The following is a 230,686-nucleotide window of genomic DNA, read 5'->3' as shown; positions in this document are numbered from 1 at the left end:
CCCCCCGAAGCCGTTGGCAAAGGCCGGTGGGTCGGAATAACCATGGCCGCCCTGATCGAGCGCGAGGACGACATAGCCGCGGCGCGCGAATTCGATGGCGAAGCCGTCTTGCGTCTCGCGGCTGTTGAAATAGCCGTGCACGGCTAGAATGGCCGGCGCCTTGTTCTCGGTCGAAACACCGGGCGGTACGTATAGCAGGCCGCTCAGCACCTGACCGTTGGCGCCATTGAAGCGCAGATCGCGGATGCTGACGCCGCCGGATGTCTGGATGAAGTGCGCAAGCAGCGCACCGATCAGAATGATGATCCAGCCCGCATGGAACAGGCGATTGTTGATTTTCATTGAGTACTCCCCCTTTGCTTTCCAGCCTAGATTGCCCCTGTCATTCAGCGAGCCGCCGTGTGGGAAACAGCTGCCAGCCCGTGCGAGCGTGGATGAGGCCCCATATGCCACCCGGCATGATCAGCGGGACGGCGAATGCCGTGGCTCCCTGAAAAATCAGGAACAAGTCTCCGGCGTCGCGAAACAGCTCGCGGAGTCCGAAATAGATCACGATCCCGACGATCGGCCCTTCGACGGTTCCGAGGCCACCGACGATCACGATAAACAGCACGCGAATTTGCCAATCGATGTCGAAGGCGCCGGTTGGATCAACGTAGAGCACCGACAGATAGTAGATGGCGCCGGCTACAGCACAGACGGCAGCCGAAATCAGGAACGCGGCGAGCTGGTTGCGAGCGACGCTGATGCCCACGCTGGCGGCGCCGGCCTCATTGTCGCGTATCGCCATCAGGGCCAGACCGGTACGGCTGCGCAGCAAAGCGAAAACGCCAAGCTGTGTGGCAAAGGCGAGCCCCAGAGCTAAGACGAAGACGGTATCGGCAAAGGAGGTCGCATCAATGCTGGTGGCACTGAGCACCATACCGCGTGACGAGCCGACCCAGTCCCACTGCGCAAAGAGCAGGCGGAGGCTGTCTGCCAAAACCCAGATGCCGATCGAGAAGTAGGCACCGCGCAGCCTGCGCAGCAGCACCCACATGATCAGCGCAACGGCCAGTGCCACCAACGCCGCGGCGAGTATGCTCCACAGGGGCGAAACCCCGGTCGTATTGACGACCATGAACAGGACATAGGCACCCAGCCCGACGAATGCCTGGTGGCCGAAGGAGAGAAGCCCGGTATAGCCACAAAGCAGGTTCCAGCCCTGCGCCATGGCAAGCACCAGCAGAATTTCCATGGCCAGCCGGCGATCAATCGGCAGCAAGACCAGCGCTACAGTGATGGCCGCCGTGCCAAGCGCAGGCAGGCCAAGGCTTGCCTTCCAGGCGCCGTCCCTCATTTGCGCCCCCATGCGAAAAATGGTCCGAGGTTTGCATGGCGGAACAGCAGAACGGCGAAGAAGGCGAGGTGTCCGAAGAGTGGACCGGAATTGGGGTTCAGTTTGAGCCCGACCACCTGAACCACGCCCAGGAACAGGCCGCCCAGGAAACAGCCGCGAAGCGAACCGAGCCCGCCGATGATGACCACCTCGAAGGCAATAAGCAGCCGCTCGACTCCCGAAAACGGAGAAAATGAGCTGCGCATGGCCAGGAGCAGTCCGGCGATGGCCGATAGGGCAACCGCGAGCCCCATGGCGGCGCTGTAGATGCGCCGCCGATTGAAGCCCAGGGTCTCCAATATCTCATAGTCGTCCGCCGCAGCCCGAAAGGCCCGGCCGATCGTGGTGCGGGTCAGCAGGAGGTTCACGCCGACAAAGAGCAACGCGGACGCAGCAAAGATCATGACCGGAAGCAGCCCGATCGAGATGCCGAAAACGCCTATGCCCGCATCCTGCAACGGCCCGATGTCGATGGACTGAATGTCGGCGCCGTAGAGCTTTACCAGGGCGTTACGCAGGACGATCGAGAGGCCCATGGTAATCACCATGGCCGGCACGGGGTTGGGACCCAGCACGCGGTTGAGGACGGTGGCCTGGAGTGCCCAGCCCAGCACGAACGCAGCGGCCGCCACGCAGACGAAGACTGCGGGCAGCGGCAGCGGCGTGGCCGCCAGCAGGGTCACGCCCAGATAAGCAGCCAGCACGACAAATTCGCCGTGGGCGATGTTGACGATGCGCATGATGCCGAAGGCCAGCGCCAGGCCAAGACCGAAGAGGCCATAAAGACCGCCAACCATCAGGCCGTTGAGGATCGGTTCGATGTAGTTCATGAACGGCGATCCCCGAAATAGGCGTGGCTGATGTCATCGAGGGTCACCGAGCTGGACGCGCCTTCGAGCGTGACGCGTCCCTTGAGCAGACAGTAGAGCCGGCTCGACGCCGAACGCGCCCGAACGACGTCCTGTTCGACCAGGATGATGGACACCCCCTTGTCCCGGATGCCGGCGAAGCAGGCATAAATCTCGCCGACCACTTTCGGAGCGAGCCCCAACGACAGTTCGTCACAGAGAAGCACGCGCGGATTGGTCAGCAGCGCTCGGCCGATGGCGACCATTTGCTGTTGCCCACCGGAGAGTTCGGCGGCGTTGTGATGGCGAAACTCGCGCATGGCGGGAAAGAGGTCGAAGACCGTGTCGAGCGTCCATGGACCCGGCCGGGCGCGAGCCCCGCCCATCAAGAGGTTCTCCTCCACCGAAAGCGAGGAAAAGAGCCGACGCCCCTCAGGCACGATGGCAATACCGCGGCGGGCGATCAGGTCGCAGCGGAGCCGGGTAATATCCTGGCCATCGAACATGACCGCCCCGCGCCTCGCCGCCGTCATCCCCATGATGGCGCGAAGCAAGGTGGATTTGCCGGCGCCATTGGCTCCGATCAGGGCAATCGCCTCGCCAGCGTCGAGCCGCAGATCGACACCGAACGTCGCCTGCAGATCGCCGTAGAACACGTCGACTTTCTCAAGCGACAGCAGGGTCATCGATCGATATCCCGAGGTACACTTCCTTGACTATGGCGGCGGCCATGACGTCCTTTGGCGGTCCTTCGATCAGCTTGGCGCCAAAGTGCAGCACCAGGAGACGATCGGCCGCCGCCATCAGGGCGTGAGCGATGTGCTCGATCCACAGCACGGCGTGCTCGCGCTTGAGCTGCTTGACCATCTCCACCAGTTCGAGCACCTCACCTTCCGTGAGACCACCGGCCACTTCGTCGAGAAGCAGGACTTTGCTGCCCACGCTGACGGCCTTGGCCAGCTCGAGGCGCTTGCGATCGAGCAAGCGCAGGCCGGCGGCAATGGTGTTGCGCTTGTCGGCGAGGCCTACCCTTTCCAAAACATCGAGCGCGCGCTGCTCGGGCCGTTCGGTACCCATGGGTCCGTGAACGATGCCTGCCAGGACGTTTTCGTAGACCGTCAGGCCCGTAAACGGCCGCGGTACCTGATAGGCACGCCCGACACCCAGACGCGCCCGGCGGTATTGCGGCCAGCGCGAAATGTCCTGGCCATCAACCGACACGACGCCGGAATCGGCTTGCGCTGACCCGTCGAGCAGATTGAACAGCGTGGTCTTGCCTGCACCGTTTGGACCGATGATCCCAAGGCACTCCCCCGTCGCGACCGCAAGGCTCACCTTGTCGACCACGAGCTTGGCGCCATAGCGCTTGGAGACCTCGTTGACGTTGAGAACGGGACCCACCAGTTCCCTCCCTGGCATAAGATCGAGTAGTCGAGAGCGCCACGCTGCCGCGGCGCCCCTCTCGTGCACTACGGGGCTATCAGCCGAGCTGGGAAAGCAACTTGAACTCGTCCTCCAGGGCGAACGGCGCGGAGGAACCATTGTAGGTCACGACCAGGTCATACTTGTACGGACCCGATTTCGCCCGGCGCCACTGGCCCGCCACCAGCGGGGTCTTGGTGATGCCCGGCACCTGTGTGTTGGTGAAATCCACCAGACCAATCACAGTCTCCAGTTTGGCCGCAGCCAGGGCGCTGCGCACGGCCTCACGATCTTTGGGGTTGCCCGATGCAATCAGGGCGTGGATGGCGACTTCCCAGATGGCGTGGGTATAGCCAAGGACCGGGGTCCATTGTTTTCCCTGGCTCGCTTCCCAATCGGCCGCCAGGTTGGCGGCGGTCTGCCCGGTCAGACTCGACGCAAAGGGCGTCTTGGGCGACCACCAAATCTCAGTGGACACGCCGTCCCCCCGATCGCCCAGGGCCTCAACGCCGCCCGGGAACAGGAAGGCCCCGGCAACGGTGGCAATCTCGGGGTGGTAGTCGCCCTGAGCAGCCGCCCGCCAGAACGAGGCGAAGTGGTTGGCGAACATGAAGCCGGTGAGTATCTGCGCGTCGCCTGACTTGAAGGTGGAGACCTGGTTGGAGAAATCGTCCGTCTCGACCTTGAACATGCCACCTTCGACCGTCTTGTACCCGGCCCTCGACAAGAAGGCCGGCAGGCCGAACTCGGGATGGGCAAAGCCCTGTGCCGCCGGCTGGTCGACATAGAAGGTGCCGACGGTATCGTTGAGGCGGCCGCGCACCGGTTCCCACATGCCGATATAGGCTGCGCCGACATCAGCCGTGTCGAACAGGAAGTGGAAGGTCCAGGGCGTGCCGTTGTTGCCATAGGCCTCCGGCCCGCCGCGAACCCCGATCATGGCGTCGGATGGAAACAGCGTCGAAACGATGGGCGTGCGGTTGATCACCGCCATCTGTCCGCCCGTGATCGCGCCGAGCGCCTCCGAGGCCACGATCAGATCGACCTTGTCGCGGGTCATGAGTTCGGCGGTGACCTGGGCGGCCACGTTGACCGAGCTCTGGCTGTCGCGCACGAGGATTTCGACCGAATAGGTCTTGCTACCAATCTCGATGCCGCCACTGAAGTGCTTTTCGAGCTGCGCCTTGACGAAGTCAGTGGCCTCGCCAAACAAGGCCCCCGGGCCAGAAAGAGCCGCAACCCAGCCGATCTTCAGCGTGCTCGTTTCCTGGGCATGCACCGCCGGAAAGCGCAGCGTAAACGACGTTGCTATGCCGGCTGCGGCAATGCCCCTGAGCACCGTCCGGCGCGAGGGCGTCGATGCAGAAAACGGCAGCTTGGTCTCGTTCATGATGTCCCCTCCCAAGGATCGCGAACCACTCTCCTAAAGTGATCCAATCAATTGACCAAATCATATGATTGAGATATTGCCAGAGTCAATGACTTTGGTTCAGTCGCCGCGCGACGCCCGGATTTCGGGCCCCGGTGCGTAGAACGGAGCGGGGAGGACGTTCGCCATGGATGATGAAATCTGGACTTGGGATTCGGTGGCCACTGCCGCCGCGATCCGCGCCGGCAGCATCTCGAGCCGCGAAGCGACCGAAGCGGCGATAGACCGGATGCATGCCGTCAATCCAGCTCTCAACGCGGTTGTCGAAAGCCTCGAAGCCGAGGCGCTTGCCGCAGCCGACGCGGCGGACATATCCAGAGCGCGGGGCGGCGCACTGGGCACACTGCACGGCGTGCCCGTTACGGCCAAGGTCAATGTCGACGTCGCTGGCCACGCCACCACGCATGGCGTCGTCGCCTTCAAGGATGCAATGGCCGCGGACGATAGTGCATCCGTCGCCAACTTGCGGCATGCCGGCGCGGTCATTGTCGGTCGCACCAATGTGCCGACCTTTTCCTATCGGTGGTTCACGACCAACTCGCTTTACGGCAAGACGCATAACCCCTGGGATCCGGCCCTTTCACCAGGCGGCTCCAGCGGCGGTGCCGCCGCGGCCTCGGCCGCGGGCATCGGCAGCATCGCGCACGGCAATGATGTAGCCGGTTCCTTGCGGCTGCCCGCCAGCACCTGCGGGATCTATGGCATGCGTCCCACCGCAGGACGATTGCCCAGCTACAATCCCGCACAGGGCGCAGAGAAGTCGCTGTGCCTGCAGATAGCCGCCACGGAAGGTGTGTTGGCTCGGTCGGTTCGTGACATTGACGCGGGGCTCAGTGCACTGGAACGCCCCGATCATCGTGACCCCTGGCAGGCCCCTCCGCTCACGCCGCGCCTCGAACTGGGCATGCCATGCCGGGTCGCGCTTTTCGTTGGTGAGGCGGAATTCGGCACCCACGCTGAGGTCGCGGCCAACGTTCGGCAGGCCGCCATGTGGCTGGAGGACGCCGGCTACATCGTCGACGAGGTTGCCCCGCCACGTCTTGCCGAGATGGCTGAGCTTTGGATGGCCTTGCTCTATGCCGAGTGCAGCGGCCCCGTCCGGGATTTCATGCTGTCGGTCGGCGACGACGCCTTCCGCAAAGCCTTCCATGATACGGCCGGCAACCTGCCCGTACTCGATGCAATGGGCGTACAACAGGCTTGGGAGCGCAGGCTCTCGATCCAGCGCGAATGGCAGGTCTTTTTCGCGGAGTACCCGGTTGTGCTGACCCCGACCTCGTTCCAGCCCACCTTTCCCATCGACCACGACCAGGAGGGGGCCGAGATCATGGCAATGATCATGAAGGCATTCAGCCCCCTGTCCTCGACGGCGGGGCTGTCGCTGCCGGCCGTATCGGTCCCTGTGGGCCAGGCGCGAAACGTGCCTGCGGGGGTGCAGATCGTCGCGGGACGGTTTATGGATGAGCGGTGCCTGGCTGCGGCCAGGGTCATGGAGGAGAACATCGGACCGATCGCGCCGATCGATCCCGTTAGGGGCTGATCGAGCCATGGACGAGCATCAGTTGATGGACCAGAAAGTTCTCCGTAAGAGCCGTGCCCGCCCCAATAGCGACGGGCGACGCGAGCAGATCGTCAATGCCGCACTCCAGGTGATGATCTCCGAGGGTGTCTATCACGCCACCACGCGCAAGATCGCCGAGGCCGCCGGCGTGAACGTGGCCACCCTGCACTACCACTTCCACGACAAGGAGGAGATCATACTCAGCGTCATGGGGGTGTTGGCGTCAAGCTACCGCAGCACGCTCGAAGAGCGGTTCGCCCAGCCGCAACCCTTGCATGACCGCATTGAGGACCTGCTGAGCTTCATCTGGAGCGAGATCGAGCGCGCGCCGGGTGAACAGCTCGTGTTGCAGGAGATGACGCTCTACGTTCTGCGCATTCCACAGGCCGCACATCTGGCGGCCGAAAAAGAACACGAGATCAAGCAACTCTATACCGACAGCCTCGCTCGCTCGAGCGATGTGGGAGCCGAAGACGCTCCTCGGATAGCCGAACTCTCAAACTACATTTATGCGTGCTTCGTAGGCATCCTCAACCAGTGGCTGGCCACGCGCGATACGCCACTTCTGCTGAAAACCATCGCGCAGCTTGTACGCGCCGCCCAGAATATGGCTCAGGCGGACTGACACGGTCGACCCGCGCCCGCCCGCGGACGCAGGGGGCGATAGTCTCGCTTCCGGATCGAGTGCCGGCCTCGATTTGGCGCAGTATGCGGACTGCTCGTCGTCGCAGTAGACCGGGCGGCGGGGACATACCGTCGCCTCCATCTGCAACGGCTGCCTACGAAGAACTCGCAGCGAATTTGACCAGAAGCTTGCGCCCCTTCCCGGTCGGTGCCCAGCGCTGCTCGGGTCGCGGTACGTCGCCCAGTAGCGATGGAACGCTGACCGGCCAGTTGCAGTGTGAAGCAAAATGGACGTCGGGATGCGACCCAGTTTGGCCAAAGAAGGACGACGCCAATAACGCCAGCGCATTCCAATTGGTATCGAGCGACTCGGCCCTCGATACCCTGCTAACCGGGGGCGTCTACGCGCCCCCGGGTCACATGTTGCGGCGCGTCAGCTTGGATTTGGGATGAAGGCCGGCAGGCCGTCCAGCGCGGCCTTGTACTTTGTGGTCAAGCCGTTGGCGGTCACGAACCACTCGAGGCGTACCGCAGTGAGCTGGCCCTGTTCGAAGTTGTTGTTCAGGTCCTTGAACTCGAACGTCCAGTTGCCCTCGGCCGGGCCGCCCTTGAAGAACTGCCCCAGCTCCTCGTTGTCGCTGTTGAAGTCGGTAGGGGTGCCGCTGCACCGGTGCAGGCCTTTGTCCATCACCACTACCCTCGCACCGGTCGGCGAAGACAGCTGGCCCCAGAGGTCGCCCTCGCATTCGGTCTTGAACGCGAAGTAAAGGCGCACGTCGGAGACGCGCCCCTCCACGGGCAGCGAAAAGGTGGCGACGAGCCCCTTCTTGCCATCGACGGTATAGGATTGCTCGATGGTAACCGGGATCGGCTGAAGAGCCGCCGTTTCGGGGTGGTCCTTGGCAATCTGCCGGCACCACAGCTCGCCATTGAGTGCCGTCAGCGCAGGCTGCGACCAGCCTTCGCCGCCGGCGCCGCCGGTCATCCAGCGGCGGTATTCCTCAGCCGCAGACCGGGTCAGCGGTCCGATCGAGCCGTCGGCGCGGCCAGCATCGAACCCCAGCGCGTTCAGTTGCTTCTGCACGCAGCCGATGCCTGGTTCGGATGCGACCGAGATAACGGGCGAGGCGGCGATTGCGAGCAGTACGGACGCGGCCAGCAGGGTGTTGCTTCGTAGCGTGCCGGGCTTGGCGATGGCGAGCCGCGTGCTGAATGAATTGGTCATGGTTCAGTCCTCCTTCGGTTGCGATCGACATTTCGATCGGTGGACCAAGTAAGGCGGAGGCCACGCGGCTTCGCGAGTTCAGCCCGCTGGGACCTGTCCAATCCGATTGGAGGGCCTGCCAGGCTTAACCTCGCGGCCGTTTCGGGCCTTGCGGAAGCCGATGCGCCAGTGTTCAGTCGCCCATACCGGGGGGGTGGGATCGTGCCGGCGGACGACGCTAATCGTAACGAGCTCGCGCTCGACCTGACCTTCATCGAGACGCTGCGACGGATGAAGGCGCGATTCCAGTTGGGGCTGCTGGCGGCTTCGGCCTCCGCCGATCCAGGCGTCACGCTCAGCCTGCGGCAGGAATCATGCTTCCAACTCGCCGAGTTCCTGTTTGCGCTGAAGAGCTACGGCATCGGGGATGCCGAGACGCTCCGCCGCTTTGCCGAGTTGCACAACCAGCACCTGCTCGACATCCGCAACGACCGCGAGCGCATGCAGAGGTATGGGCTGACCCCCGAACGCCTGGACGCAGCCTTGTTCACCGGCGACAACATGAGCAAGCTGCTCGCCAATTTCTCGGCCCCGCAGCCGACGATCGACCAGTCCGACCTCGCGAGGTTTCTCGTAACCGTGATGTCGACCGAGACCTGCCGCAAACTATTGCTCGCGTCCGAGCAGGCGGGCTTTGTCGAGCGCATCCGGTCGCCCTTCGGCGCGGTGCTGATCACGTCGCGAGGGATCATGGAAGAGGTCTACGGAAAAACCATCAGGGAGACGCGGCTTGAAGCTGCTCAAGGCTAGCGCCGTTGCGCTGATCATCCTCATGAGCGGAGGCGGTCTGGTCGCCGCGCCGCCGACGCTCGCGGCCGAACTGACGAGCGAACAGACCACGATGCTCGAGCGGAATCCGGCGCTGGCAGCACTCGCTGCGAACGCGCCCATGCTGCAGCAGGCTTTCCAGCTCATCGCCCGCGCGGCGGCCGAACCATCGGGCAGCCAGCGGGGTGTGGAGGGGCTCGACGCGGTCGACGCCCAGCTGCTGAGCGAGAATCCGGCCCTGCTGCAGGTATGGCACAGTTCGCCGGAGGCATCGGCAGATCTCCTGGCGTTGATCAAGAGCGCCGCGGGCGGAGGCAAGCCGACGAAGTAGTCGTCGGCCCAAGTTGGGGGGACATATGCGAAGGTTGCTCGGTTTGCTGGTCCTGTTGTTGCTGTTGGCGCCGGCGCAGGCGATGGCAGCGCGCCTCGCACTCGTCATCGGCATCGACAGCTATGAGAGCCTGTCGCCCCTCGACCGGGCGGTCGGCGATGCGCGCGCCATGGCGCAGCGGCTGGGAGAACTGGGCTTCGGCGTCACCGAGGTGCTCAATCCCAACCGGCGCGACCTCAGCCTTGCGATCACCGCGTTCCGGCAGTCCCTCAAGCCGGGGGATATGGCGTTTGTTCACTACTCGGGCCACGGCGTCGAGATCAACGGCCGCAACCTCCTGCTGCCGCGCGACATGCCGCTGCCCACCATGGGGGCCGAGGACTTCCTTATTTCAGAATCGATCGATCTCAACGACCTGATGACGCGGATCGCCGAGAGCGGCGCCACCGTGCGGATCTTCGTGATCGATGCCTGCCGCAACAATCCTTTTCCTGAACGTGGGGTTCGCGGGGTGGGCGGAGTGGGTGGCCTTGCCATAACGACGCCGCCCAACGGCACGTTCGTCCTCTATTCGGCCGGTTTCCGGCAGACGGCGCTTGATCGCCTCAATGCCGACGACATGGCCAGCACCTCGGTCTACACCCGCGTGCTGCTCGAGCAGCTTGCCGTGCCGGGCGCATCGATCAGCGACGTCGCGCGAGGTGTCCGGGGGAAGGTCGCGGCGCTGGCCGAGAGTGTCGGGCACCAGCAGTCGCCCGCATATTACGACGAGTTGAACCAGGAAGTGGTGCTCTCGCCAGAACCGGCGGCAAAGTCCGTTGCCGGCGACACGGCGCCGGCCGTCGCGGAAGCGTTCGAGGTCGCCCGCCAGATCAACTCGGTTGATGGTTGGCAGGTCTTCCTGCAGGCTTACGGCAAGGGCTTCCATGCGGACATGGCCCGCGTAGCGCTGCGGGATCTCCTCGCGCGATCGGTCGAGCCCACCCGCGTCAGCGCGACGCCCGAGGGTGGACTGGTCGCAAGCTTCACGGTTCCGCTCAAGGGCAAGATCGTCGATTGGGCCCTGCAGTTCAGTTTCACCACCGAATGCGAAGCCGATCACCGGATCATCGTCACGTCGGCCTCGGGCAACGCGATCAACGTAATGGACCGGGGGCTAAAGCGCTGTTCGGGCACGCCGGTTACGTTTACCGGGGGCGCGGACGGGCCACGCGACTTTGCGGGCACCGAGGCAAGCGGCGAGTGGCGATTTACGATGTGGGACCTCGACAAGAACAATCACACCGGCACGCTGAACGCGGTCAGCCTGCGCCTCGTCGTCCGAAACGACGATATTACCACCGAACAGACCATTGCCCTGACCGGCCTGCCGGCGGCGGTCCCATCGCCGCTGTGACGCCTGACCCCTCCAAGTGTCTTGAACCGGGCTGTACTCGCGGGGCGCCTGACAATCGCCTAGCTCCAGCCATCGGACCCGGTGCGGAACCACACGGTCAACATGACGGGATCGTTGCGCACCGCCAACGGCTCTTGGCATAACGGTGGTGCATGCTAACATGCTAGTGGCGCTTGAGGAGGCGCTCGTCCCCATCGAGGGACAAAGGGAGGAACAACAATGACCAAGACACTCGTTCTGGGCGCGCTTGCGTTTGCGCTCCTGTCTGGAACCGCGTTCGCCGAAACCTCGGGAAAGAAGATCGCGCTTTCCAACAACTATGCCGGAAACTCCTGGCGGCAAGCCATGCTGCAGAGCTGGGACAAGGTGACCAAGCCGGCCGTCGAGTCAGGCGTCGTCGCCGCGGCGGACGCCTTCACTACCGCAGAGAACCAGGCCACCGAGCAGGCTGCGCAAATCCAGAATCTGATACTGCAGGGCTACGACGCGATCGTGATCAACGCCGCCTCGCCGACCGCCCTGAACGGCGCCGTTAAAGAAGCATGTGATGCCGGCATCACCGTCGTCTCATTCGACGGCATCGTCACCGAACCGTGCGCCTGGCGCATCGCGGTGGACTTCAAGGGGATGGGCAAGAGCGAAATCGACTACCTAAAGGACGCCCTGCCCGACGGCGGCAAGCTGCTGGAGATTCGCGGCCTCGCAGGCGTCTTCGTGGATGACGAGATTTCGGCGGGCATCCACGAGGGGGTGGTCGAGAACCCCAAGTTCGAGATCGTCGGATCGGTACACGGCGACTGGGCCCAGGACGTGGCGCAGAAGGCTGTCGCCGGCATCCTGCCCAGCCTGCCGCCGGATATCGTCGGCGTCGTGACCCAGGGGGGTGACGGTTACGGAGCGGCCCAGGCCTTTGCGGCTGCCGGCCGGCCCACCCCGCTCATCATCATGGGCAATCGTCAGGACGAGCTGGCCTGGTGGAAGGAGCAGAAGGACGCCAACGGCTACAAGACCATGTCGGTGTCGATCGCGCCGGGCGTCTCGACGCTTGCCTTCTGGGTCGCGCAGCAGATTCTCGACGGCAAAGAAGTGCCCAAGGACCTGATCGTGCCGTTCTTGCGCATCGACCAGGACACGCTCGAGGCAAACCTCGAGACGACCCCGGTCGGCGGCGTCGCCAACGTGGAGTACTCCCAGGAGGATGCCATCGCCGTGATCGAGGGCAAGTAGGCATAGCGGACCGGCCGATGAACCTAGACGAAGTCAAACGGCCGGTCATCGCGACGGGCGGCGCCAGCAAAAGCTTCGGCGCCGTCCGCGCAGTTTCGGAGGTGACCTTTGCGGTCGCACCCGGCGAGTGCGTGGGACTGGTGGGGCACAACGGCGCCGGCAAGTCGACACTGGTGAACATTCTCAACGGCAGCCTCGAGCCCGACGCCGGAAGCATCGAACTCGATGGGCAGCCAGCAGAACGCTACTCCGTCGCGGCGGCGCGCCGTCATGGCCTGCGCTGCGTCTTCCAGGAACTCTCGCTGTGCCCCAACCTGACGGTGGCCGAGAACACCCGCATCGCCCATTCCTCACTTCGCGGGGTGGGCTGGCGGCGACGCGCGGCATCGCTGATCCGCGACAAGCTCGACGAAATCTTCCCCGGCCACGGCATCGATAGCGGCCAGACCATTTCCGGCCTCTCCATCGCCCAGCGCCAGATGGTGGAGATCGCGACCGCCTTTTCCCGCTCGGACCATCCCGTCCGGCTGGTCATCCTAGACGAGCCAACCTCGTCGCTCGACGCCAGCATCGCAGCGCAGCTGCTCGCCTACATCCGCCGCTTCATCGAGGATGGCGGCTCGGTCGTGCTGATTTCGCACATTCTGGGCGAAGTACTCACCACGGCCGACCGCGTGGTGGTCATGAAGGACGGACAGGTGGTGGCCGACCGGCCCGCCGCCCAGTTCTCGGTCGACTCGCTCGTGCGGGCCATGGGCAGCGTGGTTCGTGCCCACGACGCCCGGCGCGACGCAACGCGGAATGCCGACGCCACGCCGATCCTGCGGCACCCGGCTACCGAGGCCGGCGCGAGCGATTTCATCGCGCATCGCGGTGAGATCGTCGGCCTTGCTGGCCTCGCCGGTCATGGCCAGACGCGGATGCTGGTCGACCTCTTCCTTTCCGCCGGCGGCGACTGGCTGCGCCGGCGCGACGCGCAGGTGGCCTTCGTTGCCGGCGACAGGCACGTCGACGGAAACCTGCCGCTGTGGAGCATCCTGCGGAATCTGACCCTGTCGCTTCTCCCCGACCTCACGCGCCTCGGCCTCGTCGACCGATCAGGCGAGGCGCGCGCGGCCGCCGACTGGCAGGAGCGCATCGGCATTCGCACGGCGGACCTGGGCAACGCCATCCTCTCGCTGTCCGGCGGCAACCAGCAGAAGGTTCTGTTCGCCAGGGCATTGGCGACGAGCGCACCGGTGGTCCTCATGGACGATCCGATGCGCGGCGTCGATATCGGCACCAAGCAGGAGGTCTACCACCTGCTGCGCGCCGAGGCAGACAAAGGCAGGACGTTCGTCTGGTACTCGACCGAAATGGACGAGGTCTGCCAGTGCGACCGGGTCTACGTGTTTCGCGAGGGGCGCATCGTCGCCGAACTTGGCGGCAACGACGTCAACGAGGAAAATGTGCTCGCGTCCTCCTTCGCCGGGGTGCCTGCATGACGGTTCTGACGGCCGAAAGACTGCGCGTCCTCGTTCCTGCTCTCTCGCTCGCTGTCCTGCTGGCGGCGGTGTTCTGGCTGCAACCGCGGGCGATGAGCTACACCGGGCTCAACCTGCTGTTCAACCTCGCCGTCCCCATCGCGCTGGCGACGATCGCCCAGATGCTCATCATGATGGTCAACGACCTCGACCTATCCATGGGCACCTTCGTCAGCTTCGTCGCCTGCGTCACCGCGACAATCTTGAACAGCGACCCTGTGGTCGGCACCCTGATCCTTGCCGGTTGCGTTGCCGTCTACGCGACGCTGGGCATCGTCATTCACCTGCGCGCGCTGCCCTCCATCGTGGTCACTCTGGGCATGAGCTTTGTGTGGGGCGGCCTCGCGGTGCTGCTGCTGCCCTCGCCCGGGGGCACCGCCCCGGACTGGATCCGGGCGGTGATGACGTCCAAGCCGCCCTTTGTGCCGATGGCGATTGTCGCCAGCCTTATCATCGCGGCGTCGGCACACTGGCTGGTGATGCGCTCTAGCTTCGGGGTGGTATTGCGCGGCGTGGGCGGCAACGAGCGCATGGTGGAACGGGCCGGGTGGTCGGTACTGCGCGCTAGGGCGGCCGCCTACGCCATGGCCGGCGTGTTCGCCGTGCTGTCTGGCATGTCGCTTGTCGGCCTGACGACCTCCGCGGATGCCAATATAGCGCTGCGCTACACGCTGCTGTCCATCGCCGGCGTGATCTTGGGCGGCGGTGAGTTCGTCGGCGGACGTGTGTCGCCCATCGGTGCGGTCATCGGAGCGCTTACCCTAACGCTTGCCGCCTCCTTCCTCTCGTTCCTCAAGATTTCGCCCGACTGGCAGATAGGCGCGCAGGGGGCGATCCTGATCATCGTCCTCGCCGTTCGCCTGTTGCTCAACCGCCGCGAAACGAGGGCCGCGCGCTCATGACCGCCATTCGCGCCCTGTTCGGCAAACCCTGGATCTGGTCGTTCGTCGCGACCGCCGCGGTGTGGCTCGCGACGATCCTGTTTACCGCCGGCGCCTCGACAGTGGGCCTCACGCAAGCGGCGCTGACCTTTGCTGCATTCTCGGTCGTGGTGGGGCTTGGCCAGATGTTCGTCATCACTCTGGGTCCGGGCAATGTCGACCTCTCCATTCCCGCGACCATGACGCTTGCGGGCACGGTGGCGCTCAAACTGATGGACGGTAACCCCTCACTGATTGTGCTCGGGCTCCTCTCCATCGTCGCCATCGGCCTCGCCGTCGGTCTCGCTAACTATGCCCTGATCAAGCTGCTCCGCATCCCGCCGATCATCGCGACATTGTCTTCGAGTTTCATTATCCAGTCGACGGCCATCTGGTACAACCGCGGCATCCGCATCAAGCCGCCGGCGATGCTCGCCGATTTCACCACCGCGAACACCTTGGGCATCCCCAACGTAGCCTGGATCGCAATGCTGATCTCGATCGCCGCGTGGATCCTGCTGGAGCGCGGCATATACGGGCGCTGGGTTTCGGCTATCGGCCAGAACATGAGGGCTGCCCGCCTTGCCGGCGTGCCAATAGACGGGGTGCGGCTGGTCACCTATGTGCTGTGTGCCATGCTCGCCGCGCTGACTGGCTTCCTGTTGAGCTGCTTTTCGGGCGGCGCCGCACTCAATATGGGCGCTGAGTACCTGCTCACCTCCATCGCGGTAGTCATTCTCGGCGGAACCGCAGTCGCCGGCGGCTTCGCAAACGTGCCGGGGATCTGGGGCTCCTCGCTGTTCCTGTTTCTCGTCGTCTCCATGCTGAACACATATGGCGCAAGTGCCGGGGTCCGCCTGCTCCTCACGGGCGTGGTGATTATCGCCGTGATCGTCGCAGCCAGTTCCAACCGCAACGCGAGCAGTTGATATTCCCTGCCGAAACAGCCCCCTGAGATACCATCGATCGCTGGCAGGAGCGAAGCACTCACTCGCCGCAGATGGGGAAGCCCGGCAACCTGAGTGCGCTGTGCAACACTTTCTCGGCCACGCACAGATCCAGACGACCGTTTGCTATCTCGGCGCGGAAGTAGACGCTTTGGCTCGCAGAGCAGATCTAGTCGTTGGCGCGGAAACCAAGTCGGTTTCGCACCAGACGCGGACGTTGGGCATCGGGTTTTTATGTGGTGGCCTCTCAAGCGTCCGCTTTGCGCCAATAGCGGCCTTGGTCGAATCTGAAGCGCCCCCCGGCGCACTCCGGCCAGGCTGCACGTCATGAGACCCGCTCTACGGTCCAGTCGCTGCTCAGTTTGCCGCGTGGACGTGTAAAGCCGGACTCGCCGTCCAGTGCCTGGCGCGGCCGGAGGTGTAGTGTTCGGCCGTCTGCGAGGCGCACAACGATGTGGCCCGGCTTCGTCGTGACGATGACACCGTCGACGCTCGCCTCTCGATAGGCGAGCGTGAATGCGTCACCCATCATGATCACAGTGGGGCGGCCGACAATGTGAAGCTCGGCAACGACCTGGAACACCGTGGCTTGTTCTATCTGCCCAGCGCTGCTCTGCGCTCGCCACCTGGTCATTTCGCGCATGTCTCCAAGGTCGGCTCAGGTTCGAATTGGCCGCGATGCGGATGCCGATCCTTCCGCACCGCGGGCCTGTGACCTAGAACGCTTCGGCCAGTTTCAACTGGCAAGCCTGCGCCAGCTCGGCGTTCGGCTTTTCCGCGCCAAGCGGCGTCGCCCAGCCCGCCTTCTCGACGATAGCCCTGCGCGCGTATGTCGACGCGGCCTTGAGTTCCGTCATCGCGGTCGTCGTCGTGGTGTCGCCGCCGCCGGCACGTTCGATGCAGTAGGGCATCAGCGCCGTAGCTACTGCCGCGTTTGAAGATTTGGCAGCCATGTCCTTGGCCGATCCACCCGTGACCCAGCCGCCCCAGCTGAACCCCACGATTGCGAGCGCAACGGCACCTGCGCCCGCGCCGATGAGGCCGGGTTTCAACCAAGCAGGGAATTTCATGAGTATGTCCGATCTTGTCAGACGAGCGCGCGGAATGCGCACAAGTGGGGGAAGCTAGCATGAATATGCAGCGACCGCCGACAAACATCGCGCGGCCGATATCTCACCTGGCCTGGTTGCGGCGAGGCGGCGGTCACACCTCCTGATCGAGCCGAAGGGCCTCCGTCAGGTCCTCGGTCCGAACATCCAGCGCCTCCAACATACCGCCGTCCGGCAGCATGATCGTCCGCGTCAGCACGTAGGCGGCCCAGGAGACGTCGAGGCGCTCACGCCGGATGTGCACCTCGAACGTGCCCGGATCGTGTGGCCTATCGAGGCCAGGGAGTGTGAACGGGTGGCGGAACGTCACCCGTTCGACTGTAGTGTCGGTATCGGCCATCATGGTGATCTCCATGGAACGGGCTCACGCCGGCTCCATCGCTTCCAGCAACGCGGCGATCTTGATCGTGGCGAAGTTGGAGAAGGTGTCCGACACGGCATAGGGCAGGACGATGCGGGCGCCGTGGCGGATGGCTCCACAGGTGTATACCACGTTCGGGACATAGCCCTCGCGCTGTGAAGGATCGGGATAGACCAGCGGCTCGCGGGAGCGGGCGAGTACCCTGGTGGGATCGTGCTTGTCCAGCAGGGCGGCACCGATGGCATACCTTCGGACCGGGCCAACGCCGTGGGTGAACAGGAGCCAGCCCTCGTCGAGTTCGATCGGCGAGCCGCAATTGCCGATCTGCACGAACTCCCACGGCCATTCCGGCTTCAGGATCGGCTCACCGCCCTCCCAGGTGAGCAGGTCATCGGAATAGATCAGGTAGAGGTTCTCGTTGTCCTGGCGGCCGATCATGGCGTAGCGGCCGCCGATCTTGCGCGGGAACAGCGCCATGCCCTTGTTGCGTGCTGCGCTGCCGCGCAGTGCGCGCATGCGGAAGCTGACAAAGTCGTCGGTTTCCAGCAGCTCGGAACGGATGCCGCGGCCGTCATAGGCGGTGTAGGTGGCGTAATAGGTATGTTTCCCCTCGTCCTCGAAACGGACGAAGCGCGCGTCCTCGATGCCGTTCGACTGAAACGAGGTCATCGGGAAGATCACCCGTTCGCTGATGTCTTCGCCCGCGTTGAAGGCGAACTCGACCGGCTCGTCGCTGAACGGCGGAATCGGGGCGTTGAGGCGTGGCATGCTTGCGAGCCGCGCCGTCGGATCGATGGCGACACTGCCATCCCTGGAGATGGTGCCGGCCCGGAAGGTAAGCGATGACACATGCCCCTCGCCCACAGCCCTGAGGCTGAGGATGAAGCGCAGCCCGCCGGCCGGCGCGAGACTCTGGTCGGGGTGCACGACGATGCTCGGATTGAACAGGGCCGAGGACTCGAACGAGTACTCATGGAGAAAATAGGCTCCGATCAGCTGGCGCTGCACCGGGGTGAAAGCCGCGTGATCGGTGAATGCCTCTTCCATTTCGGTGGCGCGCGCGTCGAAACCGGCCAGCAGGTTGCGGTGGCGTCCGTCGAAATTGTGCAGCACGTCCTTGAGCTGTTGCACGGCGCTCTCGGCATCGAGCGATAGGACCCGGTCGACGATGTGATTGGCGCGGGTCTTCTCGTTCGGCTTCAGGTCTTTCGGCTCGGTCGCGGGTCGGAACGGCCGGACGATCACCCGGGCCGGGTCAGGTCGCAGGTAGAGTGCCTGCCGGTTGAGGAAGGTGACTGGCGACAAGGCGACCTCTGAACTGGGGATGGTGTGATCTCGTTGGGCGATAGAGGGTTGGCAATGGCTGCAGCACGTCGAGGCCTTCCAGCCGGCGCATATCGGCAAGGCCGAGCAGGTAGGAGACGACGGATTCGCCGCCGCAATTCTCGTTGGGGCGATCCGGATGGAGACCATCCTTGCAGGTGCCCCTGTCGATATCGACGAGGGCCGCGCCCAGGTCGTTGCCGCCATGGAACCACGCGAAGGCGGATCGGGCTGCCGCACGCCAGCGCTCCTCGCCGGTGGTCTTCCGGGCCTCGAGGCACGCCGCTATCGTCGCGGCGGCCTCCACCGGTTGCTGGTCGAAGGCCCTGGGCGGCTGCCGGACGTCGCTGAAGCCTGCCGTGCCGACCGGCCTAAACAATCCGGCAGGGGAGGTCTGCTGTGCCAGGAGCCAATCGAGCGAGCGCAGTCCGGCCTCGGCGTATCCGGCGATGCCGGTCGCCCGGCCGCAGACGATCAGCGCTTCGCACAACCGGGCATTGTCGTAGGCGAGGCCTTCCTCGAACCAGACCCAGTCCCGCGTCTCCACCTGCCGCAACAACGCGACAAGCCGATAGGCGAGGCGCAGGCGGAACTGCAGGGCGAAGTCATCCTGCGGCCGCACCTCGCAATAGGCGTTGAGGCCGAGCAGGGTGAAGGCCCAGGCGCGTGGCGACGCGAAGCCCTCCACTGCCGGTAGGGCCTCGGCAAACAGGTCGGTGGCCCATTGGCGGCGCGTTGCGACGGCATCGTCGCGCGCGGCGACCCCTAGTGCCCACAGGGTCCGGCCATGGCTGTCCTCGGAGCCTTGCTCTTCGAGCCAGCGGCGATCGAAGGCCATGAAATTGCGGAAGCGCCCGGTGTCGCGGTTGAAGGCGTGCTGCACGAAGGCGGCGTAGGCTGAAGTCATGGCGTCGGGCAGTGCGTCGGCGCTAAAGCCGTGTAGCGAGCTGGCGAGCAGCAGTCCACGTGCGTTGTCGTCGACGCAATAGCCATGCGAGCGATCCGGCAGGGTATGGATGGCATGCTGGAACAGGCCGGTGTCGTCGGTCATCGTCTGCAGGTGGCCGATGGAGATGGCCGGCAGGCGGCGACCCTCAGCCGGTGTGGGCAGGACGTGGATCCGTGCCGGCTGCTTTGCCACCGCAACCGAGCTGAACAGCTCGAGATAGCGCTCGGCGGTTTCCGTCCAGGTCATCGACCGGCTGGCCGCATAGGCGCGGTGGCGCATGGCCCGATGCAGCGGCTCATTGCCCAGCAGAGCCGCAATCTCGGCACCCATCGCCGCGGCGTCGTCGAATGGCACGAGGATGCCGCGGTTGTCGGCCAGCAGTTCCAGCGCATGCCAATACGGCGTCGAGACCACGGCCTTGCCGAGCCCGAAGCTGTAGGCCAGCGTGCCGGATGTCATCTGAGCCTGATTGAGATAAGGCGTGACATAGACGTCGCACATCGAAATGTACTCGAGCAGTGTCGGGCGATCGACGAACTGGTCGAGGAAGACCACATGCGCCGCGATGCCCAGCGCCTCGGCGCGCGCCACGAGACTTTCGCGATAGGTCTCGCCCCGATCGCGGACGAGGTTGGGATGGGTAGCGCCCAGGACGACGTACACCGCATCCGGCCGGCTCCGCAGCACGGCGGGCATGGCGTCGATCATCACCTCGATGCCCTTGTTCGGCGATAGGAGGCCGAAGGTGAGGATGACCGTCTTGTCGGTAAAGCCCAGCCGTTCCTTGGCGCCGTCGGGCTCGACAAAGGCGAAATCGGGGATGCCATGCGGGATCACCTCGATCTTGCCGGCTGCCGCGCCATAGGTGCCGATCAGCAGCTCGCGGCCTTTTTCCGCCATCACCACGAGACGCGCCGAGACGGCGATGATGCGTTCCAGCACGCGGCGCTGCGCCGGGCTCGGGGTGGCCAGCACGGTGTGCAGCGTCGAGACCACGGGAACAGTCAGCTGATCGAGCAGCAGAAGTATATGCGCGCCCGCTTCGCCGCCAAAAATGCCGAACTCGTGCTGCAGCGATACCGCGTCGAAGTGGCCGGTGTTGATGACATTGGCGGCGCGCCGGTAGTCCTCCTCGCGCTCCTCCCGGATCTCGAAGGTCACGGCCGGCGGATAGATGTAGTCGCGGCCGCTGTCGGTCATGGCAACAATGGCGGTCTCGACGCCGAGTGCTGAGGCGGCGACCGCCTGCTGCAGGTCGGTGGTGAAAGTGGCTATGCCGCAGCGGCGCGGCAGCGAGTTGCCGATGAATGCGATGCGCTGGATAGACCTCATGACTGGCCCCTCCACGGCAGCTTCGGAGAACCCTTTGACGACCGGGCCAGCCCGAGGTCAGGAAACCGTTCCGCCATTACCTCCATGGGAATGCCGTTTCGGCTTTGCAGCAGGCCGGCGACCGGGCTGCTAGCAACATAGGCCATCAGCCCCTTGGCACCGTGATCACCGGTTCGGACGGTCGCCCGCTGCTCGTCGAGGAACATGGCTTCTCCCGAGGCAACCCGCGTCAGGTCGAGCGTGACATCGCCCTCAACAATCAGCATCCAGGTTTCACTTATGGCGTCGATGGCCCAGTGGGAGTTGGGGGCAAGGTCGATCCGCTCGAGAACGAAGTATCGGCTCACTGCCATGACCTCGCGGGCCTCGGACAGTCGGGACGGCGACATCCGCGGAATGGCGGGCCCGGGCTTCGAGGCGCCGACGCCGCCATCGAGATGCAGCTCACGCTGGCGGCCGTAGTCGAACAGCCGGAAAGTCGCATCGCTGCGTTGCTGGATCTCGGCGATCACAAGTCCTGCGCCGATGGCGTGGATGGTTCCCGCCGGCACGAGTATCGCCTCCCCGGCCTCTACCCCCTGCCAGTGGACTAGCTCCGAAATCGTGCCGTCGGCGACGACGGCGCGCAGTTGCGACGCCGTCAGCACGCGCTTCAGCCCAAGGGCCACCTGCGCTTCCGAGCTGGCCGAAAGCACGTACCAGGCCTCGGTCTTGCCGTGCGGCAGCCCAATGGACTGCGCGAATGTATCGTCCGGGTGAACCTGGATGGAGAGCGGCTCGTCGGTGAACAGCAGTTTCAGCAGCAGTTCCGGCTCCGGCGCCTGTCGGTCGGCGCGCTGGAACCACAGCTCCCCTACCGCGACGCCGTCGTGGCCGAGCTCACTCCACGGCCGCAGATCGGTCTTGCCCCAGGGTTTGCGCACCACCGTGGTCGATGCAAGTTCCATGGTCATGGCGTGTCTCCTGGGTGGGGCGCGACGGGTTGAGGCGTCAGGTTCGTTTCTTGTTCGACGGTGAGCTCGACAGGTTGGCCTTGGCCAGCAGCCCGTCGGTGGCGGCGGGCGTTGCCACCTTGATCTGCTTGGGCTTCTTGGCTTCGCGATTGCTGTGTTTCTGGCTCTTGGCCATGGCAGACTCCTTGCACCGATGGTGCGGTTGGAAACAGGACTGATGCGGACGTCAGGCCGATGCGAACGCCCGCTCGGCGAGCTGGCGCTGGTTAACGATCAGGGACGGACCGGAAGCCCGTGCCGCACCGCGATCCGCAGTGGCGTAAATTTTAGGATCATTTGAAAATCCTAAGTCTGCCCGGCGCCACATGAAATCATGCGGTACCCGTCACTAAATCTGATTGGGCAACTGGAAGCTCCTCACTCATGCACCCTTGTCGACGCCGTGTCCAACTTATTCGGACAGACATGCCGACAACGAGAATCTACTAGATAACATCGGCACCAGTTCGCCGCAGTAGCGCGATTCTATCTTCCTATATTTTGCGCGGTGGCCTTGTTTTGTGCGAGGCAGGCGACGATATAATCCAGACGTTACAGCCATCGTTGGCTTTGATCGTCCGGTTCACCGGCTGTTTGGCCCCCTGCTTTGCAACGTCTAGGCCCTTGCCGCATGTCGCGGCGAAGGAACGGACGCGCTTCGTCTCTGGGCGCGACCTCACAGCAGGAGCCTTTCCTTGACCACAATGTACTTCGTGCAGGGCTTCAGATCGAAGGGGCGAAACCTGGAGCCCGACCTGCCCCAGCCGGCAAGAAGTCCCGAGGCGGCCATTGCAGCAGCCGAGCGTATGGGACCGACCCGCACGGGCGTCTGGGCCTACTCGGCGAACATCGATCAAGAAACCGACACCTACGACGAACCACGTGTGCTGTTCCGAACGGGTACGCTGCCGCCTGGCCTGGGAGACTGACCTTCACGCTCTGCCCGGCCCCCGGGACTCACATCATCCGGAAGGATGGACATCAGGAGTCGCGTGCCGCCATCGGGTGACAAGCCGCCTTTTGACCAGGACACGGCACTTTCGCCGGCTCGCGCCGGGTTGCACCCACTGCCTCCCACGGTCCTTGCCCGCAGCGCAACTCAACCGAGCCGTATCGCCAACTGCAGGCTGTCCATCCACATGAGGAGCTCCCGTGCCGGAGAAAATTCGACAAGCCAATGCTAAGGCTGCTGCCTCGAAATACGCCCCCAAGCCCGATGGGTCGACCCTGACATATGGCCTCATCGCCGTGTCGGTTCTGGCGGTCACCCTGGCTGTCTATGGCCGCTTCTACGACGTCGACATGCTCTCGGAACCGGTTGCGCTTGTTGTTGCAAGCCTCGCCGCGTTTGCGTTCGGAGCGGGGATTCGGTTGCGGCTCCAGCAGCGCCACGCTGCAGCCTATCGCGCCGAGTATGCGTTACGACAACGAGCCTCAACCGCCGCAGGCCAGACCGAGGCGGCGCCGGCGACGCTACGGAACGAGACACCGCAATGATCATCCATGCCGGCTATTCGATCAGCTACGACTGTCCCAAGCCCACGCCGACACTTCTGGCGCTGCGAATTCATTCCTCCAGGCGCCCCGACTTGCTGACCCCCGAGGCGCTCACATTCTCGCCTCCCCTAGGGACACGCAACTACACCGATGGCTTCGGCAACATCTGCACGCGCCTGACGGCTCCAGCGGGTCGGCTGACGATTTCGACCGAGTTTGACGTCTTCGACTCGGGCTTGCCGGACGCAGTTCCGCTCGATGCCACCCAGCACGACATCGAGGACCTGCCCGACGATGTGCTGGTCTATCTCCTCGGTTCCCGTTACGTCGAAACGGACGTGCTCTCGAGCTTCGCCTGGCAACAATTCGAGGCAACGCAGCCGGGTTGGCCGCGCGTGCAGGCGATCCTGGACTTCGTTCACCGCCACATCCGCTTCGACTACATGCAGGCCGACAGCATGAGATCGGCCTATGGAGCGTACCTGCAACAGGTTGGCGTTTGCCGCGACTTTGCTCACCTCGCCATCGCGTTCTGCCGCTGCATGAACATCCCGGCTCGGTACTGCACCGGCTACCTCGGAGACATCGGGGTGCCCGCTAGCGAAGCCCCGATGGATTTTTCCGCCTGGTTTGAGGTCTATCTGGGCGGGAAGTGGCACACGGCCGATGCCCGCCACAACAAGCCGCGAATCGGCCGGATTCTGATCGCCCGCGGGCGAGACGCCACGGACGTGGCGCTTTCGACCCAGTTCGGACCTGCCGCACTGGCGGGCTTCTCGGTGGTCACTGAGGAAGTGGCTCGCCCAAGCATCAGGCGCGCAATGTAACGCTGCTGGGTGCAGAAGTGCGAACGTCCGCTTCGGGCAAGAAGTCGACACCGATTGAAAGAATGGCCGGCTTGCGCCGGCCATTCTTCACCCATCAGTAGATATCGTGATCGTGGTGCTCGTGGCCACGGCCGAGGCCGTTGCCGTGGCTGAAGTGACCCTGGCCGATGAGGTGGCCGGGGTGAACCTGCTCTGCATCGGTCTTGGGTGCAGCGAGGGTGTGCGTCGTAGCTGCCACACCGGCAGTTAGCCCGGCGGCAAGCGCCACGATGGCCATCAGTTCTTTCCGTTTCATGTGTCTCTCCTTTTTGACACGGTTGCTGGGAGAAGTGCCCAGTAGGGCGAGGCAAGCCGATAGCGCTGAGCGGCAATCGGCAAACTGGTTAGTCCCTATTTTCAAGAAGCTCGGAGCCGTTCGTTCGGCATGAACAGGAACGTCGGCGTGGCGTTGAACCGCTTCCAGCAGACGTAGCGGCCCCCAGCGAGGAAAGCCCTCACGTCCGGGAAGGTGCCGTCGCTCGCCTCGACATAGATCAGCGGCCTGTGGTGTTCGATTACGCGCGCCGCGCCACGCAGGACATCGAGCTCCCAGCCCTCTACATCGATCTTGATGACGTCGATTCGAGCGTCGTTCTCGAGCTCGTCGTCCAGGCAGAGCAGAGGCAGGTCTCCCGTCGCATCCGACGCGACTTTTGCCATACCGCTATTGCCCTCGGACGCGGGGATCGCACGCGCCCTGCCCGCAGACGCCCCAACCGCCGCGTGGCGTAGCCGGCAATTGGACTCGACCCCATTCTCGCGCACGTTCGCCGTGAGCAGCTCGAACGTCTCGGCGTTCGGCTCGAAGGCGATGGTCTTGAGCCCTAGCATCATCGAGAAATACAGGGTGTGGTTCCCCACGTGCGCACCGACATCGACGGCACATTCGGGGAAAAACAGGCGCGAGCGGACATCGGCCAGCAGCTCGGCTTCATAAAAGCCCCCTGTGGCTTTGATGGTGCGCGCGATGTGATCCTGCTCGTTGGCAAAGCGGAGTGTCACTCGCTTGCCTCCGGCCGGGAAGGTCACGCTTGGTGCCAGCTCATTCATGCGCTTTCCACCGCGAGCGCGAGCCGCACGTCAAGCTTGCCAAAACCGGCGAACTGAATGATTTCAGGCAGTTGTTCCCCGTGCCGCTCACGGGTGTAGGTTTCGAAGATCGACTCCTCGGGCTGCTGGTCGACGACCCAGCCTGCCGGGCGCGGGACGCAGACGAGGCCGATGCCGTTCTCATGGCAGTAGCGCGCGAACCTCACGTCGACGAAGCGCTGAGACGTGCGCATGAAGTCGAATGGCGGCATCAGTTCGCCTGGCAGCATCAGGCAGCCCGTGCCGAGCTGGTTGACGAGTATGGGTGTTGCCAGGGCCTTGTCGAACTTGGCGACGAAGCGCGAAGTAGGCGTTCCCTCAAACAGGTCGGAATAGATCACGCCATGCAACCCTATCGCCGTGCGTGACGAGGGCATGCGGCGATGAAAGGCGATCATGCTTTCCACGTAGTCGGGAGGGAAGGTCAGGTCGTCGTCGATCAGGAAGACGTACTCGCCGGTGCCGGGCCTTCGCCAGAACTTGCCGGTGTCCTTCAGGTCGTCTTGCGGAATCTCATAATGGACGTTTGCCAGCTTGGGCAGAGCGAGTTGCTGGCGCCTGGTGAACTGGTTGAGCACGACGTGGATTTCGTCGAACTGGGGCGCCACGCTCTCAAGCATGAGGGGAAGGTTCTCGAGGCGACCAGGATAGGTCGCAAGTTGACCGATGCGCTTCATCGGGCACCTCCCACCTCTTCCACGCGGGCTTGCGCCATCAGCATTCCATGCTCTGCCAGTGCGTCTTCGACCGTCGGCAGGCCAGGACGCTCACCCATGTGTCTCGATCGTGCCGCGGCAGCGGCATAGGAACGCCTGGCCGGTGCCCGATAGCCGTCTTCGGTGGCCTCGATTCCGGGTGATCGCGTCAGCGACGTCGTCGACGCGAGGCCGAGGATGACCGGCGACTGCATAAGCCGAACGGCATCGACGCCAAGGCTTGCACGCAGCTTCTCGTAGAACTCGGTGTCGGCACCGAAGCGCGCTTGCCGATAGGGTCCGAACCGCTCGAACACTTCGCGGGGGGCAAGCAAACTGACCACTGCTATTCGCGCGACGGCCTGATCGGAGGAAAACACGAACTCGCCACGAGGAGTTACACGGAACCACTGCGCCGCGACCGCCGCCGCTCCCTCTCGCTTGAGGAATGCCAGTTGCCTCTCGATCCGATCCGGAAAGGCGAAATCGTCGGAATCGTGGAACGTGATGTAGGCGCCGCGTGCCTCGGGAATGAGGCTGTTGCGTACGCCGTATGTCCCCTGGTTGCCGCAAGAGCGGAACAGCCGCACGCGGGGGTCGCTACGCAGCTTGTCGAGCTCGGAGCTGGTGCCATCGGAGCTCTCATCGTCACAGATCAGCAACTCGATGTTACGATAGCTCTGCGCCAGGATGGAGCGTGCAGCGTAGTGCACTGTCGCGGCCGAGTTGTGCGTCGACATGATGATCGAAACGAGATCGTGAGCATCGGCACCATGGGGCGGCCGCTCGAAACTGATGTGTTGAAGGAAGTTGTCCTCGCCGAACGCGACCTTCCTCAACAGGGTCGCGCCTTGCTTGCCCAGCACGCGGTTGACGAACATCTTGTAGAGCGAGGCGTCGCCGCGCGTCGCAAAATAGTTCGCCAGCAGCAGATTGGTGGCCGGCGTCGCTCGTTCGCCGGATGCGAGCAGGTTCGGCAGCGCCTGATCGCCGGCCACTGCCATGCGCTTACTGATGTAGTAGCTGTTGGGTTTGCCGCTGGGCAGCGTGGCAAACTCCGGCAGGAACTCGGTGTTGCCCGTGCAATAGGTCGAGAACCAGGTGAAAAGGCTGTCGTCCTTCTTCACCGCCGCAATGTTCTTGAACAGGAAATGGCGAAGCGCCTCGAGCTCGCCAAAGGCGATGAATTTCCGGCACAGCACCTTGGCCGCCGGAATGACGCTGTCCTTCCCGAGATGGTTGAAGAAGGCGAGGAGGTAATTTGCCATGCCCTCGGCCGTGTCGAAACGCTCCATCGAGATAGCTATCCGCAGCGTCTCGATGATCCAGGCGAAACGATCACGATGAACCGCCCGCGACATGCCGGCATTGTGGGCATGCAGTGCGGCGAGCGGTGGATGGTTACGGGTAACCCTGCGTGGGTCGTCGCGGTCGACGAAGCGCGAGATTCCCCACTTCGCGGCGATGCTGTCGCGCCGCGCAGCCTGAGTGATGCTGCCGGCCGGCTTCAGGTAGTCGCGGAAGTTCGAGACGTACTCGAAGGAATAGCCTCGCGACACGAACGAAGAGAAGTCAGGCGAATCTGTCAGGAACACGGGCTTGAAGTTCCTGTTCCTCGCCTGATCCGCGGCAACCTCGGCAACGACCTGCTCGAGATCGTGCCCCCGAAATCCGAGGACGGAGATACCTACCGTGTCCCTCATGGTGTGCGCCGAACTTGCGCACTCGTCGCCGGGATGCGCGTGAAGCGGTTGCTCGGGACGCAGCGGCCCTGCCGGCCATGATGCGTTGTCGATCCGCGGCGCCCGGCGCGGGTGCTGAGCGATCGAGGCGAGCGGCAGGTTTGGACCGATCTCGACGTAGCGGGTCTTGCCCTCGGGATCGACCGCCTTGCGGACCAGGGCTCCCAGTGCCCGGTGGGCACGAGAATAGCGTTCCACGAGTGCGCGCATGCGCTTGAGTTCGGCCAAGTGGTTGCCGTGGCCCGGCGCGGGAGCAGGTATTTCCGCAGGCTCTACCCGTTCCGGCACCGCGCTCGTTCGCAGTTTCACTCTCTTTGCTCTGGTCATTGGGCTGCCATGTGTAGCTGGGTCAACCAACGCGCAGCGTCGGCTCCCCCGTTGGACTGGTGCAGGGACCTGGTGTTGCCGGCGAGGAACTCGCGCGCCTTCCCGTCCATGAGGAGGTTCACCAGGTCGGGCAGATCGCCGAGTTCGGACTCATCGAGTTCGAAAGCCGCCTGCTGAGCCTGGGCGTGGCTGGACCGCCCGGCCTGATCGTCCATCGAAGGATGCCGGTTCGGGATGAAGATCGTCGGCAGATCGAAGTTCACGATCTCATGGAACGTGTTGTAGCCCGCGGCCGAGACGGAAAAGTCGAACGCCTTGAAATACTGGCTGAGGGGGTAACCCCGCAGGTAGGAGACGCCCTGCCAGTAGTTGAGCGGCTGTGTCCCGTTGATCCATTCGGCAACGCAAATCTGGAGCTGCTCGACGCGCCGCAGCACCGAGATCAGATTGTCGACGAGCGCGACGACGTCACGGTTGTAGCCGGCACCCAGCTGGATCAGGACGCTAGGGCGAGAGGGGTCGAGCCCCAGCCGGCGTGCGGCTTCCTCTCGAGTGAGCAACTCCCCTTCATCGAGAAGCCGGATCGGTGGGACAAGCACTGCTTCGTCCCGGCGCCGCGCGGTGATCCCGTCATCGTGCTGCCCCTTGAGTTCGCCCGGCTCGATGATGAGGTCGAACCAGCGCGAATTGTCGATGAAGGGACTGCTCAGCGGCCCCCACAGGCCACGCCGGATCCAAGCCAGCCTGCAGTCGCGGCGGGTTGCCACCGCCCCCACCAGGCCGTGGGATGGATTGTTTCCGTCGTAGACGACAAGGGCGGGGTCATAGGCGTCGACAAGCGTCTCGAGGTCGTGCCGGAACCAGCTGTCCCACAGCTCGAAATCGCCGCCGACGTAGCTGGCGGATGGCATGTACTCAGCAAGAAAGCCGAGCCGCTCGATGGCCGACACGGCTTGCGCCTGCGTTGCAAACAGGAGCGGCAGGCGCGGATCCATGCGACGCGCAATTGCCAGCAGCCGGCTGACGTGACCAACACCCACACCGTTGGAGGCAACGAACATGACCGGGCGCTGACGACTGCCGGCGGGTGGGTGGCTGACGGGTTGCACAGGGTCTGTTGGGCGCTTGCGCGAGGCCTTCGCGATCAGCCGGGACAGCGCCTCCTCAGGCGTGCAGTAGACCGCGACGCCCTTGTAGTGCGGCTTCAACCACGGCGCCGCTGCGACGGCCACACCCAGGTGTGCTGCCGCGAGGACGACCGTGTCGAGCAGTTGCACGCCTTCGGGCGCGGGGAAGTAGGCAAGGCCGTCAAGCAATGACAGCCGATCAAGGGACAGCTGCGACAGCTGCGCCTCATCGAGTGCCACAATCTCGGCCTTCTCGGTGTCTGGAGGCTGCGGAAGCCCCTCGCCTGCGATCCAGCCGATGCGCGCCCTGCTGCGACGCGTGGGCGAACTCCTGGGCGGCAGGGCCTCGAGCATCGGCCGGTGGTCGTCCGGCATAAGCTTCAGGTTGCGCGGCGCCGCGTCGCGGAGCCACGGGTTGGTCGGCGCCCATTGCACGCCAACTCCAAGTCGTTGCGAGATGCGCGTAACGCCGTAGTCCGCGATCTGGTGACAGATTAGCATCGCCTGTTCGGCGCGAATGCCGGCCAGCGGTTTGCGCGGCCAGTCCAGTTCGGAAGGGCCGTGGACCAGCAGCAGACCAGTTGTGCCCTTCTCCGAAGCCTCGACGACCGAAGCAAGGCCGCGCCGGACGCAGGTCTGTATCTCGGGCGCGATGCGAGAGTCGGGGCGGAGCGGTGCTGCATGAAGCAGCCCCACGCGTCGCCCGCTCGCTGCATGGCTCCGCACCTCCTGGGCGATGCGAAAGCTGCGCTCGCCCGAGGTGGTCATATCGCCTGCGACAACGACATCGAAGTCCGGCGACGCCTCCCTTGCGGACGGCTTCCTGCCCCTAGCTGTCAAGCGATACACTCCACATTGCGGCGCGATCCGGCGGACCGGCTGCCAATCGTCGATAAGGGCCGCAAAGTCCCGCGTCCCGTGGCGAGTCACCAGGTGGGAATCATCTGGCGACGTGGCAAGCATTTAGATGGAATACGGTATTAGCAAGGCGCCAATTCAAGCACCAATATTATTATGTTGAGCTTATATATTGAACGTAGATTTTGTTACGTCGAATTCCGAATTTAAGAAATATTGTATGTTGTTGCGCCAACGCCGCGACACGCCGAGAACAAATCTGTTGCGATCTCGATGCCGCGTTTGAGTTCGCGGGCGCGCACAACGCTAGCCGCGGCCGGAATTTCTGGAGAGTGCCGAAACGATCGGCCCGTTTGACATGGGCCTTGCTCGATCGTTCGCTGCGACCACGTTTTCACCGTGGCGAATCTTGATGAAGCGTGTTGCCGGCTTGGCTGATAGCTTGAGGCTAGTAGATGGTCGAATTCACGCTTTGGGTGATTGCCGGCCGTTAGCAGCCCTTTCCTAGTCAACAGCCGACGCTTACCCGGGCACTGTTGGCCTGCAGCGGCGCCAGTTCCAGCACACCTGCCCCTCGCAGCCCGCCACGTGACGACCAGTTCCAGTCCGCCGGGCAAAGACCGCAGCAGGTCGCAGGGAGGAGACCGTGAGTGGAGCGGCCGGCTGCGTGGAGACTGTCAAAAAGTCGCTCTGCCACGCAGCTGCTGTGGCGCCAAAGCGGACCGTCTCGGGTGCAACCTGGCGGCGCCGGATACTGACCGGAAGTCGTAGATCAGCAGTACGACCTCTGCCAGCCTGCCCGCCAGCGTGCCGGATCAGAGACGATGGAGTCGAGCAGTGCGCTAAGGGCGGGGACAGGCGGAGGAACATGGCCTTCGCCCCAATTGTCGAGAAAGAGCCAGACCCCGTCGGCGACCACGCCATTGACCTTCGCCCCCTTCTGCAGGGGGGCGATATCCGCTCCCAGGCCTGCAAGGAACGGCTGCATGTGGGTGACGACGTGGCCGTCGGAATTGTTCTGGAGGTACAGGATCTTGTTGTCGCGTTCGCCCGCATAGGTGGCGGTGAGGTCCGTGTCGACGTGCGAGCCCAGCTGTGCGACGGCTGCCTCATGGGTCTCAAGGCCAAAGGCAGCTCCACCATACTCGGTGACATGGGGTGGGTTATAGCGGGTGATGTCGGTCTGCGGATTCCATACCAGCGCGATCGAGTTCGGGATGCCGGCAGAGTAGTAGAGGGAGGCAAAGCCGCCGCCCGCGCCCCCGAAACAGATGACGTCGCTGGCTCCGCCTGCCGCGATGATCTTGTCGAGGAGCGTCGGCAACACCTTTTGCAGCTCGAGGCCATCGCAGCCGGCAAACCAAGCGAGCCTAAGGTCTGGATGCAGATGCAGGCTTGGATCGCTGACTGCGACGAAACTCGCATCGAGTTCCCTGGCGACATCGATGCCAGTGAATACCGGGAGTTTCATGTCCGGGTTGCGGGGTGCCTGGCCGTGGAAGCTCAGGATCAGCGGTCGGCCGGGCTTCAAGCGCACCAGGAAATCGATTGGCGCGACTGCGCCCCGGATCGTGTGGACGCCGTCCGACAACTCATTGGCGGCAAGGAACGCGTCCACATCGGGATATTCCCGCGGAACGCCTCCCCAGCGCGCCAGCGACCGTGCCGACTCGATCCGTTCCAGTTCTGCTTTCATGCGTCATCCTCTGCCTCCGCATCGCGCGACTTCGCGATGGAGGCACGACGCTCCGCGGCAGCCTGCAACTCAAGGTGTTCAATGTAAGGCGGGGCCGTCGGCGCCACGAGGGACGCCCTGGCGGATAGGCCTATGACGCCTCGGGGGCCGGCTGGGCGTACCGGTCTTCGACGAACCCGCGACGCGTGGCAACGGCCGAGCTTGATCATGCGCCCCATGAGACGCCGCAACGTGGCACATCGCGATGCCGGCGGAGGAGCCGTCCACTGCATTAGAACCGGTCGTTTCGATCCCGCCGGGAGCGTCGGGCGCTACTTCTGGCCGGCGGCCCAGCCGCCACCCAAAGCCTTCGCCAGCGTGACGTAGGCCGTGGCGAGATTGGCGTCGCTCTGGGCCAGCGAATCCTGCGCCGACTGCAACGAAGACTGGGCGCTCAGCACCTCGCTGTAGTCGGCGGAGCCAGCTGCGTAGAGCTGCTGCGACAGGTCCTGCGCCTTGCTGTAGGATGCGACCGCTTCGGCCAGCGCGGCGCGACGGGTCTTTTCCTTGGTGTAGGCGACGATCGCATCCTCGACGTCCTGCTCGGCAGCGAGCACCGCGGCACGATAGGCAAGATAGGCGCTCTTGGCCTGCGAGTTGGCGAGATCGACGTTACCGGTCAGCTTGTCGCGGTTGAAGATCGGAATGCTGAGGCTTGGACCGAGCGACCAGTTGCCGATCGTGCCCGTGGTCGAGAGCGAGCCCGAAAGCGTGAGGCTCGGATAGAGCGAGGCCTCTGAAATGCCGATCTTTTCCACGGCCGCGGCGAGTTCACGCTCGGCCTGGCGCAAGTCGGGGCGGTTGCGCAACAGGTCAGCCGGAATGCCGGCGCCAATCGCGGTCTTGACGCGCGGGATCGCGCCGCTGGTGCCGAGCTGGACTGCGAGAGCGCCCGGCTCCTTGCCGATGAGAACCGCGAGCGCGTTGATCGACTGCTGCAGGGAGACCTCGAGCGAGGGGAGCGAAGCGGCGGTGGTCTGCGACTGGCCCTGCGAGCGGGCGACGGCTAGCGCAGTCGAGGTGCCGGCCTCGAACTGCTTTTCGACGACGCCGGTGGTTTCATTCTGCGTCTTCAGCGAGGCCTTCGCGAGTGCGAGGCGGCGCTGGTACGAGCGAATATCGACATAGGTGCGCGAGATGTCGCCGATCAGCGTCAGGCGCGCCTCATTAGCGCCCTCGACGGCGGCGTCGACATTAGCCTTCTGCATCGCCTTGTTGCGCTTGGCGGTTCCGAAGAAGTCGACCTCCCAGCTGGCGTCGATGGCAGCGGAACGCGTGGTGACCGCGCTGCTGCCCGATGAGAAGGTGCCCGACGTGGTGGACGACGCGCTGGCATTGACGACAGGATCGTAGGACACGCCGTTGACCCGCGCCGTGGCGCGCGCGGCTTCCACCGCCTCGATGGCCTGCGCCACGGTGAGGTTCTGCGCCAGCCCCTGCTCGATCAAACCGTTGAGCGCCTTGTCACCGAGTGCCGTCCACCAGCGCGTGGCGGAGGTGACCGCCGACCCGGTCGCGCCGGGCTGGGCATAGTTCTGTGCCAGGTTGAGTTGCGGTTGCACATAGTCGACGCCGAGAGTGGTGCAGCCGGCGAGGAGAACAACGAGACTGGTGCCCAGGATCGGCTGGGCCAGGCGGAAACGCGGAGAAAGCATCGGGGGCCTCATCGGTGTGGGAGGAGCGGTACCGGCTGCGTGCGTGCAGCAGGACTCACCGGGCCCCGAGGGTCCGGTGTGAAAATGAGTGGATCGGCTAGGTTGCGCGCGGGGTGCGGGCCAACTTGCGCCACCCGCCGCTGATCAGGAAGAAGAACAGCGGCACGAAGAAGATGCCGATCAGAGTGCCGGTAATGGTGCCGCCGACGACGCCGATACCGATGGCGTTCTGCGCCCCCGATCCGGCGCCTGTAGCAACGGCAAGCGGCAACACGCCGAGCAGGAAGGCGATGGACGTCATGGCGATCGGACGCAGGCGCTGGCGCACAGCTTCGAGCACCGCCTGCATCAGCGGCCGGCCGGACGCCACGAGATCGCGGGCAAACTCGACGATCAGGATGGCGTTCTTGGCCGACAGGCCCATTGTCGTCAGCAGGCCAACCTTGAAGTAGACGTCGTTGGATTGTCCGAACAGCGAAGCCGCCGCCAGGGCACCGAAGATGCCGACGGGTACCGCCAGCAGCACCGAGAACGGGATGGTCCAGCTCTCGTAGAGTGCCGCCAGGCAGAGGAAGACTACGAGCAGCGAGACTGCATAGAGCAGCAGTGCCTGCGAACCCGACAGCCTCTCCTGGTAGGAGAGGCCCGACCACGCGGTGCCGTAGCCGCCGTCGAGGTTGGCGACCAGCTCCTCCATCTTGTCCATGGCCGCGCCTGAACTCACCCCGTCGGCGTTGGAGCCGCTGATCGACAGTGAGCGGGTGCCGTTGAAGCGCGACAGCGAGGCCGAGCTCTGCACCCATTCGGTGGTGGCGAAGGATGAAAACGGCACCATTTCGCCAGAGTTGTTCTTGGCGAACCACTGCTTGATGTCGTTCGGCTGCATGCGGAATGGCGCATCGCCCTGCACGATAACTGGCTTGATCTCGCCGTTGAGGATGAAGTCGTTCACGTTGCTGCCCGAGAGCGCTACCTGCAGCACCGCGTTGGCAGCCGACAGATCGACGCCGAGCGCGCCGGCCTTCTCCTGGTCGATAACGACCTTGAGCTGGCTATCTAGTTCGCCCGCGTTGCCGCGGACAGCGGTGACCTCGCTCGCCTGCCCGGCGACCTCGGCCAGTTCGTTGCTCGCGGTATTCAAGGCATCGACGCCCTGGTTGCCGTTGTCGAGCAGCACCATGGAGAAGCCGTTCGACTGCCCCAGACCCTGGATCGCCGGCGGCTGCAGCGCGAAGATCTGCGCGTCGCGGATCTTCGCGAAGTAGGCCGACGCGCGGCCAAGGAGGGCCGAGGCCGACTGGGCTTCTGTTGTACGCTCGTCGAAATCCTTGAGACGGACGAAGACCATGGCATTGTTCTCGCCAGAGCCGCTGAAGGAGAAGCCGACGGTCGAAAACACCGCCTCGACCGTGTCCTTCTCCTGCGTGAGGTAATAGTCCTCCACCAGGTCAAGGACCGCCTTGGTGCGGTCGGCATTGGCGCCGTCCGGCAGACCGATCATGGTCATCAGCACGCCCTGGTCTTCTTCGGGAAGGAAGGAGCTAGGGAGCTTGCTATAAAAGTAGTAGGCGCCGCCCAGAAGCGCGACGAAGACGACGAGGATGCGCAGAGGCCGGCGCAGCACATAGCCCACGGTCTTGACGTAACCGTTGGTGGTAGCGCTGAAGCCCTTGTTGAACCAGCCGAACAGGTTGAACCGCTTCTTGCCCGGCTCATGCTGCTTGAGCAGCAGGGTGCAGAGCGCGGGCGTCAGGATGATTGCGACAAGGGCCGACAGGATCATCGCGCTGGCAATGGTGACCGAGAACTGCCGGTAGATGACGCCAACCGAGCCGGAGAAGAACGCCATCGGCACGAACACGGCGGTCAGCACCGCCGCGATGCCGATGAGTGCGCCAGTGATTTCGCCCATGGACTTCTCGGTCGCCTCCCTGGGCGACAGATGCTCCTCGGCCATGATGCGCTCGACGTTTTCCACCACGACGATGGCGTCGTCGACCAACAGGCCGATTGCCAAGACCATGGCGAACATCGTGAGCGTGTTGATGGAATAGCCGAAGAGCGCGAGGATGCCGAACGTACCCAGCATAACCACCGGTACGGCGATCATCGGAATGAGCGTCGCCCGCCAGTTCTGCAGGAACACCAGCAGTACGATGAAGACGAGGATGATGGCTTCGATGAGGGTGTGGATCACCTTCTCGATCGAGAGTTCGACGAAGGGCGTCGTCTCGTACGAGTAGGCGATCTCCACCCCCTCCGGCAGCGCGTTGGCGAGGCTATCGAGCGCTGCGTGCACGCTGTTGGCGGTGTCGATGGCATTGGCGCCGCTCGCCAGCTGCACGCCGAAGCCCGCAGCCGGCATGCCATTGAAGGTCGAGGACGAGCCGTAGCTTTCGAGACCGAGCTCCACCCGGGCAACGTCCTTGAGACGAACGGTTGAACCGTCCTCGGCGGAGACGAGGATGATGTTCTCGAATTCGTCGACAGTCTTGAGCTGGGTCTGCGCGGTTACGGTGACACGCAGCTCCTGTCCCGCGACGCCTGGGGAGTCGCCGAGCGTGCCCACCGAAACCGTCTGATTCTGCTTCTCGATCGCGCCAGTGACGTCGGCTGCCGTCAGCTTGTACTGGGCGAGCGACAGCGGATCGAGCCAGATGCGCATGGCATAGCCGGAACCGAAGGAGCTGATGCCGCCAACGCCGGCGACCTGCTCGATGCGCGGCTCGATGGTGGTCGACATGATGTCGGACAGCTGGTCGGTGGTATGCGTGCCGTCGGTCGACACGATATTGCCGATCATCAGGATGCTGCTGGTCGAACGATTCACGTTCAGGCCCGCGTCCTGCACCGCCTCGGGGAGCCTCCGCTCGACGAGCGCCAGCTTGTTCTGCACCTGCACCTGCGCGATGTCGGGGTCGATGCCCGAGCCGAAGGTCAGGCTGATACTGGCCGAGCCGGTCGACGATGTGCTTTCCATATAGAGCAGGTCGGTAAAACCGGTCATGGCCGACTCGATTACCGTCGTCACCGAGTTCTCGACCGCCTCGGCATTGGCGCCCGAATAGGTGGCGCTGATGCGAATGGTGGTCGGCGCGATCTCCGGATATTGCGAGATCGGCAGGTTGAAGATGCCGACGACGCCGGCAAGGCAGGTGACGACAGCAAGCACGATCGCAAAGATCGGGCGGCCGATGAAGAAGCTGGCCGGCGAACGCCGGGCGGCCGGCGCGGTTACGCCGGCGGCGGTGATATCGGGCGTGCTCATTGTGCGGCCTCGGCACCGGAAGCGGGTGCACCTTCAGCTGGAGCAGCACCAGCAGGGGCAGCGCCGCTTGCTGGCGCACCTGCCGGCGGGGCGCCGGTCGGAGCCGAACCACTGGGGGCAGCAGTCGAGCTTTCGCTCAAGTCCTGGTAGATGACGCCGTTCTCGGAAATCGTCACTTCGACCGGGCTGACGGACGAGCCGTTCGAGATATTCTGTATGCCATCGACCACCAGTTTGTCGCCGGCCTCGACGCCTGATGTGACGACCCAGGAGTTGTTCATATCCTGCGTCGCCGTCAGCACGCGCTTTTCGACCTTGTTGTCTGCGGTGACGAAATAGGCAGTCGGATCGCCAGTCGAACTGAACGACACCGAGCGCTGCGGCACGAGGAACACGCCCTCCTGCCCGCCGATCTCAACATAGGCGCGTACGAACATGCCGGGCAGCAGCACGGACCTAGGGTTCTGGAAGGTTACGCGCAGCGTCACTGTGCCCGTGGTCTCGCTAACCACCAGGTCGGCGCTCGAGATGGTGCCGGTCTGTTCGAACACGGTTCCGTTGCTGAGGGTGAGGCTCACCTTGGGCGACGGCGGCGGTTCACTCGGCTCGGCGTCGCCGTCCCCGGGACGGCTCGCGAGAATGTTCGCGTAGCTCTCGACCAGCGTCACGTAGACGGGATCGGTGTTGCGGATGGTGGTCAGCGCTTCGGACTGCCCGGCGGTCACGAGCGAGCCGATCTCGGCCGCCACGCTGCCGAGACGACCCGAGATCGGGGCCGTGATCGAGGCCTGCGAGAGGGTAATCTGTGCGACCTGCAACTGCGCCTTGGCCGATGCCACGGCGGCTTCTGCCTGTGCCAGCTCGACCTTGGCGGTGTCGAGGTCGGCCTGCGACACGCCACCGGTATCGATCAGCGACTCGTAGCGCGTCACCTTGCTCTGGGCCGAGGGCAACTGGGCTTCCGCACTTGCCAGGCTAGCCTCGGCCGAGGCGAGCTCAGCCTCGAGGCTCTGCTTGTCGATGGTGAAGAGCACGTCGCCGGCCTTGACCATCTGGCCTTCGGTGGCGCTAACGGAGGTGATGATGCCACCCACCTGTGGGCGGACCTCCGCTGTGGCCGAAGCCACGACGCGCCCCGGCAGCGTCGTCGTGAGCGGAACCGTCTGCGGCTCCATGACGATGTAGCCGACTTCAGTGGCTGCGGCGGGCATGCCGGGCATGCCGCCCATCATGGGCTGCGCCAGGGCGATTGAACTGAAACTGACGATAGGGACGCAGAGGACTGCGCCCAAAAGCAGGGCGTACTTCATCGTTGCTCCTCGGTGGGGCGGTTCGAGTGGTCGCGGCAGCAGGCCGCGCTTGTGGATTGCCCGCGCCCCAGGCTCGCCGAGGCGGCCCGGGACGCGGGGCGTCAGCCCGAGGGCCCGGTGGCGGGGTCCCCTGGCGAAGCGATTTTCGGTTGGCGCACGAGGCTGGTCATCGCGTCGAGGCCGGCGCGAATGGCATCTGGCAGGTAAAGATCCGGGTCTTCCAGCCATCGGTCGACGGTAGAACGGTTGGCCCCCAGCACGGCACCGGCTAGTGCGGAACAGGACGGGTGATCAGCCGCAAATCCGAGTCGGACGGCAAGGACTTCCTTAATCTGGCGATCAAACTTGAAGAACTCGGCCATCTGCAACGGAATCAGGCGCGGATGAAGCCGTGCAACGTCACGAAGGACGAGCGTGGTCAGCCAGCGCTTTTTCTGCAGTTCCGCGGCGTGCGCCACCATCAGGTCGGTGACGTCGGCCATCAGGTCGCCAGGCGCCGACAAGAATTTCTCGACCGCGGCCGGCGGCAGAGGCTCGGGCGCGACGACGAACACTGCTTCCTTGAAGGGAAAGTAGTTGTGGAAGGTGCGCTGGCTGACGCCGGCCGCCTCGCAGATCGCCTCGATAGTTACGCCTTCGACCCCATGGTCGCGGGCGAGCTCAAGCGCAGCACGCTGAATCAGCGCGCTCGTTTCAAGTTTGCGGCGTTCCCTCAGACTTAGCACGGTTTGTTGCCCAACGTGCATAATTTGCACAATGTGCAAGTTATGCCTTGGCGGCAAATTGCGGTCAAATGAACAATTGGCAATGCTGCCCTGCGCATAGCCGCATGCCTGCGCGAGAGTCAGTTGGCGCGCTCGCGGGCCGGCATAGGGGTAGGCTCAGTGAGCGCAGCGCGGCGCGTGGATTCCGTGCCGCCACGCCCCGCATATCGCCCCAGCCGCACCGCCTCCCACAGGGCACCCTCCTGCAGGTACGCGTTGGCTCGTTCGACCAACCCCAGCATTTCCGGCTGCGCCGCTATGAGGCGCGAGGCCGCGGTGATGTACTCCAGCAGCAAGCTTTGCAGGTCGTTGCGCAGATAAATCTCCTGTAGCACGTAGCGGTAGCGCGACAGTGGATCGGTCGCCTCCGCCTCGTCGATACACTCGGCGGCCCGCATTACGGGCGCATTACCCTCGAGGATCACCGTGCACGGCCCCCGCGAGACCACGGTCAGGCGCGTGGTGCCGATCAGCACGGCCTCACCCGGTTTCAAAGTCAGTCTCAATGTCATGACAGGTAGTCCACGAGGGAGAGGCCCTGGAGCTTGGCGATTGCCGCGTAGGAGGCCTCGAGTTGGGTTTCGTAGCTGGTGAGCTTCACCGTGATCTCGGTGACGTCGGCGTCGCGCAGCTGGCTGATCATCGCCTCGTACATGCTGTCCTGGTCCGCCGCGCGTTCCACCGCCCGCTCGAGCGTCGCGCTTTTGACCGAGAGCCCGCTCTGCACCTCGATCGCCGCATCGAGCGCCGAGACGACGAGTGCGTAGGACTGCTCCAGGGTTTCCGAGTCGAGCGCCGGCCCATCCGCGATGATCGAGAGCGCGCGGAAGGCCTGCTCGAAGGCGGTGTTGTCAGCCGTTACCCCATAGCTGATGGTCTGGTTGCGCGAGATCTTCACTGCGGCGACATCGATGCTGCCGGCGTAGTAGCTGGTCGAAGCGGTATCGGCATCGGCCAGGTAACCGGTCAGGTCTACCGGCGCCGTCTGTGTCGCTTCGCCCGAGAACAGATATCGGCCCTCGTAGGTGGTGTTGAGCAGCGAGGCCAGTTCCTCGAAGTAGCCCTCCGCCGTGGTCGCAAGGCTCGCGAGCCCGGTTTCGCCGCCGTCGGTGCTCATCGCGGTGGTCAGCTGCGCGCGAAAGTCGGTGAGCACGTCGGTGATGCTCGAGAGCGTCGAATACATCACCTCGATGCGATTGACCGCCTCGCTCGCGGCGTCCGAATAGGACTGCGAGACCTTGCGGCTGGCTTCGAGGTCGAACAGCTGCTTCGACGACGCGCCAAGGCCGGAATAATCGGTCGAGATGCTGCCGCTCGCCTGCTGCAGCTGCAGTTCGGCCATGCGCGCCTGCGTCGTCATCGCGACCTTGAGCATGCGCTCGTGGCTGGCGAAGGTGGCAACGCGCATCGCCATCGCTACGACCTCGCCGCCGAGAGCAGCGCATCGAACATGGCGTTCAGCGTATCGAGAAGCTGCGCCGCGGCCGAGTAGTATTGCTCGAGCTCGCTGAGCCGGGCCGATTCCTCATCGACATTGACGCCGGTCGACGAGGTCAGCGCGTCGGAGGCGGTGTCGTAGGTCGATTGCTTCGTCTCGAGCGCGGTCGCGGCACTGCTGGCCTTGCTGGCGGCGTCCGAGACGATCAGCGCGGCGTAGCCAGCGAGATCGGTCGAGGACGCGCGAATCCCGCCGGTCGCCGCGTAGGAGCTGTCGGCGGCCATCGCCGTTTCGAGCGACTGCACGAACGTGCCCGAATGGTTCAGCACGGCGTCGCCGACATCTGGCGTGCCCGACGTGTCGAGCGTTGCAGTGGCGAAGGCCGTCGTGCCGGCGAGGATGTCCGAACGGACGCGGATCGAGCCTGCATCGCTGCCAACAAGCAGGTCGTTGAGCCCAAAATAGTCGGAAAAGCCGGCGCTATCGACGCTGCTGTCGATATCGGCAATGGCGATGCCGTTGCCATCGGTCGAGGTGATCACCAGTGTGCCCGAGGCGATGCTGGCGCTGATCCCGTCGATGCCGTTCAGCGCCGTGACGAGGTCGTCCATGGTGGCGATGCCTGAGAGGTCGAGATCGGCGTGGGAGACGATGTTGCCGTCGCTGTCGGTGGTCGCGACGCGCAACGTACCGGTGGCGTTCAATGGGTCGGCGCCGGCGACCGCCGTGGTGCCGGTCAGCGTCGTTGGCGGCGGCAGGCTCGAGCCGGTATTGTAGGCGGCGTTCAGCGTATCGATCAGTTGGCCGGCGAGCGCATCGAGCGCCGACTGGACGCCCGGCAGCACGTCATCGCGCTGTTCGAGCAGTGCGCCGATGGCGCCCGAGCCGATCTCGCTGCTGACGTCTTTGCCGCTCACCGTGATGCCGGCGAACACCGTGTCGTCGGTAACCACCGCAGCCGGCGTATAGCTTAGGTGATGCACTGCGCTGTCGACCAACGCGGTTCCCGAGGTGGTCGAGACCCGCATCTCGCCATTGGCCTTGACGATGTAGGAGACATCGAGCACGCCGCCCAACGTTTCGAGCGCGTTGTTGCGCGTATCCTCGAGATCGGCGGTCGATTGACCGAGCGCCTTGGCGGCAACGATCTGCTCGTTCAGCGCGGCGATGGTGTCGAGTGCGGTGTTGGCGACATCCACCGCATCGGCGATCTGGCTGTCGGCATCGGCGCGCAGGCCCTGGACGCCCGCACTCAACTCGCGCAGTTCGGACGCCACCGCGTCGAGGCTCGAAACGGCGAGACTGTTGAGCGTGCCGCTCTCAGCCGTGCCGGCAAGCGAGGTCAGCGCAGTCTGCAGCGAAGTAATGGTGTCGGCGATCGAAGTGCCGGTGCCGCTGCTGCTGGTGGTCGAGCCGAACAGCGCCTGCAGCGCATCCGCCTTCGCGTCAGTGACATCGGCCGCGCCGAGGGCCGAGGCGGCGCTGACGACGTCAGCCAGCAGGTACTTGTCGACCTCGCTGGTCACCGCCGTGACCACGGTGCCGGTACCCGCACCGGTGCTGGCCGTCGCGATCTGCACCGTGGTCTTCTTGGTGTAGCCGGCGACATCCGCGTTGGCGATGTTGGTCGAGGCGACCTGCATCCGCACCTGCGACGCCATCAAGGCGCTGGTGGCAATCGAGCGGATGGCGGCAAAGGACATCGGCCGGCCTCAGGCGAGCCGGCTCGGAGCCGCCTCGTTGGCCGGCCGCTTCATCAGGCTGTCGGCACCATAGCCGGTGGAGCGACTGTCGCTGCGCAGGGCGAGCATGATGCCGTCGATGCGGTGGCGGGTCGCTTCCATCGAGCGTTTGATGCGCACGGTGTTCTCGCCCATCAACGCCCGGAGGCTGTGGAGCTTGGAGATCAGCAGCGCCAGGTCCTCGGGGCCGGACACTTCGTCGACCAGTTCGCCGCGCCGCATGACGTCGAGCCAACCGTCGAGCTGGTTGGCCAGTTCGGTCTTCCGCGCCACGGTCTGCGCCAGTGAGGCCGGCAAGCCGGTCGCGAGCAGGCGGTTCTCGGCACCGACGACCTCGTGCAGCTCGTCGAGCAGGCTGATCATCTGGGCCAGTTTGGTCGCGGCGGCGGGCAGGCTGAATTTGGCGGTCCCCATGGACATCAGGGTCTCCTTGCGGTCTGCCCGTAGGCGTTGAAGGCGGCGATGCCGCGCTGGACGGTTTCTATCTCGGCGCCGACCCCGTCGCGTGCCGCGACGAGCCGGGCCCGCAGCTCCTGCACCTCGTGGATGAGAGCGATCGCATCGGCGCGACCGGCGACGGTCGCGCGCTCGAGGCGCTTCAGTTCGTTGAGGAGCGGGGCCAGCGTGTCACTCATCTGACGGCCGAGATCAGCGTATCGAACATGCTCTTGGCGGTAGTGACGATCTGCGCCGCACCGGAATAGGCCTGCTGGGCCGCCATCATCTTTGCGAACTCGGTATTGGTGTCGGCCGTGCTGAGCTCGAGCTGGCCGCCATAGATGGTGCCGGCGCCGTTGGTGCCCGAGAGGCGGAGCGTGCCCGCACCCGAGTCGGTGGTGGACTGGTAGATGCCGCCGCTCATGGCGTGCAGGCCGTTGTCGTTGGTGAAGGTGGTGACCGGGATCTTGTAGAGCGCCCGGGTCATGCCGTTGTCGTAGACCCCGCTCACCGTGCCGTCGTCGCCGATCTCGATGCCGGTGAGGCTGCCCATCGCGACGCCATCCTGCGTGGCGACGAGATCGACGGTCGGCGTCTCGCTGCCGGTCGAGTATTGGCTGAGGCCGGTGGCGCTTCCGGCATCACCCATGTCGATGGCTACGGCGCTGTCGGCTGCGCCCGTCGTCCAGTCGGTGATCGACAGCGTCGCCGGGCTGGGATCGGTGCTGCCGAGAGTGCCGTCGGTGTTGAAGGTGATGGTGATCGGGTCGCTGCTGACCGTGCCGATCGCAGTCGTGCCGTCCGAGGAGAGCACGGGGTCGGAGAAGGCGGCGGTCCACTCGTTCTCGCCGGTCTTGGTCCAGGTGACGGTGGAGTTCGCGGCTGTGCCGAGTGAGTCGAACACCTCGACCGACGAGGTGAAGGTGTCGCCCACGGCGGCATCGGCCGGCAGGTTCACCACCATCGACATTTCGGTCGTCGGCGCGGCAATAGTCGCCACCGAGTCCGTGTCGATCGCCGTCAGGTTGTTCGAGGTGGCGCTGCCGATGATGTTGCCATCGGCATCGGTGGCCCAGCCCTGGAGGTAATAGCCGTTGTTGACGAGGTACCCGTCCGAGTCGACGCTGAACTCACCGTTGCGGGTGTAGTAGACGCCGCCATCGTCGAGCGAGGAGGCAACGGTGAAGAAGCCGCTGCCCGAGATCGCCATGTTGGTGCTCACCGACGATGTCGTCAGCAGCCCCTGCTGCGAAACGTTGGACACGGCCGTCGCCAGCACCCCACCCGAGGCTGCGGAAGCCGTGTCGCCGACGCCGGCGAGGAGCGAAGTGAAGCTGGCGGATGTTGTCTTGTAGCCGATTGTCGAGGTGTTCGCGAGGTTGTTGGAGACAAGGGCCAGGGCAGTGCTCTGCGCGTTGAGTGCACTGATTGCCGAGTTGATGGCGCCGGACAGGGACATGGCGCGGGCCTCAGACGGAGATGTCGAGGGCCGACGCGATGGAATTCAGCGTCGAGGAGATCTCAGAGAGGGCGGTATTGCTTTCGGCCTGCTGCTGGTAGCTGGCGAAGGAGACCATCTGGCTCATGATCTCACTGGTGTCGGTGGGATTGAGCGGGTCCTGGTTCTGCAGCTGCTCGACGAGCAGCGAGAGGAAGTCATCGGCGCTGAAACTGCTCGTGCTCGAGCTGCTCGACGCACTGGTCGTTGCGTAGGTCGTCGCCGACGATACGGATGAGATGCTCATGGCAAGCCTCGGGCATGTCCGGAGCCGGCCGTGTCGGGCCTTCGAACCGGAGCGATTGTTTCAACGTCGTCACGTGCTGTGATGGAATTGAAACGGCCGGGGCCGGATTTTCAGGCGGTGATGCCGCGAAAAATCTCGGTCAGCGCTTGGGCCTGGACCGGGGCTTGGGCGGCGACTGGCGCAGTGCTTCCGAAACGATGCGATCGGCGAGGTCCCGGGGCGCCTTGGGCGGCTGGCGCAGGGTGCGTTCAATCGACTGGGCGCGCTCAACTATCCCGCGCGCCATCTCGCTGTTGGCGATGAGTTGGAGGGCTGCCACACGCAGGTCCGTAGGCCAGCGTTCGACATCGGCGCCATGCCGGTCGAGCGCCGCTTCCAGCTCGGTGATGGTGAACTCCGCCATAACCCCTCCGGACGATCCGTCGGGGGTAGCCGCGGTTCGCCTAGCGATCGAGCTGGGACATCCCGGCGACAGTAGCCCAGGCGTTGCGCAGCTCGAGCAGCCCGGACCGGATCTTGCGGTAGCGGGCCACGGCGTCCTTCTTACCGTAGGCGGTATGAAGCGCAATCATGTTGCTGACATATGTCTGCTTCAGCGTCTCGGCGACGTCCCGGCCGACCTCGAAGTTCAGGTTTCCGGCGAGCCCCCGCAGGATCAGCGAGGCCCGCGAGACATGGACATAAGCGTCCTCGTGACGCTTCTCCTCGATGCTGGAAATCGTCAGCGCGATCCGCCGCAGGGTTTCGTCGAAAAGCTTCACCACGGCGACGAGCGGGTGAACCTGCGTAGCGGCCACGCGATAGGCGCCGATGGCGTGCGCCAGGTTTTGCGTCATGAAGTGCTGTTCCAGGTATCGAGGAGGGTTTCGAGGTAGTCGAGCATGGAATTGGCCGTCTCGATGGCCGCCTGATAGTTCGCGTAGCGGTTGGTCAGGTTGGTCCGGTAGGTCTCGGCCCGTTCGCGGATGTCGTCGCTCTTGGCGTCGAGCGTCGTATTGGTGTCCTCGAGTTCGGAGACGAGGTTGGTAAGCGTTCCCTTGCTGTTGTTGGTCGCCTTCTCGGCGACATTGTAGAGCAGCTCGGCGATGCCAGTCGAAAACGAGACGTCGACCGATGTGCTTGAGGAGCCGGCATAGACAAAGGTGAAGCCCTCATGGGCCGTGCCCGTGGCGCCGATGATTCGGGTCCCGCTCACGGTGAAGAGGCTGCTGTCGCCGCCAACGGAAACCGAGGTGATGGCACCGGAGCTGTCGGTGACGATGTCCATGGAGAAATCGGCGGGCACGCTCGTGCCGCGCTGCAGCAGCATCAGGCTCGAGGACGAGCTCTCCATCTGAAAGCTCAGAAGCGCCTCTATGTCGTCGAGATCGGACAGCAAGGCCGCGTCGAGCACGTCTTCGTCGAGCTCGAGATTGTTGTAGGCGTCGAAGGTCAGGCCGAGCAGCGACAGCGCGTTGGAGTCGATCCGCGTGTTGAGCGCGTCGGCGACGGCGCTGTTGATGTTGCGCAGGGTCGAGTCGCCGAACAGCACGGTCGTGTCGGCATTGTCGTCGGTCGGCAGCTGCTGGTTGGCATAGGCGTAGTCGCGATAGGCGTTGTAGGCGTCGACCAGGGCGACGATCGCATCCTTCACCGCGCTCAGGTCGGTGCCGACCTCCAGCGTGATCGAGCTGCCGTCCGATGTCGTCTGGTAGAGGTGCAGCGTCACCCCGTCGATCACGTCCTCGATGTCGTTGGTGGTGCCGGTGATCTCGATGCCGTCGACCGAGAAGATGGCGCTCTGGGCGGCCTGCAACTCATCGGCGAACGCCCCCTCCTCGTCGATGACACCGAGCGTTTCGAGTACATCGCCGCTGGCGGTGACGGTCGTGCCGGTGGCGCTGCCCGAGAGCACCAGCTGATAGCCGGAGCTCGACACGTTGAGCACGCTGGCCTTCACCCCAGTGGTGCCGGACGTTGCATTGATCGCCTCGGCGATTTCGGCCAGCGACATATCGGTGGTGATCTCGATATCGGCGCTGCCGCCGGCACTAGTGCCGAGCGAGATCGTGCCCTCGTAGCCGAGGTCGGTGTAGTTGGTGCTGACCGCGGCGCTCGTCACCTTGTGCGCCTTGGCAAGCTGGGTGACGGCCAGCTCGTAGCTGCCGGTGGTGGTGCCGCTGTCGACGGTCGCGGCGAGGGTGGCCGAAGCATCGACGTCGCCGTTGGCGGTCAGGTACGCGGCGCGGCCGTTGAAGACGTCGTCGGACGATCCCTCGGTGCCGGAAGGTGAGCGCAGCGCGTTGGCTGCTTCGAGCATCGTAGTCAGGAGGTCTGCCGCGCTTTCGTAGGCTGCGGCCTTGGCCTCGTTGCTGGTGATCTTCAGATCGATCGAGTCGGCCTTGCTCAACTTGGCCGCGACGGCTTCCTCGATCAGCCCGTCCCAGTCGATTTCGGAGGTGTCAGTGGTAGACGACGTCGACGAGGTTGTGGACGTGCTCGTCGACGCGCTGATCAGCGAGGCGGTAGTACTGGTGCTGCTGACCGAAGCCATGCGTCTTTCCCCGGAAGAAACGGGCGGGCCGGTGGCGTCCGGCCCGCCTCTTAGCCGCTGCGGAGGTGCGGACTACTGAAGCAGCTTCAGCAGATCCTGCGGCATCTGGCTGGCCTGCGCCGCGGCGGCGACGGCGGCCTGGGTCTTGACCTTGGCGGAAGCGAGCTTGGAGGATTCCGCCGCAACGTCGGTGTCGATGATCGCCGAGTTCGCCGCCTGCAGGTTCTCGATGCTGGTGGCGATCTGCTCGGAGCGGAAGCCGAAGCGCGATTCCAGCGCACCGATATCGGCTCGGGCCTGCGAGACCTGGTCGATCGCGGTATCGAGCGCGGTCAGCGCGGCGTCGGCGCCGGTCTGTGTGGCAACCGACAGGCTGGTGCCGGTAGTGGCATCGGCGCCGTAGGTGGCGGTCGTCGTCAGCCCCAGGTCGGCAGCGGTGGTGCCCGAGAAGTTGTTGATCTCGATATAGGAGGTCGAACCGGTCGAGGTGCTGGAGAAGCTCAGCTTGCCATCATCAGCGGTCACCGTCAGGTCCGTCACGCCGCCGGCGGCGAGCGCCTGGGTGATGGCACCGGCGATCGCGTCCGCGCTCCAGATTCCATCGCCGGCGGCACCGCCGGTGGCAGCGAGCGTCACCGTCTCGCCATTGACGTCGAAGGTGATATCGCCACCCGAGGCGTCGATGCTGGTAATCTCCGAACCGACGATGGACTCGGCCGAGGTGGCCGCCGAACCGCTGGTGAGGCCGAGCGAGGCGGAGTCGAGCGAGGCGAGAGCCAGCGTGATCGTATCGGCAGCAGACGAGCCCACCATAACGGCGATACCGGTGGCGTTGTACTGGGTCGAGCTGCCGTCGAGCAGTGACTCGCCGTTGTAGCGGGTGCCGGTGGCGATGCCGTCGACTTCGTCGATGAGCTGCGAGAATTCCGCGTCGATATAGGCGCGCTCGGTATCGGTCACGGTACCGGACGAGGCCTGCGAGGCCAGCGACTTCATGCGCTGCAAGATGTCGGAGATGTTCGAGGCGCCGCCATCGGCGGTCTGCAGCACCGAGATACCGTGCGAGGCGTTGGTCGCGGCCTGGGTCAGCGCGGTCACGTCCGACGAGATGCGGGTCGAAATGGCAAGGCCGGCAGCATCGTCGGACGCCTGGGTGATGCGCGAGCCGCTGGCGAGCTTGCTCAGCGAAGAAGTCTGATCGGCCGAGTTGATGTTGAGGTAACGCACCGCCGAGTTTGCGGCGATGTTGGTCGAAATCACGGGCATGGGTCTCACTCCTTGAGATACCGGTGGCCACCCGAACTTCGCCGGATGGAGAACGCGGTAGTCCACCGCATCTGCCCGTTGAACGACCGACCCCTCCAAGGTCAGGCGAAATAAATGTTTGCCTCGATGGCCTTATGCTTAAGCCTTCGTAAACGTCTCGCGGATCTCGGCCTCGACACCCATCAGGATCGTCCGCAATTGCTGGCGCCCGCGCTTGAGGAGCGACTCCACCGCCATGACCGTGGTCTGCATGATCTCGGCGATCTCGGGGTTCGACAGATCGTCGTTGTAGGAGAGGATCAGCGCGATCCGCTGCTGATTGGGCAGCCGCCCCATCGCCCGCTCGAGCAACAGGTTGACCTCGCCGGCGTGGATGGCGCTCAGCGCATCGAGCGCCTCGTCCATCGGCTCGGGGGCGTCGTCGATATCGGTGGTGCGCGGCTTGCGGCAGATATCGAGGCAGCGGTTGGTCACCACCCGGTAGAGCCAGGTGGAAAAACGCGCCCTGCCCGGCTGCCAGTTGCCACGCTGGGTCCATACCTTGAGCATGGTGTCCTGCACCACGTCTTCGGCGTCGGTGGCGTTGCGGAGAATGCGTAGCGCCAGGCCATAGGCACGGTCGACATGGCGTTCGACCAAAGTGCGAAAGGCGCGTTCGTCATCGTGGGCAATGCGCCCGAGCAGCAGATCGTCCTGATCGGCCGGCGGCGTCGGCGCGGCTGCGAACTCGTTCGTCGATCGTTGAGCGCTTACTGCCATGTCCGTCCCCAAGGGCTTGATGTCCCTTACACGCGCGGGCAAACCGCTTCAGGCGCCGAGAAGCTGAAATAACGTTTCAATTTCAGCGTCTTAGCTCGGCACATTCTGCCGCCAGCCCGGCAATGCCTGCCGAGCTGGAACGCCCAACGAATCTCGCCTGGTTAAGCAATAGTGAATTGGAGGCAGCTGCCTGAGAAAGAGTTGCTGCCAGGTTTTTCCGCCCCGACGGCAGCAACGTCCAGCGACAAATTAGTATCCCGCGGGCAGCCTGCGACATCTTTTGTCACGAAGCGGAAACAAGTTCTGACCGTCGCACACGAGTGGGGCAGCGTTGCCCGCGGGGCGTCCGCTCGGCGCCAACGGGTCACTCGGCGAAGCGGTAGCCGACGCCCGGCTCAGTGCGGATCAGTTGCGGCTGCGTCGGGTCACGCTCGATCTTGGTGCGCAACTGACCGATGAACACCCGCAGATAGTGCACATCTTCAACGTGCGCCGGCCCCCACACCGTGCCCAGCAACTGCCGGTGGGTCAGGACTAGGCCCGAGTGGCGGGCCATGTGGGTGAGGAGGTCGTATTCTTTGGGCGTCAGATGCACCGGTTCGCCATCGCGAGACACCAAGCGGCGGGCGAAATCGATGCTGAGACCATCACCCTCGTAGCGGCTCGCCGCCAAGGCGCCGGGATCGCGGCGGCGGAGGGCGGTGCGGATGCGGGCGAGGAGTTCGCCGATGCCAAAGGGCTTCTCGACATAGTCGTCGGCGCCCAAGTCGAGCGCCGCGATCTTTTCGGCCTCGCGGTCTCGGGCAGAAAGCACGACGATAGGGAGCTTGGACCAGCCGCGCAGGGACCGGATCACGTCCTTGCCGTCCTTGTCCGGCAGGCCGAGGTCAAGGACCATCAGGTCCGGTGCAGCGGTGGCGGCAAGCCGCTCGGCCTGCGCAGCGGTGAGCGCCTCGATCGGGTCATAGCCGGCAGCGATCAGCGCCGGCTTGAGGAACCGGTGGATCTGCGGCTCGTCGTCGACGACGAGGATGCGGCCTTCACTCATGGGCGGGCCCCGCCGTCGGCCGGGAGCCTGATCGTAAAGCGCGTGCCGCGCTTTTTGACAGCCGGGCTCTCGGCCTCGAGCGTGCCGCCCATGGCCACGACGAAGCCGCGGGCGATCGAGAGGCCGAGGCCGGTACCAGGCGCGCGACCGTCGGTCTTAGTGCGGCGGTAGAATTTTTCGAAGATGCGCTCGAGATCGCCCTCCGGGATACCCTTGCCCTGGTCGGTCACCGAGATTACCACTTCGTTGCCTTCACGCCGCGCGAACAGCGCAACCGGTGCGCCTTCACCGCCATACTTGCAAGCATTGTCGATGAGGTTGAACAGCACCTGGCCGAGCAGGTTCCCATCTGCCTTCGCGGGCGGCAGATCGGCCGCGAGGCTGAGCTCGAACTGATGGGTTGGATATAGCCGGCGGGCCCGCTCGACCGCAACGTTGACGGCGTCGGCGATTTCGATGCTATCGCGCTTCGGCTTGAGCGTGCCGGCTTCGATGCGCGTCATGTCGAACAGGTTGGAGACGAAGCGGCCGAGGCGTGAACCCTCCTCCTCGATCGAACTCAGCAGGTCCTCGCGGGTCGCCGCATCCATGCGATCGCCCAGCTCGCGCAGGCTGCTCGCCGCGCCCGAAATGGTGGCCAGCGGCGTCTTCAAGTCATGCGAGAGCGATGAGAACAGCGCCGCGTTGAGCCTTTCGCTCTCCTCGAGCGCCGCGGTGCGGACATTTTCGCGGGCCAACCGCGCCCGGTCGATGGCAACTGCCGTCTGCTCGAGCACACCGCGCACCAGCTGCTCTTCGTGGGGCAGCAGCGGCCCTCCGGCGTCTGGCCGCAGCAGGCCGAGAACACCGATGGCGATCCGACCCTGCAGGATCGGGCGGAAATACCAGGGAACCTGCGGCAGCGTCCCTGTGGCCTTGCCGGATGGCTCCTGCTTCTCGAATGCCCAGCGGGCCGCGGTCCTGTCGGTGGCATCGAGTTGGAGGTCGGGCGGCCAGATGCTGCCGATGACGAGCTCGGCCCCCTCCGGGACCAGCAGGGCCGCACCCATGCCAGTGGTGGCATAGAGGTGGGCAGCGGTGGCCTCGAGCACCGTGTCGAGGCGGGCCGAGCCCGAGAGCTTACGGCTGAACTCGTTGAGCGCCTGGGTCGCCCGCTCCTGCCGGCGGGCCCGCTCCGTCTGCTCGCGCATGTGGCCGGCAAGTTCGCCGCCCAGAATGGCGGCGGCGAGGAACACCACCAGCCCGAACAGCTCGTGCGGCTGGGCAATGGTGAAGGTGTAGAGCGGCTCGATGAAGAAGAAATTGTAGGCGAGGAACGACAGCGCTGCGGCGACAATGGCCGACACGCGGCCGTTCAGCACGCCGCAGACGATGACCGCCACGAGATAGAGCAGCGAGACGTTTTGCAACGGCAGGAAGGTGGTGAGCGACTTGCCAACGAGCGTCGCGATCGTCACGGCGGCCGTGGCGAGCGCCAGGGTCTCGATCCAGCGGCGGGTTGAGCGGTTGTGGAAGGTGAAGCCGCCCTCGGCTCCCTCCTCCTCGTCCTCGCCGGCAACGATGTGGACATTGATCTCGCCCGAGCGCGCCAGCAACTCGTCGGGCAGAGCACGGTGCGTCAGCCGCGCGAACAGTGATCGCCGCGGCCGGCCGACGACGATCTGGGTGATGTTCTCGCGGCGGGCGATACGCAAGATCTCGGTGACGAAATCCTCGCCGGTGACGCGCATGGTGGTGGCGCCCAGCCGTTCGGCGAGCCGCATCGTCTCGTCGAGACGCTGGGACTCGGCCGGGCCCGTGGCAGCGTCCGGTCGCGCCAGCGACAGGGCTGTCCACGGCGCGTTGAGGCCGGAGGCCAGACGGCTTGCGGTGCGCACAACGCGCTCGGACAGGGGGTCGCTGCCCACCAGCACGAGCAGCCGCTCTGCCGTCGCCCATGGGCCTTCGATCGCCCCCTGGCGCAGAAAATCGACCATCTGGTCGTCGACCCGGTCGGCAGCGCGGCGCAGCGCCAGTTCGCGCAGGGCGGTGAGGTTGGCGGGCCGGAAGAAGCCCTCGATGGCGCGTTGGGCGTTTTCGGGCAGGTAGACCTTGCCCTCCTTCAACCGCTCGATCAGTTCGGCCGGCGGCAGGTCGACGAGGATTACCTCGTCCGCCTTCTTCAAGGCGATATCGGGAACGATCTCGCGCACCTCGACGCCGGAAATGCGGGTGACGAGGTCGGACAGGCTCTCGAGATGCTGGATGTTGAGGGCGGTCCAGACATCGATGCCGGCCTGTAGCAGCTCGGCGATATCCTGGTAGCGCTTGGGGTGGCGGCTGCCCTCGGCATTGGAATGCGCCATCTCGTCGACGACGAGAATCTGCGGCTTGCGGGCGAGACCGGCATCGATGTCGAACTCTTCGAGCACGTGCCCGCGATACTCGACCTTGCGGCGGGGCAGGACTTCGAGGCCCTCGATCAGCGCAGCCGTCTCGGCGCGGCCATGCGTCTCGACGAGGCCGATCACGATGTCGACCCCGGCGGTCCTGAGCCGCCGGGCACGATTGAGCATCGAGTAAGTCTTGCCGACTCCCGGCGCGGCACCGAGAAATACCGTCAGTTTGCCGCGTTCACTGCTGGCCGTGAGAGCCAGCAGTGCGTCGGGGTCCGCACGCCGCTCGGTGTCGGGGGTGGACATCAGCTGATCGGAGTGGCGGCCAATGCGTCGAGCGCCAGGTTGAGCTTCAGCACATTGACCCTTTCCTCGCCCATGAAGCCGAGCATCGGAGCTTCGATCTGCTGCTCGACCAATTGGGCCACCTTGTCCGCCGGGAGCGAACGCGCCGCGGCGACGCGCTCAACCTGCAGCCGAGCATAGGCGGGAGAGATATCGGGATCGAGTCCTGACCCCGAGGCAGTCGCCGCGTCGCCGGGGAGCGGTGTCGTGACACCGGTACCCTCAATCGCGGCGACAGTCTCGGTGATCCGGTCCTTCAGCTTCCGGCTGGTGGGGCCGAGGTTCGAGCCCGAGGAGCTCAGCCCGTCATAGCCGGCGCCTGCCGCGGATGGGCGTGGCCAGAAGTACTTCGGGTCGCTGAACCCCTGCCCGATCAGCGCCGAACCAACGACCACGCCGTCGCGGGTGATGAGGCTGCCATTGGCTGCGGCCGGGAAGGCGGCCTGGCCGATGCCGGTCATCGCCAGCGGATAGGCGACGCCGCAGAGGAGCGTGAACAACACGGTCATGACGATTGCGGGACGAATGAACTGCAGCATTTTCTGCCTCACACCAGATGGAGTGCCGACACGGCGAGGTCGACCAGCTTGATACCGACAAACGGCACGATCAGGCCGCCCAGGCCGTAGACGAGGAGGTTCCGGCGCAGCAGCGCCGCTGCCCCCACCGGCTTGTAGGAGACGCCGCGCAGCGCCAGCGGGATCAGCGCGACGATGATCAGGGCGTTGAAGATGATAGCGCTCAGGATCGCCGATCTGGGCGAGCTCAGGCCCATGATGTTGAGCGCGTTGAGCTGCGGGTAGGTCACTACGAACAGTGCCGGGATGATGGCGAAGTACTTCGCCATATCGTTGGCGATCGAGAACGTGGTGAGCGAGCCGCGGGTCATCAGGATCTGCTTGCCGATCTCGACGATTTCGATGAGCTTGGTCGGGCTGCTGTCGAGATCGACCATGTTGCCCGCTTCGCGCGCCGCCTGCGTGCCGGTCTGCATGGCGACGCCGACATCGGCCTGGGCGAGCGCCGGCGCGTCATTGGTACCGTCGCCGCACATGGCGATCAGCCGGCCGCCCCTCTGCTCGTTGCGAATGTAGTCGAGCTTCTGCTCGGGCGTCGCCTCGGCGAGGAAGGTATCGACACCTGCCTCCGAGGCGATAGCCGCCGCCGTGGTCGGATTGTCGCCGGTGACCATCACCGTCTTGATGCCCATGGCGCGCAGCGCCGCGAAGCGCTCCTTGATACCGGGCTTCACCACGTCCTTCAGATGCACAACGCCGAGCAGTTGATGACCGTTGGCGACCGCCAGGGGGGTGCCGCCGGTGCGAGCGATCGCCTCGACCGCTGCGTTGAAAGCCGGCGGTGCCGAGGCGGCGGTGAGGTTGGCGAAGCGCAGGATCGCGTCCACCGCGCCCTTGCGGATGGCGCGGTCGCCGAGATCGACGCCGGAGATGCGTGTCTCGGCGGTGAACCGGATCGGCATACCGCCCAGGGCCACGACGTCCTTGTCGGCGAGACCGAAATCGGATTTGGCGAGCGCCACGATAGAGCGGCCCTCGGGCGTCTCGTCGGCTAGGCTGGCAAGCTGAGCGGCCTCGGCCAGCGCGTGCTCGGTGACGCCGGGCACCGGCATGAACTCGGTCGCCATGCGGTTGCCGAAGGTGATGGTGCCGGTCTTGTCGAGCAGCAGCGTGTCGACGTCGCCCGCCGCCTCCACCGCACGGCCCGACGTGGCGATGACGTTGAAGCGGATCAGTCGATCCATCCCAGCGATGCCGATGGCAGAGAGCAGGCCGCCAATGGTGGTGGGGATCAGCGTCACCAGCAGCGCCGCGAGCACCGTGATGCCGACGATGGTGCCGGAATAGGCGGCAAGGCCCGAGAGCGTCGCCACGGCGATGAGGAAGATCAGCGTCAGGCCGGAGAGCAAGATCGACAGCGCGATCTCGTTGGGCGTCTTCTGGCGCTTGGCGCCCTCGATCAGCGCGATCATCCGGTCGACGAAGGTCTCGCCCGGCATGGTCGAGATGCGCACCTTGATCCAGTCGGACAGCACCGTGGTGCCGCCGGTGACGGCCGAACGATCGCCGCCAGACTCGCGGATCACCGGGGCGGATTCGCCGGTGATGGCGCTCTCGTTGACCGAGGCGACGCCTTCGATCACCTCGCCGTCGCCGGGGATCATGTCCCTGGCCTCGACGAGAACGACATTGCCGACGCGCAGGTCGCTTGCCGGCACCGTGTCATAGGCCATCGAGTCGCCGGACTTGAGGCGCTTCGCCACGAGCTGCGACTTGGTACGGCGGAGGCTGTCGGCCTGGGCCTTGCCACGACCCTCCGCGACAGCCTCGGCGAACGTCGCGAACAGCACGGTGAACCAGAGCCAGGCGGCGATCTGGCCGGAGAACAGGGCTTCGCCGGGCGATGCAAACAGGTCGCGGACGAACATGATGGTGACGACGAGCGCCACGATCTCGGTGACGAAGATCACCGGGTTGCGGACCAGTTGCCGCGGATCGAGCTTTTTGACCGCGCCGATGGCGGCGGGCCCGAGCAGCGCCGGATCGAGGATTGAAAGGGTTTTTGCTTTGGTGGCCATTTGAGGCGCCTCAGAAGGACTGGCCGGCGAGCATCAGGAAATGCTCGACGATGGGGCCGAGGGCGAGCGCGGGGAAGAACTGCAACCCACCCATGATGAGGATGATGCCGATGAGCAGCCCGACGAAGAGCGGCCTGTCGGTGGGGAAGGTACCGGAAGATGCCGGCGCCCGAGTCTTCGTGACCAGCGAGCCGGCAATCGCCATCACCGGCACGACGTAGGCGAAGCGGCCGAGCAGCATGGCGATGCCGAGGGTGGTGTTGAACCATGGCGTGTTGGCCGAAAGCCCGCCGAAGGCCGACCCGTTGTTGCCGGTCGCCGAGGAGTAGGCATAGAGGATCTCGCTCAGCCCGTGCGGACCGCTGGTGCCGATCGAGGACACGGCAAAGGGCAGGATCGCGGCGATGGCGGTGAAACCGAGGATGGAGAGCGGCAGGATGAGCACCGCCATCATGGCGTATTTCATTTCGCGTGCCTCGATCTTCTTACCCAGGAACTCGGGCGTGCGGCCGACCATCAAGCCGGCGACAAACACCGCCAGCACGCAGAACACCAGCATGCCGTAAAGACCCGACCCGACGCCGCCGGGGAGGATCTCGCCCAGCTGGATCAGGAACAGCGGCACCAACCCGCCGAGGGCGGTGAGCGAGCCGAGCATGCCGTTTACGCCGCCGTTGGAGATGCCGGTGGTGACTGCCGCATAGAGCGCGCTCAGCGCCTGGCCAAAGCGGACCTCCTTGCCCTCCATGTTGCCCATGGCCGGATCGATGCCGAGCGTCGAAAGGATCGGGTTGCCGAACGTCTCGGCCCAGTAGATGAGGCCGACGCCGGCAACGAGCAGGATGGCGATGGCAGAAAGGATGGCCCAGCCTTGGCGCCGGTTCTTCACGATCTCGCCGAACGTGTAGACCAGCGCCGAGGTGACCATCAGCATGGCGAATATGTTGATGAAGTTGGCGATGGCGTTGGGGTTCTCGAACGGATGCGCGGCATTGGCGTTGAAAAAGCCGCCGCCGTTGGTGCCCAACTGTTTGATCGCCTCCTGGCTCGCCACCGGCCCCAGCGCGATGGTCTGCTGTGCCCCCTCAAGCGTGGTCGCGACCACCGAGCCCTCGAGCGTTTGCGGCAGCCCCAGCGCCATGAAGGCAATGGTGATGAGGATGGCGATGGGCATCAGCACGTAGAGCGTCGCCCGGGTCAGATCGACCCAGAAATTGCCCAACGTGGCGCTGCCGGAGCGGGCAAAGGCCCGTGTCAGCGCCATGGCGAGCGCCATGCCGGTGGCGGCCGAGACGAAGTTGTGGACGGCAAGCCCAGCCATCTGGCTGAAATTGCTCATCGTCGCCTCGCCGGCATAGGACTGCCAGTTGGTGTTGGTGACGAAGCTCACCGCCGTGTTGAAGGCAAGATCCGGCCCGACGCCGGCAAACCCCTGCGGGTTGAGCGGCAACAGATCCTGGAACCTGAGGATCAGGTAGAGCGAGACGAAGCCCGCGATCGAGAAGGCGAGCATGGCGAGCGTGTAGCCGAGCCAGCCCTGTTCCTTCTTCGGATCGACGCCGGCGACGCCGTAGAACAGCCGCTCCACCGGCCCGAGCGCGGGCGAGAGCAGCGTCCGCTCGCCGCTAAAGACGCGTGCCATGTAAATGCCCAGTGGCTTGACCACCAGCAGGACCGCAACAGCCATCAGGCCGATCTGCAGCCATCCCATAAGGGTCATTGGAAATCTCCGCTAGAACCGCTCGGGCGCGACGAGCGTTACGATCAGGTAGATCGCGAGCCCCAGCACCACGACGATACCGAGAACGAGCTCGAACATGGCGAGCCTCAAAGCTTGCCGATGGCGCGGGCATAGAACCCGAGCGCCATGAGGATGCCGGCGCCGAGCGCCAGAAAGACAAGATCGAGCATGGTCGAACTCCGACGAGTGAAATCGCCGGATATGTCGCGTTCAGCGCGTCAGGGTTCGATTGCGAAGGGGTGGGGCGGGCGTAAGGATTTCATAAAGAGCGAGGCCCGCTTTCGGCCAAAGCGGACACGGCACACTCGAGCGGCCTTCGTTTTGGCACCGATGCACCAGCGTCCCGGAGCGCTATTCCCACGAATCGAGCATCGTTCTGGACACAAAGTCGAGGTGCTCGGTCATCGCAGCGCGTGCGCCCTCTGAATCGGCGTCGACGATGCAAACTACGATGCGTTCGTGATCGGAAAGGATGTGCTCTCGTACCTCTTTGATATCAGCAAGGTGCTGGTGAAAGCGGCTGTCGACCGCTTCCGATCTCATCGACCAAAGCTGATCGAGAATCTCTCTCAGCACGGCGTTGTCGGCGTAGTCAGCGATGGTCATGTGCAAGGCGCGGTCGGTTTCAGTTGACCACTCGCCTTCACTCGCTTCGGACCTCATGCGGGCTATCACCGCCTGCAGCCGCTCTTTTCCTGCCACATCGATCTTCTGGCAGGCCAGCGCGGTTGCCTCAGGCTCGAGCAGGAGCCGAACGGTCATGATCTCCAGCGGAGAGCGGCTCTGTTCCGGCAGGCGCTTCTGGGTCTTTTTCAGCCTGCGGACGAAGGCGCCAACGCCCACCCGTATCTCGACGAGGCCAGCCACCTCCAACGCGATGAGCGCTTCGCGCACCGTTGGTCGCGAGACCCCGAGGTTTGCGGCCAAGTCGCGCTCCGAGGGAAGCTGCTCTCCTGGTTTGACCTCGCCAGCCAGAATCTGGTCGCGGATCTGATCAGCGATCTGGATGTATAGTTTGCGATTTGAGACAGCCTCAAGCCTGATCATATCACCCCTACTGGCCGTCGCCCTTGGCGCTGATGCTAGCGAACTCGTGACGCATGGCAACTTATCCCAACGTGGTTACTGGTCTAGCCACTTGACAGCTAGTCTGCCTTGCCATCTGATACGCCTAACACGGAAACGCGCCGCCTGGGAGGGGACAGTTGCGTATTCAGGAGCAGGCGTCTCGACGCCTCCCCGCCAATGAGGACCCCTCGGTTCCGCTCGTCCAGATGAGCGGCATCGACAAGTCGTTCCCAGGCGTTAGGGCGCTTTCGGATGCCCGGTTTTCGCTGTTTGCAGGTGAGGTGCACGCCCTGATGGGCGAGAACGGCGCCGGCAAATCGACGCTGATGAAGATTCTCTCTGGCATCTACCAGCGCGATGCCGGCGAGATCCGCGTCGACGGACAGCCGGTCGAGATCGCCGGTCCGCGCGAGGCGCAAAAGCTCGGCATCGGCATCATCCATCAGGAACTGGCGCTGATGCGCGACCTGACGGCGGCGCAGAACATCTTCATCGGCCGCGAGCCGCGCAAGGGCCTGCTGCTCGACGAGCAAAAGCTCAACGCCGATGCGGCGGCCATCTTCAAATCGATGAACCTGGCGCTCGATCCGCGCGTGCCGGTCGAAAGCCTCACCATCGCCAAGCAGCAGATGGTCGAGATCGCCAAGGCGCTGTCCTACCGCTCGCGCGTCCTCATCATGGACGAGCCGACCGCAGCGCTGACCGACAGCGAGATCGCCGAGCTCTTCACCATCATCGCCCGTCTCAAGGCCGACGGCGTGGGTGTCGTCTACATCTCGCACAAGATGGACGAGATCAAGCGCATCTCGGACCGGGTGACGGTGATGCGCGACGGCGAACACGTGGGCACAGTTCCCGCCGCCGACACGCCGATCGAGACGATCATCTCGATGATGGTGGGCCGCAAGCTGACCGACGAGGCGCTGGTCATCCCCGACACGAGCAGGGCCGAGATCGCGCTCGAGGTCCGTGGCCTCCGCCGCGGCAAGGAAATCCGGGACGTCGGCTTCTCGGTGCGGAAGGGTGAAATCCTCGGTCTCGCCGGCCTGATGGGCGCCGGCCGCACCGAAGTCGCCCGCGCCATCTTTGGCGCCGATCCGATCGAGGCCGGCGAAGTCCTGGTGCATGGCAAGAAAGTCGAGATCCGGCGCCCGCAGGACGCGGTGCGGGCCGGCATCGGCTATCTCTCCGAGGACCGGAAGCAGTTCGGCCTCGCCACCGGGCTCGACGTCCGCAACAATATCGCGCTGGCTTCGCTATCGCGCTTCATCGGCCCCGGCGGCATCGTGCGCGATGGCGAGATGAGGCAGGTCGCCGAGCGCTTCATCAAGCAGCTCTCCATCAAAACCCCTTCGGATACCCAGGAAGCGCGGCTGCTCTCGGGCGGCAACCAGCAGAAGGTGGTGATCGCCAAGTGGTTGCTGCGCGACTGTGAAATCCTGATCTTTGACGAGCCGACCCGCGGCATCGACGTCGGCGCCAAGTCCGAGATCTACAAGCTCCTGAACTCGCTCGCGGCGCAGGGCCGGGCGATCATCGTCATCTCGTCCGAACTGCCCGAAATCCTGCGCCTCAGCCACCGCATCGCGGTGATGTGCGAGGGCCGGCTCACCGGCGTCCTGCCGGGCGGCGCCAGCCAGGAAGAGATCATGCGGCTCGCCACGCAGCGCGAAAGCGCGATGGCGCCCGAACTGAACAGCAAGGTGGCATAATGGCGACGACCGAAACGGCAGCCAAACCCGGACTTCTCGCCGGCATTCGCGGCTCAGGCGCTTATCACAAGCTGCTGGCCTTTTCCGGCCTGCTGGCGCTGCTGGTCGTCTTCTCGGTGGCCTCGCCCAATTTCCTGCAGACCGCCAATATCCTCGCCATCCTGCAGGCGACTTCGGTCAACGGCGTGCTCGCCATTGCGGCGACGCTGGTGATCATCACCGGCGGCATCGATCTGAGCGTCGGTACGCTGATGACCTTCTGCGCCGTCATCGCCGGCGTCGTCCTCACCTATTGGGGCCTGCCGCTGCCACTGGGCATCCTCGGCGCCATCCTCGCCGGCACCTTCAGCGGCCTGGTCTCGGGCACGGTGATCGCCAAGCTCAAGGTGCCGCCGTTCATCACCACGCTCGGCATGATGCTGATCCTCAAGGGCCTTTCGCTGGTGATCTCGGGTACCAAGCCGATCTATTTCAACTCAACGCCCGGCTTCAACCAGATCTCGCTCGGATCGATCGTTGGCTCGGTCTTCCCGGTCATGCCGATTCCCAATGGCGTGCTGATCCTGTTTGCCGTCGCAGTCATCGCCAGCTTCGTTCTCACCCGCACCGCGCTCGGCCGTTACACGTTTGCGCTCGGCTCGAACGAAGAGGCAGTGCGTCTCTCGGGCGTCAACGTCGATCGCTGGAAGATCGCCGTCTACGCCTCCGCCGGCGCCGTCTGCGGCATCGCTGGCCTCCTCATCGCCTCGCGCCTCAACTCGGCGCAGCCGGCGCTCGGGCAAGGCTACGAGTTGGACGCCATCGCCGCCGTTGTGATTGGCGGCACTTCGCTCTCCGGCGGCCGCGGCACCGTGCTCGGCACGCTGATTGGGGCGCTCATCATTTCGGTTCTCGCCAATGGCCTCCGCATCCTGTCGGTGGCGCAGGAATGGCAGACCGTGGTTACCGGCTCGATCATCATTCTGGCCGTCTATGCCGACATCCTGCGGCGCCGCAAACTTTAGGCGCCGGCTTTCCCTGCACCGACGCTAGGTCGGTGCCAATAACCGAGACGGCGAACAACGTCGCCACGACAACTAAGTCAAACCGGGAGGACACCCAATGCTTAGACGTACTCTGCTCGGCGCCGTCGGCGCTCTTGCACTTCTCGCCGCCGCCATTCCGGCGCAGGCGCAGGAATATGACATTGCCCTTATCTCCAAGGGCTTCCAGCATCAGTTCTGGCAGGCCGTGAAGGCCGGCGCCGACAAGGCCGGCGCTGAATTCAACGCCAAGGTGACCTTCGAAGGTCCCGATACCGAAGCCCAGGTCGACAAGCAGATGGACATGCTGTCCGCGGCCATCGCCCGCAAGCCCTCGGCCATCGGCTTTGCCGCGCTCGACAGTCAGGCGGCCACCCCGCTGCTGCAGCAGGCCAAGGATGCCGGCATCCCGGTCATCGCCTTCGACTCCGGCGTCGATAGCGACATCCCGCTGACCACCGCCACCACCGACAACGTCGCCGCTGCCGCGCTGGCTGCCGACAAGATGGCCGAACTGATCGGCGGCGAAGGCAAGGTTGCCGTGGTTGCCCACGACCAGACCAGCCGCACCGGCATCGATCGCGTCGACGGCTTCGTCAACCAGATGAAGGCGAAGTACCCCAAGATCGAAGTCGTCTCGGTGCAGTACGGCGCCGGCGACCAGCTGCAGTCGACCGAAATCACCAAGTCGATCCTGCTCGCCAACCCGGACCTCAAGGGCATCTTCGGCGCCAATGAAGGTTCGGCTCTCGGCGTGCTCAACGGCAAGAAGGAGCTCAGCTCCTCCATCGTCGTGATCGGCTATGACTCGGGCGCTGCCCAGAAGGCCGCGATCATCGACGGTTCGATGGCCGGCGCCATCACCCAGAACCCGGTCGGCATCGGCTACGAAACCGTCAAGGCCGCCATCGCGGCCCTGAAGGGCGAAACCCTGCCCAAGGTTATCGACACCGGCTTTTTCTGGTACGACAAGACCAACATGGATGCGCCGGAAATCGCAGCCGTTCTCTACGACTGATCTCCCCCGCCGGGCAGGCTCGCCTGCCCGGCACCCCATTCATTTATTGATTTCACGCTTGCAGCAAATGACCAAGATCACCTCGCTCCGGACCTACGATCTTCGCTTCCCGACCTCCGCCGCCCTCGACGGCTCGGACGCCATGAACCCCGATCCCGACTACTCCGCCGCCTACGTCGTGCTGACGACGGACGGCGGCCTCGAAGGCCACGGCCTCACCTTCACCATCGGTCGCGGCAACGAAGTGGTCGTGGCCGCCATCGAGGCACTGACCGCGCGCGTGACGGACCTCGATCTCGACTGGATCGAAGAGAACCCCGGCCGCTTCTGGCGCCACGTTACCGGCGACAGCCAGCTGCGCTGGATCGGTCCGGACAAGGGCGCCATGCACCTCGCCACCGGTGCCGTCGTCAACGCGGTGTGGGACCTGTTGGCCAAGCGTGCCAAGAAGCCCGTCTGGCGCTTCGTCGCCGACATGACACCCGAGCAGCTCGTCTCGATCATCGACTTCCGCTACCTGACCGACGCCATCACCCCCGACGAAGCCCTCGCCATCTTCAGGAAGGCCGAGGCCGGCAAGGCGGCGCGCATCGCCGAGCTCGAGACGAACGGTTACCCCTGCTACACCACTTCGGCCGGCTGGCTCGGCTATTCCAACGAGAAGCTGACCCGCCTCGCCACCGAAGCGGTCGAGGCCGGTTTCTCCCACATCAAGATGAAGGTCGGACGCGACCTCGCCGACGATATCCGCCGGCTCGAGATCGTCCGCTCGATCATGGGTCCGGACCGCTACCTGATGATCGACGCCAACCAGGTGTGGGAAGTCGGCCAGGCCATCGACTGGGTGAGGGAGCTATCCCGCTTCAAGCCCTATTTCATCGAGGAGCCGACCAGCCCCGACGACATCGAGGGCCATCGCAAGATTCGCGAGGCGATCAGTCCGGTGAAGGTCGCGACCGGCGAGATGTGCCAGAACCGGATCCTGTTCAAGCAGTTCATCACCCGCGGCGCCATCGACATCGTGCAGATCGACGCCTGCCGCATCGGCGGGCTGAACGAGGTGCTGTCGGTGCTGCTGATGGCGGCGAAATACGGCCTGCCGGTCTGGCCGCATGCCGGCGGCGTCGGCCTCTGCGAATACGTCCAGCACCTGTCGATGATCGACTATCTGGTGGTGTCGGGCACCAAGGACGGCCGGGTGATCGAGTATGTCGACCACCTGCACGAGCACTTCCTCGAACCCTGCGACATCCGCAACGCCGCGTACATGCCGCCAAAGCAGGCGGGCTTCTCCATCGAGATGAAGGCGGCATCGATCGCGGAACATTCGTTCGGAGGGTAAGTCTCCACCGGCAGTTGGCCCAGCGGCAAGCGCCACGATGGCCATCAGTACGTCGGTCGTTCGCCCGGGCTGAAGCCCTCCAGCACGACCTTGCCGATTGTCCGCCCGCTTTCCAGCATCGCGTGAGCAGTGCGCAGGCTCTCGACCGAGATCGGTCCGAGATTGCTTGTCATGGTTGACTCCAGGACGTCCGCGTCTACAAGGCGGCTGATCTCGGAAAGAGCCCGGTGCTGCTCGACCATGTCGGGCGTCCCATGAATGGATCGGGTGAACATCAGCTCGTAGCACAACGTAATGGACTTTCCGCTCAACGGGTCCGTTCGAGTTGTGTCGCCGACACCGCTGATGACGCCAAGTCGCCCCTGCGGCGCGATCAGTTCCAGTATCTGGGCAAAGTGCTGATCCGTCTGCGTCGTCGAAAAGACGAAGCCTGGTGCACCGATATCCAGTTGCTTGACCTGTTCTGCCAACGGCCACGAGTGATCGACGACGTGATCGGCACCCATACGTCGAGCCCACGCCTCAGTCTCAGGACGTGAGGCTGTTGCAATGACCGTCATGTTCGCGACGCGCTTGGCGATCTGGATACCAATCGACCCGACACCGCCGGCGCCGCCGATGATCAATATGGTGCGATTGTCGCGCGGCACGGCGCGGTTCACATCAAGCCTGTCGAACAGCATTTCCCAGGCGGTGAGTGCTGTCAGCGGCAGTGCCGCAGCTGCTGCATCACCGAGCGTTGTGGGAGCGAGGCCAACGATCCGCTCGTCAACCAGCTGCAACTCCGCGTTCGAGCCAGGCCGCAGGACCGAACCAGCGTAATATACCCTGTCCCCAGTCCGGAATAACGCTACCTCGTCGCCAGTCGCGACGACTGTTCCCACAGCGTCCCAACCGAGCACTCGGAAGACCTTTTCCGACGCTGCCGTGCCGCCCCGTGGTGGCAACGCGCCGCGTATCTTGGTGTCGACAGGATTTACCGAGACTGCGGAGACGCGAACAAGCAAATCGTGCCCCGTGGGGACAGGATCGAGCAACTCACGTTCGATCAGCGCGTCCGGACGGTCAATGGGACCGGTCTCAACAAGGCCAATCGCCCGCATTTCATTCCCCCTCGATGCGATGCCATGTTCGTCACACGATCGTGCACTGCCCGCGTTTTTCAGGCAATCCCTGGTGATTTGCCCCGCGCTGAGCTTGTCGGTGACGACGCCGATTTCACCGACCCCTACATGGACACCGAACGCGGGCTCAAGGCCACGGAGACCTGCGGCAGTTCATGCGCCTGCCGCCGCGCAACGGGCGTCGGCGATCCTGATGGACGTCATCGGTTATTCGCTTGAGGAAGTCGCCGTGGCGGTGCGAAACCTGATGCCAATCGACCGCGGTTTACGCCTCGTTAACCACGCAGGGCTAGCCTTAACCACTCAGTAAGGATCGCCCTCCGTGAACACCGCCGCACCTTCTATCCAGAAGAAGTCTATCCGTTTCCGCGCGCGCTCGTTTGTCGCCTTCGCGCTGACGCCCGAGGCGCCGTTGGGCGAGTGGCTGCGTGGGCTGGATCGTTGGATAGAGAACTCGCCAGGGTTCTTCACGGGTCGTCCGGTGGTGCTCGATCTCAATGTGCTGAAACCGAGTGTGCGCGAGATCGGCACGCTTGTCTCGCTGCTCGCCGATCGCGCAATTCGCGTCTATGCGATCGAGGCGGACGCAATCGAGGCGCTCGGCGCCGACCTGCCGCCGCTGCTCAAGGGAGCGAAGTCGACGTTGCTCGATGGGCCCGCGGCAAGCACCGGCAGGGTCGCGGAAAAGGACGCACCCGCCAAAAAGGACGATGCCGCCGAGCCGAAGTCGCTGATCATCAAATCACCGGTCCGCTCCGGCCAGTCGGTGTTTCACCCTCAGGGCGACGTCACCGTACTGGGCTCAGTGGGCTCCGGTTCCGAGATTATCGCCGGAGGGTCCATTCACATCTATGGCACGCTGCGCGGTCGAGCCTTCGCCGGCGCCGCCGGCAACGCCGAGGCGCGCATCTTTTGCCAGAAGAATGAGGCCGAGCTGCTGGCTGTCGATGGCTGGTATCGCACCGCCGACGACATGGAGCCGTCCTCGCGCGGCCGGCCGATACAGGCCTTTCTCGACAACGGCACGATTTGGATCGCAGCCCTCGACTAGTGAAGATTGGAGACAGGAACATGGCCAAGGTAGTGGTCGTCACATCCGGCAAAGGGGGCGTGGGCAAGACAACCTCGACTGCCGCTCTCGGCGCCGCCCTTGCCCAGATGGGCCAGAGGGTGGTCGTCATCGACTTCGACGTCGGTCTGCGCAACCTCGATCTGGTGCTGGGTGCCGAGCGGCGCGTGGTGTTCGATCTCATCAACGTCACGCAGGGCGTCGCGAAGCTCTCGCAGGCGCTGATCCGCGACAAGCGCCTCGACAGCCTGTTCCTGCTGCCCGCCTCGCAGACGCGCGACAAGGACGCCCTCACCGAGGAAGGCGTGGCGCGCGTCATCGGCGATCTCAGAGAAAAGTTCGACTACGTGATCTGCGACAGTCCCGCAGGAATTGAGCGCGGCGCCCAGCTGGCGATGCGATTTGCCGATGAAGCGGTGATCGTAACCAACCCCGAGGTCAGCTCGGTTCGCGATTCCGATCGCATCATCGGGCTGCTCGACTCCCGCACCCTGAAGGCCGAGCAGGGCGAGAGCATTTCAAAATACATCCTCGTGACGCGCTACGACGCGGCACGCGCGGCACGCGGCGAGATGCTCAACATCGACGACGTGCTCGACATTCTCTCGACGCCTCTGCTGGGGATCATTCCGGAGAGCGAAGGTGTCCTCCGCTCCTCCAATGTCGGCTCGCCGGTGACGCTCAACGAGCCCACCAACATTGCCGCACTTGCCTATATCGCGGCGGCAAGACGGCTGCGCGGCGAGGATGTGCCGATGGTGCTGCCCACCGACAGGAGAGGACTCTTCGATCGGCTGTTCGGCAGGAGGGCGGCGTGAACCTGCTCGATCTTTTCAAACGACGCGGCAGCGCACCCGTCGCCCGCGACCGGCTGCAGGTGCTGCTGGCCTATGAGCGGAACAACCGCAACCAACCCGATCTCGTCGCCATGCTGCGCGAGGAGATCATGGCGGTGATCACCAAGCATGTGCAGGTCGATCAGGACGATGTCCGCGTGAGCATGGATCGCGGCGAGACGATGTCGACCCTGGCGATCGACATCCATATCCCGAACGCGGGCGCGCCGGCGCACTAGGCGCCGGCCTTTTCCGAGGCATGATCGCAGCCGGCGCTAGCGCCGCTGCGTAGCCCTGCCGCGCCCGAGCGACTTCGGCATGGCCGCGGGGTATCTCGGTCACGCCTTCATGCTCTGGAATTTCCACCGGTTTTGAGAGCCTGTCGCGATGCCGCCCGAAGGCAGCGAGTGTCGGCGGTCGTCGGCGAGGCGAGCGATCATCGGCGCTGACTTGCAGTTGCTCTGCAACCACGCTTGACCTCGATCCGTTGATGCCAAGGACGCATGAAGCGGGGGGCGCCAGCGTTCGCCCACGTAGCAGCCCGGGGCCGCCGAGGAACTGCCTGTCCCATGACCCTTCTCTCGTGCAACGTCGCGTCGAGCCCTCAATGGATCCACAACTCGGCTCAGGCGCTGGCGGATATCCTGCCGGATGCCGAGCAGAGGACGCTCGACGGGCAGGCGCACAACGCCGCGCCAGAGGTTCTCGCCCCGGCGATAGAGCGGTTTTTCCTCGGTTGAGGCGACTGACGCGCTGAGGCAAGCGCCATCACGTCATCGCCAAATACTCAAGAACGGAGAAGACACAAATGGCAAAGCTCGAGCACATCAACCCCAAAGGCATGCACAAGAACCCAGCCTTTTCGCAGGGGATCGTCATCCCCGCCGGCGCCTCGACGCTGATCATCGGCGGCCAGAATGCGGTCGACGAAAAGGGCGAAGTCGTCGGCAAGGGAGACACGGCGGCGCAGACGACCAAGGCGGTCGACAATCTCATCGCGGTGCTGGAAGCCGCGGGAGGCAAGCTTGAAGATCTTGTCCGCGTCGGCCTTCTCCTGCGTGACGACGCCGACCTCAAGGCAGGCTTCGGCGCTTGGATGGCCCGCGCCGGCAAGCTGAAGAACCCTCCGACCGTGACCACGGCGATTGTCTCCCAACTTGCCAATCCCGACTACCTCATCGAGATCGAGGCGACGGCCGTCTTGTCCTGATAAGTGCAAAACCCTGCCGCGACCGGGCACCATCCGGTCGTGGTGGAGCGTTCGGACGCACCGCTGAGACGGTTCAAGGATATCGCTTTCGCCTTGCGCCAAAAGAAAGGCTTCGACGCTCGTCATGCCTGCTATGATCAGGGAGTGATTCACAACGGCGATGGCCCTGCATGCTGTTCCGCCCTTTTTGCTTCATCCTCGGCCTACTCCTGCTCGCCTCACCCGGACTTGCCCAGCAGCCGGCGCGTGATTTCTTCGGCGCCGTAGACCATCCGACCACCGGCGCCTCCATGCCAGTCGGTAGCTATGCCAAGGGCTGCATCGCGGGCGCCGTGCAGTTACCCGAGGATGGGCCGGGTTGGCAGGCGATGCGACCGTCGCGCGATCGCCGCTGGGGAACGCCGGAACTCGTCGAATACATCGCGGCGCTCGCTCGATCCTCTGCTCAGGATGGCTGGCCCGGGATCCTCGTGGGCGACATGGGCCAGCCGCGGGGCGGACCGATGAAGAGCGGGCACGCCTCACATCAGGTCGGCCTCGATGTCGACATCTGGCTGCAGCCGATGCCCGATCACACGCTCAGCGCGACCGAGCGCGAGAACCTGTCGGCCATATCGGTGCTGAAGCAGGGTACACGCGACGTCGACCCCACGCGGTTCGGCGAAGCGGAGCGCCTGCTCATCTATCGCGCCGCACAGCTACCCGGCGTGGCGCGCATTTTCGTCGCCCCCGGCATCAAGAAGTCGCTGTGCGCCACCAAGTGGCGCGACCCGGGCTTCCTCAGCCGGATACGTCCCTGGTATGGTCACGACGACCATATCCACGTCCGGCTCGCCTGCCCTGCAGGCGCCACCGATTGTGTCGATCAGGATCCGGTACCATCGGGCGATGGGTGCGGCGCGGAGCTTGATTACTGGTTCACCGAGGCCCCCTACCAGCCCAGTCCACCGTCCCAGCCGTTGACGCTGGCCGACTTGCCGAAAGCCTGCCAGAGCGTCCTCAACGCACGGTAAGCGTGCGAGCCTCCGCTGCGCGCCGGCATCACCTCTGCCCTCCCGGCCAGGCCGCGCCTTGATTGCCGGGCGCCGGCCCGGAGCATTTGCGACGAATGCGAGTGCCTGCATAGGCCGATGATTAAGGGCTTTTCAGCAAACTCTGCGGCGAAGACACCTTATCCCTGAGGCAGGAATGCTGACGGCTGCCGTACTGGGAAGTTGCCGCGTCCACACTCCGGTCAGAATGCTGGCCAGAGACAGGATAAGGACTGATCATGAGGGTGCGGAGTGGTACACCCACAGCACCCGCGACGCCCTCCAGAAGCTCAAGATCGTCCGACGCCAGCTGGATTTACCAGCGAAGGTCGTGCCGCTCGTCGTCGAGTCCCATGCGCAGAAATGGAACCCAGCAAGACATCACCCGACCTTCTACGGGCGCGCCGATGTCTTTGTGGTCGAGATTTGTTCCCGCAAGATCGCCACGAACGACGGCATCTACTATCAGCAATGGCCCACCCAAATGGTGGTGCGGGAGCCCGAGCGATATCCCGAACTGGTGGGCTACGTCGAAGGGGCGACACAGCGCATCCAGTCGCGCGAGGAACTGCTTGGCGACCTCAAACTGATCTGCGATCGCCTGGGACGGCCGGTTCTGTTCGTGCCGCATCTCAACGTGAAGATGAGCAATGGCCAACCTTTTCCCGAGCGAACCATCATCAGGGACACCCTGGAACAGTTCTGCCGGTCAGACAGGCGGGCCAGCCTGTTTGATCCTACCGCTATCGTCGCCGAGCACGGAGAAGCCCAGGCGCTCGTGGATTCAGGCCACTATCGCGAGGAGTTCTACCCGGTGCTGGCCGACAGGATGTTCTCCGCCCTGAGCACTGCAGCGAGCATTTCTTCGGCAGCACCGGCATGAACCGAGCTCTCGCCCAGCCAAGATGGAGCGCATGACCACCATCAAGAAGGCACTCCTGATTGGCAACTGCCAGGTCAAGTCCCTCGCCGAGACGCTGAACCTCTTCGTCGCCGACATGGCGTTCGATCACCTGCAGGTCCACTCGCTGCCCCCAGGCTCGGCCGAAGCCTATCTCGCCGAACAGGCGCGGGCGGCCGGTGAAAAGTACGACCTCTTCCTCAGTTTCGACTTGAGCCCGAAGTTCTTCTGCCTGTCGCGGGATACGATCCGGGACACCTTCCACGGCAGGGACGTCCTCTTCATCTCCAACCTGTGGTTCGACGGCTATTTCCCGGACATCGTCACGCTCGGCAGCACGCAGGGGCGGATAGACGGCCCACTCGCCCAATACCACAGCAAGATTGCCCTGTTCGGCTTCATGTCCGGGTGGTCCGAAGAGGAGACCGTTGCCGCTTTTTCGGAGGAGACCTACGAGGCAGCCGGGTATTTCGCGAACTGGGCGGATGCGATCCGGCGGCTGTCGACGTCGGACCAGACGGCAGACATCCGCTTCGGCGAAGAGATGGCGGGGCTGGTTCAGACCGACCTCTGCATGTTCGTGGTGAACCACCCTACCCCGGTCGTCTTCCACAGATGGGCCGATGTCATCTCGAGGAGCCTGAGTGCGCTGGGGCTTGCCAGTCGCCGGCAATGGATGCCGCACGAGGCTCTGGTGCCGGCGCACTTCGTCGGCACGTCTGCCTTCCCGTTCTACCCCGAACTTGCCAGCCGGGCGGGGTTGGGTCGCCTCGGTTCGTATTGCTTCAAGTCACCTGGCACCCAGTCGGATTCCGTACTGACGCTGCCGGAGTTCGTCCGGCGCGAGTTTGCTACTTTCGGCGATGCCGGAAAGGATCGGTTGGCCCAAGACCCGCGTTGGCCAACCGTCCAAGCAAAAATGAAGGCGCTGCCGGAGGCGGTTCACTAGACCGCCAGCTTGACCGGCCTCAGCTCCGCGCCCTTGCCCAGCAACTCGTTGTAGCGCTGGATAACCCGCAGGTTTTGCGACCGAATGTTGAAATCGGCCTCGACGGTGCGCCGCCCCTCGCGTCCGAATTCCGGCCACAACTCGCGGTTGTTGCTGAGGAACCTCAACCGGTCGGCGAGCTTGTCGAAATCCCGCTCCCGGCACAGGAAGCCGCTGACGCTGTCCTGCACCAGTTCGGAGATCCCGCTGTGATCGGTCGTGACGATCGGCATGCCCGAAGCCATCGCTTCCATGATGGTTGTTGGGATGCCCTCCATGTCACCGTTGGCGGCGGTGACGCTGGGTGCCAGAAACAGGTCTGACTTCTGCATCCACTCGGCGATCTTGCCGTGGTCCATTCCGCCGTGGAACGTCACGGCTTCGTTTAGTCCGAGCTTGGCACAGAGGGCAACCAGGGCCTCGCGCTCCGGACCGTCACCAATGATATCGTACCGGAACTGACTGAGTTGTCCGCGTTGCTTGAGCACACCAAGGGCGCGCAACGCGAACTCCACGCCCTTCTTGGGAACGAGCCGGCCGACCGTGAGAAGGCCGATAGTCTCTCCCTGGGGCTTGGTTCTTGGCCGGAAGGCAAACTTGCTGGTGTCGACGCCCACGTGATGCACCGTCGTCCGGCGCGGGCTGAAACCCAGCTTCAACAGGCGCTCGCGGAAGAAATTGCTGATGGGGAGGATAGCGTCCGCTTCGTCGCGCAGTCGGTCGTAGACGTGAATGCCTTCCTTGCGGAGATGCTCGGTCAGGTCGATCCCGTGGAAGCTGACCACGATCTTGCTGTTCAGCACCCCCATCCGCTTGAGTTCGGCCGCGAATAATCCGCGATGACCGAAGTGGCAATGCGCGACGTCGAAGGATTTCTGAGCCCGATTGAGAACCTCGGCGGCGTGGAACAGCCGCAGTTTGACGTCGGTGCGGACCTGTTCCTCGACCATCGTACGGGCGAGCGCGTCCAGCGGCGGCGGCATGCCAACCAGGGTTGCACCCTCGAGGAGCTTGCCGATCTCGCGCTGGATTTTCTTGGAGTTCTCGTTCAGGTAGTCGCGCGCCGGCTTCAGGCTATTGGGCATGCCGTACCACAGGCAACGCTCCATCAGCCGGTACTTGTCGACATCGGCATGCCACTGGTCGGCAGCGCCAGGCCGCTCGGCAAAGATGGTGACGTCGATACCCTCATCGATCAGCCCGGTGATGTGGTTGAGCACAAAAGTCTCCGACAACTTCGGAAACTCGCCGGTTACGACAAGGACCTTGGTTGCCGGGGCACCCTGATCCGACCGGGGCTTGCCGGCGGCGGGCCAGAACAGCTTTCGCACGCGGGCCGGCTTGGCCGCTTTCGTGCTTTTCTGATTTGAGGCGAGCGTCTGGTTGTACACCGCCTCATACTGCTCGGCGATGACCGATGGCCTGAAGGCCTGCGCCGCCTCGAGACACGCCTCCCGCATCGTGGCGGGACGGCGTGCGTCCTGGCTGATTGCCTCAATCACTTCACCCAGGGTCTGCTTGCCGTCGCCGTAGATCCAGCCTGTCTTGCCCTGGACGACCAGTTCCGGCAGCCCGCCACTGCTTGCGGCCAACACGGGAATGCCGTGCAGGTAGGCCTCGACGACTATTCGCCCAAACGGTTCCGGCCACGCCGAGGGGACCACCAGCACGTCAATCTGGGAGAACAGCTCGCCCGGCTCGACGAACCCAAGATAGGATATGCGCGGATCCCCCTGGGCCTGCGTAACCTTGCGCGCCAAATCCTCGTCCTGAAGCTCGCCCGCGAGAGACAGAACCACTTTGCCATCGGTCCGCTCGAGGACGGCGTCGATCAGTGACCCCACGCCTTTGGTTGGATGTATCCGACCCAGGTAGCCCAGGCGAAGGGGACCCGCGCCCGGTTCGGAGCGGAAGTCGGCAGAGGGGTTTCCCGACACCGAGTTGTGCACGACGTGACGGCTCGTGACCCCTTCGAACAAATCGAAACTGAGGTGACGATCAAGGGTGTAGCGGCTGATGCCGACGACCGACGACACGAGTTTGCTGCGTGCCCGGCTGACTTTTGCGCTCATCGTGCAGGTCTCGCACAACGAGGTGCACGTTCGGTCGTTCTTGAACATATTGTCGCTGCACAGCAGTTTGTACTCGCGCAGCGTATGGACGATAGGCACGCCCAGCTTGTCGACTTCGGGCCATAGATCCCGGTTGTGCCAGAAGGTGTTGGTGTGAACGAGGTCGGGGCGTTCTCGCGCCACGATGGAGGTCATCATTTCGACCTCCGTGGCAGACCCGGATACTTTCCCCAGGAGGATCGTTCGAACACCCGAGATGCGGTGCTCGCTGTGGATGCCGCTCATCGACATGTGCTCGATCATGGCCTTGGGCGCCATTGAGACGCTGATCACCTCGTGATCGCGCTGCGCCAAGCCCTCCGCGAGGCTTTTGACCGACCGCTCGGCACCGCCAGGCCCGCCAAAATTCGGGTGCGCCTGGTTCACTAAGATTATCTTCAATTTTGCGCCCTTTTTTACAGATGCTAGGTAGTTAATGCCAAGTAAACTAGCGCTCGGCAATAAGTTCTGGATCAGTACATTGTCGTACAGGCGTAAATGCAATACCTTATCTAGGTCCAGTGATCCTACCGCGGGACGTAACTATGCGTTAACCACCTCCCTAACCACCTAGGAGACCTACACAAATGGCAAAATGGCTAAAGACATTTGCTAAAGGTGTCGCCTCACTTTCAGTGTTGTTGTCACACGGCGCCTTGGCGTCCGTTCCAAAGGGGGACGTGCCAAAGATCCCCCAGGTCGACTCGATCGAGCAATCGGGCGATGAACTCGCATTTCTGGTCATGAAGTCGCCGGCCGAAGCACCGAAAGTTCTGGTCGCGTCGCGCTTCAAGGAGCCTGGCGACAAGGGCCGGCCGGATATCTTCGGCGCCCCAGGGAAGCCAGAGATCGGACCGCCGGGTAAATCGGGCTACTAGACCCGAGAATGAGGCCGGGGTGGTACCTCGGCCTCAGAGACGCATCGATCGTAGTTGAAGCCACGGCCTCCGCAGAATTACGCATCAGGGAAAGACCTGATGGGGCGAGCCGCTTAGCCCTTAATCCAAAGCTTTGAAATGCGCTCCCGGGGAGTGTCCGATGGCAGATGCCCGGACAAATTCGTCCGAGCGTCGGACCAGGTCTCTACCTACGGCCAAGGGTATTCCGGCAGCTCAAGCCCGGCTGCGGCCAGACGTTCGGCAACGATGCGCCGGTACTTCACGACATTCCCGACCTTGGTCACACGAAGCGTCGCCACCTCGTCCGCCGAGAATGGCACGTAGTTCGGGGGCAGTGAGGGCCCCGCCCACGTCTCCATGATGTAGTTGAGCAAGTCCGCGATCTCTACATCGGAAAGGCTCGAGCCGATGACGCCGGGGACATGCATCAGGTACGCCCTGCCCTCCTGCAGCCCCGCAAAGACCCCTACCTGATCGACGAAGTTGGGTATTCCCGCGCCTGGTAACCCGGTACCGTCCGCGACGTGGCAGCCGATGCAGCGCAGCACATAGTTGGTCTGAGCCGTTCGATCAGCGGCCACTACACCCGTCGCGAAGACGAGCGATGCCAGCAAGAGCAGCGTCCGCGTCATGGCAGCAATCCCTTCCGAAGGGATCTCAGTTCGGCGTGAGTGAGCGGAGCCGCCCGCATTTCCGCAAACCGCTCGGGCGAGATGGCTAGGTCCAGGCCGTTGAGATCGTTGAGGACATAGTCCGCCACAGCCGACATATCCTCGTCCGACATCCACTCCTGCGCTGGCATGGCAAGTCCCGCATAGGTGTTGCCTTGGATGACGATGGTTCCCGACAGGCCGCCCATGAGAACGCCTGCGAAGTAGCGCCCGGTTTTGTCACCCAAGGCACCCCAGAGCTCCCCATCCACCAGTGGTGGCGCGAGACCGGGCGACCCCATGCCAGCGAGCTGGTGGCAGCCGCTGCAGTTGTCGTTGAAGAGCAGCTCGCCGGGCTCTCCCGCATGAGCCGGCGCCGCGAGCAGCGCCAGCACGACTGGAATGGGCGAAAGTCTCATTCGGCGATACCGACGACCACCGAGAGGGTGCAATGGATGCCCTTATCGCCATTGGCCACACACCAGCTGGATTCGCTGGCGAGTCCCATGCGATAGCCGGGCCGGTCGCCTTCCTGGCGCGAGCAGCCGCCGTCGCCACAGCTGCCGCCCTTGCCGCAGCAATCGTTGTAGGAGACGAGATAGTCCTTGCCGTCGTTGGGGTTGCGACAGGTGCCGACCCAGGCGACCTTGGACGGCGTCGAACCAGGGGGGCATTGCGTCACCGACCCGCCACATTGGGTGCAAAGCGTCCCGTGCAGCGAGCAGTATCGCCAATACTCGCAGTCGGTCGGAAGCTCGTCGGGCTCACCCAGCCCTCGGGCGAAGGCAACGCCGTTCGAATTGTCGTAGGGGAGCATGGGCAGGACGGCGCCCCCGACGAGTGCCCAGCCTGCCTTTTGCAGGAAGCTGCGGCGGCCGGCGACGCTGGCGATGCGGCGCGCTTTTGCCTCCGCCATCGTGTCCATCCATTCCATTACATTGTCGATAAAGCTGGCCACTGTGGCTCTCCGTCTTGAAGGGGCTGTCGGGTCGCGTATCCCGCGCCGCTAGTGCTGAACGGCCGGCTGCTGGTCCAGGTAGGACTGGATCGACCCGACGTTCATGTCGAAGGCATTGAAGAGGCTGTCGAACTGCTCGCGGCTGTTGATCAGGCCCTTGGCGCGGATGATGCCGTGCTGGTCGATGAGGACCGCGTAGGGCAGCCGGGCCACGCGATAGGCGAGGCCGAGTTCCGTGGACACGACGTAGGGGTAGCTCGAGAGTTCGGCGGTCTCGATGAAGCGCTGGTGCTGCGCCTTCTCGCCGTCGCTCGCGAACACGACATCGAGCCAGCTCCCCTCCGCCTTGCGGACCGATTTGATGATCGGCAGCAGCTTCTTGCAGACGGGACAGGTCGGGGAGAGGAAGAAGACGAGCGTCGATCGACCGGGCCTTGGTCCCAGCGCGACTGCGCCGCCGGTGAGGCTGGGCAGGTTGAACAGCGGTGTCTGCTGGCCGACCTCGGGGCCCGAGTCGTTGACCAGCGCACCCATGGGCGAAACGCGTTCGAACAGGATGCCGACCTGGCGGCCAAGGGCCAACAGGGCGATCGTCTGAGCGACAACCATCAGAAAGAGCGCAACAAGTGCAAAGATGATGAGGTTCATGTCTTGGATTCCTGGATCAGGTCAGCGCGAGAGCCGAGCTGCGGATGAGTTGGCGATAACCTGCTCGGCGAGCAGGAAGGCAATCCAGAGCGAGACGCCGCACGCTATGGCTGCAATCGCGCCGGCGACGTCGAGGGCATAGGGGCCGAGCATGGCCGCTCCGATGGCGAGCAGCGCGAGGATGGCGTTGCGCGCGACAAGCGTCCACGACAGGGGCTGGACCGCGCCGCCACAGCCGCACTCGATGCTGGTGCGTCCGCGGCGGATGTTCACGGCCATGGCGCCGGCGTAGAGGGCCAGCAACGCGGCGGCCACAAGCAGGCCGGCCGCCTGCGCGCCTGGCACCAGTTGCAGCAGGACAGCCGCGAGCTCCGCCCCCACGATCCCCATCGACACCGGCCGCACGAGCCGTTCGCCGAACAGCTTGTAGTCGGCCACAAAACCGGTGAACTCGGTGAAAGCCCCGAGCTTGTGCCAAACGGCCCGCACAAAGATCAGGACGATGAAGACGGTGGTCGCCGCGGACACCAGCGACCCGATCGAGCTCTCCGTCATGGCGAACTCGTCAGCGTCGTGGCAAAACCGAAGTCCGACTGCTCGGCGGCCTTCTTGACCGCGAACCTGGCCGCCGGATCAACCTCGTACTTGAAGACCTTGGAGCTGCCGATGCTGACGCCGTACAGGGTCGGCACGGCACCGTCGGTGACGTGGATGCCGTTGAGGTCATCGACGTTGGAGCGATAGAGAAGCGCCTTGTTCTCGAGGTCGTAGGCCCACACCTCGGTCGCCCCGTGATAGTGGCTGCCGTCATGGTGATCGGCCGCCATCGGCACAAACAGGATGTTGTTGGCATCGTTGTAGGCGACGACGCTGTAGCCACTCGTGCCCCAGTTCCCCTCGACACCCTCGGCCATCGGCGTGACGCTGACTGACTTGACCACCCCATCCCGGTCGGACAGCCGGTAGACATTGGCATGGTACGAGACGAACAGCAGGTCGCCCTTGGCGCGATCGGACGCCAGGTAGATCGGGTCGCTGTCGGGGTCGAAGATCTTGTCGCTCTTCTGGCTTTCGAAGGTCGTGCCGTCTTCGCCGAGTGAGTACGTGGTGAAGGCGCCGTCATTGCAGATGGTCGAATAGCCGTAGCCTTCGAGCGTCGGGTAGATACCGAAGCACCCCGGCGAGGGAACCTCCTGGGCGACCGAGCCCTTCTGCAGGTCGACAACCGTCACCGAGGTGGCAGGCGTCGCGTTCTGCACGTAGAGGAACCGCTCGTCGGCGCTCAGTTGCAACAGCGCCTTGTCGTCCGTGTACTGCGTCACCTTGAAGGGAAGGACGATCTCCGTCTTCAGCGTGTTGGTGGGGACGTCGAAGATCTGGAGGACGTGCTCGCCGCTGCCCGATGCGAGGCGCGAGTAGAACCCGGACACGAGGTAAACGGTGTTCCCATCCTTCGAGACGGCGAAGTGACTCTGGGCGCCACCGGAGACACTGCCCTTCAGGGTGAGGTCGTCGGCGGAATAGAAGTAGACCGCGCTCGGCCCGCCGCGCCAGTTCTGCATGTTGACGAAGACATTGGGCCCCGGGTCCATTCTCTCCTTGGTCGAAACGGTCTCGGGCACGAACTCGGTGTCCTCGCCGAGCGCGCTTCCCACCAGTGCTGCGTTTCCGATGAGGCATGCAGCGCAGAGCGCAACTGACAGTTTGTGGGCCATTCGGGTCTCCATCACGATAAGACCGCATCCCAATCACCGCCCCGACGGTCCGGAAATCCGCTTTCGGAGAAATGTTTGCCTATACAATAGGCAAATCCACAGCTTGCCCGCGTCTTGAGCGGACGCTACGGTCCTAGATCGGAGATCCAATCCGTGCCCCGCTCTGCAACCTTCATCGCCAGGTCCTTCGCCGACGCATCCGAACAGGAAGGCGCGCTGGCCGGTTGGGAGCAGCGCTATATCCAGGTCGGCCGTGGACGCTTCGAGGGTGCCGCCGCATTCCTCAATTTCGGGCGCGTTTCGGTTGGTGAGGAGCGACTGAATGTCGATGTCGCCGAGTCGACCTCGCCACCGCCCGGCAAGGTTGCCATCATCGTTCACAATGAGATGGTCCACGGCCGGATAAATGGGCAGAAGTCCTCGGCGCAGCTGTTTCTGCACCGCGGGGGGCACCAGATCGACCTGTCGACAGGAACAGCCCAGAGCTCTTCCTTCTATCTGGTCGCCGACGAGGCCGCGTTCGCAGACATCGATTTCCGAAAACTGCCGGCTATCGGCCCAATCGCGGCCTATCCGGAAGCCGACGAACTGGCCCGCTGGATTTCCTCGGTAATCTCGTCAGCGCCCGAAACGCTGCGCCGGTCCCCCGGTGCGCTCGAGCGGGTGCTTCCAGCCATGCTGTTGGAGCGGATATCCGAGCTATGCAGACATGCAGGCCACGGCACCGTCGTGCACCTGCGCGAGTCCTATGCCCACGCGCTGTTCAGCCGTGCGCGCAAGCGCGTGGACGACATGCCGTACGATGGCCTGAGCGTCGCCGCTCTCGCCGACGAACTGAGGGTGCCGCAGCATGTCCTCCGGCAGGCCTTCATCGAGTCGACGGGGGTTAGCCCGCGCGTCTGGCTGCGACAACACCGGCTGGGCCGGGCGCGCCGGGCGATGCTTCGACCCGATGGACAGCCGAAAACGGTAGCGCAGATCGCCACGGACGCCGGCTTCTTTCACTTGGGGCGTTTCGCGGCCTACCACGCGGAAACTTTCCACGAGAGCCCGATTGAGACGCTGCGCGCCGCCGCGGGACTGTAAGGTGCTCGAGTTCTGCTTGGTCAGCTTCCCCACACCAATTTTGCGTTGGTCAACTCTCGCGCGCCAAGAGCCCCGAGTTCGCGGCCGAATCCGGAGCCTTTGACGCCGCCGAAGGGGGCACGGGGGTCGGAGCGGACGAAATCGTTGATAAAGACGGCGCCGGCTTCGAGACGATCAGCGACACGTTGCGCCTTGCCCGCGTCGGCGGTCCAGACGGCGCCGCCGAGCCCGTATTCGGTGGCATTGGCGAGGCTGATGGCATCGTCCTCGCTGTCGAAGGGGAAGAACAGGGCGACGGGGCCGAAGAACTCTTCCTGCATGATCGGCGAGTGCGGGTCGGGGCCGATGATTACCGTCGGCTCGTAGAAGTTGCCGGGGCCGGCGCGGCGCTTGCCGCCGGAGACGAGGCGGCCGCCGGCGGCGACGGCGTCGCGCACCTGGCGGTCGGTCGTGTCGACGAGATCGGCCCGGGCCATCGGGCCGAGCTTGGTCGTGGCATCCATAGGATCGCCGACGACGAGAGCACCGGCGGCTTCGGCGTAGCTTTGGACATAGGCATCGAACACGCGGCGCTCGACGAGGAAGCGCTTGGCGGCGATGCAGCTTTGCGCGTTGTTGGAGTAGCGCGACACGACACCGAGCTTCACGGCCTTGTCCATGTCGGCGTCGGCGAAGACGATGAAGGCATCGGAGCCGCCGAGCTCGAGCACGACTTTCTTCCCCACCGAGCCCGCGGCCTCCGCGACCGCCCGGCCGGCCGCAGTCGAGCCGGTGAGCGTCACGGCGCGGACGCGGCTGTCGAGCACGATGCGGCGGGCGGTGTCGGCGATGGTCTCGTTGGGGATGGCGAGGTTGGTGTAAAGGCCGGCCGGGCCGCCGGCATCGCGGACCAGCGCCTCGATGGCGCGGGCGGAGCCCTGCACCGTCTCGGCATGCTTGACCAGCACCACATTGCCGGCCAGTGCCGTGGGGATGAAGAAGCGCAGCACCTGCCAGAACGGCAGGTTCCACGGCATGATACCGAAGATGGGGCCGAGCGGCTGGTAGCGGACGCGCGAGGGCGTGCCGGGGATTGGGTGATCGGCGAGGTAGGCTGGGCCTTCGGCGGCGAAGTGGCGGGCGCCGGTGGCGGACTTCAGCACCTCGGCCTTGGCCTCGCCGATGGGCTTGCCCATCTCGGTGGTGATCAACGCCGCGTATTCGTCGGCCCGCTGCTCGAGCAGATCACCGATGCGCGTCATCAGGGCGCTGCGCTCGGCGAGCGGGGTGCGGCTCCATGTGAGCCAGGCGTCCCAGGCGGACTGGAGCTTCTGATCGATGTCGGCGGCGCCGTCAGCGGGGTAGTCGGCGATGAGCTGTCCGGTGGTGGGGTTGATCGATTTGAGCGGCATGGTTCCTCCTCATTCGGCAGTCCGTCTCACGCGGACGTCAGAAATTTCCAAAGACGGCGAGGCCGAGCAGCGTGCTGCCGGTGACAGCCGTGACGAGGCGGCGCGCCGGTGCGAGGGCCAGGACGAGCATCCAGACGGCGACGAGGGCCATCCAACCGAGATCCATGGCGCCGCCGATCAGTTGCAGGCAGATCATTGCGACGGCCGAGCCGAGGCGGGTGAGGCTGGTCGGTCGGGCTGACCAATAGGCCTCGGCGATGAAGGCCAGGCCTGCGATCGATAGCAGGGCCGGGGTGCCGATGGGCGCTGGTCCCAGTGCTGCCCCTGCGGCGACGGCGAGCAGCGTCGATGGGGCGATGCAGCGCAGCGCGAACCGGGTGGCGGAGCGCCAGCCGTCCTGCGCGGCGTCGCAGATCTCGTGGACGGCGCAGGGCAGCATCATGGTGGCGGCCATGAGGCCCCACATCAGCGCGGTCGCCGCGGCGAGACCCAAGCCGCTGCCGCCGCAGATGGCCTCGAGCCCGGTGGTGCCGATGGCAATGAGCGCCGCCCAGCCCACCGCGGTCGCCGCCGCAACGGCGGCGAAAGCGGGCCATGTGGTCTGGCCGACCGGGCTGGACTGGGCGAGCAGCATCAGCAGTGGCAGGCGACGCCGTCGCCATCGGCCAGCACGCTCGCCGTATTGGTTTCGCGCGGCAAGTCGTTGGACGGGTTGAGGTTGAAGAATCCCGACGGCATCAGCGCGAAGCCGGCCGACATGCAGGGCTGCACCGGATAGTCCTCGGGCCGCACGACGTGGTGAAGGCCGAAGCAGTGCCAGACCACAATATCGGTGTTTTCGACCGGGCGGTTTTGCTTGACGACCTCGGCGAGCCCGTCCGAGCCATCCGAATTGCAGACATATTCGCCGGCCGGGTACCGCTCGTCCTCGTGGTACGGCGTCACCCAGATATGGTTACGGATGAAGTTGGAGCGGATACCGGAGGGACCGTTCTCAGCGAGGAACGGCGTGACGCAATCCTTGGCGTGCAGGCGATAACCCACCGGCCTGCCGACAGCGTTGAGCTTGTTGGGGTTGATCACCCGCCAGGTGCGGTGCGTGTCGGCGCTGGCGCGGCGGCCGGCTTCGAGCTCCGTCTTCAGCACTGTTTCAGTGGCGTAGAAGCCGTTGCCGTGGACGTTGCCCGGCCCCATGGGCTCGGCAAAACTATTGACCTCGACGACGCTGTTGCCGCCGCCATCCAGCGCCATGTCGAGGCGAGCGCAGAAGATGTGCTGGTGAATGGGCGCAGTGAGACCCGGCGCGACTTCGGCGACATACTTGCTCGGCTTGCCGGGCTCGCACGCCATGGTGTTGACGATGCCAGTGGCCTTGACTTCGAAGCTGATCTCGCCGGCCTGGTCGAGATACCAGTACTGGGCGTACTCGTAGTTGCCGACGGTGTTGACGCAGGAGATGACCAGGCGGCGGCCGCGGCGGAGCTCAGTGCGGTCGGCGCGGAAATCCCAGTGCTTCCACAGGATCCCCATGTCCTCCTCATGGATGCAGATGCCCTTCTCGATGGTGATGAGGCCGCCATCGAGGCCACAATAGTGGCTGTCGAGATAGTGGATAGCACCCAGGCAATCGCAGCCAAGCTTCAGCGAGTGGTTGAACTTGCCGAAGCCGTACTCACCGATATCGAAGATGTTCTTGCGGTAGTGCCCGCGCTCGGGCGAGCCGTAGGGCACGACGAGTTCGGCGAGGGCGGCGCGGCGGACAATGGGGCGGCCGGCATAGCGGATATCATGGAGGATGATGCCGTCGCGTGGCGAGAAGCCAATCATTAGGGTCCATTGGTCCCAGGCGACGGCATTGCCATCCATCGTAAAGCTGGTGCCCTCGGGCTGCGTGACGTTCAGCGGTTTCAGCGGCTCGCGCGGCGGGGGCAGGAACTCGGGATCGTAGTTGATCTCGGCCATCGGGATCGGCGGGCCGCCGTGGTCGTCGATACGCAGCACCTCGCCGGTCTTGACGTCGACCGCGACGTTCAGCCCGTCGATCGGGTGGGCGTAAAAATTCTCGTTCGCGCGCAGGCGCAGCCAGCAATGGGCGTAGGAGACCATGTGGCCGGCCTCGTCGGGGTCGCCGAAGTTGCCGCCTGACCAGCTGTCGACGCAGACGCCGGTCATGTCGCTGATGCCGCGCTTGCGGCAGGCTTCGATGAAACGCGGGTCGGCCTTCACCACACGTTCGACATCGAGCAGCTGCTCAACCTGGAAGGCGGACTTGGCGGTCGGGAAGTGCCGGCGCGAGACGATTGTGTCGGTCTCGAGCGAGACGATGACCATCCAGACGCCGGGCCGCTCCTTGTGGGAGATGTTGATCCGCGCCTCGCGCGGCAGGTGCGTACCGCTCAGGTGGGCGCGCCACTCGGTAGGCGTCGGCTCGCGCAGGTCGAGATTGCCAAAGAGCGCGCCGGGGCCGAGGTCAGCATCGGCTTTGATCGCGGCGACCGCGCGGTTGATCTCGTCCGGAGTCAGCGGGGTAAGCGCCTGCAGGTAGCGAGGCGGCGGCAGGGCAGCGACGCCTGTGGGCTGGCCATGGGCCGCGTGGTTGTGGGCCTCGTGCAGGTGGTTCATGGCAATCGCCTCGTGCTCGATGGGAAAATAGCGGGCGTGCTCATTTGCCGTATCCGGCGCTGAGCCCGCGGATGAACTGGCGGGAAAACACGGTGAAGAGGACGACGAGCGGCAGTGCGCCGAGCGTCAGCGCGGCGAGTAGCGCCGGATAGTCGTTGAGGAACTGGCCGGCGAACTGCTGGACGCCGAGCGTCACGGTCTGGTTGGCCTTGCTGGGCGCGAGGATCAGCGGGAACCACAGGTCGTTCCAGATCGGCAGCATGGTGACGGTCGCCACCGCGGCGAGACCGGGTCGCACCAGCGGCAGGATGATCGTGAAGGTGCGGAACTCGCTGGCGCCATCGACGCGCGCCGCCTCTTTGAGTTCGCCCGGGATGGTGCGGAAATAGGTCATCATCAGAGTGACGCCGAGCGGCACGCTCATGGCGGTGTAGACGAGGATCAGCGCGACGAGGCTATCCATCAGGTTCAGCGCGATCATGATCTTGATCAGCGGGATGGTGCCGAGCCGGATCGGCAGCATGACGCCGACGATGAAGAGGCCGGCCAGCACCGCGACGCCGCGCACGCGGTACTCGACGAGGGCGAAGGCAGCGAGGGTCGAGAACGCCACCGTCAGGACGACCGAGCCGACGGTGACGATCAGGCTGTTGCAGTAGTTGGCGAGGAAGTTGCCGCGGGTGAAGACGCGCTCGTAACCGGCCAAGCTGAAGGTCTCGGCGGTGGGCAGCGCAAAGGGGCCGCCGAAGATGGCCGGCGTCGTCTTCAGCGAATTGACGATGACGATGAGGATCGGCCCCAGTGCCAGAGCGACAAAAGCAAGGAGCACCGCGTGCACAGCGAACCGCTCCCAGCCCCAGCGCTTCCGCTCCCGGGTCAGTCGCTCCTGATGGGCGAGTTCAGTGGTCATCACAGCCATCGCCCGCCCCTAAGCCGCGTGAGCCTTGAGCCGGCGCTGGACCAGCCAGAAATAGGCGGCCGTCACGCAGAGCATCAGGGTGAAGATGACGGTGGCGACGGTGGCACCCAGATCGAGATCGGCAAGCTGACCGCTCGAGCCGAAGAAGGTGCGGTAGAACAGGGTGCCGAGGATATCGGTCGAGTAGTTCGGACCCGGCGCCGAGCCGTTGAGGGCGAAAATGAGGTCGAAGCCGTTGAAGGTCCAGATGAAGGTGAGGATCACGATCAGCCCGAATTGCGGCACGATCAGCGGGAACTTGATGCCCCAGAAAATCTGCCAGGGCCCTGCCCCGTCGATGCGCGCCGCCTCGACCACGTCGTTGGGCACGGCGATCAGCGCCGAATAGAGGAAGACCATGGGGATACCGAAATACTGCCAGACGCCCATCAGCGAGATGGTCGGCAGCGCAGTGAACTGGTTGCCCAGCAGCGGGAAGCCGACAATGCCCCACAGCGGATTGATGATCAGCCGCCAGATGAAACCGACGATCACCACCGACAGCATCGCCGGGATGAACAGCAGCGTGCGGTAGACGCCTTCGCTGCGGCGCAGCACGCCGGAGGTCAGCATGGCCGCGAGCAGCAGGCCGATGGGCACCTCGACGATGACGTGGATGGCGAAGTACTTGAAATTGTTGAAGAGCGCGTTCCAGAAGCGGGCGCTCACCACCGGCTGGGTGAAGAGATAGAAATAGTTGTCGAGCCCGATGAAGGTGCTGCCCGACTTGGTGTCGAACAGGCTCATGAAGATCGAGGTCATCAGCGGCAGCACCGCGAAGCCCAGGTAGATCGCGAGGGCCGGCAGCACGAAGATGATGAGGCTGAGGCGCGCCGTGGCTGGGCGTATCACTCGCGAGGCCTTCCTGATCGAGGGGCAGGACGATGGAAAATAGCGCGTGCCGACCGGGAGGGTACGGCACGCGCTGCCACAAGGACCGCTATTGCGGCATCTGCGGCGAGTACCAGGACGAGAGGCCGGTCTGCAGTTCTTCGGCGACCTGCTCGGGCGTCGTATCCGAGGTCATCATCACCTGCAGCAGGCGCCAGATCTCGTCGTCGAGCGGCGGCGTGCCGGCGCTCAGCCGATCGAGCGCGAGACGCGGGGTCAGCAACGCGCCGGTCTTAAGATCGGCGAAGGCCTGGGCCAGCGCGTTCTCGTACTTCACCGGCTGGTTGCTCATGGCGAAGAAGCCCGGCGCGGTGTTGACGTAGATCTGCTGGAACTCGGGGCCTGAGACCCAGGTCAGGAAGGTCTTGGCGGCGTCCTGGTTCTTGCTTGACGCGTTGATGCCGATCGCCATGTCAGGCATTTCCTGCAGGTACCGCTGGCCACCGGCTTCGATGGCAGGCGGGCCGAACACACCCACATTCAAACCGGTGGCCGTCACCTGGTTGATGTTCCAGCTGCCGTCGGGAAGGATCGCGGCCTTGCCGAGGGTGAAGAGCTGGGTCATGTCGGAATAGGAGAGGCTCTCCTGCCCGGCCGGGAGGAATGGCTTCCAGGCCTGGAACGCGGAGATGGCGGAAACGAAATCCGGATCGGTCAGCTTCTTGGTGCCGTCGATCAGGCCCAGCCGGCCCTCCTCGCCTTTCCAATAGGCGGGCCCGATGCTGTAGAGCCCGTTATAGGCGAGCTGCCAGGACTCGGCCGAGCCTTCGGCCAGCGGAGTGTATTTGCCATTGTCCTTGATGGCCTGCAGCGTCGAGATGAACTCGGCTGCCGTCGTCGGCACCTTGAGGCCGAGCTCGTTGAAGATGTCGATGTTGTAGTAGAAGCCGGCGAGCACCGCCGCGACCGGCACGCAGTAGGTCGCCCCACCGGTGCTCCAGGCGGCTTTCGCCGTATCGGTGAAGTTCTCGAGCCCGGCGAGACCATCTAGCTTGATGAAGTAGCCGCGGCCGATCCACTCGTTGTTCACGTCGAACGGCCGGCAGGTGATGAGATCGGGGCCGGCGCCGCCTTCGATCTGGCTCTGGATGGCGGCGTTGTATTCATTTGTATTGATCGGCGCGAATTCGACATTGATGTCGGGATGCGCCGCCTCGAAGGCGGGCAGCACCTTGTCCTGCCACACGGCCAGGTCCTCGGTGCGCCAGCTGCCGAGCGTCAGCGTGACCGGTTCGGCCAGCGCAGCGCTGGTCAGCGTCAGCAGCGTCACGCCCAGCGCACCTACGAAAACAGTAGTCCCCCACGACATCGTTCGCATTCATTTCTCCCCGTTCGATGCGGCGCCCGGGCTTCACGCCCTGGCCAACCGAAGATGAACCTCGGGTTGTGATACCTCAGCATACCACTTGCTACAAGAGGCATAATTTCGATTCTGTGGTATGGTGTTTCTGCCAAAGTGGCATTATGAGGTATGCCAAACCACAGACGGCGCGAAGGCGTGGAGGAATCAACATGATCGGTGTGGGACTGCTCGGTTCGGGCTTTATTGCGGAGTCCTATGCGGACGCCTTGCTGGACGTTCGCAACGCCGAGCTGGTCGCCTGCACGTCCCGCAACCCAGCCCGCTCCGAAGCCTTTGCCAGGAAGTGGAAGGTCCGGGCGCTGCCGAGCATGGACGCGGTGTGCGCCGACCCGGCGGTCGACATCGTCATCATCGCGCTGCCCAACGAAATACATCTCGAAGCCGTGGAAATCGCCGCCCGGCACGGCAAGGCAATAATCTGTACCAAGCCGCTGGCGCGCACCGAGGCCGAGGCGCAGCAGATCCTCGACGTCGCCAACAAGGCCGGTATCTGGCACGGCTATGCCGAGAGCTCGGTGTTCTCGCCAAATGTCGCCAAGGCCTATGAGATAGTGAAGGCGGGCGGCATCGGCGACCTCCTCACCATGCGGGCCCGCGAAGGCCATTCCGGTCCGCACGCGCCGCATTTCTGGGATGCCGAGACGGCCGGCGGCGGTGCGCTGCTCGACATGGGCTGCCACACGGTCGAATCGGCGCGGCACTTCTTCGGCAAGGACAATAAGGTCACCGAGGTGATGGCATGGGGCTCGACCATGGCCCACAAGGACAAGACCACCGGCGAAGACGCGGCGATTGCGCTGCTGAAGTTCGAAGGCGGGCAGCTCGCAACCATCGAATCCTCGTGGATCGAGCGCGGCGGCATGCAGCTTCGGCACGAGCTGGTCGGTTCGGCCGGCCGTATCGTCACCGATAGCTCGGTAGGCCCGGTCTGGGGTTTCATCGAGAACCCGGTGGGTTACACCGTCGAGAAGGCCGATGCCGAAACCGGCTGGGTATATCCTGTGCCCGAGGAGACTCGGGCCTATGGCTTCTCGCAGCAGATGCGGCACTTCATCGACCACTTCGCGGCAGGCACCGTCCCGTCCGAGACTTTCGAGGATGGCGTGATCGTCAACCGGATCATCGACGCGTGTTACCGCTCGATGAAGACGGGCCAGTGGGAAAAGGTGGCGTAAAGCCGATGAGCAAGGGCGCGGAGCAGTTGGCGATGCTCGATCAGGATTCCCCCGATCCGCTATGGCGGCAGGCCGCGGACCTGATCATGCATCAGATTTCGACCGGTAAGCTCGCCAATGGCGGGCGGTTGCCGGCCGAACGCGACCTGCTGACCCAGCTGTCGATCAGCCGCGTCACTCTGCGCCGGGCGCTGCAGAGCCTCGTCGAGGACGGCGTGCTCACCGCCTCGCACGGTCGCGGCTGGTACATTGCCGGCGACGTACCCAAGGAATTCCCCAACACGCTCGAGTCGTTCAGCGAAACGGCAGCGCGACTGGGGCTTGTCCCCTCCTCGGACGTGCTGCGGGCCGAGGCGGCGCAAGCAACGCTCGATGAGGCCGAGGAGCTCTCCATCGCGCCGGGCTCCACGCTGTTCCACCTCGACCGTATCCGCCGGCTCGATGACGTGCCGGTAGCGGTCGACAACTCGTTCTTTCCGGTGGCCCTGAAGCCCGATCTCGAGGGCGTCGACTTCCGCACCGCGTCGCTGTTCCAGTTGCTGCTCTCGAGCGGTGTCGACCTGGCGCGGGGTGAGACCACCATCGAGGCGCATGCCGCCGATGCCGAGCTCGCCGGGCATCTGGGGATCGATGTTGGCAAGCCCATCCTCGTCATGCGGCAGAACATTGTCGATACGGCCGGCCGGCCGCTGCTCTGCTCGACCGTCCAGTATGTCGGCGACCGCTACCGCCTCCGCACTTCCTTCTCGCGCTCGCGTAAGGGCTCGGCGCGCTGATCGCGACAACAAGGAATTTTACCACCGCGGCACGCCTCGCGTGTGCCGAGAGGAGACGAACGAAATTGGTTGATGGCTATATTTCCCTCGCCGAGGCACGTGCCTCGCAGGCAACATTGCTGGAAGGCGCCATCCCCGCCATTGCGGCAGAGGTGCGCCGCGCGCAGACCGCCGGCACGCTGAGCGGTCCCGGGCCGATCTTTCTCGGCATCGGCGCGAGTTATGCTGCTGCGGCGGCGGCCGTTTGGGTGCTCCGCACGCGCGGCGTCCACTCTTGGCGGCTCAATGCCGGCGAACACCCCCTGCCCTTCCCCGCCACCGAGCACGCCATCATCGGCGTGTCGCAGTCGGGTCGGAGCTCGGAGACGCTGGCCGTGCTTGGCTCGATCGAGCCACGGCTTCGGCTGGCCGTAGTGAATGTGGCACCCTCGCCGATCGCAGACACGGCGCAAGCGACGATCTCACTTGGCCGGCTCCCCGATAGTTATGCTTCGACTACCGGCTACACGGCCACCGTCGCCGCCCTCGGCATGATCGCGGAAGCCTGGGACGGCGGCACGATCGATGCCTCGTGGGCGGCGTTGCCGACGGCTTTCCGTTCAGTGGAAGCCGAGATGCTGCGGCGGGGCAGGACGCTGGCTGGCCTATTCCGTAATGCGGCCGGTGTCGACTATGCCGCCGCCGCTCCCTCCGCCGGTTCCGCTGAGGTCGGCGCGCTATTGCTGCGCGAAGTGGCGCGCATCCCCGCCACCGGCCTTTCCACCCGTCAATATCTTCATGGCGCCATGGAGTCTGCGGGCGGCACTGCCCATGTCCTGATGGGCGATGAACGCGAGGCATCCGTGGCCCATACATTGGCCCGCGCCGGACACCAGACGCTGCTCGTCACCGCACTCGACGTGGCCGAGGAACCGCATCTGAGCGTGGTGCGACTGCCGGCGCTGTCGCCGGCGCAGCGCGCTATACTCGAAGCGCTGGTGATGCAATCGATCGCGGTCGAGACGGCCCTGTTGCGTGGTCTTGATCCGGATGCATTCGTGTTCTTCCACACCGACACGAAAGTCGCCTGAGATGGATGACCTGATCGCCGCGCTCGATATCGGCGGCACCAAGACCCAGCTCATCCTCGAGCAGGTCGGCGGTGGCCGGGTGCTCGACGTCACCGAGCCCAGCCTCGAGTGGGATGCCGAACCCGAACCGGCGGCGGCCAAATGGATCGCCGAACGCGTCCGCCGGCACACGCCAAACGGCGCGCGGATCGTCTCGCTCGCCTTCGGTGCGCAAGGGATCAACCGCAGCGAGACCGGGCAGAACCTCGAGCGTGAGCTCGCGGCGCTCGGTTACGCCACCACAGCCGTGAACGACGCCTCGCTCATCGTTGCGGCGGCTGGATTCTCGCAAGGTATCGGTGTCATCGCCGGCACCGGCGCGATCGCCGTTGGCGCCGATGCAGATGGCCGGTTCCTCTCCTCAGGCGGTTGGGGCTGGGTGATCGGCGACGAAGGCAGCGCCGCCGGCCTCGTCCGCGAGGCGACGCGCGCCGCGCTACGCGCCAACGACGAAGGCCGCCCCGATGACGGACTCCTCGGGCACCTGCTGGCAGATTTCGGCGTCGCCGATGCCGAGCGTCTGACCCGCCGCGTCAACGACGACCCCACCGTCGACAATTGGGCCCCGCACGCCCCCGCAGTGTTCGCCGCCGCCGAGGCCGGCTCCGCCCTCGCCGACGCTGTCATCACAGACGGCGCGCGCCATCTCGCCGAGCTTGTCAGGCAGCTGCGCAACCGCGGTGCGGTTGGCTCCGACGTCGTGGTCGCCGGCAGCGTCATCGTCAACCAGCCGCGACTGCTGGATGCCTTCCGTCGGTCTGTCGCCGAGCACGACCAAAGCGCGTCCGTCCACGTGCTGCGCGAACCTCCGGTAACCGGAGCGGTCATGTTGGCCCGCAGCGCTCTGACCAAATAGGCCTCATCAGGCTTGTCGGATCCGCAGCGCCAGATAGGGCTTGCTGGGCAACTCGATGCCGAACGCCGCGTCGGGCGTGCCGCCGCGCACCACGTCGCCATGCCGTGTCGGATGCGGGATCAGCGCCGGGATGCGCTTGGCTGATGTCACCGTCATGTTCCAGGTGTCGATGAGATCGACCTCGTAGTCGCCGTCGTCTTTCGGCAGCCCGGTGGTCCACTGGTTCGGCTGGTGCTCGCCGAAATAGATGTAGCTCACCCGCCCATCGCGGGCGCCGGAGATGCGGCTCCACGGCCAGGATGCGTTGTGCCCCATCGGGGTCAGGCCGTTCTTGACGTCCTCCTCGATGATGGCGCGGAGGAATCCGATGCGCTTCCACGCCTCGCCATGGAGCTTGCCGCCCTTGGCCCACCAGATCAGGTCCTCAGGGTCGGCATAGGTCTCGCCGTGGCCCGCATAGCCGCCGCGCATCACCGTGGTCCAGAAGCGGTGGGTGAGTTCCTGCGCGGTGATGTTGCCCCAGCTCGGCCAGATATTGCCCTCGTATTCCGGCTCGTCATTGACCACCGGCTTGCCGTAGGCCTCGCGCCATTCCGGCGTGCGCTTCACGTCCCAGTTCTGGATGCAGACGTGGCTGACCCAGGCCTTGCGATGGTCGAAGTTCATCGACTGGTCGCCGTTGTGGATCGACTTCAAATGCCCGTAGGGGTCGTTCTCTTCGAGGATGTGGAAGTAGCGGTCCCACCGCGCCATCGGCTTGGTATCGAGCAGGAAGTCGTACTCGTTGGCGAGCGACCACCACGCGTTGGAATAGGCTGCGAGCCGCGCCGCGAGATAGGCGACGTAGCGGAAGTCCTGCTCGGCCGACATGGCGGAATAGCCCCAGCGGTCATAGGGGTGGAAGATGATGATGTCGGCCTCGATGCCCATGTCCCTGAGCTTGCCGACCTGCTGCTCGAAATGCCGGAAGGCCGCTGTGTTGGGCCGGTCGAAGTCGAGCTTGCCATCGGCACCCGTCAGATAGACGTCCTGCAGCGGCTCGTTGGTGTTGAACGGATAGTCCTTGGGGAATACGCCCATGCGCAGCTTGTTGAACCGCGCCTTGCCGAGCGTCTCAAGCGTCTCCGCCTGCATGGCGTGCGGCTGGTGCGTCCAGGCATAGCAGGTGGTGCCGAACGGGAAGTAGGGCGTGCCGTCGGCATGGGCGAAGTGGAACTTGTTCGCGACAGCTACTGGGCCATGCTGGCCGGCTCGGGCCGCCGTCGCGGTAAACGATCCGGTTTTGCTATCGAGCGCCGCGGTCTTCGAGCGGGTTCGAAACGTCCACTCGCCCTCGTTGTCGGGCATGAAGCGCACCCGGTAGATGCCCTTTCCGTCATAGAATCCGGGCACCCGCACCTCGCGCGAGTTCTGCGAGAACACGGCGTCGAAGCTCACCTCGACATAGGGGTTACCCGAGGACGGGCCGGCAAAGCTCGCTTCGAAGATATCGTACTTGGCGACGGTGGCGGTCATGGTCTGGTCCTCAGTCGATGCGCCTGAACAGCAGCGCCAGGTAGGGTGCGGGCGCGAAGTGAAGGACGTCGCCGCGCTGCACGCTTGGAGAGAGCTGCGTCTCGGTCATGTTCCAGGTGTCGATGAGCGTCGCGCTGTAGCGCTCCCCGGGCGGCACGGCGACGGTCGCCTCGCTCGGCTGGTTCTCGCCCATATAGCTCAGGTAGTAGCGGTGCGGCTGACCCGCGGTCGGCCACCAGGCCATGGCCGGGGCCCAGCCCTCCTCGCCGGCGGGCGGCACGAACAGCTGTTGCAGCACGACATTGTCGAGCCCACCCTGCATCGCGATCCGGTAGGCGCCCGTGGACTTGATCGGATCAAGCCCCTCTTCCGGCCCCTCCTCCATGATCCGGCGGAGGAAGGCGATGCGCGGGACGCTCTCGCCGATCAGCTTGCCGCCCTTGGCCCACCAGATGGTGTCGGTCGCATTGCCGAAGGTCTCGCCATGGGTGACGTAGCCACCATTGACGACGCCGTCCCAGAACCGGCGCACCATCTTCTGCCCGGTGATGTTGCCCCACAGCTCGGCGATCGTCCCCTCGTAGCAGCACTCGTCGATCGAGACCGGCTTGCCGTACTTCTCGCGCCACACCGCCGACATGTTGGCCGTCGAGCGCTGGATGGAGGCGTGGGTGATGCGCTTGTGGTTGTGGTCGTAGAATTTGAAGCAGTTGTGGACCGACAGCAGGTGACCGTAGGGGTCGTTGTCGGCCGTGATGTTGATGAAGCGGTCCCAGTCCTGCGGCGTCTTCTGCGGCATCAGGTCGTATTCGTTCGCCATCGACCACCAGACGTTGGGGAAGGCGGCGAGGCGGGCGGTGAGGTAGCGCAAATACCGGTCATCCTCGGCCGGCGACATGCGCGAAAAGCCCCAGCGGTCATAGGGGTGGAAGATGATGAGGTCGGCCTCGACCCCGATCTCGGCCAACTGGTTGATGCGCTGCTCGAGGTGGCGGAAATACTCGGGCTCGAACTGGGTGAAATCGAACTTCCAGCCATACTTGTCGGCGCCGGCGAAGCTGCCGTCCCACCTGCTCTTGCCCGTGGTCACCAGCTTGAACGGATATCGCTCGGGCTCGTTCTCGTTGTAGCGGTAGTGCTTGGGGAACACGCACATGCGGATCTTGGTGAAGGGTGCCGCGGCGAGGGTCGCCAGCGTCTCCCCCTCCAGCGCATCGCCCTGCAGGTTCCACACATAGGCCGTGGTGCCGATGTTGATGTAGCGGGTGCCGTCCGCATAGGCGAAGTGGTGCCGGTTCGCGACCTTTACCGGACCATGGTGACCCGGCTTGGCCGCCCCGACTTCGAACGTGCCGCTCACGCCATCCAGCGCCGGGACGTTGCTCCGGGTCTCGTAGGTCCAGGTGCCCGTGGCATCGGGCAGGAAGCGCAGCTTGTAGACCCCGGCCCCGTCGTAGAAACCGTTGACCCTTACCTCGCGCTCGCCCTGCCGGAAGGTGGCACCCAGCTCGACATCGAGGAACGGGTTACCGGTCGCCGGCCCATTCAGTGTCAGCTCGAACGTGGCCCACAGCGACGCGGCGCCGCTGGTCGTGGCGGTATCGGTCATCGGCAGAATCCTCAGTACGGCAATGGGATACGGCCGCCCTCCCCGGCGACCGCGAAGCAGGTCAGGCAGCCGCCTTGCGCGGCCGCCAGCGGGTCTTGGTCGTAGGGATCGAGCTCAGCAGCAGCTTGGTGTAGTCGTGCTGCGGGTCGCCCATTACCTGCCGCGCCTCGCCGAACTCCACCACCACGCCCTTGTTCATCACCGCCACGTAGTCCGAGATGTAGTAGGCGGTGGCGAGGTCGTGGGTGATGTAGAGGAAGCTCCGGCCGGCTTCGTCGCGCAACTTCCTGAACAGGTTGATGATGATCATGCGCCGCGAGGCGTCGATCATCGACACCGGCTCATCGGCGACGATCAGCTTGGGCTGCGGGATCAGCGCCCGCGCTACTGAGATGCGCTGCAGCTCGCCGCCCGAGAACTGGTTGGTATATTTGCCGCGCACCTCTGCGTATTTGAGGCCGACGCTGAGAAGCGCCTCGGCCACCGCCGCCTCCGCCTGCTCGCCATCCATGCCTGCTACGCGCCGCGCCGTTTCATGCAGGTACGCATCCACCGGGCGGTAGCGGCTGAATGCCTCGAACGGGTTCTGGAAGATCGGCTGCACCAGCCCGAGGAACTGCTGCTTCGAAAGGGTCGTCCCCTTCCCCGTCACCACGGTGTCGTAGACGATCGCCCTACCCGAACTCGGCGTCTCAAGCCGCAGCAGCGTCTTCGCCAGCGTCGTCTTGCCGCTGCCGGATTCACCGACCACCGCGATCACCACCGGCTTGTCGCTCTCGATGGTGATGTTGACGTCGTTGAGCGCCTTCACCTGCCGCGAGCGGACGAACCCGCCCTGCCGATAGATCTTGTTGAGCCCCTCGGTCTTCAGGATGATCGTCATGCCGCGACCCCCACGCTCTGGCTAGGTCGGGCCACGAAGTGACCGGGTTTGACCTCGATCAGCTCCGGCTCCACCCGGTAGGCCCGGTCGCCGCCGGCGCCGGCAGCGCTCGCCAGCACGCCGCGCATGCTGTCGTCGCCAATGGCCGGGAGCGAGTCGATCAGCATCCTGGTGTAGGCATGTTGGGGGTCGGCGAATACGCTTTCGGTGTCGCCGTACTCGACCACCCGGCCCGCATACATGATCAGCATCTTGTGCGTGACCTGATAGTGGACGCCCATGTCGTGCGAGACGACGAGGATGGTGTTGCCCATCAGCTCCTGCACTTCCATTAGCAGCAGCAGGATTTCCTTCTGCACCACCACGTCGAGCGCCGTGGTCGGCTCATCGGCAATGATCAGCTCGGGCTGGAAGAAGGTGGCGAGCGCAATCATCACCCGCTGCCGCATGCCACCCGACAGCTGGTGCGGGTAGGAATCGAGCGCTTCCGCCGGCAGCCCGAGCTTGCCAATATAGGCACGGGCCCGCTCGAGCACGCGCTTCTTGTTGCTGTCGGTGCCGGGGAAATCGGTGAACTGATCGCGAATGCGGATCACCGGGTTTAGCGAGTTCATCGAGCTCTGCGGGATGTAGGAGATCGACTTGAACCACTCCTTGCGGATGTTCTGGGTCGTCACCGTCTGCCCGTCGGCGCCCTTCATCCCGTATTCGATACTGCCGCCCGACAGTGACATGGGCGACTGGATGTCACCGTAGATCGCCTTCATCAGAGTGGACTTGCCGCAGCCGGATTCCCCGGCGATGCCGACGATACAGCCATCGGGAATGGTCAGGCTCACGCCGTTGACGGCCTCGATAACCCGGTTGCCGATGCGATAGCTGATCCTGAGGTCGTTGAGCCGGATCATGCGACACCCCGCTTGCTGGCGAACGCGGCGTTGAAGCCGGTGGAGGAAAGGAAGAGCCCGAGAAAGAGGAGAATCGAGGCGACGATCGGCGCGATCAGCCAGGGGTAATTGCCGGTGAACAGCGCGTTGTAATTCAGCGCCCAGAAGATGATGGAGCCGAGCGTCGGCACCTCGACCTTCGATAGCCCGATCACCGCCAGCGTCGCTTCGGTGTTGATGGCGAAGAGGATCGTGTTGATGAAGCCCACCACCATGTAGGCCGACACGTAAGGGAAGATCTCGCGCACGATGATGTCGAACGTGTTGGCACCCGAGAAGCGAGCCATGTTGATGAACTCGCGCTCACGCAACGACAACGCCATCGAGCGGATGGTCCGCGCCCCCCAGGCCCAGCCAAAAATGACGATGATGAAGCCCACCGTGAGGAAGGTCGTGTTGCCGCGGATCACGGCACCGAGGATGATCAGGATCGGCAGCAGCGGGATGGTGATGAAGCTGTCGACGATGAGCATCACCACGCGCTCGTAGTTGCCGCCGATATAGCCGGCACTGAGCCCCACGGCAGTCGAGATGATGGTGACGCCGACGCCCACCAGCACGCCGAGGATCAGCGAGTTACGGATGGCGAAGACGAGGAACCAGAAGATGTCCTGCCCGATGGCGTTGGTGCCCAGCAGGTGCTCCGCCGACATCGGCATGTTCTTGAGGTAGGTCGCCTGCAGCGAGGGGTCGGCCGGGGCGAAGAACGGCAGGATGAAGCTGCCGAGCACGAAGATGGCGATGAGCGCCAGGCCGATCGCGAGACGCGCATTCAGCAGCCACAGGAAGCTGTCGCGGCGTGCCGGTCTGGTTGCGGCAGGGATCGCGGCGGCGCCGGCCGCCGGGGGGCTGTCGGTGGTCATTTATGGCGGATCCGCGGGTCAAGGAGGGGATAGATGAGGTCGATCACCAGGCCTGCCGTAGCGACCGCGATGATCGAGATAGTGATCGCGCCGTAGAGCACGTTGTAGTCGCCGCTACTCGCGGCGGTTCGCATGATCAGCCCCACACCGGGGAACGAGAACAGCATCTCGGTGAGCAGCGCACCGTTGAACACGGTGCCGAGCGACAGCGCCAGCGCCGTCACCTGCGGCAGCATGGCGTTGCGGAACACGTAGCGGGTCATGCGCGTCCAGTTGGATGCACCCTTCAGCCGCGCGTAGGTGACATAGGGCTCTTCCGTGGTCGCGACGGCCAGCGCCTTCATCGAGAGGATGTTCCAGCCGAAGCCCGCGAGAACCAGCGTGAGCGCCGGCAGGATTGAATTGTAGATCACCATGCCGAACTTCTGCGGCGTCATCTGCCCGACCGGGAAGGTCGGCGAAAGCGGGAAGATTGGGAAGATGTAGGCGAGCAGCAGGATCACGCTGACCGCGAGGATGTAGTAGGGGATCGGGTAGAGCAGGATGCCGACCACCTCGAGGATCGTTGCGGCCTTCTTGGTGTGGAAGTAACCCGCTACCAGCCCCACCATGTTGCCCAACAGCCAGGCAATGAAGGTCGAGACCAGCAGCAGCCCCAGCGTCCAGGGCAGCGCGTTGAATATCATCTGGCTGACCGGCTGGGGGTAGTAGGTGAAGGACGGCCCGAAATCGAAATGCAGCACCACGCGGTTCAGGTAGGCGAGGTACTGGGTGAAGATATCGCCCTTCAGCCCGTAAAGCTCCTCAAGGCTCGCCCGTAGCTGGATGATCGCATCGCCCGTCAGCGCACCGCTGGCCCGCGACTGGATCTGGCCGATATAGCCGTCGATCGGATTGGCTGGCATCAGCCGGGGCAAAAGGAAAGTAATCGTCAGTCCGATGAACAGAACCGCAAGGTAGAGCCCTACCCGCTTGGCCACATACTGGATCACGCCCATACTTCGCCCTGCTTTTCACTGCCAGCGCTGGAACAAGGATGGACTTGATCCCGTCCAACCCTTCGATGTCCACCTCGGTCCAGCGCGAGATAAACGCGAATTATCGAAAGTGGATGGGGCGGCCGGGAGGTCGCCGCCCCATCTCAGCGACCGGCGTTACTTCTTGCCGGTCGGTTCGATGTTGACGATCGTCTTCTTGAACGAGGACCACCAGGTGTAGGGCGCGGCGTAGAAATTCGCCTGCTTGGGGTAGTTGGTCCAATAGGTCGAGTTGGTCGGGATCGTCGTCGGGATGTTCATCAGGTTGATCACCTGCATCCCGTCCACCAGCTTCTTGGCGATCTGGCGCCCGTTCTCGACGAACTCTTCCGAGCTGGTCTCCATGCTCGTGCTGGCCTTGACGAGGTCGAAGATCGACTGGTCGGTCACCCGCATGTAGTTGCCGTTGAGCACGTCATTGGAGTCGGCAGGCTTGACGTTGGTGGGGCTGAACGACTGCCAGCTGTTGAGCCAGTTGGAGTTGTAGACGCAGGTGTTGGACCAGTTGATCTGCAGCGTGTTCTTGGCATTGGTGTTCTGCACCGTGGTGAACTCGCCATTGTCGGCCTGGCGCGCCGTCACGTTGAACCCGGCCTTCTTCCAGCTGTCGGCGATCGAGAAGCCGGTGCGCTGCATCACCTTGTTCCAGTCGGCCGGGATGACCAGCTCGATGGACCAGGGCGAACCGTCGGGCAGGGTGAAGAACCCGTCGCCACCCTTCTTGATACCGACCGAGCCGAGCAGCTTTTCGGCCTCGGCCGGATCGTACTTCCACCAGCCGGCGCCGAAGCTGGCCTTGATGTTGTCGCCGGTCGGCAGCTCGGCCTCGGGTGTCCCCTGTGCCTTGAGCTTGTCCAGCAGTTCCTGGCCGAAGTTGGCATTGAACGGCTTGTAGCCATCCGACAGGGTCAGCTCGTTCAGGTAAGTCTCGAGCGGCTTGTAGAACAGCGGTTCGGTGATCGGCGTGCCGGCGATCGGCAGCGCCGCGGCTTTGAACTGGCCGCTCACCGCGCTGATGCCGACCTGCTGCAGGTCGAGACCGAGCGCCAGCGCCCAGCGCACTTCCGGCTTATCGAACGGCGCCTTCTGCTGGTTGATGTAAACCGCGTACGAGCAGGCATCGTTCATGTCGTGATAGGGCAGCGTCGGCGAGAACGTCTCGATCGCCGGATTGCGCGCCTTGGCGGCGGCAATCGAGTCCGGGCTCATGAAGGTGTCGACGTCGTACTGGTTCTGGACGAATGCCAGCGTCCGGGTCTCTTCGGCGCCGAAGTCCTTGTAGAGCACATACTTGGCCTTGGGTGTGCCGAGATTGCCCCAGCCCGAGCGCTGCCAGTCGTCGCGCAATTCCCACAGCTGCCAGAAGCCGTTGGGGTCGAATTCCTTGATCTTGTACGGCCCGAGGGTAACGGCGGGGGCGGCCTTGTAGGTCACCACCGCATCGCCGAGCGGCTCGTAGATGTGCTTGGGGACGATGGTGAACAGCGAGCCCCATGAATAGACGCCCATCACGGTCTGGAAATCATAGGCCGGGTTAACGGTCTCGACCTCGAAGGTGTAGTTGTCGATCTTGGTCCAGCTCGCATCCTTGATGTAGTTGGCGGCGCGGAAGACGAAGGTGAGCTTGTCCTTGTATTTGAAGGTCGTATCGAGCGTGTAGATAATGTCGTCGGTGGTGAACTCGACGCCGTCGCTCCAGAACACGCCCGGACGGATTTTCACGCGGAACTTGGTGTGCTCGGGATTGAGCACCTCGACCGGGCCGGCAGCGAGCTCGGGGTAGGACTGGCCGGTGGCCGTATCCATCTCCCACAGCCAGCTCCAGCCGAGTTCACGGAAGCCGCGCCAGATCGCATACTGGTTGAGTGGGTTCTGGGCGTCCGGATTGGCGGACTTGCCGTCGAAGGTCTGCACGATCAGGGTCTCGTTGCGGGGCGTCCCCACATCCGTCATGTCCTGCGCGAAGCTGGCGCCTGCCAGCAGCAGGCCCGCGAGCGGGGCCAGCACGTATCGGCCAAGCCGTACCATTATCCGTCTCCTCCTCATTTCTTCCCGGATCGCTGCCCGGACCGGGCCTCAGCGTCCAATCTCGATCCCCAGCAGTCGCCACCGCACAACTGTCCGATCGGCCCGCTGTCGCGGCCCGGCCAATACAATCGTGATCGAAGGGCTCCTCGCCTGCTCCCCATGCGCCCCAGGTGCACACCTGCACCACGGCGCACTTCGCAAACAGACGATTTCTGTCTGCTTCGCTTTGTTTGCGATTTCTGACGATTACGAACGTATGGTCCGCGAGTCAATGCCGATTTTGACGGTACCTGCCCGCAAATCCCCAATAAATGGGATTAGGAGATGCAGCAGCTCTCGCCCGCCGCGATGGACCGCAGCGCGAACCAAACGATAACCAGCTGTTTAGATTAACTAATTCAGCGTGCGACGATCACCTCGATGCCACGCCGCTCGAATTCGCGGGCATCTTCGTCGCGGATCCCGTCATCGGTGATGAACGAGTGAATTACGTCCAAAGTGCCAAGACGCGTGAACGAAGTGCGATTGATCTTGGTGGAGTCCGCTACGAGGTACACGTGCTGCGCCGCCTTGATCATGGCCTGCTTGAGCTGCAGGTCGGCAAAGCTCGGATAGGTGAGTCCCGCCTCGAGCGACACACCGGCAGTAGCGAGGAACAGCTTACCGGCAAGGATATCGCGGAAGTACTCGACCGACTTGTCGCCGCTCAGCGACAGAGTCGGCGCCTTGAACTGGCCGCCAGGCATATGCACGGCAAAGCCGGGCACCGCACCCAGGATCAGCGCGATGTTCAGCGCATTGGTGATGACCGTGAGGTCGCGTCGCTGCTGCAGCCCGTGCGCAACCTCGGTGGTGGTCGAGCCGGCATCGAGAATAATGGTTTCACCGTCGCCGACAAGCGACGCCGCACGCACTCCGATCTTGCGCTTTTTGTCCATGTTTTCAAGATGTTGCAGCGACAGCGTCTCGACCTGCCGGGGCAGCGTCTTGAGGTAAGCGCCGCCGTGCTCGCGCGAGACATAGCCGTCGACCTCGAGCCGCTCGAGATCCTGCCGGATGGTTGCCTCGCTGACTTCGAAAGCGCTCGAAAGGTCGCGCACACGGGCGCTGCCCTCCTCCTGCAGCCATTCGAGAATCTTGCGCCGCCGCGGCTCCGCCAAGAGGCCACTCAACGTCCCGCCAGCCTCCGCGGCGGGGCCGATCTTGCGCTCGGGCCGCCGGTTGATCCTCTGTTCGTTCATGCTCTGCCGCCTCAAGTCGATCACCCGGAAAGTACCGTGATGCCCGGCCCCTCCGCAACCCGCGCGCCCCGCTTTCCACTTCGGATGCTAGCGACTATACGCCAAACGAAATCATTCGCAAATTTTCGATAGTGACGAGCAACAAACAATGCGTTAGGTATCCCGGCAAGGAGGCGGAGCTATGCTGGCCGGCTGCGAGGCGGCCGACTGCAAGAACTGCCCACATCGAGGAGAACACCGTGGCATTCGTCGCGTCTGCGGGGCCGGCAAACGACCCCGTTCCGCTCATCGCCGAAAAAGCGCTGTGGATACGCCGGCGCAGCTTCCGGATGGTCTACGAGGCGCAGCTCGGACATCCGGGCGGCGATTTCAGCGCCGCCGACATTCTCGCGACCCTCTATTTTGGCGTGCTTCGCTTTGATCCGAAGAACCCGCGCGACCCCGGTCGCGACCGCTTCGTCATGAGCAAGGGGCACTGCACCGGCGCCTTCTACTCGGTGCTGTCGGCTGCCGGCTACTTCCCGGATGCCGAGCTCGACACCTACATGCAACCGATGTCGAAGCTCAACGGCCACCCGAACCGCAACTATCTCCCGGGCGTCGAGACTAATACCGGCCCGCTCGGCCATGGCCTGCCTGTCGCCACCGGCATCGCGGTGGCGGGCCAGATCGACTATGCCGATTTCCGCACTTTCGTGCTCACCGGCGACGGTGAACTGCAGGAAGGCAGCAACTGGGAGGCGGCGCTGACCGCCGGCCACAGGAAGCTCGAAAACCTCACCCTGATTATCGATCGCAACCGCCTGCAACAAGGCGCGCGCACCGAGGAGACGGCTACCCTCGACCCGCTGGACGACAAGTGGCGTGCCTTCGGCTGGCATGTCGAAGTGATCGACGGCCACGACCATCGCGCCCTCTACGAGACGCTCCGCGCCTCGCCCAAGGGGCGCGGCAAGCCGCTCTGCGTCATCGCCAACACCTTTAAGGGCAAGGGCGTAAGCTTCATGCACGACAACGTCGCCTGGCACCACGGCGTGCCGAACAAGGACCAATACGAGCAAGCCATGCGGGAGCTCGTCTAATGAGCGCCGCTGCACCTGTTCCCGCGGGCTGGCACGATTGCCGCGATACGTTCTCGCGAACCGTCGAGTCCCTGGCGGAGACCGACCCCCGCATCGTCACCGTGGTCAGCGACAGCGTCGGTTCGTCCAAGCTGGTGAACTTCCGCAAGCGCTGGCCCGAGCGCATGGTGAATGTCGGCATCGCCGAGCAGACCGTGGTGGCCGTCGGCGCTGGCCTTGCCAATGGCGGCAAGGTGCCGTTCGTCTCGGCCGCCTCATGCTTTCTCACGGCCCGCGCGCTCGAGCAGATCAAGGCCGACATCGCCTATTCCAACGTCAACGTGAAGCTGATCGGGCAGTCGAGCGGCATCGCCTATGGCGAGCTTGGCCCTACGCATCATTCAATAGAGGATATGGCCTGGCTGCGGCTGCTCAACAACCTGACGCTGATCGTCCCCTCCGATCCCTGGGAGACCGAGCAGGCGATCCGCGCCGCGGCAGCCCTCGATGGCCCGGTCTTCGTGCGGGTAAGCCGCATGCCGGTACCGGACCTGCCGCGCACCAGTCCCCGCTTCGAGATCGGCAAGGCCGAGACGTTGCGGGAGGGCGGAGACCTCGCCATCATCGCCAATGGTGTCATGGTGCACCGAGCGCTCGCGGCCGCGGAGACATTGGCAGGGGAAGGCATTGCTGCACGTGTCATCAACATGTCCACGGTCAACCCGCTCGATGAAACGGCGATTCTCGCGGCAGCCGAAACCGGTGCCGTGGTGACGGTGGAGGAGCACTCCGTGCGCGGCGGTCTCGGCGGCGCCGTTGCCGAGGTGCTGGCACAGAACAATCCCGTACCGATGCGCATCCTCGGCTTTCCTGGCTTCCTGCCGACCGGCTCGGTCGACTGGCTGCTCGAGCACTTCAACCTCAATGCGGCGGGCATCGCGGAAGCGGCGCGCCTGGTGCTGAAGCGCAAATGAGCAACGGCCTGATCCTCGCGATCGACCAGGGGACGACCAACACCAAGGCCCTCGCCTTCGACGCCGGGGGTCGGGTGGTCGTCAGCGCGTCCGTGCCGATGGCGGTCAGCTACCCGCAACCCGGCTGGGCTGAGCAATCGGCGACCGACATCTGGCAAAGCGTGAGCGCCGTCATCGCCAAAGTCGTGGCCAGCACCGGCCCCGACATGGACGCCGTGGCGATCTCCAACCAGCGCGAAACCATCGTGGTCTGGGATGCGCGCACCGGCGTGCCGATCGCTCCTGCGATCCTCTGGCAGTGCCGGCGTTCGGCGCCGAAATGCGCCGCCATTCGCGCCGCCGGACACGCCCCCGAAATCGAAGCGCGGACCGGCCTCGGCCTCGATCCGCTGTTCCCCGCTGCCAAGATCGCCTGGATCCTCGACAATGTGCCCGGCGCCCGCGACGCGGCGATCTCGGGGTCGTTGCGGGCCGGAACGATCGATACGTGGCTGCTGTGGAAGCTGACCGGCGGCGAGCACGCCACCGATCACTCGAACGCCTCCCGCACCCAGCTGTTCAACACCGAAGCGCTGACGTGGGACCCCGCCCTCGCCCGCATCTTCGATGTCCCGCTGACGCTGCTGCCACGTGTGCGAAACTCGGACAGCGCCTTCGGCACGGTGGCAGCGGGCACCTGTGCCCTGGCCGCCGGCACGCCCGTTCACGCAATGGTCGGCGATTCCCATGCTGCACTCTATGGCCATGGCGTGCGCGAGCCGGGGACGGTCAAGGCGACCTACGGCACCGGCTCGTCACTGATGACGCTGACGACCGGCCGCATCGCCAGCCGCAGTGGCCTCTCTTCGACCATAGCCTGGAGCACTTCGGGCGGCCTCGCCTATGCGCTCGAGGGCAACATCTCCGTTTCGGGTCAGGCCGTTGCTTTCATGGGCGAGCTGCTCGGGCTCGGCGATCCTTCGGCGGTCGCCGAACTCGCCGCCACCGTGACTGACAGCAACGGCGTGGTGTTCGTGCCCGCCCTCGTTGGTCTCGGCGCCCCCTATTGGGACCCCGATGCCCGCGGCATCGTTGCAGGCCTCGCACTGGGCACGAGGCCGGCCCATCTGGCGCGCGCCGCGGTGGAATCCGTCGCCTTCCAGGTCGCCGATGTGTTCTCCGCCATGGAGACCGATCTCTGCACGGCGCTGACGCGGCTCTCCGCCGATGGCGGCGCTGCCCGCAACGACATGCTCATGCAGTTCCAGGCCGACCTCATCGGTCGCCCGGTGCTCCGTGGCGACCTGCCCGAAGTCAGCGCCGCCGGCGCGGCGATGCTGGCCGCAACGGGCCTTGGACGAAGCCCGCCAAGCATCGGCGGACACCAGCGCGAGTTCTTGCCGACCATGTCGGCGGCGCAGCGCGCTGATGTCCTCGGCCGCTGGCTCGACGGCGTAGGGCGCGTACTCAACTCGGATCGCACCACGAACTAACACTGGAACATCCGCGCCGCGGACAGAACGAGGGAGACATCACATGGCCAAGCAACGTTTCGGGGCCGGCATCTGGCACTTCGCGACATACCTCGACCGCTACGCGACCGACGGATATGGCGCGCCCCGCACCATCCTCGATGCAATCGACCTCGCCGGCCAGGTCCGCGACCTCAGCGTGGTCGATCTCAACTGGCCCTATTTCGGCGGCGAGTTCAGCGACGCGCAGATCAAGGCCGCGCTCGACAAGCACAAGCTCGGCGCCATCGGCATCACGCCGGAGATCTACACCCGCGAATTCTCCAAAGGCGCCTTCACCAATCCCGACGCCGGCGTGCGCCGCGCCGCGCATGAACTGATCACGCGCGCCTGCGACGTGGTGCGCTTCCACAAGGCCGACTACGTCAAGCTGTGGCCGGGTCAGGACGGCTGGGACTACCCGTTCCAGGTCGACTACAGCACCCAGTGGCAGCGCTCGCTCGATGGTGTCGGCCAGCTCGCCAGCGAGAACCCCGACCTGAAATTCGTCATCGAATACAAGCCCCGCGAGCCGCGCGTCCGCATGAGCTTCGGCTCGGTTGCCCGCACCATCCTCGGCATCGAGAAAATCGGCCTGCCCAATATCGGCATCCTGCTCGATTTCGGCCACGCCATCATGGGCGGCGAGTCTGCCGCCGACAGCGCCCAACTCGCTATCGACTATGGCCGGCTGTTCGGCATGGACGTCAACGACAACTACCGCTCATGGGACGACGACCTCGTTGCTGGCAGCCTGCACCCGATCGAGCTGTTCGAGTTCTTCTACGTGCTCAGGAAGAACAAGTGGGAAGGCGTATGGCAGCTCGACCAGTTTCCATTCCGCGACGACAGCGTCGCTACGGCAAACCATGCCATCGACTTCCTCAAGGCGGCTGCCAAGGGGCTCGATGTCCTCGATGTCGCCGCGCTGGAGGAGGCCCAGAGCCGGCACGACGCCATTACCGCGCTGAAGATCGCGCAGAAGGCCCTGTTCAGCTCGTTCTAGGTGGTGTTGCCGGGATGCAACCGGACGACCGGGGGCACACCGCTGCCCCTTCTCCACCTCCGCGGCGTCAGTCCGGGGCATGCCGGAATCCATCGCGAGATGAGACCTCGTGGTGGGACCCGGGTTGCGCCCGGGTGACATCGTGTATGGGCGCCGCCAGTGTCAGGCGAATGTTCCGGCGGCAACGCGCACCAACTGGGCGTCAGCAGCCGCTCTTTTCGGGCCCGCCCATCGGCACCGAGAAACCGCCTTTGACAGCGTGCTGCGTCGTCGTGGCGCCGTAGACGCCGGCGTAGTTCACTGTCAGCTGCATACCCGAAGTCGGGCAGGCAAACATCAGGCCGACGTCGAGCTTGCCGCGGACATCGTCGAAGGGCTCGATCATTTCGATCGCCGGCAGGCCGTCCGGCGCGGCCGCGAACTGCGTCTCGGCAACCCACTCGTCCTTCCACGGCGACCATTGCACGCCCCCGCGCACATAGCCGGTGACCTCGTAGCCGTTCTCGAGCTCGTGGCTCAACCGCAACTCGAAGCCCGGCGTCAGCGTCACCGCCGTCTGCGTCATCTCCGGATAGACGAGGTTCGCAAGGCCGGCGCCGGTCTCGGTGGCTTCGGGCGTGTACAAGACATGGCCTTCGATATCGAAGAGGCCAATGGCCTTCACCCCTTCGGCCGGGTCCGTGGCATAGCTCAGCCGGACACGCGGATTGAAGGCGTAGATCTGGCGATCTGCCTTGGCCCAGCCGCCCACCCCCTCGAAATCGATCGTCTTGTCGGTGAAGACCGGCAGCTCGCCGACATCGGCTACGCCCTGGGCGATGCCATCGAAGCTCGAGTAGCCCTGCGAGTAGCCCCCCACATCGACGAAGCGCGAGCTTTCCCAGGCGCCGGCCGTGCCCGCCGCGGCGACCGACACGCCAAAGCTACCGTCCTCGTACGCCGCGGAGACACCGGCCTGATACATGTTGCCGCTCATCGCACTCAGCTGCTCGCCATCGATGGTTTGCTTGGAGCTGATCTGGCCGTAGCCGCCCGAAGCACCGAAGGTGAGCTTGTCGTAGACCACGGCCTGGCCGCCGAAGGACAGCGCGCCCCAGGTGTCTTCGGTCTCGGGGCTGTCGAGCACCGAGGTGCGGTTGTACTGACCGCCGGTCCCGTCGATCCACACACAGCCGCGGTTGTCGAGGACGTCGCCGACGAGGCCGTTGCCACACTGGGCGGCGTGATCGAGGAAATCGGTCGTGCGGCGATCCGCGAGTTCGAACATGTGCGGGGCGCCGTGCGGCGTGAGCGTGGTGACCGCGTCGCCCAGCGCCTCCTCGTCCGGCTGCAGTCGCAGCAGGTTGATCAGGTAGTTGAACGGATCGTCGATATCGATCGCCTGCTCGATATTGTCGATGCCCTCGCCCATGCGCCACACATTCGGATCGGTGGTACCGGAGGCGGGATCCTGCAACAGGCCCATGATCGATGGCTTTTCGGCGAGCAGGACGAGATCGGAGCCAACGACGTCGGTGCTGAAGATGAAGCCGACGGCCGGCGGATCGAGATCGGGCAGGAAGCCGTTGTCGGTCATCGTGCCGCCGGCGCTGGCGATGACGTAGCCGTCGTTGGAGAAGGCCTTGTTGATCGACGTCAGCAGCAGTCCGCCCGCACCGGCGAAATCGCCGTCGCCGCTGATGTCGAGCAGGTCGTTGACCTGGTCGGGCGTGTTCTGCGCGTTGAGGTCGATGTCGATGTAATAGGTGCCGGTGGCGGTCTGGGTCGTGTTGCCGGTGACGCCCGTGGTCCTGACGCGGGCACGATCGCCCGGCGACAGCAGGCCCTCGTTGGTCAAGAGGTTCCCTGCACCGAGGATAACGCTGGCGTCCGAGATGAACAGCGCCCCACTCTGGTTGACGAGGCTGTTGGCGCCGGCGCCGAGATCGACATTGCCGATGATATTGCTGGTGCGGGTGAAATTGGTGATCGTCGCACCGGCCGCGCGCGCCAGGTTGGTGATGGCATCGTCGCCCGCACCGCCCAGGATCGTCATGCCATCGAGCCGCGGCAGGCCGGAGCCGTAGATGCTGCCCTGGGCGTAAAGTGTGCCGTTGGTGCTGAAGGCGTTGGTGGCGCCATCAGCGATCTGAACCGCCGCGCCGGTGCCATTGGAGGCCCAGACGAGGCCGACGCCGTTGCCGTTCGTCCCGCCCTGGTTGAGCATCATCGTGACATTGCCGTTGGCGGTGCCGCCGGCGCTCTGGCCGAAGATGCCGACTGCGTTGACGCCCGTGACCACCACGTTGCGCGTCTGGGTGATCCCGACAGCACCGGCGGTGCCGGCATGCCCGAGGCTGCCGGCGAAGGAACCGTTCGCTGAGGCATCGGCGATGTCGGTGACGAACATGCCGTTGCCGACGATGCCGCCGCCACCCGCGATCGACTGCGCGACGATACCGTGCGCGCCGTAGCCCGCGGCGTGGATGTCACCGGTGCTGGCGACCGTGACCGCGCCAGAGTCGCCACCGGCGCCGGTGCCGCCGCCGATCGACAGCGGATTGAGCGAGTAGCCGTCCTGGCCGAGGACGAACTGGCCGCTTGCCACGCCGACGAGGCCGCCACCGCCACCGATGGACTGCGCCACGATACCGAAGGCGCCATTGCCGGTGGTGGTCACGCCGTTGGCGTTGACGATGAGATTGCCGCCGATGCCGCCCGCCCCACCGGCTCCGCTGCCGATGGTGATGTCCGTGCCGTTTGCGAGGACGACGCCGTTCTCGAACACGACGTTGCTGACACCACCGCCGCCCCCGATCGACTGCGCCACGATACCGTGGCTGAGGGCGCCCGAGGTGGTAACCAGCTGAGCCGCAGTAAGGGTGGAGACCGGGTTGGTAACCGGATCGGCCACCGCGTTGCCGAAATAGGTTCCGTCGGAGAGCTGGCTGCCACCGACGTTGATGACCAGCTCATCGCCGTCATTGGTTACAGTGCTGACCGTCAGGTTCACGATACCGCCGCCACCGCCGATGGTCTGGCCGATGATGCCGATGGAGTTTGCGGCCGTCGTCGTAACGGTGCCCGCCGCGTCGAGCTTGAAGCCGCCGCCGCTGCCGGTGAGATCGTAGAGGGCGCCGGCGCTGTATCCGCCGACAGAGAGGTAGAAACCATCATCCGGCGGATCGGTCGGGTTGAGCACCAGCGCCGTGTTGACGTTGCCCACCACACCACCGCCGCCGCCGATGGACTGGACGATGAGGCCTATCGCCCCGACGCCGGCGGTACTGGTGTGATCGGTATTGTAGTCGTTGTCGGCAAAGGACGCGTTGCCGCCCATCGAGCCGTCGCTGCCGGCCGCCAGCTCGACATCGCTCCCCGAGAATCCGAGTTCATCGAGGATGACCGTCGCTGCCGCACCGCCGCCGCCCGCGATCGACTGGGCGAGCATGCCGTAGGACAGTGCACCTTCGGTGATGTTCTCGACGCCGTTGATGATGACGGTCACCTTGCCGGTCGAACCATCGACCGGGATCAGCGAGACGATGTTGCACGGGTCGTCATCGTCGTCGCCAACGATATTGCACTGCGACCCCAGGCCGACCTTGATACCGCTCGAGCCGCCACCGCCCTCGCCCACGCCGAGAGCCAGCCCGGCCCAGCCGCCGCTGCCACCGACCGACTGCGCGAACACGCCCGTCGAGTTGGCCATCGACGTATGGATGGAGCCTGTGCTCTCGACATAGACGTCGCCGCCATTGCCGCCCTTGGCGCCGTCGCCGCCGACGAGGTTGTCGATCCCACCGCCGCCAAAATCGAACGCACCGGCGATGCCGCCCGAACCACCGCTGCCGCCGACGCTCTGCGCATAAATGCCCTGGGAGTTCTGGCCCGTGACGGTGATGGTACCCGTGTTGATGACTGTGACGTTGCCGCCTTCGCCGCCCGAACCACCGTTGCCGCCGACGCTGCTGGTCGCGCCGCTGCCGCTGTCACTGATCGTGCCGGCAATGGAGAAGCCGCCATTGCCGCCACCACCGCCCACCGATTGGGCAAAGATGCCGTGCGAGAAATCGCCGCTGGTGGTGATGATGCCGCCGTTGGTGACTTCGACTTCGCCACCCTTGGCGCCAAATCCGCCGTCGCCGCCGACCGAGTTCTTCGCCCCATCGCCTTCGGATTCGAAGGCGCCGGCGATCGAGAAGCCACCATTGCCGCCGCCGCCGCCGATCGACTGCGCGAGGATGCCGGCCGACGCATTGTTGTCGGTGATGATGGTGCCGTAGTTCTTGACGACAACCTTGCCGCCGATCGAACCGTCGCCGCCATTGCCGCCGGTCACGTCGTTTTCACTCTTGCCGTCCACCGCCACCGAAAGCGCACCGGCAAAGCCGCCAGTGCCGCCACCGCCGCCGATCGACTGGGCCAGCACGCCCACCGCGCCAAGCCCGCGCGTATGAATGGTCGGGCCCCCCAAGCCCTCGGTTCCAACCAGCACTTCGACATACTCGCCGATGCCGCTTCCGCCACCGCTGCCACCGACGCTCTGCGTCGAGGCATCGGCCTTGACCGACAAGGCGCCGGCGATCGAGAAGCCGCCATAGCCGCCGCCACCACCGATGGACTGAGCTAGCACGCCATGCGACAGCGAGCCGTAGGTATCGATATCCGCGAGAACCTTGACGCGCACCTGTCCGGCATCGCCCGCGGCGCCGGCGTCACCGCCGACACTGCTGACATCGGAACTGCCCTTGTACGAGCCGCCCGCCGCGATCGAGAAGCCGCCGACGCCACCGCCGCCGCCCACCGACTGGGCAAAGATGCCGACCGAACTGTCCGCGTGGGTCGTGATCCTGCCGCTCGAGGCGACCGACACATTGTTGCCCTTGCCGGACGACCCGCCTGTGCCGCCGGTCGAGAAGGCCTTGGTGTCGCCGCTATAGGTGAAACTTGCATTGCCGGAGAAGCCGCCGGTGCCGCCGCCGCCGCCAATCGACTGCGCCAGGATCCCATGCGACGCGACGCCCGTACCGTCGAGCCCGCCAGTTTCGATCACGGCACTGCTCACCACCTCGACTTCGCCGGCCTGCTTGCCCAAGCCGCCATCACCGCCAACGGTGTTGGTGAGATTGTCGCTTTCCAACGAGAAGCCGACGCCGATAGAGAAGCCGCCGGTGCCGCCGCCACCTCCGATCGACTGCGCCAGGATACCGTGCGACTGCTCGCCGGTCGTGGTGATCGAGCCGACGATGTCGGTGACCGTGACTTTCTTCGACAGCCCGCCATTGCCGGCGTCGCCGCCCACGCTGCTGCTGATGTTGGGCTGCTTGAGCGTGCCGCTGGCACCCAGCGAGAAGCCGCCACTGCCGCCGCCACCGCCCAGCGATTGGGCGAGGATGCCGCTCGAGAAATTGCCCGAAGTGTTGATGGCGCCACTGTAGTGGACGACGACCTCGTCGCCATCGCTGCCTTCGCCGCCGTCGCCGCCAAAGCTGATCGCCGAGCTGGTGCCGTTAACCGAGAAACCGATCGATCCGGAGAAGCCGCCATTTCCACCGCCGCCGCCGATGGACTGCGCCAATATGCCGTTGGAGAAATCGCCGGTCGTGGTGATGTTGCCGGTGTTGGCGACCGTCACCTTGGAGCCGTGGGAACCCGTACCACCATCCCCGCCGAACGAGAAGCTGCTGTTGCCGCCCGACAGTGAGAAGCTGCCGGAGGCCGCAAAGCCGGCATTGCCGCCGCCGCCACCCAACGACTGAGCCAGGATACCGTTGGAGAAGGTGCCCTGCGTAAAAATGAAGCCCGTATTGGTGACGTTGACGACCTGGCCGTAATTGCCGAGCCCGCCATCGCCGCCAAAGCTCGCGCCGATGCCGGCGGCGAGGCCGACACCTGCCGCGATGGCGAAGCCACCGGTACCGCCACCGCCGCCGATCGAACTGGCGAGGATACCGTTCGACTGCGTACAGGCGGCGCAGCCCGCGGTGATGTTGACCGAACTGAGCACGTCGACGAGGCCACCAAAGCCACCGTCGCCGCCATCAGCGCCGAAGGCTCCGGCGATGCCGACACCGTTGGAGCCGGCCGCCGAGATGGCAAAGCCACCACGTCCGCCGCCGCCACCGATCGACTCCGCGACGATGCCCGAGGCGAACGAACCGTTCGTGTTGATGCTGCCGTTGGCACCGACCCAGACGTTGCCCGCGTTGCCGCCCGAGCCGCCCGAGCCGCCGAAAGTAAGGGTAGCGCTCGCGAACGGTCCGCCTGACGCCGCCACGGCAAAGCCGCCAGCGCCACCGCCACCGCCAATCGACTGGGCCAGAATGCCGACCGAACGATCCCCACTGGTGCTAATGACGGAAGAGCCGAGGCCCATGACGCGGTTGACGTCGACATTACTGCCATCGCCGCCGTCACCGCCGGTGCCGCCGATCGACATGGCGAAGAACACGCCAACTCCGATGGTATTGCCGCCGCTGCCGCCGCCGCCACCGACGCTCTGGGCGAAGATACCGGCAGAGTCCGCGCCATTCGTCGTGATATTGCTGTGGTTGACCACCGAGACATAGCGGCCATCGCCACCTGCAGCGCCCGAACCACCGATGGTGAACAGGCCGCCGCCGAAGCCACCGTCGCCGCCGCCACCGCCGACCGATTGGGCGAAGATGCCGCGCGCGAACTCGCCGGTCGTGATCAGCGTATTGGAATTGGTGACCCGTACTTCGCCGGCATTGCCGCCACCGCCGCCCGACGCACCCATCGACAGGACGCCCGCGCCGCCACCGCCACGACCACCGCCGCCACCCACCGATTGCGCATAGATGGCGCCGGTGAAGCGACAGCTGATGCAGCCGCTGGTGATTGTAGCTGTGTTGCCAACGGTGACGTTCTGGCCGTCACCGGCAGCGCCGCCACTACCGCCGAAAGCAAAGACGCCCGCGCCGAGCGCGCCGGAACCGCCGCCGCCACCCACTGATTGCGCGAAGATGCCGTAGGCGCCGGTTTCAAAACCTTCGCCATCGCCACGGGTGATGATGCCGCCCGAGTTCTGGACCTCGACTACACCGCCGGTGCCGCCGCCGCCGCCGAACCCGCCGATCGTCGCGACGCCAACGCCGGTGCCGCCAGTGCCACCGCCGCCACCAACGCTCTGTGCGAAGATACCACCTGCACCGTTTCCGCCGGTGTCGATGGCCGACCGGCTGGTCACGGTCACGTTCTGCCCATTGCCGGCGCCGCCGCCGGCACCGCCGAAGCCGACCACACCGACGCCATCGCCGCCGGCACCGCCGCCGCCACCGACGCTCTGAGCAAATATGCCGTGCGAGTTCTGACCGAGAGTATTGATCGAGCTGTTCGCCAGCGTCTCGACGGTAACGAGCCCGCCACTGCCGGCACTGGCCGGACTGCCGCCGAACGAGAACAGGCCGTAAGCACCGCCGCCGCTGCCGGCAAAGCCACCGACGCTCTGGGCGTAGATGCCGGCCGCGTTCCAGCCGGTGGTATTGATCACGCCGCCCGATGTGACGCTGACCGCGCCGCCGGACGACGACGCCGCGCCATCGCCGCCATCGCCGAACGCCGAACCCGACACGTCGCCACCATTGCCGCCAGCTGCACCGACGCTTTGCGCCCAGATACCCGCAGAGCCGGTGCCATTGGCATTGATGTTCAGCACGTTGGAGATCGTTACGCTGGACGGCGCGCCGCCGGCACCGCCATCGCCGCCCGATCCAAAAACGCCGAGAACAGTGTCGCCGTCGCCGCCATTGCCGCCGTTGCCACCCTGGCTCAGTCCGAGGATACCGTGGTGGTTGTCTCCTGCCGTCGTGACGGTGCCTGCACCAGTCGTAATGACGGATACGGCACCGCCGGCGCCGCCGCCGGCACCATCGCCGCCAAGGCCGGGCAGCACGGCGCCACCGACGCCATCGCCGCCGCTGCCGCCACCGCCACCGACGCTGCGCGCCTCGATCCCGATGCCGTCGCTGGTCGTGAGGGTGAAGCCAGGTCCGGAGCCGACCAGGTTGATATTGATGGCCCCGGCACTCGAACCGGCGGTGCCGTCGGTGCCATCAACGAGACTGTCACCGGGCGTGCCCGGTGTGGCGCGCGTGCTGGTGAGCTGTATGCCGGCCTGACCCGCCCCGGCGGCGGCGATGTTTCCAGTCAGTGCATTGACGTTCAGGGTGGTGACGGGCGGTTCGGTGAAGGTGACCGGGCCCGGCGTGGCACTACACGTCACGACGCCGCCGACCTCGGGGCTGCACTGCGCCAGCGCACCGCCGGCAAAAGCGAACCAGAGCAAGACCGTCGCTGCGGCAAGCACGATTATGCGAGTTCGCATCCCTGCACTGGCCTGGGGAGAAGCGACCACGCTGCCCTGCAGCACTACCGGTAAGGCGATGACTCGCAAGGTACGGTCTGGCGAGGCAAAAAAGGACCGCGCCGTGGCCGCTACCAGCCTAAGCGCTGTTGCTACCAGCGTATCGCCAAGTTCGGGGCTAGCCTCCGAACTCGTTCTCCACGAACGCATACCTGCACCTGTCGTTGCAGACTGTGCTCGATACAAGCGCCGATCCGCAGCAACGATCCAGTAACATTCGTTTACAGGCGAGCCAAAAAACCCAGCAATTTCAATGTCCGCCAGTTAATTCGTCAGGAGTGTGGTGAAGATGTCGCACTTTTGACCCATGTTTGGCCAAGTCACGCCCGGATCGCCCGAGTCGTTCTCGCGCCTCATTTGACGCTTCAGAGGTGACGGCGATCGCAATGCATTGAGCGGTCTGTGCAATTTCGCACAGAGCGCCGGCGGCGCCCGATATCTACTGACGATCTTCATGTAATCGTCACACTGTCGACTTGCTGAGCTTGGCCTCGCCCGGCTGGATCGGAGGATCAACCCAACCATGCGCATGGGTGCGCGGCACCTGAAGCCTTCAGATGCCGGCGTACCATTCGTAGCCCCGGTCTTCCCAGTAGCGCCACTGCCGCCCTTGGGAATAGTCGACGTGGAAGGCCGCCAGTGACAGGATCGCGGCTGCAAACAGCCCGGCCCGGCGACTGTGCGGTTTGCACCCCACCCAGTATACGGCAGGAATCGTCAGGGTCCCAAAGACCACCGACGGCAACCGCAGCCAGAATTCCGAGTCGCCGAACGTGTGAGTGACCGCAAACAGAAATATGTTGTGCAGCGGCGGATAGTTGTCCCGCGCGGTCCGGTCGATCAGCTCTTGCAACGATCCCTTGGACTGAACCCAGGAAACCGCCTCGTCAAACCACAGGCTGTCATCGCCGAGATCATGCAGCCGGCGCCAGGCGCCAAGCGCAATCAGAACAATAGTGCCAGGCCGACACGCCGCATGACCTTCTCATCACTCATCGAGTCGACCCAACCTGCGCCCCTGCTGCCCTCGTCTTCTGCAGAAGATCAACTCGGCTTTACCACAGGGCCATCGGCGCGCAAAACTTGTGAGATCCTGTCGAGCAGCAGCGCGCCTGGCGGACTACGGTACGCCGGCCCCTCACCGTAGCCAGCGAGGCCGAACCGCTGGCGCAGTAAGAGTGGCGCATTCGCCCACTCGATCTCCGCTCACCAAAGCTGGAGCAGCCGACGCCAGATGGATTGCGGTTTCGCTGGCAGCCCCGTTGCCCGTAACCCCTTGGCCGTCAAGATATACTTGCTCGAGAAGTGAAAACCGCCCGAAACGTCTTTCACCAATCCCTGTTCTATAGCCCAGGCCAGACCAGGGAACCTCTCTTCCGGATTCTCGCCGTCGAAAACCTCGACGCCTCCACTATGCGCAGCCTCAAGGAGACTGTGCAGGCTCTGATCAATCAGCATTCCCCAAACCAAGCATCTTGCGTCTCAATGGCACCACTGTATTGCATTTTATGGATAGCGCGACATCTTTGACTGCCGCGGCAGCAGTGTGCCCAGTCAGCGCGCCTGCGACGTCAGTTCAGCCTCGAGAGATCACAGTTGTGGCTGTACGATGTTCAGCATTACGATCGTTGTGTCCTGCTGCTAGACAGCATCAGCGCGGACGCCCTGACGACCGCCGGTAACATCGCTCATCTGCTCCAGCGTTGATCACCGGCCAGGTCCTCGGCGGCGTGGTCCTCGATTGGGCCGTGAGCAGAACCGACGTTTCGCCCGCGGCCCTTGGCGGCATCGTGCTCATCGTCGCCGGCGTCATCGTCGCCCGGCGCCAGCCTAGCGCTGCCGCCACCGAGCGTACTTGGCCTAGACGCGATAGCGCAGCGCCTCGACAAAGGCGGTGAACGCCGGCGAGGGCTGGCGGCGGTTGGGATAGTAGAGGTGAAAGCCCTGCCAGGTCGGCGACCAGTCGGCCAGCACCTCGACCAACTCACCCCGCTCGATATACGGCCGGCTCATGTATTCGGGCACATTGGCAAGCCCATGCCCATCGAGCGCCGCGCTCAGCGCCGGCAGGATGCTGTTGAAGATCAGTTGCCCCTCGACCCGCACATTGAGCTCGCGCCCGTCCTTCCTGAGCTCCCACGCATAGAGCCCGCCGGCCGTCGTCAGCCGCAGGTTGATGCACTTGTGGTTGGTCAGATCCTGCGGGGTCTCCGGCGGGGACCGCCGCCCGAAATACTCCGGGGTTCCCACGACGGTGAAGCGCCAGTCCGGACCGATCCGCACCGCGATCATGTCCTTCGATAGCGCCTCGCCCAGTCGCACTCCCGCATCCAGCCGCTGCTCCACGATATCGACAAAGCCGTTGTCGATCGCCAGCTCGACAGTGATGTCGGGGTATTGAGCAAGGAACGACTTCAGCACCGGCCGGAACACCGCCTCGACCACGGAATCCCCGCATGAAACCCGGATCGTCCCCGCCGGACGATCGCGGAAATCGCTGAGCGCCGCGATCTCGGCCTCGATGTGCTCGAAATGCGGTCCGATCGACCGCAACAGCCGCTCACCTGCCTCGGTCGGCGACACACTGCGCGTCGTCCGTGACAGCAGGCGCAGCCCCAGCCGCTCCTCCAGCCCCTTCATCGAGTGGCTCAGCGCCGATGGCGTCACCCCCAACTGTGCCGCCGCGCGGGTAAAACTCCGCTCCCGCGCCACAGCCAGGAAAGCCTGCATGTCGTCGATCGGACTACGCGCCATTCGTGAACCACGCTCACAACCGCATCAAGATTATCCATCCTAATGCGCAGCTACGCACGAGGCTACATTCCGATCGAAACTTCCAGGGCAGGTCTCGCGGCCACCGTACAACGAGGCCCGATCGCCATTCGAAAGGGAAGCCACGCACGCTTGCGCGCCGCTCCGCCTTTAGATCGAACCAAGGAGATCAAAATGCTGAAGCGCAAACTCGGCCGGGGCCTCGAAGTCTCCGCCATCGGTCTCGGCTGCATGGGCATGAGCCAGTCCTATGCCCCGTTCCCCGAGAAATCGGCTTCGATCGCCCTCATCCGCTCAGCCGTCGACAAGGGCCTCACCTTCTTCGACACCGCCGAAGTCTACGGCCCCTTCGGCAACGAGGAAATCGTCGGCGAGGCTCTCGCGCCGGTGCGCGACCAAGTCGTGATCGCCACCAAATTCGGCTTCCACTTCAAAGACGGCAAATCGGTCGGCGTGAACAGCCGGCCTGACAACATCCGCAAAGCGCTGGAGGGCTCGCTCAAGCGGCTACGGATCGATTCCATCGACCTCTACTATCAGCACCGCGTCGATCCGCACGTGCCGATCGAGGATGTAGCCGGCACGGTTCGCGACCTCATTGCCGAGGGCAAGGTCAAGCATTTCGGCATGTCCGAAGCCGGCCTCGAGACCGTCCGCCGCGCCCATACCGTGCAACCCGTCACCGCGCTCCAGAACGAATACTCGCTCTGGTTCCAGCGCCCGCCGGTCCTCGATCTGCTAGAGGAACTGAATATCGGCCTCGTCGCCTACAGCCCGCTCGGCAAGGGTTTCCTCGCCGGCAAGATCGACGACAAGACCGCGTTCCTCGATGGCGACATCCGCAACACCATCCCGCGCTTTGCCGCAGGTGCCCGCAAGGCCAACCAGGCCATGGTCGACCTGCTGGCCCACATCGGCACCCAGGTGAACGCCACCCCCGCCCAGATCGCCCTCGCCTGGCTGCTGGCCCAGCGCCCGTGGATCGTCCCGATCCCAGGCACGACCAAGCTCTCCCGCCTCGACGAGAACATGGCCGCTGCCGCGCTCGAACTGTCGCCCGCCACCCTCGCCGAAATCGACGCCGCCGCCTCCGCAATCGAGGTGCAGGGTGCCCGCTACAACGAAGCGCAGGAAAAAGCCACCGGCCTCTGAAACTAGGGAACGCGGGCGAGACTCTGCCGGCCGCGTTCGCCCTTTGCTTAACTTGTCAGCCCTGTCCGCCATCGCCAAAGTTGGCCAAAAGCCAATGGGAGGAAAACAAGGCCATGGCGCATAGACTTCAGGTCCTGACGCCGGACGATGCCCGGCATTTCATCGAAAAGGGCTATGTCCGCGTGAAGGGGTGCGTCGATCCGGCACTGGCGAAGAAGTGGACTGACGAGGCCTACACTCGCCTCGGCTACGACCCGAAAGACCGCTCGACCTGGACCAAGGACATCGTCTGGATGGACCGCCACAATATAGCGGCCATCAAGGACATCTCGCCCAAAGGCTGGGCCGCGCTCTGCGACGTCACCGGCGGCGAGGATCGCATCGATCACCGCATCATGGAGATCGAGTCGCAGCATTTCACCACGATCGATTCAACCGAATGGTCCGATGCCTTCGTCGTCAACTTCAAGCGCGGCGAGGACAAGCCCTGGCTGCCACCCTCACCCGCCTCCGGCGGCTGGCACAAGGACGGCAGCTTCTTCCGCCACTTCCTCGATAGCCGCGAGCAGGGCCTCCTGACCATCGTCTACTGGTCCGACGTCGTCCACAAAGGCGGCGGCACTTTCGTTGCCCCGGACTCGATCAAGGTGGTGGCCAACTACCTAGCCGACCATCCCGAGGGCGTCGATGATGGCGACGCGTTCGGCAAGCTGATCGACCAGTGCCAGGAGTTCGAGGAAATCACCGGCGAGACCGGCGACTTCATCATCCTCCACCCCTTCATGTTGCACGCCTCGTCCAACAACCACTCCGGCAATGTACGCTTCATGACCAACCCGCCGGTCGTGCTGAGGGAGCCGATGAACCTCAACCGCGAGAACCCCGCCGACTTCTCGCTGATCGAACTTGCGACGCTCCATGCCCTTGGCAGGGACCGCTACGACTTCCGCCCCACCTCGCCGCGCGAAGAGCGCTGGCGCGTCATCGGATAGCGACGCCGTCCGGTTGTGCTGACGAGGTGTCAATGTTCGGCATCTGCTCGAGGGGCAGGCGCAAATAGGAGCAGAAGCCGAACATCAACCTCGCCAGCATGATCATGGTGGCGAAGACTGAATCCTGGCCGTGGCCGATGCTGCCGCACCAAAGCGCCTCCTCTCTGACAAACCCGCATTACGAGAACATTGCGAAAGGGCCGCCAAACCTGCAGGGCGGCCATGCGGTTGTCTGGCGGACCTCCCGCGTGGCATGGAGGATCGATGAGGATATTGCTGGTCGAAGACGAGCCCGAGCTCGCGTCCATGCTCCGCGGCACGCTGGAAAAGCAGGGCTACGTGGTGGATCACGCTGCGACACTCGAGGTCGCCGAGGAGGCCGTCGCCCTGATCGAGCACGACGTGGCACTGCTCGATCGTCAGCTCGCCGATGGCGACGGCATCTCGCTGCTCGGCCTCATCCGCAGGCGCCGGCCCAACCTGCCGGTGATCGTCATCTCCGCCCTGGGCAAGCCCGCCGATCGCGTCCATGGCCTCGACCAGGGTGCCGACGATTACCTCGCCAAGCCCTTCCTCATCGAGGAGCTGATCGCGCGGATCAGGGCCGTGCTGCGGCGGCCCGCCAGCGTCCAGGCCGAAGCCGTGACGGCTGGCAACATGGAGTTCGACATCACACGCGGCATAATCCAGGTCGACGGCAAGATTCTCGATCTCCCGAGACGCGAATTCCTGGCCCTGGAAGCGCTTATGCGCCGCGCCGGGCAGACCGTGCGCCGCATCGCGCTTGAGCAGAGCGTCTACGGGGTCGATGACGAGATCCAGTCCAACTCGCTCGACGCCAACATCTCCCGCCTCAGGCGTAAACTGGCCGATGCAGGCGCCAATGTCGAAATCCATCCAGTGCGCGGTGTCGGCTATCTGCTGCGGACGTCGAAGTGATCGACTCCCCAAACCAACCACTCGCCCATCGCCTGACACGGCGCATGATCCGACTGCAACTGGTCACGCTGGCGCTGTTCTTCGGCCTGATCCTCGTGCCCATCTTCGCCCTGCCGATGATGTCCGGGGCTCGCAACGTTCGACCGCCAGATCCGAGCGTGCTCGCGACCATCGAACCCGCACTGACATTTGAAAGCGGCGGCAAGCTTGCCCTCCATCCGACACCGGCTCTTTCAAAGCTGGTCGAAAAGTATCCCGGCTTCTGGTTCATCGCCGTGGCGGCGGATGAAAGCGATGTGACATTCGGCTCTATCCCGCCCGAGGCCCAGGTCCTTCGGTTGGGGCTCAAGGATGTCGTGTCGATGCAAGTGATGCTGGAGCTGGAATCCAGCAGTCCGACACTGCTCGTTCGGACGGTCACGATGCCCGGCGGGACAGTGAAGATCGCAACCGGCGGCGGCCCAACGCTCGGCGTTGCGGGGATCATCCAGGCCATCACCCTGACCATGGCGATCACGACATTCGTCGTTCTCGCCATCGCTAGCGCCATAGCGGTCCCCCGCTTCATCCGGGCGGAGATGCAGGGTCTCAGCGCCGCCGCCACTGCCGCCGGCAGCATCGACGTCAACCAGCGCGGCATCCGCATCCCCGAAGCGGAATTGCCGGCAGAAGTGCTGACCCTGGTTCGTGCCGTCAATGCCGCCCTAGAACGCCTCGACGAAGCGCATTCGCGCCGCGAACGCTTCCTCGCCGATGCCGCCCACGAGCTGCGCACGCCGATCGCGGTGCTGTTGGCGAGGATCGAGACTGCCGACCCCTTCGAGGGCCGCCAGAAGCTGCTCGCGGATGTCACCCGGCTCGGCGAATTGACCAACCAGTTGCTCGACGTCCAGCGCCTCACCATCAGCGAGCCGGCGCTGCTGCCGTTCGATCTCGTCGAGCTCGGCGCCGCTGTCGTCGCCGATCTCGCTCCACTCGCCATCGCCGCCGGCTACGACTTGGAGCTCGAAGCTCCGGGCACAGCGGTGATGGTCGAAGCCGACCCCGGCAGCCTGCATCGCGCCGTGCTCAACCTCGTTCGCAACGCCATCAGCCACGGCGGCAACCACGGCCGCATCATCGTCTCTGTCGGCGAAGCCGGAACCATCGCGGTTAGCGATGAAGGACCCGGTGTTCCACCCGGCGCGGAACAGCGCATCTTCGAGCCCTTCCACCGCCCCACCCCGTCTTCGGACGGTGCAGGGCTCGGCCTCAGTCTTGTCGAGAGCATCGTCCGCCAGCACAAGGGCAGTATAGCCGTCGGCCGCTCGCCCACCGGCGGCGCGCGCTTCACCATCATGTTGCCCCGGCAGCAATAGTGTCAGAGGCGACTATGAAATCGCCGATGGCGTCGTCGCGTTGAGACTCACCCTTACCCGCTGTTCTGCATTTCAGGCACTGGCCGGCGCCATGCCAGCGTGAGGCCGGCGCCAACCGAACGGGTTGGGCCCTTGCGCGGCTTGTACTCTCCGATCTGGTGTGGAATGGCAGTGGCCAAACCAGACGGAATGTTCGAGATGCCCCAGTACCGTTCCCGCACCACCACCCATGGCCGTAACATGGCCGGCGCCCGTGGCCTTTGGCGCGCCACCGGCATGAAGGACAGCGATTTCGGCAAGCCGATCATCGCGGTGGTCAACTCGTTCACCCAGTTCGTCCCCGGCCACGTCCACCTGAAGGACCTCGGCCAGTTGGTGGCGCGCGAGATCGAAGCGGCCGGCGGCGTCGCCAAGGAATTCAACACCATCGCGGTCGATGACGGCATCGCGATGGGCCACGATGGCATGCTCTATTCGCTGCCAAGCCGTGAGCTGATCGCCGACAGCGTCGAGTACATGGTCAACGCCCACTGCGCCGACGCCATGGTCTGCATCTCGAACTGCGACAAGATCACGCCCGGCATGCTGATGGCCGCGATGCGCATCAACATTCCGGTCGTCTTCGTCTCCGGTGGCCCGATGGAAGCCGGCAAGGTCGTCCTCGCCGGCCAGTTGCAGGCGCTCGACCTCGTCGACGCCATGGTCGCCGCTGCCGACGACAAGATCTCGGACAGTGACCTCAAGGCCATCGAAGAAGCCGCCTGCCCCACCTGCGGATCGTGCTCGGGCATGTTCACCGCCAACTCGATGAACTGCCTCACCGAAGCGCTCGGCCTGTCGCTCCCCGGCAACGGCTCCACGCTCGCCACCCACTCCGACCGCAAGCGCCTGTTCCAGGAAGCCGGCCATCTGATCGTCGACCTCGCCCGCCGCTATTACGAGCAGGACGACACCACCGTCCTGCCGCGCTCGATCGCCACCAAGGCCGCCTTCGAGAACGCCATGGCCCTCGATATCGCCATGGGCGGCTCGACCAACACCGTCCTTCACATCCTCGCCGCCGCGCAGGAAGCGGAAGTCGATTTCACCATGGACGACATCGACGCGCTCAGCCGCAAGGTGCCGGTGCTCTGCAAGGTCGCGCCCGCGAAATCCGACGTCCACATGGAAGACGTCCACCGCGCCGGCGGCATCATGTCGATCCTCGGCCAGCTCGACCGCGCCGACCTGATAAACCGCTCCGAACCGACCGTCCACACCGCCACCCTCGGCGATGCGCTCGACCGTTGGGACATCTCCCGCACCAATTCGGATGGCGTGCGCAACTTCTTCATGGCCGCGCCCGGCGGGGTGCGCACCACCGAGGCGTTCAGCCAGAGCGCCCGCTGGAAAGATCTCGATCTCGACCGCGCCAAGGGCGTCATCCGCAGCGCCGAGTATGCCTTCTCCAAGGACGGCGGCCTCGCCGTGCTGAAGGGCAACGTCGCGCTCGACGGCTGCATCGTGAAGACCGCCGGCGTCGACGAGTCGATCCTCAAGTTTACCGGCCCGGCCCGCGTGTTCGAAAGCCAGGACGCGACTGTGAAGGCGATCCTTTCGAACGAGATCAAGGCCGGCGATGTCGTGGTGATCCGCTACGAAGGTCCGCGCGGCGGCCCAGGCATGCAGGAAATGCTCTACCCGACGAGCTACCTGAAATCGAAGGGCCTCGGCAAAGCTTGCGCCCTCCTTACCGACGGCCGCTTCTCGGGCGGCACCTCGGGCCTGTCGATCGGCCACGTCTCGCCCGAGGCGGCGGAAGGCGGCACGATCGGTCTCGTGCGCGAAGGTGACATCATCGAGATCGACATCCCCGGTCGCACCATCAACCTCAAGATCTCGGACGCGGAGCTGGCCAGGCGCCGCGCCGAGCAGGACAAGCTCGGCTGGAAACCGGCTGCCCCGCGCAAGCGCAACGTGTCGACCGCGCTCAAGGTCTACGCGCAGTTCGCCACCAGCGCCGCCAAGGGCGCCGTACGCGATCTGAGCAAGCTGCAGTAGGCCACGGCCCCAGCCAGGATCAGCCCAGCCGGACGAACAACCCGGCGTCGTCGCGGTGGAAGCGGATGGGACAGTCGAACACGTCCGTCATCCGCTCATCCGTGAGCACGTCGTCCGGCGCGCCGAAGCCGGCCGCCGTGCCCGCGCGCATAGCGAGAATCCGGTCGGCAAATCGCCCCGCGAGGTTAAGGTCATGCAGGATCGCCACCACGCCCCCGCCGGCGTCGGCGAAGTCGCGCGCGATCTTCATCACGAGAATCTGGTGCTTCACGTCGAGGCTCGACACCGGCTCATCAAGCAGCAGGTAGCGCGGCGCGCCATCCAGCACCGGCTGCCACACCTGGCACAGCACCCGCGCCAGTTGTACGCGCTGCTGCTCGCCGCCCGACAGATCGCTGTAGAACCGCCCCGAGCACCCCGCGAGATCGACCCGCTCCAGCGCCCGCTCGGGCAGCCATTCCCTCTCGGCGTTGGACACGCCTGACCGGCCGCCGGTCAGCCCCATCGCCACCACCTCGCGTACCGTAAACGGGAACGACAGCGTCGAATGCTGCGGCAGTACCGCCCTCAGGCTCGCCGTCTCCCATGACCTGAGACTGCGGCTGTCCTGCCCGTTGATGGCCACGCGGCCCTTGAAATGCAGATCCCCGCTCAGCCCCTTGAGCAAAGTCGACTTGCCAGAACCGTTCGGTCCGATGATTGCAGTAACCTCGCCGGGCAGGGCCATGAACTCCACCGAGCGGACGATGGTCGTGCCACCAATTGCGATGCTGTCGATCGAAGCGCTGAACACTCGGCTAGTCCCAGAGTTGGCCGCGGCGACGCAGCAGGATCCAGAGAAAGAATGGCCCGCCCACGGCCGCCGTCACGATGCCGATCGGCAGCTCGGCCGGTGCAACGACCACCCGGCTGATTGCGTCGGCAACGAGCAGGAAGGCGGCTCCGAGCAGCGCCGCACCCGGCAGCAGGTAGCGATTGTCCGGCCCCATCACGAGCCGCAGAACATGCGGTACGACGATGCCGACAAAGCCGATGCCACCACTGACCGCGACCGAAGCGCCGACTGTCGCGGCGACCGCCACGATCGCCGTGGACTTCAGCCGCTGGACCGGCACGCCCAGATGCCGCGCCGTCGCTTCGCCCAGCGTAATCGCGTTGAGCCCGCCGCCGAGCGTCATCGAAGCGACAACGCCACCCGCGATCGGGATGACCGCAGCCGCGACCTTGGTCCAGTTGCTGCCCGCGAGCGAGCCGAGCCCCCAGAACGTCAGGTCGCGCAACTGCGCGTCATTGGCGAGGTAGACGAGCACACCTGTGATCGCCATGGCGAATGCACTGATGGCGATGCCCGCAAGAAGCATCGTCGCCACGGCAGTGTGGCCACGCCGCGTCGCCACCCGGTAGAGCACCAGCGTCGTCGCGAGTCCGCCGGCAAAGGCAGCCAGCGGCAGTGCAAAGATGCCAAGAACCGCGGCTACGGGTGCGAGCACTGTGGCGCCCAGAACGATGACGCCCACGGCGCCAAGGCTCGCACCGGCCGACACGCCGACGAGCCCCGGGTCGGCGAGCGGGTTGCGAAACAGGCCCTGCATTACCGCGCCGGAGACGGCAAGGCCGGCTCCCACGAGGATGCCGAGTACCAGCCGCGGCAGGCGAATGTCATAGATGATCAGCCTGTCGCGCGCGACGACCGGATCGCTCGCATCGACGAGCCCGAACCAGCTGCCCACGACCGACCAGCCGCTCGCCCCCGATGCCCCGCTGGTGAGGCTGAGCAGCGCGGCGGCCACGAGCAGGACCGCCAGCGCGGAGAGGGTCAGACGCGCAAGCGCCCGACGATCGCCGCCACGCCGGGATTCGGCGATGGCGGGAAGCGACATGGTCAGGTTGGTCATTCTTACTGGGCCGCCGGGTGTTGGCCGTAGAGCGCGGTCGCCAGCTCGGCGATCGCCGATGCCGTGCGCGGTCCGAAGCCGAGCGCATACGCACCGTCCACCCGAACCACTGCCTTGTTCGCCGCCGCCGGCGTCATCGCAATGCCCGCCTGAGCGAACAGAACCTCGTCGGTGACGGCATGACCGCCCTCGCGCGACATCATCAGGATCACGTCGGGCTTGGCGGTGACGATGGCTTCATCGGTCAGCGCCTTGTAGCCCGAGTAGCCCTCGACCGCGTTCACCCCCCCGGCCAGCTTGATGATGCCGTCCGCAGCAGTGTCGGTGCCGGACGCCATCACCTTGCCGTCCTGCATGGAAAGAATGAAGAGGATGCGCTTGCGCTCCGGCAGGTTCGCCGTGATCGCCTCCGCCGACTTCAGCTCGGCATCGAGCCTGGTCGCCAGTTCCGCCGCCTTGGCGTCGACGCCAAGCGCCTTGCCGACAACGTGCACCTTCTCGAGGATGCCTTCGTGCGAAAAGCCCTCGGGGACGGTTACGATCTCGACCGAGCCCTTGGTAAGCACGTCGAGCGTCTCCTTGGGGCCGCTGCCTTCGATGATCAGCAGCGCCGTCGGATTGACCGAGAGCACGCCCTCGGGCGCCAGCTGGCGCATGTATCCGACATCCGGCAGCTTGGTCGCCGCTTCCGGGTAGACGGCAGTCTGGTCGCGCGCCACCAGCCGGCCCTCTTCACCCAGCGCATAAATGATCTCGGTCAGCGAGCCACCGATCGACACCAGCCGCGATGTATCGGCGAACGGCTTCACCTCCTGCGCGACGGCAGCAGTGAGCGATGCCGCGAGGATCGCGGCGGCAAGCAGGGGCTTGCGGAAGATAGACGTCATGATCGGTACTCAGGCGGCAGTTGACTGGGGGATGCGCGGCAGGCTCTCTGTGAGGGCACGCCAGGCGGGGCGCTCGTCGTGGCCTTCGACCCGTTTGCCGAAGAACTGCACGATCAGCCGCTCCTCGGCGTCGTAGCATTCGAGCGACGTGACGTGCCCCCTGTCGGTCGGCTTCCGCACCACCCAGGCCTGCGCGATATGGTCGAGGCGCAGGTGCATGTGGAACGTCTCGTCGAGCACGTTCAGCCAGGGCCCCATCGGCGTGGCCGATTTGATCGGCCCGGAGTGGATCTGGATGCAGCCCGGGTTGCCCACGAACACCATGATCGAGAGATCGGGCTGCGCCACCGCGCCCTGCAGCAGGCTCGCCGTCGCCTCCGACGACACCGGCCAGGCGTGGGACTCGCCGATCATGTTCATCGCCTGGATGCGCGTCAGGTTGAGGCGCTTGAGCATGCCGAAGAACTGGTGCGTGTCGGTGAGCTGGTCCCACGACGTCCGCAGTTCCTCTGCGCTCGCCGGCGTGCCGGCGGCCTGGTCTTTCTCGGCATAGGGCATCGCGACCACAACCTGGCTCTGCTCCGGCGCGGTCAGTCTCTCGACCAGTGCCTGCCACGCCACCAGATCGGTCGCCGGTCTGGCGTGAATCTTGAACACCGCCTCGCCGGCGCCGTCGAAGAACTGCAGCGAGCGCCGCACTTCGCCTTCCTCGCTCAGCTTCTCCACCGCAAAGCCATGCTTCCAGCGGCTCGGGAAAATGCGGAGGTCAATCTGCTCGCCGAGGACGATGGCGCTGTGCTCGCTGGCACGGCCCTTCTCGAATGGGCCGATCTTTTCATGCACGACGGATTCGTTGCGGGTCAGCGCCATCACCTCGCCGCAGGCCGGCATGCCTTCGAGCAGCGCGGCGATATCGACGACGAGCCGCGTGTTGCCCTGCCCCACATAGGCGGCGACGAGCTCAGCTTCGGAGATTCTGTGGATGCGGGCAAAATCGCGCTCGCGCATCTTCGTGTTCGCACTCCGAAGGTCGCGGATCGCCTCGGGTGTATGGGTCGTCATCGTGTCGTCATCTCCTGCCGGGTCGTGGCGACGCAGCGCTGTTACGGCCCTGCATCTAACTTGACTATCCGTATCAGGATTTGTAAACGGATCAATAGTGGACTTTTCGAGTCATGTTTGTGGCCGAAGTCTGCTCAGCCAGCAAGCGTGCAGCCAGCCAGCCGGACCCTCTAGAAATCGGAGACTCAAATGGGACTGGTCAGGGCGAACGCACGCGCGTTGCTCGCCGGGGTGGCGCTGGCCGCAATCGCGTCGGCTCAGGCCGCGCAGGCGCAGGACGTAAACTCGAACACAACCTTCATGACGCTGCTCGAACGCATCGTCGTAGGCATCGGCAAGGCCAAGGTGGCGATCGAAACGCCCCAGGCCGTGACTGTCGTCGACCAGAAGGACATCGACGACAAGCAGGCCGGCTCGATCGGCGAAGTGCTCGAGGATGTACCCGGCGTCACCATCGTTGGCTCCGAGCGGGTACTCGGCGAGAGCTTCAACATCCGCGGTATCGGCGCAGCCGAGACCTCTGGCGACGAAGCCCGCATCATCCTCACAATCGACGGTGCGCGGAAGTTCTACGAGCAGTACCGCATGGGTTCGTTCTTCTCCGATCCCGAGCTCTACAAGGCCGTCGAAGTACTGCGCGGCCCGGCTTCCTCGACGCTCTACGGCGCCGGCGCCATGGGCGGTGTGATCAACTTCACCACCAAGGACGCGTCCGATTTCATCAAGGACGGCAAGACCGGCGCGGTGCGGCTGAAGGGCTCCTACAGCTCGAACGGCAACGGCACGCTCGTCTCGGGCATCCTTGCCCAGCGCATCAACGAGACCTTCGAAGTCCTCGCCGCCGGCAACTTCCGCCAGTCCGATCTGCAGCGGCTCGCCGACGGCAGCGACCTCACCGGGTCCGACTTCGAGGCCTGGTCGGGGCTGTTGAAGGGCACGATCCATCTCGATGCCGACGAGACGGTCCGCATTTCATACCAGAAGTGGAATTCCGACGCCGACCAGCAGCCCTACGCCCAGACCGGGACGCAATCCGCGTTCGGCTTGATCGACCGCACCGTCGACGACCAGACGGCGATCATCTCCTACGAGAACACCGCTGAGGACAACGAGATGCTCGACCTGAAGGTCCAGCTCTCCTACTCCAACACGGCGGTGGACCAGGAGAACCCGACCCTCATGGGCAGCAACATTCTCGCCGCCGACTACGGCTACGAGACTGTGCAGTTCAACGTCGAGAACACTTCGGAATTCTACGGTGAAGGCTGGGAGAATTTCCTGACGTATGGCCTGCAGGCGAGCAACCAGTTGCGCACCGCCGAGCCGCTGACCGGCAACCTCATCACCACCCACCCCGAGGGCACCTCGACTGGGGTTGGCATCTTTGCCCAGTCCGAGCAGACCTGGAACGACAATTTCACCGTGATCGTCGGCGCCCGCCTCGACTACTCGCGCCTCGAAACCACGTCCGAGACGACCCCGACCCAGATCCCCGCCTCGCCGGGGCCGAGCGAGGACGTCGCCTTCTCGCCCAAGCTCGCCGCGCTCTACAAGTTCAACGAGAACGTCAATGTGTTCGGCTCTGCGGCGCATACCGAGCGCATGCCTACGCTCGATGAAATGTACCAGTACACGCTCCAGACCTCCGGCCCCAATGCGGGCCAGTATGCGCGTACGCCCAACCTCGACCTGACCAAGGAATCCTCTAACAATTTCGAGATCGGCCTGGGCCTGCAGGGCTTCGATCTGATCACCAGCGGCGACTCGGCGGGCTTCAAGGCGACCGCCTTCCACAACGACATCACCGATGGCATCCGGTCGAATCCGGTGACGTCAGCCGGCAACCCGTACTTCATCAACATCGGCGGGATGCGCATCTGGGGTATCGAGCTCGAGGGCTCCTATGAGAGCGACGTGATGTTCGCCCGGCTGGCCTACACCTACACGCGCGGCGTCTATACCGAGGACATCGTCGGAGGCTCGACCAACATCCAGGCGGGCGACGATGTCGACTCGATCCCGCAGGACAAAGTGGTGTTCACACTCGGCGGGCGCTCGCAGGAGTTCGGGCTCGAATACGGCACGCGCCTGACCGTCGCCGCTGATCCCCTGACGGCGGTCACCGCGGCCACCAGCCCGACTGATCTCCCGGAAGGCTGGGCCACGGTCGATCTGTTCACGACCTGGAAGCCGCAGAGCGGCCCGCTCGAGGGGATCGAAGCGACCTTCGGCGTCGACAACGTCTTCGACGCCGACTACCGCGAGAACCTCTCGCCAGATCGCTCCAAGGGCCGCACCTTCAAGCTGACCCTCGCCAGGCAGTTCGACTATTGACCACATACTTCCGGGGCCCCACGCGGGCCCCGGATCTTTCCAATGCCCGTGTTATTGGATCTTCTCGAACGCCGCGGTGAACCCGAGCAGCGACACCGGAACATTGATGTCCCGACGCCCCTGGTCCTGGAAGGTGATCTGCAGTGACTCGCCACCCTTCATCGCCGTGAGCATGGCCTCGCTCACCTGTTCGCCGGCGTAGCAACCCTGGTTGTCACAAGTCTGCAGCGGCAGCGCGTCGAAGCTCTGGTCACCCACGGCAAGCTTCAATCCGGCCGGCAGGTAAAGGCCATAGGGCGTCTGGATCATCATCACCGGCGAGGTACTGCCCGCTGGCATACGGATGGTGACCGCCACAAGCAACTGCCCCGTGTTGCTCATCACCACACGCTGCTCCATCACGCAATCGAGCGCGCTGCCCCTGCCCTCGCTCAGGCAGCGGGCCGCCCACGGCGCCGGCGCCGGGGCGGCAGCCTCGGCTGGCGGTGGTGCCGTCTCCTGCGCCGTTGCTCCCCACGACAACATGCCACTCAGTAGCGCGACACTGAGCGCGCCTGAAATACTCCGCACCATCTGGCATCCCTCCACCAATACTTCGAGCGTAAGTGGCTGTTTGGCGCGAGTCTATGAACTTTGATGCGTCGCCGGCGAGGATTGATCGCCCGGTAGCAACAGGGGCAGGAACCGGGCTTATCCCCAGCCTCCCCCTTGACTCCCCTGCTCCCTGCACTACGCTGAAACCGGTTTCACTCAATGAGGCACGCGTGCGGCTGGACCTCACCATTCTCATTCCGCATCTCGGCTTTCTCGCCGAAGGCGCACTATTGACGGCGGAGGTCTGTGCCCTCGCCCTCATCGGCAGCGTCATCCTCGGCATGCTGGTCGCCATCGCCCGGACTTCGTCGAACACGTGGATCAACCGGCTGGCCTTTGCCTATGTCGATCTGTTCCGGAACATCCCGTTCATCGTCCAGCTGTTCTTCTTCTATTACGGCCTGCCCGAGATCGGCATCTACATCGACGCCTTCACCACCGGCGTCGTCGCCCTCTCGATTGCCGGCGGGGCCTATGCCTCGGACGCCATCCGCGCCGGCATCCTCGCCATCGACAACGGCATTCTCGAAGCTGCCGAGGTCAGCGGGTTGTCGAAGCGCGTCACCTTCAGCCGCATCGTCCTCCCAATCGCACTCCGCACCTCGATCCGCCCGCTCGGCTCGGTACTGATCAACATGATCCTCACCTCCTCGATCCTCTCGACCATCACGCTCAACGAGCTGACCGGCCAGGCCAAGATAGTCGCCTCCGACACCTTCCGGCCGTTCGAGGTCTATGTCGTGCTGCTGGTCGTCTACGCCGCGCTGACCTACCTCGTCTCCATCGGCATCACCCTGCTGCACCGCCGCCTCAACCGCGATCTCGAGGTCCAGGTGAGCTGATGCGCTACTCCGAGTTTACCCCCTTCGATATCGTGCTGCTGGCCCAGGGCCTCGGTGTCACGATCGGCCTGTTCCTCGTCACCTCGCTGATCGGCCTGTTCCTCGGCGCACTCTGGGGTATCGTCCGCTTCTATCGCGTGCTGGTGCTGACCCAGCTCATCACCTTCGTCGCCGAGATCCTCAAGAACTCGCCGGTGCTGGTGCAGCTCTTCCTCGTCTTCTTCGGCTTCCCGGCCTTCTTCCACCTCAACATGACGCCGGTGAATGCATCGGTGCTCACCCTGTCGCTCAACACCGCCGCCTTCGTCTACGTGATCGCCGTGTCGTCGATTGAATCCATCGGCCGCGACCAGGTCGAGGCCGCCCGCGTCTTCGGTCTCTCGCGCTGGCAGGTCCTGCGCCACGTCATCGCCCCGCAGGCCCTCGCCTTCTCCATCGGGCCGCTGACGGCGCTCCTGGTCAACCAGCTGCAGGTCACCTCGATGATCTCGGTGATCGGCGTGATGGACCTCGCCAAGATCGGCGCCACGCTGAACCTCCGCACGCTCCAGCCCTTCATCGTCTGGACCGTGGTCGGCATCCTCTACTACCTCGCGGCGAAGCTCGTCGCCTCGCTCGGCGCGCGCCTTGAAAAGCGCCTGCGTGCCCACAGCGCCTTCCGGGGTCTCTGAAATGCTCAAAGTCGAAAACGTCAAGAAATCCTTCGGCCCCGCCACCGTCCTCGATGGCGTCAACCTCACAGTGAACCCCGGCGAGGTGGTCTCCATCCTCGGCTCGTCGGGCTCGGGCAAGTCCACCCTGATCCGCTGCATCAACGGCCTCGAAAAGCTCAACGACGGCAAGATCACCGTCGACGATTTCGATGTGTCGAAGCCAAAGGAACTCGCCGAAGCCCGCAAGCGCTCCGGCACCGTCTTCCAACTCTTCAACCTCTACCCGCACATGACGGCGCTGCAGAACATCACGCTCGCACCGGTCGAGGTACTGAAGCGCCCCAAGGCCGAAGCCGAGGCGGAGGGCCGCGCCCTCCTTACCTCCGTCGGCCTCGGCGACCGCGCCGACGCCTACCCGGCGCAGCTCTCCGGCGGCCAGCGCCAGCGCGTCGGCATTTGCCGCGCTCTCGCGATGAAGCCGCGCTACCTGCTGCTCGACGAAGTCACCAGCGCCCTCGACCCGGAAATGACGGCCGAGGTGCTCGATATCCTCGCCAAGGTCGCCGTAAGCGGCACCACCATGGTCTTCGTCACCCACGAAATCGAGTTCGCCCGGCAGATCTCCAACCGCATCGTCTTCCTCGAAAAGGGCGTGCTGCTGGTCGATCTGCCGACCAAGGAATTCTTCGCCGAAACTGGCGGCCTCGCGCAGCCGCGCGTCGCCCAGTTCCTCTCCAAGATGCGGAAAGACTAGTCCATGTTGTTCGTTGCCAATGCCGAGGGCTGGCCTGGCGTCCCCACCGCGGTCGAGCTGCTGAAATCCGGTGCCGACAGCCTTGAAGCGCTCGTCGCCGGCATCAGCAAGGTCGAGGCCGACACCAGGGTCCGCAGTGTCGGCCACGGCGGCTGGCCCAATATGCTCGGTGAAATGGAGTGCGACGCCGCAGTAATGGACGGTACCACGCGCGCCGTCGGCACCGTCGGTGCCGTCCCCAACACCATCCCGGTCGCGCGCCTCGCCCACGGAGTCATGAAACGGCTGCCCCACGTCATGCTGACTGGCGCGGGCGCGCGTCGCTTCGCCACTGAAACCGGTTTCTCATTCGACGACGTGCTGCTGGAAGATTCGAAGCGCGTCTGGTGGGAGCGGCTCGAAAAGGAAATGTCGCCCGAGCAGAAGGCGGCCTTCCCGAACACCCCGCTCGTTCCCCTGCTCAAGACCATCACCGACCCCGAACGCGTCCGCGACACCACGGTTTATCTCAGCGCCGATCCCACCCGCGGCATCCACACGGCGACCTCCACCTCCGGCTGGGCCTGGAAATACCCCGGCCGCCTCGGCGACAGCCCCGTCCCCGGCGCCGGCTTTTATGCCGATAGCCGCTACGGCGCGGCCGCCTGCACCCATACCGGCGAAATGACCATGCGCTGCGCCACGAGCCGCACCGTCGTCCTCGCCATGAAGCTCGGTTACTCGCTCGGCGACGCGGTCAAGCTCGCCGTCGAGGAACTCGATGAACTGACCGACGGGTTCCTCGGTGGCGTGGTCATCCATGCTGTCGACGCCAAAGGGAACCATCAGGTCGTGAATTTCCGGTGCCCCGGCGACATCCGCTACTGGCTCTGGACCGACGACATGCCGGAGCCCGAGCTCCGGGATGCAAAGACTATCTAGGCTGCGAAGACTATCTGCTCTTGCAAAGACTTATCCGAAGGAGAGGAACCTGAACATGAAGCGTATTCTGACTGCCATTGCCGCTCTGGCGCTTGTCGCCGGCACGGCCCTACCCGCCATGGCCGGCATGCTCGACGACATCCGTTCGCGCAACGTCGTCCGCATCGGCGTGTCGCTCGGCGGCGAGCCGATCGGCTTCCGAGATGCCCAGAACAACCCGGTCGGCTACGACGTCGACGTCGCCAACATGATCGCCGGCAAGCTCGGCGTCCCGGTCGAGTTCACCGATGTGTCGGGCGACGCCCGCATCTCGATGCTCGTTTCGGGCCAGCTCGATATCGTCGTCGCCAACACCTCGGCGACGCTCGAGCGCGCCAAGTCGGTCAACTTCACCATCCCCTACAACCGTGCCGGCCTCCGCGTCATCGTCCAGGCTGACTCGGGCATCACCTCGCTTGAAGGCCTTGCCGGCAAGAAGGTCGTCGTCGGCCGCGGCACTACCGGTGAAACCTTCCTCAAGACCGCCGTCCCGACCGCCGAGCTCGTCTATGTCGACCAGTTCGCGCCCGATGGCGTGCTGCAGCTGCAGCAGAAGCGCGTCGATGCCGCCATCGAGGATTCGTCGCTCCTCGATTACCTCGCCACCAAGACCCCGTCGCTGGTGACCCTGCCGGGCCTCTACTCCAACGACCCGATCGGCATCGCCGTCGCCAAGGGCGATATCGAGTTCGTGCGCTGGCTCGACATGTTCGTGTCCGACTACATCCAGTCGGGCGCCTACGAGGCCAACTATAAGAAGTGGTGGGGCGATACCGCCAACCCGCCGCAGCTCAACCCGCTGTGGTAAATCCCTAGCCGACGCGGCGGGACGTCCCTGCCCAGCCGCATCGGCAAATGTCCGGGCTGTCCCCCAAAGGCGGCCCGGATCTCCTTTCAGCTCGTCTTCCGCGGCACGAACCGCGTCGGAACCACGACCGGCGGATCACCCGGCGTAAATGCCATGGGATCGGACACCACGCGGATCATTTCCCGCACATAGGCGGCCTTGTCGTACCCGATGGACGAGATCGGATAGGCGTCGAAATCGGTCAGCGACAGGTTGTCGAAGCCATAGAGCCGGAAGCGGGTCGGCCGGTTGTTCGGAAAATCCTCGCGGCACACATCGAGTATGCCCATCGCCATCGCGTCCGAGGTGCAGAACACCGCATCCGGACACTCGAAGCCAACCACCGCCGGCGCCGCGGTATGCCCGCTCTGGTAGGAGTAATCCCCCTGCACCGTCTGCACCAGTTCGATGCCATGCTTGGCAAAGCCGCTGACATAGCTGGCGATGCGCGCTTGTTCGACCAGCGAGGACGCGCGCCCGGTCACCAGCGCTGCGGTCTTCACGCCATTGCGCGCCGCGTCCGCAATCGCCTGCTCGATGCCGGCCGCCTCGTCGGGGATGATGGCCGGAGACAGCCGGTCGTGCCGGCCGTTCAGCATCACCACCTGGTCCGAACGGAACATCTTCCGCACCGTCTCGGCATCGGCAAAATCGGAAAACACCAGCGCCGCGTCGACATGATAGGCGACCCCCTGGCGCAGGAATTCCTCGACCTTGTCGACCGAACCGACGCGGATGAGGATCACCTGCTTGCCGATCGCTTGTGCCTCTGCCAGCAGCAGGTCGAACAGGTCGAGGTCGCTGAGATCATGGATATGATTCACCACCACCGCGATCAGGTTGACTGTCTTGGTGGTGAGGCTCTGCGCGAGAAGGTTCACACGGTAGCCGAGCTCCGCCGCCGCCTTCAGCACCCGCTCGCGCTTCTCGGCCGACACCGGCCGCTTTTCCGAGGACAGGGCACGCGATGCCACCGCCCGCGAAACGCCAGCCAGGGCGGCAACATCATCGATCGTCGGTGCGGACCGGCTTTGGTCAACCATCTGTCGTCATCGTATCCTCATCCGGCGAGTCGCCGGACTTCCCGACCGTAGCCGTCCGCTGGTTAGAAAGCACTCAACGCGTATGATCATCTGCCTTGATATTGGCGGCTCCGGCATCAAGGGCGCCGTCGCCACCAGCCCGTCGGACCTTCGCCCGCTCGGCCGTATCCCGACCCCGCTGCACGATTTCGACGCTTTCGCTGAAGCCATCCGCACCATGGCCGACGCGGCACATGCCACGGCCCCCATCGCCATTTCCATCACCGGCGTCGTCGATCCCGACACCGGCATCATCACCTGCGCCAACATCCCCTGCATCGACGTCCGGACGCTCGCCGCCGATCTCGAGGCCCGCCTCCACCGCCGCGTCCTGATCGCCAATGACGCCGATGCGTTCGCGCTGGTCGAAGCGGTCGAGGGTGCCGGCCGCGGCCATCGCGCCGTCTTCGGCGCCATCCTCGGCACCGGCGTCGGCGGCGGCATCGTGGTCGATGGCCACATCCTCACCGGGGCCGGCGGCTTTGCCGGCGAATGGGGTCACGGCCCGGTCGCCGCCACCTCCGCCGGTACGCCGCCCGTCGAGATCCCGCGCTTTCCCTGCGGCTGCGGCCAGATTGGCTGTGTCGATACCATCGGCGCCGCCCGCGGCATGGAGCGCCTCCATAAGTACCTCCACGGCATCGACGCGCCGAGCACTGCCATCGTCGAGGCCTGGCTCGCCGGCGACGACAAAGCCGCCCGCACCATCGATGTACAGATCGACCTCCTCGCCGGCCCGCTCGCCCTCGTCATCAATGTCGTTGGCGCCAGCATCGTCCCGGTTGGCGGCGGGCTAGGCAAAGTCGCGCCCTTCATCGAGCTGCTCGATGCCGCGGTCCGCCAGCGCATCCTCCGGCGCCTCGCGACGCCGCTTGTCGTTCCCGCCCAACTCACCGTCGAGCCCGGTCTCGTCGGCGCCGCCATCCTCGGCTTCTCGGAACTCGCCGCATGACTACGCCCCTCCTCGAAGTCTGCGTCGGCGACGCCGGCAGCCTCGAAGCCGCCATCGCCGGCGGCGCCCAACGCATCGAGCTCTGCTCGAGCCTCGAACTCGGCGGCCTGACGCCCCTGCCCGGCCTGATGACGCTCGCAGCAAAGGCGCCGATCCCGGTCTACGCCCTCGTCCGTCCCCGCACCGGCGATTTCGTCCATGCCGGGGCCGACATCGATGCTCTCCTCGCCGACATCGACGCGATCCGCACTGCCGGTCTCGCCGGCGTGGTGCTCGGCGCCAGCAATGCCGACGGCACGCTCGACGAGCCCCTGCTCCGCCGCCTCCGCGACGCCAGCGGCACGCTCGGCAGCACCCTCCACCGCGCCATCGACCTCGTCCCCGATTTCGCCCGCGCCACCGAGACCGCCATCGACCTCGGCTTCGAACGCATCCTCACATCCGGCGGCACCCACACGGCCATCGAGGGTATCGGCGGCCTCCGCGCCATCCATGCTACGGCCCGCGGCCGCATCAAGGTAATGGCCGGCTCCGGCCTCAAGCCCGACAACGTCACCCAACTCCTCGACGCCGTCCCCGCCGACGAAATCCACAGCTCCTGCGCCAGCTCGATCCCCACCCGCGGCCCCGACGCCATCCGCCTCGGTTTCGCCGAGCCAACCCGCCGGCAAACAGACGCGGCAGTTGTCGCAGAGATGCGCCGCGTACTGGCGGAACGCTGACCAGACGCGCCCTTACCGTGCTGTCACGTCGGGTACGGTTCGGCGTTGAACAGGGAACGACCGCCGACGTCGACCTCGCCAACCGCTCCAGAGCTTCTGTTCCGACCTAGCTCCGCCAGTGCGCCACCGGCTCGCTCAGCGTTTGCAGCCCCTCGGCCGGTTCGCCCTCGATCCGCCTGAGCAACAGCCGCGTCAGCTCCAGCCCGGCCGCGTACACGTCCTCCTCGATCGTGTCGACGTTGGGGAACACCGTGGAGAGAATGTCCGAAGTCTGCTTGCAGATGAAATGGATGTCGCGGCCGAGTAGCACGCCGCCATCCTCGAGGCCGCACAGTATAGAGATGGCGCGTGTCTCGCTGTCACAGATCAGGCCATCCGGACGATCCGGCCGGTCGGCGAGATCGCGGCCGAACTGGCGCATCTCGGCCGAGGCGGGCCGGATGCCGTCCTGCACCACGACGCGGCCGCTAACGCCGAAGCGAGCGATGGCGCGCTCAAAGGTGCGAACGATGTTGTGGTAGTTGTTGGTGGTGCCGTCGCCGACCGAAATCAGGATGTCACGCGCGCCAACGGCGACCAGCCGCTCCACCGCCAGTTCGGTGAACGCTTCCGAATGAAAATCGTGGAAGGCGTGCGGGGTGAAGAACTCGGTGCGCCCGTGGCTAACGAACGGGAAATCGTGGTCCATCATCAGCTGCACGCGCCGGTCGCGGGCACCCGTATGAGTGATGATCACCCCATCGGCGGTACGGTTCTCGAGGATATAGCGCACTGTCTCCACCGAGCGGCTGCGGTCGAACTCCGGCATCACCGTCAGATGGTAGCGGGTGCCGCCGATGGCGTCGCCAATGCCACGGATCATGTGGCGAGCGAAGTCGATGGCCTCGTCCGAGCCATCGAGCACCAGCGCGATAACGTTCGTCTTGCCGGTCCGCAGGCGCACGCCCGCCCGGTCCGGCACGTAACCGACCAGCGCTGCGGCCTCCGCAACTTTCTGGCGGGTTTCTTCCTTGAGCGAAGCGCCGCCCCTGAGCGACAGCGATACCGTCGACAGGCTCAGCCCGGTCAGTTCCGAGATGGTCTTGAGCGTCGCCCGCTTGCCCGACGGCTTGCGGATGCTCCTACCCGTTTCTGACCTGATTTTCGCCATCGTCTTTTCTTGAACCCCGGCCTGTCATACACCGCCGGCCGCACGCCGGAAACTGCAGAAATTGCATCGATGCAATCGCCTTCGCGTAGACCTTCGAGCACTCAACGCTCTTCTATCATTTTGATTTTACGCCAATAATTCATTCTGAGGTACGTCACTCCGAGAATTTTGCGCCAATCATTGCAACGTTGCAATAAATGCGCTTAGCTCTGGGAGCACTCAGGAGGTGCCGCGCAGCCCACGCATGAGGGTTGCGACGCCAAACCCTTGGAGGAGGAATTCATGCTTAAACGGACTCTCTTGGCGTCTGCGGCGGCGCTTGCCCTGCTGGCCGCCACCGCACCCGCCCAGGCGGTGAGCATCATGTACGCCGAGTGGCTGGCCTCGCTGGTCGAGCCCGGTATCGCCAACTACGAGGCGGCGACCGGCGAAAAGGTCGAGGCGATCAAGTTGCCCGGCGATGGCTATGTGGAGCGCGTGGCGCTCGATCTTTCGGCCGGCACCGCCGCCGATGTGATCCAGATGGACAGCTTCGTCGTCTCCGAGCTTGCCTCGGCCGGCTATGTCCAGCCGCTCGACGACCTTGCGACGACCTGGGACCAGTACGGTGCCTACATGAAGGGCCTTCTCGACGTGGTGTCCTATGACGGCCATGTCTATGCGCTCCCCACCGACACCGACGTACGCATGCTCTGGTACAATCTGGAGCTGTTCAAGCAGGCCGGCATTGCTACGCCGTGGACGCCCAAGACCTGGGATGACGTGCTCGCCGCCGCGCAGACCATCAAGGACAAGACCGGCGTCGAGAACGCCTTCTTGATCCCCGCCGGCACCAAGCAGGGCGAAGCCGCCACCATGCAGGGCTTCTACATGGCGCTGCTCGGCGCCGACGTTCCGGAAGCGGGCCGCAACCGGCTGCGCGATTGGGCCGCAGGCAAGTGGGTGGGCGACAGCCCGGGCCTGCGCCGGACGCTCGAACTCTACAAGAAGGTCTACCAGGACCAGAAACTGGCCGGTAAGGCGATCAACTACGCCACCGATATCGGCGCTGCTGTCCGTGCCGAGATGACCGGCAACAAGATGGGTATCCTCGCCTCGGGTTCGTGGGAATACGCCTGTCTGTGGGACTGCAACGGCGTGAACCTGCCCTCGACCGCCGAGCGTGACGCCATCGTCGCCTGGACGCCGTGGCCCGGTTCGGGCGAGCCCGGCGCCAAGACCACCACCAACATCTCGGGTGGTTGGGCCATCGGCATCAATGCCAAGGCTGCCGACAAGGCGGCTGCCGAAAAGCTGCTGACCGCCATCTTCGACAAGGGCAACTTTGGCGACTGGACGGTCAAGAACAAGCGCATGGCCGTGCGCACCGATATCTCGGAATCGCCCGCTTACACCGCTGACGCATATCTCGCCAAGGCAACCTCCATGGCTGCCGATACCACTGGCCGCGACACTTATCCTGGCTACCAGCGCGTCTCTGCGTTCGTGCAGCAGATGACCGCCGCGATCCTCGATGGCGCCTCGGTTGACGATGCGATCGCCGAATACAAGGCGTCGCTCATCGACGAGTTCGGCGAAGAGAACGTCATCACCTACGAATAAGGGCGGCACTTTCCGCTCCTCCCGGGGCGGCGCGGAGCTCCCAACCCGCGCCGCCTTTTTCGTAAGGCTCTAGTTTCTCGGATCTACGTCCATGCGCCAGATGCGTCCCTGGCTAGCCTCGAATGGCTGGTTGCTGCTTGCCGGAATGCTGCCAGCCGTCGTGCTCATCGGCGCGCTGATCTACTTCACGGGCTGGGCCCTGGCGTTCAGCTTCACCGACATCGAACTGGTGGGCAAGAAATCGGCCGACTGGAGCTGGATCGGCCTCGACAACTACGAACGGCTGTTCACCCGACGCGGCTTCCTGGAATCGCTCGGCACCACCATCACCTTCACCTTCTTTTCGGCGATCGTCGGCCAGACCGTTATGGGGTTCGTGCTCGCCTCGGCGCTGCGCACCCAGCGCGGGATGCTGCGCACCGTGGTCGAAGTCTCGATCATGCTCGGCTGGCTGCTGCCGGACATCGTCGCCGCGTTCCTGTGGTCGGCAACGACTACCAAGACAGGCCTCATCAACAATCTCGTCGTCACGCCGTTCGGCCTCGCGCCGGTGAACTTCCTCAACGATTTCGCGCTTCAGATCGTCATCATCGCCAATGTCTGGAAGGGCACCGCCTGGAGCTACTTGCTATTCATCGCGGCCCTCGACTCGGTCGGCCGCGAGATCGTCGAGGCAGCCAAGGTCGACGGCGCGTCGCTGTGGCAGCGGACCTGGCAGGTGATCCTGCCGATCATCCGGCCGCATATCGCGACCAACATGCTGTTCATCACCATCTGGACCTTCACCTACTTCCCGCTGATCTACGCGATGACGGGGGGCGGCCCGGGCCGGCAGACGCAGGTGCTGGCGATCTTAATGTACGAGCAGAGCTTCAAGATCGGCAAGATCGGCTACGGCAGCGCCATTTCGGTAGCCATGCTGGTGGTGGTTGGCGTGCTCTCCATCTTCTATGTCCGCCTGCTCCGGGAGCCCAAGTGATGGAACGGACCGCCCCCTCCCGCGCCATGGCGCTGGCCCTCAGCTTTTTGGCACTGATCTGGGTCAGCCCGTTCTTCTGGCTGCTCACCAATGCCTTCGATCCGACGGCAAACGGCGTGCTGCGCTTTCCAAGCGCCATCGGCTTCGACAACTTCGTCCGCGCGATCAGCGGCAGCGCCGGCCGGCAGTTCCTCAATTCGCTGATCCTCGCGGCCGGTACCGCGACGCTGTCAGTGGCCGTTGCCGCAGCGGCCGCCTATCCGCTGGCGCGGATGACCATCCCGGGCAAGAACGCCTTCCTGTGGCTGCTCGTGCTGTTGCGCATGCTGCCGTCGGCCGGCGTGATCGTGCCGTTGTATTTTACCGCTCAGCGGTTCGGCCTGTTGAACCAGTACGGCGTCATCGTCGCGCTGACGGTCCTCAACTTGCCGTTCACCCTGCTGCTGATGAAGACGTTCTTCGACACGGTGCCGATCGAACTCGAGGAAGCGGCCTATGTCGATGGCGCCAGCCTCTGGCACATCATCTGGCACGTGGTGCTGCCGATGTCGCGAGCCGGCCTCGCCGTCGTCTGGTTCTTCACCTTCACCGGCGCTTGGAACGAGTTCCTGCTGCCGCTGATCTTCACCCGAACGGAAGCCGGGTTCCCCATGTCGGTCGGTCTCTACTCGGCCTTCGGCCAGCAGGGCGCCATCGACTACGGCTTCCTTGCGGCTTTCTCCATCATCTACGCAGCGCCGGCGGTCGGCGTGTACTTCCTGTTGCGGCGAAACATGAACACCGGTTTCGCCGGCGTCGGTGTCAAAGGATAACGAATATGAATACGCTCGCCACCAGGCTCGGTCTGCTTGATGACGACATCAAGCTCGAGGAGAAGCTGTTCCGGCTCTGCCGCGACCTGCACGAGAAAATCCTCACCCCCGTCGAAGGGGCGTTCGCCTGGCGCTACCAGCCTGACGATGTCGACACCTCAGCAGCGCTCGCCGCCGACTGGAGGCAGTGGCCGAGCTTCACCCCGACCACCGTCTGGGCCAAGCACCAGGGCCACACCTGGTTCGCCGCCGAGGTGACCGTGCCCGAGGCGGCGCGCGGCAAGACGTTCGTGCTCCGCTTCACCTCGCAGTGGCAGGACCGGCCGGGCTCGACCGACCCGCAATGCCTCGCCTATCTCGACGGCAAGATCGCCCAGGCGCTCGATGGCAACCACAATGAGCTGGTGATCGCCCGCAACGCCGTGCCGGGCACGAAGCGCACGCTGCTGGTCAACGCCTTCACCTTCTTCGACCGGCCGCTGGTTGGCTTCAAGGTCGAGCTGATGGTGCGGCACGCTCGCGCCGAGAAGCTCTATTTCGACCTGATGACGCCGCTTGAGGTGGCGACCAGACTGCCGCAGACGGACAGCCGCCGCCACGCGGTCCTGAATCTCGTCGAACAGTCGCTGCGTGCGCTCGACCGGCGCGGCGGCGTAACGCCCGAGTTCGAGGCTTCGCTCCCGGCCGCCGAAAAGATCGCCGAGAAGATCTACAAGCTGGTCGACACCGAAGTGCAGCCGACCATTTCGGCGGTGGGGCATACCCATCTCGATGTCGGCTGGCTGTGGCGGGTGATGCATACCCGCGACAAGACCGGCCGCAGCTTTGCCACGGTGCTCAACCTGATGGCCGAGTACCCGCAGTTCGTCTTCATGTACAACCAGTCGGTGCTCTTCAATTTCCTCAAGACCGACTACCCGGAGATCTGGGCGGGTCTGATCGAGAAGGTGAAATCCGGTCAGTTCGAGATCGAAGGCGCCATGTGGGTGGAGCCGGACGCGAATATCGTCTCCGGTGAATCCATGGTCCGCCAGATCATGCGCGGCCGCCGCTTCCACCTCGAGCATTTCGGTGTCGTGCCGAAGACCGTGTGGCTGCCCGACACCTTCGGCTACTCGGCCAACATGCCGCAGATCCTCGAACGCTCCGGCCTCGAGTATTTCATCACCTCAAAGCTCAGCTGGAACGACACCGACCGACACCCCTACGACACCTTCTTCTGGCGCGGCATCGACGGCACCGAGACCAAGGCGCAGCTTATCACCGCGCAGAAGTTCGACAGTGATCGCATTTTCACCACCTACAATTCGGACCTTTCGGTCTCCGAAGTCATGGGCGCGTGGAAGCGCTACGAGCCCAAGTCGGCGAACGACGAGGTGCTGGTCTGCTACGGCTATGGCGATGGCGGCGGCGGCCCGACCCGCGCCATGATCGAGCGCGGCACACGGCTCGAACGCGGCATTCCCGGCGCGCCGAAGGTGAAGCTCGAAGGCATCGGACCGTTCCTCAAACGGCTCAGCAAGCGCATGGACGAGAACGCCAAGCGCTTCCCGACCTGGAACGGCGAACTTTACCTGCAATACCACCGCGGTACGCTGACCAACGTCGCCAAGAACAAGGCCAACAATCGCCGCGCCGAGCGGATGCTGCGCGAACTCGAATTCCTCAGCGCCATGGCAATGCGGACTGGGGCGCCCTACCCGACCGAAAAGCTCAACGAGTTCTGGGAGCTGGTGCTGATCAACCAGTTCCATGACATCCTCCCCGGCACCTCGATCGCCGAGGTCTATGTCGATAGCGATGCCGAATACGCCGGTCTGTTCTCGACCCTGGGCTCGGGCAATGGCCCATGGCACAGCGCGGCGAAGGCGGTTGCCTCGACCGGCAAGGGCGGCCTGCAGCTCTTCAACTTCACTGGCCACGCCCGGAACGGGGTACTGGTGCGGGTGGAGGGGGCATCCGAGGGCTCGGCGCTCGCACAGGGCGGCACCGCGTTGCCGCTGCAGAAGCTCGTCGGCGCGGATGGCAGTTTGACACTTGCAGCTCCGGCGAACATCCCAGCGCTCGGCTGGGCTTCGGCCTCACTGGTGGCCGGGGGCAGCGCGCCGAAGTCCAGCCTTTCGGCGTCGACCAAGCATCTCGAAAACGAGTTCGTCCGCGTTGCCTTCGACGGCAAGGGCGAGATCAGTTCGGTGTTTGACAAGCAGCATCAGCGCGAGCTGATCGCCAAGGGCGAGACAGCCAACCGGCTCGTCGCCTACGAGGACAAGCCGCTCAATTGGGATGCTTGGGACATCGACCGCTATTTCGAGGAGCAGTTTTGGCTGCTCTCGGCGGCCAAAGCCAGGATCGAAGTGGTGGAGACCGGCCCCTATCGCGCGGCCATCCGCATCGAGCGTCAGTATCTGAGCTCGAAGGTGGTGCAGGTGGTTTCGCTCGAAGCCGGCGCAAAGCAGGTCGAGTTCGACACCTTCATCGACTGGCAGGAGCGCCAGACGGTGCTGAAGGCTGAGTTCCCGTTCGACCTCAACATCTCGGAGATCCGCTCGGAAATCCAGTTCGGCCACGTCAAGCGCGCCACCCACCGCAACACCAGCTGGGACCGCGCCCGCTTCGAAGCCAGCATGCACCGCTGGGTCGACATCTCCGAACCCGACTTCGGCGCCGCCCTGCTCAATGACTCCAAATACGGCTACGACGCCGTCGAGCAACTCGTCCGCATCACGCTCCTACGCGGCGCGACCTTCCCCGACCCGGCGTCGGATCGCGGCGAGCATCGCATCAAATATGCGCTGCTGGTGCATGACGGGGTCAGCGATCTTGCCGATGTTCCGGTCGCCGCCGAGCGGTTCAACAATCCGGTCGCGGTGGTTGGCGACACCTCCGCCCGCGCTTCCGATGCAGGAGAAAGCACCAGCTTCTCCTTCGCCTCGGTCGACAAGTCGAACGTCACGCTGGAGACGGTGAAGAAGGCCGAAAAGAGCGAGGCACTGGTGCTGCGCGTGTTCGAGCATGCCAACGCCCGCGCCAATGCGACGATCAGTTTCGGCGTGCCGGTGAAGTCGGCGAAACTGGTCAACCTGATGGAGGAAGGCGGCGGGCCCATTGAGGTCACCGGCAACACCGTGACCTTGCAGCTGCGTCCGTTCGAGATCGCGACGCTGCTGCTCGAAGTCTGAGTCTCCAGCGCGTCACCGAAGGCAGACAAAGCCCAACCTCCCCCTGCAAAGGGGGGAGGTGCCGTTCCGCCTGCTTGGCACAATCGAAGACGGCCCCTTCCCCTCCCTCAACCCGCCCTCGCACGCGCCATCGTCGTCGCATTGCGCGACAAGCTCGGCTGACCACCATCGGCGCGTGAGGTCACGCCGGAGCACGCCCTGTTCCATCATCTGGTATGGCAGCCCTGCCCTAAAGTCGTATTCCGCGCCCGGTTGACCCTCTCGCTGTATGCGCTCACTATTGGAACATCGCATTCCACCGATGGAACAATCGGGGCGGCGACTGAGGAGTTAGGGGAGGCTCAAAGTGCGGATTTCCGCGCGTTTCGGGCGCTTGCGGAGCTTTGTGCTCAGCGGCGCCAACGCTATACCTGTGTCCGGCGCCGAGCGACTGATCCATTTGTCTGGGTCGGTGACCTGATCCATGTCCAGCATCAAGCGCGCCATCCAGGTCCTCGATCTGCTCGCCCGCAAAGGCGCGCTCAGCGCGCGGAGCGTCTCGCAGCAGCTGACCCTGCCCGTCGGATCGGTGCATCGGATGCTGGTCGATCTCGCCGAAGAAAAAGTCGTCGAGCGCAACGCCAAGGGCGCCTGGCAGCTCTCCTATCGCCTGCTCGAAATCACCGATCTGCAGCTCGATGGCGTCAAGCTCCCGCGCCTCACCCGCCCCTATTGCGAGGCGATCGCCGAGCAGACCCATGAGACCGTCAACGTCAACGTGCTCAGCGGCGACAACTGCGTCTGCATCGACAAGGTGCGCGGCAACGAAAGCATGCAGCTCGATTGGCGCATCGGTTCGCGCGGGCCCCTCTACTGCGGCGGCAGCGCCAAGGCCATTCTCGCCTTCATGAGCGAAGCCGACCAGCAGCGCATTCTCGACCAGCCGATCGCCACCTACACGGCCAACACCATCACCGACCCACGCGAGCTGCGCGATGAACTCCGCCGCATTCGCCAGCGCGGCTACTCGATCGACAACCAGGAGATCGTGAACGGCATCTTCTGCGTCGGCGTCCCCATTGTCGATCGGACCGGCCGGCCGGTGGGTGCGGTGAGCATTTCCGGCCAGACGCCGAAAGCTCCCGGCCCCGCCGTCCAGCCGTTGGTCGACCTGCTCAACGATGCCGCCATCAACGTCAGCCGACGCCTCGGCTACACCGGCTCATGGCCGCCGCAGCCCGTGGGCGAGCGGGCGGTCGCCCACGCAATGCACTGAAGGAACTGAACGATGCGATCCGCATGGGTGATGAAGCTCAAGCCCGGCCAGGAAGCCGAGTACAAGCGCAAGCACGACGAGATCTGGCCCGAGATGGTGGCGCTGCTGAAAAGCCAGGGCGTCTCCAACTACACCATCTACCGCTACGACCTGCTGCTCTTCGCCTACCTCGAAAAGCCCGACAACGCCCCATCGCAGACCGAGGGCGTCGATCCCGTCGTCCTCAAGTGGTGGAAGTGGATGGAGCCGCATATGGAAACGCATGAGGATGCACGTCCAAAGGTATGGCCCGTCGAAGAAATGTTCCGGCTGGACTGATCCCGATGGCACGCCTCCAGATCGTCGATCCGCATATCCACCTGTGGGACCTCTGGACGAGGATCTACCCGCATTTCGAAAAGCCCGGCAAAGGCGGCGGTAACGCCGCCATCGCCCGCTCCTACCTGATCGAGGAATATCTCGAGGAAGGCGGCGACGAGTTCGAGATCGTGGGTGCGGTGCATGTGGAGGCGTTCCCCACCGACCCGATCAAGGAAACTGAGACGCTACAGAAGGTGGCGGACGCCAATCCGCTGCCCCTTGTCATCGTCGGCAACGGCGACCTGACCTCAACCAATTTCCCCGCCCTGCTCGACAGGCACCTGCAATTCCCGATCTTCCGCGGCATCCGCCAGGTTGTGAACATGCACCCCAATCCGGAGCGCAGCTACGTCTCGCGCGACCTGATGGGCGAACCGCAATTCCTCGAAGGCCTGCGCGAACTGGGCCGGCGCGGCCTGAGCTTCGACCTGCAGCTCTATCCGCATCAGATGGAAACCGCCGCCGCCCTCGCCGCCAAGGCTCCAGATACGCGGATCATACTCAACCACGCAGGCATGTGGGCCGATCGCCATCTGAGCGGCTGGAAGCAGTACAAGGCCGGCCTCCGCACGCTGGCGGCCCAACCCAACATCGTGGCGAAGATCAGCGGCCTCGGAATGCTCGACCACAAGTGGACCACCGAAAGCATCCGCCCGCTCGTCCTCGAAACCCTCGAGGCCTTCGGCCCCGGTCGGGCGATGTTCGCGTCCAACTTCCCTGTCGACAAGCTTTACAGCGATTTCCGCACCGTCTGGCGCGCATTCAGCGACATCGTCAGCGACGCCACCGAGACCGAACGGAACGGCCTGTTCCGCGACAACGCGAGGAAATTCTACCGCATTCCGGCCTGAGCGGTCGCAGCCGGCTGGAGGGCCGGCGACCACGATTTGGAGGACTTATTCGTTGAAGATCAAATCCATTGAAGCCTTTGCCATCACCAGCCCGATTGCGGGCGGTACCTACGAGGAAGCCAAGCAAAAGGGCACCGCGCGCCGTCCGCCATGGACCAAGGACGCCGAAGTCGCCAACCCCATGTCGCGCTACCCGCGCTACAAGGCCCTGCGCGCCAGCTGGAACGCGAAGTTCCCGGCCGTCGGCATTCTCGTGACCGCCGATGACGGCTCGTGGGGGTTTGGCACCACCGGTTACGGCCAGCCCACCATCAGCCTGATCAACGACCACATCGCGCCGCTGCTCGAAGGCGAGAACGCCCTCGCCACCGAAAAGCTCTACGACATGATGATGCGCATCACCTCGCCCTACTCCCCGTCGGGCCTCGCGAGCTACGCCATCAGCGGCATCGACCTGGCGCTCTGGGACCTCAAGGGCAAAGTACTGAAGCTCCCGGTATACGAGCTCGCCGGCGGCGCCGCCCGCGACAAGCAGTTCTGCTACGCCACTGGTAACGATACCGACTGGCACATGGAGTTGGGCTTCAAGGCGACGAAACTAGCCTGCCCCTACGGCACTGCCGATGGGCTCGAAGCGCTCGACAAGAACGAGGCCTTCGTTGGCAAGGCGCGCGAGCTGATCGGCCCCAAGGTCGAGCTAATGCTCGATTGCTGGATGGCCTTCGACGTCGAGTTCGCCGTCCGCCTCGCCCACCGGCTGCGTCCGTTCAACCTCAAGTGGATGGAGGACTGCCTGATCCCCGAGGACCACACTTCGCACAAGGCGCTACGCGAGCGCCTGCCGTGGCAGACGCTGGCCACCGGCGAGCACTGGTACACGCCCTACACCTTCTTCGAAGCCGCCAAGGATCGCGTCGTCGATATCTTCCAGGCCGATATCCACTGGGTCGGCGGCTTCACCGCCTGCCAGAAGATCGCCGCCATCGCCGATGCGGCGGGGCTCGAGCTCTTCTGCCATGCGGGGATGAACACCCCCTACGGCCAGCACTTCACCATCGCGTCGACCAATTCGAAGTGGGGCGAATTCTTCGTCGGCGGCGCCCCCGGGCAGCCGCTCAAGGACACCAACAACTATCCCGGCATGGCGGTCCCCGTGGACGGCTATGTCGTCGTTAGCGACGAGCCCGGTTTCGGCCACGGCCTGTCGAAGAAGGCAATCGAGGAGATGGCGCTCTAGTTTTTGTCAAAGGCCGCTGAGGGGCGGCCAAAGGAGGAGGAATTATGAAACGTGCACTCTTGCTCGGCAGCGCACTCGCGCTGCTGATGGGAACGACCGCGTTCGCACAGGTTGCGGACGTGCCGCGCAACGAAACGCTGGTACTCACCCCGTGGGGCGATCAGCCGGCCCAGTTCGCCAACGTAGAAAACTGGAACCCCTACCTGACCTCGGTCACGCACCAGCGCGACGCGATGCAGTTCACCGTCAACGAGATGCTGTTCTATACCAATCTCAACGACGGCACGCTGGTCCCGTGGCAGGCCGAGAGCTTCGAGTATGCTCCCGACTTCATGAGCGCCACGATCAAGCTGCGTGATGGCGTCGAGTGGTCCGACGGCCAGAAGTTCACCGCCGACGACGTGAAGTTCACCCTCGAAGCCCTGCGCGATGCCGCCCCCGAGATCGGTGGCTCGGCCTCGTTCAAGGAATGGGTAAAGGACGTCGAGGTCACCGATCCGCTGAACCTCAAGATCAACTTCAACAAGGCGGCACCTCGCTTCATCCGCGACTTCCTCGCGCTTGGCCACGAGAACCACTACCCCACCCTGCCCAAGCACATCTGGGAAGGCCAGGATCTGGCGACCTTCACCAACTTCGATCTCGCCAAGGGCTGGCCGGTCGGCACCGGCGCCTACAAGCTCGTGCTCACCACCAACCAGCAGGAGATCTTCGATCGCCGCGACGACTGGTGGGGTGCCAAGATCGGCTTCCAGGACCTGCCGGCGCCCAAGCGCATCACGCTGGTTCCGGTCTCGTCCGACGACGCCATGGGCCAGCTCCACATCGCCAACCAGATCGACGGCGGCCGCCAGCTGCTGATCGGCACGTTCGAGGCCGCCCGGGCACAGAACGACAAGCTGGCGTCGTGGAATCCGGAAGGGCCGAACTGGGGCGCTCCCGATGGCTGCGACTACTCTCTGGTCTTCAACCAGAAGAAGGAACCCTGGAACGACGTCAACCTGCGCTACGCGATCAACTACGCCATCGATCGCGCCGAGCTGAACGACATCGGCTACGAAGGCGGCCAGAAGCCGGTGACGTTCGCCTTCTCCAACTACATGGCCGGCACCTGGCTCGGCGAGGGCAGCCCGCTCAAGGCCGTGCTCGACAAGTACAACCTGGACAATCCCGATCCGGCCAAGGTCGAGGAGTTCATGGGCAAGGCCGGCTACGCCAAGGATGCCAACGGCGTCTGGGCCAAAGATGGCACGCCGCTCACCGTCAACGTCCGCACCCCGGCCTTCATCCAGCCGATTCTTGCGCCGCTGACCCAGCAGCTCAAGAACGCCGGCTTCGATGCAGTGCAGGCTCCGGTTGATGACACGTGGCTGCCAGACATCCAGTCCGGCAACTTCGACACCATGGTGTTCGTGCACTGTGGTTCACTGTCCGAGCCGCTCGAGACCTTGCAGCACTACCACTCCAAGTTCTCGCGTCCGCTCGGTGAGACGGCTCCGAACCTCGTCGCCGCATCGCGCTACGAGAACGCGGACTACGACAAGCTGATCGATGCCATGGACGCCGTTCCGGCCAGCACCGATCCGAACTCGGACTACATGAAGAATGCCGTCGCGGCCCTCGACATCGCCCTGCGGGACATCCCGCAGATCGACCTGCTCGAGGAGTACCACGTGGTGACCTTCAACAACACGTACTGGACCGGCTGGCCGTCAGCCGCCGATCCGTATGTGGCCCCGTATACTCCGTGGGAGGCGTTCAACCTCGTCATCCACAACCTCAAGCCCTCGGGCCAGTAACCGGTCCTCCCGACCGGCGGATGGCGGCACCTCTCGCCGCCATCCGCATCCCCTGCCCTTCGATGGTTGGTTGGAGACAGACCAGTGCCACACCCACAGGTGTCATCCCTGCGAAGGCAGGGATCCATCTCGCAGCCCGCGCCGGTGGAGACTTGGATCCCTGCCTTCGCAGGGATGACATCGGGATCGTTCGATCTCACCCGGCGACGTCGAGAAAGCTGACATGAGCCGCGAACTCGCCCGCTACCTCGTCACACGTTTCGGTCAGCTGCTGCTGATCATCTTCGTGGCGGTGAGCATCAACTTCATCATCCCCCGGCTGCTGCCCGGCGATCCGGTGCAGACCGCGCTGGCGCGCCTGCAGACCAGCGGCGGCAATCAGAACGTCGACATCCAGGCGATCTCGGCTGCGTATCGCGCCAAGTACGGCCTCGATGCGCCGATCTGGGATCAGTACATCAACTACTGGCTCGACCTGTTCCGCTTCGATCTCGGCGTGTCCTTCGCCAACTTCCCCGAGAAGGTCTCGACCATGATCGGCAACGCGCTGCCCTGGTCGGTGGCGCTGCTCGCGGTGGCGACGCTCATCGCCTTCGTCACCGGCTCGCTGCTGGGGGCCCGCATGGCCTGGCCCACGGCCGGCCGCGGCATCAAGGCCATCGTGCCGTTCATGATGATCCTGACCTCGATCCCGTTCTACCTGCTGGCGATCATCCTCATCTATTTCTTCGCCGTGGTGCTGAAGTGGTTCCCGCCCGCCGGCGGCGTCGACACCACGCGCATCATGCGGCTCGACTGGGCCACCATCGACGACATCCTCCGCCACGCCTTCCTCCCCTGCCTCGCCATCGTGCTCGGCAATATCGGCTTCTGGGCGCTGGGCATGCGCAGCCAGATGGTCAACGTGCTGGGCGAGGACTACATCACCTTCGCCGAAGCCAAGGGCCTCCACCCGCGCCGTATCTTCGTCTGGTACGGCATGCGCAACGCGCTCTTGGCGCAGGTCACCGCCCTCGCGCTCTCGCTCGGCTCCGTCGTTTCCGGCGCAGTGCTGGTCGAGGTGATCTTCAACTATCCCGGCCTCGGTTCGCTCCTCTACGTCGCCATCCGCGGGCAGGATTACTTCGTCATCCAGGGCGTCGTGCTGATGCTGATCGTCTCGCTCGCGGTCCTGCTCTTCCTCGTCGACCTCATCTACCCGCTGCTCGACCCCAGGATCCGGCGATGAACCGCTTCTTTGCCTCCATCCGCCGCAACTACGAGCAGGGCCGCATCAGCGGCGTACTGTTGCTCGGCCTCGCGATCCTTCTCGCCATCGTCCTCTTCGGCATCATCGGCCCGATGTTCGTCGATGCCGCCAATGCGCAGGTCGGCGCCGTCCGCCCGCGCAAGCCACCGGGGCCCGACTACTTCCTCGGCACCGACAGCCAGGGCCGCGACATGTGGACCCTGCTGATCTACGCCACGCCCAACACGCTGAAGATGGGCCTCATCGCCGGCTTCATCGGCGTCGGCGTCGGCACTGTGCTCGGCCTCATCGCCGGCCAGTTCGGCGGCTGGATCGACGCGGTGATCCGCGTGATATCGGACGCCCTGCTCACTGTGCCCGCCATCGCCATCCTCGTCATCATCGCCGGCAATATCGACCGCATGAGCACCTGGGTCATGGCGCTGGTCGTCGCCTCGCTCGGCTGGATGTTCACCACCCGCACGGTCCGCGCACAGGTGCTGACCATCCGCGAGAAATCCTATGTCGAGGTGGCGCGCGTGAACGGCGAAGGCCCGTGGGAAATACTCTTCACCGAGGTCATGCCAAACCTTATGCCCTACATCGTCGCGAGCTTCGTCGGCACCGTCTCGGGCTCGATCCTCGCCGTCATTGGCCTCGAAGCCCTCGGCCTCGGTGCGCTCGAGGAAATGACGCTCGGCAACACCATCTACTGGAGCCAGCAATCGGCCGCCGTGCTGCGCGGCTACTGGTGGTGGTGGGGACCGCCCATCGTCGTCATCGCGCTCATCTTCATCGGCCTGTTCCTGACTTCCGTCGGCTTCGACCGTTTCGCCAACCCCAAGCTGGCGAGGCGGTGATGTCCGTGACCGACACCAAACCCATCCTTGTCGTCGAGGACCTCAACGTCCACTACGACACCGGCAAGGGGCCGGCCAAAGCCGTGAACGACGTCTCGTTCGCGCTGAAACCCGGCGAGCGCCTCGGCCTCATCGGCGAGTCCGGCTCGGGCAAGACCACCATGGCCACCGCCCTGATGCGCCTCACCCGAGCCCCGGGTCGCATCGCCGGCGGCAAGGTGATGCTCGACGGCAAGGACATCCTCAAGATGAGCGATCGGGAACTGCGCGAGACCCGCCTCCGCGACATCGCCCTCATCCCCCAGGGCGCCATGAGCTCGCTCAACCCAGTGATGAAACTCGACGAACAGATCATCGACGCCATCCTCGCCCACAAGCCGAGGATGACCCGCGCCGAACTCGACGCCCGCGTCGTCGAACTGTTGAAAAGCGTCGGCCTCGATCCCGCCGTCGCCAAGCGCTACCCGCATGAGCTGTCGGGCGGCATGAAGCAGCGCGCCGCCATGGCCATCGCGACGTCGCTGTCGCCGAAGGTGATCGTCGCCGACGAACCCACCAGCGCCCTCGACGTCGTCGTCCAGCGCCAGGTCATGCAGACCCTCGGCCGCCTGCAGGATGGTCTCGGCGCCGCCGTCGTCCTCATCGGCCACGACATGGGCCTCATCGCCCAGTTCGCCGACACCGTTGGCGTGATGTATGCCGGCAAGCTCGTCGAGATCGGCCCGGTCCGGCAGATGATCGAGAGCCCCAAGCACCCCTACACAAAGCTGCTCGTCGAAAGCCTCCCCGGCATCGTGGTCAAGCAGGCGCTGACCGGCATCCCCGGCCTGCCCCCGCCGCTCGTCGACCTGCCGCCCGGCTGCAGCTTCAATCCGCGCTGCCCCTTCGCCTTCGAGCGCTGCCGCACCGAAACGCCGTTGCTGCAGGTGGTCGCGCCCAGCCAACGCGCCGCCTGCCACCTCTACCCGACGCACCAGACCCTGCCGCCGCTACCACCCATGACCCGAGCCCATCATCAGGAGGCCCGTCCATGAGCGCGCTGATCGAACTCAGCGGCGTCACCAAGACCTACGGCGCCTTCACCGCGCTCGACAACGTCACCCTTTCGCTTTCCGACACCAGCCCGTCGATGACCGCCATCGCCGGCGAGAGCGGCAGCGGCAAGACCACGCTCGCTCGCATCCTGCTCGGCTTCATCAACCCGTCCGAGGGTCATGTGCTTTATCGCGGCAAGGACATCGCGAAGATGTCTCCCGCCGAGCAGCGCCAGTTCCGCCGCGAGGTCCAGCCGGTCTTCCAGGACCCCTTCGACGTCTTCAACCCGTTCTACCGCATCGACCACGTGCTCGAGACGCCGGTAAGACGCTACCGCCTCGCCGACACCGACCAGAAGCGCCGCGCCCTGATCGAGGATGCCCTCAAGCGCGTCGGCCTCCGCCCGCAGGATACGCTCGGCCGCTTCCCGCACGAGCTGAGCGGCGGCCAGCGCCAGCGCGTCATGGTCGCCCGCGCCGTCCTCCTCCGCCCCCGCATGATCGTCGCCGACGAGCCCGTCTCGATGGTCGATGCCTCGCTCCGCGCCACCATTCTCGACGAGCTGAAGACGCTGAACCGCGAGCTCGGCATCTCCATCGTCTACATCACCCACGACCTGACGACGGCCTTCCAGATCTGCGACAACATCATGATCCTCTACCGCGGCAACGTCGCCGAAGCCGGATCGGTCGAGCGCGTCATCGGCGCGCCGAAGCACCCCTATTCGCAGCTCCTTGTCTCCTCGATTCCCCTGCCCGATCTCGACAAGGCCTGGGGCAACGACGAGATCCCGGTCTCCGAAGCCTCGGCCGCTCGCGCTAACCCCGGCTGCAAGTTCGCGGCCCGTTGCCCGCATGTCATGGACATGTGCTGGGACAACCCGCCGCCGCACTACGAGCCCGACGGCAACCGCCTCGCCAGCTGCTTCCTCTACCGCGACGCCCCGGTCGTCGGCAGCCCCGACATTGCCACCGTTTTCCGCCCGCCCCATCCCGGCGGCCCAGCCATTTCAAGCTCAAGCTCTACGTGAAGATCATGACCAAGCTCAGCGACCGCAAACAAGCCGGCTCCACCACTCTCCGCCTGCCCCCCATGGGCTTCGGCGCCGCTCATCTCGGCGGCCTCTACCACCGCGTCTCCGGCGAGGTGGCCCATGCCACCATGAAGGCCGCATGGGATGGCGGCATCCGCCACTTCGATACCGCCCCCTATTACGGCCGCGGCCTGAGCGAACACCGAGTCGGCGATTTCCTGATCGACTGCCCCCGCGACGAGTTCGTCCTCACCACCAAGGTCGGTCGCTACTTCAAGCGCCCCGCCGATCCCAGAACCTTCGACCGCACACCCTGGGGCGGCGGCCTCAACATGGAGATCGTCTGGGATTATTCCTATGACGGCGTGATGCGCTCCTACGAGCAGAGCCTGCTGCGACTGGGGCTCGACAGCGTCGATGCGCTGCTGATCCATGATCCCGAGGCTTCGCTCCACACCGAGGATCATCCGGCCCGCATGAAGGAAATGTCCGAAAGCGGCATCAAGGCGCTCGAGGAGCTCAAGCGCTCAGGCCAGATCAAGGCCATCGGCATGGGCCTCAACGCCGCCGACTCTCTCGACACCATCGCCCCGCTGGTGCCGCTCGATTTCTGCATCGTCGCCATGCCCTACACCCTGCTCGACCAGTCGGCGCTGAAGACCGGCCTCAAGCGCTGCATCGACGAGAACATCTCGGTGATCATCGGCGCGCCCTACGCTTCGGGCATTCTCGCCACCGGCCCCGGCCCCAATGCCCGCTATCGCTACGGCATCGCCGAACCCGACATCCAGGAAAAGACCCGCCGCATTCAGGCAGTTGCCGCCACCCACGGCGTGTCGCTGCAAGCCGCCGCCCTCCAGTTCCCACTCGCCCATCCGGCCGTAGTCTCGGTCATCCCCGGCGGCGCGCGCCCCGAGGAGGTGACGGCGAACATCGGCTATCTCGAAGAAGCCATCCCGGCCGGGTTCTGGAGCGATCTGCGCAGCGAAGGCCTCATCGACCCCGAAGCGCCGACGCCGGCCTGATCCTCCCCTGCGCAGCGGGGGAGGGGGACCAGCGAAGCTGGTGGAGGGGGCGGCCACAAGCACAGAACCCTCCCGTCTGCCCAGCACCGGGTCATCCCAGCGAAAGCTGGGGATCTCTGTTTGCGATGTCGCCTAGCTCAACTGCCGCAGCAGGTTACCCGACACGTGCCCATCCGCTAGTAAGCCCGACCGTGCCTGCCAGTCGATCACCGCAGCGCGCGTCTTCGGCCCGATCACGCCATCCGGCGTGCCGACATCGTAGCCCTTGCGCAGCAGCAGCGCCTGCACCTGCTCACGGTCCGATTTGGTGAGCGCCGTATCCTGCGGCCACGGCGAGACGAATCCCTTGGCGCCGATGATGCGGTCGGCTAGGTGCCCTACCGCGAGGGCATAGCTGTCCGAATTGTTGTAGCGCTTGATCACGCCGAAGTTCGGCAGCACCGCGAATACCGGACCGTTGCCGCCCATCGGCATGTAGAGCTTTGCGGTATCGCTGGCCCGCGGGAACGCCTTGCCACTCGCACGGATCACGCCCACGCCGCTCCAGTCGCCGAGCGTTGCGTTGATGCCGCTCCAGACATTCTGGTAGTTAAAGTCCTGCGGCAGCCGAACCTCGTAACCCCATGTTTCGCCTGCCCGCCAGCCGAACCCCTTGAGGTAGTTGCCGATCGAGGCCAGTGCGTCGGGCACCGAGCCCCAGATGTCCTTGTGCCCATCGCCCTTGAAGTCCACGGCGTAGCGCATGAAACTCGACGGCATGAACTGCGGGTGGCCCATGGCGCCGGCCCACGAGCCGACCATGTTCTTGAACCGCACATGCCCGCCCTCGAGAATTTCAAGCGCAGTGATGAGTTCGCTGCCGAAATACTCGGCCCGGTAGCCGCCATAGGTGAGCGACGCCAGCGCGTGGATGGTGTTGTTGCCACCCATGTAGCCGCCGAAATTGGTTTCGACGCCCCAGATCGCCAGCATGATCTCCGGCTGCACGCCGTAGCGTTCGCTGACGGCGGCCAGCGTTTGCTTCCACTCTCCGCGCATGTCCTTGCCCGTGGCCATGCGCGCCTCGGTGACACGCTTGGCTACGTAGTCGGCAGCCGTGCTGACGAACTCGGGCTGCTTCTTGCTGAGCTCCAGCACTTCGCTCGAGGGCTTGAACCCATCCATCGCGATATCGAACACGCGCTTCGAGACCCCCCGCGCCTTGGCGCGCTTCCACACGCCGGCGACGAAGCTGTCCACACTGGCATAGGCGGGGCTGATGATTGCCGAAGCGGCGAGCGCGGAAGCGCCCAGCAACACCGAACGGCGGGAAACGGGAGGCAGCGGCTTGTTTACGCGGTACATGAAAGCCTCGACTCAAACGCTTGATCCGAAACGCACGCAGGACCTTCCGCGGGTGACGCGAGACTACCGTGCGGATGCCTCCATTCTCCGGATCGAAATTAAGATCGCGTAAAGCCTAACTTCCCGATCGCGTGATTGGGTCTTTTTGATCCTCCCCGCAGGACAAGCCTACTCGTCGGCAGCCCGTACCGGCACCGGGCCGACCGAGCCCCGCTCGATCAGCGGGCACTCGATCTTGATCCGCCGCGGCGAGGCCGCCGGCAACTGCTCGTCGAGCAGTGCGCCCACCGCCCAGCGGGCCATTTCCTCATGCGGCAGCAGAACCGTCGTCAGCGGCGGCTCGAGATAGACGCTGGTATCCTCGTCATCGAAGCCGACAATCGACATGTCGTCCGGCACCCGCAGCCCGCGGTTGCGCAGCGCATCGTAGGCGCCGACCGCCATCCGGTCATTGAACGCAAAGATCGCCGTCGGCGGGTTCGGCTGGTCGAGCAACTGCTGCGTCAGCTCGCGACCGCCATGAATGGTCCAGCCGCCGCGCATGATGAGGCTCTCGTCCACCGGCACATCCCACGATGCCAATGCCTGCCGATACCCCTTCTCGCGATCCTGCGCCGCCTCGATCCAGTTCTCACCGGCGAGATGCGCAATGCGCCGATGCCCGGCCTTGAGCAGGGCTTCGGTCGCTGCATAAGCACCGGTGACGTCCCCCGGCAGCACCGCCGGATAGGCCCGCTTCTCGTCGTAACAGTTGACCATCACAGTCGGCACATCGCGCAACCGCTCGGGCGGTTCGGCCGGCCGGGTGATGAGGCTGGTGTAGAGCACGCCGATGATCTGGTGCTGCAGCAGCATGTCGAGCGCCAGCGCCTCGAGCTTGGGATCGCCGCGGGTGGAGAACGTTGCCACCACCACATCCTGCAGCGCCGCCTCCTCGCGCGCGCCCTCGATGAAGGGCGTCGCGAACGGCGTGGTGGTCACCTCGTCGATCAAGAGCCCGATCACCCGGATCTTATTCTCAGGCACATGATGCTGCGGCCCCTTGCGATAGCCCAGCGCCTCGGCGGCCTCGAGCACGCGCAGGCGCGTCGCCTCGGCCACGCGGGCATTGGCGACGCGATTGAGGACGAGCGACACCGTGGCCTGCGAGACCCCTGCCCGCTCCCCGATATCGATCATGGTTGGGCGCTTCGCCACCCGTTCCTCCAAAGCCTTCAAACATCAGCATTATCAGCGCCCTGCCCCTGTGTGCAACTCCGGTGCTAAACTCATTAGCAACGGAGACGCTTGCGTTCCAAGGCCAAAGCCGCTAGCCATAGCAAAATTGCTAATAAATATTAGCGTGATGGGAGGACTGCATGATCGGCGAGACTACGGCCACCAGGGCCAGCGCGAACGCACGCGGGGAAATCTCGCTGGACGGAGCCTGGCGCTTCAAGCTGGACGGGCACGGCGATTGGCGCACCGCCACCGTTCCGGGCCCCTGGCAAGCCGAGTTCGCCGACCTCCGCCACTCGACCGGCAAGGCCATCTATGCTCGCCAGGTGTCGCTCCCGGCGGAATGGAAGGGCCGCGAGATCGCGCTGCGTTTCGGCGCCGTGAATTACTTCGCCGAAGTCCGCCTCAACGGCCGTGTGCTCGGTACCCATGAGGGCGGCTACCTACCCTTCGAGTTCGTCGTTCCCGCCGATAGCCCGGCCGAGAGCGTCCTCGAAGTCCATGTCACGCTGCCGAGTGGCGACGCCACCGAATACCCCGATTTCCCGTTTGGCGAGATACCGCACGGGAAGCAGAGCTGGTACGGCCCGCTCGGCGGCATCTGGCAATCGGTCAAGCTGATCGCCCGTGACAGGCGCCATGTCGCCCATGTCGCGATCGACGCCAATATCGGCGGCGAAGTCAGCTTCGCCTTCCAGCTTTCGTCAGCCGCAGCCGGCGACACCATCCGCGCCACCGTCGACGGCGTCACCGCCGAGACCACCGGCACCGGCCTGAGGCTCAAGCTGAACGCGCCCAAGCTTTGGTCGCCCGAGCACCCCAACCTCTACTCGGCCAAGGTCGAACTGATCGCCGGCGGCGAGGTCGTGGACACCACCAGCCACACCTTCGGCTTCCGCGAAATCGAGACTCACGACGGCAAGTTCTACCTCAACGGCGAGCCGCTCTACCTGCGCGGCGCTCTCGACCAGGACTACTACCCCGAGGGCATCTGCACCCCGCCGTCGGTCGAGTTCCTCGAGGATCAGGCCCGTAAGGCCAAGCATCTCGGCCTCAATCTGCTCCGCTGCCACATCAAGGTGGCCGACCCGCGCTACTACGAAGTCGCCGACCGCCTCGGCCTCTTGGTCTGGACCGAAATCCCCAACGTCCAGTACTTCACCGCCGCCGCCGCCCAGCGTATGCGCGACACGATGGAGGGCATCCTCGCCCGTGACGGCAACCACCCCTCGATCGTCACGTGGACCATCATCAACGAGGACTGGGGCACACGTCTCGTCGAGAACGCCGACCACCGCCAGTGGCTCAAGGACACCTATGACTGGCTGAAAGCCAAGGACCCGCGCCGCCTCGTCGTCGACAACTCGGCCTGTATCCCGAACTTCCACGTCAAGACGGACATCGACGACTACCACTACTACCGCTCGGTGCCGGAGCGCCGCACCGAGTGGGAAAAGCTGACCGAGGAGTTCGCCGCCCGCCCCGATTGGAGCTGGTCGCACCACGGTGATGGCGAAAAGCGCGGCGATGAGCCGCTGGTCGTCTCCGAGTTCGGCGTCTGGGGCCTGCCCCATCCCGATCAGGTCAAGAACGCCGCCGGCGAGGAGCCCTGGTGGGCTGAGACCGGCAGCAACTGGGGCGATGGCGCCGCCTATCCGCACGGCATACAGAACCGTTTCCAGACCTACCACCTCGACAAGGTGTTCGGCACGTTTGATGCCTTCATCGACCAGGTGCAGTGGTACCAGTTCGCCAATCTCAAGTACGAGATCGAGTCGATGCGTGCCCAGGCGCCGATTCAGGGCTACGTCATCACCGAGATGACCGACGTCCACTGGGAGGCCAACGGCCTGCTCGACATCAACCGCAACCCGCGCGCCTTCCACGACCGCTTCGCCGAGATCAACAACGACCTCGTCATCGTGCCTCAGATCGATCGTCATGCGATCTGGTCGGGCGACAGTGTCGCGCTGAAGCTTAAGGTCGCAACCGGCGGCAAGTCGGTCCCGGCTGGCACGACGCTAAGCTGGTCAGTCGAAGGCCAGTCGGGCCAGCTGGACGTTCCCGCGACGACTGCCCTGTCGGTCGCCGATCTCGGCACCACCAGCATCACGCTCGATGGCGCCACCCGCGTCACTTCGATCGCATTGAAGCTCGAGGCCGGCGGCAAGCTGCTGTCGAAAAACCAGATCGAGGTCTCGGTCTATTCGAAACGCAGTGCCGGTCCGGCGAGAATTGCCACCTCCGATGCGGGCCTCGCTGCCTACGCCAGGGGCCTTGGCTACACCGTCACCGACGCCGCCTCCGCCGACGTCAATCTCGTCCACGCCCTGAGCGAGGCCGACATCGAGGCTATGCGCAAGGGTGCCCGCTACCTCGTCCTGGCCGATGGCTCGGTCGAGACGCACCGGAACCTCCGCATCGAGCCGCCACGTGCCGAACCGCCGACCATGCCACAGAGCAAGGAACGCGCCCGCCACCTCGGCTCCGAGACGCAACTGCCCAACATCAACCTGGTCCTCCGTGACGGCACGCTGTGGCGGGGCGACTGGATCGCCAACTTCTCCTGGATCAAGCGCGGCGGCGCCTTTGCCGGCATTCCCGGCGGCCCGCTTCTCGACATCTCCTTCGATCGCGTCGTGCCGCACCACGTGCTGACCGGCTTCCGCTCGTGGGAGTTCGATGGCCTCGTCGATGCCGGCGTGGTCATCGGCTGGATCAACAAGCCGGCCGCGACCATCGTCCGCCGCACCATCGGCAAGGGCGGTCTCGTCGCCACGACATTCCGCTTGCTCGGCGATGCGGCTGGCGAGGACCCGGTAGCGGCAACGCTGTTCGACGGACTGTTGAAAAGTACGACTAAACTGGAGACCGAATGAGCAGGAACTGAATCAGCTTTTCGGGTTGGAAAGCCGTCACATCACGTCACAGCAGATGATGTCACGCGCTAACCGCATGAAAACAAAGCTGAATTTTCTGCTTCCATTTGATACAGGATTGACAATATTGTCAGCCGCAATAGCATTGCCGTTAGCCGGCTTGCCCGAGGAGGCGCAAGGTCGCCGGCATAGAGGAGGAAACCGCCTAGCTGATCAGCAGCAGTGTAGTCGCGCGCCGGTCTTTCGGCTTCGGAACGTCCCCCTGTGCCTAGATATGCATCAGAATTGGGGATATCGCTGCTCATTTATATCGTAATTACTGATCTATATCAGAAATAGGTCAGACACTGTGTCCTGTCGGCTCTGTCACTGCTCAATGCGGGGCGACCGGATGCAAGGGGAAAGCCCCTACCGGCCTTGCCGCATCGAGCGAACCTTTAAGGGAGGACAACGTGATCAAATCGTTTCTGAAACTGGCGTTGCTGTCGAGCACGCTCCTGACCCTTGGCGGCGGAGTTTCCGTGGCCAAGGAGTCCGTCGTATGGTGGGACTTCCTCGGTGGCGGCGACGGCGTCCGTATGAAGAAGCTCATCGAGGACTTCAATAAAGAGCATGCTGACACCATCGAAATCCAGGCGACGACGCTGGATTGGGGCGTGCCGTTCTACACCAAGGTACAGACTTCGGCGGCCGTGGGTGAAGGTCCTGACGTGATGACCTATCACGCCTCGCGCATTCCCCTTGCCGTGAGCCAGGGTTCACTGAGCCCACTGACCGCCGAGGACTGGGCGGCCATGGGCATGTCGGCCGACACCTTCGCGGCTGCCACCTGGGATGCGGTCAATGTCGATGGCCAGCAATATGCCGTGCCCTTCGACACTCATCCGATCGTGCTCTACTACAACAAGGACAAGCTCGACGCGGCCGGCCTGATCGGCGCCGATGGCCTGCCCACCGGTCTCGACGGCATCGATAACTTCAAGGCGGCGCTGCAGAAGATCAAGGACGGCGGGACCACGTGGGGCCTCTCGACGACCACCGCTGACGGTACCTTCGCCTTCCGCACCATCTATTCCTATCTCTGCCAGCAGGATGGCACGATCGGGACTGATGGCGCCTGGCTGGAAGGGGACAACCTCGACAAGCTCAAGAACAGCGTGCAGGTCATCGCCGACTGGGTGAAGGACGGCTACGTCCCCGAATATACCGACTATCCGTCCAACGTCGCGCTCTTCACCTCGGGTGAAAGCGCCATGATGATCAACGGCGTGTGGGAAGTTCCCACGATGGTCGACCTCCAGGCGCAGGGCAAGCTCTTCAACTGGGGCGCTATCGAACTGCCGGTGATGTTTGACCACGCCTGCACCTACGCGGACTCCCATGCCTTCGCCATCCCGAACAATGTCGGCAAGACCGTCACCCCGGAAAAGCATGCCGCCGTGCTGGAAGTGATCAAGTGGATGTCCGAGCACTCGCTGTTCTGGGCCACCGCCGGCCATATCCCGGCCAACAAGTCGGTCACCGAGACTGAAGAGTACAAGGCCATGCAGCCCCAGGCGACCTACGCCAAGGTCACGGCCAACCAGGTGTTCGACCCCAAGTCGCCCAATGCCGGCGTCGCTTCGCCGCTGTTTGACGTGGCGGGCAACGCGTTCACCGCCGCCCTCAACAATGAGGTCGACGCTCAGACCGCCGTCGAAGAAATGAAGGCCGGCCTCGACGCACTGCAGTAACCCAAGGGTGTTCACGACTGGCCGGCGATCATCGCCGGCCAGTTCCCGTTTCGCGCACCTCAGGACTAGACCATGCTTAGAAATCGCCGGAACGAGTACCTTGTCGCCGCTGTCCTGGTGGCTCCGTTCGTTCTGATCTTCGGGTGGATGTTCATCTACCCGACCCTGCAGATGGTGCAGATCAGCTTCACCAAGTCGCCCCTGATCGGCGCGGGCGAATGGATCGGTCTCGAAAACTACCAACGCATGTTCGGTGATCGCGTCTTCTGGACCGCGGTCTGGAACACATCCTACTTCGTACTTCTCACCGTGATCCCGGGCACCGCCGTGGCGCTCGCCATCGCCCTCATGGTCAGCCGGCTCAACGGCTGGTTGCAGAGCATCATCCTTGCCGCGTTCTTCCTGCCGTTCATCCTGCCGGTCACGGTCGTCTATCTGATCTGGGACTGGATGCTGAACCTGCAGTTTGGCATCGCGCAGTACATAATCGAGCCGATCGTCGGCAAGCGCGTCAACGTCTGGCGCACCATTCCCTGGTTCCTGCCCACTGCGGCGGTCCTCACCATCTGGTGGACGAACGGCTTCTCCATCCTGCTGTTCCTGGCCGGCCTGCGGAACATTCCGCGTGAACTCTACGAAGCAGCAGCGCTCGATGGCGCTACCCGCTGGCAGGTGTTCCGCTCGATCACCTGGCCCCTCATCTGGCCGGTCACGGTGCTCTGCCTGACCATCCAGCTGATCCTGCAGCTCAAGATCTTCGACCAGGTCTACCTGTTCGCTCAGGGCGGCCGCACCCAGGCGACCATGGTGCTCGTGCAATATATCTACGAACAGGCCTTCCAGAAGAACTCGAGCGGCTACGCCGCGACCATCGCGGTGGCGCTCTTCGTCATCGTCGTGACCTTCTCGGTCCTGCAGTTCCAACTGCTTCGCATGCGGGGAGCCGACAAATGACCACCATCGCACCAGCGGCCACCGCGACCGTTTCCATGCCGGCTAAGCGCCGCTTCCTCGACGTGGGCGGCTGGCTACTGACCATCCTCACCCTGGTCTGCGCCGCCATCTGGTTTTTCCCGCTCTACTGGGCGGTAGTTACCAGCCTCAAGACCGACGACGAGACGGTGCGGCAGGGGATCAACCTGCTGCCCGAAAGCCTGAACTTCAACGGTTACGCCTTCGTCATCCAGAACTCGGACCTGCCATACTGGTACGTCAACTCGATTATCACCTCGGTGTCGGTAACGGTGCTCGCGGTGTTCATGGCGGCTTGTACAGGCTACGCCATTTCGCAGCTGAACTTCCCCGGCCGCAAGGCGCTCTGGTACCTGATCCTCGCCAGCTTCATGGTGCCCATATCGGCACTGATCGTGAACCACTTCATCGTCATTGCCGGCGTAAAGCTGCTCAACACCCATGCGGGTATCGTGCTGCCCATGCTGATCACTCCGGTGACGGTCATCGTCTACAAGCAGTTCTTCGACTCCGTCCCGCGCGAGTATCGCGAGGCGGCGGTGATAGATGGCAGCAATGAGTTCCAGTTGCTCTTCCGCATCTTCCTGCCAATGAACTGGGGCATCACCACCGCCCTCGCCATCATCACCTTCATCGGCGCCTGGAACTCGTTCCTGTGGCCGTTCCTTGCCGCTCAGGACGAGAAGATGATGACGGTCACCGTCGGCATCACTGCGGTGCAGGACACATTCGGCGTCGCCTACGGCCGCGTCCTCGCCGGCGCGGTGCTGGCCGGCCTGCCGGTGGCGCTCGCCTACCTCATCTTCCAGAAGCGCGTGACGCAGGCCATCACCCTGTCGGCCGGCATCAAGGGCTGACGACTACCATCCTCCCGACTGCAGGGCGCCGGTACCTCCGGCGCCCTCTTTTTTGTTCGACTGATCGGATCGACGGACGCCATTCCCAACGGTGCAGGACAGATTGCGCGCGATGTGCGGTAAACGACTGCATGGCATTCACGGCTTCGCGCCGTTTCGCACATTATTTTTCGAATCTAGTACACTCTGTCGCACGCCCCTGAAAAACCTCATAGTTTTCAAAGCGCTTTGGCGCGAGGTGCGTGCGTCAAGCCGGACTGCGGCATTCGATCTACCATTCCAGCTGTTGACTCCCCGGAATCCCACGTTTAACGCTTGAGATTATTGGGAGAAATCGCCGGGGCCCTGGAGGGGGTAAACGGCACGGGTGGGGGAGACACCAAGCCAAATGCCGCAGGGCACGAACTAGCTGTCCGATGGGCAGTATCAGCTCAACGTGATCCGATCGCATCGCGTCGTCGGGCTTCATGCCGACGATTGCGGGCGCTCGCCCTCTTCGTGCCCTGGCACGCTGACGGATTGCGCGCTGGTACCGCCGGGCCGGCTCCGCAAAGGAGCGGTCCGACAGCTCTGAGTTTACCCGCGGCAGCACAGTTCGGGCGATCTGGACGATGCGACGGCGAGGCACTCCACGAACCGGCAACGAAGTAAACAAGATCATCTTTGGGGAGGTGAGGGAGATACTAAGGCCAAAAATGGCCCTGCAACGAAATATCTGCCGCCACAACGACGGCGATTACTTTCCATCGACAGTCAAGGGAGATTCTGTCACATGGCAAAATTGAAGCTATTAACAGCAGCAGCGCTTGCGGCGTTTGCGCTGGCCGCCCCGATGGCGGCCCTCGCGCAAAGCCCGCTCGCGGCGACTGCGCCGAAGGAAATCGCTCCGGCGACGCCCCTTCCGGACGTGCCGCGCAACCAGACCGTCGTTCTCGGCTGGGGCGTTGCTCTGTCCTCGCCGATCGGCGTCACCAACCCGTGGGCCCTGCCCGGTTACACCCACCAGGAAGGCAATGCCTTCATGTGGGAGCCGCTGATGTACTTCGCCATTTTCAAGGGCGAGTATGTTCCGTGGCTGGCCGACAGCATGGAATACACCGACGACACGTTCACCGCGCTCGAGATCAAGCTGAACAAGGACGCCAAGTGGTCGGACGGCACCCCCGTCACCTCCAAGGACGTCAAGTTCACGTTCGACGGCCAGCTGAACAATTCCAAGCTGCCCTACAACGCACACTTCACTCAGTTCGTCGCCTCGACCGACATCGTCGACGACCTGACCGTGAAGGTGAACTTCAAGTCCCCGGCTCCGCGCTTCAAGTTCGAAGTGCTGACCGAGAAGTTCGATACCGGTATCCCGATCGTCCCGGCCGACTACCTGTCGTCCAAGCCGGACGTGAACATGGAACCCGGCTCGATCGATATCCCGCACTCGGGTCCGTATGACCTGAAGGCGTGGAACGCCAACCAGAAGATCTTCGACTACCGTCCCGATTGGTGGGCCGTTAAGGCCGGCCGCATCGCCGAGCCGGCAGTCAAGCGCGTCATCATCGCCAACATCACCGGCGTCTCGATGGACACTGTCGCCCAGCGCGTCGTGAACAACGAGTTCGACTCCGCCCTCGACATGCGTTCCTCGGTTATCGGCAACATCCTTGCCCAGAACCCGGAAATTACCACGCATACCGGTTCGGAATCGCCGTTTGGTTACCTCGACTGGTGGCCGAACTCGCTGTGGATGAACACCCAGCTCGAGCCGTATAGCGACCCCAAGGTCCGTCGTGCGATGAGCCTCGTCATCAACCGCGATGTCATCAACGACATCCTGTATGAAGGCGCACAGATCGCGACGATCTATCCGTTCCCGCTCTACCCGAACCTGCAGGCCTTTGCTGACTCGCCCGCCGTCAAGGCGCTCGAGGAGCAGTACCAGCCGCGCAAGTTCGATACCGAAGAGAGCGCCAAGCTCATGGGTGAGGCAGGCTATGCGCTGAACGGCGACGGCCTGTGGGAGAAGGACGGCAAGACCATCGACGCCACCATCCAGGGCTTCGAAGGCATCCACTCCGACATCGTGCCGATCCTGGTCGAAATGCTCCGCCAGGGCGGCTTCGACGCCGCGATCAACTTCGGTCCCGATGCGTACCAGAACATGGCGGACGGCAAGGCCGGTCTCTACATGTTTGGCCACGGCGCATCGCTCTACGACCCGTTCGAGGCTCTGAACCTCTTCCACGGCAAGTACAGCGAAGCCATCGGCACCTCGGCCGGCAACAACCGGTTCTCGCGCTACAAGAACCCGGAATACGACGAAATCCTCGACTCGATCGCCCCGCTCTCGTCGGACGATCCGAAGTTCCAGGAAGGCGCCGCCAAGGCTCTGGGTATCTACTGGCGTGACCAGATCGATATCCCGATCATCCAGTGGCTGCACCGCATCGCCTACAACCAGCACTACTGGAAGAACTGGCCGACCGCTGCGAACCCCGCAATGGGCACCAACGGCGCGTTCTGGGCCCATACCGGCCTGCTGGTCATCGCCTCGCTGCAGCCGTCCGGCGCGCAGTAAGGCGGAAGTTTCCGACATCGGAGTGCGCGTTCGCGCGCACTCCTCCACAAGCGAGATCAGGAAAGGTTGCAGACTTTTCCGGTTCGATTTCGCGACAAACAAGGACGTGGAGCTGGAGTGCGCTTCAACGAAGCGCAATCCCGCTCTAACACCACCGTGCCGGAGTTGACCGAGTGAACTTCAAGCTGATTGCCAAGCGCCTCTCCTTCCTGGTTCTGGTCATCTGGGCCGCATCCACGATCGTATTCTTCGTCCCCCGCCTCAGCCCCCGCAACGCACTGCGCGAACGCTTCGCCGAACTGGCGCGCTCCGGCGGTTTTGCCCCCGGCGATATCGAAAAGCTCATCGCCAACATGAACCAGCAATTCGGCCTCGATCGGCCGCTGCTGGATCAGTACTGGACCTACCTCGGCAACGTGATCCGGATGGACTTCGGCTACTCGCTGAACCGCTATCCCGCGACCGTCACCGACATCATCGGCCAGGCCCTGCCCTGGACGGTCTTCCTGCTGCTGTTCACCACGATCCTCAGCTTCATCATCGGCAACCTCCTGGGCGCTATCTCGGCCTGGCCCAAGTCGCCACGCTGGCTGCGCGGTATTGCCACTCCTTTCGTGCTGCTGACCGGCGTGCCGCCCGTCATCATGGGCGTGCTGCTGCTTTTCTTCATCGGCTTCCGTCTGAAGCTCCTGCCGCTCGGCGGCCCCTATTCGATCGGCATCGTCCCCAACTGGTCCTGGGACTTTGCCGTGGACGTGCTGCGCCACCAGATGCTTCCCGCGCTGGCGCTGATCCTCGGCTCGGTCGGCGGCTGGGTGCTGTCGATGCGCGGCATGGGTGTCACCATCCAGGGCGAGGACTATGTCAACTTCGCCGAGCACAAGGGCCTGACCGGTGGGCGCATCTTCCGCGACTACTACCTGCGCAACACCCTGCTGCCGCAGGTTACCGGACTCGCGCTGGCGTTGGGCACCCTGGTCACGTCGGCGCTTGTCGTCGAGCAGCTCTTCGGCCTTCCGGGGTTGGGGCAAGTGCTCAACAACGCCATCCGGTCCAATGACTTCCCTGTCATCTACGGGATCGTGCTGTTCATCACCATCGCCATCGCCGTGCTGATGGCAGTGCTCGAGTTCATTTATCCGCTGCTCGACCCCCGCGTCCGCAACCAGTAGGAACCGGAAAATTGACGACCGTTACCGCAACCTCATCGGCGATCGCAGACACCTCGATGGAGCAGCCGAGCGGCCTCACGCTGTTCCTGCGCTACCTCAACCGCAACCGGGGTCTCGCCGTCGGCGTGGTCATTCTGATTGCGCTGGTACTGTTCACCGTCATCGGCCTGATGACCATCAACCCGAAGCAGGCCTATCCGCTTTCGGTGGCGACTAAACAGCCGCCCAGCCTGAAGTACCCGTTCGGTACCGACTTCTTCGGCCGCAACCTGCTCGCCGCCATGGTCGTGGGCATGTGGCAGACCGCCGTTATCGGTGTCATCGCCGGCGGCCTCGGCACCCTGATCGGCGTAGTCCTCGGCTTTACCTCTGCCTATTTCGGCGGCTGGATCGATTCGACCATCCGCACCATCTGCCAGATCCTCACACCGATCCCGGTGCTGCTGATCCAGGTGGTGGTCGCCGGTTCGCTCGACAAGCGCGACGTCACCATCTTCACCATGGCGCTGATCGTGGTGATGCTGGCCTGGATGGGGCCAACGCTGGTGATCCGCGCCCAGGTGCTGACCATGAAGGAGCGACAGTTCGTATCGGTCGCCAAGCTTTCGGGTGTCGGCGACATCGCCATCATCTTCAAGGAGATTCTGCCCAACCTGTTGCCGTTCATCGCTGCGGCCTTCGTCGGCCAGGTGTTCTCCGCGGTGTTCGCCTCGTTCTACCTCGCCGTGCTCGGGCTCGGGCCGCTCCGCGAGCCGCTGCTCGGCAACATCATCTGGGCGGCGCAGCTGCAGGGCGCCTTCTTCAACGGCTGGTGGTGGTGGCCCATCGCCCCGTCGGTCGGGATGATCCTGATCCTCGCCTCGCTCGCCCTCATTAATATGGGCCTCGACGAACTGGCCAATCCGCGCGTGCGGCGGACGGAGTAATGACGATGAATCTCGCAAGCACCGACACCGCTGCTGGCCGCAACGCCGGACCGGCAGCCGCGCAACCCGTCCTGCGCGTCGACGACCTCGTCGTCACCTACTACACCGACCTCGGCCGCGCCCGCGCGCTCGACAATGTCAGCTTCACGCTCGAGGCGGGTCAGAAGCTGGGCATGGTCGGGGAATCCGGCTCGGGCAAGTCCACGCTTGCCCTCGCCATGATGCGCATGATCAAGCCGCCGGGACGGATCGAAGGCGGTCATGTCTGGGTCGGTGGCACCGACCTCCAGTCCCTCAACGACGAGGGCATGCGCAAGGCCCGGTTGTCGAAGATTGCCTACATTCCGCAGGGCGCCATGAATTCGCTCAATCCGGTCACTCGGATCGGCGAGCAGATGGTGGATGCCATCAAGTCGCACATCCCCGGCGAGAGCCGCCAGGCAATCAACGACCGCTGCGTCTGGGCGCTCAAGTCGGTGGATCTCGATCCGGGCGTCTTCAACATGTATGCCCACGAACTGTCGGGCGGCATGAAGCAGCGCGTCTGCATCGCCATCGGCATCCTGCTTCGGCCTGAAGTAATCATCGCCGACGAGCCGACCAGCGCGCTCGACGTGGTCACCCAGCGCCAGGTCATGGAAACCATCGACAAGGTACAGGATGACATCGGCGCCGCCGTCATCCTCATCGGCCACGATATGGGCCTGATGGCCCAGACCATGGATCAGGTCGCCGTCATGTATGCCGGCCGGCTGGTCGAGGTTGCCACGGTGCGCGAGATGTTCACCGACCCCAAGCACCCCTACTCGCAGGCGCTGATCTCCAGCCTGCCGACGCTGGACAACCGTGGCGAGTTCAAAGGCATTCCGGGCCTCGCGCCCTCGCTGCTCCGGCTGCCCAGCGGGTGCGCCTTCCACCCCCGCTGCCCCTTCGCCTCCGATCGTTCGCGCACGGAAAAGCCGAAGGTGAACGTGCTTCCTGGCGGACGCCTCGTCGCCTGCAATCTCTACGACCAGGAGTCCTGAGCCGATGTCCAAGAACCTCCTGGAAATCAAGAACGTCACCAAGGTCTATCAGCGTGGCCTCTTGTCCTCGCATGCCAAGGTCGCGCTGAAAGAATTCTCGCTCACCCTCAAGGAAGACGAGCCGACCATCCTGACCGTCGCCGGCGAGTCCGGCAGCGGCAAGACCACGCTTGCCATGCTGCTGCTCGGCTTCATCACGCCGACAACAGGCGAGATCCTCTACAAGGGCCAGAACATCGTCTCGCTGCGCGGGCCCGATCGCATCGCCTATCGCCGCGAGGTGCAAGCCGTGTTCCAGGATCCGTTCGCGGTGTTCAATCCGTTCTACACGGTCGACCACTTGCTGACCGTGCCGATCAAGCAGTTCAAGCTCGCCAAGTCCGGCCGCGACGCCCGCAACAAGATGGACGAGGCGCTCAATGCCGTTGGTCTTCGCCCCGAAGACGTGCTCGGCCGCTTCCCGCACCAGCTCTCGGGCGGCCAGCGCCAGCGCATCAACGTAGCGCGCGCGCTGATGCTGAAACCCCGGCTGCTGATCGCCGACGAGCCGGTGTCGATGGTGGACGCATCGCTCCGTGCCAACATCCTTGAATCGCTGCGCAACATGCACCGCGATCACGGCGTAACGATCATCTACATCACGCACGACCTGACCACGGCCTATCACGTCGCCGACTCGATCACCGTCCTCTATCGCGGCGACGTGGTGGAAAAGGGCGACGTCGAAAGCGTGATCCGCAACCCGCAGCACGCCTATACCCGGCTGCTGGTCGACTCGATCCCGTGGCCCAATCTCGACCAGAAATGGGGCCAGCACTCGATCCGCTCACAGGCGTCCCAGGACGAGTTCCATGCCGGAGCGCCGACACCGTAGCGCCTCCTCCGCATCGGACGACAACCGCCCGATGCGCGACTGCCCCCGATCCATGGGCCGGCTCGAGGCCGTGTCCCGTTTTTCCGAGCCGCGTCGCAGCGGCCCTGCATTGCCGCCTTAGGATTTTGAAATGCTTGAAATTGCCGAGTTCATTCCCCCCAAGCCGCAGCCGTTATGGAAGCTGGCCAAGCAAGCGGGCGTCGACCTCGCCGTCGCCGGTCTCCCCTTCGACACCCTGCAGGCCGGCGAAAAAGTCAGCTCCCTCTCCGCACTCCAGCGCATGAAGGACGTCTACACCGAGGGCGGCTTCGACATCCGCGTCATCGAGTCCCGTCCGCCGCTCAATCTCGCCAAGCGCGGCCTCGAGGGTCGCGACGCCGAGATCGAAACCGTCTGCGAACTCATCACCAACATGGGCAAGCTCGGCATTCCGGTCTGGTGCTACGAGTGGATGACCGACTTCAACTGGGTCCGCACTAATATGGCGACGCCCAGCCGCGGCGGTTCGGTGGTTACCAGCTTCAACGTCGACGACGTGCCCGACAACATCACCTCGAACCCACCCATCAGCGAGGAAAAGCTCTGGGAGACGCTGGAGTATTTCCTCCGCCGCGTGCTGCCCGTCGCCGAGAAGGCCGGCGTCAAGCTCTCGATGCACCCCGATGATCCACCGATCACCCCGATAAAGGGCGTGAGCCGCATCATGCGGACCATCCCTAACTATCAGCGCCTCATCGACATGCTGCCGTCGGACTACAACACCATCACCCTCTGCCAGGGCAATTTCACCCTGATGACCGACGACCTGCCGCGCGAAATCCGCAAGTTCGGCAAGAAGATCAGCTTCGTCCATTTCCGCGACGTGAAGGGCGTACCGACCAACTTCCAGGAAACCTGGCACGACGCCGGCAAGACCGACATGTTGGCGACGATGAAGGCCTACAAGGACATCGATTTCGACGGCGTGCTCCGCCCCGACCATGTCCCCACCGTCGAAGGCGACAGCAACGAGAACGCCGGCTACTCCGCCTTCGGCCGCCTCTACGCCATCGGCTACATTCGCGGCCTCCACCAAGCCGTCTATTCGAGTTGAGATACTGACATGAAGATTGCACTCACCGGTTCATCCGGCGGCGTCGGCCGCGCCATCATCACCGAAGCGCGCAAGCAGGGTCACGATCTCGTCTGCATCGATCGCGTCGCCGCGCCCGAGACCGAGGAGACCAGGGACCTCCACTTCATCCAGGCCGATATGGATGAATACGAGAAGCTCGTCGCCGCCTTCGCCGGCTGCGACGCGGTGATCCACATGGCCGCCATCCCCTCGCCCGGCCGCCATCCGGACCACGTGGTGCACAACAACAATGTCGTGGGCAGCTATAACGCCCTGCAGGCGGCCGTCGAAAACGGCATCATGCGCATCTGCCAGGCCAGTAGCGTCAACGCCATCGGCCACTCCTACAGCCGCGATCCTCACTACGACTACCTGCCGATCGACGAGGAGCACGCCAACTATTCCGAGGAACCCTACTCGCTCTCCAAGTGGATCTGCGAGCAGCAAGCCGACGCCTTCGCCCGCCGCTGGGAGGATATCTCGATCGCCTCCATGCGCTTCCACTGGGTGGTGCCGGAGCGCGAGCTCGCGGCGCGCAACTTCACTCCCAACTCGACCACGCCCAAGAAGCACCTCTTCGCCTACACCCGCTTCGACGCGGCGGCACGCGCTTGCCTCTTGAGCCTCGAAGGCAAGTTCAAAGGACACGAGGCTTTCTACATCGTCGCGCCCGACACCACGATCGATATCCCCAGCCTCGAAGCCGCCGAGAAGTTCTTCCCGGGCATTCCGATCAAGGGCGATCTCAGCGGCCGCAAGGCCTTCTTTGATTCGTCAAAGGCCGAGCGCATCCTCGGCTGGAAGCACGATCTGTAGCGCCTGGAGCGCTTTCGGGACTCGAAAGCGCGACAAATCGAAATAGATGAAGCGGGCGGTTTTCACACCCGCTTCATTCTGCAATCCAACATTTCGCCAGCCGGGAACCGAACGGGTGCGCCGGTGGTTGACCGGTGCTCACTACTGGAGGGACGCCATGAGATTCGTTGCCACCTTCGCCTTCGCCCTCACCGCCGTGCTGACGGCGGCGCCCGCGCTCGCTCAAGGCACACCGGACTCTGCGGTGGTCGGAACCAAGCAGTTCGAAATGAAGGAACTGACCAACGGCCTTGAGGGGCCGTGGGAGATCACCTGGGGGCCGGACGGCTGGCTCTGGGTCACCGAGCGCACCGGCGGCAAGATCACCCGCGTCAATCCCGCTGATGGCACCAAGCAGGTTGCCATCGATATCGAGGAAGTCTCGGCGCCCGGCGGCCAGGACGGCCTGCTCGGCATGGCGCTCGATCCGGGCCTGCTCAAGGGCACGGGCAACGATTACGTCTACGCCTCCTATACCTATGTCGACAAAACCCGTGGCGGCATTCCCTGGGTCGCCGACCCGTTCAGCCCTTACCACGACCTCTGGGTGAAGATCGTTCGCCTCACCTATGACGAGGCCACCGGCACGCTGAAGGATCCCGTCGACATCATCGCCGGCATGCCCGCCAAGAACGATCACAACTCCGGCCGCCTCAAGTTCGGCCCCGATGCCAAGCTCTATTACACCATCGGCGACGGCGGTAAGGGCCAGCTCGGAAACTGGTGCATCCCCATCGAGGCGCAGCGCCTGCCCACCGCCGATGAGATGGCCAACAAGAACTGGATGGCCTACCAGGGCAAGACGCTGAGGCTGAACCTCGACGGCTCGATCCCGGACGACAATCCGGAGCTCGACGGCGTCAAGAGCCATGTCCTCACCTATGGCCACCGCAATGCCCAGGGCATCGACTTCGGCCCGGACGGCACGCTCTACGCCTCCGAGCAGGGCCCCAAGACCGATGACGAGGTGAACGTCCTCGTTGCCGGGGAAAACTATGGCTGGCCGCGTGTCGCGGGCTTCAAGGACGACATGGCCTACCAGTATGCCCGCTGGGACCTTGCGACCACGCCGTGCGAACAGCTCACCTTCTCGGACATCACCATCGATCCCTCGGTCCCGGTCGAGGATGAAACCAGCTGGCCCGGTGAGCAGCACGACCCGCTCGCTACGCTCTTCACCGTGCCCAACGACTGGAACTTTCAGGATCCGGCCTGCGGCGGGATCGACTTCATCTGCTGGCCGACCGTCGCGGCCTCGTCGATGCAGGCCTATTTCCCCGCTGCCGGCGAAGGCATTCCCGGCTGGGAGAACTCACTCCTTGTAACGACGCTCAAGCGCGGCTCGATCTACCGCATCCCGCTCGCTGAAGACGGCAAGACCGTTTCCGGCCCGATCGAGCGCTACTTCCAGTCCGAGAACCGGCTGCGCGATATGGCGCTCAGCCCCGACATGAAAACCATGTATATCGCCACCGATGTCAGCGGTCTCGTCGGCACCATGGACGGCGGGGCCGGCACTGTATTGAAAAATCCCGGCGCCATCCTCGTCTACACCTATACTGGCGAGGGTGACGGCACCGCTGCCGCTGCCACGACTGAAGCTGCCCCCTCTGCAGAAGCCGCGGCGACTGCCGCCACCGGCGCTCCCGTGACCTTCACCGCCGAACAGGCTGCCCGCGGCAAGACGGCATACGATGCAAACTGCGTCTCATGCCACGGCCCGGACCTGATCAGCGCCAACTACGGCCCACCGCTCGCCGGCGCCTATTTCGACGGGAAATGGATAGGCCAGACCGCGGCCGCTCTTTACACCCACACGCATGACCGCATGCCGCCCTCGCGGCCCGGTCAGCTCGGCGACCAGACCTATGCGGACCTCGTCGCCTACATCCTGCAGGTCAACGGCCTCGCCGCCGGCGACACCGAGCTCCCGCCTGACGTCGCTGCGCTCGAAACCATGGTCATCAGCAGGTAGCGCTCACCGATGCTAGCCGGGGCACCCTGCCCCGGCAGTGCGCGCTCGGGTTATAGGCTACGTGCCCACCCGGCGCCTGCGGGGTTCGTCGACGGTGAAGTCCATGTCGCCCAGCAGCACTTCATACTCGCGCTCGGCGACGCCGTACGCGCCATTGGTAAAGGCGGACAGCCCATCCCGGTCGGTGATCACCACCACGCCGCGCATGGTACGGATCAGTCCGCGCGCCTCGAGATCCTGCAGCGCCCGCGTCACGCCGGCCCGTCGCACCGCCAGCATGACAGCGAGGAACTCGTGCGTAATCTGGAAGGATTCGCCGAGCCGGTCGCCCACCATCAGCAGCCAGCGCGCGACCCGTTGCTCGAGCAGCAGCAAGCCGTTAGCCGAGGCCGTCGAGGCCACCTGGATGGAGAACGCCTGCGCGTACCGCATGAACAGCTGCTGCATCGGCCAGCTCGCGCGCATGGCCTCACGCAGGATATCGGGCTCGACGCGAACTGCGCTCCCCGCCCCCTGCACGAAAGTCGAAAATGGCGAGTGCTCAGCACCATGGACAACCGACAGGCCGGTCATCCCCTCACGCCCTATCAAGCCCACCTCAATGATGCCACCCTCGACATCGTCGGCGACGACGGACGCGAAGCCGCGCTCGATGAAGTACACCGACTCGACATCGCGATTGGCGACCTCGAGCGCATTGTGCGGCGCCAACTCCACCCACTGCAGCGGCCCGAGCTGGTCGAGATCATAGTCTGAAAGCCGCGATAAAAGGGCGTTTTCGAACCGGGGGAAATTGCCAGACAACATGCGCTCCCTGCTGAAAAGCGGTCCCGCACATTTCTATGGACGACAAAACGCCCTAGGTCGGGACCAACCACACAAAACAAGTTCTGTTGAAACTGCCCCCCAGCAGTTCCCATCGCACTTCGGCGTCCACTGACAGCCCGCGCCGGCTATCACGAAGTGCTGGCAGCTCCTGCTGCCGTGCCTGTCATTTGCGCGGCCGATGCGCACAGACTGGGCAAGAGGCATATCAGGCCGCCGACATTCTAAAGTCACGTTCGCTTACGTTCTCGAACTGACCACATGTCAGCGCCTATCGGCACCCGAGTAAGCTATGATACGCGCCGATTCACTTCAAGTGGGCGTTTCATCAAGCGTTAGTTGGTTGCTTTCACTTCGGAACAGCACAGTCATGATTTGGAAATGCTCATCGTTACCAGTGCAATAGGTGACGTGACTCCAAATGGCTGGATGAACCTGCAGCGGCACTGCCCGACCGCTTACGCCGCCAGCTCCGTCGGCACCCGCCGCACTCATATCGGCTATCCCGAGCTCGCGGCGCCGAAAGTAGAAATCGGGTATCGCTGAGCCTATCGCCTTTCGGCCGACAGGATAGTCACGCTCTGGTTGAGGCGCGGATGGTTCGAGAAGCAGCGGGTACCGAGCGCGGCTAGAGACCATCCGGCCGGCAGGGCGTCCGTCCGGATGGTCTATCGTCCGGTGCTGTCCAACCGAGGGTTGCGTCGGTCATTGGTGGCCTGGGGGGCTCACGAGTCAGCGATGGGAGCCACCTGGAAGCGTATGCACTGGGGCGACCGGACGAAGCCGAGGCCTCACATCTCGACTCCGCCCGATCCGGTGAGCTTATCGCCAAGTCATAATTAAACTCAGAATCGAGCGTGGATAGTTAATTTCTTTATTCAATCAACTTGGCGATCCATATGTGCCATATGGAACAATACGTTCAACTACACATCGAACCGCAATAAGCTGTTAGTTCGTCAGATATTATGGCCTAAAGGCCCAGAAGCGCGCTATCGCCAGAAAACCTGCTGCGATGCGGCAATTCATTTTGCGATAACCACGATCGCAACCACCTCAGCGGTGCTAACGTCTGATTGTGCCGCGACCATCGGCACTCTGACCGGAAGGTATTGCGATGCGTCCTGAGCTTGGCCGAGTGCTGCGACAGCGGCACCGAAGCCAAAAATCATCGCCGGGATCAACCCCAAGGATGGGCGGCGGCTGCTTCGAAGCGCTCCAGCCGGACCGGCGGCGAGTTGGCTATCGTGACACTCCTCGCCTCCCGACCGGGCCGGCCAACAAGAAATAACCGCTCGGCGATGGGCTGCCGAGCGGCTGAAGTGAGGCGATGCACTATCGCGAGGTCCCCGTTGTCGTTTGATGAAGACGATGGCCCGCAGTCTTATCGAATTGGCGGCGAATGCCGGACGGTTTTACCCGCACTTTGCCTGGGTTCCAGGGCCGGCATAGGGTGCATCCACTTCACATGGGCGCCCCAAGCAGCCGCTTAGTCGAGGAATACCTTGACGCTATCCGATCGCCCCTCGGCATCGACCACAGACAGGGTCACGAATCCCGGCCCCTGCGGCAGCCAGCTCTCCTGCCGTGCGAACGCCGAACGCCCGATCGGCGCGCCATCGGCGAAGAAGGTGAAAGGCGGCACGCCGTTCCGCACCTTGACGATCAGCGGGGCCGCCTCGCCCGACGCTATGCCAAGATCCACATCCACCCCATCCTCCGGGTAGGCAATCTCCGGCGCAGCGTCCCGCTTCACCTTCTGCTCGTCCGGATGTCGGAACCGCTTCAGCGGCGCCGGAAGGTCGGCATTGGACGCAAAGATCGTCCCGCGCGGCGCCTCGCGCAGCGGCACAGTGGTCTTCGCCAGCCGGTCGAAACTCTCGAACAGGATCGGCGCCGCCGCCTGGATACCGGTGATCCCCGGCACCGCCGAATTGTCCGGCCGCCCCACCCAAACGCCCACCACGGTCTTGCCATCGAACCCGATGGCCCAGGCATCGCGATAGCCGTAGGACGTGCCGGTCTTGTACGCGATCCGCCCCGGCGACCCATTCAGCGGCGGCGGCACGTCGGCGAGGATATTTGCCACATACCAGGCCGCGACCGGATCGAGCACCGGCGCCGGCGTCGCCTCTGCCGCGGGCGGAGTCTTCACTCCATCCTGCAGCACCACCGGCGAGCCACCCCGCCCGATCGCCGCGTAGATCGAGACCAGGTCGCGCAGCGTCACGCCGACGCCGCCGAGACCCACCGCAAGGCTCGGTGCCGTATCCACGGGCAACAGCGGATTGGCATGCGCCCGCTTCATTCGCGCCACCAGCCGCGCCGGACCGACCGCATCGAGCACCACGATCGCCGGGATGTTGAGCGACTCCGTGAGCGCCTGCCGGATCGTCACCGTACCCCGGTTGAACCCGTCGAAATTGACCGGCACATAGCCATTGAACGCCGTCGGCCGATCCTCGATCAGGCTCTCCGGATGCGCCATGCCGAGCTCGAACGCCAGCCCATAGATCAGCGGCTTGAGCGTCGAGCCGGGCGAACGCACCGCCTCGGTCATATCGACATAGCCGTCGCTCTCGGCGTTGAACAAACCGGCCGATCCCACCGAGGCCAGCACATTGCCCGTCGCCTGGTCCGCCACCACGATCGCCACCGACAGCCGGTTGCGAAGCTGCGCTGCCCGGTCCGCGCCGAGCTTTTCGAGCGCCGCCTGCAACTGCCGGTCGATCGTCAGCTCGATCTCGCGCGTATTCGGCCGCGCCTTCACCGCCGCCTCCGCCAGATGCGCCGCATACATCGGGAAATCGCGTCGCGCCTTGGGGATCGGCTCGAGCTTCGAGACCTCGCCCTCCTCCGCGCTGATCACGCCCTCTGCCACCATCCGGTCGAGCACGCGGTCGCGCGCCGCCAGCGCCGCCTTCGGGTCCCGATCCGGCCGCCGCGCTTCCGGCGATTGCGGCAGAGCCACGAGGAGCGCCGATTCCGCCGTGGTCAGCCGCGCCGGCTCCTTGCCGAAATAGGCGAGGCTCGCCGCCCGGATGCCCTCGATATTGCCGCCATAGGGCGCCAGTGTCAGGTAGAGCGTCAGGATCTCGTCCTTGCTCAGCGTCTGCTCCAGCGCATCGGCATGCACCATCTGCCGCAGCTTGCCGGCAAGGTTCCGCGTCGGCTCCCTCTCTAGCAGTCGCGCTACCTGCATGGTGAGAGTAGAGCCGCCCGAAACGATATGCCCTGCCCCGGCATACTGCACCGCCGCGCGCAGCATCGAGCTCCACTCGATCCCGCGATGCGAGCTGAAATTCTTGTCCTCATAAGCCAGCAGCATGTCGATGAAGTGTCGGTCCACTTCGGAGATCGTCACCGGCAACCGCCAGCGCCCGCCATCGGTGGTGAAGGGCCTGAGCAGCCGCCCGTCCTTGTCCACCACCGCCGTCGATACCGGCATCAGCGCGAAGGCTGGCGCCGGCGGCACAGTCTCGCGGACATCGCGCAGCACGGCAAAACCGTAGGCACCGGCCATCAGCCCACCCCATGCCACCACCACTGCCGCGGCAGTCAAAAGCCCCGGCGCGCGGAAGCGCCGGGGCCTGGTCTTGTCGTCCGTCCCGTTCATGGGCCGGTCGCGCCGATCTCGATCGAGCCGGCGCTGGTATTGGCGCGCAGCTCAGGACGATACATGTCCTCGACCGTCGCCCCCGGCATCACGAACGAGCCCGGCGAGACGGCACGGACCAGATAGGCGGTCGTGACGCTCGAGGTCTCCGAGCCGAAGCGGAACGCGGCGACGAACTGGTCGGTCCGCGATTCCACATGGCTCGGCGTATCGACCGTCAGCCAGCTGAGATCGGCGACGCCCGAGCCCTGCAGCAGGTCCGGATTCTCGATCTCGAACCCGGCCGGCAGCGGATCGGCGATCACGTACTGGCCGGAACCGAGCTGGGTCGGCTGCGCCGTCAGCACCACGACGAAGCGGTCGTTCTGCTTCACGTTGCTGAAGTCGGCCACTTCGCCCGTCACGGTGTAGTAGTCGCGCTGCAGCGTGAAGCCGTTCTCGCTCGGCGGCGGCGGTTCGCTCGGGATGGCGGTGGTCGTCACCTTCATCTCGGTCGGCGTGTTGCCGTTGTTGGTCACCTCGACGGTCAACCCGTCGAAATGCTCCTGGTCGTACCGGCGGTACGGCGACCCCGTCAGCGCTTCGCCATCGATCGACACCGAACCATCCGCAGCCGAGTTGCCGAGCGCCGAAGCGGCCACCAGCGTCCACGCGTCTTCCTGCGTCGAGGTCCAACGTTCGCCGTCGCGGAGCCTGCCGAGCTTGCTCGTCAGCTCCCCGATATCGACGCCCGAGGGCTTGAACTCGGCCGCCAGCGCCAGCACGCCGGCCGTGTCGCGGAGCAGGCTGCCGTAGTCGATACGGTACTTGTTCCGGTCCTCCCGGGCCTGCAGATCGGCGACCGCCGCCTGGAAGGCCGTGGCCGCACGGGTCCGATCGCCGTAGAGAGCGAGCGCGGCGCCGAGCTGGGCCTTGGCGAGCGGCGAACCGAAGTTCGACAGCCGTGCCTCGAGATAGTAGCGCAGGTCGCCGATAGCGGCCCGGCCGGCCCGGGCGAGGTCATAGAGCGCGAACGCCACATCCTCACCACCGAGGCTGAAGTCGGTCGCGTACGACACCTGGTTGCCGAGGTTGTCGAGCGCCCGTGTCATCGCCAGCTCCGGCACTTCGTACCCGGCCGCCTTCGCGCGCAGCAGGAACTCGGTGACATAGCTGTCGAGCCAGAGATCGGTCGACGAGTAGGGATCCCAGAGGCCGAACCCGCCCGAAGACGTCTGCTTGGACAACAGGTTCTTGATCGCGTCCCTGATCCGCTGATCGATCTCGGCATCGGTGCCGATCCCGACCATCTGTGCCACCTCGTTGAGGTAGAGCAGCGGCAGGGCCCGGCTCGAGACCTGCTCGGCACAGCCGTACGGGTAGCGATCAAGCGACAGCAGGATGCCCGGCACGTCGAGCCTCGCGATCGGACCGATCGCCAGCGTCGCCTCGCCGGTATGCGGCACCATGCCGTCGAACAAGGCATTGTCGAGCGTCACCGTCTCGCCGACGCCGAGCGGGATCACCTCGCTCGTCGTCACCGGCGCACTGGCCGCACGAACGCCGAGCGTCAGTTCTTTCACCTGCACATCGCCATTTGGCGCGGTGACGGTCACCTTGAGCTTCTGGTCGCCGATCCCGGTCCCCGTCAGCTTGAGGTCAAGCCCGGTCCGGTCGCCGACCTCGAGTTCAACCGATGTCTCGGCCGCGTCGGTCGAAAGCCCCTCGCCCGTCTCAAGTGACACCTTGTACGTACCCGGCTCGCCCGAGATGTTGTTCACCTCGACCAGCAGCCGCGACGTATCGTTGAGCCGGAGGAACCGCGGCGGGCTCAGGTTCACCACCACCGGATCGTGGACGATCACATCCGCCGAGGCATGGCCGACCGCATTTGCCGACCAGGCCATCACCATCAGCCGCACCGTGCCGTTGAAGTCCGGCATGTCGAAACTCACCGTCGCCGTGCCATCCGGCCCGACTTCGACTATCCCCGAATGCATGGCAACAAGCACCGTCGTCGCCGGCGGCGTCCCAAGGCGCGACGCACCTTCGTCGCCACCCGAGCGCAGCGCACCCGGCGTGCCCTGCATCGGATCGATCAGCTGCCCGTAAAGGTCGCGGAACTCCATGCCGAGCTGGCGCTGGCCGAAGAAATAACCATCCGGATCCGGCACCTGGAACTTGGTGAGGTTGAGAATGCCCAGATCCACCGCCGCCACGGCCACGTAGGCCTTCTCGCCGGGCTTGGCATTGGCGAGCTTGACCGTCGCCGCCAATGGCTGGCGCGGCAGGGCTTCCTTCGGCGCGTCGATCGACACGTCGAACTTGAGGTCGCCCGGATCCACGTCAGCATAAGCCAGACCCAGCGCCCGCGCCGGCATGCGTTTGGCTTCCGCGCTGCCCGGCCGATAGAGGATCGCCGTCACATAGGCGCCCGGACCCCAGTCGTCCGTCACCTGCAGGTCGACCGACGTGCCGCCTTCCGGCACTTCGACCGCCTTCATGTCGATGATGCGGTCGTCGACCACCATCACCAGCGCCGTGCCCGCAAACTGCGGATCGAGCTTCAGCACTGCCGTCTCGCCGGAGCGATAAGCCTGCTTGTCGAGTGCCACCGACAGCGTGTCCGGCGTGTCCGAACCCACTTCCGGATAGTAGTAGCCGGCATAGAACTCATAGGTCGTCGAGGTATCGTCGCCCGTCACTTCGAGCCGGTAGAGACCCCAGTCGACGGCCGCCGAAACCTCGACCGGCGCCGCCGCGGTGGCGTCCACCGTACCGTTGGCAACCTCGCGGGTCGTCGTTACGCCTTCCCACTTCCAGGTGCCGTTGTCGCGATACCACTGGTAGTTCGTTTCCACGCGTGACAGCGACCACTCGATCCCGGCCTTGTCGACTGCCGTACCATCCGGCCCGACCGCGATGATATCGAACCCGGCCTGGCTGCCCTCTTCGAGCCCATCGGCCGAAGCGAAGGTGGGTTTGACGCCGATCCGGTCGGTTGTCGAAAGCAGCGGGCGTGTCAGGCTGCGCTCGATGGCGCGGCCGTTGGTGTCGACAAGCCGCATGATCAGTTGCGCCTCGAGCGGCTTGGTCGTCGCCTGCGGCAGCGTCACGGTGACTGCAGCCGTCACATTGCCCGCCGCGTCGGTCGTCCCGACTGTCCCCAGCGGTTCACGCGACACCTGGAACGGATCGTCCAGCCGCCCGAACGAATAGCCCGGGAAGCCCGGCAGCGACCCGACCGGCCGCAGCACTACGTCCGCTTCCACCGCGAGATCCGGCGCCGTGGCGCCATAGAGATACTTCGCTTCGACGGCGACTTCCGTCACCTCGTCCGGCACGATCGGTTGATCCGCCGCGCTGATCTCGAACGCCAGCCTTTCCGGCTCGAAATCCTCGACCAGGAACCCCACCGTCGTCAGCGCCGAGGCCTTCGGATCGGCATAGATTCGCACCGACCACGAGCCGCGCATCGCCTCCGGCGCCAGCTCGATCGGCTGGAAATAGCCGCCCGCGCCGCCATCCTGGATCAGCATGGTCTCGTCGACCACGCCATCCGGACGCTGCACTTCGAGCGTCAGCGGCAGGTCAGTCACAGCCTTCGCCTGCACGTCGCGCAACAGCGCGGTGACGAACACCGTCTCGCCCGGCCGATAGACGCCGCGCTCGGTCGTCGCGAACACATCGAGCGGTCCCGGCGACGGCCGGCCTTCGACGCCGCGATCGGTGAGATCGAACGCCGACTTCGACACATCGAGGAACGCATAGTCGTCCGCATCGGTCTCGGCGACGATCAGCTGCGGCGCCCGGCCGCCTTCGCCGCGCGCGAGCCCCGGCGCGAAATCGGCCTTGCCATCCGCATCGGTCACGGCTTCGCCGAGGATCTCGTTGTTGACGGCGACGAGCCGCACCTTGGCGCCCGCCACCGGCTGCGCCGAGGTCAGCGAACGGACGAACGCATGGACGCCGTCATCGCCCGAAACCGTCGTAAGACCGAGGTCGGTGACGATGAACCACTGCGTCGCCATTTCGCGCCAGTATTCCTGCCGGCTGCCGGTAACCTTGGCGGTCACCACATAGGCGCCCGGCTGCAGCGTCGTGATCGCGTCGCGCACCGGAATGGCCGTCACGCTCATCGCGTTCGGCGCACCCTGCGCCAGGTCGACCGTCCCCTCCCAGGTCTTCTCGCCATAGGAGTTGGCCACGTCCTCGGCCGAATAGCCGTCGAGCGTGCGCTGGAACACCCCGTTCCGCACCGCCGTCGCCATGTTGCGATCGCCGATCCGGTAGATGATTACGTCCGCCGATTCCGCGTTGATCGAAGTGATCGGCAGCCCGCCGCCAAGACCGGCCGGCATCACATAGGCATTATTGGCAAAGCCCACGAACGGGGCGCGATCCGGCACATAGAGATCGAGCTCCACGTCCGAACGCAGCTGCTCGCCACCCGCCGACGGCAGGCCCGAGCGCAGCTTGATGTGATAGCGCCGGCCATGCTCGACGCCGGTGATGCAGATCTGGCTCTGGTCGCTCTCGACCGCCACCGTCGGCGCGTTGTCGACCACCACATAGCTCGAAAGGTCGGTGTCGCCGGTCGGCAGCGGATCGGAGAATACGGCGCAGATGCGCGGGTTCGCCGCTTCGGCGTCGACCTGGTTCGAGGTCACGCGGAAGCCGTGCTCGGCCACCACCTTGTCGAGGCGAGCCTGCAGCGTCGAGTCATCCACCAGCCCGATGCTCATGCGATAGGTCGCAATCGCCTCGCGCCACATTTCGCGGCGCTCCAGCGCCTTGGCCAGTGCGCCAAGCGCGGAGGCCTTCTCCTGCGGCGTTTCCGCCAGCATGTACGAATTGAGCGCCGCGTAAGAGCCATTGACCGCAAGATCGTACGTGCCGTTGCCGGCCGCGGCCTCGATATCGGCGCGCTTGTCGGCCTCGTCGGCCAACTTCAGCCACAGCGTTGGATCGTTCTTCACGATCGCCAGCGCCTGCCGGTACGACACCATCGCGGCCGCCGGATTCTGCTGCACCGAAGCCTCGTCGCCCGCCGCGATCAGGTCCTCATACGCAACGCCCGGCGGCGGCGTGTCGGTCTGCGGCAAGCTGTTGGCGAAATAGGTCGCGGAATCATAGAGGTCGCGCGCCGCAAACGGCAGCCCGTTGACCCGCTCGGTGATGATCTCGTCGAGAGTGGGGTCGAACACCACCTGCCCAGAGGTCGCGCCCTTGAACGATTGCGCCGTGCCCGCCTGCCCCTTGAGGAAGCACCAATTCGATTTCTCGTTATAGGTGAAGGCGCGGCAGAGCTTGTCGTTGGTGCAAGTCTCCTGGCACTGATCGAGCGTCACGTCCTTGCTGATCGAATAGTCGAACCCCGGCAGGTCCGTGTCCGGCAGCAATGTGACGCTGCGATCCTGGGCCGATACCGGTCCTAAATTGAGGAAAATGCTCGCCACGAGCCAAAAGGCGGTCTGAACAAGCCGCTTCATATTCCTCACCCTCAATTTCTGTATCCCAAGACGTATCCTACCCTATGAGGACGCGCCCTGAACGACAAATGAATGAAGGTGCTGGGCTTTTCAGCGCGAGGCGACGGCCGGTTCGTGGCGGTGCGGCCAGCCGTTGATGTGCGCCTTCTCGTGCCGGACGATCAGTGATCGCACGTCCGGCGCGAGGCCCTGCGCCACATAGATCAGCCCCAGCTCCGACAGCGAACAGCCCAACACCGTGTCCCGCCGGCTGCTGACTTCACTCGCGCAAACCTTCTGCAGCTTGGCCTGCGGCAGGTAAGTGACGTGATACGGCGTGCGCGGCTCATAGTCGTAGCGCGGCGGCGGCGCGAGGTTGGCGACCATGGCGATCGTGATGGCAGTAAGCACTTTCAAGTACTCCGAAACGCGCGGAGCGGCTCATCTGTCCATCGGCCGCGGTTAACCTCTTATTCATCACGATACTGGATGCAAGTGCTGCAAACCGGCCTGGTTACTAGTGAAAATGCGATCTATTTCGCGCGTCCGCGCGCAGCCGTCCGCACCGGCCCGACAAACTGTCCCAGTTTGATACAAATAGGGGGCCCGACCCCGCCAAAGCGCCGCGAACCGGCCTCAGGATCACTGCGTAGGCGGCAACGGGTTATCCACACCCTTGTGGGAAATTTCGAATATTGCGGGTGACTTGCGGATCGTGGACCGCCGGCGACGAACCCCAGTGACTGGTCGAGTGGCGACCTGGCACAGAGGCGGCGCATGGAAGTGAACGATTTACCATATGTGGGGCTCGACCCTGCAACATCGGTAGGGCTGGGGCACATCGTGCGCGTCGCCTCGCTGCGTTCGATCCTGCGTGTGCCCTCCCGGATCCTCGGACCAATCGACGCCCGTCTGAGCCGGTCCGGCCTCACCGCCCGCCGCCGCCTGCTGCGCCGTCGCCATCGCACGCCCACCGTCTGGGTCGTCGATAGCGGCCACCTGCCCCAGGCCCTGATCCAGCGTCGGCTCGAACACCCGGCGACACCCGTAATCTGGATCCGCCGCGGCCTGTTCAAACCCGAGCAGGCAGCCATCCAGGGCGGCTATCTCGATTTCGTCGACCTCGTGCTGGCCCCGCAGGAAGGCACTGCGCAACCGCCCGACGCGGTGGAGACTATGGCCGAAAAGCGCGGCAAGCTCGCGCGCGTCGGCATCGTCCACGCCTACCAGGTCCTGCCCGCCATCCCGGACGCGCCGGCCACGCCCTGCGTCTTCCTCGCACTGGGCGCCTTCACGCCGCAGCACCGCGCCACCTTCGCCCAACTGCGCCGGCAGCTCGAAGAGGCCCGGATCCCCTACCTCTGGTCCGCCCATGGCGGCGGCCCGCTACTCGCCGGCTTTCCTGCCTCACGGCGCGTGCCGGTGACCCGCGCGCTCGCCGCCAAGGCCCGCTGCACCGCCCTCGCCGGCGAAGCCGGCTACAACAGCGTCTACGAAGCCCTCCACCTCGGCTGCCCGACGCTGCTGCTCGCCAACGAAACCGAAGGCCGCGAGGCGCAGGAATTGCGCGTCAAGCTCGCCGCCTCGGCCTCACCCAACATGTTTGACGGCGCCGCCCCCGGCGCCATCGACGCCTGGCTCACCGCCGCGCGTGACCCGCGTCACGCCCGCTTTACCCCACCGGCCCTGGCAGAAAGCCACGGCCTCCAGCAGATCGCTGCCCACATCGAGAGAATGTTCGATGCCGCAACTCCCCGAACGTATTGAAGCCCTGGACATCGGTTGCGGCGACGGCCGCTCCACCGTAGCTCTCGCAAACCGCCTCGGGCTTGCCAGTGGCGTCGTCGGCATCGACAAGGTCGCCGCCCGCCTGCCCACCGAGCTCGAAGCCCCCAACGTCACCTTCGCGACCTACGACGCGCTGGAGCTGCCCAACAAGAAGCTCGCGCAGATCACGACGCTCCTCAACGTGCTGCCCGGCCTGCCCGACGTCCGTGCCGTCGCTACCATGCTGCGCAAGGCCGCCATCGTCGCTCGCGACTTCGTCTACGTCTCCCAGCCCCAGTTCGATTACAGCAGCTACCTGCTCCGCCGCGGCTTCAAGACCTATCATTCCGATCAGGCGCGCCACCTCTACCAGGGCACCTCGTACGACTATCTCAAGCTGGCCCGCGCTCTCCTCGAAGAAGGGCTGATCGCCGATTTCGCGCTGATGGAATCCGAGCGCATCCGCGACTCTTCGGACCCCGCGATCCATTCCGTACAGTCACCACCGGACAGCGGCCCCTATGACGAGGCGACCCACCGCTACAAGACGCCCGGCGTCACCTTCTCCGAGCCGGTCTACGCGCGCTTCAACATGGTGCTCTGCCGCAAGCCCGCCCAGCTCGGGCCCATTACCAAACGCCTCCGCAACGCCGACCGCGTCGACTCCGTCATCTACTCCTCAACGCCCCTCTAGGTAGCCCGCCATGCTCTCGCGCAAAGATACCGAGGAGCTGCTCTCCTCCTTCTCCTTCCTCATCTCCTGCATGGAACGGCTCGAGCAGCGCATGGGCTCGGTCGAAAAGCGCCTGCGCTCGGTCGAAAGCGATCACGACCGCATCCGCAACAGCCTCAACCTCGACGAACTGGTGCGCCTCAGCCGCGATGCGCGCGAAGCGCTCGCCACCGTCGGCGCCGTCCGGCCCGCTGCCTCCGCCCAGCCATCGGGCGTCCGCTCGGCGGCCGTCGTCGTCCCCGTCTTCAACGCGCCGGCCGAAACCGCCGCCTGCCTCGCCGCCCTGTTCGAGAACGGCGGCTATGACGAACTGATCGTCATCGACGACGGCTCCGATGCCGAGACCAAGGACCTGCTCGCCCGCGAGCATCGCCGCCGCCCCTTCCGGCTGATCACCAACCCGCAGAACCTCGGCTATACCAAGTCGGTGAACATCGGCGTCCGCGCCGCGCTGCATCATGACGCCGTGGTCATCCTCAACAGTGACACGGTCACCACCTTCGGCTGGCTCGATAACCTCAAGCGCGCCTTCAATCGCAGCGAAAGCATCGGTATCGTCGGCCCGCTGTCGAACGCCGCGAGCTACCAGTCGATCCCGGCCGTCCGCAACGAGTCCGGCGACTTCGCCACCAACCTCATCCCCGATGGCCTCACCGCCGACGACATCGCGCTGGCCCTGCGCAACCGGGAGCCCAGCTATCCGCACGTGCCGGTGATCAACGGCTTCTGCTTCGCGCTCCGCACCAGCATGCTGAAGCGCATCGGCCTCTTCGACGAGGACGCCTTCCCGGTCGGCTACGGCGAGGAGAACGACCTCTGCCTGCGCGCCACCGCCGCCGGCTTCCAGCTCGTCGTCGCCGACGACACCTATGTCTACCACTCGAAATCCGCGAGCTTCGGCAGCGAACGCCGCCGCGAACTGGCTCGGGCCGGCCGCCAGGCGCTCGAGCGCAAGCACGGCCCCGAGACCATGCAGCGCGCCGTCGGCGACCTCGAGCAGTCCCTGCCGCTGATCGACGCCCGCAGCGATGCGGCCCGCCTGATGGCCGAGGGCATGGCGCATGCGCTCTTTGCCGATGCACCCCTTTCGGTCGCCTACATCCTGCCAGCCCGGCCCGGCGGCGGCGGCGTGCATTCGATCGTGCAGGAGGCGAACTACCTCCACGAGCGTGGCATCAAGGTCGCCGTCTTCGTCCCCGAACGCGAGCAGGCGGCCTTCCTCTCCTACTACGCCGCCGACGGCATCGCGCCTGGGCTGTTTGTTGCCTATCGCGCCCTGCCCATGGTGCGCGACCTCGTCGCCGGCTTCGATGCCGTCGTCGCGACGGTCTATCGCAGCGTTTCGCTAGTCCGCGACCTGATCGAGATATTCCCCGACAAGCGCTACTTCTACTACGTGCAGGACTACGAGCCCTACTTCCATGCCGAAGGCACGCCTGAGTTCCGCGAGGCCGCCGAGAGCTACGACCTCGGCGACAAGGTGCGCTTCTTCGCCAAGACCCGCTGGCTCAGGGACATTGTGTTCGAAAAGCACGGCCGCAACGTCGATATCGTGCTCCCGAGCCTCGATCACTCGATCTTCACGCCCGGCCCCGCCGGTCGGAAGAACCACGTCGCCGCGATGGTACGCCCCTCGACCCCGCGCCGAAATCCGGAGCAGACCGTCGCACTCGCCGCAGCACTCGCTGCGAAGCACGGCGGCAAGCTCAAGGTGACCCTCTTCGGCGAGGACCCGTCCCATGCGATCTTCGATGCCGTCCGCGACATCCCGGGCATCGAACTGATCGGCCGCCTTACCCGGCCTGAGGTTGCCGGGCTGATGCAGTCTATCGATGTCTTCGCCGACCTGTCCCAATACCAGGCCTTCGGCCGCGCCAGCCTCGAGGCCATGGCCTGCGGCGCCACCGCCATCGTGCCGAAACGCGGTGGCAGCGGCGAGTACGCCGTCGCCGGCTGGAACGCCGAAATCCTCGATACCGAGGTGGCTACCGTCGTCGAGGACGCCGCCGCAGCGGTCGACCGCATCTACGCCGGCCTCGACAACTACCGGCAAGCGGCCCTGGCTACGGCCGCCCGCTACTCGGTCGCCGATGCCGGCCGCTCGATTTACAAATTCTTCCGGGCCAACTGAGAGGGATCGGCATGAACTGCTGCTACGTCATCCCCTATGTCGAGGCGACCGACGCGCTGAAGACCACCATAAGCCAGATCCTCGCGGTCGACGGCAACAGCGTGGTCGCCGTCAAGGACACGCCTCGCGGCGCCGAGCCCGAAGCCGAGGCCGGTCAGCTCAAGCATGCCGTCACCGGCAACCTGCACCTGCTGTCGGACGGCGTGGCCAAGGGCTACACCCGGTCGGTGAACCTCGGCGCCCGCTGGGCCGTCAAGCACTGCGCGCCGGATATGCTTTGCCTCCTCAACGACGACGTCATCTTCGCCGGCGGCCGCATCCCCGAGCTTAGTCGCACCCCGGCCGATGCCGGACTCGTCGGGGTCATCTCCAATCGGGCCGGTTACCAGTCGCTGCAATACGGCTTCGACGAAAACGGCGATTTCGTCTACCCCGACCATGACATCGACGGCGCCGCCGAGTTTCACCGGAACCTCGTCGATCGCGTCGGCGCGCGCTTCCTGCATGTGCCGCTGGTGCACGGCTTCGGCTTTTACATCCGGCCCTATGTGCTCGAAACGCTCGGCTGGCTCGACGAGCAGCGCTTCCCACTCGGCTACGGCTCCGATTTCGATCTGTCGCTCCGCGCCCAGGATGCCGGCTACCGCAACTACGTGTGGACCGGAGATTTCGTCTGGCACATCGGCGCCCGCACTGCCGGTGCAGAGCAACGCCACATCCGAGCCGTAACCGCGGACTTCGCACTCAAGCTCAGGCATGGTGAACAGTATACTAACGCCAAGTTCAAGACGCGTGTGCGGATGAACAATCACACCGGCAACTTTCTCGAACTTGCTTAGGTCAAGAAAGCTGCCGTTAATACCTGTCGTGTAAGCATTGATACGCAGAGGGGTCTGGACGCTCCCCTACAACCTGAGTTGCACTTTCTAGGAGTGGTTGTATGGCCAACAAGTCCGTTCGTTCTCTCGTTTCCGCCGTTATCGCCGCCGCGTACGGCCTCAATGCCGGTGTTCCCACCGCGGCCATTGCCGCGACCGAGCCCGTTGATCCGACCCCCGATGTGTGGTCGACCATCGAGCGCATCAACGCGAACAATCCCAATTCTTTCCTCAAGGTCAGCGTCGCCCGCGAAGCCGGTCGCTCCGAGCTGGTCTCGGCGATCGTTCAGGCCGCCAAAACGGCTGCGTCCGCCGATGAACTCAATGCCGCCATCGAGGCCGCGATCCTGCGCGTCGGTGGCCTGAGCAGCAAGAACGTCATCCCGCTTGCCGAACTGCTGGCCGCCCTGCGCGCCATGGGCATCTCGGAAGACTTCATCACCTCGACGCTCAACACGTACTCCGTCCACGTGGCCGACGCCGTCGCCACCGGCACGCTGACGGCCAGCGTCGCCGCCGCGATCCTCGTCGAAGGCGCGTCGCAGAACCTTTACAGCTGACACTTAACTGCCGGAGCCGTTCGGCAGCGAGGGGCACCAAATGACCACCACGCTTCGCCGAATGGCCCTCAGCCTGGCCCTGACCGCAATGGTTGGCGCGGGGCTGATCTACTCAGGTAATCTCTCGGCCTCCGTCGCGCAGGAAAGCTCCGAGGCCGCCAAAGCCGCCGTCGCCGCCGCCAAGATCCTCGCCCAGAATGGTGAGCATCAGGCCGTCCGCGACCTGCTGCACGCCTACCTTGCCAACGACTCAGCTGCCCTGCTCTATGTCCGCGCCGGGATCGCCCTGAAGACCGCCGACAGCCAGGACTTCCTTCTCGCCGCCCGGCTGGCCGAGGCGGGCAATCGCTCCGGCGCCCGCATCGTCGGCGACATGCTGCGCCAGGGCCTCGGCGTCACCGTCGATTTCGAGCGCGCCGAAGCCGCCTACCGCCGTGCGATCGAGCTCGGCGACACCGCTTCCCGCAGGCGCCTCGGCGACCTCTTCCAGGCAGCCAAGCGCTACCCCGAGGCCATCGCCGCCTATGCCGAGCTGCGCGCCGAAGACCCGGTGAGCGACCGTTCCTTCACGGTTCTCTCGATCACTCGCGGCAACATCACCGACCCCGCAGAACTGGCAGCCCTCGTCGAACATCTCGATGCCTTGAGCCTCACCGACGACGCCGCCGCCCGAGCTGCCGCCTCGATGTTTGAGCGCGGCGCTGGCGTCGAAGCCGACAAACCCCGCGCTGTCAGCTATGCCCGCCGCGCCATCGAGCTCGGCGATACCAATCTCGGTCTCATGGTTGCGCAGGATTGCGACACTTGCTCCGCCCTCGAAGTCATTGGCCTGCTCAAGGCCACCACCAAGCTCGAAGATGTCACCAAGACCAGCAATGCGCTCGAAATGCCGTTGGAGCGTGGCCTCTACGCCGACAGCTGGGAGATCATCTCCCGCTTCTCGCCGGCTGACCGCACGGCCATTGCCGGTCACATGCTGGAAAAGTTCGGCGCCGTCTCCAACCCGGTGGTCGGGCTCACGCAGTCGCTGATGCTGTCTACCGGCGAGTACGACGGAACCGTCGACGGCATGCTGACCAGCTCGACCCTCGCCGCCGTCCAGCGCTACGCCGCCGCGCGCCAGATCACGCTGGTGACGTTCGACCCCGCCTTCGTCAACCGCCTCTTCGCCAGCGCCGAGTAGCTACTCGGCCGCCTCCAGCCGGTTGAGTTCGACGATCCCTCGGATTTCCGCCCGGCACGAGCCACAGTTCGTGCCCGCCTTGAGCGCCACGCCGATCGCCTCGACAGAGTGGCACCCGGCCCGCGCCGCCGCCGCGATCTGGTTCGCCCCGACGCCGAAGCAGGCACAGACGATCGGTCCCGGATCAGGCCGATCGCCCCCCGGCCGCCCGGCGAGGATATCCGCCCGCCGCCGCGCCGAAATCTTCTCCCTGAGCAGTCCGACCGCCCACTGCCGCGACACCAGCACCGGGTCGGGCGCGAGATAGAGCGCGAACTCCAGCTCCTCCCCCACGAACAACGCCAGGCTCTCCCGCCCGCTCGCCTTGTCCCGAATGGTGAGGAGATACGCTCCATCCTCCACCCCGAACGCCTCCCGTACCCATGCCTCCCAGTCGGCCGGCTCAGTGATGAAGGCCAGTTCCGTCCGCCAGCCACCATCGGCCTCGGCCGCGGCCCAGTAATCCGCCCCATCCAGCTTCGGCTTCCGCCGGCTGACCGCAAAGCCGTACCGTCGCGCCAGTGCCGGTCCGGCCACCACCATCGCCATCTTCAGTGCCGGCTGACCCGATTGCGGATCGGTCTGCGCCGTCACCAGCGCATCCACTCGCCCCGCCGCCGAGAACTGCCCGGTCCAGTGCATCGGCACGAACACGCTGCCGCGCTGCTGACGGTCCGTAACCAACGCCCGCACCAGCGCCGTGCCATGCTGGTTCTCAAGCTTGACGAGGCTCGCGTGCCTTATGCTCTTGTCCGCCGCATCGTCCGGATGCAGTTCTGCGAACGGCTCGGCCATATGCGCGGAAAGCCGCGAAGCCTTCCCGGTCCGGGTCATCGTGTGCCAGTGGTCGCGCACCCGGCCGGTGTTCAGTACCAGCATGCCCGGGGGCGTCACGATCGGCGGCGGCGGCGCCACCGGCACGAAGCGCGCCCGCGCATCCGGCGTGTAGAACTGCCCGCTGCCGAACATCCGTGCCGTTCCGGCCAGCCGCACCGGCCACTGTACCGGCTGCAATGTGTCGTAGTCGGCCCCAGTCAGCCCCGACAGGTCGAAATCCCTCGCCCCGGCATTCTCGAACCCCGACAGCGCCACATGCTCGGCAAAGATCTCGTTGGCGCTCTCATACGGAAACGCCTCGCCAAAGCCCATCCGCCGCGCCACCTGCGTGACGATCCACCAGTCCGGCTTGGCTTCTCCCGGTGCCACGAGGAACGGCCGCTGCCGCGAGACCCGCCGCTCCGAATTCGTCACCGTCCCGTCCTTCTCGCCCCACCCCGCCGCCGGCAAGCGCACATGCGCTTCGACCGCCGTATCGGTCGCCGCATTCATGTCCGACACCACGACGAACGGGCACGCACGGATCGCCGCGCGCACCGCATCGGCTTCCGGCATCGAGTCGACCGGATTGGTCGCCATGATCCACAGCGCCTTGATCTTGCCCGCCGCGATCGCCTTGAACAGCTCGACCGCCTTGAGCCCCGGCGCCTCGGCGATGTTCTCGGCCCGCCAGAACCGCCGCACCCGGTCGACACTCACCGGATCGAAATCCATGTGCGCCGCCAGCATGTTGGCGAGTCCGCCCACCTCGCGCCCGCCCATCGCATTGGGCTGCCCGGTCACCGAAAACGGCCCCATCCCCGGCAGCCCGATCCGGCCCGTCGCGAGGTGGCAGTTGATGATCGCATTGACCTTGTCGGTCCCTGTCGCCGACTGGTTGACCCCCTGCGAATAGACGGTGACGGTGCGCGTATTGGCTGCGAACAGGTCGTAGAAGACTGCCACGTCGCGCACGCTGAGCCCGGTCGCCTCGGCCACCCGCTCCAGCGTCCATTCCCGCGCGACATCGAGCGCCGCCCCGAACCCGTTCGTGCTCCCGCCGATGAATTCGGGATCGACCGCATTCCGCTCGACCAGCGACTTAAGCAGCCCGACGAACAGCGCCGTATCGCCGTCCGGCTTGATCGCCAGGTGCAGGTCCGCCTGATCCGCCGTCGTCGTCCGGCGCGGATCGATCAGCACGATCTTCATGTTGGTACGCCGCGCCTTGGCCGCGACAATCCGCTGGTACAGCACCGGATGGCACCAGCTGAGGTTGGAGCCGACGAGGATCACGAGGTCCGCGAGCTCGAGGTCCTCATAGTTCCCCGGCACCGTGTCCGACCCGAAGGCTCGCTTGTGCCCCGCCACCGACGAGGCCATGCAGAGTCGCGAGTTGGTGTCGATATTGGCCGAGCCGACAAAGCCCTTCATCAGCTTGTTGGCGACGTAATAGTCCTCGGTCAGCAACTGCCCCGAGCCATAGATCGCCACCGCTTCCGGCCCATGCTCCGCAATCGTCTCGCGGAACCTCGAAGCCACCAGTTCGAGCGCGTCATCCCATCCCGCCCGCCGCCCACCGATCTCCGGATGGAGCAGCCGCCCATCATGCGACAGCGTCTCCCCCAGCGCCGACCCCTTGGAGCACAACCGCCCCAGGTTCGCCGGATGCTCCGGATCCCCCGCGATCGTCACCGTGCCGTCCGCCTGCGGCGTCGCGAGGACACCGCAGCCGACACCACAGTAGGGGCAGGTCGTTTTTGTGGGCTGGGACAAGCCGCCCTACTCCGCCGCCGCCAGCATGATGTCCTGGGCCATGAATATCCGCCCTTCCATCACCTCCACCGCGTAGGTCCGCACCCGCCCCTCGTCAGCGCCCTGTGCTTCGCCCGTTGCGAGATCGAACACCCAGTTGTGCAGCGGGCACGTCACCGACCCGCCATGGACGATCCCCTCGCTCAGCGGTCCGCCCTTGTGCGGGCAGCGGTTCTCGATCGCATAAACCTGGTTCTCCGCCGTGCGGAACACCGCGATCTTCCCGGCCGGCGTATTCACGCACCGCGCGCCCCGCACCGGGATCTGCTCGATGCGCCCGATCTCGACCCAGTCGTTCATCAGCATCGCGTTCACTCCGCCGCCTGCGGCACGCCGAACTCGGCCATGGCCGCGAATTCGTGTGCATCCTTGCCGTTGACCCGCTCTTCCCACGGGTCGACCTGCGCGAAGCTCTGCGAGTAGACGAAACGGTCGTAGTACATCCGCCGCTTCTCGCGATCCTTCACGATGGCGGCCTGGATCGACTCCATGCCCACCCGCTTCAGCCACTTGTACATGCGCTCGAGATACCGCCCCTGCTCGCGATAGAGCTGCGTCAGCGCCGCGATGATCTCGATCGCTTCATCCTCGCTGTCGGCATGGCACAGCGCCTCCGTGCCCTTGATGTCGAGTCCGGCCGCACCAGCGAAGACGATGTCGTAACCCGAGTCCACGCAAATCACGCCCACGTCCTTGCAGGTCGCCTCGGCGCAGTTCCGCGGACAACCCGACACGGCCATCTTCACCTTGGCCGGGGTCCAGCTCCCCCACATGAACTTCTCGAGCTTGATGCCGAGCCCGGTCGAATCCTGCGTGCCGAACCGGCACCAATCCGAACCCACGCAGGTCTTCACCGTGCGCAGCCCCTTGGCGTAAGCCGCGCCCGAAACCATGCCGGCCGCATTGAGGTCGGCCCACACGGCTGGCAGGTCTTCCTTCTTCACGCCCAGCATATCGATGCGCTGCCCGCCGGTGACCTTCACCGCCGGAATGCGGAACTTGTCGACCACATCGGCGATCGCCCGCAGCTCGCCTGAGCTGGTCATGCCGCCCCACATGCGCGGCACCACTGAATAGGTGCCGTCTTTTTGGATATTGGCGTGCACGCGTTCATTGATGAACCGGCTCTGCTGGTCGTCCTCGTATTCACCCGGCCAGGTCGCGACCATGTAGTAGTTGAGCGCAGGCCGGCACTTGGCGCAGCCGCACGAGGTCTTCCACTCGAGTTCCTGCATCAGCTGCGGGATCGAGCGCAGTTCCTTGGCGATGATCAGCCGGCGCACTTCGTCGTGCCCGAGATCGGTGCACTTGCACATCGGCTGCACGGCGGCGGGGTTGTAGCCGTCCCCCAGCGTCATCATCAGCAGCTTTTCGACCAGCCCCGTGCACGAGCCGCAGCTCGCCGAGGCCTTCGTATGCGCCCGCACATCGTCGAGCGACGTCAGGCCCTTGCCGGTGATCGCACCAGTGATTTTCGATTTACATACGCCGTTGCAGCCGCAGATTTCCGCATCATCCGGCAAGGCTGCAACGGCCGCCGTAGGGTCCAGCGGGGCACCACCCTGATAATTCTGGCCGAAGATCAGGGTATCGCGCATTTCGCGCGTATCGGTCCCCTTCCTCACCATGTCGAAGAACCACGGTCCGTCTCCGGTATCGCCGTAGAGCACCGCGCCGATGATCTTGTCGCCCTTCAGCACCAGCCGCTTATAGACACCCGACGAGGCATCGCGCAGCACGATCTCCTCGCGGTCCTCCGCCTCGGCGAAATCGCCGGCCGAGTAGAGCGATACGCCCGTGACTTTCAGCTGCGTCGCCGTCTGCACCGGCCGGAACGCGGCGTCCATCTTGACCAGCGTCTTGGCCGCCACCTTGGCCATATCGTAGAGCGGCGCGACGAGGCCGTAGACGACCTTTTCGTGCTCGACGCATTCGCCGATGGCGAGAATGTCCGGGTCGGCCGTCACCATCTGGTCGGTCACGACGATGCCGCGCTCGACATGGACGCCCGCCGCCGTCGCGATGCGCGTCTCGGGCCGGATGCCCACCGCCATCACCACGATATCGGCCGGATAGATCGTCCCGTCATCGAGCGCCACCGCCTCGACCCGGTCGGTACCGAGGATCGCCTTGGTCTGAGCCTTGCAGTGGATCTTGATGCCGCGCCCTTCGAGCTCGCGCTGCAACAGGTACCCGGCGGCCGGATCGAGCTGGCGCTCCATCAGGTGCCCCATCAGGTGCAGCACCACCACTTCCATGCCGCGCAGCCGCAGCGCTGCCGCGGCTTCGAGCCCGAGCAACCCGCCGCCGATCACCACCGCCTTGGCGTTCGGCTTACCGGCCGCCGCCATCATCCGGTTGACATCGTCGAGGTCGCGGAACGCCATCACGCCGGGCAGGTCCTTGCCCGCGATCGGGATGATGAACGGCGCCGAACCGGTGGCGATCACCAGTTTGTCGTATTCGGTCTCACCGCTCTTCGACACCACGACCTTCCGTTTGCGGTCGATCGCCGTGACCGTTTCGCCGAACCGGCAGTCGACGCCGTTCGCCTGGTACCAGGCGGCATCGTGGGTGATGATGTCTTCGTAAGTCTTCTCACCCGCCAACACCGGCGACAGCATGATGCGGTTGTAGTTGCCGCGCGGCTCGGCGCCGAACAGGGTGACGTCGTAGCTCCCGGGGCTGTCCTCGAACAGGTGTTCGAGCATCCGGCCCGACGCCATTCCGGCACCGATGACAACGAGTTTCTGTTTCATCGCTCTTTCTCCAGAAACTGAGGGGGTCATGCCGGCTGGCTGGCACCTTGCCGCGTCGCCATGCGGCGAACGGCAAGGTGCATCAGCCCCAGCGACACGAGGACGAGGACGAACAGCGCCAAAAAGCAGCTGCTCCACATACCGGTGGCATCCTTGAGCCAGCCGAACAGCAGCGGCAGGATGAATCCGCCGATGCCGCCGATCATGCCCACGAGCCCCCCTACGGCGCCGACATTGTCCGGGTAGTAGGTCGGGATGTGCTTGTAGACCGCAGCCTTCCCCAGGCTCATGAAGAAGCCCAGGACGAACACCAGCGCGATGAACAGCAGCGGCGTGATGAGGCCGGCCGGCAGCGACAGCAGCAGCGTCACGACCGCCGAGACGCCGAACGTCCAGTACATGATGAGCCGCGCCCCGACCTTGTCCGACAGTGTGCCGCCATAAGCGCGGAAGAGGCTGGCCGGGATCGAGTAAGCGGCGGCGATCATGCCGGCCATCTTGATGTCGAAGCCGTAGACCCCGATCAGGTAGCGCGGCAACCACAGCGTCAGCGCAACGAAGGCGCCGAACGAGAAGAAGTAGTAGAGCCCGAAGCGCCACACCCGCACATCGCGCAGCGGCGCGAACTCGGCGAGGAAGCTGCGCTGCGGCGCGCCTTCCTTGCGGCGCTTGATCAGGACCGGGTCGTCTTCGGTGGTGAACCAGAACACCACGGCCATCACGGCGAGCGCCCCGGCCCAGCCCAGCGCCACGGCCTGCCAGCCGAACGCCACCATCACGAACGGCGCAACGAACTTGGTCACCGCCGCCCCGACATTGCCGACCCCGAAAATCCCGAGCGCCGTGCCCTGCTTGCTCTGCGGATAGAACCGCGACACATAGGCGACGCCCACCGCAAACGACCCGCCGGCGAAGCCGACGCCCAGCGCCGCGACAAGGAACTGCTCATAGGTCTGCGCGAACACCAGCAGCGAAGTCGCCACCGCCGCCGCCAGCATGGTCAGCGTGTAAACCAGCCGCCCACCATACCGGTCGGTCCAGATCCCGAGGACGATCCGCACCAACGACCCAGTCAGCACCGGCGTGCCGATCAAGAGGCCGAATTGCGTCTCACTGAGCCCGAGCTGATCCTTCAGCGCCACGCCGATGATCGAGAAGATCGTCCACACGGCGAAGCACACGGTGAAGGCCACCGTTGAGAGCCCGAGGGCGCGGTACTGGGAACGGGTTTGGTCGTCGAGGCGGCTCATGGTTCGCTCCATTGTGAGAGCCCAAAACGAAAAGGCCGCCGCGAGCACGTCCCGTAACGACGGGACGAAGCATCTGCGGCAGCCTTGCCTGTGGGGGAGCGCCCGTCTTTGGACGCCGATCATCGCGAGTTATCGCGTTCGATAGCTTCTATGCACGGACCGTGCCAAACTGCAGAAACGGTAATTTCTCTTTGTTCTGCAATATGTTAGTCAGTTCTCGCCGAATCCGATCTGACAGCAGGATTGACTAATTCGAGTTCACACAGGCAATTCCATGCCTATATTTTGACCGCGCATATGCCGTGGTCAATGTTTGGGCAAGCTGCAGCGACGGGAGGGGGGCGGCGAAGCCGCCTCTCGATCCTCCCCTGCGAAGCGGGGGAGAGGTACCAGCGAAGCTGGTGGAGGGGGCGGCCACGAACACCGGCGCCCTTCCCGCGCCGGCGGCGACGCTCCCCTCACCCCAGCACTAAGCCGCCTCCACGAACCGATGCCGCTCATACAAGAACTTCAGCACCGCCTCGCGGCACTTGAGATAGGTCCGGTCACCCGCCAGCTCGAGCCGCTTGCGCACCCGCCCCAACGGCACCTCCAGCACCTCGCCGATCCGCGCCGCCGGTCCGTTGGTCATCATCACTATCCGATCCGACAGCAGCACCGCCTCGTCCACGTCGTGCGTGATCATGATCATGGTGTTCCCGAGCCGCTCGTGGATCTCCATCACCGCGTCCTGCAGATGCGCCCGCGTCAGCGCATCGAGCGCGCCGAACGGCTCGTCGAGCAGCAGCACTTTCGGCTCCATTGCCAAAGCCCGCGCGATGCCGACACGCTGCTTCATGCCACCCGAAATCTCGGCCGGCCGCTTGTCCTTGGCGTGCCCCATCTGCACAAGGTCGAGATTGTGCATGATCCACTCATGCCGCTCGGCCTTGCTCTTCCTGCTGCCGAACACCTTCGCTACGGCAAGATTGACGTTGTCGTAGACAGTGAGCCAGGGCAGCAGCGAGTGGTTCTGAAACACCACCGCGCGATCCGGCCCCGGCGCCGTGACATAGGCGTCGCCGAGCGCAATCGTCCCCTCGGTGATGTCAGTCAGTCCCGCGATCAGGTTGAGCAGCGTGGACTTTCCGCAGCCCGAGTGCCCGATGATGGAAATCACCTCGCCCTGTTCGATCTCGAGCGAGATATCCTTGAGCACCTCGGACTTCACGCCGTTCCGCTCGAAGACTTTGTCGATATGTTCGATCTTGAGATAGGCCATGGCACTCTCCCTCAGTTCGCGGCCGTGCCGCGGGTGACGAAGGCGCCCACCGCCGATACCAGGCGATCGAGCATGAAGCCGACGACTCCGATATAGACAAGCGCCACGATGATATCGGGCAGCCGCGAGGAGTTCCACGCGTCCCAGATGAAGAAGCCGATGCCGACGCCGCCGGTGAGCATCTCGGCGGCAACGATCGCCAGCCAGCTAAGCCCGATGCCGATGCGCAGCCCGGTGAAGATGTAGGGCGCCGCCGCCGGCACCATGATTTTGAAGAAGAACTCGAGCGGATTGAGCCGCAGCACGCTCGCCACGTTCCGGTAGTCCGCCGGAATGTTCCGCACGCCCACCGCCGTATTGATGATCACCGGCCATACGGCGGTGATGAAGATCACGAAGATCGCCGACGGATGACTGTCGCGGAACGCCGCCAGCGACAGCGGCAACCAGGCCAGCGGCGGCACGGTGCGAAGGATCTGGAAAATCGGATCGAGCCCGCGGGTCGCCCAGATCGACTGGCCGACGACCGCCCCCAGCAGCACGCCGACGATGGCGGCAAAGCCGAAGCCGACGGCGACGCGCTGCAGGGACGAGAACACCCGCCAGGCCAACCCGATATCGCCGTTCCCATAGTCGAAGAACGGATTCCAGATCAGCTCGCCCGCCTGCTCCCACACCACCGACGGCGGTGGCAACGACGCACCGGGCGTCGAGCAGGCGATTTGCCAGACGAGGAGAATGAACGCGATGACGATCAGCGGCGGCACCACCGCGCGCGCCACGCCCGCGCCAATCTTCCGCCACTCGAACTTGCGGGTCGTCACCCGCACCGGAAAAGCGAAGACCTTCGCCTTGCTGGCCGGGGTGATGGTTTCGAACTGGGCCTCTGCACTCATGATCGCGGGTCCGTTGCTGCAAAAGGAAAAGGCGGCGCCGAGCCAGGGATGAACCCGGCGCCAGTCGGGACTTCGTTTAGCCGAGCGCCGTGATGGCGAGGCTCTCGAGATAGGCGGACGGGTTCTCGGGATCGAACACCTTGCCGTCAAAGAACGTCTCAGGCCCGCGCGAGCTCGAGGCCGGGATATCGGCCGCGGCCACGCCGAGCGCCGTGGCCGCATCGCGCCACAGGTCCTCGCGGTTCACCTGGTCGACCAGCGCCTTCACGTCGGTCTCGGCCGGGAGGTACCCCCAGCGGATATCCTCGGTGAGGAACCACGCATCGTGGCTCTTGAACGGATAGGACGCATGATCCTTCCAGAACTTCATCTCGAGCCCGGTGGCGGTCGCGACGCGGCCGTTGCCGTAGTTGATGTCGCCCTTCAGCCGTCCCAGCACGTCGGCCGGCGGCACGTTGAACCAGCCGCGTTTGCCGAGGATCGTCGCCAGCTCTTCCTTGTTGGCCATCTCGTCGGCCCACTGCGCCCCCTCCATCGCCGCCATGATGATGGCGCGCGTGGCGGCGGGGTTGGCCTCGATGAAGTCGCTGCGCAAACCCAGTGCCTTTTCCGGATGGCCCTTCCAGAGCTCGCCCGTGCTCGCGGCGGTGAAGCCGATACCCTGGTTGACCAGTTGCTCGTTCCACGGCTCGCCCACGCAGAAGGCGTCCATGTTGCCGACCTTCATGTTCGCCACCATCTGCGGCGGCGGCACGGTGATGGTCGAAACGTCCGTGTTCGGGTTGATGCCGCCGGCGGCGAGCCAGTAGCGTAGCCACAGGTCATGCGTGCCGCCCGGGAAGGTCATCGCCACCGTGACTTCCTTGCCCTCGGCCTTGCGCTTGGCGAACACGTCCTTGAGCGGCGAGGAGTCGAGCCCGACGCCAACATCCTTGTAGGCCTGGGCCACCGAGATGGCCTGGCTGTCGAGGTTGAGCCGCGCCACGATCGACATTGGCAGCGGCACGTTGTTCTGCGTCACCTTACCGGTCGAGATCAGGTACGGCATCGGGGTCAGGATATGCGCCCCGTCGATGCCGTTGGCCGCGCCGCCGAGTACCAGGTTGTCGCGCGTCGCGCCCCAGCTCGCCTGCTTCAGCACCTCGACATCGGGCACGCCGTGCTTGGCAAAGAAGCCCTTCTCCTTGGCAATGATCAGCGCCGAAGCGTCGGTCAGGGCGATGAAGCCGAGCTTGGCGCCCGTGACTTCGGGTCCGGCCCCCTGCGCAAATGCGCCCGACGGGAACAGTGCCTTGGCTGCAACCAGCGTTGCCGCGGTGGCCGTCGTGCCGGCGAGGAAGGCCCGGCGGCTGAGGAGGGAGGTGGTGGTCGGTTTGGTCATCAGGTCTCTCCGTGTGATGCGATCAGCCGGCGCCCCGCAGTGCCCCTCCTGCGGTCCAAAAAAGAAAAAGCTGCCAGCAGGTATTGCGCGCTGGCCTCTCGGCCCTCGGCACTCCTGTTGGCAGCTTTGCCTGTCTGGTGACGCCCACCGTTGGACGTCGGATGATCGCGATTTCGCGTGTCGGAGAATGCAATGCACGCGCCGTGCCAAACTGGCCGGAGGCGATAATTTCTTCAATATCAATAAGTTGATAGCATGCACAAATGATAGGCATACGTGAATGCCGCCTAATCCGTATGCACAGACCGACGTGATGGACAAATTTTGAGCACACTGCAGATATGACTCATTTTTGCTCAATCCTTCGAAAGGTTGCAAAATCGACAGAGACGACCCCTCCCGTCCTCCCCCATAAAGGGGAGGTGAAGAGGTGTTTGTGGCTCGATCGTGCCTATGAAACAGGTGGTGCACCTCCCCCTTTATGGGGGAGGACGGGAGGGGGTCGTCTGCTACAGCGACGCACCGAAAACCCGGCGCCTGTCACTCCGCGCGTTGCGCCGCGATGTACGCGCCAACCGCCGCCGGATCAAACGGCTTGCCGTCGAAGAACCCATCCGGCCCTATCTCTAGCTTCCCCGTCGTCGCCGGCACATCTGCCGCCACGGACAGCGCCCCCTCGACCTTGCTGTCACCCAGCGGCACCGGCACGCCGATCGGCGCCAGCGCGGCCCGGTACAGATCCGGGCGGAACGTCAGCGCCGCCGCTTCGGCCCGCGCCTCGTTGTGCTCGACCTCACCCCAGCGCACCATCTGGCTGTAGAACCACAGCGCGTGGCTGGTCCACGGGAAGTTGGCCGCCTTGGCATAGGGCACGAAGTGATCCGGCACCGCCACCGTCACTCCGGCGCCAATATCGAACACACCATCGAGCGCCGGTACGATCAGTTCGGCCGCCTGATCGAGATAGGCCGGCCCCGCCATGATTCGCGCCGCCTCGGCGTGGTTGCCCGCGTGCCCGCACCACACCGCTGCCCGATGCACCGCGCGCAGCAGGGCCGCCACGATCTCGCTGTTCGCCTCGGCCCAATGCGCCCGCATGCCGATCACCTTGTCCGGGCTCGAACGCCAGATCGCCGCCTTCACCGTGGCGAGATGCGCGCCCTCGCGCTTCACCCCCACGCTGTTCCACGGCTCGCCGACGCAATACCCATCGATCCCGCCCGCCCCCAGCGCATCCGGGAGATAGGGCGGCGGCAGCACCACGATCTCGACGTCGCGGTCCGGCACGATCCCGGAGGCCGACAGCCAGTAGCGCAGCTCGTAATTATGCGACGAGGTCTGGTGCACCACGCCGAACCGCAGCTTCTGCTTCGACGCCGCCACCACCTTCGCCAGTGCGGCGCCCACTGGCCCCGCCTCCAGCGTCGCCGGTGCCCCGGCGTCGGCCAACTTCGCCCAGAGTTCGGCGCTGACCGTCACACCGTTATTGCCCAGCCCAAGGACGAACGGCACGATCATCGGCACCGATAGTGGGTTGAGCCCCAGGTTCGCCGCGATCGGCATCGGCGCCAGCATCTGAGCGAAATCGAAATGCCCTAGCGCCGCCCGGTCGCGGATATTGGCCCACGAGGTCTCGCGCACTAGGTGGAGGTCCAGTCCCTCGACCTCGGCGAACCCCTTCTCGCGCGCCAGCACCAGCAGCACGCTGTCGAGCAAGGGCAGGAAACCGGCGGAAAGCGGGATCAGGGACATGGCTATTCCTTGGGGCCGAGCAAGGCGTCGGCCGTAACGAGGCTCTGGGCAATATCGACGAGACGGCGGTTCTGGTTCATGGCGGTCTTGCGCAGCAGGGCATAGGCCTCGGCTTCGGCCAACCCGCGCGTCCGGAACAGGATCGCCTTGGCCTGTTCGATGACCTTGCGATCCTCGAGTTCGCTGCGCGCCTGTTCGAGCTCGCGCGTCAGGCGGGAAAAGGCATTGAAACGGCTGACGGCCATATCGAGGATCGGCTTTACCCGCTCCTTCTTCAGCCCGTCGACCACATAGGCCGAGACGCCCGCCTCCACGGCCGCCTCGATCGTCGAAGCATCCGAGCGGTCGACGAACATGGCGATCGGCTTCTTGAGCGCGCGGCTCAAGGTGAAGAAGTGCTCGAGCCGGTCGCGGTTGGGGTTTTCGAGGTCTATCACCACTACGTCGGGCATCTGCCGCTCGATGACCCGCGCCACCTCATTGATCTCGGTGACCACCGTGACCTGGCTGTGCCCGGCCTCGCGCAGCCCGTCCTCGATGATCGAGGCACGGATGCGATTCTCGTCGATGACCAGGATGGAGAGCTCGGCTGGTGGCATGGCGGCTTTATCGCCGCGTTCGCGCTGCACAAGCAAGCGCCGCTTTCACATCCCTGCCCGGCGGTCGGCGTTGTGGTCGCTCGTGGCTTCGGCTCCTTCAGCCAGCCAGACGCTCTTCCTTGATCCTCAGAGTCACGATCACGCCCTCGGTTGACCAGTCGTACACGATCGAACCGCCCAACTGGCCCGCTATGCTGCGCCGGACCAGATCGCTTCCGTAGCCGTCTGCACCGTTCCGGGGCTCGACATCTGGCCCCCCACGCTCGGTCCAGACGATGACCACTTCATCACCGTCGGTTGTGCCTGAGACATCGAGCGAACCGGCTTCCACCGACAGCGCTCCATATTTCAGTGAATTGGTGGCGAGCTCATGAATGATCAACGCCAGGCTCGTGGCAGGACCTTCCGCGATCCCCATTCGCGGCACTGCAACCCTGATGCGACCGCTGAAGGCGCCCATGTCCTCGTACGGCGCCAGAAGTATCGACAGCAGGTCGCCGAGCAGCGCAGCGGTGCCTTGGTGGCCAGGCAGTGGGCGCACCAGATCATGCGCTCTCCCGAGGGCCGCGAGGCGGTCGGTCAGCACTTCGGCCATTTCGACAGCAGAGGTCGTCGACCGCGCAGATATCCGGGTAAGGCCAGACGCAATCGCCAGCAGGTTCTTCACCCGGTGGCTCATTTCCCCCGCGAGGAGCTCATGCCCCTCCTCCGCCTGCTTGCGCCCCGTCACGTCGAGGAAGACACCGAACATGAGCCGCTCGTGCAGACCGGAGTCATTGCCCAGGCCACGCGCCGAGATCCAGCGGACGACTTCACCCAGCATCACTCGGAAGTCTATTTCGTAGGAGCCGACAATCGCTCGGGTAGCCGTGAACGCATTGCGGACGCGGTCCCGGTCGGCCGGGTGGATATGCGAGGAAAGGTCCTCGAACGTAACGGAATCGCCCTTTGGCAGACCCCAGTGAGAAAAGCCCTGCTCGTCCATCGTGAACTCGTCCGAATCGACGTTCCAGGACCAAAGCGAAACTCCGGCCGCCTGAAGGGCGCGGCGGAGGTTGTCCGGCTCCCATAGGGGGTGGTCTTGATCGGTCGACGACACTCTGGCTCCAATTGGCTGAGAGGGGATTGAACGCTACCTCAGCGGGGGCGATCCACCTAATCGCCAATACAGGTCCCCCAAAGTCCGCTAGGCAGCCTTGATGGCAGTCTCGACATCCTCGACGGCATGACCGGTCAAATCCTTGGCAATCTCACCGATCAGCTGTGCGACGAGCGCCTTGTGGTAGTGCTTGCGCATCTCGCCCAGAGCCCTGGGGGCAGCCACGACGACCAATCCCTCGATCTTGCCGTCGAGAACGCCTTTGTTGAGCATTTCCACAATCCCGGCGGAGAACCCGTCTTCGCTCGACTGACCCTGATCGGGATTGCCGGAACTGCTCTGCCGCGAACCGCTTCCCTGACCACTGCTATCGACGTCGGCGTGGGGTGCTGGTGCCAGTTTCAGCACCGCCTCATCTCCCGAATTGCGATAGAGGTTCAGCTTTTCGCCGTCTGCAACCGCGACCGTTGTGCCTCTGGGAAGCATCATGAGATTTCTCCTGTGAGATGGTGCGGCTAGGCCGCGACTAACTCTTGTATCGATCGCAGCACGTCCTCGTGGGCATACGGCTTGCTGAAGAACACGCTCCCAGCAGGCATGTCCGCGATATCGACTACACGGTGCCCTGACGTGACGATTATTCTGACAGGGGGCCAGCGATCATGGACCGTCGCAGCCAGTTTCAAGCCGTCCATGCGTCCGGGCATGTCGACATCTGTGAAGATCAACCTGATGCGCGGAGTGACGGCGAGGATTTCGAGAGCGTCGGCGGCATTGGAGGCGTCCAGCACCTCGAACCCTTCATCCTCCAGCTGAAAGACCACCGCCATACGGACGAGGTGTTCGTCCTCGACAACCAGCACAGTCTTCTTGTCGCCCATAGCCATAACTCCGGATGCACATCAGCGACGCGAGGAGGAACGCCGGGAGGTGAACAACGATCCACCCTATTTTCGCTACCCAGGATGGCTCCTATTTTTGAATTCCATTTGACTTAATAAATCCGCCGTCGCAGTCTCCCCTGACTTGCTCGGGAGAAACGCCTTTGGGCCTGCGTGGGACCAACCAGGAATTCGGACGGCCGTACAACCGGCGGATCGTGCTCGAAGCGATCCGCGCCACCGGTCCCACCACCCGCGGCCGCATCGCCGAGCAAGTCGGCCTCACGGTCCAGACAGTCTCCACCATCATCCGCGAGCTCGAAGAACAGGGCTACATCCTCTCCGAAAAGGAGGAACCGCGCGGCCGCGGCCTGCCCCCGACGACCCTCCGCATCAACCCCGAGGGCGGCTATGCCATCGGCATCCACGTCTCTCCGCTCGGCATCGACGCCGCCTTGATCGACCTTGCCGGCACTGTCATCGGCAGCACCCGCCGCGACGCCGCCCATACGACGCCCGACGAAGGCTTCACCCTCGTCCGCGCCATGATCGGTGAATTGCGCGCCCTCCGCCCCGGCGCGCGCATGCTCGGCGCCGGCCTTGCCCTGCCCGGTCCCTTCGATGTCGAGTCGATGAGCTTTGTCGGTCCCACCACCATGACCGGCTGGGGCAACGTCGCCCTGCGCGAGCGCCTCGCCGAAGTCAGCGGCATGCCTGCGTTCATCGAAACCGACATGGCCGCCGCCGCGCATGGCGAGCGCCTCTATGGCCGCGGCGCCGAGTTCTCCGACTTCTACTACCTGTTCCTCGGCGTCGGTCTCGGCGGCATCATGGTGCACGAAGGCGTCGCGCAGCGCGGTGCCTGGGGCAATGCCGGTGAAATCGGCCACATCCCGATCGTTCCGGATGGCGAGCCCTGCCCCTGCGGCAATCGCGGCTGCCTCGAGCGCTACGTCTCCCTCGACGCCTTCGGCCGTCGCGGCCTCGGCGAAGCCGCATGGACGGCGAGCATCCGCCCGCAATTGCGCGCCACGATCACCACCATCGAGAACATGTTCGACCCCGAGACCATTATTCTTGGCGGCCTCATGCCCACCGGTCTCGCCACCGAGCTTGCTGCCGCCGCCGCAGACCTGCCCAACTCCGTGTCGGCCCGCCGCGACCGCAAGGCGCCCCGGCTCATCGTCTCCAGCAACGGGCCCGACACCATCCTGCTCGGAGCCGCGGCACTCGCTGTCTCCGGTGTCCTCTCCCCCCGCTTCGGCCAGCTCTTCGTGCCCGGCCGCGACCAGATCAAGGGTCTCGCCGCATGACCGCATTCGAACCGCTCCTCGTCCTCGATGACATCAAGAAGAGCTACGGCGCCATCGAAGCGCTGAAGGGCATCAGCTTCACCATCGGCAAGGGCGAAGTCGTCGCGCTGCTCGGCGACAACGGCGCCGGTAAGTCGACGCTGGTGAAGATCATCTCCGGCGGGCTTGATCCCTCGGGTGGCCGCATGCTGTTCGAGGGCCGCGAGTTTCTCGCCAAGTCGCCCTCCGAGGCCAAGGCCGCCGGCATCGAGACCGTCTATCAGGACCTCTCGCTCGCCACCAATGTCGATGTCGTCGCCAACTTCTTCATGGGCCGCGAGATCACCAAGCGCATCCTCGGCATCCCCATCCTCGACGAGAAGTCCATGGAAGCCGTGGTCGCCAAAGCCATGGCCAGCGCCGGCACAAAAATCCCGTCGCTCCGTACCAAGGTCGAGCACCTCTCGGGCGGCCAGCGCCAGGCGATCGAACTCAACCGCTTCGTCCACTGGGGCGGGAAGCTTGTGCTGCTCGACGAGCCCTTCGCCGCGCTCGGCGTCGAACAGACCCGCCGCGGCCTCGAAATGATCCGCGCCGTCGCCAACCAGGGGATCGGCGTCGTCATCATCACCCACATCATGCAGCAGGCCTTCCAGGTCGCCGACCGGATCGTGGTGATCCGTCAGGGCGTTGTGGCCGGCGATGTTGCGACGAAGAATACGAGCCCCGACGCGGTGGTCAGAATGATCACCGGGGAAACCCTTGCCGCTGCCGGAGCGGCAGGCTGAGGGGGCAAAACAGGGAAATCCGGCAAAACAGGAGCGAACGAAATGAAGCGAATACTTCTATCCGTCTTCGGCGTTCTGGCAGTGGCCATGGCCCTGCTGTCGCCCGCTTACGCCCAAACCAAGGGCAAGGTCTACTACCTCGTCCCCACGCTGCTCGACGAATTCCAGACCGGCTCGGTCTCGGCCCTCGAAACCTTCCTCAAGCAGGTCGGCTACGAGATGCAGACGCTGAACGCCGACAACAAGACCGACGTCCAGCAGTCCCAGATGAATGACGTCATCGCCCTGAAGCCGGCCGCGATCATCCTCGCTGCCGTCGACTTCAACGCACTGAAGCCCTCGATCGAGGCCGCCATGGCCGCCGGCATCCCGGTGGTCGAGTTCGACCGCCAGATTACCTCGACGCCCTCGGCCTTCACCTCGGTCGCCGGCACTGTCGAGATCGGCTACATCGCTGCAGAACAGGCCCAGAAGCTGCTGACCGCCAAGCATGGCTCGGTTAAGGGCAAGGTCCTCCAGATCCTCGGCGATCCGGGCGACCCCTACACTCTCGACATCCAGAAGGGCTTCGACGAGAAGATGGCGGCCTTCCCCGACGTCAAGATCATCTCCGTCCCGGCCATGGCCTGGGCCGCCGACGCCGCCGGCACCATCGCCAACGACCAACTGGTCGCTAATCCCGACATCGATCTCATCTTCAGCCACGCCGCTCACCTGTCCGTCGCCGTCGTCGCTTCGCTCGAAGCCGCCGGCAAGGCCCCGGGCGACATCATGCTGATGAGCTCGAACGGCGCTCCGGTCGGCCTCGACCTGATCCGCAAGGGCTGGCTCAACGTCGAAGTCGAGCAGCCGCTCTATGCCCAAGCCGCCGCCGTCGCCGCCTTCATGGACAAGATCGTGGCCAAGGCCGAGATCGCGCCCGGTGAATACGACATCATCGGCCTGACCGGTACCGTCACCACCGAAGCCTGGGGCCCCAACATCAAGCTCCCCGGCGCCGCCATCGACAAATCCAACGTCGACGACGCCAAGTTCTGGGGCAACCTGAAGCCCCCGACCGACACGGTGAAGTCGATCGAGTAAGGCAAGCGCCGGCCTCTCCGTGATCCTCCCCCGCGTGGCGGGGGAGGGGGACCGCCGAAGGCGGTGGAGGGGCGGCCAAAACCTCCGGCCAAGCCACGAGTGCCTTCTCCCCTTGTGGGAGAAGGTGCCCGAAGGGCGGATGAGGGGTGAGCCACGGCAATTGTACCTGCCGCTCGCCCCCTCCACCGGCTACGCCGATCCCCCCGGGGTGAGCCCTCTGGCCTCATCCCCTCCCCCGCTTTGCAGGGGAGGACCAGCACCCGCCAACCCGAGCCATCCATGACCCCCACCACCCGCCGAACCCTAGAATTCCTGCTCGACAACCTCGTCTGGGTCATCCTCCTCGCGGTCCTGGCGCTGTTCTCGCTGTTCATCCCGAACTATTTCCAGCTCGGCATCTTCGCCAACATCATCGAGGCGTCCTCGGTCCTCGGCGTCATGTCGATCGGCCTCGCCCTTGTCATCATCGCCGGACACATGGACCTCTCGGTCGAGTCCGTCGCCGCGCTCAGCGCGATGACCGTCGGCATGCTCTTCTGCTCGGCCGGCATCGGCATGGGACTGACCGTCGAGCCGGAGTGGCTCCTCGCCCCCATCTCGCTGCTCCTCGGTATGCTGGTTGGCGGCATCATCGGCGCTATCAACGGCGTCCTCATCGTCAAGGTGAAGATGAATGCCTTCATCGTCACCCTCGCCAGCTTCATCTGGGTGCGCGGCATCGTCCTCGCCGTCTCGGGCGGCCGCTCGGCGCAGGATCTCGCGCCCGCCATCCGCTGGTTCGGCATTCAGCGCCTGCTGGGCCTACCGCTCACCGCCTGGATCGCCATCCTCTGTTTCGTGATCTTCTCTTTCATCATGGCCAAGACCCCGTTCGGCCGACACCTGCTGATGATCGGCGGCAATGAGAACGCCGCCTTCCGCGCCGGCATTAAGGTCAACCGTATCCTTATCACCGCCTTCATTCTTGCCGGCGCCATCGCCGGCCTTTCGGGCTGGCTCCTCGCCATCCGGACCTCCGGTGCCACCGCCAATCTCGGCACCGGCATGCTGTTCAACGCCTTCGCCGCGGTGGTCATCGGCGGCATCAGTTTGAAGGGCGGCGTCAGCGCCCTGCCCGGCGTCTATGCCGGCGTACTGCTGCTGAGTTCGATCAACACAGCCATCAACCTGCTGCAGCTCCCCGCCACCAGCACGCAACTGATCCACGGCCTGCTCGTCCTTGCGGCCGTGTTGCTCGATACGCTTAAACTCAAGCTCAGGCAGAAACTCGCATGACCGGACGTCTCGAAGGCAAGGTCGCCATCGTCATCGGCTCGGCCCGCGGCATCGGCAAGGCCACCGCCGTCCGCTTCGCCGAGGAAGGTGCGCGGCTAATCATCGCCGACACCGAACGCGAAGCCGGCGCCGCCACCGCCGCCGAACTCGGCGCCCCGTTCATCTATGTCGATGTGTCAAAGCTCGCCGACGCCGAAGCCGCCGTGGCCGTTGCCGTCCAGCGCTTCGGCCGCCTCGACATCATGGTGCAGAACGCCGGCATCTATCCCTGGCAACTGCTCGAGGACACCTCGGTCGAGGACTGGGACCGCGTCATGGGTGTCAACCTCCGCGGCAGCTTCATCGCCGCCCGTGCCGCCCTCGTGCCGATGAAGGCGCAGCGCTCGGGCCGCATCCTCTTCACCTCATCGATCACCGGTCCCCACGTCACCAGCCCCGGCCACGGCCACTACTCGGCGACGAAAGCCGGCATCAACGGCCTGATCCGCGCCGCCGCCCTCGAATTCGCCGGCTACAACATCACCGTCAACGGCGTCGAACCCGGCAACATCCTCACCGAAGCCATCCAGCTCCACCGCTCGCCCGAATTCATCAAGGGCATGGAGGACGCCATCCCGTTGGGCCGCCTCGGCAGCCCGCGCGACGTCGCCAACGCCTTCCTGTTCCTCGCCTCGGACGAAGCCGCCTACATCACCGGCACGACTATCGTCGTGGATGGTGGGCAATTACTCCCCGAAGGCGCGGATTTCCGGATCATGCCGGATCGGCCATAGCCACTACCCGCGCCACACCGTCCCCTCTCCCCACTTTGAAGAGCGGCCAGAACGAGCGGCAGGCAAGCTCAGAACCCCTTCACCATATACACCGCGTTGCGCGGCGCGCCCGGCCCCGTGAGCCGCGAGAAGCCCAGCTTCTCGTAGAACGCCAGCGCGCCGCGATTGCGCGGGCTCACGCCCAGGTGCATGCCCGTGGCGCCGTCGCGCCCGAGCGCCGCCATCACATGCTCCAGCGCCCTGCGCCCGAAGCCCTTGCCCTGCACCTCCGCCAACAGGTCGATATGCCCGTGCGCCGGATAGGGATGCAGTGCCTCCGGATAGGCGAACTGCGGGTGGTGGATTTCGTAGCGCGCCCAGTCGCTGCCCCGGGTCCACTTCGCCTTGTCCGGCCCCGGGTCTTCCAGCGTCGCCGCCACTGTGGGAAACCACTCGCGCGCCGCCCACGCGTAGTAGGCCGCGCTATCGATCGCCCCCAGCACGTAGCCGCACACCCCGTTCGGCCCGTCGATCACAAAGGCATACTCGGGCGCGAACACCTGGTAGGGCACCGCATAGATCAGCCCCAGCAGCCGCGGATCGTCCTCGCGCGCCGTCGCGTCCGCGCCGGAATCGCCCGTCTTGAGGCACACCATTTCCATCGCCGCGCGATCGGAAGCTTCCGCCTGCCGAAGGCGATAGCCCCCACCCAACTCACCGACCATGCCGGTACCGCCCGTTTGCGTCGCGCGGCAGCAGCTCCTGCACCGCGACAGTGAATCCCTGTCGGTAGAAGTTATAGATTCGATCCCGATGGGGAAACTCCGCCCCTGGGGCAGGATCGCCCGCTAGCCAGTCGAGATAGGTCACGAGATGCGTCACCTCCTCGCGCGCTTCCCACAAATATGGGTGGAAGGCGTAAAATAGGTCGCGATTCTCGAGCTCGGTCATCCGGTGGAATAAGTCCCGGATCCGGTCGCGGAACTCGACCAGCGCATCGTGCCCCGCCTGCCACTCCGGATCGCGCACATTGGGCCGGTCCTGCTTCAACAGCCACCGCGCCGTCACCAACAGATCCTCCACCTCGGGCCCACACTTGAACGGCTGATAGAACAGCTCCGCCAGCAGCCGGACCTCCTTCGGCGACAGTGTCTCACCAATAAACGCCAGCTTGAAGCGTGGCTGCCACGCCTCGAGCGCCAGCGCGAACGCCGCCTCCTCGCCCTGCGCGCCATTGGCGAACAGCCCCGTCGCCCGCACGGGCACGAAGTTCGCCTCGAACTCGTTGTTGGGGTTGGTGATGAACCCATCGACCAGCCCGAGAATCTCGGTGTCCCGCCCGCCCAGCGGCCCGGCATAGACCCGCCTGATGTCGTAGTCGTTGGCGTAGAAATTCTCCCAGATCACCGGCTTCCGCCGGATCACCTGCGCGAGCTCGCGCAGCCCGTCCGCATCAATCGAACTCGAAACAATATCCGGCCCGGTCCAGAACACCCCGATCGCCGGATCGAGCTCCGCCCCGATCGTCTTGAGATAAGCCGAGCCGGCCACATCCCGTCCGGTGAACGCCCCGCAATACTCGGTCGGGCAAAACAGCATCCGCACCGCCGGCGCCTTGCTCGCCAGATAGTCGAGCGCGGCATTCGCAAAGAAGCACTGCGCCGCCGCGAACGACGGAAACACCTTCTCGTCCGCCGGCATCATCGTCGACGGAATGTCGTCGAACAGCAGCGCGAAATGTGTGACGCCGAGTTCCAGGAGCTGGTCAAGCCGGCGCTTCAGCGCCTCGAGGTCGCTTGCGTCCGAATAGACGACATCGAGGCACGGCGCGATCGCCACCATGAAGTTGAGCTTTCGCACGCGTGCCGCGTCGACCAGCTCCTGGATTTCTGCGGCTTCCGCCGCGTTGTAGGTTTCGCGCCAGCGCGCCCGGATCTTGATGTCGTCCTTGGGCCCGTAGACGAACGTGTTCATCCCCGCCTGCGCGATCCAGTCGAGCATTTCGATGCGCTGCCGATGCGTCCAGGCGCGCCCATAAAAGCCCTCGATCACCCCGCTGAGGAAGCTGCTCGCCGGCAGCGAACCGCCCCGCGCCTTGTCCGGCTGGTCGAGCAGCACGTCGAGCGACCATCCGGATAGTCCGGGCGGCGACGCCGAGGCGGGCAGCGGCAGTTGGTGCACGGTTCCCAAAGCGTCAGTCCATCGCCGTTGCCGTCAGCCCGGCAATCACATGCCGCTGCAGCACGAAGTAGAGAATGAGGATCGGCACCGTGGTGATCGCCAGCGCCGCGAACACCAGCGCATAGTCGGTGCTGTGATAACCCGAGAACCGCACCAGCCCGACCGGCAGCGTCCGCTGCGCATCATCGGTGACGAACAGCAGCGCAAACAGCAGCTCGTTCCACACGCTGATCGTATTGAGCACCACCATGGTCAGCATCGCCGGCCACACCATCGGCACCGACACGTGCCAGAAGATTTCCCAGGTATTGGCGCCATCGAGGCGCGCCGCCTCCTCCATGTCGGGACGGATCGACATGAAATAGGCCCGCATCAGGAACACCGTGAAGGCCAGCTGCCATGCCGCCCCCGGCAGGATCAGCGCCCAGGGTGTGTTCAGCAGGTGCATGTCGCGCAGCTGCGTGAACAGCGCGATGGCGACCGACGGCGGCGGCAACAGCAGCCCCACCAGCAGCACCCGATACATGATCCTGCGCCCCGGAAACTCCAGCCGCGTGAACGCGAACGCCGCCGCCGTCGCGAACAGCACGCACATGCTGACGGCAACCGTGGTCACGAACACCGAGTTGAAATAGAGCGTCCCCAGCCCGCCGACTTCCCAGGCTTCGCTTAGATTCTCCCATCGCCATTGCGTCGGCAGCGCGAACGGCGTGCGGAAGATCTCCCGGTTCGACTTGAAGGCCGAATAAACCATCCAGATCGCCGGATAGAACGTCACCAGCACGATGATGCCGGCCGCCCCGAACTGCAGCCACTCGGCTGTGCTGCGCGGCTTCTCAATAGCGCGTGACATTGCCGCGCTCCGAGATCTTGAGATAGCCGATCGAAATCAGCGACACGACCACCGTCAGCACCACCGTCAGCGCCACGCCGTAGCCGATCTGATTTTGGTCGAAGGCCTGCTTGATGATCCAGGTCGCCGGCACTTCCGTCGCCCCGAACGGCTGCCCATTGGTCATGGTGAAAAACAAGTCGAACCCGGCGAACCCGCCTGTGACGGCGAGGAGAATGCAGACGATCACGTTCTGCTTCAGCATCGGCAGCGTGATGGCGAAGAACTGCTGCACGCCATTGGCGCCGTCGAGCTTGGCCGCCTCGTAGAGGTTACGCGGAATGCGCCTGAGCGCCGCAAAGAAGATCACCATGTAGAAGCCGGCATACTTCCAGCCCGACACGATGCAGATGAACAAGAGCGCCGTCTCCGGCTGTGCCAGCCACGGCTGCGCCCAGTCTCCCAGCCCCAGCGACCGCAGCGTCGAGTTGAGCAGCCCGGTGCGGAAATCGAGCACGAACTTCCACAACACGCCCGCCGCCGACATCGACAGCACCACCGGAGCAAAGAACATGCCGCGCATCAGCGAGAAGCCGCGCCGGTCCGAGTTCAACAGCACCGCCATGAACAGCCCGAACGAGACCTCGAAAATGAGCGTCGCGAGGATGTAGAGGATGACGTGCACGAACGACATGAGGAACGTCGTATCAGTCAGCGCCCGGGCAAAGTTGGCGAAGCCCGCCCAGCGCGGCGCACTGAACCCGTCCCAGAATGTGAAGGCGTAGTAGACCGACGCGCCGAGCGGCAACAACACGAAGGTCGCGAACAGGAGCATCGCCGGCGCCGCGAACAACAGGTTCGCGGCGCCGGTGCTGATTGGGGCCGAACGGTCTTCCAAGGTGTGCGACCGGCCTACTGCTTGCCCATCGCGGTCAGTGTCTCGTCGAGCCAGACCAGCGCATCCTTGGCGCTCTTCTCACCCGAGGCGGCAAAGGCAGCCGCCTGGTAGAACGCCTCGGCCACCGGCACCGGATACTTGTTGTCTGGCGGCGGCACGATCGAGGGCGCGCCGCTCATCAGCGCCAGCATGGCGGAGGTCTGCTCGTCGAGCTTGGCCTTCTCGCTGACGCCCTGCACCGGGCTCATCTGGCCGCTCTCCGACCACGTGACCTGGCTGGCTTCCGACGTGAGGTATTTTAGGAACTTGATCGCCTCGGCCGGATGCTGCGCATCCTTGTGCACCACGAGCCCGGTGATCGTGCCGATCACGCTATTGGCCAGCGGATGCGCCGGATCGATCACCGGCGTGTTGAACTGAGAATACTCAAAGCCCTCGTCGGCGAGGTTCGAGGTCTCCGACACCAGCCACGACCCGATCGGGTGCATCACTGCCCCCTCCTGGAAGAACGTTGCCATGGCGGGATCGGCGCCCAGCGCCTGCATGTCCTTGTTGAAAGCACCGACGTCGTGCAGCCCTACGAGCAGGTTCAACGCCTTCTCGAAGGCCGGCGTATCGAACTTGGCTTCCTGCTTGAAGGCCGCGACATACTCGTCCGGTGGCACCACCATCGCGGCGATATGGCCGGCCCAATTGCCCAGCGGCCAGAACTCGTTATTGCCCTCGACGATCGGCGTCTCGCCGGCATCGGCCAGCGTCTTGGTCAGCGCGACGAACTCGTCCCAGGTCTTGGGCGGCGTTAGGTTGTGCTCGGCGAAGATTTTCTTGTTGTACCAGATGGTGTTGGTCAGATCGAGCGACAGCGGCACCAGGTACGGCTTGCCGTCGACCATCGTGCCCGCGCCATCGGTCCACACCGCGGCCGAGAACGTGTCCTTCCAGCCATCAGCCGCCATCGCGTCGGTCAGGTCATAGGCGTAGCCGGCGGCAACGTCGCGCTGCACCGGATAGCCGGCCCATTCAAAGAAGATATCGGGGACCTCGTTGCTCTTCAGCTGCGTGATCAGGCCCTGGTTCGAGTACTGGTCGTCATCGAACACGATCTGCTTGATCTTGATGTCGGGGTTAGCCGCCTCGAAGCCGGCAATGATCGCGTCGAGCGCCTCGCGGCTTGAACCGCCGGTGATCGAGTGCGTGAAGCGCACCTCGGTCTGCGCCCACGCGCTGGTCGTCAACATCAGCAGTGCAGCTATCGCTGCCAGTGTCACCTTTTTCGCCATATCGATCGCACCCCTGTCCCTGTCCCAACCCAGCGGCGAAACGGTACCGCCATACTGGTATGTTATTGGTTTGGCACAGCTTGTCCATACCCCTTCATTAGCGGGGAAATGGCTTGCAATATTCGGACCAAAATCATACCAGTGAGCAACCAAGATCGCGGTTGCCCGGAGGGGCCTTGGACTTTTACGCGGCAATTCTGGAACGGATGGAGCGCCAGCACGGCCCGCTTGGCGACCGTCTGCGCAACGCTCTGACCTATGTGCTCGATTCCGGCATCATTCCCGCCGGCGAGTCACTGCCCTCCGAGCGGGAGATGGCCGAGCGCCTCAATGTCTCGCGCTCGACCCTCCGCCAGGGCCTCAAGGATATCGCCCAGCTCGGGCTGGTCGCGACGCGTCCGGGTGCGGGCACCGTGGTCGTCGGGCGCATCCCCAAGGCGCTGTCCCACTTGTCCGGCTTCACCGAGGACATGCAGCAGCGCGGCCTCGTCGCGAGCTCGCAGGTGCTCGAATGCAGCATCGCTCCGGTCGGCCCCGATACTGCCTTCCGCACCGGCCTGCCGCTCGGCACCCCGGTCTTCACTCTCGTCCGCCTGCGCCTCGCCGGCGGCGAACCAATCGCCTACGAACGCGCCATGGTTCCGGTCGACGCCGTGGGCGAGAATTTCGACGGCACCGGCTCGCTCTACGAGCGCATGGATGCCCGCAAGGCCCGGCCCAAGCGCGTCCTGCAAAGCCTGCAGGCGACCGAAGCCGATGAGGAACTGGCCCGGCACCTCGGCGTCCGCCCGGGCGCTGCGGTGCTCGAAATCAGCCAGCTCGGCTACGGAGACGCCGGCACGGTCGTCGAGGACGCCACCAGCTGGTACCGCGGCGATCGCTACAAATATGTCGGCGAGATCAGGGGTTGAGATGGCGGCGACAGTGCGCCAGCGCTATCGCGATACGGTGGTCTCCATCCTCGACCGGGTGCTGACCGAGCAGTCCGCTGCCCTCGATGCCGCCTGCGACGCCGTCACCACCGCGCTCGCCACCGACCACCTGATCTATGTCGCGGGCAGCGGCCATTCGCACATCCTCGCCGAGGAAGTATTCTACCGCGCCGGTGGCATCGCCGCGGCGCAGGCCATCCTCGATCCCGACCTGATGCTGCATCTCGGCGCCGAGCGCTCGACCCTGCTCGAGCGCGAGGAGGGCCGCGCCGCCCGTGTCCTCGCCGACTATCCGGTCGGTCCCGGCGACGTCGTCTTCATCGCCTCCAATTCCGGCCGCAACGCCTATCCCATCGAGATGGCGCAGGCCTGCAAGGCGCGCGGTGCCACCACCATCGCCCTCACCTCGATGCGCCACGCCTCGGCCATCACCTCGCGCCACGGCTCGGGCCGGCTCCTTTACCAGGTGACCGATCTCGTCCTCGACAATGGCGGCGAATACGGCGACGCCGCCCTCATCGTCGGCCACGACCGCCACATGGGCCCCACCTCGACCATTTCAGGGGTCTTCATCCTCAACGCCGTCCTCGCCGAAGCCGTCGACAAGCTGGCTGCCGGTGGCGTCGACGTCGACGTCTATCAAAGCGCAAACATGCAGGGCGCCGAAGCCGCTGCAGAAGAAATGATCCGCCGGTGGCAATCGCGGATCAGGGGGTTGTAGGGTCGTCGGGCAGGCGACCCTACAATCTCATTTCGGATGTGGTGGACCACTGCCCCACCTCCCACTCGGTGTCATCCCTGCGAAAGCAGGGACCCAACTATCCCCTTGCGCCAGCTGAAAATTGGGTCCCAGCTTTCGCAGGGATGACACCGATGTTTGGGGCACATCCGTGGAACAAACCTATCATGTCTATCTGCTGGCCTCGCGCCGCAACGGCAGCCTGTACGTCGGTGTGACGAGTGACCTTATGGGTCGAGTGGGACAGCACAAGGCCCACCTCGTTCCCGGCTTTACGGCCACTTATGGAGTCACCAGACTGGTGTGGTTCGAGACCCACACGTCGATCGAGGCCGCTATCGCCAGGGAAAAGCGGATCAAGTCATGGAAACGGGACTGGAAGATCGATCTCTTCCGCGAGAGCAATCCGAACTGGGACGACCTGTATCCGGGCCTCGTTAAGGGGGTCTGGAGTTAACGCCCAATCCCTCCCACTCGGTGTCATCCCAGCGACAAACTGGGACCCAACTCACCGCTGGCGCCACCTGACAATTGGGTCCCTGCTTTCGCAGGGATGACATCGAGATTGGGGATACATCAGTTCCCATGCAGATGTTCTTGGAGCTACCCACTCACCGGCGGATACACATGCTCCCCGCCCCGCCAGTCCGACACGATGCACACCCCGTCCTCGTCCCGAACATTGGCCGCCGCGATCGGCGCCTTGCCGTAGCCGCCCGGGATATCGAGCACATAAGTCGGCTGGCACAGCCCCGACACCCGTCCCCGTAACGCCGCCACCAGCCCCTGCCCCTCGGCAATCGACACGCGGAAATGCGCCGTCCCCGGCGCGAGGTCCGGATGGTGCAGATAGTACGGCTTCACCCGCGCCTCGACGAAGCCGCGGAACAGCGCCGCCAGCACCTCGACATCGTCATTGATCCCAGCCAGCAGCACCGACTGGCTGAGCATCACAATACCCGCATCGACCAGCCGCCCCGCCGCGGCCCTCGCCGCCGCCGTCAGCTCACGCGGATGGTTCGCGTGCAGCGCCACATAGGTCGTCTTGCCGCTGGCCTTCAGTGCCGCGATCAGCTTTTCGTCCACCCGCTCCGGCTCGACCACCGGCACGCGCGTATGGAACCGCACGATCTTCACATGCGGGATGTCGCGCAGCCGCGCCATCATCTCCCCGAGCCGCCGCGCCGACAGCACCAGCGGATCGCCGCCGGTGAGGATCACTTCCCAGATTTCCGGATGCCCGGCGATATACCCGATCGCCGCATCCATTGCCTCGGGCGAGAGCGTCCCGAGCCCCTCCGGCCCCACCATCTCGCGCCGGAAGCAGAACCGGCAGTACACCGGGCAAACATGCACTGCTTTCAGTAGAACTCTGTCGGGATATCTATGGACGATGCCCTCGAGCGGCGAGTGTGTCTGATCCCCGATCGGGTCCGCCCGCTCCTCCGGCGTCACCGACAATTCGGCGAAGTCCGGAATGAACTGCCGCGCGATCGGATCGTTCGGATCGTCCCGGTCGATCAGCCCCGCGACATCCGGCGTCACCGCGATCGCATACCGTTTCGCCACCGCCTGGGCCTCGGCTTGCCGCTCGGCCGGCAACAATCCCGCCTCGACCAGATCGGCCGCGGTGCGCAACGCACGATCGTGCTTCATCTATCGCCTCCCGCCACCGGCACCCAGATGACATCCTCGATCTTGGGCGCGCCCGTCGCCAGCATCACCAGCCGGTCGAACCCCAGCGCCACTCCGCTGGTTTCGCCCATCAGCGGCAGCGCCGCCAACAGGTCCTCGTCGAGCGGATAGACCTCGCCGTAGAGCCGTTGTTTTTCGTTCATCTCGGCGGCAAACCTGCGGCGCTGTTCGGGCGCATCGATGAGTTCGCCGAACCCGTTAGCCAGTTCCACCCCGCAGGCATAGAGCTCGAATCGCTCGGAAACCCGCGGATCGTCGGCAATCCGCCGCGCCAGCGCCGCCTCCGCTGCCGGATAGCGATCCAGCACCGTGATCCGCCCAAGTCCCAGTGCCGGCTCCACCATTTCCACGAGCACCCGGCTGAACAGATACGACCAGGTGAACTCCGCCGGCACCACGAGCCCGACACCGCGCATCAGCCCGGCCAGCGCTGCCGCGTCGGTATTGCCCTCTGCATCCATCGTCGCGAACAAGTCGATCCCGGCATACTCCCGGAACGCATCGACGACGCTCAGTCGCTGCGGCTCGAGCCGTGGATCGCAGGTCCGTCCCCGATAGCGCAGCATGGGTACATCGATCACATCAGCCGCCAGCCGGCAGAGCATCACGCAATCGGCGATCACCGCGTCATAGGCTTCTCCCGCCCGATACCACTCGAGCATGGTGAATTCCGGATGGTGCAGCGCCGTCCGCTCCCGGTTGCGCCACACATGCCCGATCGCGGCGATCCGCCGCTCCCCCGCCGCCAGCAGCTTCTTCATCGAGAATTCCGGCGAGGTATGGAGATACATCGTCTCCCCCACCCCATCATTGCCGATCATTTGCGTCGCGAAGGCATGGAGGTGCGTCTCGTTCCCCGGCGACCGCTGCAGCCCCGGCGGGTCGACCAGCACGAAGTCGCGATTGGCGAAATAGCTCCGCACCGCCAGTTCGATCTTGTTGCGCCCCATCAGCATCGGCCGACGGTCGGCGTGTCGATCGGGGCTCCACCAGGGGGAGGCAGCAGGAGACGGCGGGGCATTGGTCAATGCGCAAGGACTTTCAGGCAACAGGACTGGCAGTTTTCGGCGAATTGAGGTATCGGGCGGCACCCGAACACTAGATCAGCGCGTCCGCCGGCCTCCGTTGCCGCTCTCTAGGCCGCCGCCAACCGTTGAACAAGGAAGAAATATGGTCAAGGTCATCGCCTCGTCCCTGCGCAAAGGCCACGTCGTCGAGCAGGACAATAACCTGCACGTCGTGCTCACTGCCGAAAACGTCCACCCCGGCAAGGGCAACTCGGTGACCAACGTCACCATGCGCCGCATGTCGGACGGCGTGAAGGTCATCGGCCGCTGGCGCACCGTGGAAATGGTCGAAAAGGCCGATGTCGACGAGCGCGAGTACCAGTTCCTCTACCACGACGCCGAAGGCTACCACTTCATGGACCCGGCGTCCTACGAGCAGATCGCTGTCTCCGAAGACATCGTCGGCGACCAGGGTTCGTTCCTCACCGATGGCATGCTGGTCTATCTGAAGACCTTCGAAGGCGTCGCCATCGCCATCGAACTGCCGGCTCGCGTTACGCTCGAAATCGTCGAGACCGAGCCCGTCGTGAAGGGCCAGACCGCCTCGTCGTCGTTCAAGCCCGCGACCCTCAACAACGGGGTCAAGACCATGGTCCCGCCCCACATCGGCGTCGGCACCCGCGTCGTCGTGATGACCGAAGACGCGTCCTACGTCGAACGCGCCAAGGACTGATTGTCCAATGATCCGGTGGATGGGCGCGATCTCGCCCACCCACCAGCTGTCATCCCTGCGAAGGCAGGGACCGATGTCACCGCCCGCGCCAACCGTAGCTTGGATCCCTGCCTTCGCAGGGATGACATCGAGTGAGTGGACGATCCGTGGTCCACACGAGCCATTGTTCATCCCGCATTGACGATCCGTCGGCATCTGCCCGCTATCCGCCCTGCTGTTTCCCGCCTATCTCTGTGGTCACGAAACAACGGAGGCATCCCATGGCCCTCGAACTTGAAGGCATCCACCACCTGACCGCCATCACGGCGCAGGCGGCCCGCAACGTCGATTTCTACACCCGCGTCCTCGGCCTCCGTCTGATCAAGAAGACGGTGAACCAGGACGACGTCAGCGCCTATCACCTGTTCTACGGCGATGCCGTCGCCTCCCCCGGCGCCGACCTGACCTTCTTCGATTGGCCCACCGCTCCTGCGAAGCGCGGCAACCATGAAGTCTCCCGCACCGGCCTTCGCGTCGCGTCCGAAGCCGACCTCGGCTGGTGGAAAGAACACCTCGCCGAGCAGGATGTCGCCTCCGGCAACATCAAGGAGCGCGCCGGCCACCTGTCGCTCGAGTTCGAGGATTTCGAGGGCCAGCGCTTCCGCCTCGTCGCCGATCCGAAGTCCGGCCCCGGCCACCCCTGGGACAAGAGCCCGATCCCGGCCGAACACCAGATCCTCGGTCTCGGCCCGATCACTCTCGCCGTCCCCGACCTCCGCCGCACTGCGCCGGTCCTCACGGGCATCATGAACATGCGCGAAGTGCGCTCCTACCCGGCCCGCGAGAAGAATGGCGAAATCCACGTCTTCGAGATGGGCCAGGGCGGCGCAGCGGCTGAACTGCATGTCGAGGTGAACCCGGAACTGCCGCAGGCCCGCCAGGGCGCCGGCGGCGTCCACCACGTCGCCTTCCGCACCCCCGACAAGAACGAGTTCGACGAGTGGGTGAAGCGCACCGCCAACAATGGCGTCCGTACCTCCGGCGAAGTCGAGCGCTTCTACTTCAAGTCGCTCTACTTCCGTGAGCCCAACGGCATCCTGTTCGAGATCGCCACCGACGGCCCCGGCTTCACCGCCGACGAACCGCTGGAAACCCTCGGCGAACGCCTGGCCCTGCCCCCGTTCCTCGAAGGCCGCCGGGCGGAGATCGAAGCAGGCCTGAAGCCGCTCTAGGCCACCGTCCTCTCCGTGATCCTCCCCCGCGGGGCGGGGGAGGACAAAGAGGGCGTCAGACCTACTTGCAGTTCCGGTTCCCCTCCGGCGCCGTGCAAAGCGGCTCCTCGCTGTCCCTCACCAGCGCCTTCGCCATATCGATCATCTGCACGAATTCGGCCCGGTACCCGTTCTCGTCCGCGCCACGGGCACCCTGCGCGAGCGCCCGAACCTCGTCCCAGCTCATCTCGCCATAGTTCGATCCCCTGAGCTTCTGCCCGAACGCCGCCACCGCCGCGGCAAACCGAGCGTCGGTCGATGCCTCCGACAGATCACGCACCACGAGGTCAGCGCCGATCGGCTGCTCGGCCAGCGTCGAGGTGTCCCCATCCGGCAGTTTGTAGCGCAGCTTGAGATACCCGATCTCGTTCGCCGCCACCGCCGGAGCCGCAGCGGTCCCGCCCTGCTCGTACCGCAGCGGATCGTTCAGCGCGGCACCCGAGCCGACCGGCGTGATCTCGTAGAGCGCGGTGACCGTCGTCCCCGCCCCGATCTCGCCCGCGTCGACCTTGTCGTTATTGAAATCCTCGCGGTTGAGCGCCCGGGTCTCGTAGCCGATCAGCCGGTACTCGCTCACCACCGCCGGGTTGAACTCGACCTGGATCTTCACGTCCTTGGCGATAGTCTGAAGCGTGCCGCCGGCATCCTCAACCAGCACCTTCTGGGCTTCCTTGAAGCTGTCGATGTAGCTGGCATTGCCGTTGCCGTTCTGGGCCAGCGCCTGCATCGTGTCGTCGCCGAGATTGCCCTGGCCGAAGCCGAGCACCGACAGGAATACCCCGCCGTCGCGCTTGCCCTTGATGAAGGTCTTGAGCGCCTCCGGATCATCGATCCCGACATTGAAGTCGCCATCGGTCGCAAGGATCACGCGGTTCACGCCGTCAGAAACCTTGTTCTGCTCAGCCAGCCGATAAGCGAGCTCGATCCCCTCTGCTCCGGCGGTCGAACCGCCCGCAGCAAGATTATCCAGCGCCCCGAGAATGCGGGATTTGTCCGTGCCTTTGGTCGGCTCCAGCACCACGCCGGCCGAACCGGCATAGGCGACGATCGAAATCGTGTCCTCGACCCCCATCTGGTCGACCAGTAGCGCAAACGCCCGCTTCAGCAGCGGCAGCTTGTCCGGCTCATCCATCGACCCCGAAGTGTCGATGAGGAATACGAGGTTCGACGGCTTCTTCTCGGTAACCGGCGGCACGTAGCCCTTGATGCCGATCTGGACGATCTGCGTCGCGGGGTTCCACGGCGTCGGATAGACCGAGACATTCGGCTTGAACGGCGTCGAGGCATCCGTCGGCGCCGGATAGTCGTAGTCAAAGTAGTTGATCAGCTCCTCGATGCGCACCGCATCGGGCTCCGGCACCCAGCCCTCGGTGAGGGTCTTGCGCACATACGAGTACGAAGCCGTATCCACATCGATCGAGAAGGTCGAAACCGGCTCGTTCTTGACGATCTTCACCGGGCTCTCGGTGAATTTGCTGAACTCGTCGCCGCTGGGCTCGGTGCGCGGCGCCATCGTAGCGTCGGCAGGGGCCGGAGCAGCAATGAATGACTCCATCTGCTCCACCCCGCCGCTGGCTTGCGGGCTGGCCGCGATCTGCGGGCTCGTCGCCATTTTGCGCATTTCCATCGGCGGCGGAGCGGCGTCGAGGATGCCGAGATTTGCGACTCCTGCTTCCTCCCCATCGCGCAACATATCGGCCTCACCAGCAGGCTTCGCCGCCTGCATCGCGCCCATCTCGTTCGCCGATTCCGACAGCGTCGTCACCGGTGCATCCGCCGAAACCTCTGCCCCGACCGTGCTGTCCGCATCGGCCCGGCCCAGCGCAAGCGGCTCCGGCTGAGGCGCAACTTCCGGCTGTGGCAAAGTCGTCGTCGTAGTCGGTACCACCGGCGGCAGCCCGACCGGCGTGATCGCCGTCGAAGTGTAGAGCTGGTAGCCGAGCGGCAGCAGGAACAGTGCGAGGGCGGCGGTGCCGAACCCATAAGCAAGACGGTGGTCCATGATCCATTTCCCTTTCTGAGAGGCGAAGATGGACCTGAGACGATCGATGATCTGATTTCCTTGGGGCGCGGCCGACGCCTTTTCCTGTTCCGCATCGAAAGCCAGCATCGCGGCATCGAGCGCACGGCGGCGCGCGGCCTCGCTTGGCGCAGGCGTGCCGGATGCCTTCAGCAGGTTGAGCTTGTCGTCGTTCATATGGTTGCTCATAGGAGCCCCCTCAGGGTCTTCTTGGCCTCGTGGACATGCCACGAGACGGTCGCTTCCTTGCAGCCCATGATCACACCGGCCTCGGCGTGGCTCATCCCCTCCGCGTAGATCAGCAGCACCGCATCGCGCTGCTGCTCGGGCAAACGGCGCACCGCCTGCCACAATTCCTTGGCCGCCGCCGAATCCTCCTGCTCGGGCAGGTATTCGTCCGGCGTAACCTCCGCATAACGGTCGGTGTTGCGACCCCGCCGGCTCCGCGCCCGCTGCATGTCGCGCACCGCGTTCAGTGTCACGCGATAGAGCCAGCTGGTGAAAGCCGAGCGCCCGTCGAACGATTTCAGCACCGAGGCGAGCTTGATGCACACCTCCTGCGCCACGTCCTCGGCGTCCGACACCTTGCCGCACCATTTGCACGCCGTGCGGAAGATGAAATCGTAGTGCCGCTCGACGAGCTCGGCAAACGCACGCCGATCGCCGCCGACCGCCCGCGCGATCAGCGTCTCGTCGGGTATGGGTGCCACCAGCACTCCGCTATCGATGAACTCGGACGTCAAAGATCTCAGCACCCGTTGGAGCTCTCGGTCGGCACACTAGAGATGAGACGATGAACGCCAACTGATCCTTGGGGTGGGGCGATAGATTTATTGGTACGGGCGCTGTCGCTGCCCAATCCTCCGGCCGTCACCCCGGCGAAAGCCGGGGCCCAGTGCACGGAAAATTCCACTCACACGAAAACACCCGATCCATCAGCGAAGAACTTGCACGGTCAGTACCCGGCGGAGCAACGAGCAGTGGGTCCCGGCTTTCGCCGGGATGACGACCGCGAGTGGGGTGCCCCGCGACAACCCTTCGCCTTGCCTCCCACCACCCACCGGCGTAACCCAATCCGCATGACCGACGACCCCAACAAGCCGCAAAGCCCCTGGAAGCTCAACTCCGGCCGGATCGTGCTGCTGATCCTCGGCGCGCTGATCCTGACCTACTTCGCCTCCGCCCTGCTCGGCGGCCTCGGCAACTACCAGCAGCTCAAGAAAGCGGCACAGGACGCCAAGGCGCAGACGACAACAACGACCAGCCCCTAGGCCACCAGCGCCTGCGGTACGGCCTCGGCGATGAACCCGCCGCCCAGCACTTCGGTCGTCTCGCTCTCGTCGGCATAGAACACGCAGGCCTGCCCCGGCGAAATCCCGTACTCGCCCGCGAACAGCGTCACGAACACCTCGCCGTCATCCATATGCACGGCACCGGACTGCGGCGGACGCGTCGAGCGCACCTTCACCTCGATCGGCATGCCGTTCCCGGCAGCGAGCGACGCCAGCGACTGCTCGCCCAGCCAGTTCACGTCGCGCAGCCGCACCGTCTTGGTCATCAGCGCCTCGCGCGGCCCGACGACCACCCGGCTCGTCTTGTGATCGAGCTTGATCACATAGAGCGGCTCGGCCGCGGCGACGCCGAGCCCCTTACGCTGGCCGATCGTGTAGTTGATGATCCCGTTATGACGCCCCAGCACGCGTCCATCGAGATGAACGATGTCGCCGCCTTCGAGCGCCTCGGGATGCATCTTGCGGATCACGTCGGTGTACTTGCCCTGCGGTACGAAGCAGATGTCCTGGCTGTCGTGCTTCTCCGCCACTTCCAGCCCGAACTCGCGCGCCAGCTCGCGCACTGCGGGCTTGGTCATGCCGCCGAGCGGGAAGCGCAGGAAATCGAGCTGCTCGGCCGTCGTCGCGAACAGGAAATAGCTCTGGTCGCGGCTGTCATCGACGGGCCGGAACAGCCGCCGCCGCCCGCCCTCGAGCTTGCTCTGCACATAGTGCCCGGTCGCGAGAACATCCGCGCCGAGGTCCTTGGCCACTTCCATCAGGTCGACGAACTTCACGCTCTGGTTGCACGCAATGCACGGCACCGGCGTCTCGCCCTGCCGATAGGCATTGGCGAACGGCTTCATCACCGAGTTCTTGAAGCGCTCTTCGTAGTCGAGCACGTAATGCGGAATCCCCAGCGCCTGCGCCACGCGCCGCGCATCGTGGATATCCTGACCCGCGCAGCAGGCGCCCTTGCGGTGCGTCGCTTCGCCATGGTCATAAAGCTGCAGGGTAACGCCGACGACGTCGTAGCCCTCGCGGGCGAGCAGGCCGGCAACAACGGAGCTGTCCACGCCCCCCGACATCGCGACGACAACGCGCGTGTCTTCGGGACGCTTGGGCAAATCAAGCGAGTTCAATTCCATTTCTCTCATCCGGATGGGTTCAAGGGCCACTTTGGATCGCGGCGGTATAGGCGGGAACGGCGAGCGCGGCAAGCGGCCACCTACCCGGCAGTTTTTGCCGTCCGGCGCAAACATTGCCGCGGCCTCTGGCGTGCCAGAAACATTAAGCAACTGATTTATCTGGCCTATCCCTCCGGCACGCGGCTTGCATCGCTCTCTCCGGAGCATTGTGTCTGGTGAGGCGTACGTGACGGTATCGGTCGGATTTGTACCAACAACGACTCCCGGTGTTGTAACCGGAGGGACGACGGCTGCCCCCGAGGCCGCCACGCCCGAGGGCCTGTTCGCGGCGCTGCTCGCCCTGGTGGTGCCCGGAACCACTGCTGACGCCGCAACTGTTCCCGAGACCATCACTTCGACCGATTTCTCCGCCCTGCTACAGCAGGTCTCCCCGACTGCGACTGGGATAACCGCCGATACCGAAGCTGAGGACGCGCCCGTCGCCGACCCGGCAGTCGAGCTGAGCCCGATCGCCGACTTGCCCAACACCGAACAGGGCAAATCGCTGCTCAAGGACCTGAGCGACGCGCTCATCGCCATCAACGATGCACTCGAAGCCGGCACGCCCGTCGATCCCGCCCTCGAAAAGAAGCTGAGCGAAGCCGTCGACGCGGTCGCCGTCTATCTCGGCGTGACCATCACGCCACCCGCGCCCACGGTCGATCCACGCATCAGCGCGCTTGCCAGCGGCGAAGGCGTGCTGCCCCCGGCCGCCCCTGTTGACCTACCCCCCGAGACTCCGGCTGACGCTCCCGTTGACCTGCAGGCGACGGAACCGGTTCCTACGGCCCCCTCGACGATCGAGGCCGCCCCGGACCCGACCCCGGTCGACGAAGCCGCAGTTCCGGCCGTGCCGGTAGCTGAGCCTGTCGTGGAGATGGCGGAGTCCGTCGAAGTGGCAGCCGAGATCCCCGCAGCCGACGATCTCCCGGCCGATCCGCTAGAGCCGGTCGCACCCGTTGCCGCGGCCCCGGTGCCTCAGGACCCGGAACCCACCACAATGGTGGAGGCGCCCCCTGCCCTCGCCGAACTCGGCCTGCTGATCGGTAAGCTGTCGCAGCGGCTCGAGCCCACCGATCCCGTACTGGCAAAGAAACTCGCCGCGCTCGCCGATGGCCTGCAGTCCGGCACGGTGTCCGACGAGATGCTGGCCGAGCTCGGCATTGACGCCACCGCCGATGATCCCGATCTGGCCCGCGTCATCGAGGCACTGTCCGCATCCAGGCCAGCCGCAAAGCCGGCTGTGGAAGCCCAGCCCTTCACCGTGCCCACCCTGGTACTGCCCGACGCCGTCGCTCCCGCGAAAAAGGCCGCGGAAACCGATACGGCAACCCCGGCCGCGCCCGCCCCGACCAAGCTCGAGCCGGCCCCGGTGGAACTCTCGAAACCTACTTCGGTCGCAGCGGTCGAACGTGACACCAAGCCCATCGACAAGAGCGCTCCGGTCGCCGCCAACACCGCGACGCCGCCGAATACCGACACTTCTCAGACCAGCGCCGCTGCCGCCACCCAGCAACCTGCCGCCGCGCCGGTCGCCCGCACTGTCCACGCCGCCTATCAGGTGCCGGTACAGCAGGTGAACCTGCCGCAGGTTGCCTTCGAGGTCGTCCGCCAGTTCGATGCCGGCAATTCCCGCTTCCAGATCCGTCTCGATCCGCCCGAACTCGGCCGCATCGACGTGAAGCTCGACGTCGACAAGTCCGGTACCGTCAACGCCCGCATGACGGTGGAGCGCCCCGAAACGCTCGACCTGATGCAGCGCGACCAGCGCGCCCTGCAGCAGGCGCTGCAGCAGGCCGGCCTCGACGCCTCGCGCACCAATCTCGAATTCTCGCTGCGCCAGAACCCCTTCGCCGCCCAGGGCGGCATGGGTGACGGACGCGGCCAGCAGCAAGGCTCCGGCGGTGGCGGCAATCTCGGCACCGAGGAAGCCAGCACCGAGGCAGCCACTAGCCTTTACCGCGGCACGGCTACGGCCGGCGGCGTAAACCTGATCGTATAGGAGGCCCCAGAATGGCCATCTCGAGCGTCGGCACCACTTCCAGCAGTTCGTCGGCAACCAGCCGCCAGTCGATCGCGCAGAACTTCGACACCTTCCTGCAGTTGCTCACCACGCAGCTCAGGAACCAGAACCCGCTCGATCCGCTCGATACCAACCAGTTCACCCAGCAGCTGGTGCAGTTCACCGGCGTCGAGCAGCAGCTGAAGACCAACGACTTCCTCGAGGCCATGATGACCTCGGCCCAGACCGCCAACAATTCCCAGGCGGTGAGCTATGTCGGCAAGATCGTCACCGCTTCCGGCACCAAGACCGAACTGGTCGACGGCGAAGCCAAGTGGCACTTCGCGGTCGACAGCAAGGCCGACATCACCGCCACCGTGCGCGATGCCAACGGCAACATCGTCTACACGAAGGCCGGCACGGTGAACAAAGGCGAGAGCGTCTTCACCTGGGATGGCATCGGCAGCGACGGCAAGACCAAGCCCGAGGGCAGCTACACCGTAACCATCGAAGCGCGCGACAGCGCCACCGGCAAGCTGATCAGCGTCGCCACCGAAATGACCGGTGAAGTCACCGGCGTCGACTTCACCGGCTCCGAGCCCGTCCTCATCGTCGGCGGCGCCCGCGTCAACATGTCGGCGATCCTATCGGTCCGCGCCAAGACAGCGGCGGACGAAGCGGCCGAAGAGAGCTCGGTTTAGAGTGTCGATGCCCCGGCACCAGAATACGCCAACCACTGGATGTCATCCGAGGGATTGGCACGATCCAGCAACAGGCTCGACTCTTCACCTCCCCCTTTATGGGGGAGGCCGGGAGGGGGCCGTCTCTATCGGCTTGGCACTTCCCCAAACCCGGTCGGCAACCCATCCATGCTGACCATGTTCTTCTCGGCCCAGTAGTCGACGATCCCGTCCGGCCCCTTGGCTTCAGCCCAGCGGTCCATGGTGTCGCGCTCGCCGACATAGTCCATCAGCGGCACGCCGTAGCCGCAGGAGGTCTTCACCAGGTCGAAATCGAGCCAGGTAATCTGCCGGGCGCCGAGCGGTTCGGTATTGCCGAACTCCGCCGTGAGCAGGCGGGCATACTCCTCGCCGCCGCGCGGGATGATCCTGCCCTTACCGTAGAGCCTCAGGATTAGCGGCGGCCCATCCACCGCGCAGAACATGATCGTCATCCGGCCATCGGCCTTCAGGTGCGCCGCCGTCTCGTTGCCGCTGCCGGTGCGGTCGAGATAGCAGGCCGAATTGTCGCCCATCACCCGGAACTGGTCGGTCGAGCGGGGGGAGATGTTGATGCGCGTTCCGGTCGCCGCCGTGGCAGTGAAGAAGAAGTGCTGCTTACCGATGAACTCGCGCTGGTGCGCGTTCAGCGCCGGGTAGTCCTTGGCCATTTCGATATCCCTTCACGACACGCGATAAACCGGTCTCGCGTCGCATTCGATACAACTTGTGGCCAAGTCTTGAGCAGTCGGCCCGCCGCGCCGACCTCGACAGATGTTAATGACTGCGTATCCATTTCGCCCGGGCTCTTAACGCATTTTAAGTAATGCCTTAGCCGAATTTTAAGCGCGATCCGGTAGCGTTCGGCGTGTGGTCAGGTTGAGTAAGTGAGTACAATGACCGTCCAAATGCGTCCCCGTGTAAAGTACGTAATCGGTCCGGACGGGAGTCCGTTGACGATTGCGGACCTTCCTCCAAAGGACACCCGCCGCTGGGTTATCCGCCGCAAGGCTGAAGTCGTCGCCGCTGTTCGCGGTGGCCTCCTCAGCCTCGAGGAGGCTTGCCAGCGCTATACCCTCTCTGTCGACGAGTTTCTCAACTGGCAGGCCGCCATCGACAAGCATGGCCTCGCCGGTCTCCGTACGACCTGGATCCAGCACTACCGCGAAGGCTGAGCCCTCCGCCCGAAAGTTCCAAGCCCGCCCGGATCCGTCCGCGGCGGGCTTTTTGCATGGGTCTACGGTGTTTCCGCGCTCAGATACTTCGCCCCCTCGGGCGTCGCCTTGAGCGTCTCGTAGTGATCCCGGACAGCCGGCAACTCCTCGCGCGCGAACGGCGTCGAGAACCAGCGGTGCGTGGAAATCGCCAGTGCCAGGTCGGCCACGCTGAGCCGGCGATTGGCGGCGAACCCGCCACCTGACATCAGCCGATCCTCGAGCATCCGCATCTTCGCCGTCCACAGCGCGATCGACGCGGCGATCTTCGCCGGATCATCGAAGCCCGGGTTCCGTGCCAGCAGCGCGCTTACGGCGTATTGCCACGACGGCAGCAGTTCGCTCGCCTGCCACGTCAGCCACTGGTCGACCATGGCATGTTCCTGCACAGCGGCCGGCCACAGCCCACTGCCACGGGACTCCGCGAGATAGCGCACGATCGCGTTGCTCTCCCACAAAACGAGCGCGCCATCGACGATCACCGGCACTGTGCCGTTGGGGTTGAGCGCCAGGAACTCCGGCACACGTGGATCGCGATGCGGCTGCCCCCAGACCTCCTGCACGTAGTCGATGCCGCAGAGGTCCGCCGTCCACAAGACCTTCCGCACATTGCTGGACGTCGTGCGCCCAAGAATCCTCAGCCGGTCCATGCCACCCCCTACGGCGTCTCGGCGCTCAGATACTTCACCCCCTCGGGCGTCGCCTTGAGCATCTCGTAGTGGTCCCTGATTGCCGGAAACTCCTGCCGCTCGAACGGCGTCGAGTACCATCGGTGCGAAGACACCGCGATGGCGAGGTCGGCGATGCTCAGCCGGCCGTTTGCGACATAGCCGCCGCCCTTGATCAGCTGGTTCTCGAGGATCTGCATCCGCACCG

At 64.7% G+C, this 230,686-nt stretch carries 200 protein-coding genes and 1 pseudogene (2 of these 201 only partly in view); 94 read left to right on the top strand and 107 right to left on the bottom strand.

Annotated elements, in window-relative coordinates:
* The 6 genes from ACOYW5_RS21685 to ACOYW5_RS21660 form a co-directional block, all read right to left on the bottom strand.
* Window positions 1-342 carry the 5' end (the start) of an alpha/beta hydrolase family protein gene (locus ACOYW5_RS21685; RefSeq protein WP_423066954.1) on the bottom strand. 1,362 nt of this gene lie to the left of the window's left edge, so 342 of the gene's 1,704 nt are visible here — the first part of the coding sequence; it begins with the start codon at window positions 340-342; the stop codon falls past the left edge of the window.
* A gap of 40 nt (window positions 343-382) precedes the next feature.
* Entirely contained in the window at window positions 383-1,339 is a 957-nt protein-coding gene (locus ACOYW5_RS21680) for a branched-chain amino acid ABC transporter permease (RefSeq protein WP_423066953.1), read from the bottom strand.
* A complete protein-coding gene (locus tag ACOYW5_RS21675) occupies window positions 1,336-2,208 on the bottom strand; it encodes a branched-chain amino acid ABC transporter permease (RefSeq protein WP_423066952.1) in 873 nt (290 codons plus the stop codon). Before ACOYW5_RS21675 ends, ACOYW5_RS21680 begins: the two co-directional genes overlap by 4 nt.
* Window positions 2,205-2,912, bottom strand: coding sequence for an ABC transporter ATP-binding protein (locus ACOYW5_RS21670; RefSeq protein ID WP_423066951.1), 708 nt, complete (start codon window positions 2,910-2,912; stop codon window positions 2,205-2,207). The genes ACOYW5_RS21675 and ACOYW5_RS21670 overlap by 4 nt, the downstream gene beginning before the upstream one ends.
* Window positions 2,893-3,627 carry an ABC transporter ATP-binding protein gene (locus tag ACOYW5_RS21665; protein ID WP_423066950.1) on the bottom strand — a complete coding sequence of 245 codons (735 nt, stop codon included), beginning with the start codon at window positions 3,625-3,627 and terminating at the stop codon, window positions 2,893-2,895. The genes ACOYW5_RS21670 and ACOYW5_RS21665 overlap by 20 nt, the downstream gene beginning before the upstream one ends.
* 79 nt (window positions 3,628-3,706) lie before the next feature.
* Window positions 3,707-5,038, bottom strand: a complete 1,332-nt coding sequence (locus ACOYW5_RS21660) for an ABC transporter substrate-binding protein (RefSeq protein WP_423066949.1) — start codon at window positions 5,036-5,038, stop codon at window positions 3,707-3,709.
* Window positions 5,039-5,204: 166 nt separating this feature from the next.
* Between ACOYW5_RS21660 and ACOYW5_RS21655 the strand changes: the two genes are divergently transcribed.
* Together ACOYW5_RS21655 and ACOYW5_RS21650 are read left to right on the top strand one after the other, a co-directional pair.
* Window positions 5,205-6,617, top strand: a complete 1,413-nt coding sequence (locus ACOYW5_RS21655; RefSeq protein WP_423066948.1) for an amidase — start codon at window positions 5,205-5,207, stop codon at window positions 6,615-6,617.
* Window positions 6,618-6,624: 7 nt separating this feature from the next.
* Window positions 6,625-7,263: a TetR/AcrR family transcriptional regulator gene (locus ACOYW5_RS21650; protein ID WP_423066947.1), complete on the top strand. Its 639-nt coding sequence runs from the start codon at window positions 6,625-6,627 to the stop codon at window positions 7,261-7,263.
* Window positions 7,264-7,695: 432 nt separating this feature from the next.
* Here ACOYW5_RS21650 and ACOYW5_RS21645 read toward each other — a convergent pair whose 3' ends face one another.
* Window positions 7,696-8,487, bottom strand: coding sequence for a proprotein convertase P-domain-containing protein (locus ACOYW5_RS21645; protein ID WP_423066946.1), 792 nt, complete (start codon window positions 8,485-8,487; stop codon window positions 7,696-7,698).
* Window positions 8,488-8,688: 201 nt separating this feature from the next.
* Here ACOYW5_RS21645 and ACOYW5_RS21640 point away from each other — a divergent pair, with 201 nt between their 5' ends.
* From ACOYW5_RS21640 to ACOYW5_RS21610, 7 genes are all read left to right on the top strand, one after another.
* A complete protein-coding gene (locus ACOYW5_RS21640; protein WP_423066945.1) occupies window positions 8,689-9,276 on the top strand; it encodes a hypothetical protein in 588 nt (195 codons plus the stop codon).
* The gene (locus tag ACOYW5_RS21635) at window positions 9,257-9,625 is read left to right on the top strand and encodes a hypothetical protein (protein ID WP_423066944.1); all 369 of its coding nucleotides are present in this window, start codon (window positions 9,257-9,259) and stop codon (window positions 9,623-9,625) included. Before ACOYW5_RS21640 ends, ACOYW5_RS21635 begins: the two co-directional genes overlap by 20 nt.
* A 25-nt stretch (window positions 9,626-9,650) precedes the next feature.
* Entirely contained in the window at window positions 9,651-11,021 is a 1,371-nt protein-coding gene (locus tag ACOYW5_RS21630; protein WP_423066943.1) for a caspase family protein, read from the top strand.
* Window positions 11,022-11,240: 219 nt separating this feature from the next.
* Window positions 11,241-12,248, top strand: a complete 1,008-nt coding sequence (locus tag ACOYW5_RS21625) for an ABC transporter substrate-binding protein (protein WP_423066942.1) — start codon at window positions 11,241-11,243, stop codon at window positions 12,246-12,248.
* Window positions 12,249-12,265: 17 nt separating this feature from the next.
* Window positions 12,266-13,732, top strand: a complete 1,467-nt coding sequence (locus ACOYW5_RS21620; protein ID WP_423066941.1) for a sugar ABC transporter ATP-binding protein — start codon at window positions 12,266-12,268, stop codon at window positions 13,730-13,732.
* Complete coding sequence (locus ACOYW5_RS21615; RefSeq protein ID WP_423066940.1) at window positions 13,729-14,673, top strand: ABC transporter permease; 945 nt, start codon at window positions 13,729-13,731, stop codon at window positions 14,671-14,673. Before ACOYW5_RS21620 ends, ACOYW5_RS21615 begins: the two co-directional genes overlap by 4 nt.
* Window positions 14,670-15,620: an ABC transporter permease gene (locus ACOYW5_RS21610; RefSeq protein WP_423066939.1), complete on the top strand. Its 951-nt coding sequence runs from the start codon at window positions 14,670-14,672 to the stop codon at window positions 15,618-15,620. Before ACOYW5_RS21615 ends, ACOYW5_RS21610 begins: the two co-directional genes overlap by 4 nt.
* A gap of 343 nt (window positions 15,621-15,963) precedes the next feature.
* On the opposite strand, the gene ACOYW5_RS21605 is transcribed toward ACOYW5_RS21610, so the two are convergent.
* From ACOYW5_RS21605 to ACOYW5_RS21575, 7 genes are all read right to left on the bottom strand, one after another.
* The gene (locus ACOYW5_RS21605; RefSeq protein ID WP_423066938.1) at window positions 15,964-16,281 is read right to left on the bottom strand and encodes a hypothetical protein; all 318 of its coding nucleotides are present in this window, start codon (window positions 16,279-16,281) and stop codon (window positions 15,964-15,966) included.
* Between the two features lie 73 nt (window positions 16,282-16,354).
* A complete protein-coding gene (locus tag ACOYW5_RS21600; RefSeq protein ID WP_423066937.1) occupies window positions 16,355-16,708 on the bottom strand; it encodes a hypothetical protein in 354 nt (117 codons plus the stop codon).
* Window positions 16,709-16,841: 133 nt separating this feature from the next.
* Complete coding sequence (locus tag ACOYW5_RS21595; protein ID WP_423066936.1) at window positions 16,842-17,102, bottom strand: hypothetical protein; 261 nt, start codon at window positions 17,100-17,102, stop codon at window positions 16,842-16,844.
* A 9-nt stretch (window positions 17,103-17,111) separates the two neighbouring features.
* On the bottom strand, window positions 17,112-18,413 hold the full coding sequence (locus tag ACOYW5_RS21590) for a glycoside hydrolase family 130 protein (RefSeq protein ID WP_423066935.1): 1,302 nt from the start codon (window positions 18,411-18,413) through the stop codon (window positions 17,112-17,114).
* Window positions 18,364-20,712, bottom strand: a complete 2,349-nt coding sequence (locus tag ACOYW5_RS21585) for a glycosyltransferase (protein WP_423066934.1) — start codon at window positions 20,710-20,712, stop codon at window positions 18,364-18,366. Before ACOYW5_RS21585 ends, ACOYW5_RS21590 begins: the two co-directional genes overlap by 50 nt.
* On the bottom strand, window positions 20,709-21,665 hold the full coding sequence (locus ACOYW5_RS21580) for a class I mannose-6-phosphate isomerase (protein ID WP_423066933.1): 957 nt from the start codon (window positions 21,663-21,665) through the stop codon (window positions 20,709-20,711). The genes ACOYW5_RS21585 and ACOYW5_RS21580 overlap by 4 nt, the downstream gene beginning before the upstream one ends.
* 37 nt (window positions 21,666-21,702) lie before the next feature.
* On the bottom strand, window positions 21,703-21,840 hold the full coding sequence (locus tag ACOYW5_RS21575; RefSeq protein ID WP_423066932.1) for a hypothetical protein: 138 nt from the start codon (window positions 21,838-21,840) through the stop codon (window positions 21,703-21,705).
* 559 nt (window positions 21,841-22,399) lie between these two features.
* On the opposite strand from ACOYW5_RS21575, the gene ACOYW5_RS21570 reads away from it, so the two are divergent.
* The 3 genes from ACOYW5_RS21570 to ACOYW5_RS21560 all read left to right on the top strand — a co-directional run bounded on the left by ACOYW5_RS21570 (window position 22,400) and on the right by ACOYW5_RS21560 (window position 24,028).
* Window positions 22,400-22,633, top strand: a complete 234-nt coding sequence (locus ACOYW5_RS21570; protein WP_423066931.1) for a hypothetical protein — start codon at window positions 22,400-22,402, stop codon at window positions 22,631-22,633.
* A 223-nt stretch (window positions 22,634-22,856) separates the two neighbouring features.
* The gene (locus ACOYW5_RS21565; protein WP_423066930.1) at window positions 22,857-23,201 is read left to right on the top strand and encodes a hypothetical protein; all 345 of its coding nucleotides are present in this window, start codon (window positions 22,857-22,859) and stop codon (window positions 23,199-23,201) included.
* Window positions 23,198-24,028: a transglutaminase-like domain-containing protein gene (locus tag ACOYW5_RS21560; protein ID WP_423066929.1), complete on the top strand. Its 831-nt coding sequence runs from the start codon at window positions 23,198-23,200 to the stop codon at window positions 24,026-24,028. Before ACOYW5_RS21565 ends, ACOYW5_RS21560 begins: the two co-directional genes overlap by 4 nt.
* Before the next feature lie 94 nt (window positions 24,029-24,122).
* On the opposite strand, the gene ACOYW5_RS21555 is transcribed toward ACOYW5_RS21560, so the two are convergent.
* From ACOYW5_RS21555 to ACOYW5_RS21410, 30 genes and pseudogenes are all read right to left on the bottom strand, one after another.
* The gene (locus ACOYW5_RS21555) at window positions 24,123-24,323 is read right to left on the bottom strand and encodes a hypothetical protein (RefSeq protein WP_423066928.1); all 201 of its coding nucleotides are present in this window, start codon (window positions 24,321-24,323) and stop codon (window positions 24,123-24,125) included.
* A 101-nt stretch (window positions 24,324-24,424) separates the two neighbouring features.
* Window positions 24,425-25,096 carry an FkbM family methyltransferase gene (locus ACOYW5_RS21550; RefSeq protein WP_423066927.1) on the bottom strand — a complete coding sequence of 224 codons (672 nt, stop codon included), beginning with the start codon at window positions 25,094-25,096 and terminating at the stop codon, window positions 24,425-24,427.
* A gap of 17 nt (window positions 25,097-25,113) precedes the next feature.
* The gene (locus ACOYW5_RS21545; protein WP_423066926.1) at window positions 25,114-25,833 is read right to left on the bottom strand and encodes a glycosyltransferase family A protein; all 720 of its coding nucleotides are present in this window, start codon (window positions 25,831-25,833) and stop codon (window positions 25,114-25,116) included.
* Window positions 25,830-27,803, bottom strand: a complete 1,974-nt coding sequence (locus ACOYW5_RS21540; protein ID WP_423066925.1) for a glycosyltransferase family 2 protein — start codon at window positions 27,801-27,803, stop codon at window positions 25,830-25,832. Before ACOYW5_RS21540 ends, ACOYW5_RS21545 begins: the two co-directional genes overlap by 4 nt.
* Window positions 27,804-27,916: 113 nt before the next feature.
* A complete protein-coding gene (locus tag ACOYW5_RS21535) occupies window positions 27,917-29,815 on the bottom strand; it encodes a glycosyltransferase (RefSeq protein ID WP_423066924.1) in 1,899 nt (632 codons plus the stop codon).
* A gap of 862 nt (window positions 29,816-30,677) precedes the next feature.
* Window positions 30,678-31,601, bottom strand: coding sequence for a hypothetical protein (locus ACOYW5_RS21530; RefSeq protein ID WP_423066923.1), 924 nt, complete (start codon window positions 31,599-31,601; stop codon window positions 30,678-30,680).
* A gap of 311 nt (window positions 31,602-31,912) precedes the next feature.
* Window positions 31,913-33,295, bottom strand: coding sequence for an efflux transporter outer membrane subunit (locus ACOYW5_RS21525; protein WP_423066922.1), 1,383 nt, complete (start codon window positions 33,293-33,295; stop codon window positions 31,913-31,915).
* 97 nt (window positions 33,296-33,392) lie between these two features.
* A complete protein-coding gene (locus ACOYW5_RS21520; RefSeq protein ID WP_423066921.1) occupies window positions 33,393-36,563 on the bottom strand; it encodes an efflux RND transporter permease subunit in 3,171 nt (1,056 codons plus the stop codon).
* The gene (locus ACOYW5_RS21515; RefSeq protein ID WP_423066920.1) at window positions 36,560-37,873 is read right to left on the bottom strand and encodes an efflux RND transporter periplasmic adaptor subunit; all 1,314 of its coding nucleotides are present in this window, start codon (window positions 37,871-37,873) and stop codon (window positions 36,560-36,562) included. Before ACOYW5_RS21515 ends, ACOYW5_RS21520 begins: the two co-directional genes overlap by 4 nt.
* Window positions 37,874-37,974: 101 nt before the next feature.
* Complete coding sequence (locus tag ACOYW5_RS21510; protein ID WP_423069527.1) at window positions 37,975-38,619, bottom strand: TetR/AcrR family transcriptional regulator; 645 nt, start codon at window positions 38,617-38,619, stop codon at window positions 37,975-37,977.
* 98 nt (window positions 38,620-38,717) lie between these two features.
* Window positions 38,718-39,149, bottom strand: a complete 432-nt coding sequence (locus ACOYW5_RS21505; RefSeq protein WP_423066919.1) for a flagellar biosynthesis repressor FlbT — start codon at window positions 39,147-39,149, stop codon at window positions 38,718-38,720.
* Window positions 39,146-40,051, bottom strand: coding sequence for a flagellin (locus tag ACOYW5_RS21500; protein ID WP_423066918.1), 906 nt, complete (start codon window positions 40,049-40,051; stop codon window positions 39,146-39,148). The genes ACOYW5_RS21505 and ACOYW5_RS21500 overlap by 4 nt, the downstream gene beginning before the upstream one ends.
* A 2-nt stretch (window positions 40,052-40,053) precedes the next feature.
* Window positions 40,054-41,778 (bottom strand): flagellar hook-associated protein FlgK, encoded by a 1,725-nt coding sequence (gene flgK / locus ACOYW5_RS21495; RefSeq protein WP_423066917.1) that lies wholly within the window; start codon window positions 41,776-41,778, stop codon window positions 40,054-40,056.
* A 9-nt stretch (window positions 41,779-41,787) separates the two neighbouring features.
* Window positions 41,788-42,237, bottom strand: a complete 450-nt coding sequence (locus tag ACOYW5_RS21490) for a hypothetical protein (protein WP_423066916.1) — start codon at window positions 42,235-42,237, stop codon at window positions 41,788-41,790.
* Window positions 42,237-42,452, bottom strand: coding sequence for a hypothetical protein (locus ACOYW5_RS21485; protein WP_423066915.1), 216 nt, complete (start codon window positions 42,450-42,452; stop codon window positions 42,237-42,239). The genes ACOYW5_RS21490 and ACOYW5_RS21485 overlap by 1 nt, the downstream gene beginning before the upstream one ends.
* Window positions 42,449-43,714, bottom strand: coding sequence for a flagellar hook protein FlgE (gene flgE / locus ACOYW5_RS21480; protein ID WP_423066914.1), 1,266 nt, complete (start codon window positions 43,712-43,714; stop codon window positions 42,449-42,451). The genes ACOYW5_RS21485 and flgE overlap by 4 nt, the downstream gene beginning before the upstream one ends.
* Before the next feature lie 10 nt (window positions 43,715-43,724).
* Window positions 43,725-44,000, bottom strand: a complete 276-nt coding sequence (locus ACOYW5_RS21475; protein WP_423066913.1) for a flagellar hook capping FlgD N-terminal domain-containing protein — start codon at window positions 43,998-44,000, stop codon at window positions 43,725-43,727.
* A gap of 139 nt (window positions 44,001-44,139) precedes the next feature.
* Window positions 44,140-44,403, bottom strand: coding sequence for a hypothetical protein (locus tag ACOYW5_RS21470; RefSeq protein ID WP_423066912.1), 264 nt, complete (start codon window positions 44,401-44,403; stop codon window positions 44,140-44,142).
* 40 nt (window positions 44,404-44,443) lie between these two features.
* A complete protein-coding gene (gene fliS / locus ACOYW5_RS21465; RefSeq protein WP_423066911.1) occupies window positions 44,444-44,836 on the bottom strand; it encodes a flagellar export chaperone FliS in 393 nt (130 codons plus the stop codon).
* On the bottom strand, window positions 44,833-46,533 hold the full coding sequence (fliD, locus tag ACOYW5_RS21460) for a flagellar filament capping protein FliD (RefSeq protein WP_423066910.1): 1,701 nt from the start codon (window positions 46,531-46,533) through the stop codon (window positions 44,833-44,835). The genes fliS and fliD overlap by 4 nt, the downstream gene beginning before the upstream one ends.
* Window positions 46,534-46,605: 72 nt before the next feature.
* Window positions 46,606-47,058, bottom strand: coding sequence for a flagellin (locus ACOYW5_RS21455; RefSeq protein ID WP_423069526.1), 453 nt, complete (start codon window positions 47,056-47,058; stop codon window positions 46,606-46,608).
* Window positions 47,059-47,193: 135 nt separating this feature from the next.
* A pseudogene (locus tag ACOYW5_RS21450) lies at window positions 47,194-47,799 on the bottom strand (flagellin); the annotation flags it as partial.
* A 138-nt stretch (window positions 47,800-47,937) separates the two neighbouring features.
* Window positions 47,938-48,558, bottom strand: a complete 621-nt coding sequence (locus ACOYW5_RS21445; protein ID WP_423066909.1) for an RNA polymerase sigma factor — start codon at window positions 48,556-48,558, stop codon at window positions 47,938-47,940.
* A 364-nt stretch (window positions 48,559-48,922) separates the two neighbouring features.
* On the bottom strand, window positions 48,923-49,606 hold the full coding sequence (locus ACOYW5_RS21440; RefSeq protein WP_423066908.1) for a response regulator: 684 nt from the start codon (window positions 49,604-49,606) through the stop codon (window positions 48,923-48,925).
* Window positions 49,603-52,287: an ATP-binding protein gene (locus tag ACOYW5_RS21435; protein ID WP_423066907.1), complete on the bottom strand. Its 2,685-nt coding sequence runs from the start codon at window positions 52,285-52,287 to the stop codon at window positions 49,603-49,605. Before ACOYW5_RS21435 ends, ACOYW5_RS21440 begins: the two co-directional genes overlap by 4 nt.
* Window positions 52,287-52,865 (bottom strand): potassium-transporting ATPase subunit KdpC, encoded by a 579-nt coding sequence (kdpC, locus tag ACOYW5_RS21430; RefSeq protein ID WP_423066906.1) that lies wholly within the window; start codon window positions 52,863-52,865, stop codon window positions 52,287-52,289. Before kdpC ends, ACOYW5_RS21435 begins: the two co-directional genes overlap by 1 nt.
* An 8-nt stretch (window positions 52,866-52,873) precedes the next feature.
* On the bottom strand, window positions 52,874-54,922 hold the full coding sequence (kdpB, locus tag ACOYW5_RS21425; protein ID WP_423066905.1) for a potassium-transporting ATPase subunit KdpB: 2,049 nt from the start codon (window positions 54,920-54,922) through the stop codon (window positions 52,874-52,876).
* Between the two features lie 10 nt (window positions 54,923-54,932).
* Window positions 54,933-56,642 carry a potassium-transporting ATPase subunit KdpA gene (gene kdpA / locus ACOYW5_RS21420; RefSeq protein ID WP_423066904.1) on the bottom strand — a complete coding sequence of 570 codons (1,710 nt, stop codon included), beginning with the start codon at window positions 56,640-56,642 and terminating at the stop codon, window positions 54,933-54,935.
* Window positions 56,643-56,654: 12 nt separating this feature from the next.
* Entirely contained in the window at window positions 56,655-56,753 is a 99-nt protein-coding gene (locus tag ACOYW5_RS21415) for a potassium-transporting ATPase subunit F (RefSeq protein ID WP_423066903.1), read from the bottom strand.
* A gap of 261 nt (window positions 56,754-57,014) precedes the next feature.
* Complete coding sequence (locus ACOYW5_RS21410; protein WP_423066902.1) at window positions 57,015-57,710, bottom strand: FadR/GntR family transcriptional regulator; 696 nt, start codon at window positions 57,708-57,710, stop codon at window positions 57,015-57,017.
* Between the two features lie 227 nt (window positions 57,711-57,937).
* Between ACOYW5_RS21410 and ACOYW5_RS21405 the strand changes: the two genes are divergently transcribed.
* The 4 genes from ACOYW5_RS21405 (at window position 57,938) to ACOYW5_RS21390 (ending at window position 62,825) form a co-directional block, all read left to right on the top strand.
* The gene (locus tag ACOYW5_RS21405) at window positions 57,938-59,443 is read left to right on the top strand and encodes a sugar ABC transporter ATP-binding protein (RefSeq protein WP_423069525.1); all 1,506 of its coding nucleotides are present in this window, start codon (window positions 57,938-57,940) and stop codon (window positions 59,441-59,443) included.
* Window positions 59,443-60,447 (top strand): ABC transporter permease, encoded by a 1,005-nt coding sequence (locus ACOYW5_RS21400; RefSeq protein ID WP_423066901.1) that lies wholly within the window; start codon window positions 59,443-59,445, stop codon window positions 60,445-60,447. The genes ACOYW5_RS21405 and ACOYW5_RS21400 overlap by 1 nt, the downstream gene beginning before the upstream one ends.
* A 97-nt stretch (window positions 60,448-60,544) precedes the next feature.
* A complete protein-coding gene (locus tag ACOYW5_RS21395; protein ID WP_423066900.1) occupies window positions 60,545-61,483 on the top strand; it encodes an ABC transporter substrate-binding protein in 939 nt (312 codons plus the stop codon).
* A gap of 67 nt (window positions 61,484-61,550) precedes the next feature.
* Entirely contained in the window at window positions 61,551-62,825 is a 1,275-nt protein-coding gene (locus ACOYW5_RS21390; RefSeq protein ID WP_423066899.1) for an L-fuconate dehydratase, read from the top strand.
* A gap of 44 nt (window positions 62,826-62,869) precedes the next feature.
* On the opposite strand, the gene ACOYW5_RS21385 is transcribed toward ACOYW5_RS21390, so the two are convergent.
* Window positions 62,870-63,928: a zinc-binding alcohol dehydrogenase family protein gene (locus ACOYW5_RS21385; protein WP_423066898.1), complete on the bottom strand. Its 1,059-nt coding sequence runs from the start codon at window positions 63,926-63,928 to the stop codon at window positions 62,870-62,872.
* Between the two features lie 343 nt (window positions 63,929-64,271).
* On the opposite strand from ACOYW5_RS21385, the gene minC reads away from it, so the two are divergent.
* The 8 genes from minC to ACOYW5_RS21345 all read left to right on the top strand — a co-directional run bounded on the left by minC (window position 64,272) and on the right by ACOYW5_RS21345 (window position 69,945).
* Complete coding sequence (gene minC, locus ACOYW5_RS21380; protein ID WP_423066897.1) at window positions 64,272-65,000, top strand: septum site-determining protein MinC; 729 nt, start codon at window positions 64,272-64,274, stop codon at window positions 64,998-65,000.
* 20 nt (window positions 65,001-65,020) lie between these two features.
* Entirely contained in the window at window positions 65,021-65,836 is an 816-nt protein-coding gene (gene minD / locus ACOYW5_RS21375; protein ID WP_423066896.1) for a septum site-determining protein MinD, read from the top strand.
* Window positions 65,833-66,093, top strand: coding sequence for a cell division topological specificity factor MinE (minE, locus tag ACOYW5_RS21370; protein WP_423066895.1), 261 nt, complete (start codon window positions 65,833-65,835; stop codon window positions 66,091-66,093). Before minD ends, minE begins: the two co-directional genes overlap by 4 nt.
* A gap of 330 nt (window positions 66,094-66,423) precedes the next feature.
* Window positions 66,424-66,594 (top strand): hypothetical protein, encoded by a 171-nt coding sequence (locus ACOYW5_RS21365; protein WP_423066894.1) that lies wholly within the window; start codon window positions 66,424-66,426, stop codon window positions 66,592-66,594.
* A gap of 68 nt (window positions 66,595-66,662) precedes the next feature.
* Entirely contained in the window at window positions 66,663-67,064 is a 402-nt protein-coding gene (locus tag ACOYW5_RS21360; RefSeq protein ID WP_423066893.1) for a RidA family protein, read from the top strand.
* Between the two features lie 170 nt (window positions 67,065-67,234).
* Complete coding sequence (mepA, locus tag ACOYW5_RS21355) at window positions 67,235-68,077, top strand: penicillin-insensitive murein endopeptidase (protein WP_423066892.1); 843 nt, start codon at window positions 67,235-67,237, stop codon at window positions 68,075-68,077.
* 175 nt (window positions 68,078-68,252) lie between these two features.
* Window positions 68,253-68,978, top strand: coding sequence for a hypothetical protein (locus ACOYW5_RS21350; RefSeq protein WP_423066891.1), 726 nt, complete (start codon window positions 68,253-68,255; stop codon window positions 68,976-68,978).
* Between the two features lie 31 nt (window positions 68,979-69,009).
* On the top strand, window positions 69,010-69,945 hold the full coding sequence (locus ACOYW5_RS21345; RefSeq protein ID WP_423066890.1) for a WcbI family polysaccharide biosynthesis putative acetyltransferase: 936 nt from the start codon (window positions 69,010-69,012) through the stop codon (window positions 69,943-69,945).
* Here ACOYW5_RS21345 and ACOYW5_RS21340 read toward each other — a convergent pair.
* Window positions 69,942-72,599 carry a glycosyltransferase gene (locus ACOYW5_RS21340; RefSeq protein WP_423066889.1) on the bottom strand — a complete coding sequence of 886 codons (2,658 nt, stop codon included), beginning with the start codon at window positions 72,597-72,599 and terminating at the stop codon, window positions 69,942-69,944. The genes ACOYW5_RS21345 and ACOYW5_RS21340 overlap by 4 nt on opposite strands.
* 83 nt (window positions 72,600-72,682) lie before the next feature.
* Here ACOYW5_RS21340 and ACOYW5_RS21335 point away from each other — a divergent pair, with 83 nt between their 5' ends.
* The gene (locus tag ACOYW5_RS21335) at window positions 72,683-72,973 is read left to right on the top strand and encodes a hypothetical protein (protein WP_423066888.1); all 291 of its coding nucleotides are present in this window, start codon (window positions 72,683-72,685) and stop codon (window positions 72,971-72,973) included.
* A gap of 209 nt (window positions 72,974-73,182) precedes the next feature.
* On the opposite strand, the gene ACOYW5_RS21330 is transcribed toward ACOYW5_RS21335, so the two are convergent.
* Genes ACOYW5_RS21330 through ACOYW5_RS21305 form a run of 6 tightly spaced genes read right to left on the bottom strand, consistent with a single transcriptional unit; the run spans window position 73,183 to window position 76,965 of the window.
* Window positions 73,183-73,626 (bottom strand): c-type cytochrome, encoded by a 444-nt coding sequence (locus tag ACOYW5_RS21330; RefSeq protein WP_423066887.1) that lies wholly within the window; start codon window positions 73,624-73,626, stop codon window positions 73,183-73,185.
* Window positions 73,623-74,063, bottom strand: a complete 441-nt coding sequence (locus ACOYW5_RS21325) for a c-type cytochrome (protein ID WP_423066886.1) — start codon at window positions 74,061-74,063, stop codon at window positions 73,623-73,625. Before ACOYW5_RS21325 ends, ACOYW5_RS21330 begins: the two co-directional genes overlap by 4 nt.
* Window positions 74,060-74,602 carry a methylamine dehydrogenase light chain gene (locus ACOYW5_RS21320; protein ID WP_423066885.1) on the bottom strand — a complete coding sequence of 181 codons (543 nt, stop codon included), beginning with the start codon at window positions 74,600-74,602 and terminating at the stop codon, window positions 74,060-74,062. Before ACOYW5_RS21320 ends, ACOYW5_RS21325 begins: the two co-directional genes overlap by 4 nt.
* 48 nt (window positions 74,603-74,650) lie before the next feature.
* Window positions 74,651-75,250, bottom strand: a complete 600-nt coding sequence (gene mauD / locus ACOYW5_RS21315; RefSeq protein ID WP_423066884.1) for a methylamine dehydrogenase accessory protein MauD — start codon at window positions 75,248-75,250, stop codon at window positions 74,651-74,653.
* Between the two features lie 21 nt (window positions 75,251-75,271).
* The gene (locus tag ACOYW5_RS21310) at window positions 75,272-75,805 is read right to left on the bottom strand and encodes a MauE/DoxX family redox-associated membrane protein (protein WP_423066883.1); all 534 of its coding nucleotides are present in this window, start codon (window positions 75,803-75,805) and stop codon (window positions 75,272-75,274) included.
* Window positions 75,802-76,965: an amine dehydrogenase large subunit gene (locus ACOYW5_RS21305; protein ID WP_423066882.1), complete on the bottom strand. Its 1,164-nt coding sequence runs from the start codon at window positions 76,963-76,965 to the stop codon at window positions 75,802-75,804. Before ACOYW5_RS21305 ends, ACOYW5_RS21310 begins: the two co-directional genes overlap by 4 nt.
* Window positions 76,966-77,118: 153 nt before the next feature.
* Here ACOYW5_RS21305 and ACOYW5_RS21300 point away from each other — a divergent pair, with 153 nt between their 5' ends.
* A complete protein-coding gene (locus tag ACOYW5_RS21300; protein ID WP_423066881.1) occupies window positions 77,119-78,051 on the top strand; it encodes a helix-turn-helix domain-containing protein in 933 nt (310 codons plus the stop codon).
* A gap of 20 nt (window positions 78,052-78,071) precedes the next feature.
* Here ACOYW5_RS21300 and ACOYW5_RS21295 read toward each other — a convergent pair whose 3' ends face one another.
* The 6 genes from ACOYW5_RS21295 to ACOYW5_RS21270 form a co-directional block, all read right to left on the bottom strand.
* On the bottom strand, window positions 78,072-79,442 hold the full coding sequence (locus ACOYW5_RS21295) for an NAD-dependent succinate-semialdehyde dehydrogenase (RefSeq protein WP_423066880.1): 1,371 nt from the start codon (window positions 79,440-79,442) through the stop codon (window positions 78,072-78,074).
* 37 nt (window positions 79,443-79,479) lie between these two features.
* The gene (locus tag ACOYW5_RS21290; protein ID WP_423066879.1) at window positions 79,480-80,076 is read right to left on the bottom strand and encodes a hypothetical protein; all 597 of its coding nucleotides are present in this window, start codon (window positions 80,074-80,076) and stop codon (window positions 79,480-79,482) included.
* On the bottom strand, window positions 80,076-82,064 hold the full coding sequence (locus ACOYW5_RS21285; protein WP_423066878.1) for a primary-amine oxidase: 1,989 nt from the start codon (window positions 82,062-82,064) through the stop codon (window positions 80,076-80,078). Before ACOYW5_RS21285 ends, ACOYW5_RS21290 begins: the two co-directional genes overlap by 1 nt.
* Before the next feature lie 40 nt (window positions 82,065-82,104).
* Window positions 82,105-82,983 (bottom strand): carbohydrate ABC transporter permease, encoded by an 879-nt coding sequence (locus tag ACOYW5_RS21280; RefSeq protein WP_423066877.1) that lies wholly within the window; start codon window positions 82,981-82,983, stop codon window positions 82,105-82,107.
* Between the two features lie 9 nt (window positions 82,984-82,992).
* Window positions 82,993-83,874, bottom strand: a complete 882-nt coding sequence (locus ACOYW5_RS21275) for a carbohydrate ABC transporter permease (protein WP_423066876.1) — start codon at window positions 83,872-83,874, stop codon at window positions 82,993-82,995.
* Between the two features lie 88 nt (window positions 83,875-83,962).
* A complete protein-coding gene (locus ACOYW5_RS21270; RefSeq protein ID WP_423066875.1) occupies window positions 83,963-85,231 on the bottom strand; it encodes an ABC transporter substrate-binding protein in 1,269 nt (422 codons plus the stop codon).
* 194 nt (window positions 85,232-85,425) lie between these two features.
* Here ACOYW5_RS21270 and ACOYW5_RS21265 point away from each other — a divergent pair, with 194 nt between their 5' ends.
* From ACOYW5_RS21265 to ACOYW5_RS21250, 4 genes are all read left to right on the top strand, one after another.
* Window positions 85,426-86,451, top strand: a complete 1,026-nt coding sequence (locus ACOYW5_RS21265) for a Gfo/Idh/MocA family protein (RefSeq protein ID WP_423066874.1) — start codon at window positions 85,426-85,428, stop codon at window positions 86,449-86,451.
* A 5-nt stretch (window positions 86,452-86,456) separates the two neighbouring features.
* Entirely contained in the window at window positions 86,457-87,227 is a 771-nt protein-coding gene (locus ACOYW5_RS21260; RefSeq protein ID WP_423066873.1) for a GntR family transcriptional regulator, read from the top strand.
* Between the two features lie 65 nt (window positions 87,228-87,292).
* On the top strand, window positions 87,293-88,297 hold the full coding sequence (locus ACOYW5_RS21255) for an SIS domain-containing protein (protein WP_423066872.1): 1,005 nt from the start codon (window positions 87,293-87,295) through the stop codon (window positions 88,295-88,297).
* Window position 88,298: 1 nt separating this feature from the next.
* Window positions 88,299-89,192, top strand: a complete 894-nt coding sequence (locus ACOYW5_RS21250) for an N-acetylglucosamine kinase (RefSeq protein WP_423066871.1) — start codon at window positions 88,299-88,301, stop codon at window positions 89,190-89,192.
* 6 nt (window positions 89,193-89,198) lie between these two features.
* On the opposite strand, the gene ACOYW5_RS21245 is transcribed toward ACOYW5_RS21250, so the two are convergent.
* From ACOYW5_RS21245 to ACOYW5_RS21210, 8 genes are all read right to left on the bottom strand, one after another.
* Complete coding sequence (locus ACOYW5_RS21245; protein ID WP_423066870.1) at window positions 89,199-90,707, bottom strand: DUF5060 domain-containing protein; 1,509 nt, start codon at window positions 90,705-90,707, stop codon at window positions 89,199-89,201.
* Window positions 90,708-90,717: 10 nt separating this feature from the next.
* Window positions 90,718-92,316, bottom strand: coding sequence for a DUF5060 domain-containing protein (locus ACOYW5_RS21240; protein WP_423066869.1), 1,599 nt, complete (start codon window positions 92,314-92,316; stop codon window positions 90,718-90,720).
* Between the two features lie 61 nt (window positions 92,317-92,377).
* Window positions 92,378-93,199, bottom strand: coding sequence for an ABC transporter ATP-binding protein (locus ACOYW5_RS21235; RefSeq protein WP_423066868.1), 822 nt, complete (start codon window positions 93,197-93,199; stop codon window positions 92,378-92,380).
* On the bottom strand, window positions 93,196-94,107 hold the full coding sequence (locus ACOYW5_RS21230) for an ABC transporter ATP-binding protein (RefSeq protein ID WP_423066867.1): 912 nt from the start codon (window positions 94,105-94,107) through the stop codon (window positions 93,196-93,198). The genes ACOYW5_RS21235 and ACOYW5_RS21230 overlap by 4 nt, the downstream gene beginning before the upstream one ends.
* On the bottom strand, window positions 94,104-95,009 hold the full coding sequence (locus ACOYW5_RS21225; RefSeq protein WP_423066866.1) for an ABC transporter permease: 906 nt from the start codon (window positions 95,007-95,009) through the stop codon (window positions 94,104-94,106). The genes ACOYW5_RS21230 and ACOYW5_RS21225 overlap by 4 nt, the downstream gene beginning before the upstream one ends.
* Window positions 95,006-96,007, bottom strand: a complete 1,002-nt coding sequence (locus tag ACOYW5_RS21220) for an ABC transporter permease (RefSeq protein ID WP_423066865.1) — start codon at window positions 96,005-96,007, stop codon at window positions 95,006-95,008. Before ACOYW5_RS21220 ends, ACOYW5_RS21225 begins: the two co-directional genes overlap by 4 nt.
* Window positions 96,008-96,163: 156 nt before the next feature.
* Window positions 96,164-98,074, bottom strand: a complete 1,911-nt coding sequence (locus tag ACOYW5_RS21215; RefSeq protein ID WP_423066864.1) for an ABC transporter substrate-binding protein — start codon at window positions 98,072-98,074, stop codon at window positions 96,164-96,166.
* 398 nt (window positions 98,075-98,472) lie between these two features.
* The gene (locus ACOYW5_RS21210) at window positions 98,473-99,315 is read right to left on the bottom strand and encodes a DeoR/GlpR family DNA-binding transcription regulator (protein ID WP_423066863.1); all 843 of its coding nucleotides are present in this window, start codon (window positions 99,313-99,315) and stop codon (window positions 98,473-98,475) included.
* Window positions 99,316-99,554: 239 nt separating this feature from the next.
* Between ACOYW5_RS21210 and ACOYW5_RS21205 the strand changes: the two genes are divergently transcribed.
* From ACOYW5_RS21205 to ACOYW5_RS21190, 4 genes are read left to right on the top strand one after another with little or no spacing between them, the layout of a single operon-like run.
* On the top strand, window positions 99,555-100,397 hold the full coding sequence (locus ACOYW5_RS21205; RefSeq protein WP_423066862.1) for a transketolase: 843 nt from the start codon (window positions 99,555-99,557) through the stop codon (window positions 100,395-100,397).
* Window positions 100,397-101,350 (top strand): transketolase family protein, encoded by a 954-nt coding sequence (locus tag ACOYW5_RS21200; RefSeq protein WP_423066861.1) that lies wholly within the window; start codon window positions 100,397-100,399, stop codon window positions 101,348-101,350. Before ACOYW5_RS21205 ends, ACOYW5_RS21200 begins: the two co-directional genes overlap by 1 nt.
* Window positions 101,347-102,822, top strand: coding sequence for an FGGY family carbohydrate kinase (locus ACOYW5_RS21195; RefSeq protein WP_423066860.1), 1,476 nt, complete (start codon window positions 101,347-101,349; stop codon window positions 102,820-102,822). Before ACOYW5_RS21200 ends, ACOYW5_RS21195 begins: the two co-directional genes overlap by 4 nt.
* Before the next feature lie 43 nt (window positions 102,823-102,865).
* Complete coding sequence (locus tag ACOYW5_RS21190; protein ID WP_423066859.1) at window positions 102,866-103,846, top strand: sugar phosphate isomerase/epimerase family protein; 981 nt, start codon at window positions 102,866-102,868, stop codon at window positions 103,844-103,846.
* A gap of 202 nt (window positions 103,847-104,048) precedes the next feature.
* Here the strand turns inward: ACOYW5_RS21190 and ACOYW5_RS21185 are convergent, their stop codons facing one another.
* From ACOYW5_RS21185 to ACOYW5_RS21175, 3 genes are all read right to left on the bottom strand, one after another.
* Window positions 104,049-112,136, bottom strand: coding sequence for a hypothetical protein (locus tag ACOYW5_RS21185; RefSeq protein WP_423066858.1), 8,088 nt, complete (start codon window positions 112,134-112,136; stop codon window positions 104,049-104,051).
* 631 nt (window positions 112,137-112,767) lie between these two features.
* Window positions 112,768-113,067: a glycosyltransferase family 39 protein gene (locus ACOYW5_RS21180; protein WP_423066857.1), complete on the bottom strand. Its 300-nt coding sequence runs from the start codon at window positions 113,065-113,067 to the stop codon at window positions 112,768-112,770.
* Window positions 113,068-114,074: 1,007 nt separating this feature from the next.
* Window positions 114,075-114,968 (bottom strand): LysR family transcriptional regulator, encoded by an 894-nt coding sequence (locus tag ACOYW5_RS21175; RefSeq protein ID WP_423066856.1) that lies wholly within the window; start codon window positions 114,966-114,968, stop codon window positions 114,075-114,077.
* 192 nt (window positions 114,969-115,160) lie between these two features.
* Here ACOYW5_RS21175 and ACOYW5_RS21170 point away from each other — a divergent pair, with 192 nt between their 5' ends.
* From ACOYW5_RS21170 to ilvD, 5 genes are all read left to right on the top strand, one after another.
* Entirely contained in the window at window positions 115,161-116,138 is a 978-nt protein-coding gene (locus ACOYW5_RS21170) for an aldo/keto reductase (RefSeq protein ID WP_423066855.1), read from the top strand.
* 113 nt (window positions 116,139-116,251) lie between these two features.
* The gene (locus ACOYW5_RS21165; protein WP_423066854.1) at window positions 116,252-117,130 is read left to right on the top strand and encodes a phytanoyl-CoA dioxygenase family protein; all 879 of its coding nucleotides are present in this window, start codon (window positions 116,252-116,254) and stop codon (window positions 117,128-117,130) included.
* A 264-nt stretch (window positions 117,131-117,394) separates the two neighbouring features.
* On the top strand, window positions 117,395-118,069 hold the full coding sequence (locus tag ACOYW5_RS21160) for a response regulator transcription factor (protein ID WP_423066853.1): 675 nt from the start codon (window positions 117,395-117,397) through the stop codon (window positions 118,067-118,069).
* A 44-nt stretch (window positions 118,070-118,113) separates the two neighbouring features.
* Window positions 118,114-119,427: a sensor histidine kinase gene (locus ACOYW5_RS21155; protein WP_423066852.1), complete on the top strand. Its 1,314-nt coding sequence runs from the start codon at window positions 118,114-118,116 to the stop codon at window positions 119,425-119,427.
* A gap of 198 nt (window positions 119,428-119,625) precedes the next feature.
* Window positions 119,626-121,467 (top strand): dihydroxy-acid dehydratase, encoded by a 1,842-nt coding sequence (gene ilvD, locus ACOYW5_RS21150; protein ID WP_423066851.1) that lies wholly within the window; start codon window positions 119,626-119,628, stop codon window positions 121,465-121,467.
* Window positions 121,468-121,486: 19 nt separating this feature from the next.
* Here ilvD and ACOYW5_RS21145 read toward each other — a convergent pair whose 3' ends face one another.
* The 4 genes from ACOYW5_RS21145 to ACOYW5_RS21130 are packed head-to-tail and all read right to left on the bottom strand — an operon-like array spanning window position 121,487 to window position 125,311.
* The gene (locus ACOYW5_RS21145; protein WP_423066850.1) at window positions 121,487-122,260 is read right to left on the bottom strand and encodes a heme ABC transporter ATP-binding protein; all 774 of its coding nucleotides are present in this window, start codon (window positions 122,258-122,260) and stop codon (window positions 121,487-121,489) included.
* A 4-nt stretch (window positions 122,261-122,264) separates the two neighbouring features.
* Window positions 122,265-123,362, bottom strand: a complete 1,098-nt coding sequence (locus tag ACOYW5_RS21140) for a FecCD family ABC transporter permease (protein WP_423066849.1) — start codon at window positions 123,360-123,362, stop codon at window positions 122,265-122,267.
* 2 nt (window positions 123,363-123,364) lie between these two features.
* Complete coding sequence (locus ACOYW5_RS21135) at window positions 123,365-124,249, bottom strand: heme/hemin ABC transporter substrate-binding protein (RefSeq protein ID WP_423066848.1); 885 nt, start codon at window positions 124,247-124,249, stop codon at window positions 123,365-123,367.
* 9 nt (window positions 124,250-124,258) lie between these two features.
* Window positions 124,259-125,311: a hemin-degrading factor gene (locus tag ACOYW5_RS21130; protein WP_423066847.1), complete on the bottom strand. Its 1,053-nt coding sequence runs from the start codon at window positions 125,309-125,311 to the stop codon at window positions 124,259-124,261.
* Between the two features lie 189 nt (window positions 125,312-125,500).
* Between ACOYW5_RS21130 and ACOYW5_RS21125 the strand changes: the two genes are divergently transcribed.
* Window positions 125,501-127,645, top strand: a complete 2,145-nt coding sequence (locus ACOYW5_RS21125; protein WP_423066846.1) for a TonB-dependent receptor domain-containing protein — start codon at window positions 125,501-125,503, stop codon at window positions 127,643-127,645.
* A 51-nt stretch (window positions 127,646-127,696) separates the two neighbouring features.
* Here ACOYW5_RS21125 and ACOYW5_RS21120 read toward each other — a convergent pair whose 3' ends face one another.
* Complete coding sequence (locus ACOYW5_RS21120) at window positions 127,697-128,218, bottom strand: invasion associated locus B family protein (RefSeq protein WP_423066845.1); 522 nt, start codon at window positions 128,216-128,218, stop codon at window positions 127,697-127,699.
* A 191-nt stretch (window positions 128,219-128,409) separates the two neighbouring features.
* On the opposite strand from ACOYW5_RS21120, the gene ACOYW5_RS21115 reads away from it, so the two are divergent.
* Genes ACOYW5_RS21115 through ACOYW5_RS21095 form a run of 5 tightly spaced genes read left to right on the top strand, consistent with a single transcriptional unit; the run spans window position 128,410 to window position 132,256 of the window.
* Window positions 128,410-129,081, top strand: coding sequence for an amino acid ABC transporter permease (locus ACOYW5_RS21115; protein ID WP_423066844.1), 672 nt, complete (start codon window positions 128,410-128,412; stop codon window positions 129,079-129,081).
* A complete protein-coding gene (locus ACOYW5_RS21110) occupies window positions 129,081-129,752 on the top strand; it encodes an amino acid ABC transporter permease (protein ID WP_423066843.1) in 672 nt (223 codons plus the stop codon). The genes ACOYW5_RS21115 and ACOYW5_RS21110 overlap by 1 nt, the downstream gene beginning before the upstream one ends.
* A 1-nt stretch (window position 129,753) precedes the next feature.
* Window positions 129,754-130,488 carry an amino acid ABC transporter ATP-binding protein gene (locus tag ACOYW5_RS21105; RefSeq protein WP_423066842.1) on the top strand — a complete coding sequence of 245 codons (735 nt, stop codon included), beginning with the start codon at window positions 129,754-129,756 and terminating at the stop codon, window positions 130,486-130,488.
* A gap of 3 nt (window positions 130,489-130,491) precedes the next feature.
* Window positions 130,492-131,409 carry an isoaspartyl peptidase/L-asparaginase gene (locus ACOYW5_RS21100; protein ID WP_423066841.1) on the top strand — a complete coding sequence of 306 codons (918 nt, stop codon included), beginning with the start codon at window positions 130,492-130,494 and terminating at the stop codon, window positions 131,407-131,409.
* Window positions 131,410-131,464: 55 nt separating this feature from the next.
* Window positions 131,465-132,256, top strand: coding sequence for a transporter substrate-binding domain-containing protein (locus tag ACOYW5_RS21095; protein ID WP_423066840.1), 792 nt, complete (start codon window positions 131,465-131,467; stop codon window positions 132,254-132,256).
* Between the two features lie 86 nt (window positions 132,257-132,342).
* On the opposite strand, the gene ACOYW5_RS21090 is transcribed toward ACOYW5_RS21095, so the two are convergent.
* The gene (locus ACOYW5_RS21090; RefSeq protein ID WP_423066839.1) at window positions 132,343-133,338 is read right to left on the bottom strand and encodes a LacI family DNA-binding transcriptional regulator; all 996 of its coding nucleotides are present in this window, start codon (window positions 133,336-133,338) and stop codon (window positions 132,343-132,345) included.
* 82 nt (window positions 133,339-133,420) lie between these two features.
* Here ACOYW5_RS21090 and ACOYW5_RS21085 point away from each other — a divergent pair, with 82 nt between their 5' ends.
* Both ACOYW5_RS21085 and ACOYW5_RS21080 read left to right on the top strand, forming a co-directional pair.
* The gene (locus ACOYW5_RS21085) at window positions 133,421-134,329 is read left to right on the top strand and encodes an ROK family protein (protein WP_423066838.1); all 909 of its coding nucleotides are present in this window, start codon (window positions 133,421-133,423) and stop codon (window positions 134,327-134,329) included.
* Window positions 134,326-135,051 carry a copper homeostasis protein CutC gene (locus ACOYW5_RS21080; RefSeq protein ID WP_423066837.1) on the top strand — a complete coding sequence of 242 codons (726 nt, stop codon included), beginning with the start codon at window positions 134,326-134,328 and terminating at the stop codon, window positions 135,049-135,051. The genes ACOYW5_RS21085 and ACOYW5_RS21080 overlap by 4 nt, the downstream gene beginning before the upstream one ends.
* A gap of 106 nt (window positions 135,052-135,157) precedes the next feature.
* On the opposite strand, the gene ACOYW5_RS21075 is transcribed toward ACOYW5_RS21080, so the two are convergent.
* A complete protein-coding gene (locus ACOYW5_RS21075) occupies window positions 135,158-136,201 on the bottom strand; it encodes a LacI family transcriptional regulator (RefSeq protein WP_423066836.1) in 1,044 nt (347 codons plus the stop codon).
* 282 nt (window positions 136,202-136,483) lie between these two features.
* Between ACOYW5_RS21075 and ACOYW5_RS21070 the strand changes: the two genes are divergently transcribed.
* The 14 genes from ACOYW5_RS21070 to ACOYW5_RS21005 all read left to right on the top strand — a co-directional run bounded on the left by ACOYW5_RS21070 (window position 136,484) and on the right by ACOYW5_RS21005 (window position 153,456).
* Window positions 136,484-137,803, top strand: coding sequence for an extracellular solute-binding protein (locus tag ACOYW5_RS21070; protein WP_423066835.1), 1,320 nt, complete (start codon window positions 136,484-136,486; stop codon window positions 137,801-137,803).
* Between the two features lie 91 nt (window positions 137,804-137,894).
* Entirely contained in the window at window positions 137,895-138,782 is an 888-nt protein-coding gene (locus ACOYW5_RS21065) for a carbohydrate ABC transporter permease (protein WP_423066834.1), read from the top strand.
* Window positions 138,782-139,594: a carbohydrate ABC transporter permease gene (locus tag ACOYW5_RS21060; protein ID WP_423066833.1), complete on the top strand. Its 813-nt coding sequence runs from the start codon at window positions 138,782-138,784 to the stop codon at window positions 139,592-139,594. Before ACOYW5_RS21065 ends, ACOYW5_RS21060 begins: the two co-directional genes overlap by 1 nt.
* 5 nt (window positions 139,595-139,599) lie before the next feature.
* The gene (locus tag ACOYW5_RS21055) at window positions 139,600-142,773 is read left to right on the top strand and encodes an alpha-mannosidase (RefSeq protein WP_423066832.1); all 3,174 of its coding nucleotides are present in this window, start codon (window positions 139,600-139,602) and stop codon (window positions 142,771-142,773) included.
* Between the two features lie 463 nt (window positions 142,774-143,236).
* Window positions 143,237-144,028 carry an IclR family transcriptional regulator gene (locus tag ACOYW5_RS21050; RefSeq protein ID WP_423066831.1) on the top strand — a complete coding sequence of 264 codons (792 nt, stop codon included), beginning with the start codon at window positions 143,237-143,239 and terminating at the stop codon, window positions 144,026-144,028.
* A 12-nt stretch (window positions 144,029-144,040) separates the two neighbouring features.
* Window positions 144,041-144,346 carry an L-rhamnose mutarotase gene (locus ACOYW5_RS21045; RefSeq protein ID WP_423066830.1) on the top strand — a complete coding sequence of 102 codons (306 nt, stop codon included), beginning with the start codon at window positions 144,041-144,043 and terminating at the stop codon, window positions 144,344-144,346.
* A 5-nt stretch (window positions 144,347-144,351) separates the two neighbouring features.
* A complete protein-coding gene (locus ACOYW5_RS21040) occupies window positions 144,352-145,239 on the top strand; it encodes an amidohydrolase family protein (protein ID WP_423066829.1) in 888 nt (295 codons plus the stop codon).
* A 52-nt stretch (window positions 145,240-145,291) separates the two neighbouring features.
* Complete coding sequence (locus ACOYW5_RS21035) at window positions 145,292-146,476, top strand: enolase C-terminal domain-like protein (RefSeq protein WP_423066828.1); 1,185 nt, start codon at window positions 145,292-145,294, stop codon at window positions 146,474-146,476.
* Window positions 146,477-146,520: 44 nt separating this feature from the next.
* A complete protein-coding gene (locus ACOYW5_RS21030; protein ID WP_423066827.1) occupies window positions 146,521-148,275 on the top strand; it encodes an ABC transporter substrate-binding protein in 1,755 nt (584 codons plus the stop codon).
* A 223-nt stretch (window positions 148,276-148,498) separates the two neighbouring features.
* The gene (locus ACOYW5_RS21025; protein WP_423066826.1) at window positions 148,499-149,503 is read left to right on the top strand and encodes an ABC transporter permease; all 1,005 of its coding nucleotides are present in this window, start codon (window positions 148,499-148,501) and stop codon (window positions 149,501-149,503) included.
* On the top strand, window positions 149,500-150,363 hold the full coding sequence (locus ACOYW5_RS21020; protein ID WP_423066825.1) for an ABC transporter permease: 864 nt from the start codon (window positions 149,500-149,502) through the stop codon (window positions 150,361-150,363). Before ACOYW5_RS21025 ends, ACOYW5_RS21020 begins: the two co-directional genes overlap by 4 nt.
* Complete coding sequence (locus tag ACOYW5_RS21015) at window positions 150,363-151,397, top strand: ABC transporter ATP-binding protein (RefSeq protein WP_423066824.1); 1,035 nt, start codon at window positions 150,363-150,365, stop codon at window positions 151,395-151,397. Before ACOYW5_RS21020 ends, ACOYW5_RS21015 begins: the two co-directional genes overlap by 1 nt.
* Window positions 151,394-152,428 (top strand): ABC transporter ATP-binding protein, encoded by a 1,035-nt coding sequence (locus tag ACOYW5_RS21010; RefSeq protein WP_423066823.1) that lies wholly within the window; start codon window positions 151,394-151,396, stop codon window positions 152,426-152,428. Before ACOYW5_RS21015 ends, ACOYW5_RS21010 begins: the two co-directional genes overlap by 4 nt.
* Window positions 152,429-152,433: 5 nt before the next feature.
* Complete coding sequence (locus tag ACOYW5_RS21005; RefSeq protein ID WP_423066822.1) at window positions 152,434-153,456, top strand: aldo/keto reductase; 1,023 nt, start codon at window positions 152,434-152,436, stop codon at window positions 153,454-153,456.
* 132 nt (window positions 153,457-153,588) lie between these two features.
* Here the strand turns inward: ACOYW5_RS21005 and ACOYW5_RS21000 are convergent, their stop codons facing one another.
* On the bottom strand, window positions 153,589-154,800 hold the full coding sequence (locus ACOYW5_RS21000) for a lytic murein transglycosylase (protein ID WP_423066821.1): 1,212 nt from the start codon (window positions 154,798-154,800) through the stop codon (window positions 153,589-153,591).
* 168 nt (window positions 154,801-154,968) lie between these two features.
* Window positions 154,969-155,997, bottom strand: a complete 1,029-nt coding sequence (locus ACOYW5_RS20995; protein WP_423066820.1) for a LacI family DNA-binding transcriptional regulator — start codon at window positions 155,995-155,997, stop codon at window positions 154,969-154,971.
* Between the two features lie 161 nt (window positions 155,998-156,158).
* Between ACOYW5_RS20995 and ACOYW5_RS20990 the strand changes: the two genes are divergently transcribed.
* From ACOYW5_RS20990 to ACOYW5_RS20935, 12 genes are all read left to right on the top strand, one after another.
* Complete coding sequence (locus ACOYW5_RS20990) at window positions 156,159-158,897, top strand: glycoside hydrolase family 2 protein (protein ID WP_423066819.1); 2,739 nt, start codon at window positions 156,159-156,161, stop codon at window positions 158,895-158,897.
* Between the two features lie 455 nt (window positions 158,898-159,352).
* Window positions 159,353-160,630: an extracellular solute-binding protein gene (locus tag ACOYW5_RS20985; protein WP_423069524.1), complete on the top strand. Its 1,278-nt coding sequence runs from the start codon at window positions 159,353-159,355 to the stop codon at window positions 160,628-160,630.
* Window positions 160,631-160,702: 72 nt separating this feature from the next.
* Window positions 160,703-161,584 carry a carbohydrate ABC transporter permease gene (locus ACOYW5_RS20980; RefSeq protein WP_423066818.1) on the top strand — a complete coding sequence of 294 codons (882 nt, stop codon included), beginning with the start codon at window positions 160,703-160,705 and terminating at the stop codon, window positions 161,582-161,584.
* 35 nt (window positions 161,585-161,619) lie between these two features.
* Window positions 161,620-162,459 carry a carbohydrate ABC transporter permease gene (locus tag ACOYW5_RS20975; protein ID WP_423069523.1) on the top strand — a complete coding sequence of 280 codons (840 nt, stop codon included), beginning with the start codon at window positions 161,620-161,622 and terminating at the stop codon, window positions 162,457-162,459.
* Window positions 162,460-163,231: 772 nt separating this feature from the next.
* Window positions 163,232-165,028, top strand: a complete 1,797-nt coding sequence (locus ACOYW5_RS20970; protein ID WP_423066817.1) for an ABC transporter substrate-binding protein — start codon at window positions 163,232-163,234, stop codon at window positions 165,026-165,028.
* 173 nt (window positions 165,029-165,201) lie between these two features.
* Window positions 165,202-166,200 carry an ABC transporter permease gene (locus ACOYW5_RS20965; RefSeq protein ID WP_423066816.1) on the top strand — a complete coding sequence of 333 codons (999 nt, stop codon included), beginning with the start codon at window positions 165,202-165,204 and terminating at the stop codon, window positions 166,198-166,200.
* A gap of 11 nt (window positions 166,201-166,211) precedes the next feature.
* Window positions 166,212-167,126 carry an ABC transporter permease gene (locus ACOYW5_RS20960; RefSeq protein WP_423066815.1) on the top strand — a complete coding sequence of 305 codons (915 nt, stop codon included), beginning with the start codon at window positions 166,212-166,214 and terminating at the stop codon, window positions 167,124-167,126.
* A gap of 5 nt (window positions 167,127-167,131) precedes the next feature.
* Entirely contained in the window at window positions 167,132-168,151 is a 1,020-nt protein-coding gene (locus ACOYW5_RS20955) for an ABC transporter ATP-binding protein (protein ID WP_423066814.1), read from the top strand.
* 4 nt (window positions 168,152-168,155) lie between these two features.
* On the top strand, window positions 168,156-169,025 hold the full coding sequence (locus tag ACOYW5_RS20950; protein WP_423066813.1) for an ABC transporter ATP-binding protein: 870 nt from the start codon (window positions 168,156-168,158) through the stop codon (window positions 169,023-169,025).
* A gap of 130 nt (window positions 169,026-169,155) precedes the next feature.
* Window positions 169,156-170,118, top strand: coding sequence for a mannonate dehydratase (locus ACOYW5_RS20945; protein ID WP_423066812.1), 963 nt, complete (start codon window positions 169,156-169,158; stop codon window positions 170,116-170,118).
* Window positions 170,119-170,127: 9 nt separating this feature from the next.
* The gene (locus tag ACOYW5_RS20940; protein ID WP_423066811.1) at window positions 170,128-170,955 is read left to right on the top strand and encodes an NAD-dependent epimerase/dehydratase family protein; all 828 of its coding nucleotides are present in this window, start codon (window positions 170,128-170,130) and stop codon (window positions 170,953-170,955) included.
* A gap of 157 nt (window positions 170,956-171,112) precedes the next feature.
* Window positions 171,113-172,969: a glucose/sorbosone family PQQ-dependent dehydrogenase gene (locus tag ACOYW5_RS20935; protein WP_423066810.1), complete on the top strand. Its 1,857-nt coding sequence runs from the start codon at window positions 171,113-171,115 to the stop codon at window positions 172,967-172,969.
* Between the two features lie 57 nt (window positions 172,970-173,026).
* Here ACOYW5_RS20935 and ACOYW5_RS20930 read toward each other — a convergent pair whose 3' ends face one another.
* Window positions 173,027-173,773 (bottom strand): Crp/Fnr family transcriptional regulator, encoded by a 747-nt coding sequence (locus ACOYW5_RS20930; protein WP_423066809.1) that lies wholly within the window; start codon window positions 173,771-173,773, stop codon window positions 173,027-173,029.
* A gap of 402 nt (window positions 173,774-174,175) precedes the next feature.
* Here ACOYW5_RS20930 and ACOYW5_RS20925 point away from each other — a divergent pair, with 402 nt between their 5' ends.
* Window positions 174,176-174,340 (top strand): hypothetical protein, encoded by a 165-nt coding sequence (locus tag ACOYW5_RS20925; protein ID WP_423066808.1) that lies wholly within the window; start codon window positions 174,176-174,178, stop codon window positions 174,338-174,340.
* Window positions 174,341-175,283: 943 nt separating this feature from the next.
* On the opposite strand, the gene pbpC is transcribed toward ACOYW5_RS20925, so the two are convergent.
* The 3 genes from pbpC to ACOYW5_RS20910 all read right to left on the bottom strand — a co-directional run bounded on the left by pbpC (window position 175,284) and on the right by ACOYW5_RS20910 (window position 183,271).
* On the bottom strand, window positions 175,284-177,410 hold the full coding sequence (pbpC, locus tag ACOYW5_RS20920; protein ID WP_423066807.1) for a penicillin-binding protein 1C: 2,127 nt from the start codon (window positions 177,408-177,410) through the stop codon (window positions 175,284-175,286).
* Complete coding sequence (locus ACOYW5_RS20915; RefSeq protein WP_423066806.1) at window positions 177,407-182,881, bottom strand: MG2 domain-containing protein; 5,475 nt, start codon at window positions 182,879-182,881, stop codon at window positions 177,407-177,409. Before ACOYW5_RS20915 ends, pbpC begins: the two co-directional genes overlap by 4 nt.
* 90 nt (window positions 182,882-182,971) lie before the next feature.
* Window positions 182,972-183,271: a hypothetical protein gene (locus tag ACOYW5_RS20910; RefSeq protein ID WP_423066805.1), complete on the bottom strand. Its 300-nt coding sequence runs from the start codon at window positions 183,269-183,271 to the stop codon at window positions 182,972-182,974.
* Between the two features lie 366 nt (window positions 183,272-183,637).
* On the opposite strand from ACOYW5_RS20910, the gene ACOYW5_RS20905 reads away from it, so the two are divergent.
* From ACOYW5_RS20905 to ACOYW5_RS20880, 6 genes are all read left to right on the top strand, one after another.
* On the top strand, window positions 183,638-184,627 hold the full coding sequence (locus ACOYW5_RS20905; protein WP_423066804.1) for a hypothetical protein: 990 nt from the start codon (window positions 183,638-183,640) through the stop codon (window positions 184,625-184,627).
* Entirely contained in the window at window positions 184,602-185,321 is a 720-nt protein-coding gene (locus ACOYW5_RS20900; protein ID WP_423066803.1) for a class I SAM-dependent methyltransferase, read from the top strand. The genes ACOYW5_RS20905 and ACOYW5_RS20900 overlap by 26 nt, the downstream gene beginning before the upstream one ends.
* Before the next feature lie 10 nt (window positions 185,322-185,331).
* The gene (locus ACOYW5_RS20895) at window positions 185,332-187,491 is read left to right on the top strand and encodes a glycosyltransferase (RefSeq protein ID WP_423066802.1); all 2,160 of its coding nucleotides are present in this window, start codon (window positions 185,332-185,334) and stop codon (window positions 187,489-187,491) included.
* A gap of 11 nt (window positions 187,492-187,502) precedes the next feature.
* Window positions 187,503-188,330: a glycosyltransferase family 2 protein gene (locus tag ACOYW5_RS20890; RefSeq protein ID WP_423066801.1), complete on the top strand. Its 828-nt coding sequence runs from the start codon at window positions 187,503-187,505 to the stop codon at window positions 188,328-188,330.
* Between the two features lie 101 nt (window positions 188,331-188,431).
* Window positions 188,432-188,929, top strand: coding sequence for a hypothetical protein (locus ACOYW5_RS20885; RefSeq protein WP_423066800.1), 498 nt, complete (start codon window positions 188,432-188,434; stop codon window positions 188,927-188,929).
* Window positions 188,930-188,969: 40 nt separating this feature from the next.
* The gene (locus ACOYW5_RS20880; protein ID WP_423066799.1) at window positions 188,970-190,112 is read left to right on the top strand and encodes a hypothetical protein; all 1,143 of its coding nucleotides are present in this window, start codon (window positions 188,970-188,972) and stop codon (window positions 190,110-190,112) included.
* On the opposite strand, the gene ACOYW5_RS20875 is transcribed toward ACOYW5_RS20880, so the two are convergent.
* The 12 genes from ACOYW5_RS20875 to ACOYW5_RS20820 all read right to left on the bottom strand — a co-directional run bounded on the left by ACOYW5_RS20875 (window position 190,113) and on the right by ACOYW5_RS20820 (window position 204,660).
* Complete coding sequence (locus ACOYW5_RS20875) at window positions 190,113-192,743, bottom strand: molybdopterin-dependent oxidoreductase (protein ID WP_423066798.1); 2,631 nt, start codon at window positions 192,741-192,743, stop codon at window positions 190,113-190,115. It lies immediately after the preceding gene.
* A 6-nt stretch (window positions 192,744-192,749) separates the two neighbouring features.
* Window positions 192,750-193,082 (bottom strand): nitrite reductase small subunit NirD, encoded by a 333-nt coding sequence (nirD, locus tag ACOYW5_RS20870; protein ID WP_423069522.1) that lies wholly within the window; start codon window positions 193,080-193,082, stop codon window positions 192,750-192,752.
* 11 nt (window positions 193,083-193,093) lie between these two features.
* Window positions 193,094-195,541 carry a nitrite reductase large subunit NirB gene (nirB, locus tag ACOYW5_RS20865; protein WP_423066797.1) on the bottom strand — a complete coding sequence of 816 codons (2,448 nt, stop codon included), beginning with the start codon at window positions 195,539-195,541 and terminating at the stop codon, window positions 193,094-193,096.
* Between the two features lie 26 nt (window positions 195,542-195,567).
* The gene (locus ACOYW5_RS20860) at window positions 195,568-196,791 is read right to left on the bottom strand and encodes an MFS transporter (RefSeq protein WP_423066796.1); all 1,224 of its coding nucleotides are present in this window, start codon (window positions 196,789-196,791) and stop codon (window positions 195,568-195,570) included.
* A 469-nt stretch (window positions 196,792-197,260) separates the two neighbouring features.
* The gene (locus tag ACOYW5_RS20855; protein WP_423066795.1) at window positions 197,261-198,052 is read right to left on the bottom strand and encodes an ABC transporter ATP-binding protein; all 792 of its coding nucleotides are present in this window, start codon (window positions 198,050-198,052) and stop codon (window positions 197,261-197,263) included.
* Window positions 198,053-198,063: 11 nt separating this feature from the next.
* Window positions 198,064-198,948: a nitrate ABC transporter permease gene (ntrB, locus tag ACOYW5_RS20850; RefSeq protein ID WP_423066794.1), complete on the bottom strand. Its 885-nt coding sequence runs from the start codon at window positions 198,946-198,948 to the stop codon at window positions 198,064-198,066.
* A gap of 76 nt (window positions 198,949-199,024) precedes the next feature.
* On the bottom strand, window positions 199,025-200,329 hold the full coding sequence (locus tag ACOYW5_RS20845; protein ID WP_423066793.1) for a CmpA/NrtA family ABC transporter substrate-binding protein: 1,305 nt from the start codon (window positions 200,327-200,329) through the stop codon (window positions 199,025-199,027).
* A gap of 540 nt (window positions 200,330-200,869) precedes the next feature.
* Window positions 200,870-202,081 carry a CmpA/NrtA family ABC transporter substrate-binding protein gene (locus ACOYW5_RS20840; protein WP_423066792.1) on the bottom strand — a complete coding sequence of 404 codons (1,212 nt, stop codon included), beginning with the start codon at window positions 202,079-202,081 and terminating at the stop codon, window positions 200,870-200,872.
* Between the two features lie 2 nt (window positions 202,082-202,083).
* Complete coding sequence (locus tag ACOYW5_RS20835; RefSeq protein ID WP_423066791.1) at window positions 202,084-202,680, bottom strand: ANTAR domain-containing response regulator; 597 nt, start codon at window positions 202,678-202,680, stop codon at window positions 202,084-202,086.
* Window positions 202,681-202,777: 97 nt separating this feature from the next.
* Window positions 202,778-203,779 carry a sensor histidine kinase gene (locus ACOYW5_RS20830; RefSeq protein WP_423066790.1) on the bottom strand — a complete coding sequence of 334 codons (1,002 nt, stop codon included), beginning with the start codon at window positions 203,777-203,779 and terminating at the stop codon, window positions 202,778-202,780.
* A gap of 87 nt (window positions 203,780-203,866) precedes the next feature.
* Window positions 203,867-204,268 carry a host attachment family protein gene (locus tag ACOYW5_RS20825; protein WP_423066789.1) on the bottom strand — a complete coding sequence of 134 codons (402 nt, stop codon included), beginning with the start codon at window positions 204,266-204,268 and terminating at the stop codon, window positions 203,867-203,869.
* A 26-nt stretch (window positions 204,269-204,294) separates the two neighbouring features.
* Complete coding sequence (locus ACOYW5_RS20820) at window positions 204,295-204,660, bottom strand: response regulator (RefSeq protein WP_423066788.1); 366 nt, start codon at window positions 204,658-204,660, stop codon at window positions 204,295-204,297.
* Between the two features lie 164 nt (window positions 204,661-204,824).
* On the opposite strand from ACOYW5_RS20820, the gene ACOYW5_RS20815 reads away from it, so the two are divergent.
* From ACOYW5_RS20815 to ACOYW5_RS20795, 5 genes are all read left to right on the top strand, one after another.
* Window positions 204,825-205,973, top strand: coding sequence for an ROK family transcriptional regulator (locus tag ACOYW5_RS20815; protein WP_423066787.1), 1,149 nt, complete (start codon window positions 204,825-204,827; stop codon window positions 205,971-205,973).
* On the top strand, window positions 205,970-206,740 hold the full coding sequence (locus ACOYW5_RS20810; protein WP_423066786.1) for an ATP-binding cassette domain-containing protein: 771 nt from the start codon (window positions 205,970-205,972) through the stop codon (window positions 206,738-206,740). The genes ACOYW5_RS20815 and ACOYW5_RS20810 overlap by 4 nt, the downstream gene beginning before the upstream one ends.
* Window positions 206,741-206,782: 42 nt before the next feature.
* Complete coding sequence (locus tag ACOYW5_RS20805; RefSeq protein WP_423066785.1) at window positions 206,783-207,823, top strand: sugar ABC transporter substrate-binding protein; 1,041 nt, start codon at window positions 206,783-206,785, stop codon at window positions 207,821-207,823.
* 279 nt (window positions 207,824-208,102) lie between these two features.
* Window positions 208,103-209,098 carry an ABC transporter permease gene (locus tag ACOYW5_RS20800; protein ID WP_423066784.1) on the top strand — a complete coding sequence of 332 codons (996 nt, stop codon included), beginning with the start codon at window positions 208,103-208,105 and terminating at the stop codon, window positions 209,096-209,098.
* The gene (locus ACOYW5_RS20795; protein ID WP_423066783.1) at window positions 209,095-209,871 is read left to right on the top strand and encodes an SDR family oxidoreductase; all 777 of its coding nucleotides are present in this window, start codon (window positions 209,095-209,097) and stop codon (window positions 209,869-209,871) included. The genes ACOYW5_RS20800 and ACOYW5_RS20795 overlap by 4 nt, the downstream gene beginning before the upstream one ends.
* Window positions 209,872-209,939: 68 nt before the next feature.
* On the opposite strand, the gene ACOYW5_RS20790 is transcribed toward ACOYW5_RS20795, so the two are convergent.
* Genes ACOYW5_RS20790 through ACOYW5_RS20770 form a run of 5 tightly spaced genes read right to left on the bottom strand, consistent with a single transcriptional unit; the run spans window position 209,940 to window position 215,041 of the window.
* Window positions 209,940-210,575 carry a GNAT family N-acetyltransferase gene (locus ACOYW5_RS20790; protein WP_423066782.1) on the bottom strand — a complete coding sequence of 212 codons (636 nt, stop codon included), beginning with the start codon at window positions 210,573-210,575 and terminating at the stop codon, window positions 209,940-209,942.
* Window positions 210,565-212,031, bottom strand: coding sequence for a beta-N-acetylglucosaminidase domain-containing protein (locus ACOYW5_RS20785; protein ID WP_423066781.1), 1,467 nt, complete (start codon window positions 212,029-212,031; stop codon window positions 210,565-210,567). The genes ACOYW5_RS20790 and ACOYW5_RS20785 overlap by 11 nt, the downstream gene beginning before the upstream one ends.
* Window positions 212,032-212,044: 13 nt before the next feature.
* A complete protein-coding gene (locus ACOYW5_RS20780) occupies window positions 212,045-212,884 on the bottom strand; it encodes a carbohydrate ABC transporter permease (protein WP_423066780.1) in 840 nt (279 codons plus the stop codon).
* Window positions 212,868-213,761, bottom strand: coding sequence for a carbohydrate ABC transporter permease (locus ACOYW5_RS20775; protein WP_423066779.1), 894 nt, complete (start codon window positions 213,759-213,761; stop codon window positions 212,868-212,870). The genes ACOYW5_RS20780 and ACOYW5_RS20775 overlap by 17 nt, the downstream gene beginning before the upstream one ends.
* A 14-nt stretch (window positions 213,762-213,775) precedes the next feature.
* Window positions 213,776-215,041: an ABC transporter substrate-binding protein gene (locus ACOYW5_RS20770; RefSeq protein WP_423066778.1), complete on the bottom strand. Its 1,266-nt coding sequence runs from the start codon at window positions 215,039-215,041 to the stop codon at window positions 213,776-213,778.
* Window positions 215,042-215,217: 176 nt separating this feature from the next.
* On the opposite strand from ACOYW5_RS20770, the gene ACOYW5_RS20765 reads away from it, so the two are divergent.
* From ACOYW5_RS20765 to ACOYW5_RS20755, 3 genes are all read left to right on the top strand, one after another.
* On the top strand, window positions 215,218-215,952 hold the full coding sequence (locus ACOYW5_RS20765; protein WP_423066777.1) for a GntR family transcriptional regulator: 735 nt from the start codon (window positions 215,218-215,220) through the stop codon (window positions 215,950-215,952).
* A gap of 1 nt (window position 215,953) precedes the next feature.
* Window positions 215,954-216,694, top strand: coding sequence for a sugar isomerase domain-containing protein (locus tag ACOYW5_RS20760; RefSeq protein ID WP_423066776.1), 741 nt, complete (start codon window positions 215,954-215,956; stop codon window positions 216,692-216,694).
* Between the two features lie 169 nt (window positions 216,695-216,863).
* Window positions 216,864-217,169: a GIY-YIG nuclease family protein gene (locus tag ACOYW5_RS20755; protein ID WP_423066775.1), complete on the top strand. Its 306-nt coding sequence runs from the start codon at window positions 216,864-216,866 to the stop codon at window positions 217,167-217,169.
* 146 nt (window positions 217,170-217,315) lie between these two features.
* On the opposite strand, the gene ACOYW5_RS20750 is transcribed toward ACOYW5_RS20755, so the two are convergent.
* Window positions 217,316-218,368: a lysine-2,3-aminomutase-like protein gene (locus ACOYW5_RS20750; protein WP_423066774.1), complete on the bottom strand. Its 1,053-nt coding sequence runs from the start codon at window positions 218,366-218,368 to the stop codon at window positions 217,316-217,318.
* Window positions 218,365-219,363 (bottom strand): EF-P lysine aminoacylase EpmA, encoded by a 999-nt coding sequence (gene epmA, locus ACOYW5_RS20745; protein WP_423066773.1) that lies wholly within the window; start codon window positions 219,361-219,363, stop codon window positions 218,365-218,367. The genes ACOYW5_RS20750 and epmA overlap by 4 nt, the downstream gene beginning before the upstream one ends.
* Before the next feature lie 214 nt (window positions 219,364-219,577).
* Between epmA and efp the strand changes: the two genes are divergently transcribed.
* Window positions 219,578-220,147, top strand: coding sequence for an elongation factor P (efp, locus tag ACOYW5_RS20740; protein ID WP_423066772.1), 570 nt, complete (start codon window positions 219,578-219,580; stop codon window positions 220,145-220,147).
* Between the two features lie 260 nt (window positions 220,148-220,407).
* Window positions 220,408-221,358, top strand: a complete 951-nt coding sequence (locus ACOYW5_RS20735) for a ring-cleaving dioxygenase (RefSeq protein WP_423066771.1) — start codon at window positions 220,408-220,410, stop codon at window positions 221,356-221,358.
* 61 nt (window positions 221,359-221,419) lie between these two features.
* Here the strand turns inward: ACOYW5_RS20735 and ACOYW5_RS20730 are convergent, their stop codons facing one another.
* Together ACOYW5_RS20730 and ACOYW5_RS20725 are read right to left on the bottom strand one after the other, a co-directional pair.
* On the bottom strand, window positions 221,420-223,606 hold the full coding sequence (locus ACOYW5_RS20730) for a vWA domain-containing protein (protein ID WP_423066770.1): 2,187 nt from the start codon (window positions 223,604-223,606) through the stop codon (window positions 221,420-221,422).
* Window positions 223,603-224,127 carry an RNA polymerase sigma factor gene (locus ACOYW5_RS20725; protein ID WP_423066769.1) on the bottom strand — a complete coding sequence of 175 codons (525 nt, stop codon included), beginning with the start codon at window positions 224,125-224,127 and terminating at the stop codon, window positions 223,603-223,605. The genes ACOYW5_RS20730 and ACOYW5_RS20725 overlap by 4 nt, the downstream gene beginning before the upstream one ends.
* Before the next feature lie 369 nt (window positions 224,128-224,496).
* Between ACOYW5_RS20725 and ACOYW5_RS20720 the strand changes: the two genes are divergently transcribed.
* Complete coding sequence (locus tag ACOYW5_RS20720; protein ID WP_423066768.1) at window positions 224,497-224,688, top strand: hypothetical protein; 192 nt, start codon at window positions 224,497-224,499, stop codon at window positions 224,686-224,688.
* On the opposite strand, the gene mnmA is transcribed toward ACOYW5_RS20720, so the two are convergent.
* Window positions 224,685-225,836, bottom strand: a complete 1,152-nt coding sequence (gene mnmA, locus ACOYW5_RS20715) for a tRNA 2-thiouridine(34) synthase MnmA (protein WP_423066767.1) — start codon at window positions 225,834-225,836, stop codon at window positions 224,685-224,687. The genes ACOYW5_RS20720 and mnmA overlap by 4 nt on opposite strands.
* A 226-nt stretch (window positions 225,837-226,062) precedes the next feature.
* On the opposite strand from mnmA, the gene ACOYW5_RS20710 reads away from it, so the two are divergent.
* Both ACOYW5_RS20710 and ACOYW5_RS20705 read left to right on the top strand, forming a co-directional pair.
* Entirely contained in the window at window positions 226,063-227,877 is a 1,815-nt protein-coding gene (locus tag ACOYW5_RS20710; RefSeq protein WP_423066766.1) for a flagellar hook-length control protein FliK, read from the top strand.
* Window positions 227,878-227,888: 11 nt separating this feature from the next.
* Window positions 227,889-228,578: a flagellar hook assembly protein FlgD gene (locus tag ACOYW5_RS20705; RefSeq protein WP_423066765.1), complete on the top strand. Its 690-nt coding sequence runs from the start codon at window positions 227,889-227,891 to the stop codon at window positions 228,576-228,578.
* 125 nt (window positions 228,579-228,703) lie between these two features.
* Here ACOYW5_RS20705 and ACOYW5_RS20700 read toward each other — a convergent pair whose 3' ends face one another.
* The gene (locus ACOYW5_RS20700) at window positions 228,704-229,267 is read right to left on the bottom strand and encodes a pyridoxamine 5'-phosphate oxidase family protein (RefSeq protein ID WP_423066764.1); all 564 of its coding nucleotides are present in this window, start codon (window positions 229,265-229,267) and stop codon (window positions 228,704-228,706) included.
* A 225-nt stretch (window positions 229,268-229,492) separates the two neighbouring features.
* Here ACOYW5_RS20700 and ACOYW5_RS20695 point away from each other — a divergent pair, with 225 nt between their 5' ends.
* Window positions 229,493-229,771 (top strand): DUF1153 domain-containing protein, encoded by a 279-nt coding sequence (locus tag ACOYW5_RS20695; protein ID WP_055046067.1) that lies wholly within the window; start codon window positions 229,493-229,495, stop codon window positions 229,769-229,771.
* Window positions 229,772-229,833: 62 nt separating this feature from the next.
* On the opposite strand, the gene ACOYW5_RS20690 is transcribed toward ACOYW5_RS20695, so the two are convergent.
* Both ACOYW5_RS20690 and ACOYW5_RS20685 read right to left on the bottom strand, forming a co-directional pair.
* On the bottom strand, window positions 229,834-230,460 hold the full coding sequence (locus ACOYW5_RS20690; RefSeq protein ID WP_423066763.1) for a glutathione S-transferase family protein: 627 nt from the start codon (window positions 230,458-230,460) through the stop codon (window positions 229,834-229,836).
* 8 nt (window positions 230,461-230,468) lie between these two features.
* Window positions 230,469-230,686, bottom strand: the end of a protein-coding gene (locus ACOYW5_RS20685) for a glutathione S-transferase family protein (protein ID WP_423066762.1). It continues 409 nt past the right edge of the window; only the last 218 of its 627 coding nucleotides appear in the window; its start codon lies off the right edge, out of view — the gene reads right to left on this strand; its stop codon occupies window positions 230,469-230,471.

It is taken from the genome of Devosia sp. CN2-171 (genome assembly GCF_049354815.1).
GTDB lineage: Bacteria > Pseudomonadota > Alphaproteobacteria > Rhizobiales > Devosiaceae > Devosia_A.
This window is presented reverse-complemented; position numbering and strand designations above follow the sequence as displayed.

What these genes read in the sequence shown, in the direction of transcription:
- ACOYW5_RS20720 (WP_423066768.1), top strand. Translation starts at nt 224,497, where the DNA reads ATGACCGACGACCCCAACAAGCCGCAAAGCCCCTGGAAGCTCAACTCC.
- ACOYW5_RS21065 (WP_423066834.1), top strand. Translation starts at nt 137,895, where the DNA reads ATGCGCCAGATGCGTCCCTGGCTAGCCTCGAATGGCTGGTTGCTGCTT.
- ACOYW5_RS21085 (WP_423066838.1), top strand. Translation starts at nt 133,421, where the DNA reads ATGATCATCTGCCTTGATATTGGCGGCTCCGGCATCAAGGGCGCCGTC.
- ACOYW5_RS21160 (WP_423066853.1), top strand. Translation starts at nt 117,395, where the DNA reads ATGAGGATATTGCTGGTCGAAGACGAGCCCGAGCTCGCGTCCATGCTC.
- ACOYW5_RS21140 (WP_423066849.1), bottom strand. Translation starts at nt 123,362, where the DNA reads ATGACCAACCTGACCATGTCGCTTCCCGCCATCGCCGAATCCCGGCGT.
- ACOYW5_RS20880 (WP_423066799.1), top strand. Translation starts at nt 188,970, where the DNA reads ATGACCACCACGCTTCGCCGAATGGCCCTCAGCCTGGCCCTGACCGCA.
- ACOYW5_RS21245 (WP_423066870.1), bottom strand. Translation starts at nt 90,707, where the DNA reads ATGACCGCCACCGTCGCCAAGTACGATATCTTCGAAGCGAGCTTTGCC.
- ACOYW5_RS20735 (WP_423066771.1), top strand. Translation starts at nt 220,408, where the DNA reads ATGGCCCTCGAACTTGAAGGCATCCACCACCTGACCGCCATCACGGCG.
- ACOYW5_RS21200 (WP_423066861.1), top strand. Translation starts at nt 100,397, where the DNA reads ATGAGCGCCGCTGCACCTGTTCCCGCGGGCTGGCACGATTGCCGCGAT.
- ACOYW5_RS21220 (WP_423066865.1), bottom strand. Translation starts at nt 96,007, where the DNA reads ATGGGCGTGATCCAGTATGTGGCCAAGCGGGTAGGGCTCTACCTTGCG.
- ACOYW5_RS20975 (WP_423069523.1), top strand. Translation starts at nt 161,620, where the DNA reads ATGCCGGCTAAGCGCCGCTTCCTCGACGTGGGCGGCTGGCTACTGACC.
- ACOYW5_RS21025 (WP_423066826.1), top strand. Translation starts at nt 148,499, where the DNA reads ATGAGCCGCGAACTCGCCCGCTACCTCGTCACACGTTTCGGTCAGCTG.
- ACOYW5_RS21005 (WP_423066822.1), top strand. Translation starts at nt 152,434, where the DNA reads ATGACCAAGCTCAGCGACCGCAAACAAGCCGGCTCCACCACTCTCCGC.
- mauD (WP_423066884.1), bottom strand. Translation starts at nt 75,250, where the DNA reads ATGAACCTCATCATCTTTGCACTTGTTGCGCTCTTTCTGATGGTTGTC.
- ACOYW5_RS21230 (WP_423066867.1), bottom strand. Translation starts at nt 94,107, where the DNA reads ATGATCCGGCTCAACGACCTCAGGATCAGCTATCGCATCGGCAACCGG.
- ACOYW5_RS20840 (WP_423066792.1), bottom strand. Translation starts at nt 202,081, where the DNA reads ATGTCCCTGATCCCGCTTTCCGCCGGTTTCCTGCCCTTGCTCGACAGC.
- ACOYW5_RS21600 (WP_423066937.1), bottom strand. Translation starts at nt 16,708, where the DNA reads ATGAAATTCCCTGCTTGGTTGAAACCCGGCCTCATCGGCGCGGGCGCA.
- ACOYW5_RS21615 (WP_423066940.1), top strand. Translation starts at nt 13,729, where the DNA reads ATGACGGTTCTGACGGCCGAAAGACTGCGCGTCCTCGTTCCTGCTCTC.
- ACOYW5_RS21560 (WP_423066929.1), top strand. Translation starts at nt 23,198, where the DNA reads ATGATCATCCATGCCGGCTATTCGATCAGCTACGACTGTCCCAAGCCC.
- ACOYW5_RS21585 (WP_423066934.1), bottom strand. Translation starts at nt 20,712, where the DNA reads ATGAGGTCTATCCAGCGCATCGCATTCATCGGCAACTCGCTGCCGCGC.
- ACOYW5_RS21675 (WP_423066952.1), bottom strand. Translation starts at nt 2,208, where the DNA reads ATGAACTACATCGAACCGATCCTCAACGGCCTGATGGTTGGCGGTCTT.
- ACOYW5_RS21330 (WP_423066887.1), bottom strand. Translation starts at nt 73,626, where the DNA reads ATGACGCGGACGCTGCTCTTGCTGGCATCGCTCGTCTTCGCGACGGGT.
- ACOYW5_RS21020 (WP_423066825.1), top strand. Translation starts at nt 149,500, where the DNA reads ATGAACCGCTTCTTTGCCTCCATCCGCCGCAACTACGAGCAGGGCCGC.
- ACOYW5_RS21610 (WP_423066939.1), top strand. Translation starts at nt 14,670, where the DNA reads ATGACCGCCATTCGCGCCCTGTTCGGCAAACCCTGGATCTGGTCGTTC.
- ACOYW5_RS21580 (WP_423066933.1), bottom strand. Translation starts at nt 21,665, where the DNA reads ATGACCATGGAACTTGCATCGACCACGGTGGTGCGCAAACCCTGGGGC.
- ACOYW5_RS21155 (WP_423066852.1), top strand. Translation starts at nt 118,114, where the DNA reads ATGATCCGACTGCAACTGGTCACGCTGGCGCTGTTCTTCGGCCTGATC.
- ACOYW5_RS21440 (WP_423066908.1), bottom strand. Translation starts at nt 49,606, where the DNA reads ATGAGTGAAGGCCGCATCCTCGTCGTCGACGACGAGCCGCAGATCCAC.
- ACOYW5_RS21645 (WP_423066946.1), bottom strand. Translation starts at nt 8,487, where the DNA reads ATGACCAATTCATTCAGCACGCGGCTCGCCATCGCCAAGCCCGGCACG.
- ACOYW5_RS21540 (WP_423066925.1), bottom strand. Translation starts at nt 27,803, where the DNA reads ATGCGCGCACTCGTGGAACGCTATTCTCGTGCCCACCGGGCACTGGGA.
- ACOYW5_RS21475 (WP_423066913.1), bottom strand. Translation starts at nt 44,000, where the DNA reads ATGAGCATCTCATCCGTATCGTCGGCGACGACCTACGCAACGACCAGT.
- ACOYW5_RS21325 (WP_423066886.1), bottom strand. Translation starts at nt 74,063, where the DNA reads ATGAGACTTTCGCCCATTCCAGTCGTGCTGGCGCTGCTCGCGGCGCCG.
- ACOYW5_RS21260 (WP_423066873.1), top strand. Translation starts at nt 86,457, where the DNA reads ATGAGCAAGGGCGCGGAGCAGTTGGCGATGCTCGATCAGGATTCCCCC.
- ACOYW5_RS21435 (WP_423066907.1), bottom strand. Translation starts at nt 52,287, where the DNA reads ATGTCCACCCCCGACACCGAGCGGCGTGCGGACCCCGACGCACTGCTG.
- ACOYW5_RS21350 (WP_423066891.1), top strand. Translation starts at nt 68,253, where the DNA reads ATGCTGACGGCTGCCGTACTGGGAAGTTGCCGCGTCCACACTCCGGTC.
- nirD (WP_423069522.1), bottom strand. Translation starts at nt 193,082, where the DNA reads ATGAACGACTGGGTCGAGATCGGGCGCATCGAGCAGATCCCGGTGCGG.
- efp (WP_423066772.1), top strand. Translation starts at nt 219,578, where the DNA reads ATGGTCAAGGTCATCGCCTCGTCCCTGCGCAAAGGCCACGTCGTCGAG.
- ACOYW5_RS21390 (WP_423066899.1), top strand. Translation starts at nt 61,551, where the DNA reads ATGACCAAGATCACCTCGCTCCGGACCTACGATCTTCGCTTCCCGACC.
- ACOYW5_RS20690 (WP_423066763.1), bottom strand. Translation starts at nt 230,460, where the DNA reads ATGGACCGGCTGAGGATTCTTGGGCGCACGACGTCCAGCAATGTGCGG.
- ACOYW5_RS21490 (WP_423066916.1), bottom strand. Translation starts at nt 42,237, where the DNA reads ATGTCCATGGGGACCGCCAAATTCAGCCTGCCCGCCGCCGCGACCAAA.
- ACOYW5_RS21240 (WP_423066869.1), bottom strand. Translation starts at nt 92,316, where the DNA reads ATGACCGATACCGCCACGACCAGCGGCGCCGCGTCGCTGTGGGCCACG.
- ACOYW5_RS21305 (WP_423066882.1), bottom strand. Translation starts at nt 76,965, where the DNA reads ATGGCCCACAAACTGTCAGTTGCGCTCTGCGCTGCATGCCTCATCGGA.
- ACOYW5_RS21365 (WP_423066894.1), top strand. Translation starts at nt 66,424, where the DNA reads ATGACCCTTCTCTCGTGCAACGTCGCGTCGAGCCCTCAATGGATCCAC.
- ACOYW5_RS21280 (WP_423066877.1), bottom strand. Translation starts at nt 82,983, where the DNA reads ATGGCTGTGATGACCACTGAACTCGCCCATCAGGAGCGACTGACCCGG.
- ACOYW5_RS20895 (WP_423066802.1), top strand. Translation starts at nt 185,332, where the DNA reads ATGCTCTCGCGCAAAGATACCGAGGAGCTGCTCTCCTCCTTCTCCTTC.
- ACOYW5_RS21290 (WP_423066879.1), bottom strand. Translation starts at nt 80,076, where the DNA reads ATGCTGCTCGCCCAGTCCAGCCCGGTCGGCCAGACCACATGGCCCGCT.
- ACOYW5_RS20860 (WP_423066796.1), bottom strand. Translation starts at nt 196,791, where the DNA reads ATGAGCCGCCTCGACGACCAAACCCGTTCCCAGTACCGCGCCCTCGGG.
- ACOYW5_RS21335 (WP_423066888.1), top strand. Translation starts at nt 72,683, where the DNA reads ATGGCAAAATGGCTAAAGACATTTGCTAAAGGTGTCGCCTCACTTTCA.
- ACOYW5_RS20980 (WP_423066818.1), top strand. Translation starts at nt 160,703, where the DNA reads ATGCTTAGAAATCGCCGGAACGAGTACCTTGTCGCCGCTGTCCTGGTG.
- ACOYW5_RS20945 (WP_423066812.1), top strand. Translation starts at nt 169,156, where the DNA reads ATGCTTGAAATTGCCGAGTTCATTCCCCCCAAGCCGCAGCCGTTATGG.
- ACOYW5_RS21190 (WP_423066859.1), top strand. Translation starts at nt 102,866, where the DNA reads ATGGCCAAGCAACGTTTCGGGGCCGGCATCTGGCACTTCGCGACATAC.
- ACOYW5_RS21400 (WP_423066901.1), top strand. Translation starts at nt 59,443, where the DNA reads ATGGCGACGACCGAAACGGCAGCCAAACCCGGACTTCTCGCCGGCATT.
- ACOYW5_RS21545 (WP_423066926.1), bottom strand. Translation starts at nt 25,833, where the DNA reads ATGAAGCGCATCGGTCAACTTGCGACCTATCCTGGTCGCCTCGAGAAC.
- ACOYW5_RS20800 (WP_423066784.1), top strand. Translation starts at nt 208,103, where the DNA reads ATGACCCCCACCACCCGCCGAACCCTAGAATTCCTGCTCGACAACCTC.
- ACOYW5_RS20890 (WP_423066801.1), top strand. Translation starts at nt 187,503, where the DNA reads ATGAACTGCTGCTACGTCATCCCCTATGTCGAGGCGACCGACGCGCTG.
- ACOYW5_RS21470 (WP_423066912.1), bottom strand. Translation starts at nt 44,403, where the DNA reads ATGGCGGAGTTCACCATCACCGAGCTGGAAGCGGCGCTCGACCGGCAT.
- ACOYW5_RS21310 (WP_423066883.1), bottom strand. Translation starts at nt 75,805, where the DNA reads ATGACGGAGAGCTCGATCGGGTCGCTGGTGTCCGCGGCGACCACCGTC.
- ACOYW5_RS21010 (WP_423066823.1), top strand. Translation starts at nt 151,394, where the DNA reads ATGAGCGCGCTGATCGAACTCAGCGGCGTCACCAAGACCTACGGCGCC.
- ACOYW5_RS20805 (WP_423066785.1), top strand. Translation starts at nt 206,783, where the DNA reads ATGAAGCGAATACTTCTATCCGTCTTCGGCGTTCTGGCAGTGGCCATG.
- ilvD (WP_423066851.1), top strand. Translation starts at nt 119,626, where the DNA reads ATGCCCCAGTACCGTTCCCGCACCACCACCCATGGCCGTAACATGGCC.
- ACOYW5_RS21100 (WP_423066841.1), top strand. Translation starts at nt 130,492, where the DNA reads ATGTTGTTCGTTGCCAATGCCGAGGGCTGGCCTGGCGTCCCCACCGCG.
- ACOYW5_RS20970 (WP_423066817.1), top strand. Translation starts at nt 163,232, where the DNA reads ATGGCAAAATTGAAGCTATTAACAGCAGCAGCGCTTGCGGCGTTTGCG.
- ACOYW5_RS21080 (WP_423066837.1), top strand. Translation starts at nt 134,326, where the DNA reads ATGACTACGCCCCTCCTCGAAGTCTGCGTCGGCGACGCCGGCAGCCTC.
- ntrB (WP_423066794.1), bottom strand. Translation starts at nt 198,948, where the DNA reads ATGAGTGCAGAGGCCCAGTTCGAAACCATCACCCCGGCCAGCAAGGCG.
- ACOYW5_RS20905 (WP_423066804.1), top strand. Translation starts at nt 183,638, where the DNA reads ATGGAAGTGAACGATTTACCATATGTGGGGCTCGACCCTGCAACATCG.
- ACOYW5_RS21605 (WP_423066938.1), bottom strand. Translation starts at nt 16,281, where the DNA reads ATGCGCGAAATGACCAGGTGGCGAGCGCAGAGCAGCGCTGGGCAGATA.
- ACOYW5_RS21250 (WP_423066871.1), top strand. Translation starts at nt 88,299, where the DNA reads ATGGATGACCTGATCGCCGCGCTCGATATCGGCGGCACCAAGACCCAG.
- ACOYW5_RS21575 (WP_423066932.1), bottom strand. Translation starts at nt 21,840, where the DNA reads ATGGCCAAGAGCCAGAAACACAGCAATCGCGAAGCCAAGAAGCCCAAG.
- ACOYW5_RS21265 (WP_423066874.1), top strand. Translation starts at nt 85,426, where the DNA reads ATGATCGGTGTGGGACTGCTCGGTTCGGGCTTTATTGCGGAGTCCTAT.
- ACOYW5_RS21510 (WP_423069527.1), bottom strand. Translation starts at nt 38,619, where the DNA reads ATGCACGTTGGGCAACAAACCGTGCTAAGTCTGAGGGAACGCCGCAAA.
- ACOYW5_RS20730 (WP_423066770.1), bottom strand. Translation starts at nt 223,606, where the DNA reads ATGAGCAACCATATGAACGACGACAAGCTCAACCTGCTGAAGGCATCC.
- ACOYW5_RS20845 (WP_423066793.1), bottom strand. Translation starts at nt 200,329, where the DNA reads ATGACCAAACCGACCACCACCTCCCTCCTCAGCCGCCGGGCCTTCCTC.
- ACOYW5_RS20705 (WP_423066765.1), top strand. Translation starts at nt 227,889, where the DNA reads ATGGCCATCTCGAGCGTCGGCACCACTTCCAGCAGTTCGTCGGCAACC.
- ACOYW5_RS21090 (WP_423066839.1), bottom strand. Translation starts at nt 133,338, where the DNA reads ATGGTTGACCAAAGCCGGTCCGCACCGACGATCGATGATGTTGCCGCC.
- ACOYW5_RS21410 (WP_423066902.1), bottom strand. Translation starts at nt 57,710, where the DNA reads ATGATCAGGCTTGAGGCTGTCTCAAATCGCAAACTATACATCCAGATC.
- flgK (WP_423066917.1), bottom strand. Translation starts at nt 41,778, where the DNA reads ATGTCCTTTGCCGCCATCCGCTCGATTGCCACCAGCGCCTTGATGGCG.
- ACOYW5_RS21535 (WP_423066924.1), bottom strand. Translation starts at nt 29,815, where the DNA reads ATGACCACCTCGGGCGAGCGCAGCTTTCGCATCGCCCAGGAGGTGCGG.
- ACOYW5_RS21650 (WP_423066947.1), top strand. Translation starts at nt 6,625, where the DNA reads ATGGACGAGCATCAGTTGATGGACCAGAAAGTTCTCCGTAAGAGCCGT.
- ACOYW5_RS21055 (WP_423066832.1), top strand. Translation starts at nt 139,600, where the DNA reads ATGAATACGCTCGCCACCAGGCTCGGTCTGCTTGATGACGACATCAAG.
- ACOYW5_RS21625 (WP_423066942.1), top strand. Translation starts at nt 11,241, where the DNA reads ATGACCAAGACACTCGTTCTGGGCGCGCTTGCGTTTGCGCTCCTGTCT.
- mepA (WP_423066892.1), top strand. Translation starts at nt 67,235, where the DNA reads ATGCTGTTCCGCCCTTTTTGCTTCATCCTCGGCCTACTCCTGCTCGCC.
- epmA (WP_423066773.1), bottom strand. Translation starts at nt 219,363, where the DNA reads ATGCTGATGGGGCGCAACAAGATCGAACTGGCGGTGCGGAGCTATTTC.
- ACOYW5_RS21045 (WP_423066830.1), top strand. Translation starts at nt 144,041, where the DNA reads ATGCGATCCGCATGGGTGATGAAGCTCAAGCCCGGCCAGGAAGCCGAG.
- ACOYW5_RS20855 (WP_423066795.1), bottom strand. Translation starts at nt 198,052, where the DNA reads ATGGCCTATCTCAAGATCGAACATATCGACAAAGTCTTCGAGCGGAAC.
- ACOYW5_RS21235 (WP_423066868.1), bottom strand. Translation starts at nt 93,199, where the DNA reads ATGACGATCATCCTGAAGACCGAGGGGCTCAACAAGATCTATCGGCAG.
- ACOYW5_RS21555 (WP_423066928.1), bottom strand. Translation starts at nt 24,323, where the DNA reads ATGAAACGGAAAGAACTGATGGCCATCGTGGCGCTTGCCGCCGGGCTA.
- ACOYW5_RS21655 (WP_423066948.1), top strand. Translation starts at nt 5,205, where the DNA reads ATGGATGATGAAATCTGGACTTGGGATTCGGTGGCCACTGCCGCCGCG.
- ACOYW5_RS21515 (WP_423066920.1), bottom strand. Translation starts at nt 37,873, where the DNA reads ATGAAGTACGCCCTGCTTTTGGGCGCAGTCCTCTGCGTCCCTATCGTC.
- ACOYW5_RS21295 (WP_423066880.1), bottom strand. Translation starts at nt 79,442, where the DNA reads ATGCCGCTCAAATCGATCAACCCCACCACCGGACAGCTCATCGCCGAC.
- ACOYW5_RS21670 (WP_423066951.1), bottom strand. Translation starts at nt 2,912, where the DNA reads ATGACCCTGCTGTCGCTTGAGAAAGTCGACGTGTTCTACGGCGATCTG.
- ACOYW5_RS21135 (WP_423066848.1), bottom strand. Translation starts at nt 124,249, where the DNA reads ATGACGTCTATCTTCCGCAAGCCCCTGCTTGCCGCCGCGATCCTCGCG.
- ACOYW5_RS20885 (WP_423066800.1), top strand. Translation starts at nt 188,432, where the DNA reads ATGGCCAACAAGTCCGTTCGTTCTCTCGTTTCCGCCGTTATCGCCGCC.
- flgE (WP_423066914.1), bottom strand. Translation starts at nt 43,714, where the DNA reads ATGTCCCTGTCCGGCGCCATCAACTCGGCAATCAGTGCACTCAACGCG.
- ACOYW5_RS21070 (WP_423066835.1), top strand. Translation starts at nt 136,484, where the DNA reads ATGCTTAAACGGACTCTCTTGGCGTCTGCGGCGGCGCTTGCCCTGCTG.
- ACOYW5_RS20820 (WP_423066788.1), bottom strand. Translation starts at nt 204,660, where the DNA reads ATGGGCGACAAGAAGACTGTGCTGGTTGTCGAGGACGAACACCTCGTC.
- kdpB (WP_423066905.1), bottom strand. Translation starts at nt 54,922, where the DNA reads ATGGCCACCAAAGCAAAAACCCTTTCAATCCTCGATCCGGCGCTGCTC.
- ACOYW5_RS20835 (WP_423066791.1), bottom strand. Translation starts at nt 202,680, where the DNA reads ATGCCACCAGCCGAGCTCTCCATCCTGGTCATCGACGAGAATCGCATC.
- ACOYW5_RS20825 (WP_423066789.1), bottom strand. Translation starts at nt 204,268, where the DNA reads ATGATGCTTCCCAGAGGCACAACGGTCGCGGTTGCAGACGGCGAAAAG.
- ACOYW5_RS20750 (WP_423066774.1), bottom strand. Translation starts at nt 218,368, where the DNA reads ATGAAGCACGATCGTGCGTTGCGCACCGCGGCCGATCTGGTCGAGGCG.
- ACOYW5_RS21525 (WP_423066922.1), bottom strand. Translation starts at nt 33,295, where the DNA reads ATGCTTTCTCCGCGTTTCCGCCTGGCCCAGCCGATCCTGGGCACCAGT.
- ACOYW5_RS21095 (WP_423066840.1), top strand. Translation starts at nt 131,465, where the DNA reads ATGAAGCGTATTCTGACTGCCATTGCCGCTCTGGCGCTTGTCGCCGGC.
- ACOYW5_RS20790 (WP_423066782.1), bottom strand. Translation starts at nt 210,575, where the DNA reads ATGGTCGGTGAGTTGGGTGGGGGCTATCGCCTTCGGCAGGCGGAAGCT.
- mnmA (WP_423066767.1), bottom strand. Translation starts at nt 225,836, where the DNA reads ATGGAATTGAACTCGCTTGATTTGCCCAAGCGTCCCGAAGACACGCGC.
- ACOYW5_RS20700 (WP_423066764.1), bottom strand. Translation starts at nt 229,267, where the DNA reads ATGGCCAAGGACTACCCGGCGCTGAACGCGCACCAGCGCGAGTTCATC.
- ACOYW5_RS21405 (WP_423069525.1), top strand. Translation starts at nt 57,938, where the DNA reads ATGAGCGGCATCGACAAGTCGTTCCCAGGCGTTAGGGCGCTTTCGGAT.
- ACOYW5_RS21195 (WP_423066860.1), top strand. Translation starts at nt 101,347, where the DNA reads ATGAGCAACGGCCTGATCCTCGCGATCGACCAGGGGACGACCAACACC.
- ACOYW5_RS21040 (WP_423066829.1), top strand. Translation starts at nt 144,352, where the DNA reads ATGGCACGCCTCCAGATCGTCGATCCGCATATCCACCTGTGGGACCTC.
- ACOYW5_RS20990 (WP_423066819.1), top strand. Translation starts at nt 156,159, where the DNA reads ATGATCGGCGAGACTACGGCCACCAGGGCCAGCGCGAACGCACGCGGG.
- ACOYW5_RS20795 (WP_423066783.1), top strand. Translation starts at nt 209,095, where the DNA reads ATGACCGGACGTCTCGAAGGCAAGGTCGCCATCGTCATCGGCTCGGCC.
- ACOYW5_RS21000 (WP_423066821.1), bottom strand. Translation starts at nt 154,800, where the DNA reads ATGTACCGCGTAAACAAGCCGCTGCCTCCCGTTTCCCGCCGTTCGGTG.
- ACOYW5_RS21595 (WP_423066936.1), bottom strand. Translation starts at nt 17,102, where the DNA reads ATGGAGATCACCATGATGGCCGATACCGACACTACAGTCGAACGGGTG.
- ACOYW5_RS20940 (WP_423066811.1), top strand. Translation starts at nt 170,128, where the DNA reads ATGAAGATTGCACTCACCGGTTCATCCGGCGGCGTCGGCCGCGCCATC.
- ACOYW5_RS21165 (WP_423066854.1), top strand. Translation starts at nt 116,252, where the DNA reads ATGGCGCATAGACTTCAGGTCCTGACGCCGGACGATGCCCGGCATTTC.
- ACOYW5_RS21125 (WP_423066846.1), top strand. Translation starts at nt 125,501, where the DNA reads ATGGGACTGGTCAGGGCGAACGCACGCGCGTTGCTCGCCGGGGTGGCG.
- ACOYW5_RS21530 (WP_423066923.1), bottom strand. Translation starts at nt 31,601, where the DNA reads ATGAAAGCAGAACTGGAACGGATCGAGTCGGCACGGTCGCTGGCGCGC.
- ACOYW5_RS21620 (WP_423066941.1), top strand. Translation starts at nt 12,266, where the DNA reads ATGAACCTAGACGAAGTCAAACGGCCGGTCATCGCGACGGGCGGCGCC.
- ACOYW5_RS21285 (WP_423066878.1), bottom strand. Translation starts at nt 82,064, where the DNA reads ATGAACCACCTGCACGAGGCCCACAACCACGCGGCCCATGGCCAGCCC.
- kdpC (WP_423066906.1), bottom strand. Translation starts at nt 52,865, where the DNA reads ATGCTGCAGTTCATTCGTCCCGCAATCGTCATGACCGTGTTGTTCACG.
- fliS (WP_423066911.1), bottom strand. Translation starts at nt 44,836, where the DNA reads ATGACGCAAAACCTGGCGCACGCCATCGGCGCCTATCGCGTGGCCGCT.
- ACOYW5_RS21385 (WP_423066898.1), bottom strand. Translation starts at nt 63,928, where the DNA reads ATGCGGGCGATTGGCCTTGTTGAGACCGGTCCCATTGACCGTCCGGAC.
- ACOYW5_RS20915 (WP_423066806.1), bottom strand. Translation starts at nt 182,881, where the DNA reads ATGAAGCGGCTTGTTCAGACCGCCTTTTGGCTCGTGGCGAGCATTTTC.
- ACOYW5_RS21630 (WP_423066943.1), top strand. Translation starts at nt 9,651, where the DNA reads ATGCGAAGGTTGCTCGGTTTGCTGGTCCTGTTGTTGCTGTTGGCGCCG.
- ACOYW5_RS21520 (WP_423066921.1), bottom strand. Translation starts at nt 36,563, where the DNA reads ATGAGCACGCCCGATATCACCGCCGCCGGCGTAACCGCGCCGGCCGCC.
- ACOYW5_RS20955 (WP_423066814.1), top strand. Translation starts at nt 167,132, where the DNA reads ATGAATCTCGCAAGCACCGACACCGCTGCTGGCCGCAACGCCGGACCG.
- ACOYW5_RS20950 (WP_423066813.1), top strand. Translation starts at nt 168,156, where the DNA reads ATGTCCAAGAACCTCCTGGAAATCAAGAACGTCACCAAGGTCTATCAG.
- kdpA (WP_423066904.1), bottom strand. Translation starts at nt 56,642, where the DNA reads ATGACCCTTATGGGATGGCTGCAGATCGGCCTGATGGCTGTTGCGGTC.
- ACOYW5_RS21225 (WP_423066866.1), bottom strand. Translation starts at nt 95,009, where the DNA reads ATGACCACCGACAGCCCCCCGGCGGCCGGCGCCGCCGCGATCCCTGCC.
- ACOYW5_RS20770 (WP_423066778.1), bottom strand. Translation starts at nt 215,041, where the DNA reads ATGGCGAAAAAGGTGACACTGGCAGCGATAGCTGCACTGCTGATGTTG.
- ACOYW5_RS21395 (WP_423066900.1), top strand. Translation starts at nt 60,545, where the DNA reads ATGCTTAGACGTACTCTGCTCGGCGCCGTCGGCGCTCTTGCACTTCTC.
- ACOYW5_RS21050 (WP_423066831.1), top strand. Translation starts at nt 143,237, where the DNA reads ATGTCCAGCATCAAGCGCGCCATCCAGGTCCTCGATCTGCTCGCCCGC.
- ACOYW5_RS21015 (WP_423066824.1), top strand. Translation starts at nt 150,363, where the DNA reads ATGTCCGTGACCGACACCAAACCCATCCTTGTCGTCGAGGACCTCAAC.
- ACOYW5_RS21060 (WP_423066833.1), top strand. Translation starts at nt 138,782, where the DNA reads ATGGAACGGACCGCCCCCTCCCGCGCCATGGCGCTGGCCCTCAGCTTT.
- ACOYW5_RS21345 (WP_423066890.1), top strand. Translation starts at nt 69,010, where the DNA reads ATGACCACCATCAAGAAGGCACTCCTGATTGGCAACTGCCAGGTCAAG.
- ACOYW5_RS21170 (WP_423066855.1), top strand. Translation starts at nt 115,161, where the DNA reads ATGCTGAAGCGCAAACTCGGCCGGGGCCTCGAAGTCTCCGCCATCGGT.
- ACOYW5_RS20695 (WP_055046067.1), top strand. Translation starts at nt 229,493, where the DNA reads ATGACCGTCCAAATGCGTCCCCGTGTAAAGTACGTAATCGGTCCGGAC.
- fliD (WP_423066910.1), bottom strand. Translation starts at nt 46,533, where the DNA reads ATGGCTTCGGTCAGCAGCACCAGTACTACCGCCTCGCTGATCAGCGCG.
- ACOYW5_RS21210 (WP_423066863.1), bottom strand. Translation starts at nt 99,315, where the DNA reads ATGAACGAACAGAGGATCAACCGGCGGCCCGAGCGCAAGATCGGCCCC.
- ACOYW5_RS20925 (WP_423066808.1), top strand. Translation starts at nt 174,176, where the DNA reads ATGCTCATCGTTACCAGTGCAATAGGTGACGTGACTCCAAATGGCTGG.
- ACOYW5_RS21360 (WP_423066893.1), top strand. Translation starts at nt 66,663, where the DNA reads ATGGCAAAGCTCGAGCACATCAACCCCAAAGGCATGCACAAGAACCCA.
- ACOYW5_RS21680 (WP_423066953.1), bottom strand. Translation starts at nt 1,339, where the DNA reads ATGAGGGACGGCGCCTGGAAGGCAAGCCTTGGCCTGCCTGCGCTTGGC.
- ACOYW5_RS21485 (WP_423066915.1), bottom strand. Translation starts at nt 42,452, where the DNA reads ATGAGTGACACGCTGGCCCCGCTCCTCAACGAACTGAAGCGCCTCGAG.
- ACOYW5_RS21110 (WP_423066843.1), top strand. Translation starts at nt 129,081, where the DNA reads ATGCGCTACTCCGAGTTTACCCCCTTCGATATCGTGCTGCTGGCCCAG.
- ACOYW5_RS20780 (WP_423066780.1), bottom strand. Translation starts at nt 212,884, where the DNA reads ATGTCACGCGCTATTGAGAAGCCGCGCAGCACAGCCGAGTGGCTGCAG.
- ACOYW5_RS21130 (WP_423066847.1), bottom strand. Translation starts at nt 125,311, where the DNA reads ATGACGACCCATACACCCGAGGCGATCCGCGACCTTCGGAGTGCGAAC.
- ACOYW5_RS20810 (WP_423066786.1), top strand. Translation starts at nt 205,970, where the DNA reads ATGACCGCATTCGAACCGCTCCTCGTCCTCGATGACATCAAGAAGAGC.
- ACOYW5_RS20900 (WP_423066803.1), top strand. Translation starts at nt 184,602, where the DNA reads ATGCCGCAACTCCCCGAACGTATTGAAGCCCTGGACATCGGTTGCGGC.
- ACOYW5_RS21030 (WP_423066827.1), top strand. Translation starts at nt 146,521, where the DNA reads ATGAAACGTGCACTCTTGCTCGGCAGCGCACTCGCGCTGCTGATGGGA.
- ACOYW5_RS21175 (WP_423066856.1), bottom strand. Translation starts at nt 114,968, where the DNA reads ATGGCGCGTAGTCCGATCGACGACATGCAGGCTTTCCTGGCTGTGGCG.
- ACOYW5_RS20935 (WP_423066810.1), top strand. Translation starts at nt 171,113, where the DNA reads ATGAGATTCGTTGCCACCTTCGCCTTCGCCCTCACCGCCGTGCTGACG.
- ACOYW5_RS21500 (WP_423066918.1), bottom strand. Translation starts at nt 40,051, where the DNA reads ATGGCGATGCGCGTTGCCACCTTCGCCAGCCACGAGCGCATGCTCAAG.
- ACOYW5_RS21105 (WP_423066842.1), top strand. Translation starts at nt 129,754, where the DNA reads ATGCTCAAAGTCGAAAACGTCAAGAAATCCTTCGGCCCCGCCACCGTC.
- nirB (WP_423066797.1), bottom strand. Translation starts at nt 195,541, where the DNA reads ATGAAACAGAAACTCGTTGTCATCGGTGCCGGAATGGCGTCGGGCCGG.
- ACOYW5_RS21660 (WP_423066949.1), bottom strand. Translation starts at nt 5,038, where the DNA reads ATGAACGAGACCAAGCTGCCGTTTTCTGCATCGACGCCCTCGCGCCGG.
- ACOYW5_RS21270 (WP_423066875.1), bottom strand. Translation starts at nt 85,231, where the DNA reads ATGCGAACGATGTCGTGGGGGACTACTGTTTTCGTAGGTGCGCTGGGC.
- minD (WP_423066896.1), top strand. Translation starts at nt 65,021, where the DNA reads ATGGCCAAGGTAGTGGTCGTCACATCCGGCAAAGGGGGCGTGGGCAAG.
- ACOYW5_RS20760 (WP_423066776.1), top strand. Translation starts at nt 215,954, where the DNA reads ATGGCGGCGACAGTGCGCCAGCGCTATCGCGATACGGTGGTCTCCATC.
- ACOYW5_RS21505 (WP_423066919.1), bottom strand. Translation starts at nt 39,149, where the DNA reads ATGACATTGAGACTGACTTTGAAACCGGGTGAGGCCGTGCTGATCGGC.
- ACOYW5_RS21120 (WP_423066845.1), bottom strand. Translation starts at nt 128,218, where the DNA reads ATGGTGCGGAGTATTTCAGGCGCGCTCAGTGTCGCGCTACTGAGTGGC.
- ACOYW5_RS21215 (WP_423066864.1), bottom strand. Translation starts at nt 98,074, where the DNA reads ATGGTACGGCTTGGCCGATACGTGCTGGCCCCGCTCGCGGGCCTGCTG.
- ACOYW5_RS21075 (WP_423066836.1), bottom strand. Translation starts at nt 136,201, where the DNA reads ATGGCGAAAATCAGGTCAGAAACGGGTAGGAGCATCCGCAAGCCGTCG.
- ACOYW5_RS21445 (WP_423066909.1), bottom strand. Translation starts at nt 48,558, where the DNA reads ATGGCAGTAAGCGCTCAACGATCGACGAACGAGTTCGCAGCCGCGCCG.
- pbpC (WP_423066807.1), bottom strand. Translation starts at nt 177,410, where the DNA reads ATGAACGGGACGGACGACAAGACCAGGCCCCGGCGCTTCCGCGCGCCG.